Consider the following 230,686-nt stretch of genomic DNA (forward strand, 5'->3'; position numbering starts at 1 on the left):
CACAGGTGGACAGGTAGAGAATACTAAGGCGCTTGAGAGAACTCGGGTGAAGGAACTAGGCAAAATGGTACCGTAACTTCGGGAGAAGGTACGCCCTTTCTGGTGATGGGATTTACTTTCAGAGCTGGAGAGGGCCGCAGAGACCAGGTGGCTGCGACTGTTTATTAAAAACACAGCACTCTGCAAATTCGTAAGAAGACGTATAGGGTGTGACGCCTGCCCGGTGCCGGAAGGTTAATTGATGGGGTTATCTTCGGAGAAGCTCTTGATCGAAGCCCCGGTAAACGGCGGCCGTAACTATAACGGTCCTAAGGTAGCGAAATTCCTTGTCGGGTAAGTTCCGACCTGCACGAATGGCGTAACGATGGCCACACTGTCTCCACCCGAGACTCAGTGAAATTGAAATCGCTGTGAAGATGCAGTGTACCCGCGGCTAGACGGAAAGACCCCGTGAACCTTTACTATAGTTTTGCACTGGACTTTGATGATGACTGTGTAGGATAGGTGGGAGGCTGTGAAGTGAGGACGCTAGTTCTCATGGAGCCGCCCTTGAAATACCACCCTGTTGTTATTGAGGTTCTAACTTGGTCCAGTAATCCTGGATGAGGACAGTGTATGATGGGTAGTTTGACTGGGGCGGTCTCCTCCCAAAGAGTAACGGAGGAGCACAAAGGTACCCTCGGTACGGTCGGACATCGTACCAAGAGTGTAAAGGCAAAAGGGTGCTTGACTGCGAGAGTGACGGCTCGAGCAGGAACGAAAGTTGGTCTTAGTGATCCGGTGGTTCTGAATGGAAGGGCCATCGCTCAACGGATAAAAGGTACTCCGGGGATAACAGGCTGATACCGCCCAAGAGTTCATATCGACGGCGGTGTTTGGCACCTCGATGTCGGCTCATCACATCCTGGGGCTGAAGCAGGTCCCAAGGGTATGGCTGTTCGCCATTTAAAGTGGTACGCGAGCTGGGTTTAGAACGTCGTGAGACAGTTCGGTCCCTATCTGCCGTGGGCGTAGGAAAATTGAGAGGAGCTGCTCCTAGTACGAGAGGACCGGAGTGGACGAACCTCTGGTGCACCGGTTGTCACGCCAGTGGCATGGCCGGGTAGCTAAGTTCGGACGGGATAACCGCTGAAAGCATCTAAGCGGGAAGCCTCCCTCAAGATGAGTTTTCCCATGAAGCCCGTTGAAGACTACGACGTTGATAGGCAAGGTGTGGAAGCGCAGTAATGTGTGAAGCTAACTTGTACTAATTGGCTGATTGTCTTGACCATATAATCTGAGTCACTTCAGAATATAAAATTGAATTGAATGCGTACAACGCATCGTGTAAACTCGGACTCTTTACCAAACCTGTGGCTTAATCGATAGCAATCAAAGCCTCAGGTAAACCAGTTTTCCTGGCGACTATAGCGATTTGGAACCACCTGATACCATCTCGAACTCAGAAGTGAAACATTTCCGCGCCAATGATAGTGTGAGGCTTCCTCATGTGAAAGTAGGTCATCGCCAGGATTTTATTTTATAGAGCGACCTGTTGAGTCGCATAAATTATTATAGCTTAAATGTCTCAACATAATATTCATCAAATAGACACTAAGCTATCATGTATAAAGAATTTGCTGGCGTAGCTCAGTTGGTAGAGCAACTGACTTGTAATCAGTAGGTCCCGGGTTCGATTCCTGGTGCCAGCACCATCTAAATAGAGATAGATGTTAACTAAAAATGTTGACAATCCATTCATCTTAAAAGACAATAGCGTTCTTTTTGGAGGGGTTCCCGAGCGGTCAAAGGGATCAGACTGTAAATCTGACGGCTCAGCCTTCGAAGGTTCGAATCCTTCCCCCTCCACCAGTTAAGAGAGAAGTTAGAAAGCGGGTGTAGTTCAATGGTAGAACTTCAGCCTTCCAAGCTGATAGCGTGGGTTCGATTCCCATCACCCGCTCCAAAGTAGTGAATAGTATTTGCTTGTTCAGAATGAGTTAGCAAGCTGATATGAAAGCCCACATAGCTCAGGCGGTAGAGCACTTCCTTGGTAAGGAAGAGGTCGTTGGTTCGAGTCCAGTTGTGGGCACCATGTAATATAAATTAGCAAACGGGGAGACTTTCCGATGGCGAAGGAAAAATTTGAACGTAAGAAGCCGCACGTAAACGTGGGTACGATTGGTCACGTAGACCATGGTAAGACGACATTGACAGCAGCTATTACAACGATTATGGCGAAGAAGTATGGTGGTACAGCGAAGGCGTACGATCAAATTGATGCTGCGCCAGAAGAAAGAGAGCGTGGAATTACTATTTCTACAGCGCACGTTGAATATGAATCAGCGAATAGACATTATGCGCACGTAGACTGCCCAGGGCATGCTGACTATGTTAAGAACATGATTACTGGTGCTGCGCAAATGGACGGAGCGATACTGGTTGTATCAGCAGCTGATGGTCCTATGCCGCAAACGAGGGAACACATTCTATTGTCTCGCCAGGTAGGTGTTCCATATATTGTTGTGTTCATGAACAAAGCGGATATGGTTGATGATCCTGAATTATTAGAATTGGTTGAAATGGAAGTGCGTGATTTGCTAAGCAGTTACGATTTTCCTGGAGATGATATACCTATTGTTGTTGGTTCGGCGTTAAAAGCATTGGAAGGTGAAGACAGTGACATAGGTGTTAAGGCTATTGAGAAACTGGTTGAGACAATGGATTCTTATATTCCTGAGCCAGTCAGAAACATAGACAAGCCATTTTTGTTACCGATTGAAGACGTATTTTCAATTTCTGGACGCGGAACAGTGGTCACTGGACGTGTTGAGAGCGGAATTGTTAAAGTTGGTGAGGAAGTTGAAATTGTTGGAATAAGAGACACCCAAAAGACGACTTGTACGGGTGTTGAGATGTTCCGTAAATTACTTGATGAAGGTCGAGCTGGTGATAATGTTGGTGTGTTGTTACGTGGCACGAAGCGAGATGAAGTGGAGCGTGGACAGGTATTGGCTAAGCCAGGTACCATCAAGCCACACACCAAGTTTGAAGCAGAAGTGTATGTGTTATCCAAGGAAGAAGGCGGACGACATACTCCATTCTTTAATGGTTACCGTCCACAATTCTATTTCAGAACCACCGATGTGACAGGTACTTGTGACTTGCCATCTGGAGTTGAAATGGTAATGCCTGGAGATAATGTGCAATTAGTGGTTAGCTTGCATGCTCCAATTGCGATGGATGAAGGCTTAAGATTCGCAATTAGAGAGGGTGGCCGAACAGTTGGCGCCGGTGTAGTCGCTAAAATAATCGAGTAAAGTAAGTAAGTGACATGAGCTACATAATGGCTCATGTCAATTAAATTTAGGCCAGTAGCTCAATTGGCAGAGTGGCGGTCTCCAAAACCGCAGGTTGGGGGTTCGATTCCCTCCTGGCCTGCCAACTACAAGTAAATATGAAAAGTTCAAACGAAAATCAAAGTAAGATTAAAGATATTATGTCCTGGTTAGCTATTGTAATAGCTACAGCAGGTGCTTTTCTATGCACTTACTATTATACATTTACAGGACCAATTCAATCTATAATATGGCTTGCGTGGCTTATTTTGATCCTTTTCTTGGGTTACTTAACAACGACAGGTAAGAAAGTCTTTGAGTTTGCGCAAGAAGCAAAAGTTGAATTGTTAAAAGTGGTTTGGCCTACACGGCAAGAAACGATACAAACAACTACTATAGTAATGGTGATGGTTGGATTGACAGGATTTATACTCTGGGGTGTAGATTCAATCATGATGTGGGCAATTGCTAAGTTAACACATTTAGGGTGAATATGGTTGAGGAAAACAAAGCAAAACAGTGGTACGTTGTACATGCCTATTCAGGATATGAGAATTTTGTCATGCGCGAAATAACATCCCGTGCAAAACACCATAATTTACAAGACAAAATAGGCGAGGTTGTTGTACCTTCAGAAGAAGTTGTTGAAATGCGCTCAGGCCAAAAGCGTAAAAGTACCCGCAAATTTTTCCCAGGATATGTCCTAGTTCATATGGTAATGGATGATCAAACATGGCACATGGTCAGAGGCATACCTAGAGTTCTAGGTTTTATTGGCGGAACTAGCCAAACACCGACTCCGATTTCTGATAAGGAAGCTCAAGCAATTATGCAACGAGTTGAAGACGGTGTAACCAAGCCAAGACCAAAAATACTGTTTGAGCCAGGAGAAGTAATCAGAGTTAAAGAAGGTCCATTTGTTGACTTTAATGGGGTTGTTGAAGAGGTCAACTATGAGAAAAATAGACTAAGAGTAGCAGTACTTATTTTTGGACGTTCAACCCCAGTGGAACTTGAATTCAGTCAAGTAGAAAAAACATAAATGTTTAGATAAAAAATTTTAACTTATTTGTATTGATTAAAATACCAATTTAAAGGTTTTACAAAACCGGGGAGCTAGTACTTAATTGAAAAATGCTAATTCAATATAAGCTGGCGCATGACCCATAAGGAGTAATAATGGCAAAAAAAGTAGAAGCATATATAAAATTACAGATCCCTGCTGGAAAAGCAAATCCTAGTCCTCCAGTTGGACCTGCTTTAGGTCAACGTGGTGTAAATATTATGGAGTTCTGTAAGGCATTCAATGCTGCGACACAGCAAATGGAACAGGGACTACCCATTCCAGTTGTCATTACTGTGTATAGTGATCGTAGTTTTACCTTTATAACCAAGACCCCACCAGCTTCAGTTCTGCTGAAAAAAGCTGCAGGTATTCAAAGTGGAAGTGGCACACCAAATACTAAAAAAGTAGCCAAACTGAATGTCAGTCAACTTGAAGAAATTGCTAAAGTCAAGAAACCTGATCTGACAGCGGCTGACCTGGCAGCAGCAGTAAGATGTATCGCAGGTACCGCACGTAGCATGGGTATTGAAGTTGAAGGTTTGGAATAAGGGGTTACCATGTCAAAATTAACTAAAAAACAAAAGAAAATAGCGGAAGTTATTAAGCCAAATCATCTCTATACTGTAGCCGATGCTGTAGCTATTCTAAAACAGTTTGCATCTAAAAAGTTTCGTGAGAGTCTTGATATCAGTATTAATTTAGGAGTTGACCCACGTAAATCTGATCAAGTAGTTCGGTCTTCTACTAATCTGCCAAAAGGTACAGGTAAAACAGTTCGGGTTGCTGTTTTTGCTCAAGGTGACAATGCAGCTAAAGCACTTGCTGCAGGAGCTGATATAGTAGGTTTTGAAGATCTAGCTGATAAAATTAAAGCGGGCGAGATGAATTTTGATGTTGTCATTGCAACTCCAGATGCTATGCGAATTGTGGGTCAACTTGGACAAATTTTAGGCCCAAGAGGGCTCATGCCTAATCCTAAAGTTGGAACAGTGACAACCAACGTGGAAGCAGCAGTTAATGATGCCAAATCAGGACAAGTACGATACAGAACTGATAAAAACGGCATCATTCATTGTACAGTTGGCAAAGCAGACTTCCCTTCTGAAGATGTTCTTGAAAACGTAGTTGCATTAATTAACGATTTGAAGAAGGCAAAGCCAGCATCATCTAAAGGGCAATATCTGAAGAAAATCTCTTTATCTACAACAATGGGACCGGGATTACCTATTGATATTTCATCAATACCTGTGTAACATAACATCCCATTTTTAAGAATTCACGGCATAGATTAGGTTCCATGCCGTCGAAGACCGCAGGTGCTTAGGCTTAATTTCCTGCGCAGACGGTGAACCGGCTCCTTAACAAAGAGACGGCCACCATAACTGTCAAGTCCATGAGATTTGTACATATTAGGAGGTCAGTAACGTGACATTAAATTTAGCTGCAAAAAAAGCCGTTGTTGAAGAAGTGACTGCAGTCGCGTCAAAGGCTATTTCAGCAGTGGTTGCTGATTATCGTGGGTTAACTGTAAATCAAATGACGCAATTGCGTAGTGAAGCGCGCAAATCCGGTGTCTATCTTCGTGTGGTGCGAAATACACTAACAAGAAGAGCATTTAAAAACACTGAATTTGAATGCTTGAATGACTTACTTGTAGGTCCTGTATTCATAGCATTGTCACTTGAAGCACCAAGTGATGCTGCAAGACTACTGAAAGAATACGCAAAAACATTTGAAAAGCTTGAGATCAGAGCATTGTCAGTTGGTGGGAAAGTATACAACGCGAATCAAATTGATGCCGTTGCAAGCTTACCTACACGTGACGAGGCGATCGCCAAGCTGATGTATGTGATGAAAGCGCCAGTTGAGAAATTTGTCCGCACACTAGCAGAGCCACATGCCAAACTGGTTAGAACTCTTGCTGCTGTAAAGGACAAAAAAGCAGGCAATCCCGCTTAATCATTATTTAATTTTATTTAGGAGCTAGTAATGGCTGTATCAAAAAACGAAATATTAGAAACAATTTCTAACATGACAGTAATGGAAGTTGTTGAATTAATCGAAGCAATGGAAGAGAAATTTAATGTTTCTGCTGCCGCTGCTGCTGTAGCTGTTGCCGCGCCAGCTGCAGGTGCTGCTGCCGCTGCTGAAGAGCAAACTGAGTTTACTGTTGTAATGACCAGTTTTGGTTCTAACAAGGTAAACGTAATTAAGGCAATTCGAGGCATAACTGGTCTAGGCCTGAAAGAAGCTAAAGACTTAGTAGAAGGTGCACCATCAACTGTTAAAGAGGGTGTATCAAAAGATGAAGCTGCCAGTATCAAGAAAGAGCTTGAAGAAGCTGGTGCTACAGTAGAAGTTAAATAATTAAAATATAGCAGTATTTAAGGACCCAGCCATGTTCACATGGCTGGGTTTACTCGTTTGAAAATCATCAATAATTTACAGAGGAACCACCATGGCAGTTGCAGAAGCTAAACCTCAATATTCGCATGCTGAGAAAAAACGATTTCGCAAAAGCTTTGGTAAGCAGACAGATATAATGCCGATACCGAATCTGCTTGAAATACAACTTAAGTCCTACAGGGATTTTCTTCAAACTAATACTAAATTAAGCGAACAACTGAATACGGGATTGCATGCTGCATTTTCTTCTGTATTTCCTATCGAGAGCTTTTCTGGTAATGCAAGACTCGAGTATGTCGGATACAAACTTGGAGAACCTGCATTTGATGTTCGCGAATGCAAACTAAGAGGATTAACTTATTCAGCCCCACTAAGAGTTAAAATCAGACTCGTAGTGCTTGACAAAGATGCAAGCGATGATCCCAAACCTATAAAGGATATTAGAGAACAAGATGTTTTTATGGGGGAAATTCCTCTAATGACCGACGTTGGTACTTTTGTGGTCAATGGAACTGAACGTGTTGTTGTATCACAATTACATCGTTCGCCTGGGGTTATTTTTGAACATGACAAGGGAAAGACTCACTCTTCAGGAAAGTTACTTTATTCTGCACGAATAATACCCTATCGTGGCTCATGGTTAGACTTTGAATTCGATCCCAAAGATTGCGTATATGTGCGTATTGATAGACGTCGCAAACTGCCAGTGACTATTTTGCTCAGAGCATTAGGCTATGAAGCTGAAGATATTTTAAGTGAATTTTTTGAAACAACTCGTTGTCATCTCAAAAATGGCGAATATCATATCGATTTAATTCCACAACGTTTACGTGGTGAAATCGCTTCATTTGATATTCATGTTCCAGAGACAGGAGAACTTATCGTAGAGCAAGGTCGTCGAATTACTGCGAGACACATAAAGTTAATGGAAAAGAGTCAAATGCAGGATCTTGTTGTACCAAGAGATTATTTAATTGGAAAAACACTAGCAAAAAATATTATTGATACATCTACTGGTGAGTTCCTGGCTCAAGCTAATGATGAAATAACTGAAGATCTGTTAGATACCATGGCGAATCATGGCATTTTACAAATTGATATGATCTACACTAATGATTTAGATCATGGCTCTTATATATCAGACACATTAAAAATTGATCCTACAACATCACAGTTAGAAGCACTTGTTGAAATTTACCGCATGATGCGCCCAGGAGAACCACCTACAAAAGAAGCTGCAGAGGCATTATTTAAAAATCTATTCTTTGTTGAAGAAAGATATGATCTATCCGCAGTTGGTAGAATGAAATTTAATCGCCGTGTGGGAATTAAGAGTGACGAAGGACCTGGTACTTTAACTAAAGAAGATATTTTGTCAGTAATTAAAACACTGATTGATATTCGAAATGGAATAGGGATGGTTGACGACATCGATCACCTTGGAAATCGTAGGGTAAGAAGTGTCGGTGAAATGACTGAAAATCAGTTTAGAGTTGGTCTTGTCCGTGTTGAACGGGCTGTTAAAGAGCGCTTAAGTTTGGTTGAATCTGAAAATCTGATGCCTCAGGACTTAATTAACGCAAAACCAGTCTCTGCTGCAATCAAGGAATTTTTTGGCTCTAGCCAGTTATCGCAGTTTATGGATCAAGTGAATCCATTATCTGGTGTTACGCACAAACGTCGTGTATCTGCCCTTGGTCCTGGTGGTTTAACACGTGAACGAGCTGGATTTGAAGTCCGTGACGTACATACAACACACTATGGTCGTGTATGTCCAATTGAAACGCCAGAAGGTCCTAACATTGGTTTGATAAATTCATTGTCAGTTTATGCCAGAACTAACGAATATGGATTTATTGAAACTCCATGTCGAAAAGTAATTAATGGGCGTGTAACAGATGAAGTTGAATACTTATCAGCTATCGAGGAAGTAGACCAATACATCGCCCAATCTAATGTTGAGTTGGATGAGCAAGGTAATATTCTTGCTGATTTAGTACCATGCAGACATCAAAATGAATTTTCATTGACTACACCGGATAAGATTAACTATATGGATGTTTCGCCCAAGCAAATTGTATCGGTTGCTGCATCATTGATTCCGTTTTTGGAGCATGATGACGCAAACAGAGCATTGATGGGCTCAAACATGCAACGTCAGGCGGTACCAACCTTGCGTTCAGAAAAGCCTTTGGTTGGAACTGGTATGGAAAGAATCGTTGCATCTGATTCAGGGGTTTCAGTTGTTGCAAAAAGAGGTGGGGTTATTGATCTGGTTGATGCTTCTCGTATTGTCGTTCGAGTTAATGATGATGAAACAACAGCTGGGGAAACTGGGGTTGATATATATAACTTGACCAAGTATTTCCGTTCTAATCAGGATACCTGTATTAATCAAAGACCCATTGTATCGACTGGTGACCGAATTCAACGAGGAGATGTTCTGGCTGATGGTCCTTGTACCGATATGGGTGAACTTGCTCTTGGACAAAATTTATTAGTCGCGTTTATGCCCTGGAATGGTTATAACTTTGAGGATTCCATTCTCATATCTGAACGTATTGTTCATGACGACAGATTCACTACTATCCACATCGAAGAGTTAACTTGTATTGCTCGAGATACCAAATTAGGTACAGAAGAAATTACAGCAGATATACCCAATGTAGGTGAGTCTGCACTTTCCAATTTAGATGAATCTGGCGTTGTCTACATTGGAGCAGAGGTAAAAGCAGGCGATATTCTTGTGGGTAAAGTAACTCCTAAAGGAGAAACGCAACTTACCCCAGAAGAAAAACTTTTAAGAGCAATCTTTGGTGAAAAAGCTTCGGATGTTAAGGATTCGTCATTGAGAGTTCCATCCGGTATGAATGGAACAGTAATTGATGTACAGGTATTTACTCGTGATGGACTTGAAAAGGATGCACGTGCTAAAAGCATAGAAGAAGAACATTTGGCGCGAGTTCGCAAGGATTTAATTGACGAAAGACGCATTCGCGAAGAAGACATTTACCATAGGGTTTCTCATTTGCTCCTGGATAAAGTGGCAACAGGAGGTCCTGGAAGCTTAAAACCAGGATCTAAAATCACTCAGGATTACCTGGATAAAGTTGAAAGAGAAAAATGGTTTGATATTCGTATAGAGGACGACTTGGTCAGCCAACAACTTGAACAGCTATCCAAGCAATTAGAGCTTTTAACCAAAGAAATGGAAAAACGCTTTAACGATAGCCGGAAGAAGATTATCCAGGGTGATGATTTGGCCCCTGGCGTATTAAAAATTGTTAAAGTGTATCTGGCAGTTAAAAGAAGAATTCAGCCTGGAGACAAAATGGCAGGCCGTCATGGAAACAAAGGGGTGATCTCGATTGTTGTGCCTGTTGAGGATATGCCACATATGGAAGATGGAACAGCAGTAGACATCGTTCTTAATCCATTGGGCGTACCATCGCGAATGAATATTGGACAGGTTCTCGAAACCCATCTAGGTTTAGCTGCCAAGGGATTAGGTAGAAAGATTGCACAGATGCTTGATGAGAAACAATCTCCTGAAGGAATAAGAGTATTCCTTGAGAAAATTTATAATCATGATGGAGTGCAACGTGTAAACCTGAAATGTCTCAATGATGAGGAATTGATGACATTGGCAGATAACCTTAGAGCTGGTGTGCCGATGGCAACTCCTGTTTTTGATGGTGCGACTGAGCAAGAAATCAAAAGTATGTTGCAGTTAGCAGATTTGCCAGCAGATGGTAAAACCGTGTTGATAGATGGCCGAACAGGTAATAAGTTTGATAATCCGGTTACTGTAGGCTACATGTATATGCTTAAGTTAAACCATTTGGTTGATGACAAGATGCATGCTCGATCAACTGGATCATACAGTTTGGTCACTCAACAACCACTTGGCGGTAAAGCACAGTTTGGTGGTCAGCGTTTTGGTGAGATGGAAGTGTGGGCATTAGAGGCATATGGTGCAGCATACACTTTACAAGAAATGCTAACCGTAAAATCAGATGACGTTGGAGGTCGAACAAAGATCTACAAAAATATAGTCGATGGAGACCATCGTATGGACCCAGGAATGCCTGAATCCTTCAATGTATTGTTGAAAGAAATTAGAGCACTGGGAATTGATATCGAGTTGGAACATGACTAACTCATCAGCGATACATACTGACTAACCATTTTTTGGAGGCATAGACTTGGCTACCCTAAGCAACGACCCAATGAAAAAAGCACCAGTAATGAGTGATTTACTTGGTATTCTTAAGCAACAAGGACAAAGTGAAGAATTTGATGCAATTAAAATTGCGCTGGCGTCACCTGAATTAATTCGATCATGGTCCTACGGCGAAGTTAAAAAACCAGAAACAATCAATTACAGGACTTTTAAGCCTGAAAGAGACGGATTGTTTTGCGCTAAAACTTTTGGTCCTGTTAAAGATTATGAGTGCTTATGCGGAAAGTACAAGCGATTAAAGCATCGTGGTGTGATTTGCGAAAAGTGTGGAGTGGAATTGGCTCTCGCAAAAGTGAGACGAGAAAGAATGGGCCATATCGAACTCGCAAGTCCAGTAGCTCACATATGGTTCTTAAAATCTTTACCATCAAGAATTGGATTACTCCTCGATATGACTCTAAGAGATATAGAGAGGGTACTCTATTTTGAAGCTTTTGTCGTTGTTGATCCAGGAATGACAGAACTGGAGAGAGGGCAACTACTTAATGATGAAGCCTATCTTGATGCAATGGAACAGTATGGTGATGAGTTTGACGCTCGAATGGGAGCAGAAGCAATTCGTGATTTATTGCGCCAAATTGATTTGGAAGATGAAATTAAAAATTTACGTGAAGAACTTCCAACAACTAACTCTGAGACAAAGATTAAAAAAATCACTAAACGTCTCAAGTTATTAGAAGCTTTTTACGAGTCAGGAAATAAACCAGAATGGATGATCATGGATGTACTACCAGTGCTTCCACCCGATTTGAGACCATTGGTTCCGCTAGATGGTGGACGTTTTGCTACTTCAGACTTAAATGATTTATACAGGCGCGTCATTAATAGGAACAACCGACTAAAACGCCTGCTGGATCTGAATGCGCCTGACATTATCGTTCGTAACGAAAAACGAATGCTGCAAGAATCCGTAGATGCTTTACTTGATAACGGCAGAAGGGGGCGTGCCATCACTGGTACAAATAAGAGACCTCTTAAATCACTGGCAGATATGATTAAAGGTAAACAGGGTCGTTTCAGGCAAAACCTCTTAGGTAAGCGTGTCGACTACTCTGGACGTTCAGTTATTGTAGTTGGACCAACTTTAAAATTGCACCAATGCGGATTGCCTAAAAAAATGGCGTTGGAGTTATTCAAGCCATTTATATTTTCCAAATTGGAATTTAGAGGTTTGGCAACTACTATCAAGGCGGCCAAGAAAATGGTCGAAAGAGAAGAATCGGTGGTTTGGGATATATTAGATGATGTTATTAGAGAACACCCTATCCTTTTAAACCGTGCTCCTACCTTGCATAGATTAGGTATTCAAGCATTTGAGCCTGTTTTGATTGAAGGTAAAGCGATCCAGCTGCATCCTTTGGTATGTACAGCATACAACGCTGACTTCGATGGAGACCAAATGGCTGTGCACGTGCCCTTGACACTGGAAGCGCAGCTGGAAGCTCGTTCATTGATGATGTCTACAAACAATATATTATCTCCAGCCAGTGGTGAGCCAATTATTGTTCCCAGTCAGGACGTCGTCCTTGGGTTATACTATTTAACACGAGAAAAGGTTAATGCATTAGGTGAAGGAAAAATATATTCAAGTGCTCAGGAAGCGCAAAATTTCTATGAAGCAGGTCATTTGGATATCCATGCAAAAATTAAAATTCGTATGCCTAAAGAAGATGGTGAAACTGGATATCATTTAGTTGAGACAACAGTCGGACGCGCTATTTTAGCTGAGATTTTGCCTAAAGGAATGCCATTTGACTATATAAACCGTACAATGACAAAAAAGGTTATCTCAAAAGTAATAGACAGCTGTTACCGCAAATTCGGCTTGAAAGAAACAGTCATTTTTGCTGATCAGTTAATGTATACCGGTTTTAAATACGCAACACGGTCTGGAGCATCTATCGGTATTGAAGACATGGAAATACCAGATGATAAGGCCAGTATTATTGAACACGCCGATAATGAAGTAAGAGAAATCGAGTCTCAATTTAGATCAGGTTTGGTAACAAATGGCGAACGATATAATAAAGTAATTGATATTTGGTCAAGAACTAATGAATTAGTTGCCAAATCAATGATGTCTAAAATTGCAACAGAAGAAGTCACTGATGCAAAAGGCAACAAAGTAAGACAAGAATCATTTAACCCAATTTTCATGATGGCTGATTCTGGAGCTAGAGGTTCTGCTGCTCAGATACGACAGCTTGCCGGGATGCGAGGTTTGATGGCAGCTCCAGATGGCTCAATCATTGAAACGCCTATCACTGCAAACTTCCGCGAAGGTTTGAATGTATTCCAGTACTTTATTTCTACACACGGAGCTCGTAAGGGTTTGGCAGATACGGCGTTAAAGACAGCAAACTCAGGGTATCTGACACGACGCTTGGTAGATGTTGCGCAGGATGTTGTTATTACCGAAGATGATTGTGGTACTGATACAGGTATTCTAATGCAACCACTGATTGAAGGTGGTGATATTGTTGAGCCTTTGCATGAACGCGTCCTTGGGCGGGTGGTTGCTTCAGATGTCTATATTCCTACTCAAACTGAACCAGTAGTCAAGGCTGGAACTTTACTGGATGAAGAATGGGTTGAAAAATTAGAGAAGCATGGGGTAGACCAGGTTATGGTCAGGTCACCAATCACTTGTCAAACAAGATTTGGTCTTTGTGCAAAATGCTATGGTAGAGATCTTGCTCGTGGGCATCTTGTCAACACAGGTGAAGCAGTTGGTATTATCGCAGCACAATCAATCGGTGAGCCAGGAACACAGTTAACCATGCGTACTTTCCACATTGGAGGTGCTGCATCAAGGGCAACAGCTGCGAATAATATTCAAATTAAAACGAAAGGGGTTATTCGCTTACATAATATAAAGACCGTAACTCATGAGAATAAAAACCTGGTGGCAGTTTCTCGCTCAGGTGAGGTAACTATTGTCGATGAGTTTGGACGAGAAAGAGAGCGATATAAAGTTCCTTATGGTGCAGTAATTTCTGCGCAGGATAATTCCCCTGTTGACGCAGGACAGGTTATTGCAACGTGGGACCCTCATACGCATCCTGTTATATCTGAAGTGTCAGGGAATCTGAAGTTTGTTGATTTAATTGATGGCATTACAATGAATAGACAAACTGATGAGTTAACTGGGTTAAGCAATATTGTAATAATAGATGCTAAACAAAGGAGCGCAGCAGGTCGAGATCTACGTCCTATGGTTAAATTAGTTACCGATGAAGGAGATGACATCTATCTGGCTGGAACCAATGTACCGGCACAATATTATTTACCTGTCGATGCCATTGTAAATTTTGAAGATGGTAGTCTGGTAGGAATAGGAGATGTTATTGCCCGTATACCACAGGAACGTTCTAAAACCCGGGATATTACCGGGGGATTGCCAAGAGTAGCGGACCTTTTTGAAGCAAGAAAACCAAAAGATTCTGCAGTAATGGCTGAAGTATCAGGCTTGGTTAATTTTGGTAAAGAAACAAAAGGTAAGCGACGCTTGATTATCAATGTATCGGAAGATCAATGCCATGAAGAGCTAATTCCTAAATGGCGTCATATTTCAGTGTTTGAAGGTGAACACGTAGAGCGTGGAGAAATCATTGCAGAGGGTGCACTTAATCCTCATGATATACTACGATTATTAGGCGTCGGTGCGCTGGCTAATTACATTGTAAATGAGGTGCAAGACGTATATCGTTTACAAGGTGTGAAAATTAATGATAAACACATTGAAGTAATTGTTAGACAAATGCTACGTAAGCGAGTTATTACCTTTGCCGGTGATTCTAAATTCCTCGTAGGGGAGCAAGTGGAAGAAAGTGCTATGCTTCAGGAAAATGACAAGCTTCTAGCTGAAGGAAAGCAAATTGCTCGAGGCACTCCTATTTTACTAGGAATCACTAAGGCCTCACTGGCGACAGAATCGTTTATATCAGCCGCTTCATTCCAAGAGACAACAAGAGTCTTGACAGAAGCAGCAGTAAGCGGAAAAGTTGATGAATTGCGTGGTTTAAAAGAAAATGTGATGGTGGGTCGACTGATTCCAGCAGGAACTGGTTATACTTATCATCAAAGCCGAAAGGCTAAAAGAGCAAGGGCTGCAGCAGGTGGAGACACTTCAGCAACACATACAGTTACTGCAAGTGATGTTGAACACGCGTTAAGTGAAGCATTAAACGCGGATAATCATGAACATTAATCAGGATTCAAAAATGGCAGATTTAAGCTTGACAAATCTGCCGTACCTATATAGAATCCGGCCTCCTTATGCATTCAAAATATTCACAAGTGACAGATCGGAGTTAAGTACAAATGGCTACTATTAATCAGTTAGTAAGAAAGCCTCGTGTGGACGTAAAGAAGAAAAGTAACGTACCAGCACTTGAGTCATGTCCACAAAGACGCGGTGTATGTACTCGTGTATACACTACTACACCAAAAAAACCTAACTCAGCTATGCGTAAGGTTGCACGTGTGCGTTTGACCAATGGATTTGAAGTAACATCCTATATTGGTGGCGAGGGTCATAATTTACAAGAGCACTCTGTTGTTTTAATTAGAGGTGGTCGTGTTAAGGATTTACCTGGTGTGCGCTACCATACAATTCGAGGTAGTTTAGATACCTCAGGAGTGAACGACCGAAAACAAGGCCGTTCTAAGTACGGTACAAAAAAGCCAAAAGATAAAAAATAACCGATTGTAGGAAAATTGAGATGCCAAGAAGACGAGAAGTACCCAAACGAGAAATTTTACCTGATCCAAAGCACCATAGTGAACTACTAGCTAAGTTCATTAATGTTTTAATGGTTAGTGGTAAAAAGTCAATTGCTGAAAAAATCACTTATGGTGCGCTGTCTGTTATGGAAGAGCGTGTTAAAAAAATTAAAAAAAGTGAAGAAGATGGCAGTGAAACTGGTAGCAGTGGAAGCGCTGGGGCAGTGCTTCGTTATTTTGAAGAGGCATTGGATAACGTTCGTCCAAGTGTGGAAGTTCGTTCACGACGAGTTGGCGGTGCAACATACCAGGTTCCAGTAGAAGTTCGACATGATAGAAGCATAGCGCTTGGAATGCGTTGGATAGTTCAAGCTGCACGCACACGTGGTGAAAAAGGTATGATGCTGCGTTTGGCAGGGGAACTGATGGACGCTTATGAAAATAAAGGGTCTGCAGTAAAAAAACGTGAAGATACACATAAAATGGCAAAAGCTAACCAAGCATTTGCTCATTTTAGATGGAATTAAGAGAGAGATAAGCCGTGGCAACTCCATTAAAACTATATAGAAACATAGGCATAGCAGCCCACGTTGATGCTGGAAAAACAACAACCACAGAGCGAGTCCTGTATTATACAGGTATGTCTCATAAGATTGGTGAAGTACATGATGGCGCTGCAACTATGGACTGGATGGTCCAAGAACAGGAGCGTGGCATTACCATTACTTCTGCTGCAACAACTTGTTATTGGCCTGGTATGGACAAGCAATTTGAGCCCCATCGAATCAATATTATTGATACCCCCGGACACGTAGACTTTATGATTGAAGTTGAACGCTCTCTGCGGGTACTAGATGGAGCAGTTGTTGTATTTGATTCAGTTGCCGGCGTTGAACCTCAATCTGAAACAGTATGGCGACAAGCAAATAAGTATGGTGTTCCCCGTATCGTTTTTGTAAATAAAATGGATAGGATGGGTGCCAATTTCCTAAGAGTTGTTAATCAGATTAAACAACGATTAGGCTCTACTCCTGTCGTGTTACAACTGCCGATTGGTGCAGAAGAAGAATTCAAAGGTGTGATTGATCTCATCAAAATGAAGGCAATTCATTGGGATGAAGAAAATAAAGGTATGACATTTAAATATCTTGATATCCCTGCTGATTTAAAAACAACCTGTGAAGAGTATCGTGCTCACATTATTGAAGCAGCAGCAGAATATTCTGAAGAATTAATGGAAAAATATTTGGAAGGTGAAGAGTTCACCGAGGCTGAAATTAAAAAGGCTCTTCGTCATCTGACAATTACAAATAAAGTTGTTCCTGTATTCTGTGGGTCAGCCTTTAAGAATAAGGGTGTTCAAGCAGTACTCGACGGAGTAATTGAATATTTGCCATCACCCACCGATATTCCTGATATACAGGGGGTTGATGAGCATGGTGATGTAATACATAGAAAAACCAGTTATGATGAGCCGTTCTCAGCGTTGGCGTTTAAAATTGCAACTGATCCATTTGTAGGTACACTAACTTATTTTAGAGCTTATTCTGGTGTTCTTAAGAGTGGAGATACAGTATATAACTCAGTTAAGGGCAAAAGGGAACGTATAGGCCGTTTATTACAGATGCACGCTAACTCACGTGAAGAAATTAAAGAAGTGAGAGCAGGAGATATAGCAGCTGCTGTTGGTCTTAAAACAGTAACTACTGGTGATACCCTGTGTGATCAAGATAAGGTTGTGATTTTAGAGAGAATGGATTTTCCTGATCCGGTTATTGCAGTTGCAGTTGAACCAAAAACTAAAGCAGATCAGGAAAAAATGGGAATTGCATTAGGCAAGTTAGCCCAAGAGGACCCTTCTTTTAGAGTTCATACTGACGAAGAATCAGGTCAGACAATTATTCAAGGTATGGGTGAGTTACATCTTGAAATCATTGTTGACCGAATGAAGAGAGAGTTCAATGTAGAAGCTAATGTTGGTAAGCCTCAGGTTGCATATCGTGAGACATTAAAACAAGCTGTTGAACAAGAAGGTAAATTCGTAAGACAATCAGGTGGTCGTGGTCAATACGGTCACGTGTGGTTAAAGATTGAACCACAAGAGCCAGGAAAAGGTTATGAATTTATTAATGCTATCGTTGGTGGTGTCATACCCAAGGAATATATCCCCGCAGTAGATAAGGGGGTACAAGAACAAATGCAAAATGGTGTAATTGCTGGATATCCAGTAGTGGATGTTAAAGTTACACTGTTTGATGGTTCATTCCACGAAGTGGATTCAAGCGAGATGGCATTTAAGATTGCTGGGTCTCAATGCTTCAAGCAAGGTGCATTAAAAGCGAAGCCCGTACTCCTTGAGCCAATCATGAGTGTTGAGGTTGTTACGCCTGAAGATTACATGGGTGATGTTATGGGTGACCTGAACAGGCGCCGTGGCTTGGTTCAAGGTATGGAAGATTCCCCTGCAGGTAAAATAGTTAGAGCAGAAGTACCTCTTGCAGAGATGTTTGGTTATTCAACTGACTTACGTTCTGCTACGCAAGGAAGAGCAACCTATACTATGGAGTTTTGTAAGTACGCAGAAGCACCAACAAATATTGCTGAAGCAATTATCAAGAAACAATAAAAGTTAATGAGGTTATTGAAATGGCGAAGGAAAAATTTGAACGTAAGAAGCCGCACGTAAACGTGGGTACGATTGGTCACGTAGACCATGGTAAGACGACATTGACAGCAGCTATTACAACGATTATGGCGAAGAAGTATGGTGGTACAGCGAAGGCGTACGATCAAATTGATGCTGCGCCAGAAGAAAGAGAGCGTGGAATTACTATTTCTACAGCGCACGTTGAATATGAATCAGCGAATAGACATTATGCGCACGTAGACTGCCCAGGGCATGCTGACTATGTTAAGAACATGATTACTGGTGCTGCGCAAATGGACGGAGCGATACTGGTTGTATCAGCAGCTGATGGTCCTATGCCGCAAACGAGGGAACACATTCTATTGTCTCGCCAGGTAGGTGTTCCATATATTGTTGTGTTCATGAACAAAGCGGATATGGTTGATGATCCTGAATTATTAGAATTGGTTGAAATGGAAGTGCGTGATTTGCTAAGCAGTTACGATTTTCCTGGAGATGATATACCTATTGTTGTTGGTTCGGCGTTAAAAGCATTGGAAGGTGAAGACAGTGACATAGGTGTTAAGGCTATTGAGAAACTGGTTGAGACAATGGATTCTTATATTCCTGAGCCAGTCAGAAACATAGACAAGCCATTTTTGTTACCGATTGAAGACGTATTTTCAATTTCTGGACGCGGAACAGTGGTCACTGGACGTGTTGAGAGCGGAATTGTTAAAGTTGGTGAGGAAGTTGAAATTGTTGGAATAAGAGACACCCAAAAGACGACTTGTACGGGTGTTGAGATGTTCCGTAAATTACTTGATGAAGGTCGAGCTGGTGATAATGTTGGTGTGTTGTTACGTGGCACGAAGCGAGATGAAGTGGAGCGTGGACAGGTATTGGCTAAGCCAGGTACCATCAAGCCACACACCAAGTTTGAAGCAGAAGTGTATGTGTTATCCAAGGAAGAAGGCGGACGACATACTCCATTCTTTAATGGTTACCGTCCACAATTCTATTTCAGAACCACCGATGTGACAGGTACTTGTGACTTGCCATCTGGAGTTGAAATGGTAATGCCTGGAGATAATGTGCAATTAGTGGTTAGCTTGCATGCTCCAATTGCGATGGATGAAGGCTTAAGATTCGCAATTAGAGAGGGTGGCCGAACAGTTGGCGCCGGTGTAGTCGCTAAAATAATCGAGTAAAAAAAATGAGTAGCAATCAAAATATTAAAATAAGATTAAAATCCTTTGATCATCGGTTGATTGATCTATCAACTCGAGAAATCGTTGATACTGCAAAAAGAACTGGCGCACAAATACGTGGGCCAATTCCATTGCCAATCAGAAAAGAAAAATTTACTGTATTGACTTCGCCGCATGTCAACAAAGATGCTAGAGATCAATATGAATTACGTACTCATAAACGCCTGGTCGTTATTGTTCATCCAACTGAAAAAACTGTAGATGCTTTAATGAAATTGGATTTGGCTGCCGGGGTTGATGTTCAGATAAGCCTTGATGACTAATTATTGAGGCAAAGGATATTAAAGAGGTGTTACAATGATGATCGGTTTATTAGGCCGTAAGATCGGTATGACGCGTGTCTTCACACCAGAAGGAGTTTCTGTTCCTGTTTCTGTTGTTGAGGTTCAGCCGAATCGCGTTTCTCAAGTAAAAACAGCAGCGAATGATGGTTATTCAGCTGTACAATTAACTGGTGGAACAAAAAAATCCAGTAAAGTGAGTAAGCCAATGGCTGGTCATTTTGCTAAAGCACAAATCGATGCTGGTGATATGCAAGTTGAATTTCATGTGGATTCAGAGGATGCATTTACACCAGGTCAAGTCATATCTGTTGCTGATGTCTTCACTGCTGGGCAATATGTAGATGTGTCAGGTTTGACTAAAGGTAAGGGTTTTGCAGGAACTGTAAAACGGTATAATTTCAGAACTCAAGACGCATCGCATGGTAACTCAAGATCACATCGAGTGCCTGGTTCTATAGGACAAAACCAAACTCCAGGTCGTGTTTTTAAAGGGAAAAAGATGGCCGGTCACATGGGTAATGCACGATGCACAGTTCAAAGTCTGGAATTGGTAAAAGTAGACTCTGAGAGAAATTTACTGCTCATTAAAGGTGCAATTCCTGGTGCTCCAGGTTCTAGAGTAGAAATTAAGCCTGCAGTCAAAAAGCAAGCACGAGGTGAGTGATGGAAATTACTACAATAGATACAAAGTCAAAATTAAAGCTCAATAAAGAAGTATTTGCTTATACTTACAACGAAGGCTTAGTTCATCAAGCAGTAGTTACTTTCATGAACAATGCACGAAGTGGTAATAGTGCGCAGAAAACTCGTTCTGAGGTTAGTGGTGGTGGTAAAAAGCCCTGGAACCAAAAGGGAACAGGTCGAGCTCGAGCAGGAACTATTCGCAGCCCCTTATGGCGAAGTGGTGGAGTAACTTTTGCTTCTAAAAAAAGAGATTATTCGCAAAAGCTTAATAAAAAAATGTACAAACGCGCATTACGTAGTATAATCTCCGAACTTTGCCGTACTGGTAATTTGGTAGTTGTTAGTGATTTCCAATGCGATAATCACAAAACCAAGGATTTTCTCAAAAAAATGAATCAGATGGATATAAATAATGCTCTGATTATAATGAGTGAAGTTGGTGAAAATGAATACCTTGGTTCAAGAAACCTAATTGATTATGATATCTGTGATGTTACAACTATAGATCCTGTTTCCCTACTACGATTTGAAAAGGTTGTTGTTACAGAAGCTGCAATTAAAAAAATTGAGGAACAGTTACAATGAACGCTGAGAGATTGATGATGGTTCTTAGAGAACCACATACTTCTGAAAAAGCAACTGTCATGGCGGATAAGTTTAAACAGTTCACTTTCAAAGTACTGAAAAATGCGACTAAGTCTGAAATTAAAATAGCAGTTGAACATATATTTAATGTAAAAGTTAAGAGTGTATCTGTTGTCAATGTGAAGGGTAAATCGAAACGCTTTAAACAAACTAGTGGAAAGCGAAGTGACTGGAAGAAGGCATTTGTCTCTCTTCATGCAGACCAAGATATTGACTTTACAGTTACCGAATAAGGCAGATAAAGATGGCATTATTAAAATCTAAACCGACTTCACCCGGAAAGCGAGGTGAAATACGTGTTGTACATCACAATATCTATAAAGGAAAGCCACATGCCGCATTAGTTGAAAAACTAAAAAAGACAGGTGGAAGAAATAATCAAGGTCGAATAACTGTTCGACATATTGGTGGTGGACAGCGTCAAAAGTATCGAGTCATAGACTTTAAACGGAACAAGGATGGTATATTAGGTCGTGTTGAGAGATTGGAATATGATCCAAACAGAACTGCCCTAATTGCGCTGATATCCTACAAGGATGGTGAAAAGCGCTACATCATAGCTCCTTCAAATTTAGAAGTGGGAGCTACAATTCTAAGTGGTGCTGATTCACCCATTAGTGTTGGCAACTGTCTGCCACTGAAAAATATACCTGTAGGTACAACAATTCATTGTGTTGAAATGAAGCCTGGTAAGGGTGCACAAATGCTTAGAAGTGCTGGTTGTAGTGGACAACTTGTTGCTAAAGAAGGTGTTTATGCAACTTTACGATTACGCTCAGGTGAGATGCGGAAGATTCATGTTTTATGCCGAGCTGTAATTGGAGAAGTAAGTAATAGTGAGCATAACTTAAGAGCATTAGGTAAAGCTGGTGCTAAGCGATGGAGAGGAATACGACCCACTGTTCGAGGTGTTGCTATGAACCCTGTTGATCATCCACATGGTGGTGGTGAAGGGCGGACATCAGGCGGACGTCATCCTGTATCTCCATGGGGATTACCTACAAAAGGCTATAAAACTAGAAGTAACAAGCGTACTGACACTTTTATTGTCAGAGGGCGTAAGAAGAAATAATTAATAAGAGGATATCAAGTGGCTCGTTCAATTAGAAAAGGTCCATTCATTGACCATCATTTGATCAGCAAGGTAGAAGCTGCAATCGAATCAAAATCAAAAAAGCCAATTAAAACCTGGTCTAGACGTTCAACAATCGTTCCTGAAATGATTGATTTAACGATTGCTGTACATAACGGCAAAGACCACGTTCCTGTGTTTATTACAGATAATATGGTTGGTCATAAATTAGGTGAGTTTGCCATGACTCGTACATTCAAGGGCCACTCTGGGGACAGAAAGGCTAAAGGTAAGTAAGAGGATATGATGGAAGTAACAGCTAAATTAAAAGGTGCTCCTTTATCCGCACAAAAGGGTAGATTAGTAGCCGATATGATACGTAATATGAATGTATCTGGTGCGCTTGATGTCCTCAAGTTTACACCAAAAAAGGGTGCTAAATTAATGCTTAAATTATTAGAGTCAGCTATCGCCAATGCTGAAAATAATAATGGTGCTGATATTGATGATCTAAAAGTAGGCATGGTATGCGTTGATGAAGCAACAACTTTAAAACGTATTAGTCCCAGAGCTAAGGGTAGAGCAAATAGAATTTGCAAACGTACCTGCCATATAACTATTAAAGTGTCTGACGAGGAATAGCAATGGGACAAAAAGTAAACCCAATAGGTATACGCCTTGGAATAATTAAAGATTGGAACTCTAAATGGTTTGCAGGAAAGCGATATGCTGAATTTTTAATTCAGGATATAAAACTTCGAAACGATCTAAAAAAGAAATTAATGGCTGCTGCTGTTAGCAAAATTCTTATAGAACGACCAGCTAATAATGCTGTTGTGACTATCTTAACAGCAAGACCAGGAGTTATTATTGGCAAAAAGGGCGGTGGAATTGAAACACTTCGTAAGGAAATTTCAGATAACCTTGGTGTGCCAGTTCATTTGAATATCGAAGAAGTGAAAAAGCCTGAATTGGATGCTACTTTGGTGGCTGAAGGTATTGCTCAGCAGTTAGAGCAACGAGTTATGTTCAGACGAGCTATGAAACGTGCTGTTACCTCTGCTCTGAAAGCTGGGGCAAAGGGTATTAAAATTTGTGTAAGTGGTAGATTGGGTGGTGCTGAAATTGCAAGAAGTGAATGGTACAGAGAAGGAAGGGTACCTTTACATACTTTTAGAGCTGATATTGATTATGGTACTGCTGAATCTAAGACTACCTACGGAATTATTGGTGTAAAAGTCTGGATCTTTAAGGGTGAAATTCTCCCACAAAAGAAAAGATCAACAGAAAGCGCCCAGTGAGTGAGGATTTGAAATTATGTTACAACCAAAGCGTACTAAGTACCGAAAACAGATGAAGGGTCGTAATAAAGGTTTGGCTCTTCGTGGTAGCAAAATTAGTTTCGGTGAGTTTGGTCTGAAAGCTATAGAGCGTGGACGTTTAACTGCTAGACAAATAGAAGCAGCGCGAAGAGCTATGACAAGACATATAAAGCGTGGTGGTAAAATTTGGATTAGAGTATTTCCAGACAAACCAATCACACAAAAACCACTTGAGGTAAGACAAGGTAAAGGTAAGGGAAGTGTAGAGTATTGGGTAGCCCAAATACAACCAGGTAAGGTTTTATTTGAAATGGAAGGTGTTAGTAAAGAACTTGCAATGGAAGCATTTGACCTTGCAAAAGCAAAACTTCCTTTCAAAGTGATGTTTGAAGAGCGGACGGTAATGTAATGAAAAAAATAGATGAATTGCGCAATATGTCAGTTGAAGAATTGCAAAATGAATTGCTTTCATTACGTAAAGATCAGTTTAATTTACGAATGAAGAAAGCAAGCGGCTCACTAGATAAAACACATCTGATCACTATGGTGCGTAAGTCAGTGGCAAAAGTTAAAACAATCTTGACTGAAAAGGCAGGTAAGTGAAATGTCTACTAATAGTGAATCAAATGCCAGAACAATGATTGGAAAAGTAGTTAGCGACAAAATGGATAAAACTATTGTAGTTATGATTGAACGTACTGTGAAACATCCAAAGTACGGGAAAATCATGAAGCGAAGAACTAAACTACATGCACATGATGAAAATCAAGTTTGCCGAGTTGGTAATACCGTAAAAATCCGTGAGTCACGACCACTCTCTAAAACGAAAAGCTGGGTATTAGTCGAAGTAATTTCATAAGTAACTTAATTGTTTTACTTTTAAAACCCTAAAAGGCCTGATATAATCAGCAGCCTTTTTCTGGTCGAAATTAGATCTGGAGAGAAAAATGATCCAAATGCAGACAGTGCTTGAAGTAGCTGATAATAGCGGAGCACGTAAAGTAATGTGTATTAAAGTACTTGGTGGATCACACAGACGGTATGCCCGTGTAGGTGATGTAATTAAAGTAAGCGTGAAAGATGCTATACCAAGAAGTAAGGTAAAAAAAGGGGCTGTAATGAGAGCGGTAGTTGTTAGAACTGCTCAAGGTGTCCGAAGAGATGATGGTTCATTGATTCGATTTGATGATAATGCAGCAGTTCTTTTAAACAACCAAAACGAGCCGATAGGTACACGTATATTTGGCCCGGTTACACGTGAGTTAAGAGAAAGATTTATGAAGATAATTTCTCTTGCCGCAGAGGTTTTGTGAGAAGGATTAGATATGAAGCGTATTAAATCAGGCGATGAAGTAATTATTATTGCCGGTAAAAGTAAAGGTCATATAGGTAAGGTTCTAAGAGTAATTGATGATGCCGTAGTAGTGGAAGGTGGAAATCTAATTAAAAAACATATTAAGCCTAATCCACAAAAGCCTGAAAATAAGGGTGGAATCATTGCACGTGAAGCTCCATTACACGTTTCAAATGTTGCTCACTACAATCCTGTTACAAAAAAAGCTGATAAGGTTGGCTTTAAATATCTAGACAATAATGGTGTTAGTAAAAAGGTTAGATATTATAAATCTAACAATGAAATAATTGACCGTATATAGAGTTAGGTGATTGAAATGGCGAGACTTAAAGAATTTTATAAGAAAGACGTCGTCACTATGATGATGAAACGGTTCAACTATTCGAGTGTGATGGAAGTGCCTAAGATTCTCAAAATAACTCTGAATATGGGAGTTGGAGAAGCAGTCGGTGACAAAAAAGTTATGAATCATGCTGTTGAAGACATGACGCTGATTTCTGGTCAGAAGCCTGTTATTACAAAAGCAAGGAAATCAATAGCCGGTTTTAAAATAAGAGAAGGATGGCCAATTGGTTGTAAAGTGACTCTCAGACGCGAGCGTATGTATGAGTTTCTAGATAGATTAATATCTATTACTTTACCTCGTGTAAGAGATTTTCGTGGTTTAAATCCAAAATCTTTCGATGGAACAGGAAACTACAGCATGGGAATACATGAACAAATCGTGTTTCCAGAGATTGATTATGATAAAACTGATGGAATACGAGGATTAGATATTTGTATTACAACAAGTGCTAAAACAAATGAAGAAGCTAAGGCTTTATTAGAAGCGTTTAATCTTCCATTGAAAGACAAAGATAGAAAATAAAAGGGTGAAATTGTGGCTAAAAAATCAATGCTGATGCGAGAGTCAAAGCGTGCGAAGCTGGTAGAAAAGTACAGACAGCGCAGAAACGAGTTAAAACAATTGATTAAATCATCTGATGATTTCCAGGTAATAATGGAAAGTCAGGCAAAACTAGCAAAATTACCAGTTAATTCAAATCCTGTTCGCTATGTTACTCGATGCAAGCAATGTGGAAGACCACACGCAGTTTATCGCAAGTTTAATCTTTGCAGAATTTGTTTAAGACAACAGCTTATGGTGGGCAATGTCCCTGGCGGTAGAAAATCAAGCTGGTAAACTATTTTATTGGAGAATAATTGTGAGTATGCATGATCCAATTGCTGATATGCTGACTAGAATTAGAAATGGTCAACAAGCAAAACATCAGCAAGTAACATTGGTTTCTTCTAAGTTAAAGGAAGAAATAGCTCGAGTTTTAAAAGAAGAAGGATATATACAAGATTTTTTTATAGAAACACTACCAAATGGTCTAAAATCCATTACTTTAAAATTAAAGTACTATCATGGAAGACCAGTAATTGAATTTATTAAGCGCATTAGTCGTCCAGGTTTAAGGGTATATAAGTCATACAAGGATTTGCATTCAATACCTGGATTTGGTGTAGCTATTCTTTCTACGTCTAAAGGTATAATGACCCATGTATCAGCAAAAGTAAAAGGTGTTGGTGGCGAAGTCATTTGTGAAGTGGCTTAATACTTGCGAGGAATGATATGTCTAGAGTAGCAAAGGCCCCAGTAGTTCATTCACCAAATGTTGAGGTAACATTTGTTGATGGAGTAATCACTGTAAAAGGCCCAAAAGGAATATTAACTCAGAAAATTAATAAATTGGTTAATATTCAACATAGTAAGGAATCTAATAAAATAGAGTTTTCACCTGCTTCTAATGATCCAATGGGATGGGCACAAGCTGGTACAGCTAGAGCCTTAGTGAGAAACATGGTTCATGGAGTTACAGAGGGATATACGGTCACGCTAGAGTTAGTTGGTGTAGGATATAGAGCTCAGTCTAAGGATAAATCAATTAGTTTATCATTAGGATATTCACACTCTATAGAATATGAGTTACCAAAGGGTGTAACAGTAGAAACTCCTAATAATACAACAATTCTACTAAAGGGCGTTGATAAGCAAGTTCTTGGACAAATAGCTTCTGAAATTAGAGCTTTTAGACCACCAGAGCCCTATAAAGGAAAGGGTGTTAAATATGCTGGAGAGCAAATTGCTCGAAAAGAAGCTAAGAAGAAATAAGGTGTTAACTATGAATAAGCAAAACGCACGACATAGACGTGGATTAAAAGCCAAAGCCTTAATACGTAAATCAGGCCGCTCAAGATTAGTTGTGTATCGAAGTGGTGTGCATATTTATTCTCAGATTGTTAAGTCAGATCAACTTGGCGATAAGGTATTGGTGGCATCCTCCTCTGTTGATAAAGAATTAAGATCCAGTTTGACTGGAAAAAATAAAGTTGAACAAGCCAGTTTAGTTGGTCAACTATTGGGTAAACGTGCTAAGGCAGCAGGTATTACTCAGGTTGCATTTGACCGAGCAGGTTATAAATATCATGGCCGAGTTAAAGCACTTGCTGAGAGTGCGCGCGAAGCCGGATTAGATTTTTAAGGAACGATTATGTCATTCGATGAATTACCCAAGTCAGATGGATACCAAGAGAAATTGGTATCGGTAACTCGTACGGCTAAAGTTGTAAAAGGTGGGCGAGTTTTTGGTTTTGCTGTTTTAGTAGTTGTAGGTGACGGAAAGGGTAAAGTTGGGTTTGGACGTGGAAAGGCGAGAGAAGTTCCAATAGCAATTCAAAAAGCTATGGATCAAGCCAAAAAGAATATGGTCTATATTCCACTTTCAGGCACTACAATATTCCACGAAATTACATGGAACTATGGTGCTTCCAAGATATTTATGAAGCCAGCAAGCGAAGGTACTGGAATTATTGCTGGTGGTGCTATGCGTGCCGTGTTGGAAGTGCTGGGTGTGCAAAATATTCTTGCAAAAAGCATTGGTTCTACCAATCCAAGTAACATTGTCCGTGCCACTATTGGTGCATTGACACATATTGGTACGCCGGACTATGTAGCAGCCAAACGTGGAAAAACAGTTGAAGAAGTGATGGCAGGCTAATTATGGGAAAAAAAATTAAAATAACCTTGGTTAAAAGCACAATAGGTAGAAAACCAAAGCATGTTGCTATAGCCAAACAGCTGGGTTTAGGTAAAACAAATTCTAGTGTGGTGCATAGTGACACTCCTGCAATTCGTGGACTTGTAAGCGAAATTAATTACCTGTTGTTGGTTGAGGAGAGTGCATAATGAATTTAAATACACTATCGCCAGATCCAGGCTCTAGACCTACAAGAAGACGTGTGGGGAGAGGCATTGGTTCTGGATTGGGCAAGACATGTGGGAAAGGACATAAAGGTCAAAAATCGAGAGCAGGCGGTTACCACAAAATTAATTTCGAAGGTGGTCAAATGCCTATCCAAAGACGATTACCCAAGATGGGGTTTAAGTCTAGAGTAGGTCGAACCATAGATGAAGTGAGTTTGGGTGAACTTGCAAAATTGAATGACGAAGTAATTGATTTACTCGCTTTACGCAAAGCAGGTTTAATTAATAACTCAATCAAAGATGTAAAAGTAATTTTATCTGGCGAGCTGACAGCAGCTATTAAGCTTAAGGGTTTAAGAGTCACAAAGGGAGCTCGTTCTGCTATTGAGAGTTTAGGCGGTAGTATAGAAGAGTGACTATGAAAAACCAAAAGCATAACGGTAGTAAGCCTCGTGGTGGATTAGCCGAACTAAAGTCAAGATTGATGTTTGTTGTTCTAGGCATATTAGTGTATAGGTTAGGTGCACATATACCTGTTCCAGGATTAGATCCTGCTAAATTAGCTAATTTTTTTAGCGAGCAACAAAATACCATATTTGGCTTGTTTAATATGTTTTCTGGTGGAGCTTTGTCTCGAGTGACAGTGTTTGCTATTGGTATTATGCCTTATATTTCAGCGTCAATTATTATCCAACTATTTTCTGTAGTTTCTCCTAAATTGGAGCAGCTAAAGAAAGAGGGTGAATCTGGTCGCAGGAAAATAAATCAATATACCAGGTATTTAACATTGCTATTGTCCATATTCCAGTCTATGGGAATGGCGAGATGGTTGGCCAGTCAGCAAATTGCGATGCAGCCGGATTTCTCATTCTACTTTACTGCTGTTGTAACTTTGGTTACAGGTACAATGTTTTTAATGTGGTTGGGTGAGCAAATTACAGAAAAAGGTGTTGGTAATGGAATTTCATTAATCATTTTTTCTGGAATTGTTTCTAGTATGCCAAATGCTATAGGCTCTGTACTTCAACAAGTTAAAGAAGGCCAGATGCAAGCCCTCACTTTGGTTGTAATTGCAGTAGTAGTTGTTGTAGTTACTGGTTTTGTTGTATTTATGGAGCGTGCTCAACGGCGAATACGTGTTAATTATGCACAGAGAACGCAAGGCAGGAAGGTATATGCAGCACAAACAAGTCATTTACCATTAAAAATAAATATGTCAGGTGTAATACCACCAATATTTGCATCGAGTATTATTTTATTACCAGCAACCTTAGCGCAATTTTTTTCGCAAACTAAAGGGCTGGGATGGTTATCTGATGTGGGAATGGCACTATCACCAGGTCAACCCTTGTATTTGATAGTGTATGCTGCAGCTATTTTGTTCTTTGCATTCTTTTATGCTGCCTTAGTATTTAATCCTAAGGATACAGCAGATAATTTGAAAAAATCAGGTGCATATATTCCTGGAATTCGGCCAGGAGAACAAACAACTAAGTATATAGATTCAGTTATGACTCGTTTAACTTTGGTTGGAGCTATTTACTTAGTATTGGTATGTTTGTTACCACAAATTCTAATGTATACATGGCATGTTCCATTTTATTTTGGTGGTACTTCGTTGCTGATTATAGTTGTTGTTATTATGGATTTTGTAGCGCAGGTACAAGCTCATTTAATGACCCAGCAATATGATTCTTTATTAAAAAAGGCGAATTTTAGAGGTACTAAGTTACCTGGTCTGCTATGATTTATCGGAGTTAGGAATGAAAGTAAGAGCATCAGTAAAGCGAATTTGTCGCAATTGTAAAATAATAAAAAGAAGTGGCACTATACGAGTAATTTGTAAGGATGCCCGTCATAAACAAAAGCAAGGTTAATATCTGCTTGATTTTATTTTATTAAAATAGTATCCTTCTGTCCCTTTCGACAGAACAAATAACGTTCGGAGAAACTAATGGCTCGTATTGCAGGAGTTAATATACCTGATCATAAACATGTGGTAATCGCTTTAACAGCAATTTATGGTATTGGTAAAACAACATCATTAAAGTTATGTAAAACAGTTGATATAGATCCTTCAGTTAAAGTTTCTCAATTGTCAGACGCTCAGCTGGAAGCATTGAGAACTGAAATTGCAAAAATTACTGTAGAGGGTGATCTTCGACGTGTTGTAACAATGAACATAAAAAGGTTAATGGACCTTGGTTGTTATAGAGGATTAAGGCACAGAAGAGGATTGCCGTTGCGCGGACAGCGTACGAAGACAAATGCTCGTACCAGAAAAGGCCGTAGAAAAGGCACTAGTAGTTGATTTTTCATGTAGGAAAATAAAAGATGGCAATAACAAAGTCAAAGCAGCAAAAAACACGAAAAAAGGTAAAACGTGTAGTGTCTGATGGCATAGTACACATACATGCATCTTTCAATAATACTATAGTTACCTTTACAGATAGACAAGGTAATGCATTATGTTGGGCAACTTCTGGTGGTTCTGGATTCAGAGGTTCTAGAAAAAGTACTCCTTATGCTGCGCAAGTTGCAACTGAGCGAGCTGCTGCTGTTGCTAAAGAATATGGTATGAAATCTGTTGCAGTATTTGTGCATGGTCCTGGTCCTGGTCGTGAATCTACTATTCGTGAATTAATAACCCAGGATTTTAAAATTGTTGAAATTACCGATGTTACTGGCATACCACATAATGGTTGTAAGCCACCTAAAAAACGTCGTGTGTAAGACTCAGGAGTAATTAATGGCTAGATATCTTGGTCCTAAATGTAAATTATCACGTCGTGAAGGTTGTGATTTATTACTTAAAAGTGGGGTTCGTGATCATAAATCCAAGTGTAAATCTGAAAAGTTACCTGGACAGCATGGTGATAAAAAACCTCGTTTAAATAGCTATGGAATTCAGCTTAGAGAGAAACAGAAGATTAGAAGACTTTATGGAATTCTTGAAAAGCAATTCAGTAATTATTATAAAAAGGCGGCTAGACAAAAGGGCTCAACTGGTGAAAATTTAATGGCTCTTTTGGAAAGACGTTTGGATAATGTTGTGTATCGTATGGGTTTTGCCAGCACGCGTGCTGAAGCTAGACAGCTTGTTGCACACAAGGCAATTCTTGTAAATGATAAAGTAGTTAACGTTCCTTCTTTTCTGGTTAATCCTGGGGATACTGTATCAGTTCGGCAAAAGGCTAAAAACCAAGGTCGTATTCAAGCTGCTTTAGCTTTATCTGAACAAAGAGCCCCCTGTGATTGGATTACTGTAGATATTGCTTCTTTTAAAGGCACATTTTCTACAGCTCCAACGTTAATGGACTTATCTTCAGACTACAACGTAAACCTTGTTGTAGAACTTTACTCTAAGTAAGCTCGGAGAGATAGCTGAATGTATACTGAAATCAATGAAATGTTGACGCCTAAGGTTCTTAAGGTACAGGCCGAGTCGCCCTATAAAGCTCGAATAGTTTTAGAACCTTTGGAGCGAGGTTTTGGTCACACCCTCGGCAATGCTTTGAGAAGAATCTTATTGTCATCTATGCCTGGTAGTGCCATTACTGAAGCTTCTATCGATGGTGTATTGCATGAATATAGTACTATTGAAGGGGTTCAAGAAGATGTAGTTGATTTGTTACTTAACCTAAAATCAGTTGCTATCAAATTGACTGTGGGAAATGAGGCACAGGTTACACTAAATAAAGAGGGACCATGTCAAGTTACAGCTGGAGATATTCAGCTGACTCATGGTCAGGAAATTATTAATCCTGAACTAGTTATTGCCAATCTCAATGAAAAGGGTAAATTGAATATGACCCTAAAAGTTGAAAGAGGAATTGGTTTTCATAATACCGATGCTTTTGTTCGCTATCATGATGATGAAATTGAGAAAAAAACTGTTGGAAAATTAAAGATTGATAACAGTTTTTCTCCTGTGAAGAAAGTGGCTTATTTTGTTGACAGTGCACGGGTTGAAAACAGGACTGATTTAGATAAACTTACAATTGAATTAGAAACTAACGGTACTATTGATGCTGAAGAAGCAATAAGAATATCTGCTAGTATACTACAAAGACAACTTCATGCCTTTGTTGATATGAAATTTGAAGAATCACGTGCTGACAATAAGGAACGTAATGATTTTGATCCTGTTTTATTACGTTCAGTGGATGATTTGGAGTTAACTGTTCGATCAGCTAATTGTTTGAAAGCTGAAAATATTCATTACATAGGCGATTTGGTTCAAAGAACAGAAAGTGAATTATTAAAGACACCTAATCTTGGTAAGAAATCACTAACTGAAATTAAAGATGTTTTAGCATCTCGATCATTATCGCTGGGTATGAAACTTGAGAATTGGCCGCCAGCAAACCTTGGCGAGTAATATTTAGGAGTCTTTGTTATGCGTCACCGTAATTCCGGCCGTAGTTTTAGCCGTACAAGTAGCCACCGTAAGGCCATGTTTTCTAACATGTGTTGTTCTTTGATTGAGCATGAGTTGATTAGAACAACTTTGCCCAAGGCAAAGGATTTACGTCGATATATAGAACCTTTGATTACTGTTAGTAAATCTGATTCAGTAGCATCACGTAGACGTGCTTTTAACATACTGCGCTCTAAATCAGCGGTAGGTAAATTATTTACTGATTTAGGTCCGCGTTTTGCAAAGCGACCTGGCGGGTATATCCGTATTATTAAATGTGGGTATAGGGACGGTGATAACGCCCCTATGGCTATAGTTGAATTAATGGACAGACCTGTTGCTAGTGATGATACAGAAGAGTAAATTATAGATTATATATACACTGTATATGTTGAGCCCGCATTAATGCGGGCTTTTATTTTAATCATTTAAAAAGGTATGTCATCATCTAATTCATCAAAAGCATCTTGTGCGGTAGATGCAGCGGATGCTGAGTGATTTTTTGCTGGGGCTTGTTGAGGAGAGGATGTCCCCTGAAATGAAGGCATGTCGTCGTAATTTGAGGCACTATTTCCTTTGCTATCGAGCATTTGAATATCAGATGCAATGATTTCAGTTGTATATCTATCTTGGCCCTGCTGATCTTGCCATTTTCTTGTTCTTAAGCTTCCTTCAACATAGAGCTTGGAACCTTTGCGAATATATTCACCGGCTATTTCACCCAGACGATTAAAACATACGACCCTATGCCATTCCGTTCTATCCTGCTTTTCACCAGTTGTTTTGTCCTTCCATGTTTCGCTGGTAGCAACTGAAAGTGTAGTAACAGCATTTCCGTTGGGTAAATAGCGTACCTCAGGATCAGAACCTACATTACCTACCAGTATAACTTTATTAATACCTCTTGCCATCGAAATGATCTCCTGTATGCGAAAGTTAGTTTGGCATTATACATAATTTAGAAGTTATTTCGTAGCGGCTCAATGAGAATGGGCTATTGGTTAATTTTATGATGAAGAATTTTTTCAGCGCTTCCGGTGAAATATTCTTGATTATCCACTCGAACATACAGTGTGTTTTCACCCTTGGACCAAATAACTTCCTTAATCCCCGGTACTTTTAAAAGCTGTTCAACTACTAATTTTGATTCTTCGTTTTTTGCAGTAAAAGGCAAAATTAAGGTAGAAAAGTAAACATTAGATTTCATGCTCAGTGAAACAATCAGCCATAGAAAGCCAAGGATCATGTTAAGTAAAAAAATAGCTTGGTTATCATGCCATTGATAAAGAATACCAGCTAAAGAGCCTCCAAAAAAAATTCCCAGAAATTGACTCGTTGAATAAATACCCATGGCAGTACCTTTACTACCAGGGGTTGCTTGTTTTGATACTAACGAGGGTAATGTTGCTTCAAGAACGTTGAAAGAAATGAAATACAAAAACATTAGGACACATAGCGAATACCAGTTTTTTGATGTCAGTACTAATAAACCCTGTGTGAGTGTCGTAAGCAGTACAGATACAACAAATACTGTCTTTAAACGTCTTTGTCTCTCTGAAATAATGATAAAGGGTATCATTAAAATAAATGAAAATACCATGAGCGGCAAGTAAAAGTGCCATTGCTGGTGCAATTGTCCATTTTCAATTTGATATTTTAAAAGCATGGGTATAGCGAAAAAAGTTGCTGTAAGAATAAAATGCTGACAAAAAATACCGAAATTGAGGCGTTGTAAATGTTGATCTGTCACTACAGGTTTAATTAGAGATAAGTTAGGTTCACTATCCGCATGAAACTGCTCTTTTGAAGGGTTAGGAATGATTAGATAAAGTATCATAATCCCTAGAACAGCTAAAACTGCCGTGAGATAGAATACCCCTGATAATCCATAGTAGTGGGTAAGAGCCGGACTAATTATCATTGCGAGGCTAAATGATGTTCCAATAGTTATCCCTATTACGGCCATTGCCTTTGTGCGTTGTTCATCAAGCGTTAAATCAGCAAGAAGAGCAATTAACACGCTACCGATGGCACCAGCACCCTGCAGTATTCTGGCAGCTATCATTCCGCCAATCGAATTGGTTATTGCTCCCAACAAACTTCCACCAGCGAACAGCAAAAGACCTATGGCAATCATAGGTTTTCTGCCTATTTTGTCTGAAAGCATGCCAAAAGGGATTTGTAGTAATCCTTGAGCCAATCCATAGCTACCCAAAGCCAAGCCAATTAGTGTGGGAGTAGCTCCTCTCAGGTGACTGGCATATAGAGTGAATACCGGGATAAGTAAAAACAATCCCAATAATCGAAAAGAGAATATTGCTGCTATAGGAAAAACAGTTTTGTTCCAAGAATACTTCATTCATTATAAGTATAAATTATACGGTGTGGAGATGGTACAAATTAAGTGCTTTGGAAACAAGATAAATTATGAAATTCCAATTGAAAGGCCCCTTATATTTCCATTGACAGCACAGCAGATTAACGGTAGTTTGGTGGGATTTTATACTATAGGGTATCGTATGAGTTCATTAGTTTTTTCAGGAAAGGTAGGATTGATAACGGGTGGGGCACGGGGAATAGGAAAAGCGACGGCATTAAAATTAGCGCACGCTGGCTGTGATATTGCTATTGTCTATTATAATAGTTCTGATGAGGCACAAAACCTGGTTAATGAAATAAGTGATCTGGGTAGAAAAGCAATTGCCTTACAAGCGAATGTAGCAGATTATCAATCTGTTAAAGAGATGTTCTCTCAATTCAGAGAGCACTTTAAGCACTTAAACTTTTTAGTGAGCAATGCAGCGAGCGGAGTATTAAAACCTGCTTTGAAGATGTCCACTAAACATTGGCGCTGGTGTTTGGAAACGAATGCTCTGGCTTTGAATCACCTGGTTACGGAAGGTCTTGATTTAATGCCCAAAAATAGTCGAGTTATTGCGTTATCCAGTTTAGGTGCATCAAGAGCAATTCCAAATTATGCTTTTATTGGTGCTTCTAAGGCAGCTCTGGAGGCCTTGGTTCGTTCGCTTAGTTTGGAACTGGCCACTCATGGTATTACAGTAAATACTGTTTCTGCCGGTGTAGTCGATACGGATGCCTTAAAACATTTTCCAAACAGAGAACAGTTGTTGGATGAATATCAGGCTCATGCTTTGGCTGACAGAGCTTTAACACCAGAAGATGTGGCTAATGCTATCTATTTGCTTTGTTTGCCTGAAGCAGCCATGATTAATGCCCATACTTTATATGTTGATGCAGGGTATAGTCAGGTTGGGTAGTAGATGATAAAAGTAATTTTTATGATATAATTTCAAGCTTTGCGAGCTTTGTTGGTTCAGAGGATAAAATATGAATGTAGCTGAAGTTTACCCTAAGGTCAGGGAAATTATTGCTGATGTATTAGTAATTGATGAAGAAGAAATTTCTTTAAACAGTAGTTTAATTGAGGATTTAGGTGCCGAATCTATCGATTTTCTTGATTTGGTTTTTCAATTGGAAAAAGAATTCAAGATTAAAATCCCCAGAGGTCAGTTGGAAAAAAATGCTCGTGGTGATTTGGCTGAAGACGAGTTTGAGAAAGGTGGTATTTTAACAGCATCAGGATTGCAGGCTTTAAAGAGTTATTTGAGTGAAGTCCCTGCAGATCGGTTTAAACAAAACATGAAAGTTAACGAAATTCCTATGTTGTTTACCGTAGAAACTTTTTGCAAGCTGGTTGTTTCAGCTATAGCCCAGCAGCAAGCAATGGAAACTGTAGCCTGATGAGGTTCTTATTTGTTGACCGGATTGTCCAATTATCCCCAGGAGAATGGATTAAGGGGATAAAGCATGTTACAGGGGATGATGCTTATTTAACCATTGATGATCAGGGAAGGCATTGTTTTATGCCTTCTTTGATTGGTGAAACATTGGGGCAATTAGCAGCATGGAATGTGGTGCAACATAATCAATTTACTTCAAGGCCAGTTGCTGGAGTAGTTTCGAGTGCTCGATTATATCGACCTGCTTATGTGGGTGAAACTATACTACTTGAATCAAATATTGATGCGCTGGATGAAAAAGCAGTTCAATACCATAGTATTGCTAAAGTAGGTAATGACATTATTTTTACTATAGATGGCGCATTGGGTCCCATGTTGCCTATGACTGATTTTATTAGCACAGAGGTTGTTATACAGCAATTTGCAGAAATTTATCGACCAGGTGATTGGTCTTCCATTGTGGACATCAATTTACCTGTTTTAAAAGAAGAAAGCTGCTTTAATTGTGGAGCTATTAATTCTTCCATGCAATTTGACAGAATCCTAGCTTGTGAACCAGGCATAAGCTTGATGGCTGAAAAAAGGATAACTCGTTCAGCATCTTATTTCCCGGATCATTTTCCTAATAAGCCTGTACTACCGATGACGGTACTACTCGAATGTAAATTGAATTTGGCGAAAGAGTTTATAGCTAGAGCAAAGTATGATAGACCCTATCAAATTAGTGAATTACGCAAAATTAAAATGAATGAATTTGTTCATCCCGGAGACGTGGTAGTTTGTCATGTCAAAGTAAAAGAACAAACGGATGATGAGTTAATACTGTCATATAGGTGTGAGGTTGATGGCAAGAGAGTCTGTGTTGTCGACATAGTGCTTATTCCAAAAGGTAAATGAAGTCATGAAACGACGTGTTGCTATTACAGGTCTAGGGGTTGTTTCACCTCTGGGGAATGATGTATCCACCACCTGGAACAATTTGATTGCCGGGCATTCTGGCATAGATAGTATCAAACAGTTTGATGCCAGTGCTTTTCCTACCTCTATTGCTGCTGAAGTAAAAAACTTCTCACCTGATACGCCTATTTCGGGAAAACATACTCGGTTTATCATGTCTTTTACTCATTTTGCCTTGGAGGCTGCACGTCAAGCATTTGAAGATGCTTCTGTATTTCCTACCAGGCAGACATCCGATAGATGGGGAATAGTAACTGGCAGTGGAATGATGACGGCCGAGTTCGAATACTTAATGCGTTTTCAACAAACTTGTGCAGCAAACGGTGAAATTGATTGGGGAAAGCTGCAATCCAATAGCAGAGATTTTTATAATTTGGTTGATTTTGGTAAAACTACTTCAAACTCTGGACTTTCCTTATTAATACAACAATATGGGATTACAGGTTATGCCTCTTCTGTCCATACCGCCTGTGCTTCAGGAGGCCAAGCATTGGGATTGGCAATGCAGGTGATTCGTAGAGGTGATGCAGATTTTATGTTGGCAGGTGGATTTGATTCCATGATTAACCCTTTGGGTTTATCGAGCTTTTGTCTTTTGGGTGCGTTATCAACTTATAATGAGACTCCGCAAACAGCAAGTCGCCCTTTTGATGCGACACGCAATGGTTTTGTCTTGGGTGAAGGTGCTGCTTTTTTGATTCTTGAGGAATGGAATAAAGCAAAATCTCGTGGGGCAAAAATCTATGCCGAATTGGCCGGAGAGGGAAATTCTTTGAGTTCCTACCGAATAACTGATTCACATCCCAATGGTGATGGCGCTATTCAAGCGATTAAACGTGCGTTGGAGGATGCTGGAGTGCAGCCACGAGATGTCGATTATATTAATGCGCACGGCACATCAACTAAAATGAATGATTTAAGTGAAACGAATGCAATCAAAGTGGTCTTTGGTGACAGGATCGCCCATTTGCCTGTTAGCTCTACCAAGAGTCAAACAGGGCATTTAATTGCAGCCGCTGGCGCACTAGAGGCGGTGTTGTCTGTTAAATCCATAGAGCAGGCGCAAATCCCTAAAACAGCGAATTTAAAAACGCCTGATCCTGAGTGTGATTTGGATTATGTTGTTGATGGTCCGCGTGAAAAATCATTAGGGGTAGTCTTATCTAATTCATTTGGTTTTGGAGGTTCTAATAGCTGCTTATTATTTAAGCATCCAGAATTCGAGGAGGCAAAATAAATGAGTCAGGCGAATAGAGTTTTTATTACTGGTCGCAGTGCTCTAACTGCCTCTGGTGGAACTGCTGATGAAACTTGGAATGCGATAATTTCAGGCCAATCTGGAATTGCTGAAATTAATTTTTGGGAATTATCTCAATGGTCGCATCGATTGGGGGGAGAGATAAAGGATTTTCAACCTTCCAGGATGTTGCCTGATAGAAAATTAATAAAAGTTATTTCCCGTCAGGATATCATGGGAATTAACGCTGCAGTGCAAGCGGTAGAGCATAGCCAAATGATTGCTTATAGAGATAGTCTTGCCGATGTTGAGTTATTTAATGAACAAACAGCTATTTATGTTGGTTCTCCAGGGAATAAGTACTTTCAACAATATGACTTTATACCTTTGTTGGCGAAAACCCATGGAGATATGCGTAGCTTTGCAAACCAGCTGTTTGATGAAGTGCATCCCATGTGGTTATTAAGGATTTTGCCTAATAATGTGCTTGCCTATACAGGCATTACCTATGGTTTTAAAGGTCCAAATCACAATGTTACGAATCATGCGGTAGGCGGTACACAAGCAATTTTAGAAGCGTATCATGCCATACGTAGTGGGCAGGCAGAACGCGCCGTTGTTGTTGCCTATGATATAGGTACAGAACCTCAGGGTTTATTTTATTATGAAAAATTGGGCGTGGTGAGTAATCGTCATTTAAAACCTTTTGATAAAGAGCATGACGGTACTATTCTTGCTGAAGGTGCTGCTGCTCTTGTATTGGAAAGTGAAGCTAGCGTCAAATCGAGGGCTGCGACTTGTTATGGCGAGATAGTCGGTGGTTTATCCGCTACTGAAGCAACCGGATTATTTTCTATTGAAACAGATGGGCAACATTTGGCTGCATTGATGGAGAGAACATTAAGTACATCAGGAATAAATTTTGAGGAAATAGGGATAATAGTAAGTCATGGGAACGGAAACAGTAAATCAGATGATAGTGAAGCCCAGGCTATCAAATCAGTATTCAAACAAGAAAAAATTCCTGCGACTGCTTTTAAATGGTCCATGGGGCATACTTTGTGTGCCTCTGGTGTATTGGATGCGGTGCTCACTACTTATGCCCTTGAAACCAAATGTGCTCCCGGGATCGCTAATTTTCAGCAAATTGCTCCAGCGTGTGAAGGTTTATCGGTAAGTCGTGAGCATAGAGAGATAACATCTAATTCCTATGCCATGATGATCAACAGAGGGTTTGCCAGTATGAATGTATGTTTGGTGATCAAAGCTTGTGAATAATTTAGCTCAGCAAATAGAAGCATTACCAATTACGCTGGCAGGTCGTTTTATTTATCGTTTTTTGCCATACAGGCGTCGATTAATTTTTTCTAATATTAGCCAAGTTTATAATGATCAATTAAATGAATCTCAAAAAAAACGCTTGGCAAAAGCGTATTACTCACATCTCGCAAAATCTTTAAAAGAAGCACTGCAGTTACGATTCATGAGTGAAAAAAAATTACAAGCTCAGGTTGAAGTGCTTGGCCATGAAAAAATGTTGGCTGTTGTTGCACAGAAAAAAGGAGTTTTAGTCGTTACCGGCCATTTTGGAAATTGGGAGTTTGCGCCTTTGGGAGGTGTATTAAACTTCAAGGAATTCAAAGGACAGTTTCATTTTATCAGGCGTACTTTGCGATTTAAGTTCATAGAACGCATTATGTTCAAAAACTACTATCAAGCTGGCCTACATGTTATTCCTAAAAAAAATTCTCTGGAACAGGTGTGTGTTGCGCTAGAACAAAATCATGCCGTAATCTTCGTATTGGATCAGCATGCATCTCTAGTGAATCGAGATGGGATAGCAGTTGAGTTTTTTGGAAAAAAAGCGGGTACCTACAGAAGTTTGGCAACGATATCTCGTCATACTGGCATTCCAGTTATACCAGCAGCCAGTTATAGATTACCCAATGGAAAGCATGTTTTGGAGTTTCATGATCCTATTCCCTGGAAAGATTATGAAACCACACAAGAATCGTTATATCGGAATACCTTGGCGTATAATCAGGCTTTAGAAAAGATTATTTTGGCGCATCCAGAGCAGTGGAATTGGATGCACAAGCGCTGGAAGCTTTCTTAAATGAAAGGGCTCTCTACAGTTCACCCTTAGAATAAACTCTTATGAACAGCGCTCATGCTTTTTGATTTACACTTGCTTTTCTTACAGAGATGCTTTCTCTAAACCGCTCTACCATGAGGAAGATGTTTGTATACTGGAATTACTTCTTATGGAGAGGTTCTGTCAAATTGTCATATTTTATTTTTTCGTTCGTCTCTTAATCGTTTGAGCACCAAAAATAATCTATTAGTTTCGTCTTCCTTTGTGAAATGAATAACTATGTTTTTATCTTCAATACGAACTATTTCATAGCTAAGTTCCATAATAAAGTTATGGATTTGTAATTTAAGAATTCCCTCCTTGGCAATATCAATATTTTGCTTAAGTACTAAAGCACCATTGGAGGAAATTTCAACAATCTCAATCGGATTATTGCCTAAGCTGGCATTTATTTCGCCATGGTTTTTTAGCCGAAAGTATTTCCGTCTTTCATCCATTGTTTAACCATAAATTAAGTATGCTTTTTAATTTTAGGTCTATTATTCCTGGTAGGTCAATCTGATGAGCGAGATATCCAACTATGAAACAGGCACTGTTCCTGAAATTTTTACACACTACCTAATCCCAGACCAAGCGCAGATCTTTAAGTTTACATCAAGAACATCCTCCACTTCCTGTGCGAGGAATTGGAATAATATGATGATGTCCTTCGCGTGAGAGAGTTTGGTAGAGGGAATGTTACTAATGATTATGTCTTATATGCTATCGACTTGTTATAAATGCAACAATCCGGCTGTAGAAGGCAGCCGGAAAATTAATCAAGGTGAAACCATCGTTGCTGTCGATTGAGGAGCAGGTTTATTATTTGGATAAATAGCTGCCATGATGTTGTTGCTAAAAAATACGCCCAAGTTGCCTAATGTGCTTTTTAAGCTGGTAGCCAACTCATTAGCAGTATCCAGTATGGTTGCCGCCGGAGTTTGATTTGAAGAAACCGATTCACTCTTAAACGGATTTTGCTCAGGTAAAGAATGAGTAAACTCTTTGCTGATAGCGCTGAAATGAGTGGAGTCTTCATCGAATTCTTTAAGTAAAAATTCCGCTTCATTGCGGGCTCCTTTCATTAATAGCATTTCTAATAAACGAAAACGATTCGCGATTAAGAGTTGTTGATTTTTTAAAAGCCAGGCATCCAATGTTAAGTCGCTTTTGCTTTCTAATAACAGATTGTGGAATAAGCGATGAAGCTTTTGGCGGATTTTAAGCTCATTTTTGGGATTGTGCTGCAGTGAAAAGATATTCAATGCTTCGATTAATTCATTAAGTTTTTGTTGGGTGTAACCTGATTTTATATCATCGAGGATAATCGACAGATTTGTTTCAAGTTTTGTAGTGAAATATTTTCTTTGTTGAAGAGAGCTGGGTTCTTTTTTTTCGTTTTGCTTTATTGGAGTGTCAATTGTTGCAACAAAGGTAGGTGGGTTTGGGAAAAAAAAACCAGTCCAGCCATAATACCAACATCGTTTCACTCTTGTAATCAGTTGAGCAATAAATCCGGTACTTTCACCAAAACTTAACTCGAGTTTTGCCTCAGTTAAAGCTTGAGTGGCTATACTGATAATTTCCTTGTGCTTATTGGGATTTAATTTTTTTAGAGCTCCCTCGCATAATTCGATAATTCTGGTATAACTATCTTCGCTCCCTTGGGCTCCAAAATGCTGGATAGTTTTTTTGGCATCATAGACAAATAACGAGAAACTAATTTGCTCATCATGTAATTCAGGGTAGTTTAAAAAAGCTGTAAATATGGCATCTCTCACAGAAGCTGATATATCACTTAAAGACATGAGAACAATTAAATGGTATATCGAACGTCGATGCATTTCAGTGCATCCCTCTTGAACATAGTAAGCTAAATAATCATTAATGATCCTGGAAAGCAGTTGCTTGTCGCCTTTAAAATGCATTAAGAAATAATCTATCGATTTAACTGTTCTCTTGCCTTTTATTAATTTATTAACTAAAGGATGCTCAGGTATATCATTGGTGGGTGTAATTACAGAGATTTCGCTTAATTTGATGCCACAGAAGAGACTGCTTAAAAGACTTTTTTCTTTTGATTTAGTTGGAAATTTTGCGGCTAACTGGACTAGTTGTGTCATGCTGGTGATGTTTATGCGAGAATCATTATAAAACAAGCTTGAATCACCGGATTGTGCTGATGCTCGCAGGTAGTAATTGGTCAGATAAGCAATTTTATTATTGAGCTCTTTAAATTCTTCGAGATTATTTAAACAAATTAGGAGCTGCATCGCTTGAGGTGAGAATTGGTAATTACGGTTTAGTAATTTATAAACCAACAACTTGATGTAAGTGACATATGCGTCATGATGTTGGCCATAGAGATAGCGTTGAATAGCAGAAATTAGTCGTTTCTCTTCATTTTGGTTGATCAAAAGAGGATGAGTTGGATCAAACAGTTCGAGATGTTCAACCATATTCATAATGATGGATTCCTTTTTTGTAGGGTCCATTTTATTAAGTTCGTCTACAACATGAACATCTACCAAGTTCATTAAATGGGCTAAAATAAAATGTGCGTTTGGCTTTAATGAATAATGATGTAGCCAATAAGCAATCATGTCAGGCTTTGGATATTTAAGTAGTATTTTTTCAACTTGCTTTTCTGACAATTGATGAAAATGAGGGATAGAACAGAGCAGAGTAACGCATGCCTCAGGTTGGAGAAGTTCTATTTGCCCCACAGTCAAACAATTTAGGTTTAATTGATGAATTAAAGCATTAAGCCTAGGGGGAGCGTGAAATTCACTTTGACTTAAATGGGCTAGAAATGATTCGCCTTTTAAATTGTCCAAGTACTCCTTTTTGCTTAATAGACAGGTAATTAATAATGATTTAATCTGGCTGTCCTGTGCTAAAGCAATTAATTCCAGTATTTGCTGGTAGTTAAATTTATTAGCGTTTAACGCATAGATAAAATCGAGCTGACTTTCTTTGGTATTGTTGATGCTGGCTAAATAATCCTTATTTAAGATGGCTATTTTTAATAAATCAAAATTTAATAGTTCATTTCTTTTCATATGATTCTCCAGCCAGCTCCATGAGCTGAGTTTAATAATGTCAGGTAAGGTCGTTTGATCGGGTGCAACTATAAGACAATGATCACAAAGCCAATTGATTTGTGAGGTAGAGAAGTTTTCTTGTTGAATCAATATCTTTTTGAGAGTGTAGGGGAGCAACTTTTGCTCGGCAAGGTGTTTCAAAAGCAAAGATATCTCTGTGGAGGATTGAAGTTGATCAGGATTTAATTGACTGAGCCATTTTATAAATATTTCTGTTTTAATAAGTGGATCATCAAGTGATAAAAATGATTTGAGAGCTTGCTCCCAGGAAATAGTTTGATTTAGAGATGGTTTGTTTAAATCTGCGATTATTAATAAGCTGGTGAGAATGTCATTTTTTGAGATAGGTTTATCAAAATCAACCACTTGATCCTCCTTGACCGAAATGTCAAAACTACTCTATCAACCTTATTACCCATTTCGTTCATGTTAAGCCAGGGAATATAATATTCACAAATTCTCCCGATGTAATTTTTACAGGATTTACGCCCCCTCAATCTCTTCGTTAAAAACTGATTTTTAATTCAGTCAGTTAGTTTATCTAAACTCCCTCATTAAAAACATATTTTGCCTTGACCTTGGCGTTTTTCGTAAGTCCTGTTTTATACTTGTGGATTAATTCAGAATAACTGTTTGAAAAAAAAATTCAATACTTGTTTTAATTTTGTGAATTTTGTTATGAAAGTAATGTGGCTTCATACACAAAAGCAGCAGGTCCAGTTAATAGAATGGGAGCAGTGTGACAAGGCCATTGGATAAACAAATCCCCTCCTGGTAAATGAACGGTTATTTTATCTGACAGATTGTAAAACAAACGTCCTATTGCTGCAGCAGCAACGGCACCACTACCGCAAGCAATTGTTTCACCACAGCCTCTTTCGTAGACGCGTAAATTGATTTTTTCATGATTAATGATTTGCATAAATCCAACGTTGACTTGCTCTGGGAATTGTGGGTGAAGACTAATTTGTTGCCCCAAACTGCTTACAGGGGCTGTTTCTACATCTCTAACCAACAATACAGCATGAGGGTTACCAACACTTATTGCGTGAAGATTAACTGTATTGTTATTATTTAATTCAAGTGAATATTCTGGTGATTGTTCATCTGCAAGAAAAGGGATTTCATCTGGGGCTAGTTTAGGAACACCCATATTGACACTCACGCTGTTGTCCTCATTGATGATTAAATCCATGAGCGTGGTTTTAGTTGCTACTGTTAATTTATTTTTTGCTGTTAAACCATAATACTTGGCAAAAAGGGCTATGCATCGCGCTCCATTGCCGCATTGTCCTACCTCTTGTCCATTGGCGTTAAAGATTCGATAATTAAAATCAATCTCTTCGTTTTGACTGGGTTCAATTAGTAAACATTGGTCAAACCCAATACCGGTATGGCGATTGGCTAGTCTTTGTATATGCTCGGGAGTTAATTGTATAGATTGGCTGATCCCATCCAGTACAATAAAATCATTGCCTAAACCATGCATTTTAGTAAATTTTATTCCCATAGAATATCTCTAGTTATTAGCGGTTGCCTTCTTTTCTGGCTCAGGTAAATACAACGGTCCCTTTTGTCCACAAGCTGACAAACATAAAGAAGCCATAGTGACAACAATGAATAATAAAGCGAAATAAATGTGTCTCATCAAATACTATTATAGAGTTAAATTTTCATTATATGAGATTTGTTTTGAAACTCAATGATTCATTCTTTTTATTATTTTGCATGAGAATATTTTAAGCTTGGTTAAGATGGGCAGAGAGCTTACTCTGTATTTTGTGTCTGTTGTGAGGTAATTCTTAAGCATGGCGTGTTTGAAAAGAAAGCTCTCTATTATTGGATGCCTCGAGTATCTCTTCTAAAGAGTGTTGATTATCCATGAGCAATTGATGTAAAACAGCAAGTTCTTTTTTTGGTATTTTCTTTGTAGACTCAATGACGTAACTATTTTTTCCATCCCTATACCAGTACATGAAAGTCATATTTTTTGAAATGACGCCTTGACTAACACTTCCATATAAGCTGTTTGTATACGGGCTATTCAGATCAGGCCGGGGTGTATAGAAGCGATAATTCATTTGTTTTCTATTTTGGCTTTGCTGGATTTGCTCAATGAATCCGTAGTCAGAAGCCAGCTTTCTTGCTAAAAACAAAATATTCATACACCGGTCAATCTATAAAACAAACATAATGATAAAATTTTACACAAAAAAGATCAATAGTTATTATTATTTTCTTCATTCAATATGCTTACAATTTGTTCAATATATTTTTGAGTGCTAAACTTGCACTGCTCTATTGCATTGGCGATAATTTATGTTTTTTTGTGGAGAATTTGCTTTGAGCGTTTATATGAAGGAACCTTTAGAGAAGGCACAAGCTTGTGTTATATGGATGCATGGATTGGGAGCTGATGCCTCTGATATGATGGGTTTAGCTGATCAGCTAATGATAGAAGATGCGGTTTTAAGGCATGTGTTTCTTGATGCTCCTCGAAGACCAGTTACTCTGAATGGAGGAATGGTTATGCCTGCGTGGTATGATATTTATGGATTAGATTTGGTCGATGAGGAAGATAAGGCAGGAGTCGAAGAGTCTGAATCATTAATCCGCAAGGTGGTTGACGCTCAATATAATTTTGGTTTTAGGCCACATCAAATTTTTTTAGCTGGCTTTTCTCAAGGAGGGGCTATGGCGTTGCACACAGCTCTTCATATGACTGATCGATTAGGAGGGGTTATTGCATTATCCGCTTATTTGCCCTTGGTTAAGCATAATAAGCCGCAACTTGATAAGAATACCCCCATTTTTATGGGAACAGGACAATTTGATCCTTTAGTTCTGCCAAAATGGACACAACAAAGCAAGGATTGGCTCCTGGCTAAGGGGTATAATGAAGTCTCCTTTCATCAATACCCTATGGAACATTCAATATGTTTTGAAGAAATTAAAGATCTTAGCCTTTGGCTTAATAAGCAGGTTCAAGGAGTTTTACAATGACAATAGTAAAAAGGTCACGAACAGTACCCTATTCTTGTGAACAAATGTATGGACTGGTTAATGATGTTGAACATTATTCCGAGTTTTTACCTTATTGCGCAGAAAGTAAAATACTTCATCGTGACAATGATGAAGTCCAGGCAACCTTGGTGATAGCAGCTGCTGGAATGAGTAAGTCATTCACTACTCGTAATCGATTGCAAACTAATAAAATGATTGAAATTCGTCTGGTTGATGGCCCATTTAGTCATTTGGAAGGATTTTGGCGTTTTGATGAGGAAGGAAACGGGTGCAGAATTTCTTTTGATTTGGAGTTTGAGTTTGCAGGGAAAATATTTTCCATGCTTCTTGGTCCTATATTTGATCAGATAACCGATAAAATGGTTGACGCATTTTGCGAAAGAGCCGAGGTCATTTATGGTAAAGGTTGAATTAGTCTATATAGCGAATTCTGAAAATTGCTTGCATTACAAAATGGATTTAAAACAGGGTGCTACGGTTGAAGAGGCATTAATTGAATCAAATATTTATTCTACTTGTCCTGAAACGAAGGGATTACCTATAGGAGTTTACGGAAAGCAGGTTTCTATGGACCTGGTATTGAAAGAAGGAGACAGAATTGAGATTTATAGGCCATTAATACTCGACCCCAAAGAAAAGCGTCGTAAGTTAGCTCAATCAAAAAAATAGAGGAGCATTAGTTACACTTAACTCTCTCCTTATCTAATCACTTAGACAAGGAGAGAGACTAAATTACGGCTTATGTTCTATTCTTGTCAGAGAACCTCTGGAAAAATATAAAACAACATTACGAATTTCCATGTTACCTTTTCCTCGTCTCCAGGTGTACGCATAGTCCCAGCGATCATTATTAAATGTTGGGCTCATTAAACTGGTACCCATCAAGATTGCAACGTCATTTTTACTCATACCTATTTTTAATCGGGCAATTTTTGATTGAGGCAACAAATTACCTTGCTGAGTAATGCGTCTTGAGAAGTCATATGATGCACATTGGGTTAAGGTTAATGTTAAAATGAAACAAATAAAAAAGGTTATTATTCGCATTTTTTTGCCTACCATGAAAAATTTCGCCATAATAACATGTCATTTATTGAAAGGCACCTGTCATCGTGTGGAATTTGGTATTTGTCATTGTTGGACTAGACTAAGTTTTAAAGTCGTTAATGGTTTTTAAGCGCATGAAAATAACTTTAAGTGCTGATACTAATTATTAGTCTAATTTTGCAGAAATAATGATTAAAATTCGGAATTCATTACATTTAAGGAGCACAAGTGGAAGAAAGTCAACAGTTAAAAGACGCTGGATTAAAAATCACATTACCTCGTATCAAGGTATTACAAATATTGGAGCAATCAAGGGATCACCATTTGAGCGCAGAAGCAGTCTACAAGGCCTTGTTGGAATCGGGTGAGGATGTTGGTTTAGCTACTGTGTATAGAGTTCTTACCCAATTTGAAGCAGCGGGATTAGTATCGAGGCATAATTTTGAAGGTGGATATTCGGTATTTGAGTTGTCCCAGGGCGAGCATCATGACCATCTTGTTTGTGTTAAGTGTGGACGAGTAGAAGAATTTGTCGATGAAATAATAGAGCAAAGACAAAAAGCTATTGCAGAGCGTGCTCATTTTAAAATGACAGATCATGCGTTAAATATATATGGTATTTGCCCACAGTGTCTTTAACCCGAATATATTAATTGGATCAGTTTGTCGGTCATGGTTATTTGCTGCTGGTTAAGAGTAACTAAATAAAATAGGCTATACTTGCAATTATAATGAAGGTGCTTGGGGTTTGACTTAATTATGCATCAACAGAAGCGGTCTTCATTGGAACTTGAAGCCTTTTTGTCATTGTTGGAGGGATCTTTAAGAACTATCCCATTCAATATCCTGGCAGTGATAGTGCTTGCTTTGGATTTTATCTATACGAACGCAGCTCCAATCAAACTGGCTATAATCTGTTTTTTTCTCATTTTAATTTTAAGTGTGATTCGCTGGATAGCCAGCAAAATTATAATCAGTAAAGAGCGATACATTACAAAAGGAAAACAGTCTTTAATTGGTTTTTTACTACTCAGTTTTTTCATGGGGCTGGCCTGGAGTTTGAGCTACTTTATTTTTGTTCCTTATTTAAATAATACAAATGAGTTGATTTTTGTACTCATTCTGGGAGGTTTATCGACAGGTGCTATCGCTTCTTTATCAATTTATCTTCCAGCCTATTATGCTTATGTATTGCCAATGAATGTCCCAATTATTGCCTACAATTTGTATTTATTTCAGTATGATAAAACAATTCTTGCTGTCATGTATTCGCTTTTTTTGATCATAGTGTTAATAACAGCAAGATTAAATTCAAAATTGCTTTCCAAAGTGAGGATATTATCTATAACCGATTCATTGACCGGCTTATTTAACCGTCGTCATTTTGATATGATGTTCAACAATGAGTTAAGCAGAGCGAAACGTAATAGATATCCTATCAGCCTGGTTTTCATTGACATAGACAATTTCAAGTATATTAATGATACCTTCGGGCATTCTGCAGGCGACAGTTTTTTAATTCATGTGGCAAACATCCTGAAACAAACATTGCGGCGCTCCGGCGATAGCATGTTTCGAATTGGTGGAGATGAATATGCTGCTATTCTTATTAATATGCCACCCAATGAAGTGACAACTTTTTGTATTACTATTCAAAAGCGGTTTAACCAAAAAAATCACTATAAAAATGTGTCGTTAAGCATGGGAGTTATAAGTATTGACTCTTTGCATATCATTGATCAACAAAGTGCCATCACTGCTGCTGATAAAACACTTTATCAAGCAAAAAAAGCAGGTAAAAATCAGATTAAATCAAAATCGTTAGGCTAGTAAGAGCTAAGAGTCAATTAAAATTATTGGATTTGATTACAGCAAGTATGACATAAGAGAATACAATTTTATTTCTCTTGCGTCTCAGGGGCAGCTTCTGGACTAATTACTTTTAAATGAGTTATGGATAAGACAGGTCGTTATCTTGAATCGTTTGGGCTGAGGGAGCATTTATGCCGTCTCGAAGCCTTGTATGGAATTTAATGTTTCGTGCCAAGGCTTCGAGATGATACTTATGCATCTCCTCAGCTCAAACGGACCCTAGTATCAGCTGCTTCTTATATAATCCTTATCCATAACTCACGTTACTTTTATTCAAGATTGATAGAATAGGAGTAACTTCCAAAACCATCATAGGTGGTATTGATATAACGAAGACCATTGCAGGAAGCGCTGACGACAGGATGGTTCATAAATGGACCGTCATTAATATCAAGTACACACCAATTGGCATTGTCATAGGCTACGGTCACATGAGCATAGCCTGCTCGACAATCAAAACCATCTCTGATTACAAAACTGCGTGGGCCAACTATTTGTAATACGACATCTGAATCATTATAACCACTAACTACATAAATTCCAGGGTGAGTTTTATCACTCAAATGGAAAAAATCTTTGTATCCACAGAATGATTCATTGGCGTATGCATTCATCATTAAAAGGCTACTTGCTGCCAGTACCGTCCATTTTTTCATATGAAAAGACCTTCTTATTGTTATTCAGGAAATCGAATTATAGGGAATCAATGATTATTAAACAATCACCTTGTTCTTTTGTTTTTTGAAAAAACCTGTTCTACAAATTATTTCTGGGAAAGGCAGAAAATATTTCCTGTTGAAGAGATGATAAGTTACCTTGTTTCGATTTACCTAATCAGATACGCTGACAAGTCGATATTGATAATCTCCACAATATTTTGAATGAATAGAAACATTGAATTGTCAGGAGGAAAAAATGTATTCATTATTATTTCTAAAGAAGGACTTAGGACATTTGCCTGAAAAAGTTATTTTTCTTGATTTTGACGGCACTGTTGCTCTTCCTGCAAGGAAGGCAAATGGAGAATATGATATTCAGCCTGATGGGTCAATTGGCGCTTCCCACCTGGATAAGGAAAAATTTAGACGTTTAGTACAGTTTGCTATTCACGCTGATATTGCTTTGTACTTTTTGAGCGGACGTCCTGATCTTCAATCTTGTGTTGATTTAATGACTGATTTTATTGCAAGCGTCGATGGCTTTCATCCTGGTATTGGCGGATTTAAAAAGGACTCTCTGTTTTTTATCAGTAAAATGATAATGGAAGAGGGACAACTTGTTCGAAAGGAAATGACGACAAAGGCTCAGGTTATTCAATCAGTGCATCATGAAAAATACAGTTATTTACCTAATGAATCGATTTTACTGGTCGATGACATTCAAGAATACCGCGATCCTGTGCAGGAACTAGGCTACAACACTTTGTTGGCAAATCCAGAGAGTTTGGAGCATTTTGATGAAATAGAGAAATTTATTGGAGTCGCATTACAAGAAACTATCACATTCAATGCCTAGATATGTTTATGGTAGATTGAAAGATTAAGTCAAATATTTTTATACTGATGGCGCTAATGGATTTAACTCTAGTGTCCCATTGTTTTCAACAGAGGAAACTGACGTAAGCGCCCCGGACTCTGTAGACATGGCCGACTCATTGCCAGCAAATAATCCAAATCGCTTGGTCAGCTCATTGATTTTGGGCTGGGTTTTTACAGAGCTTTCCAAATTATTAAATAGTTTTCTTCTTTCCGGAGTGTACAGGCAAAGCGCTTCCAATAAGGATAAGAAGCATTGTTTTAAATAGGTAAAACTAAAATAACTTTCATGTTTGTAATCCATGATGATTCTTTCAAAATTAGGATTTTTAACATGGAAAGATATTTGGTCGACACGTTCTTTTGGCGTAAGAGTTCCATCTTCACTGATATCAACCAGTTTATTGATGAGCTCTGTTTTTTTCGCCAGCGTTTCTTCGCTTTCAAATGTCGAATTATTTTGCTCGATGGCTGCGGTGGAAAGACTAAAGTAGTTTTTAAATTGGGCTAAAGCGACTCTTACGGCATCAAGGTGATAATATTTCTCAAAATTATCTCTTTCAAAATTTTTAATTTTTTCCTTTAGCAAATTTTTTATAGTTAAATTAATATCTTCTGCGAATTTTGCGTTTTGAATAATACTTTCTTTGAAGGTTATTAAATATTCTCTAAGTTTTGTGCGATATTCCTTGTCAGTGTATTGTAAGCCTATATGACGGTTGCAGAAGGCATCTAATTGTTTATTAAATGATTCTGTAGTGTATTCTTCTATATAAAGGAGATCTTCTTGTTCCTGAGTCGATCTTAATTCTTTAAGATAGTTCAGTTTTTCCTTGGCAGTATTTGCCTTCATAAGATAGGTGGCTTTTAAGCCCTCGTAATGATGGTAACTTGCGATAATGAGAGGCTTAATGAGCTTTAATTTAGGTTCATACTCTTTCAGTTCTGAATTTAAAAGAGTGTCTAATTCATAATCCTTAGGATCTGGATCTGTATTCTCTGGTAATCGCTTTTGTAATTTTACCAATTTGTACAGAGCTTTTTTATAAGTTTCGATTAATTCATCATCAGTGGTTTTACCACCTTTTGTTTTAATAATTTCATATAACTTGATGATATGTTTATAGTTTTTTTCTATTTTATCCAAATGTTGTGTTGCATTTTCGAGTTTTTTATGAGTTGTTTTTATTCTTTGATCTATTGGTGTTTTATCACATATCATTCGAATATGGGCTTTGGAATGCAGAGCTAAAGGATGTAACAGGCCTTTATAATATTCATCCGTTATTGTTTTTAATGGCCCTGAGATAGTGCCTGGTGCCAAGCCTAGTTTATCTTCCCATGCATCAGCTTCCATCAGCATGGGGGTGAAAATCTTGGAGCGGAATTGATCCAGATTATTCATTACGGCGTCATGTGATGTGCTAATGAATTCATTCAGTTTATTCGTCATTTCTCTATAGAGAGAATACATGGCAGGCGTTTGTAAGAATAACTTGAAATAGGAGTTTGAACTTTTAATGATATTTTCTACAGTAACTGTTGCTTTCTTTGCCTTTAGGTGTAAGTCATTGAGCTCTTCTGTCGTGAGATAATTGGTATTTCTTAAACTTCTAATATGTTTGGGTGAAATATAAAAAGCATTGAGTGTATACCAAAGGGCATTGTATTTAATATCATGGTTATAAGGTACTTCTAATGGTGACACCTGATACGCATCACTGTGTTCTTGTATTGTTGCAATAAGCGTTTGCGCTTTTTCCAGTAACTCGCTTGCTATGAGTTTAAAATGAGGATCCACAGCGAGTTTTAGTGCTAATTTCTTAATTTTATTAATGTGATCATACGCTTGTATTAAATGAAAGACATAGACGCTTTCATAACTTCTGGTGTCCAGCTTTTCCAGTTCAACAACAATTTTTTCAACATGATAAAGACTGTTGAATATGCGTTTTATTGCGATAACCTGTGCGCTCTGGGCAAGCTCTTTATTTTTATCTTGCAATTCGGGGTAAGGGATTCCGTTGGGTTGTTGTTTTAATTGTGCTTTCATTGCATTATTAAATAATGAAATGATTTGATTTAACTCAGTTCTGAACTCATGTATGTATTTAGAGAAATTAGTATGTTTTATTAAATGATGGGCTCTACTTTCCAGTATTTCATCATGTTCAAGTTCGGTCGAGTCGTTTTCACTGGCAAATTTTTCCTGGGCCCATTTTAAATATTGATTACTTTTTTTACTCCATTGTAAATCAACTTCTGTAAAATAAATTTGAAAATGTTCATCCAGTTTTTCAAAGAGGTCAACTGCCGGAGCAGAATAGGCGGATGACTCATCAGAAAAGGAATGCACTAAAAATTTGTCAAAACTTATTGCAGAAGCTCTAAGTTCAGGGGGTATCCCGTCGATAAAATAGGGTTGAAATACATTGTATAAATTACGGCAGCGAGTCTTGGTCTCTTTATCAAGATTATTTAAATGAAGAATCCTTCCTTCTGTTTCAGCGATTGTTTTGGTTTGTTTTTTTAATAAAGTAATAAATTCATTATAAGCTTTACTGGCAACTCTGAATTTTTCACGTTTGTTTCTATACCATTGGTAGAGATCAAGAGCCTGTTCGGATGTTAAATCTTCGGGATTAATTAGTAAATTATGTCCTTTCTCCGACCTGAATTTTAGTTTCTCAGTAGTGCCATTGGCAGGGCTTAATGCTTTTGATTCATCAATCAGGAAGACGTTTGTTTTTTCACTATAAGGGAATAAAACCAGATTTGTTTGTTTATGGACAGATTCGATGAGGTCTCTATTCAACTCGATATGAAATTGCTGGGTTGCTTTCTTTTTGCTAATTAAAGTTTGTAATGCTTCCTGTTGTGCGAAAACAAAACGGGCATGATCAGCCGGGAGTGTGCCTCTTAACCAGCGCCACGGCTTTGTTAAATAAGAAGACCAGGATTCCGGGCTTTGCAGGCTATCGATCAACAAAATATTGAGATCAGGATCCACATCCATCATATAAGGACTGATTATTTTGTAATGGGTAATCAGTTGTTTTTTAATTTCAGTCGGTAATTGATGTATGGGCTGGTTGTTATAAGGGGGCTCATCCAATATTTTATAAAAGTTATCTAAGGCTTCTTGCGCTTTTTGAATTTTAAAAAGGGCTTTGTTCGCTTCATCAATTCGTTGATATGTTCTTTCCAGTCTTAAAGCAAGAAAACGGGAATCCTCAATACTTAGGAGCTCTTCTCCTTTTTCTTTGAAATTGACTGGTTTGGATGCGTAATAAATTAAAAGTTGGTATAGAGGTTTGATTTTTTCCATTAAAGGAATAGACAATGTGCCAGGCTTGAGCATGGCATTGTCTTCAATTTTATCTACTAACCCAAATAAAGTAGGTAACACAACATATTTTAATTGAGCCAAATTATCACGAATGACATCCTGGGATGAATGGCTGAAATGTCCCATTTGCTCAACAGAGCTCGTCGCCAATGTGATGATATTACGGATAATGTGAATGTATTTTAAAACTTTAAGGGATATGAAAAAGTCATTTCCTTTCAAATGTTCCAGGTCATTCAGTAATTTTAATGATGCGTTTTGCAACTCTTCCAGCTTTTCATTATTTAGGGTAGGCTCTTTTTCTTTGATTTGTGAAGAGTATTGCTGAATGTATTGAGTTAATTTCTCTATATAACCGGGTAATACGGCACTGAATTGAGTGAGGAATTGGTAATCCCAATCTCCTGTTCTCGGTTGCATTTGTTCTAAGGCAATTCCGGTAACTTCCCCTGCTTTATAACTTATAGGAAAATCCTTCAACGATTCTGCTAATTGCTTGGCGCACTCTTGGTGTTCCCCAGCAAAGGCTTGTAATTGTCCAATGACAGGAATAATCAGATCAATCTCTTCCTTGAACATTTCCTGCAAATCAACATCCAGGTTAGTGATTAGATAACCGGCTTGATACGCTTGGTGAATCGTATTGCTATAAAGTAATTTGAGATCAGGGAGAGTTCGTTTGATGTTCCGTATATCAATATTCTCTAAATCCAGGAAAGCTAAACGGGCATGGTAAAGGGCGTTAATCAGTTTCTTGATTTGCGAAATATTTTCAGGGTCAAGATCAAAATCGGTGAATGGAACCCCTTCTTTATTCATTTTTTCCAGGTAGGGGGCCAGCCTTAGATTGAAATGTCCACTTTTTAAAGTCGCAAGAATTTTTGCATTAATTTTTTCAATTAATTTAGAGAATTGGTTTTGCTTAAAGGATTCTAAAAGCTTGATCTTTTCTGAAATCATTTCAATATTAAAAAAATTAACTTGTGATATTATAAAGAAAAATACTTAAGCAAATATTAACACATGATCAGTGCTTGTAAAAACTCAATCTTTTTTGTAAAAAAATTTTTTAATTCAGCCACTTAGTCTGTTTAAATTGCAGATTGAAAAAATATTGTTGCTTACATCTCTGATTTTTGATAAGCCTTAATCGTGTTTGATACGCTCAATGATACTGTATTTTTGACTGCCTCCAGGCTGTGATTGTTAAAGACAAGTTTTTGATTGACTTCCAGTTCAATGCCTACGTATTCATGATGACTGTATTTTTTACGCAAGGATGTAGTAAACCCGTCACTGGTTCCTTTATAAGGATAATTCATACGTACCTTTAACTGGGGGTGGAGCATGTTGATTTCTTTTTGCCATTGCTTGGCCAGGATTTTTTCTGAATTACTCTGTGGGTCATATAGAAGGCCAATGTCTGTAGAGCGAATAATGTTGTTCATTACCGGCGTAAAACTGTGTGTGGATAGATGCCAAACTTGCAGTCCTTGACTAATCAGTTGGTGAATATGATTCATGACTTGGTTTCGAAATGGAAAATAGAATTGATCCAGTATTTTTTTCTTTTCATCTGAGGGTAGATTTTTTGTAATCTCTGAAAAGCAATGGGGATGATTAATACTCCTGTTGCAATCAACCAATAACCTGGTACAGGTGGCCTGAAACAAACTGCAATGGTTTTTTTTATGAATCGACTGTGCGATTTCAAGCGCCCCAAAATCGATTCCTCTGTGAGAATCTAATAATTCTTTATGGCGTTCAAACAGCGTTTGATAGTCGTAGGGAACCGTATTGACAGCGTGTTCACAACTGATTAGAAGGGCTATATTTTTCATTATATCAAGGGGTAAATTGTTCATTGTTAAGCAAACAATGAGTTAATTGTTTATACACTTGTTTTAAAGAATCATGATTGAGATTGGAACTACAAGCCTTGAGTATTCTTTCACTCAAATTTCCCTGTTTTAAAATAAGTTCCAGGGCCAGTTGCTGTTTCCTGTCCAGTTTATGACTAATTCTTTCAATCAATAGTGACCATATGGTATTGACGGACATTTCTTGGCGAGGTAATTGCCATTGTTCCAGTAATTGTTTGTTATCGATATGACAATTTAATCCATTCTTTATTGTTTGATCAAAAACGTACTTTAAACTCTTGGTATCGCATGGATTATCAAGATAAAAACTTGAAGTGCTGTGCCAGTATTTTAAAATGGCATTAATTGCTTTTGCTATGGCAATGTCTGCTTCTACACATTCTTGACTGTCAAGAATCCGAATTTCTATAGCCTTCATGTCAAACTTGGGAATTGCAGCACGAGAATTTAACCATTGATATTGTAATATTCCTTCGGGGTCATAAGGGCTAATATCCCGATACATGGGTTCGAGAATTTGTTCATGGTATTCCCTTTCTGTTCTAATAAACTCGGGAATAATGTCGCCACTGATAGACGGAATCCGTTGCTGATTTCGGCTATAGAAGTACAACCTGGAATCCAGTAATCCTGTAGCCTGGCCATCAAGGAATGGAGTACTTGCCGCAATCGCAGGTAATAATGGTAAAATCAAACGTGTGACGTTATGCAATTGACCAAATTCTTCTTCATTGGAATAAGGCAGGTTGACATGCATACTTTGCAGGTTTGCCCAGCCATGCCCTTGGCAGTTGAAAATCGAATCGAATTGATTATAGATATCATGGTTACCATGAGGCCAGCGAATTGTTTCGGTATTTGGATCCATCCAGGGATGAGCGCCAGTAGGTAATAGCAATAAATTATGTTGAGCAAGAAGGGGCTGAAGATCTTTAATGGTTTTCTGGAAATGTTCGGCTACTGGAGCATGTGGTGGTTTGGGGCCATTATTTTTTAATTCAAGTACATGCAATACCAATTCATTGCTTATCGCGATGTCGCCTAATTCTATTTCATTAACCTGATGGCCTGCCAAAGCACTCAGGATAACATCGCTTTTCGGTTGGACATTCAAACTCTCTTTATCCACTAACATGTATTCTATTTCTATCCCCAAGACAGAAAAAATAGGAAAATCAGACATAACCATGTTTCCTGCGAATTCGTTGTAAAAAGACACTCATAATCTGTTCATACAGGTTTTGGCCGAGTATTTTATCTTCAAGGCCATGATCAATATTGGGATTGTCATTCACCTCGATGACGTAATACTTATTACCATGACTTTTGATATCCACACCATATAACCCGTCACCAATCAAGCGCGTACTTTTTAGAGCTATTTTTATAATAGGTTCTGGTACTTCATGAAGAGGGAGTGTTTCACTATCCCCTTCTTTATTTTCTTCTTGACAATGCCAATCATAGATTTGCCAGTGGCCTTTTGCCATAAAGTATCGGCAAGCAAAAAGTGCTTTATTATCAAGGACACCGATGCGCCAATCAAATTCAGTCGGTATAAAAGGCTGAACAACCACCAAATCAGAATTCTTAAAAAATTGGTTTAGAGATTTCTGTAAAGATTTTTCATCGTCTATTTTAACGACCCCATGAGAAAAGGCGCTGTCTGGCTTTTTTAAAACGCAGGGGAATTCAATCTTGGGTAATTTCTTGTCATATTTGCTGATAAATAAGGTTTCTGGCGTCATGATTTGATGGCTGCTTAAGAGTTCTGCAAGATAAACTTTATTCGAGCATTTAATAATGGATTGTGGATCATCAATAACGACCAAATTCTCCTGGGCTGCGCGTCGTGACACGCGATAAGTATAATGATTCACTGAAGTGGTCGCTCTAATAAAAAGGGCGTCGTATTCAGCGATCGCTTTTGCTTCATTTTTATCTATGATGTCAACGTTTAATCCCAATTCCTCGCCACAAGAAACAAACAGTTCAAGGGCTTTTTTATTGGAGGGTGCATTGGGCTCTGAGGGGTCGACAAGAATGGCCAAGTCATGAAATCGTTGTTTTTTACGCCACTGATGAACCCGTTTTTTTGATAAGTAATTGTCCGCTGATTGACGCATAAACTCGAGATGATGCTCTGGTACATCCGACAAAGATAATGGAACGACTGTCTTAATCCGCCATTGTTTTTTCTTTTCCAAATAAAAACGAATGAGTGGTAAAGGAAAAAGACCATGGAGTTGTTTTGCCAATGTCGCATATCGTTTTGCCAGATTTTGACCAAAATAGAGGCTTAAAACAAATTCATTTCCTTTGATATCATGCAGACTGTGTTGTATTTCTTCGTGAGTATCCTGAGAAATCAATTTGGATAAACTGACATTTAAAACATCCTGAATGCTATGTACAGAGGGTAATGCTTTGTGATCACGGGCTTGAGCAAGTAAAGATACATAATAGCCAATCGATTGATAATTATAAGACTGGCATAAGTTAATGACTCGAAATGATTTATTTTGATGATACTCATCGCCACTAAGATATTCCAAGGCATGTACTATCGGGGCAAGCTCACTTAAAAAAGACCAGCTATCCAGATCATCAGTAACAATAACTGTTTGCATTTATCACTCTTTAGGTTCAATTATGAGTAGATTCGCATCATAAGTTAGTACACCAAGCATTATAGAGTTAATCAAGCGATTGATGCTTACTTTATAATAATTGTTATGAGACAGTGGGTTTTCTGCATGAGGGTCAGCAACAATTACAAGGCGTTTTTTTACGTCATAACCGCACAGTACAACAAAATGCCCACAAGGCTCACCACGAATATCATCGTAAACTGATTTGCCTTCCGGAGTAAAGTATTCTCTTGCACTGCGATAGAGGTAAGTAGCACTTAAGCCAGTTAAAATGGGGATTTTCTTATTAAAATAATTTTTTAACAAGTCCACGTTCAGTGATTTGGAGCGAATTGTTCCTCCCAGTTTTAAGTAGTCTAAATAGGCCAGAGAAGCTTTGGTGATATAAGGGTCATTTTTGTATTTCATCTGGGCTTCAAGTTTATCCATTAAAAAGGAATTATTGACCTCACCATTATGAAACCAGGTCAGGTCAAATATATTCAGGTTATAGATGTAAACAGTTGTTCTAAATCCATGAAGCAAGGCATGTTTTCCCAACATGGGTGTTAAGGTCCCACCTGAAAGCGATTTATCCACTCCTTGAATGATTTCGTTTAATGGCAAATCTAAACCGTAATATAAATAAATGGCGTGTAAGCTAGTTGGTCCGCAAGTTTCATCATCAGGTTGGGTTTGTATTATCAGGTCAATCATAGGCAAGTCCTTGCGGTAAAAATAGTGCCTTCATGATTTAAAATTAGACATGGGCAGCTTCTTTGTCAAATGGTCTAATCAATTCAATAATAAGTCATTTTAGGAACCTGATCATGGTGTGATGTTTAAGGAAATGAAGTTGAAAAAATAATAATCATTTGCAGAGTTAATATTTAATATAAGAATTGAAGCCTGTTATTTTAAAACTTTTACAGAGAGTTCAAGGATAAAATCAGCAATCTCTTCTGGATGGCTCAAATAATTGATATAGGCCTTGATATGAATTGGTTGATTAATGCGTTCACCGGATTTTTTTGATTCTTCTATCATTTTTTTAACTACTACTCCTTCTGTGCATATAAAATAAACATCGGATTCAGGTCTACGCAGAAATTGCGCTTGAAAGGATTTAAATGCCAGGGATACTTTGCATTTTGCTTGTTTGGCATGATAAAAACCATGTAATCCCCCAGCTATATCTGCACCAACTGCCAAGGCACCAAAATACATGGAATGCAGATGATTGCGGCTGCGTCTTGTCAATGGCAGTCGCACAACAATTTCATTATCGGTAAGCTGAATTAACTTAGGCTTTAAATAACCAATCAAGGCTACTTTAAAGTGGCTAAAAAACCATAAAAAGAATTTAAATTGGGTTAATGGACTCATGTATTTTCCTGAATTTCCAAATGGGTAACGATTTTTTTGACGCCATGTATCTCATTAACTCGTTTAATGATGGCTGCAATGGAGTGTGCACTTTTTACATGCCCAGACAAGGTAACCTCGCCATTGGTTGTGCTGGCATTAATTCCAACCAATGGTATTGATTCATCATCCAGAACTTTGGCTTTTAGAACGGCTGTTTCAACTTCTGCTGTGATGAAGGCATCCGTGAAAGCGGTGTTAACTTTCTTTATGTGGAGATCGTTGGCATGAACTTCTTTGACTCCTTTTGTATTTTTGGCAATTCGCAGGGCATCGATGAAAGCCTGTTTGTCAGGAGCATAGCCACTTAAGGTAACGACCCCATTTTCTGTATCGATTGAGATTTTTAAAGGATTCAAGTGCCTGCTTTCGGCAAACTTTGCGGTAATTTTGGCAGTAATCACTGAATCACTTACTTCTTGTTCTATTTCCCGTAGATTGCTGGCATAAAATGTACTTGTAACAAAAATTAATGCAGTAGCCAAAATAAAATGCATACACTTAGGCATAGTTGTGTCCTCCAGTTGTTGCTTTTATCAGGACTTACGAAAAACCCCAATCTCTTTGTTAAAAAATTTTTTTAATTCGGTCATTTAGTGTATCTAAACTCTCTCATTAAAAAAATTTTTTGCCTCGACCTTGGGGTTTTTCGTAAGTCCTGTTTATATTGAAGCAGAATTTAAAGCGAGAGTATACCTTTACAAGTGAATTACATGTTGATGATTCCATGTGATCATGGAGACAATCCATATTTCAGGTAATTCCTGTTTAATTTGTAATTATAATGCATTGAGCAATATACTTAAGCTTTGCACTATGTATGGAGAGCCTGCTGCCGCAGATCGTCCCAGGATGGTTAAGGTAAAAGTCAGCTTGGTATTGAGTTCATCAATGGCTACGGATTGTCTGATAATCCAATAACTCATACCCGAATAAAGACCTGTTGAGAGAATTTGGGTGTCGGGCAGTAAAACCGGATGAAGTGTTAGTTGTTTTTCGCGTATGCTTTGCATATTACCCCCTAAAAATCCGGTTATTCCACTCCAGGCGTTAAGTGAATAATTTTTGCGAACAGTGACAAAATCTTGTGGCTTTGAAGTATAGCTGACAGATAAAGTATCCATAAGGGTTTGTTGAGCCCATTGAATCACTCGGGTATTACCATTGGCAGCATAGAGAGCAGATGAGTTGATTGAAAATACCACAATGAAAAGTAAGTTTTTTATTAGTGATTTCATATTAAAATCCCTATTTCGCATCATAGTGTGCAATTTGTTTTATTATTATAGCAGAGATATACTCATGTATTTTTAAGTCAAATTAGCGAATTTTATGCATACCATCACCATTCGTGGCGCAAGAACCCATAATCTCAAGAACTTGGACCTGGAGCTTCCTCGAGATAAATTAATCGTAATAACCGGATTGTCTGGTTCTGGGAAGTCGTCTTTAGCCTTTGATACTCTCTATGCTGAAGGCCAGCGCCGTTACGTGGAATCTTTGTCTGCTTATGCTCGACAATTTTTGTCCATGATGGAAAAACCTGATGTTGATTCGATAGAGGGGCTATCCCCGGCGATTTCTATAGAACAAAAGGCTACCTCTCATAATCCCCGATCCACTGTGGGCACCATTACCGAAATTTATGACTATTTGCGCTTGCTTTATGCCCGAGTCGGAGAGCCAAGATGTCCTACCCACCACACCAGCTTGCATGCTCAGACCATTAGCCAAATGGTTGACCAGGTATTAGCTTTACCAGAAGACAGTAAAGTGATGATTCTGGCGCCTGTTATTCGTGAACGGAAGGGAGAGCATGTCCAGTTTTTGCAACAATTGCAAGCGCAGGGGTACGTACGTGCACGTATTGATGGAGAGCTTTATGAACTGGATTCTCCCCCTAAATTAGGATTACGCACCAAGCACACTATTGAAGTAGTTATTGATCGTTTTAAAGTGCGCCCTGATTTGGCTCAACGTTTGAGTGAATCTTTTGAAAATGCGCTCAATCTGGCAGATGGCCTTGCCATCGTTTCTTCAATGGATGGTCATTTCAAGGAACTTTTATTTTCTTCCAGGTTTGCCTGCTCTGAATGCGGTTACAGTTTAAGTGAACTTGAGCCAAGGCTTTTTTCATTTAACAATCCTGTCGGTGCGTGTTCCTCATGTGATGGGCTTGGAGTGGATCAGTTTTTTGATCCGTCAAGAGTAGTCCACGATGTAACCGCCAGTTTGGCAGAAGGGGCAATCAGGGGATGGGATAGGAAAACCACGTATTATTTCAGCATGCTTGAGTCGCTTGCGAGGCACTATGGTTTTGATACCAGTACGCCTTTTTGTGATTTAAGTGAAGCAATGCAACAAATCGTTTTGTATGGTAGTGGTCGTGAAATAATCGAGTTTCAGTATCATAGGCCGCATGGAGGATACATGGTGAAGCGGCATAGTTTTGAGGGAATAATTCCTAACATGCAACGCCGCTATCGTGAATCAGATTCTGGTATGATAAGGGAGGAACTTGCCAAATACCTATCCTCACGCCCTTGCCAATCTTGTCAGGGAGAGAGATTACGTGAAGAAGCTCGACATGTATTTATTGAGGATAAAAATCTACCAGAAATTACCAGCTACTCCATTGAACAAGCGTATCAGTTTTTTAAAGAGTTAAAATTATCTGGATATAGAGGTGAAATTGCAGCAAAAATAAACAAGGAAATTGTAGAACGACTGGGATTTCTGGTGAATGTCGGTTTGGATTATTTGTCTCTGGCTCGAAGCGCAGAGACTTTATCTGGAGGAGAAGCTCAACGTATTCGCCTGGCCAGTCAAATAGGTTCAGGACTTGTAGGTGTCATGTATATTTTGGATGAGCCTTCAATAGGGTTGCACCAGCGTGACAATGATCGATTATTGAGTACTTTAATGCATTTACGCAACCAGGGAAATACGGTAATCGTTGTGGAGCATGATGAAGATGCTATTCGAAGTGCTGATTTTGTTCTTGATATAGGACCTGGGGCTGGAGTTCATGGCGGTGAAGTTGTTGCCAGTGGTTCTCCAGAAGAAGTCATGAACAATCCGGCGTCGCTCACTGGTCAATATTTGTCTGGTAAAGAGGCAATAGAAATTCCAAAAGCTCGAATCCCAGTTAACTATGATCGGATGATTCATTTAAAAGGAGTGATCTGTAACAATTTACAAAATGTTGATGTCAGTATTCCTTTAGGCTTGTTGACTTGCATTACAGGTGTTTCTGGTTCAGGTAAATCCAGTTTGATTAATGATACTTTATATCCTATAGCTGCCAATGCATTAAACAGAGCCAGCTTAATGACGACAGGTGAGGTTAAGGACATTTCCGGACTGCATCTTTGTGATAAGGTTATTGACATCGATCAGAGTCCAATTGGCAGAACTCCGCGTTCGAATCCAGCAACTTATACTGGCTTGTTTACTCATATAAGAGACTTGTTTTCCGGGACTCCCGAATCAAGAGCACGAGGATATCAGCCTGGACGTTTTAGTTTCAATGTCAAAGGTGGCCGATGTGAAGCTTGCCAGGGCGATGGTCTTATTAAGGTTGAAATGCATTTTTTACCTGATATATACGTTTCGTGCGATGTGTGCCAAGGCAAAAGATACAATAGGGAAACATTGGAAATTCACTACAAAGGAAAAAATATCCATGAAGTTTTGGATATGACAGTGGAAGATGCGTGTATTTTTTTTGCTGCTATTCCTGTTATTGCCAGAAAATGTCAAACATTAATGGATGTCGGTTTGTCTTATATAAAGCTTGGACAAAGTGCCACTACCCTCTCTGGAGGAGAAGCACAAAGAATCAAATTAGCCAGAGAATTATCAAAAAGGGATACCGGAAATACGCTGTATATTCTTGATGAACCTACTACGGGGTTACATTTTCATGACACTAAACAGTTATTAACTGTGTTGACTCGCTTGCGTGAGCAAGGAAATACCATCGTCATTATTGAACATAATTTGGATGTGATAAAAACGGCTGATTGGATCATTGATCTTGGTCCCGAAGGAGGCAGTAAAGGCGGAAAAGTTATTGCAACAGGAACCCCCGAAATGGTTGCCGAAAACCCTCAATCTTTTACAGGCCACTTTTTAAAGGAAATTTTATCTAAATCCAATTAGCGTCTATTACAGAAAGTCGAATAATTCATTAATTCTCAAATTGTCTTTATATTTGATGTTCTATACAGGTTGTTTTTCAGGCAACCTGAATCTCTTTTTGCGACAAAAAACACTTTATCCAGTTGTTTCTTTTTTCTTATCTTACCTGTTATTTTTTGAAATTTCGGGCTATAAATTAGGGAAGGAACCTTTGATAGGATAAGAAGATGAAAACATTTTTTATCGCAATTTTAATTATTATTGCGCTCGCATTTGTTTGGGCAATTAGCATCTACAACACTCTAATTGGATTAATTGAGGCAATTAATAACAATAAAAAACAAATAGATATTCAATTGGATAGGCGATTTAAAGTGTTTGAATCGCTGATAGAAGCAGTTAAAAAATACATGGATTATGAAAAAACCACGCTCAAAGACGTTGTTGCGTTACGTAATCAGGCTCAGGCTGCTAAAGAAGCTGGAGATGAGCAAGGTCGAATTGCAGCAGAAAATGGAATTTCAAAAATTGCATCCAATTTGAATTTGGTTTTTGAACAGTACCCTGATTTGAAAGCAAGCCAAAATGTCATGCAGTTACAAGAGGAGATTGTTAATACAGAAAACAAGCTGGCTTATGCGAAACAGGCTTATAATGATGGAATAGAACGTTATAATGCAAAGAAAAAATCATTTTTTGAATCCATGGTTGTGGCAATGTTTTCTTCTGCTTTGGATAAAGAATTTATTTATTGGGGACTTCCAGAAGAACAGATTCAAGCAAAAGAAAATTACACTGTGAAACTTTGAGCCATAAGCCATGGGGATTGCAGATTATCATGCCACCGCAGGAGATTGGCGTGCACAATTGAGGCGAAACGAGAAAAAGACCCGCATTGTGATTGTGGTCTTTTTTTTAGTTTATATCCTTGTGGGATTGATAGTCGATGTTTTTGTTTTACAAGGCATGTACCCTCATGCCTCTTTGGAAAAGATTATCTATGCTTTAATCACTTTTAAAGTGGTGCCTATTGCTACTTTATTAATGATAGCATTCGCAGGTATTTCTTTGTTAATTACTTATTCTCTTTATGACCGCATTATGTTATTGGGAACGGAATACTATGAAATAACACCAGAAACGGCCCGTACCTTACAAGAAAAACAATTATACAATGTTGTTGAAGAGATGAAAGTAGCATCAGGCTTGCAATATATGCCCAAAGTTTACATTATCGAAGCCAATTACATGAATGCTTTTGCCAGCGGTTATAGTGAGAAATCGGCGATGGTTGCGATTACTCGGGGCTTGATGGAAAAGTTGGACAGGGCTGAAATGCAGGCTGTAATGGCTCATGAGTTAAGTCATATCAGACATCATGATATTAAATTGACTCTTATGGTTGCTGTGCTAAGTAATATTTTATTGATTGTCATCGATATCCTGTTTTATTCCGTAATTTACAAGCGAGACAGAAGAGGGGATAACCGCTTGTTAATGGTTATTATCATCTTAAGATACGTTTTACCCATTATTACTGTTTTGTTAGCTCTCTTTTTAAGTCGAACTCGAGAATATATGGCGGATGCCGGTTGTGTCGAATTAATGAGAGATAACGAGCCTATGGCCAGGGCTCTGCTTAAAATTAATCAAGACCATGCCCAGAATGCGGAACAATATGCGAAAGCCTATGGAGATACTCCTCATGAGCAGGTAAGGCAAGCCTCCTATCTTTTTGATCCTTCTCATATTGACCCTGTAAAATCTCTAAATAATGCCTTTTCAACTCATCCTAGTGTGGAGCAGCGCCTGGAAGCATTGGGTTTTAAACGCAAATAGATTGGTTTTGTAAGGAATCCAATTATTTTTATTCGCGAAACCCAACCCCTTTTTTTAAAAGAATCATATTCCCTACTGTTAAGGCAATTAACATCAGGAAAATGATAATCATAGCTAAAGTAATGCTAACCTCCTCCTGATCAATCATCGTGTGTCTTAAGGCGTTTACCATGTATAAAATTGGATTGAAAAGGGAGATTTTTTGCCAAAACGGAGGCAACATATTAATACTATAAAACACTCCTCCCAGGTAAGTAAGAGGAGTCAGGATAAAGGTTGGGATCAGCATGATGTCATCAAAATTTCGAGCGACCATGGCGTTGGTGAATCCAGCCAGCGAGAAAATGGCTGCAACAAGCACGACAACTGCCAGGGTCATTGGCAAATGGTCTAGTTCAACGGGCAGAAAAAAAGTAGAGATAACAAAAACCAGAATCGCGACGATTAAGCCTCTCAACACTCCTCCTATCACGTAGCCTAACAATAAAAGTCCATTATGCATGGGACTAATCAGCATTTCCTCTATGCTTTTTTGAAATCGTACACTGAATAGTGAATTAGAGACGTTTCCATAGGAATTAATAATAACAGACATCATAATTAATCCGGGCGCTATGAACTGTGGATAATCCACGCCCTCAATATCACCAATACGAGGTCCAATTAAACTGCCAAAAATTAGAAAATATAAGGTTGTGGTGATTACTGGTGGTAAAAACACTTGACTCGAAATGCGAAACATACGTACAAGTTCGCGTCTTACCAAAGTATAGAGGGCAATGAGTTGATATTTAAATGCCATTTTTAATAAGGTCCATAAAAAGTTCTTCTAGTCGGTTGGTTTTATTGCGCATGCTGTGAATCTTTATTCCCTGTTTTGTTAATACAGCAAATACTTCATTTAAACTGAAATTATTGTCAACGCGCAGCTCAAAAGTAGTCGCATCAATAGGTGCCACATTGAAAGGGTGTATATCTGGCAAATTATCAATGGGGTTTTCTGTGTTAAAGATAAAGGTTTGATGGCGTAATGTTTGTAACAAGGCCTTCATCGAGGTATTTTTAATAATTTGACCCTTATCGATTATTGCGATGTTTTTACATAATTGTTCTGCTTCTTCCAAATAATGAGTTGTAAGGATAATCGTTGTTCCTTCCGCGTTGGTCCTTGATAAAAAATCCCACATACTGTGTCTTATCTCTATATCAACACCGGCGGTAGGTTCATCCAGAATAAGCAATTTGGGTTGATGAATCAGTGCTCTGGCAATCATAAGCCTTCTCTTCATTCCGCCGGATAAATGCCGTACGATAGAATGCCTCTTGTCCCAGAGTCCTAATTGTTCTAACAAGGATTCTGCTCTAGGCAAAGCCTTTTTTCTTGAAATGCCATAATAGCCGGCTTGATTCAGTAAAATTTGCTCGCAGTTTTCAAAAATATTAAGGTTGACTTCTTGAGGTACAAGCCCCAAACAAGATTTAGCTTTTTCAGGATAAGTATCCAGATCAAAACCGTAAATTTTGATATTCCCTGATGTTTTATTGACTAAAGAAGTGATTAAACCAATGGTAGTCGATTTCCCTGCGCCATTTGCTCCTAACAGGGCAAAAAAATCACCAGTATTCACTGTTAAATCAATGCCTTTTAACGCTTCAACTCCATTCGAATAGGTTTTTGAAAGTTGTTTAATTTCTAAGGCATGCATGATTTATTATTTAAGTAAAAACGCTATTATACATCATAATTTTTATTCTACAGTAGTATACGGATTTTAATTCATCCCTCATTTCCAGTGTGTTAATTCCGGGGATGAAGGAGGGGTTGCCTCTGGCGATGAATCATCGGCATGAGTGTATTTGCCGGTCACTGCCTTTCTAATTTCCTCCATTTTAGCTAATAGTGCTACATATTCAGGAGGAACAGAGGTTGGGCTGACTAGAGATTTTTTTTTTCTCTGGTAGTGCTATGCGAATCTTCTTTTGGGCGTTCCTTTCTTTCTTTGATTTTAGCGTTTAATTCCTTTAAAAAACCATCACCAGAAAAGAATCCTGAATTTTTTGCAGCAGGCTGGGTTATATTTGGTTTTGGCAAGGATGGTGTTGTAGCTTTTGGAGAGACATCCTCTTTAGGGGTCAAATTTTGGGAGAAAGCTTGACGCTCTATGTCATTGGGAGGTGGTGGAACCGGTTTCTTTGCCGGTTCTTGACTTATTGCAGGAGTAACTTCTTCAGATACAGGAACGACAGGGCATTCATTTTCCTTTGGAAGTTCAATTTTACTTTCTGTAACAGCAGTAATGGGGGATGGAACAACAGGTTCTATATTGGGTTTGGCCTTTGTAATTTCGCTTAGAGTTTGTAGTAACTCGGTTAAAGTGCTTAGTTGCTGCCGAGCAGTGTTAATCTGTGGATGAAGATCAGCAAATGTTTTTTCTGCCTGAACTTGATCCTTTAGAAAGTGATTTTGTGTGACTAACCGCTCATTTTCTTGCTTTGTCTGTTCAAGTTGTCTTTTTAAAGAGTCCACTTCTGTTGCATAGGCTTTTTGAGCTAAAATAAATGATTGTTGGGTCATGGCCAGACTTTCTTTGAGCTCTCTTATTATCCGTTCGGATGGAGTGCCTTCTGGCCCGATTTTAATGTGCATGGAAGTCCCTATCGGGGTAAAGCTGTTTGTCTCAGCATTGTATTTGGTAATAAATGAAATCCAGCAATCCAGTAAGTAGGGATTTGTCTTTGCTGATAAGAGTACCGTAGCATTGAGGTGCTCTATGATACTAACATCGTGAAATGTTTCTATGTTGGACTTGATAATTTCTAAAAGCTCATGGAAAAATTTGTTGATGACTTCATGATTTTGTTCCTTTGCCCAATGATAAAATGAAGGGGTGCCATTGCGTCCATAATTATCAACAAATTCACTGAATAACTTAAGAAAGGCATTACTGATAGGCATGGTGGTAACTCCTGATCCATGGAACCATAGTCAGGACTTAGGAAAAATCCCAATCTCTTTGTTAAAAAAGATTTTTAATTTAGGCAGTTAATTTATCTAAACTACCTTATTAAAAACATTTTTTGCCTTGACCTAGGGGTTTTTCATAAGTCCTGATAGTGTTTCATTTAATATCAACTTAACTAAAAGTTCAATAGCTCCTGTGAAGTTAAAAAATAATTTTTCACTTCATATAGGCTGTGCGAAGTGCTACTGGGTTATTTGGGTTAGTTTATTGTCGAACACTACTAAGGTTGAGCGTGTTTTCATCCATCCTGTTATACTGAAACGTGTTCGCTGAGTTGGGTGGACTTCGTGCGGTAACTCACTATCAAAACAGACCAATCGATTTCCCACTGGATATATGCTTTGAATGAGATTGTCTTCACTATCGTAGAGTAATAATTCGCCACCAAATTCTTTTTGCCAGATTTCATTCAAATAATAGACGAATGATATTTTTCGGTTTTTTTTTCCATCAAACTGATCAATGTGTTTTTTATAAAAAGCCCCTGGGTGATAAATTGCAAAATGCGTTTCAAATTCTACCAAACCAAGATACATGGTTTGATTCAGAATATTGCCTAGAGAGATAAGTTTCTTTAAGTAAGCTTGAATGGACGGATAAGGAGAGTCCGCATCTATCCAGAAAATTTGATCGGCTCTAATCTTGTTATTTTGCTGAGCTTGTAAACTTTGGCCAATTTTAGCATTTCTGAATAAATTTTTCTGTTTCAATTCATTGGCCATAACACGTAAAGAGTGGTAGTGCCCCTCTTCGAGAAACCCATCAATGATATGGAATCCTTGAGCACAAATATTATGGGCAATTAAGTCTGGATTAAACAACCTGTCTACACCAATCAAGCAAAGTGATTATACATTGTACGCCAAGAATTATTTCTTGAAAATAAAAGGCTTGGATGATTATCTTGAGAACGCATTTGTATTGGGTGTGCCTTCCAGTATCCGTTGATATTCTTGCCATTTGGGCATAAATTGTGTCATGAGCGCATAAAATCGTTTGTTATGACTGGCCTCCAAAATATGTACCATTTCATGAACAAGAACGTATTCAAGGCATTCCAAAGGTTTTTTGATTAAATTAAGATTGAGCCAGATTCTTTGTGCGCGAGGATTACACGAACCCCAACGGGTTTTCATTTTTTTTATACCCCATTGATTAATTTTGACTTTCATTATTGGTTCCCATTGTTGAATAAGCCTTGGAATGACATGATTCATTTCTTTTCTATACCAGCGATCCAGATCCATCTGTTTTTGCTGTGGAGTGAAATTGGGTTTTGTATAGTAATGAATTAATTCATCTTTAATTAAGATTTGAGAAGGGCCATGATGCTCTTCAACAATTAATAAATAAGATTTACCTTTAAATAGAATGGTTGCGCCTGTTTGAAGTGATTGCTCACGAGGAAAGGAGCGTGCGCGAATTCGCTCACGTTGGACGCGAATCCATTCACTTTTTTCCTGCAGCTGTTCTTTTATTAACTGTTCGCTGTATTTTAAAGGAACACTCACTTTGACTAACCCGTCAGGAGGATAAATTCTCAAGTTTAAATTTTTAATGGGTTTTCTCAATATTTCTATAGGAATGCCATCAATTTGAATGTGCATAGAAAAATCGCTGTTGGCTTTATTGTTCGATTATACAGAAGAAGAACTGTTTATGATATTGATAGTAGAGCTCACTGAATATCTACAGGACCTGTAGAAGCAATTTGCAAGAAAGAATACTATTCTTTTTCTCATTGTTTGTTTTTAAGTTATTGTCGTAATAATTTTAATGCACACATGGGCATGTAATAATTGCTTTCCTGGCAATTTATCGAAATCCTTGAATGGTATTTCGGCTTTTGTTTAACGCTCAGCCCCGATACATGGGCTATCAATGTATTCCCCATTAATATCCAAAACCATATTGACACTGGCACGTTGATAACGAGCCAGAATATCATATTGTTGCTTTGTGATATAACCGTAAGAACTGCCGCAATACACTAGAGATGAGGCGCCTGAGGTGGGCTTCACCTGTATTGGAATATCACAATCCCATCGAAACTTGGTTAAATCACAATTGGCCATGGCGGCAGCTGTTGGTAACAGAAATAATAATATACTCATAACGGATTTATTTTTCATGGAATTCCCCACTGGTGATGTAGTTTTTTCTTTAAGTATAGAATAACAATTGATGAGCGTATGTTGTTTAACATGAAATAAATTTTCACAAGATTTTTAGTATTGTTAATGTTATAAATTGAATAATTAGATTTTTGTAATGGATAACTATGCTTTCATCAACAAAGGAATATCTTCAAGCTCTACGTGATGGAAAATACCTGCTTTTTCTGCAGTGGCCAAAATTTATTGCAGAATATTATGGTAAGAACGACAAGAATCAAGAAGCTGATGAAATGGTGAATTTGATCATATTTGAATGGTTAAATAATGGTTTTTGTGAGGAGGATATTAAAAAATTTGCTATTTTGTATGCTGTCCATGAAATGGAATCCAGGCCTTTAAGGGAGGGATTATCCTATGCGCTCACTACAATTTCCATCGCTCTTTTTCCATGTATGGTGTATTTAACAAATAATTTGCAAAAGCACTATATTAATTCAAAAAAATTATCAAGTAAGGAAGTGCTCCAATTGATGGCCATGAATAACACTTATCTTGAGAAGCGACAGTTTGTTGAATTGTTAGGGCAAGAGCAAGATAAATTTTTCACTTGGGTTAAGGAGTCAGATCTTTCTGCGGTTTATAAAGCGTTTGATCAAATTTATTCAGTCACTTATCTAAAATATCTAATTGAAGATTATCTGAATTTGTTAGAGTCTGCGCACTTGCCAAATGATCAACTAAAATCTTCTCGTATCAGCTTGATTATTCGATTAGCCAAATATCTCAACGAGCAAACTGAATTAACTCAAGATGTCCTTGATGAAATAGCAGTGTATGTAAAAAAGCTCTGGGAAATGCAGCCTGCTGAGTTTGAAGAAGAATTTTTAAAGAAAATTTCCCCGTTATCGTTTATAGATAATACTGTACGAATATTAACGGGATTGAGTGCCAGATTTTTTAGTATATTACAACCTCCTGCTCCTTCTTTGAATATCAATTCTGATATGGATAAGCATCCCAAGGTTTGATTCCTGTCCCAATGTAATATTGATTATTGTAAGCACAGTTAATCAGGTGATTTTTGCTTCATGAGTGAGCAGATTTGTTTTATAAGAAATAGCGTTTGGATTGCCCATGTATCCTCCCAGATCATTTTTGCCTACTACTCTATGACAGGGAATAAATAAAGCCAGTGGGTTGCATTTGCAGGCTTGCCCAATTGCTCTTGGACTACTTTGAAGTTTAATGGCGAGCTCTCCATAAGTGACAGTTCTGCCAACAGGAATCACTAATAGCGTATTCCAAACTTTTTGCTGGAAGATGCTTCCTTGAGGTTTTAGCGGAAGTTGAAAACGATGATGGGGATTGTCGAAATAGGCTTTTAATTCACCGGCGATTAAATGAGCCAATTGGTTTTGAGCTGGGTCGCCCGATTTGTCTGTGAATGAGGCATTGAAAATAAAATGCTCATCATGGACTACTTCCAGGTTACCCACAGGGGTATTAAAAATAGACACGAGGAGCATTTCACCATTCAAGAATTAATCGCCTTTCTTTCCTGATAATTTTTCTTTAATACGAGCTGCGCGACCGGCGAGATTTCTTAAGTAGTATAATTTAGCACGACGAACGTCACCACGCCTTTTCACCGTAATGCTATCAACAATAGGACTGTATGTTTGGAAAACGCGCTCTACACCAACGTTATGAGAAATTTTACGGACAGTGAAAGCAGAGTTTAGTCCACGGTTACGCTTGGCAATCACAACTCCTTCAAATGCTTGTAAACGCTCACGGTTACCTTCAATAACTTTTACTTGAACCAGAACAGTATCGCCTGGGTTGAAATCAGGAATTTCTTTGCCTTGCATTTGTTCGGCATTTATTTGGTCAATAATATTAGTCATGGACTACTCCTCAAATTGGCTTATCCTCAGTAGGAATCACCGTGTTCGCATTTAAACTCAGCAAGCAATTGCCTGTCTGTTTCACTTAATTGTACTTTCTCAAGTAAATCCGGGCGCTTGAGCCAGGTTTTACCCAGGGATTGTTTTCTACGCCAGCGTTCTATTTCTTTATGGTTTCCTCCCAATAAAACATCAGGTACATCCAGTCCATTTATAGTTGCTGGTCGGGTATAATGTGGACAGTCTAATAATCCATTCATAAATGAATCTTGTTCAGCTGATCCCAAATGCCCAAGGCTGCCAGGTATTAAGCGAATTATCGCGTCAATAAATACCATTGCAGCCAGTTCACCACCACTTAACACAAAATCTCCTAGCGACCATTCTTCATCTATATGATGACTAATGATTCGCTCATCAATTCCTTCATATCTCCCTGCAACAAATAGCAGCGATTGTTTTTGTGTAGCTATTAGTTTTAAATCGTTTTGTTTTACTACCTTGCCCTGAGGGCTTAAATAAACTGTTTTGCAGTTTCCCTTCATTTCAGCACGGGCATGCCTTATTGCGGCATGCAATGGCTCATACATCATAACCATTCCTGGTCCACCGCCATAGGGTTTGTCATCAACTTGCCTATAAGGTTTTGATGACCAATCCCTGGGGTTCCAGCAATCAATTTTAACCAAGCCTTGTTCAATAGCTCGGCCGGTTACCCCATAATGAATACCTTCCATTATTTCTGGCAACAGGGTGATGACTCCAAGATGTAATGCCACTTAAAAATTCATATCCCAATCAACAGTGATTACTTGCTGGCTTTCATCCACATCAATTACGAATTGGCCTGGAAGATAGGGAATTAAATGTCTTTTTTCACCTTCCACAACAAGCACATCATTCGAGCCAGTGGGCATGATTTCAACAACTTTTCCAAAAAGCTCACCTTGGGAGTTTATGACACTCATGCCAATCAGCTGGTACCAGTAGTATTCACCTGGTGCCAAAGCAGCAAGCTGTGATTTTTGCACAGCAATATCTAAATTAGTCAGTGCAGAGACTAATTCACGTTCAGGATACCCTTCAATTTGAGCAATAATCGCTTTAGTTCTTACTTCTATTGCCAATAATTTAAGGGGCTGCCACTGTTTATTTAAAAAAACGTGCCAGTCATTGTACCGCAAGATATTATCAGCAGGTTCTGTAAAGGAATGTACGGTGACAAAACCTTTAATACCATGGGGTCTGCCAAAACGACCGATGACCACCCAATTTGTCTTGTTATTCACTTTGACTAAGCAGCTGTTCCTGAGTTTTTACTATGTTCTTTTAACAAGGCACTGACTCGATCTGATAACTTGGCCCCAACTTTTTGCCAGTGGGTCATTTTATCCATATCAATGTGAAGCTTTACTTCTTGTCCACGTGCTATAGGGTTAAAATAACCAATACGCTCAATGTAGTTTCCATCGCGACGCTTGCGGCTGTCAGTAACAACCATGTGATAAAAAGGACGCTTTTTTGCGCCAGCTCGTGATAAACGTATAACGACCATTATTTTCCTCTACTGTTAGAGTGGTTACATAAAAATGCCGTGTATTGTACGAAAATTACATCGACATGTGAAGTAATTCTTACGAATTATTTTAAATCATCTGGAAACATGCCTTTCAATCCAGCCATGCCCCCAATTCCTCGCATCATTTTTTGCATTCCACCGGGTTTGGTAAATTTTTTCATCATCTTTTGCATCTGTTCAAATTGTTTTAATAGTCTATTGACGTCCTGAATTTGAGTTCCAGAGCCTAAAGCTATGCGCTTTTTACGGGAGCCTACAATAATTTTGGGTATACGACGTTCTTTGGGAGTCATAGAGTTAATGATTGCAATGGTTTGAGCCATCGCTTTGTCATTCACTTGCTGCATTGCCTGTTTTGGTAATTGACCCATCCCGGGTAATTTGCTCATCATCCCGGAGATACCCCCCATATTGTTCATTTGTAATAATTGTTGTTTGAAATCTTCTAAGTCAAATCCTTTCCCTTTTTTTAATTTTTTTGCCAGTTTTTCGCTGGCTTGTTTGTCGGCTTTGCGCTCTACCTCTTCAATGAGAGTTAAAATATCTCCCATCCCCAATATTCTTGATGCAATCCGTTCAGGGTGGAAAGGTTCCAAGGCTTCTATTTTTTCACCACTCCCTATAAATTTTATAGGTTTCCCAGTGATTTGTTTGACGGATAGTGCTGCTCCTCCTCGAGCATCGCCGTCCGTTTTGGTCAAAATCACACCAGTCAGAGGGAGAGCCTCATGAAATGCTTTTGCAGTATTGGCAGCGTCTTGTCCTGTCATACTGTCAACAACAAAAAGGGTTTCAATTGGATTGACTGCTTTGTGCAAGGATTTGATTTCAGACATCATATCCTCATCAACATGCAGGCGTCCTGCTGTATCGAGAATAAGAACATCGACATACTGTTTTCTGGCACTTTCCAAAGCTTTCTGAGCAATTTTTATCGGTTGCTCATTGGAGTCTGAATCAAAGAAGGCGACATCAATTTGCTCGGCTAATACTTTCAGTTGATGTATAGCGGCTGGTCTGTATACATCAACGCTGGCCATCATCACTTTTTTATTTTCGGTTTCTTTTAAATAACGCGCGAGTTTTGCGGTACTCGTTGTTTTACCAGAACCTTGTAAGCCTGCCATTAAAAAGACAGCAGGTGGTTGGGTTTTGTAATCAAGTTCAGCCCGTTCATCACCCATAACGTGAATGAGCTCATCATGCACGATTTTAATGAATGCCTGATCGGGATTTAAACTGGTTAAGACTTCCTGTCCAAGCGATTTTTGTTTTACTTGCTCAATAAACTCTTTGATAACGGGTAAAGCGACATCGGCCTCAATAAGGGACAGTCTTACTTCACGCAAGGCATGCTGGATATTGTCTTCCGTCAGGCGGCCTTGGCCTCGCAAATTTTTAAAGGTTCGGGTTAAGCGTTCGGTTAAATTATCAAACATAGTGAGTAGTACCCAAAAAATGACTACTATAACATAGAGAGTTAAAAGTATACCACAGAGAAAAACGCATTAATGATTAGCCGTAATTGATGACAGTGAATCAAGTCAGGTTATCTTTATGATTTTGTAATTAGAAGCTGTAGAGTAATGTAATCAGTTACTCTACAGTTTTTCAGGTTTTGGATAAATCACCATTAATTGCCATACAGTAAACCTATAGAACGGTCTTCACTATGGTTAACCAAACTATATCAATTAATGGAATCCATATCCATTCATTCCAGTTTTCTTCTCATCATCGTGAGGTTTGGATAAAGGTTTTGTTGTTGTTGTCGACGTAAGGAAAAATCCTACTCTTAGCCCTGCGAAAGTTGTTGGAGTATCTACTTCTTTTTCTTTCACAACAGGTTGCTTTTTAGTTGTGTGAACCGAAGGAGAGGATACAGGCAAAGGACTGGGCAGAGTTGTTTCCAGTTTTGGCATATCTTCGGGGAGAGTATTGGCTTTATGGTAGGCTTCGATAAAGCTGGTGTGTTCTTCGGATGAAATAAGAGAATGTTTTTCTAGTATTCCCAGAATGTTTTCCAATTTACTCTCGTCAATAGTCTTGTCAAATTGTGCATGGTAATGGTTCTCATCCATGCTAAACTCATCTTGATGATACAAATCATGATCATGATCATCACGATGTATAAAGCGATAGACACCAAGTTCATTCGAACGCATCATAAAAAACTGATCAACCTGAGCGCTGTTGCAATCCATTTTAGAAAACAACAGAACCATGAGAAGATCAAGCTCACTACGTATTTGAATAGGTTTTGGCAGTACAGATGATTTAGGGTAGACAGTCAATGTATCGTTATATAAACTGAGGTTGACTTTTTTACACAAATGGGTAAATGCTTTAGGCATAAAGGACTCCAATGATTTTTACAAAAAGCAGTTGTCTATATTTTGGCCCCATAGTTTAAAACATTAACATTAAGGTTTTCTTAAGAAGAAATAAGAAGTGCTATCAACGAATTGCCATAATTGCTCTGTTGCTTCGAGGATATCGGATTTGCTGTACAACTAGGCTTTCGATTTGTATTGACTTGTCCCATTTCCATTTCTCTCTTTTTACTGATACTTTCTGGTGAGGTAACAGTAATACATAACCAACACGAAAATTGAAAAATATAGAATAAGCTATTGATTTTAAGGTTTTTTCATAAATCCTCATAAAAAGCAGTTCAATTAAAAATACATTATCCCTATTTTTCAAGGTTTATTTTCAACAAGCATTTATCTCGCTTTTTTATTTGCTAATAAAAAAATCAATTTGCTTATTTCTCTTAATATTTTCTTAATGATATTTAGTTATTATTTTGCACAGTTTGTATCTGGATGTGGTGAAAGTTATGACTAAAATAATCCTGGTGTATGCTAATTGTGTTAATTCAACTGCTAAAGGCGATTTTGCTCTGGCTGGGCAGATTGCCAAAGATTTAGTTAGAGAAAAAACTTCTGATGATATCGATGTGGTTTTAACCTCTACTTTGGATGGAATTGCAAGATTTGAAAGCCTTTATGGCAAAGCAGTTGATGGCCGTGTAATGATTGAAGGGACCAGCGTAGGCTTATGTGCCCTGGAATTATTTGACTCGGTAGATAATAAAGTGGTGGCTTTCATTGAAGCCAACCGCTGCAAATATGCGCCAAGTGATATTCTGAAGCGAGTTCTCTCTCCTGACAGCAAGTTTTTATTTATTGGAGCTGCTAACCAAAAGGCAATAGCAAAAGGCGATAAATATACTAAATCCTGGCTGTATATAAGTCATAAAGGTGATCAGCCTAATGTTTACGAGCATTTTGACGAAGACGATTCTCTAATGCAAAGTGTAGGTTTAGGTGATGATCGATTAGGATTACCATCATTGCCAAAAGTTGATGAATTACCGGAGATGAACTCCACACAATCACAAAAAATACCAAGCGGAGAGTATGGGTTTATGTATCTTGCCGCTGTACATGGGATTGATGACGTCTATTTAATGAATCAATACATGTCTTTAACCGGGATGGGGCAGTATGTCTTGGTGGGGGAATATGCCAAACAATCAAAAGAAGTTCAAATGGTTCTGCATAGTCTACAGTACAAAGGCAGTTCGGTATCACTAGGAGTGCCTCAGATTTTCTTCCATGATTCGGTCGATAATTGTTTAATGCGAAACATGGTTTCAAAGTCTTCTGGTCCTTTGGTTGTTTCCACAGGGGTTATGAGTTCTATTGAGGCGATGCAGGATGGTAAATTAACGTATTATCAGACAATGTCTAATAATACCCAATTTGTGGCTTCTTATTTAATTGCAGTGAAATCGATTTGTTCCAGTGATACAACACTATTTGGTTCCATGCCGCAATTAATTATCGACTTGTCCAATTTGCTTTTTGCAGAAAAACCATTGAAAGAAAGCCAAGTAAAAGAAATTAAAACTTTACTGAGCATGTCTTCGGTTACCAGTCGTTTGGGTGAAATGAATAAAAAAATCATTGCAAAAGCAAACGGGACTGTTGCTGGTGAGCTTTTAAGCTTTATTGGAAAACCTAAAACGACGCAATCACATAAACAATGCATCAGCGTTTGTATGTCTCTTCGCAAGAGTGGTGAAACTACGTCACCTATTTTTGATCAAGCATTACGCAGAGCAGCAGCTTGGGGTCGCTTGTTTGAATTGAAAGTGTTGATTGCATCAATGTCAACTTCTGATTTAAATAAAAAAGATAAAACTGGGAATCAATACACAGCACTTCATTGGGCTGTGATGCAGGGGCATTTAGATTGTGCAAGATTATTAGTTAAATCTGGCGCCTCTGTCGATATTCAAGACAAGTCTGGTAAATCGCCTTTACACTATGCGATTAAAAGAGGAGATAAAGAAACCATTAAATTATTGGTTCAAGCAGGAGCTTCTTTGGAAATTATTGATGATTCAGGAGCAAAACCTTGTGATGGATCAGAATATTGGGTTCCTGAGTATATTAAATCCTGTTATGAGAAAAGTGGTCACAATAAATCTAGTGGCTTGTTTTAAAGATTAGTCTTAATGACAGATTTGTAACCCTGAATTACCCGGAGATGAAATCCATGATCCGGGTAATTTTTTATTATTTATAAAGCATGGATGATTTTATTTGCTTTTCTGGTATTACCCAGTTTTTTGAAGAAAATTTAACCCCGAACCCCTCGACTTATTTTATGGGTTAATTTTATACTCAATTCATTATGGATAGCATCTGGTTCAAGGGATATGATTTTTGTTCTAATTTGTATCGTGTTAGTTTGCGGTTTGGTCGTGTATCAACTCATACCCAAGCTCCTTTCGTATTCTCCTTCTCAGATCTCAAAAAATCGGGATTCCAGGGAGTTAACTCATGATGGTATTACGGATGTCTTAACAAAATTAGGTCATCCTAAGTTTGAGGGGGTCTGTTATGGCTTCACTCTTAATTGGGCATTAGCGGTGGCTCAGGGTAAGGAATCTTTTTTTTACCGCCAATTGCACCATTTACGAACCCATCAGTTTGATTTACCTAAAACGTTACAACAAATTGAAGAAAAGAAAGAAAGTAAACAATTATTAAGCAATGACGAGGCAATCATTGAAACTTTGCCTCAGTTAGGAAAGAAAATTTGTATCGCTCAAGACCCCCTGCTATATAAGGAGAAATACAGAAAACTGGTATGGCAGCCTGATATTAACTCCATTTTGAAAGCCATAAATGCTGATTCTTCCATTGCAAAGCACATTTTTTATAAAACACACAGTTTTTTACATCAGGATGAAGCAACAGAGTATCTTGAATTATTAAAAAGAACAGGTATTAGAGAGGATGTTGCAGTCATTATCAGTACTGCAGATCACGCTATGGGATTTAAACTGGCGGGTAATGTTTGGCGGTTTATTAACATCAATGATTTATACCAACAAGACAAAAATAAACCTTACTTTGAGTTTTCATCACAAAACCTGGTTAAAGAATTGTATCGTGTTTGTGCCGAGAACCTTCAGGGAAGTCGATTGACCGTGAATACCGATTTTATTTCCATTCATCCTGAAGAAAAACTGTCAAGAGCGCTGCATAATGTATTTCCTGTGTTCCCAGTCAGAACCAAAACATCTTATCCTGAACGATTGGCTTTTTTTTCCATGGCAGCTACTCAGGGTGATATGAATTCTGTAAAAAAATGTATTTACTCTGGGTGGTCAATTTTTTCTCGACAACGGCTAAGTGATGATTCGCCTATCGTTACTGCCATCTATTTAGGAAGAAGAGAGGTAGTACGTGCCATGCTGAGCACTTCTCGACATAGAGTCAACCAAAAGCGGAAAAGTGATTCTTCTACTTTGCTGCATATTGCTTGTCGGTATGGCGGTAGTGGCATAGTCGAAGATCTATTGAACATACGTGGAATTAAAATTGATCCCCAGGACAGCAAGGGGAGAACGCCACTCATGTACGCCTGTAAAAAATCTGTGGTGACGAATGATAGAAAATTGTTTAATTTATTGTTTGCAAAAGGCGCATCTCTTACTATGAAAGACAATGAAGGTTTGACTGCACTTGACCACGCTATTAAAAACGAGAACACCCTTGCAATCCAAATGATTGAGGAGCGATTGGAAAAAGAAGCTTGTGTGCAAGAGGCTTCGACTTCTCGTCAATTTAAATTTTCTAAGGCAAAAGGTACATTGTTTCAGAGGGGAGGGAAAACTATTTCCTATCCTTCACAGCAACCCAACTTAAGTTTGAAATAGGATAATTTTTAGTAAACAAACCATGTAATGTGCGTCATAAAGATTCTTGTTATTAATTTTATATACAGAATACTGGTTTTTCATGACATAACATCATATGATGTTTTCGCATCGGACCTGTACTGAAATGAAAATTCTCAACCTCTGTTGGGTCAATTTTATAGGTCAGTATATTAAGGGGTATATTTGGTTATTTTTTATTCGATTATTAAGGTTTCCTTAAGCTTATTTCTTTATAATAAACTTTTGATTCCAAATAGTCCTCACTGAAGGAATACAATGAGCAATAAAAAACATTCTCTCACCATATTTAGCTTGACTATGATTACCGTTGGCTCTGTGGACAGTATCCGTAACTTGCCAGCTACTGCATTATTTGGGAGTCAATTGATTTTTTATTTTATTCTGGGTGCTTTATTCTTCCTTATACCAACCGCATTGGTCTCGGCAGAGTTAGCTTCTGGATGGGCCAGGCAGGGTGGGGTTTACATCTGGGTTAAAGAAGCTTTTGGGAAAAAATCAGGGTTTTTAGCCATTTGGCTGCAATGGATAGAAAATGTGATTTGGTATCCCACGATTTTATCGTTTGTTGCAGGAACAATAGGTTATCTCATTGATCCCTCTCTAACTACCAATCCCTATTTCCTTTGGGCAGTCATTGTCAGTTGTTTTTGGGGCGCAACCATTGTGAATTTGCGCGGTATGAAATCATCTGCCATGTTCAGTAATATTTGCTCTTTAGCAGGGTTATTATTGCCCATGTCTTTGATCATTGGTTTGGGAGCTGTTTGGATAGTTCAAGGCAACCCGTTACAAATCAGTTTTGACATGCCAAGTATTGTTCCGCATTTATCAGATAAAGGCATGTGGGTTTCATTAACCGCCATCATATTGTCGTTTTGCGGGATAGAGATTGCGACTGTTCATGCCAATGATGTCAAGGATCCCCAACATGCTTTTCCTAAAGCTCTGGTTTATTCTGTAGGGATCATTCTGAGCACTTTGATTTTAGGTTCATTAGCGATTGCAGTAGTACTCCCACAAAAGGATATCAATTTGGTAGCTGGGATTATGCAAGCCTTTTCTGCCTTTTTCCTTAAATATCACATGGATTGGATGATGCCTGTGGTGGCTGTTATGTTGGTTCTGGGAGGGCTTGGTGGTGTGAGTAATTGGATCATTGCCCCTACCAAGGGTCTGTTAGTTGCTGCAGAGGAGGGGAATTTACCGGAGGTATTTCAGAGGACTAATGGAAAAGGCGCTCCGGCTATGATGTTATACACCCAGGCAACCATAGTTACGGTGTTATCGGCCTTATTTTTATTTATGCCCAGTGTCAATGGTTCCTATTGGCTGTTAACGGCATTGGCGGCTCAATTATACATGCTGATGTATTTGATCATGTTTGTTGCAGCAATTAAATTGCGTATAAGCCAACCTTACCATCCCAGACCTTTTAAAATTCCAGGTGGTATGGCAGGAATGTTGTTTGTTGCAGGCATAGGCATCATTGGAGTGGTCACCACTTTAGCTGTTAGCTTTATTCCTCCAGAGGGGATTAATGTCGGCAGTGCAACACGCTATGAACTGACTTTGATTATTGGTTTGTTGCTTATGTGTGCTCCTCCTTTTATAACCAGTTGGTTGCAATCCAAAGAGGCGGATTTGGAACCTGTTGTTTAAATTAACATGACAGGTTAATTTTAATTACCGTAGTTGTTTATGTAACTTTCAAAAGATGGGCTATATTGACGAATTGTTGGCAGAACTAACTGGACGATTGCCAGAGTTGGAATGGAAGATTAATGGATTGAGCTCTTCAATTTCAATTCATAACTTGCCTAAAGGCTTATTCTCTTCGGTTATAGAATTCAATGGACCTGCCTGTATCAAAGAAATCAGGGATGATATTCATGCTTTACACAAGCATAAGGATGAGTCAATAGCATGCTTTTTGGCAGAGCGTATTCAGAAAAAAATTAATGTTTTGGTCATTTTATGTCAAATGGACAAAAAGAATACTAAACCTGAAACAAAAGTTTCCTTTGATTTGACAACGCTTAGTACAAGACAACAATGGATTGAAACCATGGAAAAGGATATCTGTGCTCTGGAAGAACAACATCAAGCCATGAGAAAAACTTTGGAACAAATGAAGTCTTGCTCCAATCCTGCAACCATTTTGCATTTACAAACCGAATTAGGGAATGTTGAAAAAAGACTTACCCTCGCTAAGGAAACGCTCAATCGTGCGATATCCTGAAAACGCCACTTCTTAAATTAACGTGAGTTATCGATAAGGATTATATAAGAAGCAGTCCATATCCAGGGTCCGTTCGGGCTAAGGAGATGCCTAAGCATCGTCTCGTAAGTCCTGTTCCATACAAGGCTTCGAGACGGCATAAGCTCGAACGATTCAAGAGAACGACCTATGTTATCCATAACTCACATTAAATTAAAGAATACATCTTTTGCATCCCAATATTATGCTGTAAATTAGAGGCGCTTGAAATAATTATAAAAAGGAAGGAGTAGGCTCATGTCAGATAAGTTTTCACATATTACAAAGGATATCACTACACAATTAGCCAAATTTCGCAAAGAGATGCCAGAGTTAATGACTGGTTTTTCTTCTTTGGCACAGGCAGCGACGAAAGACGGTGCCCTAGATAAAAAAACCAAGGAGTTAATCGCTATGGCGTTGGCTGTGGCAAAACAATGCCCCGGCTGCATAGGATTTCATTCACAGACTTTAGTGAAACTGCAAGCTTCAAGAGAAGAGTTATTAGAAACACTCGGTATGGCGGTTTATATGGGGGGTGGCCCATCATTAATGTATGCTGCAGAGGCGTTGGAAGCTTTTGAGGAGTTTAGTAAGTAATTATCAAGACGTTAAAATTGCACACAAGAAACACTGACATCAATAATAAAACCAGCAAAGCTGTTTTTATTATAAACATGAGCAAAGCAACTCATAGTGCTTGATGCGCTATTAGATTTGCTTTGCGGTCTCAGCAATAACTCCATTAAATGAATGGTCTCGGCTTAAAAAGCAGTCATAAAGAATTTCGTGGATTTGTTGCAAAGAGTTACTGCGGCGACAACAGGGAAGCCACATGTTGTATTTGTTTTTCTTGAGGGCTCGGTTCGCAAGGATATTTTTTGCTAAGTCCTAATAAAGCTACTTGGGAAACAGTCATTTTATCTTTGTCGCTTTGTTGACTGGATATTTCCTTATAAGTTTGTTGGATAAGTTCGTTCATGACGAAAGAATTAAGTTGTACACCTTGTGGCAAGCAAAAAATAGGTTTGCCGTGTGTCTTTGCAGCCTCATTCGCCTGGATTAATGTTTCAGCAATACTTTCACTGGTAATCGTGAGTACGTGACGTGCCGATCTGGCCCAGGCTTGAGCTTGAGGGTCTGCTTTCATTTCCATTTGCGGAATATTGTTAGCAATATTCATATAATTATTTATTGTATCGGCCTGTATATATCCGCTGACAAGAATTAAACTGATAAACAAAAGACGCATTTTAAATCCTCAAGATCCTTAATTATTATTTAGCAAATAATATTTGTTCGGGTTATCTGGACATTCGTGCGGTCCACATTCCAAGAATGTACTGATTCCATTGGCAAGAATCAAGATAAAAAACATCCATATCATTACTTTTACCGACTTGCTTCGCACTTTATAATCTGGCATGAAACCCTTATCAAGGATTAAAGCCCCAGCAATCAACAAGATAATGATTAAAAATATGATTGCCGACCAAGTGTAAAGATGTAAACCAAAAAGAAGGTCGCCATAACCAGCATCACCCGGTGTTAAATGAATATATATTTGCCGAACTGATATAGACAATCCCAAAAAACTTGCCAAAAGCATCAGCCCGTAATGTGAGGCTCTAATACCCAACATTAAATTCATAACAAAACACAGACCTACTGCAACAAAGCAGATTCTTTGCAAAATGCATATAGGACAAGGTAGTTCATAAAAGATGAATTGATCCAGAAATGCCAGGAGCAAAAGGCAACAAATGATCAATAATCCTGAAGTATTCCCGAAAAGATGCCATTGCATTTGTCTGTTCATAAATTCACCAGATGGCTGTGATAATTGAAGCTGACTAGTATAAGGAATAAACTGAAAAGAAATTGGAATATTATGGTTTTATTGGGTTTATATAAAATTTGTAATCCTATTATGAAATAAAGTAAAAACAGCACTATCATCATGATGATCACCATCCCTTTTGAGGGTTACAACAAAAGTATAGATAGTTTATTGAGCAATTTCGAAGTTTTATTGGGTTACTGTCAATTTGGTCAGTATTGATGAAAAACCACTAATCTCTTTGTTAAAAAAATTATTAATTCCGTCATTTAGTTTATCTAAATTCCCTCATTAAAATTATTTTTTGCCTTGATCTTGGAGTTTTTCGTAGTCCTGTTGATGTTTGCCGGGAATTTTTTCGTTGTTTGTCGTCTCGCGGATTAGGTAGAGATTTCCTGAAGGTGATTTTGTATTAGCGCAGGGAACCGGGTTTATCTTGTCAACAGCTGAAATGACTATTTAAAAATAGCTCAGTATCTCAGCCATGACCATGTCTCTCAACGTGAATTGATTAAAAACTAAAAAGTTAAATTCCATGCGGTTGAATCAATCCTAATTTGAATGCAATAAATAAAAAAACAAATAAAGATAATGAAATTGCAATGCGCACGGTGAGCGCCTTGACTGTGCGTTTTGATTTATCAGTGTCTTTGACGAGGTAAAAGAGCCCACTCGCTAAAGAGGCAACAATAAGAATCATGACAAAGATGATGAAGATTTTAGTGAACATTTGTTATACTCCCGGCATTGCTAGCTTCAGGGGAATGTTAGCTAACTAAATGAGTAGTTGATAAAAGATGCCTAGTTTAACCTGTTTTAATTTTCGTTTCACCTCAAATTGGCCAATGTGTATTCTTGCGGCCTTTTGCTTTTTCTTATTCATTAGCCTTGGATTTTGGCAAATACACAGAGCTGATGAAAAAACTAAAATGATAACCGCACAACAAGCGCTGGCAAAGCAGGAGCCCATAATTTGGAACCCAGGGCAAAAATTACCAGAACAATATCAAAGGATTAGCCTCGAAGGAACTTTTCTACCCGAGTTATTTTTGCTCGATAATCAACATTACCAACATCAGTTTGGTTATGACGTTGTTTCTCCTCTGCTTCTTGCTGATGATTCCATCGTTATGGTGGATAGAGGATGGGTTTCTGGAGACATCACCCGGCGTACTTTCCCCGATGTTCAGACTCCCCACGGGAGGGTTAAACTATTGGGTGCGGTTTATTTCCCAAGTAAAAAACAATGGGTATTAGGGCCAAGTTTTGAAGAAAAGGAAAATAAAGTGACCATTCTTGAACTCATTGATGAAGAAATACTGAAACAACTTTTGCAAAAAAAGGTCTATCCGTTTATTATTCGCCTCGACAAGAATGAGCGTTTTGGTTTTGTACGTGAATGGGAGATAGTATCCATGCCACCGCAAAGGCATTTTGCTTATGCGATACAGTGGTTCGCTATGGCATTGGTTATTCTGATTATATTTGTGATTTTTAATTTGAAGAAAAATGAAAAAACCATATAAATACATGACATTATTACTCTTGGCAGTGATTTTTGCTGCACCAGGAATAACTGCTTATTTGTTCTATACACATCCCTCCTGGCTTGGAACTTCTAAGGTGAATAAAGGAACTTTGCTTTCTCCACCGATAGCGCTAAAACCATTAGATGCTAATGCAAAATGGCGAATTATCTATTGGAATCCTAATGGTTGTGACAAGACATGTCTTAAGCAGCTTAATATGTTAGGGCGAGTTCGTCTTTCTTTTGGAAGAAAATTGTATCAGGTGGATGAATGGTTAATTCTAAGCAACAAAGACTCGTTGATCGCAGAGGAATTAAAACCCCTTTTGAAAGAGCAAGATATCCATGTTGCTTCCTTATCATTAGCTGAAACGTCTAAACTGGCGATTTTATATCCTGAAGCCAAGATTTTTATAGCAAATCCGGATAATTACCTCATACTGAGCTATCGGCCAGGATGTAATCCCGGTGATATATATAAAGATTTGAAACTTTTACTCAATACAACTGAAATTAAGAGCGGATAAATTGATGTCTAATAGTTCAATACGATTGGCGGCAACTTTCGCTGTTTTTTTGGCTTTTTTTGTCGTTATGTTAGGTGCTTATACTCGCTTAACTGATGCGGGGTTAGGCTGCCCGGATTGGCCAGGTTGTTATGGCCGTATGGTGCTTCCAGGAGCAGGAAAGGATTTGCAAAAGGCCCAATCTCAATATCCTGATCTTCCCATTGAATCCAGGAAAGCCTGGACTGAAATGGCTCATCGATATGTGGCAGGAACCTTAGCCCTGTTGATTTTTTTCATTGCTTTCCAGGTGTGGTTCAAGCGTCGTCAGGGTCAAGATTTACCCTGGCATCTTCCCTTGGCTTTGTTCATGCTGGTGGTATTTCAGGCAGCATTGGGGATGTGGACTGTTACTTTAAAATTACTGCCTGCAGTTGTCATGGGACATTTGCTTGGTGGCATGTTAATAGTCGCCTGTTTGTGTCGTTTTCGTTTGCAAATAAGTCATCTAAATGGTCAAGATTCACCCATATGGCGCCCTTGGCTGCGTTTGGGCGTTGCAATCATTTTGTTGCAAATTGCGTTAGGCGGTTGGGTAAGTGCCAATTATGCAGGTATTTCTTGTATCGGATTTCCATTGTGTAATGGGGTCTGGTTTCCTGAGTTGCATTTTGCCAAAGGATTTAATTTATTTTCCACAATAGGCGCTAATTATCAAGGCGGTTTACTTGAGAATGAAGTTAGGGCCAGTATTCAATTTATTCATAGAATCGGAGCGATATTGACGGCTACTTATATACTGGCTCTTTCATTAATAATCGTGTTCAAATCGCATTCAATTTATTTAAGAGCAACCGCTATTACCATGGCTATGTTGGTATTGCTTCAATTCACTTTAGGAATAATGAATGTGATTCATCTATTACCGCTTAAAGTCGCAGTCGCTCATAATGGCGTTGCTGCATTATTATTAGCTGTCGCATTTTGTGCATTGTATTTTACAAGAGAGAGGGAGGCCGACCATGCGAACTGAATGCGCACCTCGATTCCCTTTGGATTGGCGTGATTACGTGGAATTATGTAAGCCACGCGTTGTATTGCTCATGCTACTCACTGTAATTGTAGGAATGTATTTAGCAGCTCCCGGCTGGGTAAGTTTGCAGTTAATTGCATTTACTTTACTTGGTATAGGATTATGTGCTGGAAGCGCCGCTACAATTAATCATTTGGTAGACAGGCACATTGATTCGATTATGGCCAGAACCAAAAAGCGGCCAGTAGCCTATGGGCGAGTTTCAGTCAAGCAAGCTTTATGGTTTGCAGTCATTATCGGGACAACTGGATTAAGTCTACTCATCCTGTTTGTGAATCAATTAACTGCGTTACTTACCTTTGTGACTCTGATTGGTTATGCCGGTGTTTACACGGGTTATTTAAAGCGAGCTACTTCACAGAATATTGTTATCGGTGGGTTAGCCGGAGCTGCGCCTCCCTTATTGGGGTGGACTGCAGTTACTGATCAATTGGATCCTCAAGCCTTGTTATTAGTATTGATTATATTTACATGGACACCTCCCCATTTTTGGGCCCTGGCAATTTACCGCTATAAGGAATATCAAGATGCTGAAATTCCCATGCTACCTGTGACACATGGTATTCAATTCACTAAATTAAATATTTATCTCTATACGGTTTTATTGCTGGTAGTCAGTCTTTTGCCTTTTGTTGTGAGTATGAGTGGTTGGATTTATTTGCTTGGTGCTTTGGTTTTGGGCATCAGGTTTTTAGTTTGGGCACATAAACTGTATTTTACTGATAAGCCAGTCGTTGCCATGCAAACATTTCGATTTTCTATTCTGTACCTGATGCTGTTGTTTGTCTTTTTATTAGTAGATCACTATTTTTAAGGGGTTAGAATGAACACAAAGATAAAAGGAGGCGCTGTAACAATCGCTGTTTTGGCCCTGGTCAGTTTATTGGCTGGTATTTATATCTCTCAGAATTTTCATTTTAAAAAGAAGATCAATGTTGCTGATTTTCATGGAACGTATCTTGAAAATCCAAGGACGGTTAATCATTTTAGTTTGACAGGCACAGATCAGAAGGTTTTTAATAACTCAAGCTTACAGGGTCAATGGACTTTGGTATTTTTTGGCTTTACCAACTGTGGTTATCTATGCCCGACTACCATGGCAGAGCTTGGAAAGATGTATCGAATTCTGGAAAAGAAAGGGGTAAAAAATTTACCCCAAGTTGTGATGATATCTATTGATCCGCAAAGAGACAGCCTTGATAAACTAGGTAGTTATGTCACTTCATTCCATAAATCATTTTATGGTGCAAGAGGTGAAGAGGATTCAATTAAATCAATGACTCAAGAAATGGGCATTGCTTATGCAAAAGTTGCCAATAAAGAGAGTTCGCAACCTCAAAATTATGATATACAGCATAGTGGAGCAGTCATGCTATTTAATCCTCGAGGTGAATTAAATGCATTTTTTACAACACCACATCATGCGGATCTCTTGGCTAAGGATTATATCTTATTGGTATCTTAACCTGTAATTCGTTGTTTTACCTCTACAGGAGCAAGAGCTAAGCTGAATTATTTTATTTATGTCAATGGACTTTATTTATATAGAATGCATTAGTTAATCAACTGACTGCTGCATGAATCCAAAAATTACTCCCCTGTTGGTATAGCAGGGAGGATAATTTGCGATTTTTAATCTAGGCTTTAAGTAAGGGTTGTTGACATTTCATTTATCTTAGCTTAAAACCCGCGATTTTCTAAACTTGGCTGCTTATCTCATTGCAAAGCAGCTCTGTTGTGATGCTTAAAATTTGCGTTATTAAATAGAAAGTTAGTGAAATTATTTTGGATTGTTCAGATTGAAGTATGAAATTACTGAGGAAAGTTTAATTCATGAAAATTGCGATATTGGCAACTAACCCGCATTTGTATTCTCATAAGCGTTTAAAGGCGGAGGCAGAGGCTGCGGGGCATGAGGTTAAAATTATTAACCCTTTATATTGTTATATGAACGTGGCTGCTTCTAATCCTAAGGTACATTATCGAGGTGGGGCACCTTTACCGCATTTTGATGCTGTTATTCCGAGAATTGGTGCATCCATTACCTATTATGGTACGGCAGTATTGCGTCATATGGAAACAATGGGTATGTACACTCTTAATGAATCCATCGCTATCTCGCGTTCCAGGGATAAATTTCGATCTTTGCAGTTGCTGGCGCGTAAAGGGATTCCTATGCCGTTAACCAGTTTTGCCCAGTCTCCTGATGATACGGAAGATTTGATTCATATGGTCGGAGGGGCTCCTCTGGTCATAAAATTATTGGAAGGAACACAGGGTAAAGGCGTCATCCTTGCTGACAGTCATCAATCGGCTGTAAGCATCATCAATGCTTTTAAAGAAATGCATGCCAATATTTTGGTTCAGGAATTTATTGAAGAATCCCGAGGTACGGATATACGTTGTTTTGTCATAGGAGAAAAAGTAGTTGCCGCAGTTAAAAGACAGGCTAAAGATGGGGAGTTTCGTGCAAACGTCCATCAGGGAGGAAAAGCAGTAAAAGTGAAACTCTCGCCACAGGAACGGGCAATCGCAGTTAGTGCCGCAAAAACAATGGGATTAAGAGTCGCTGGTGTGGATCTGATTCGCTCAAATCATGGCCCATTAGTATTAGAAATTAACTCTTCTCCAGGCCTTGAAGGTATAGAAAAAGCAACAAATATTAATTTGGCAGGAAAAATTATTGAATACATTGAGAAAAAAGCAAAGCCAATTAGTTCGAATCACAGGTTTCATGGATAGTTTTTAATGGGCTCCTGATTTGGAGTCACTCTTGCCAATCAGCCAATCGGCATTGACTTCAAGTTCTTGAGCTAATGTTTTTAGTACCGCTTCATCTGGACTTGTAATTCCATTAAGCAAAGCCTCTGCTTTAAATTTTGGAACTTTGATGAGTTTAGAAAGTACCTCAATTCGTTCTGTAGTTGCCTCTGGTACTCCAATGCTATCCAATTCTTTATTCAGGCGTTCTGAAAATCTCTTGTTAAGCATAGGTTTTCTCCTAATCAAAAGGATTTTATCTATTAAACTTCTTGCCTAAGCTGTATCTTTTATTTTATTGCTGTGTTGCAAACGTTGTTGTGGTGCTCATTTAATGCATGTAAACCCCACTCCTTAAAACATTTGCGCTTTGCCCTAAAACAAAATAAGCAGGTTATGCTAGAGGTCTATTCACAAGCTTGTATTTATTTCATATAGCATAAAAATGAAGTTTTGCAATTTTTAGACAAAAATAGCTAATTCTTTGTAATCTTTTTTTATCACCTGCTGTCTTGCTGTTTTTAGACGGCTATTACAGTATGTCTAGTAACAGAAAGCGTGAAAAAAAATCAATTTTGATTGACGCTTGACTCCAGTGATGTAAAATCGATGAGATTTCAGGGAAATAGTTATTGTAATTTTAGGATGATATATGCTCTTAAAAGCAGAATCGAAGTATCCTTGTGATTTAATCTTGTTTGGTACATTGGGTGATTTGTCTTGTCGAAAATTATTACCTGCATTATATCAATTAGAATCAGCTAACTTGCTTCATGAAAAAACAAGAATTATTGGCTGTGCCCGAGAAGAGCTGGATTTTTCTGCTTATGTTGGTTTGATTAAACATAAAATTCAGCAATTTTTATTTGATGAAATTGATGAAGCAGTCTGGTTACGTTTTATAAAGAAACTGACTTATTGCAAGCTTGATTTGAATCAATCAGACGATTATCAAAAATTAACGGACTATGTTAACCCTTCTGAGCGAGTGGTTATTTCTTATTTGGCAATCCCTCCAGGGCTTTATTCTCAAACTTGTCGCAGTCTTGCTCGTCTTAATCTAACAGAAAAACCATCGCGAGTTGTTTTGGAAAAGCCTATTGGCCATGATTTACCTTCTTCAGTGGCGACTAACGATCAAGTGGCTTGTTTTTTTGCCGAAGATCAGATTTATCGCATTGATCATTATCTGGGTAAAGAAACCGTCTTGAATTTATTAGTGCTTCGCTTCGCCAATTCCATATTTTCAACCAATTGGGATAATCGTGTGATTGATCGTGTTGAAATTTCTGTTGCCGAAGAAATAGGTGTTGAAGGTCGTTGGGAATATTATGACAAGTCGGGACAAGTCAGGGACATGCTGCAAAATCATTTATTACAAATATTGTCCTTAATAGCAATGGAACCTCCGTTAAGCCTTTCAGCAGAAAGCATCCGAAGTGAAAAATTAAAAGTACTGAAATCCCTACGCTTCATTAACAAGTCCAATGTCCATGATCATACGGTACGGGCACAATATGTAGCCAATAATTTATCCAATGGTAAGAAAATACCTGGTTATTTGGAGGAAGAGGGTGCTAATCAGGCATCTAAAACGGAAACTTTTGTAGCTATTAAAGCTTATGTTGATAATTGGCGATGGTCTGGTGTCCCATTTTATATGCTTACTGGTAAAAGATTACCTAAAAAGCAAAGCGAAGTGGTGATTTATTTTAAACCACAGCCGTATAATATTTTTCATTCCTTAAAAGAAGAATTGTATCCTAATCAGTTAATTATTCGCCTACAACCTGATGAAGGGGTAGAAGTTAGAATAATGAATAAAATTCCAGGTCTTGGTGAACGCATGGAATTGCACGATACGAAGTTAGATTTAAATTTCCATCATAGTTTTAAAACACAAAGAATTGCCGATGCTTACGAGAGATTATTGCTGGAGGTGATGTTAGGCAATCAGTATCTCTTTGTAAGCCGAGAAGAAATTGAACAAGCTTGGCAATGGATTGATAGTATTATATCGGCGTGGGAAGAAGATAATATTCCACTGTACACCTATCCAGCGTGTACCTGGGGACCAACGGAAGTCATACGCTTATTTAATGGGCAAGCACACGTTTGGGGTGATCACGATGCAGTTTCATAGTTTTATGGATGCCAAACAGTTGGCTCATGGAATGGTGGAAAAATTAAGAATCATTTTATCAGATGCTATCAAGCAAAGAGGGCAAGCTTATCTCGTTGTTTCCGGAGGTAAAACTCCTGTGGATTTGTTCAAGGCATTGGCTTTAGTTGAGTTGCCTTGGGAAAAAGTAGTGATCACTTTGGCGGATGAACGTTGTGTCAATCTTTTTGATTCACAACGTAATGAGCGACTTGTTCGCGAATTTTTGCTGCAACATATGGCAAAAAAAGCCAAATTCATCAGTTTATTTGATGAAAAAGAGGATCCATTAAGTTATTTGGATGCGGTGAATAGCCAAATTGATTCTCTACCCACATTTGATGCAGTCATTTTAGGCATGGGGGAAGATGGTCATACCGCCTCTTTATTTCCATGCAGTGATGAATTGAGAACAGGGCTAGATGATAAAGCCAATGCGGTACTTATTGTGAACCCTAGAACAGCTTTATTCCAGAGAGTTAGCTTATCGAAAAGGCGATTATTAAATAGCCGCACTATTTTTTTACATTTAGTTGGTCAAAGAAAACAGGCTGTCCTGGAACAGGCAATGGTAACTAACAACCCTGAAGTCCTGCCAATCTGCGCTATTTTGAATGCCCCTGATGCCAATGTTCAGGTGATGTACGCTCCAACAGATGAGGAAAAAGAATGCATCCTATAATCAGCCAAGTGACTGCAAATATCCAAAATCGTAGTGCCGAGAGAAGAGCCGCCTATTTGAAGCAAATTGAGAAGGCTCGTACTATAGGCCCGCAACGAAGTGTTTTGCATTGTGGAAATTTAGCGCATGGTTTTGCTGCTTGTGCTAAACGAGACAAGGCTATTTTGAGAGGTAATGCAAAAGCCAATATTGCCATTGTTTCAGCGTATAATGATATGTTATCAGCGCATCAACCTTATGCCACTTACCCTGATTTGATTAAAGAAGCGATATCTGCCGCAGGAGGGGTTGCGCAATTTGCTGGAGGTGTCCCAGCGATGTGCGATGGGATTACTCAGGGACAACCGGGGATGGAGTTAAGCTTACTCAGTCGAGATGTGATCGCTTTATCTACGGCTGTTGCTTTGTCACATAACATGTTTGATGGAGGACTCCTGTTAGGTATTTGTGATAAAATAGTCCCTGGATTATTAATGGCTGCATTGGCTTTTGGCCATCTGCCTTTTATTTTTGTACCCGCGGGTCCTATGCCCTCTGGAATCTCCAATCAGGAAAAAGCAAGAATTCGTCAATTGTATGCTGCGGGTCAAGTCGACAAAAATGCATTATTGGATGTGGAAGCGGCATCCTATCATACGGCTGGAACATGCACATTTTATGGTACAGCCAATTCTAATCAATTAGTCATTGAACTGATGGGCTTGCAGCTCCCTGGCTCTTCTTTCGTGAATCCTGATACGCCTCTGCGCAATGAATTAACCAAAGCCGCAGCATGTCAGATTTTGTCATTAACAGATTTACATCCTGATTATATGCCAATAGGGCAGATGCTTGATGTGAAAAATATTGTAAACGGTATTATCGGGTTATTGGCTTCAGGAGGATCGACCAATCATACCATGCACCTTGTCGCGATAGCGGCTATGGCAGGGTATTGGGTAAATTGGGATGATTTTGCGCAATTATCGGCAATTATTCCATTAATTGCCCGGATTTATCCTAATGGTCAGGCAGATATTAATCACTTTCAAAGAGCAGGGGGAATGGCTTATTTTGTTAAAACCTTGCTAGAGGCTAATTTGCTTCATCCTGACGTCAACACAGTGGTAGGTTTTGGACTGGATAAATACACGAAGCAGCCGCAATTGATTGATGGTCGATTAGCTTGGGTTAATGGTCCTGGCAGCTCAAGTAATACTGAGGTATTAACCTCCGTTGCTACTCCATTTAAACCTCAAGGTGGTTTGCAAGTTTTAAGTGGTAATCTTGGCAGAGCGATTATTAAAACATCCAGCCTTTATGATGCGCAATATGTGATAGAAGCGCCTGCGGTCGTTTGCTCAAGTCAGGAGGAATTTGAACATCTATTCAATCAAGGTTTGCTAAATAAAAATTGTGTGGTGGTTGTTCGTTTTCAAGGTCCAAAAGCGTGTGGAATGCCAGAATTACATCAATTAACGCCAAAACTTGGTTTGTTAATGGATAAAGGTTTTCATGTGGGATTGGTTACTGATGGTCGAATGTCTGGCGCATCCGGTAAGGTTCCCGCTGCAATTCATGTGACTCCGGAAGCGGTTGATGGGGGTGCTATTGCTAAAATTGAAACCGGCGATATGATCTTGATTGATTGTGAAAGAGGGATACTTCAATTATTAATTTCTGATGAGGAATTGGCCAGTCGCTTTCCAGCTGCTGTCGGCGGAAATTTCCCTGTTCAAGGTATGGGACGAGAGTTGTTTAGTAATTTAAGATTGCATTTTACTGGGGCAGAACAGGGAGCTTGTAGCCTATTTAAAGGAAATGAGTTTTATTATGATGTCTCATGATTTAGTACAGTATGCGATTGTCGCGGACATAGGCGGCACTTTTGCTCGTTTCAGTAGAGTAAATCTTGTTAATTTGCAGATGGATAAAATCGAAATTTATCCATGTGCCGAGTTTATTAGTCTGGAGTCCGCGTTAGTAACTTATAAAACCCGGCATTCTCTGCAAGAAATAAAACATATTGCGATAGCGATTGCGTGTCCTGTTATCGATGATTTGGTTTCTATGACGAATTGTCATTGGCAGTTTTCAATAACTGAGTTAAAACAGAAGCTCAGCCTTGATGTTCTGGAAGTCATGAATGATTTTACAGCGATTGCGATGAGTTTGCCCGCTTTATCAACTCAGGATCTAATTCAGATTGGTAATGGTTATCTGGACACCAGTAAAGTGAGAGTGGTGTTAGGCGCAGGTACTGGTTTGGGTGTTGCTTATTTAATTCCATACCAACATCAGTACAGTGCTTTTGCAGGAGAAGGGGGGCATGCTGATTGGGGGGCAAAAACTGAGCAAGAGTGGTTTATCTATCGTTATTTAAAAAGTAAATATTCCCATGTTTCTTATGAGCGCTTGTTATCGGGCCAAGGACTGGAAAATTTATATCAAGCTTTAGCCGAATATCATAGTAAAAAAGCTGAATTTTTGTCAGCAGCGCAAATTATATCGATGGCATTGAGTCAGGAATGTTTCATAGCTCATAAGACAGTAACCCAATTTTTTTCAAGTTTGGGATCTTTTGCTGGTGATTTAGCCTTAACTTATGGCGCTTTTGGTGGTGTTTATATTGCGGGGGGGATTGTGCCGCGTTTACTGTCCCTGATACATCAAAGCGACTTTAGAATCCAATTTGAAGAAAAAGGTCGATTTAGCGATTTTAATGCGTTAATTCCCACTTATGTTGTCGCAGCGACTCAACCAGGCATTTTAGGTGCGAGTGTTAGTTTGAAACAATCATTGTCAGGAGCCTCTCATGTCATTTCCTGAGTGGAAAATACAACCAGGCACGATATTTTGTGCATCTCCCGTCATTCCAGTCATTGTAATCAATGACTTAGAGGATGCAATACCTTTGGCCGACGCCTTATATGCTGGCGGAATTCATGTACTTGAAGTGACCTTAAGAACCCCAGTGGCAATGAAAGCGCTGGAATTATTGATCAATACATTTCCAGATGAATTAATTGGTGCTGGAACCGTGATTACTCCTGGCCAACTTCATGATGTGGCGGCTGCAGGCGCTCGATTTGCCATTAGTCCTGGCCAAACCAGGGAATTATTAATAGCAGGACAGAAAAGTGAAATCCCTCTCATTCCAGGTGTAGCCAGTGTCTCTGAATTAATGGAAGGCTTGACGATGGGATATAACCATTTTAAATTTTTTCCTGCGGCAGCGGCTGGAGGTATCCCAATGCTACAAGCGATATCGGGGGTATTTCCTCAAGTTACATTTTGTCCTACAGGTGGAATTAATTCCAGGAATTACGAGGAGTATCTACGCTTATCAAATGTAGCTTGTGTTGGCGGGTCTTGGATAGTGCCAGAAGAGGCCATAAAAAATCGCAATTGGCCTTTCATTACAGAGTTGTGTTTGGCTGTAAGTGCTCAGAAGCGAGAATTATGTTCGCAGGGGGTAGTCCATTCAAGTTAAAGAAATACTATTTCGTGATGTAAAGAGAGCTCCAGTTAAAATAGTTTATTGTGTTGAGTAGAGACAGAGGAAAGGAATTTAAAATCAAGGAGGGAAAATGGCTTGGATCGTTGCAATAATTGGGTCAATTGCCGGTTTTTTATTTGGTTACGATGAGGGAATAATAGCCGGTTCTCTGGAACTGGTAAAAAATCATTTTAATCTGACTGCAACCCACATTGGTGTTATGGCTTCTGCTTTGCCTTTTGGGGCATTATTTGGTTCAATGTTGATTGGTGCATTTATGGCATCAAAGGGCGCAAAACGTTTCGGCAGATGTTCTTTATTATCTTTTTCCGGTTTTTTGTTCTTTGTAGGGGCCCTGGGCGCCGGGTTCGCTGAATCCATCTCTGTATTGATTTTATCTCGCTTAATTCTAGGTTTGGCTATTGGGATGGCTTCTGTTTTAACTCCATTGTACCTGGCTGAAACAGCCGCTGTGCGATCACGAGGTGCAGTGGTTGCAATTTATCAACTCGCTTTGACTGTGGGTATTGTTTGTTCTTATTCAGTGAACTATTTGTTGATAGAACAGCAAGCATGGCGTGCAATGTTTGCATCAAGTGCTGTTCCTGCCTTGTTACTGACCATAGGGATTTTGTTTATGCCGGAGTCTCCAAGGTGGTTATGCAGTGTTGGACGTCATGATGCAGCAGCAAACTCCTTAAGAAAATTGAGAGGCAAACAATCGGTCGAGCAGGAATTAAAGGACATTGAAGTAACACTGGCGAACGAGCCAAAACAAGGCAACTGGCTACTTCTGTTTCAAAAGCCTTTATTGCCCGTGTTGATGTTAGGAACCATATTATTTTGTTTACAACAATTAAGCGGTATCAATGTGGTAATTTATTTTGCGCCGGAAATATTCAAGAATTTAGGCTTGGGCAGCACGGCAGGTCAAATATTAGCAACAATGGGAATAGGTTTAGTTAATTTACTGGTTACTATTATTGCCATTTTGTATGTCGATAAATTAGGACGACGCAAATTACTCTTACTGGGTTTTGCAGGTACCAGTTTGAGTTTGTTGGCATTATCCCTGTTTTCATTTAATCATGTTTCCTGGTTATCTTATTTAGCAGTTATTTGTTTAATGGTTTATATTTTCTCCTTTGCAATCAGCGTGGGCCCTATTCCCCACATCGCTATGGCAGAAATTTTTCCTCTTCATGTCCGTGGTGCCGGTATGGGGATGTCTGCGATGAGTAATTGGTCGTTTAATACGATAGTCATTTTTAGTTTTCCTATCCTGCATCAAATGTTTGGTATAGAAATAACTTTTGCTCTGTATGCGGTAATCTGTTTCTTGGGTTTCATTTATGCTTATATTTATATGCCTGAAACCAAGAATATCAGTTTAGAACAAATAGAAACTTATATAATGAGTGGCAAGCCATTACGATTTTTAGGTAGAGAGGACGAAGAGGTTGATGATGTACCTGCTAAATCAGAATCTTCTTTGTTGGCTTCGACGAGTTAATTAAAAATTTCTTCTTATGCCCGTGTTATATTTTGACTAACACGGGCACAAATTCTGTTCTTTATCGTATTACCTGACCATATAAAACCCTAATGAGTATTCCAGCCCATAATTTTTATTCTACTTTCCAATTGTTCTCTTAAATGAATAGCTCGTAAGACGGAAACGTAACTCCAGGTCAAGGATGTCGCCCCTTGCTGAACTCCAGTATTCAAATTGATTTGTTCACTTAAATTCAGATCAGGGCCATATTGTTTTACTAGTCTTAAGTAATTGTCTCCTTTCTTTAGATAATTCAGTATATAAAGTTTATTATTGATGTTCATCGGCAGATGATTAGCCAAAGTAAAATAATATTCAGCCATTGTGGCTGTCAAGATAAACCAGGGGTTCCCTATGCTGTTTGTTTGATAGCCATCATAAGTATCGCCAGGATAACGACCAAACAATATTGCTCCGGAGCGGTTTTTATTGATAGGAAACATCAAATTAAATTGTTCATGCAAAGCCTTTACCGTATTATGCACAAAGGTATGATGTGGAGCAAAAACACCTTCTTTTTGTGGATTGGTTAAAATACCCAGCATGACGGATGAATCAAGCTCTAAGGTTTTTTGAGGACCGGGGTGAGGTAATAATGTGGCTTGAATTATTTTATTCTGATGGTCCAAATGCTGCTTCAGTCGATTGTTAATTAAGTTAGCCTGCATTTCATAAAAAACAGCAGCTTGTCTGTCATGAAGTTTGTGGGCCAAAATCGCACCATCGGTCAGAGCTTTTTGTTGTGCCATAGCTGTGAAGAAATGATGGCCATAAACCTCTTCCCATAGATCAAAGTTTGCATCTTGCCAATGATGTGCGATGTATTCCAAATCCATTTTGATAGTACCCATGAATTGGGGATCCATGGTGTTGTTATAAAGATGTGTTTTGACATAATCTGTTTCATGATGATCGAGAAGCTGTTGCGCAAACCGAATTAAAACAGATGCTCTGAGTGCCGGACCATCATTCTGTGGTCTTCCCCATTCTCCATCAAAAGGGTTGCCATTGATATAAAATTTGGGTTCACCCAATATGTCCTGGCCAGCAATAGGATCAGTTTGATGCTGTATTTTTTCTGTCCATGATACATATTCTAGTAAAAGTTTTTTATATCGAGAGGATTGGCTGGTTTCATACCATGTTTCAACCAATCCCATGGCAATCGCTGAGTCTCGAATCCAGTCATAATAATAATTGGGGTTGTATTGCGAGGGTGAGGCTACGATGGCTCCATTGGGTTGAAAATTATTTAAAAAATGTTTTTTTAATATTAGAACCTCTTCATGGGTAAATACTGAAGCCATAGTTTGTGAGACAAAAAAAATCATTAAGAAAAAGATCCTTTTCAACATAATCTCCTGATAGTAGTTAGTTTTAAAAAGAAGGTCGCCATAGTACAGGAAATGAGTTTTTCAGGCCATAGCCTTTAGGGTGGATTATTGTAAAATGTGTTTAATATCGATCACTCAGGACTTACGAAAAATCCCAATCTCATTGTTAAAAAAATTTTTAATTCGGTCACTTAGTTTATCTAAACTCCCTCATAAAAAACATTTTTTGCCTTGACCTTAGGGTTTTTCATAAGTATCTGCATTTTTTTACAATTGGGTTGGGAAATATATGAAACTTCACGCTCGGACTCATTACCGTAACCCCTGACTAAAATCTTTGTTCAGATTAAGCCCTATCTCTGATAAGGTGGTTATCTTCGAGGGATTGATACTCAAGAAGATCGCCGGGTTGACATTGCAAGTAAGCACAAATGGCCTCAAGAGTCGCAAAACGTATTGCTTTGGCTTTACCATTTTTTAAAATGGATAAATTCGCTTCAGTAATGCCTATTGCTTCGGCTAAATCTCTAAGTCGACACTTTCTCTTTGCCATCATCACATCCAAATTAACAATAATTGACATCGATTGAACCTCCTTAAATAACAAGCGGGATATAAACTGATTGAGATTAGCGTAAGAAAATCTCTTGATTTTCTTACGCTGAAGTTCACATTAAATGGTTAATAAGGCATCCGTCTTTAATTTATGTGCTTCGTTAATAATCCAAGAAGCGATCAAAATAATAAAAGCAGTAATTAACGTGGACAGGTTGGCTGTTCCCAAGGTGATGCTTGCGATACGCTGACCAGACGGATTGGTAAAGGTCAAAGCTGCTGTGATCAAGGGTTGATAAAGCAATTGTATAAGTTCGCCTGATATCAGGTAAATACTAATCTTCTTAATAAGTCGAATGTTTTCTTCTTCAAATAAATGGCCATCTTCATATAGGCGAAACAGCTTTGCCAATTGAAGACAAATTAGAACGGTGATGGATAAGGGCAATGCTTCTATCAATAAAATAATGAAACGATGCAACAAGGAGAAATGAGAGGGGTCTTTCACCGGGGTTGATAGCAACGAATGCCATCCTCCCCAATTCAGCATGCTCTCGAAATGAAATAGAATGAAATAAGCTGTTACAAGAGGCAGGCCGTAGGCCAATGTTTTGAATAATAGAAAAAGTAAATGACTCACAGATTTTATTTTTTGCATGATAATGTCCTTCTAAGATGAGATCATGTGTATTTTATAAATAATTTATCGTTTTGCAATAAAAATTTAATGTAAAACGAAATTTTATTGTAAGTGTATGGGGTGAAATTAGTAATACCGTAGGTTAAAATGGCGCGTTAACAATACTTTGAATTGCTTTGACCCATTCAGGATGATCATTCATGCAAGGAATTAAAATAAATTGTTCGCCACCAAGTTTTTCCCACTGTTCTTTTGCACGAATTCCTATTTCCTCAAGAGTTTCCAGGCAATCTGCGACAAAAGACGGGCAGGAGACTACAATATTTTTAATTCCTTTGTTTATGAGTTCGGCAAGAACTTCATCGGTATAAGGTTTTATCCAGGGAGTTTTCCCGAGTCTGGATTGGAAGGCCGTTGTATATTGGTGCGTGCTTAGCTGCAATTCTTTTGCCAGTAATAGACTGGTTTGGTAGCATTGAGCCCTATAACATGCTTGATTTTTATCATCTATGGGTTTGCATATTTGGGGACAAAGCGTATCGCATCCGCTTTTATGAATATGCCGTTCGGGAATCCCATGGTAGCTAAAAAGAAGATGGAAATTATCCTTAATATAGGGCTGCATAATTTTAGCTTGTGCATGGATATATTCTGGTCTTTGGTAGAAATCTCGAATGATCTTGATTGATGGGATTATTTCTTGGCTTGCAAAATAGGTCATGATTTTTTCAACAGCTGAACCTGTAGCTGCAGAAGAATATTGAGGAAATAAGGGTAAAATGGTAAGGGAATGACAATCTTGTAATTCTGCAAGCCCTGATGTAATTGATGGAGTCCCATAGCGCATTCCCAAGGCAATTTTGTACTCATTGTCAACTACAGCCTGTAGTTTTGTCACTAAATTTTGGCTGTGGTATAAAAGTGGAGATCCGTTTTCAGTCCATATCGATTGGTAAGCCTGAGTTGATTTTGGCGATCTAAAGGGCAAGATCAAACAATATACGAGGATGTATCGGACGAGAGCTGGTAAGTCTATCACTCTTTTGTCAGTAAGAAATTCACGCAAATAAGATTTTACCGCTTTGATATCAGCGTTATCGGGAGTGCCAAGATTTAACAGCAATAAACCACGTCTCATCAGCTTAAGTCCGGTTATTAAATGAAAGACATAATACCTTAAGTTGATGGACGCAGCAGCATAAATATTAGCTACACTGCCGCGCTTAATAGTTTACCACATCAATTGGGTTAAGCTATTTCTTCTTGTTCAGCGTTTTCACTAAGAGCAACAACGTTAGAGGCATGCAAACCTCTTTCACCATTAACTACATCATAGGTGACCGCCTGCCCTGGAACCAGCGTTTTGTATCCAGTGCCGTGAATTGACGAGAAGTGAACAAAAATATCTTCCCCGCCACCTTCCGGGATAATAAATCCCCAACCCTTGGCGTTATTAAACCACTTGACTTCGCCTCTAGCCATGAATCCTCCTTATGCTAAAGCTTATCAATCGTCGACTGACATAAGCGGTCAGCTGAGCAATTGCATTCTTCCTTAAATGACAATTGTTACAAGCCTATTTTACAATAGGTCATTTCAACATAACGCAAAAAGGGATCATTACTCAATAGGTTTATTAAAATTTATCTGTAATTCTTATGATCCTGAGCTAATGTTTTTGTTACAATGATGGAATGCTTATTAATAGAGAGAGTATTTTGTTCCGCGTTGATGATCGGATTCAGTCGTCCTCTTTTACACTTGGAGAATGGCCTTTATCTACAGTCCTATTAAAAAATGATGCCTCATATCCCTGGTTTATTTTGGTTCCAAGAAAAATGGATATTCAAGAAATTTATCAACTTGAAAAAAGTGATCGATTTTTATTAATAGAGGAAATCAATCAGCTGTCACGTCTGGTTACTGATTACTTTAAACCAGACAAGCTTAATATAGGAGCTCTCGGTAATATTGTTCCACAATTGCATATACATATTGTTATCCGCAGAAAGAATGATCCTTTGTGGCCTCAAGGCATTTGGCAAGCCTCCATGCCTTCTACTCCTTACCTTGAAAGCGAATTAAAGAGTCTGCTGCCTACCTTGGGTGATTTAGTCAGGGCTTACGATAAACCCCAATCTCTTTGTTAAAAAATGTTTTTAACTCGGTCATTTAGTTTATCTAAACTCCCTCATTAAAAACATTTTTTGCCTCGACCTTGAGGTTCATCGTAAGTCCTGTTAGTAAACAAGGCATACTAAGGGGCATTGTTATTTTGTATCTTTGAAAATATTGATGCCCTATATACCACCAATACGTATGAGACTACCTAAAGGGGGCTTCATACGTATTGGTGGAAAAAATCATGTTAATTGATGTAAAGCGATCGCATTTCCTTCTGAGTCCAACGCGATTGCCATTCTGCAAACTGGCGAAGAGAATAGGTCAATTTTGAATTGAACTCCTTTGGATTTTAGTTGAGATACCAACTCGTCAATACGGTCTACTTCAAAAGCAACACTACCTCCCGAATTAGCACTGGGGATAACGCCTTGGGCCAATGTAGTAATTGCAAAACAACCTCCTTGAGGTAAATCATATTCTACCCATGCTCCCTCAGCGGAAATCTTGCCAACTTCAAGTCCAAGTGTTTCTTCATAAAATTGCCTTGCTCTATCCATATTTTGAACAGGATACATGGTAAATGCGATTTTTTTGATCATGAGAGCTCCTTGTTGAAATTTAAATATACTTTCACCATTAGATGAATTATAAATTACAATGATAAACATTCACTTTGAAATAAACGATGATGTGCATGCTTAAAAAATTGATGTTCTTATTATTGTTGGGAGCAGGTTTGTTAAGCTGTGGTCAAAGCACTGATCAGCAAATTTCTAATATTGTAACTCCCAAACAATTCCCTTCCGGCCCCAGGGATTATCGGCCAGTTCAAAAATTACCTTATTTAGCTTGGTGGAAGCAATTCCAGGATCCAGAATTGGATCGTTTAATTGATACTGGTTTGAAAACCAATATGGATATTCATATTGCAATGGCTAATTTACAACAGGCTCAAGGAGAGTTACGGCAAGTGAAGTTAAGTTGGATACCTAATGTTCAAATATTGGGAGGGTATTCCACTAATCCTGCTCTTGGGGTGCCTGGAGGTTTTTATGGAATATGGCCAAGTTATGTTTTGAATATTATGCAACTTTATACGCGGCAAAAGCGGGCCCAATATCAGGTCCAATATCATCAGGCAGCCATCGATGGTTTGCGTTTGACCTTGATTGGTCAGGTAGCAGCAGCCTATTTCACTTTGATTGCTCAGTTAGAGCAACTTAAATTATTGTATGAACTGGACAGGGATTTAAAATCATTAATTTCTTTGAGCAGGAAGGAAATCAACATAGGATTAAAAAATGATATTGATTTGGCTCAGTTACAATCCAATGAGCGCTTGATCGCAGCACAAATAAAACCCATCAAACACAACATTGTCGTTAGCCAGAATGCCTTGCGTTATTTAATAAATGAGAATCCTGGTTTAATCAGAAGCAAAAATAATTTTGCTCAATTGGATTTTACCCACTTTAAACCTGGGAGTTTACCCGCTACTGTATTAAGTAATCGCCCCGATATGAAGATGGCCGAGTATTCCTTAAAAGCAGCTCGTACAGGTATTTTTGTCGCTTATAGTGATTTTTTTCCTGTTATGCAGCTGGATGATTTTATTGGAGAAGCACATTTGCCAGATAGCACGTTTGAACAAGCAACCGATGCGTACGTAAACTGGACAATTAATCCAAATACTCTGGGTAAAATTTCAGTTAGCAAGGGAGTTTATAATGCAAAAGTAGCTGAATACGTTAAGACCGTCCGATTAATTTTAAAAGAAGTTGATAATGCTTTTTCAGCTAATAAGCGTATTAGAGAGCAATTTTTATCCTACCGGCATGCACAAGAAGATTATCAGCATAAATACAAGTTACAAAATGGTTTATTAAAAACAGGGTTAATGTCCTATAAAGAGTTATTGGAGAGTAAGGTTTATCTGGATAACCTGGCGCTTTCAACAAATCAGGCGAAGCTTGAATTAGCAATGTCACTGGTTATGTTGTATCAAGATTTGGCTGGTGGGTATGCCTATAGTGGCTAAATCGGTTTGGTTTGTAACGCACTGGTTTTAAACGTTGTTGCCAAGCAGGCTAAAACTCCAGGTCTTATCTCTTGAGCTGTTCGATGAGATAGGCTAATTTCGCATTATTGTTATATACAAAGGGAAACTGGTTGGCTATTTTATGAAAAAATTGATGGAATATGGTGGGAAAATAAAAGAAAATCTGGTTCGTTTAAAACCAAAACGCTGGTTTACCCTTACTAATTCGATTATTTTTATTGGTTTTCTTACTGCAATTATCTATGTTTTTTCCTATTTGATTCCTTTTACTGATAATGCGTTTGTAGTAAACAATGTACGTCCAGTTGCAGCATTAACCAGCGGATATATTACCGATCTTTATGTGAAAAATGGAGACATAGTGCACAAGGGACAAAAACTATTTACCGTATTTAAAAAGCCCTATGAATACACCGTGGAGCAACTCAGTGCAGATTTATCTGGAGCACAGGCAAAGTTGGCTGTATTAAAAACTACGTATGAACGGGATTTGAAACTCAGTGAAAACGAACAAAAAATATACATTAAGAGAGCACAGGATGATCAAAAATACCGAAGAGGCTATGCTATAAAATCCGTTTCGCTAATTACTCTGCAAAACTCCCAACAAGAAACAAAAGCAGCCAAGGATAAATGGCAAGCTTCATTGAAACAACTGGAAATAGATCAGCATCAAATAACAGTGCAGGAGAATGAAATAAAATCCATTCAGGCCCGATTAAAGAATGCCAAAGTCAATTTGGAGTTAACGGATGTCTATGCACAAGGTAATGGAGTTATTCAAAATTTGTTTTTTACCATAGGAACTCCAGTAAATATTAATCAGCCCTTATTCTCATTGGTTGATCAGGATAATATTTATATTCAGGCCAATTTCAATGAGACCGATTTGCGTGATGTGCGCAAGGGGTCAAAGGTATTGATATTTCCAAGAATGTATTTAGGAAGAAAAATGTTTCATGGTGTCATTGATTCTGATTATTGGTCCGCGAATAGGCAATTGGTGGACGTGCGCACGCAGCTGCAAAATGTTATCAATGAAAATCAATGGATTTTATTACCCCAACGCCTTCCTGTTATTATCAAGGTTACTGACCCTGACCCTAAATATCCGCTTCGTGTCGGAGCTAGTGCTTATGTCTATGTCGAAGTTTATTGAATGGGTTGAGCAGGTTGATCCCTATGCTGTTCAACGAATAGCACTCTATAAGTCACTTTTTATTGCTACAATAATGGCCTATGTTTATTGGGTATTTCGTCCCACGAATTTTACAGCATTTTTTTCACCATTTTTGCTGGTAAGATTTTATGAATCACCCAGCCTTTCCAGTTTTAAAGAGAAAGAGAACTTTTTGATTTTCATTGGAGTGGTAGTGATACTGCTGAGTACCTCTTTTTACCTTGTTTACCCATTTCGGGTCGTATTTTTCTTTTTCTCAATTATTGCGTTAGCAAGTGTCTATTTTTATGTACTAAAAAAATATCTTTCATTAAAGAATGTGACGATGCTTATTGTTGCATCTGGAGCAACAATTTTAAGCACAGAGCCCCCTGCAAATTGGCAAATTGTCTATGACATTGTCGGATCAAGCGCTTTATCTATGATTGCCATATTCATTTGTTTAAGATTTTTTCCCAATCAATATCTCAGGGTATGGAAGAGGGCTATGACAAAATTTATTCAATCCCTTGAGCTGGATATTGAAAAATCATTTAGTCATCGTGGTCTGAGATTCATGCAGGAAGAAATGATAAATCTGAGCGTAATTAGACAATATCGTAGACTTATCCCCAAAAAATACATGATTTTTACCCAGAAAATTTCAATCAATATACGTAATATTCAATTTTCTTTGGATAATCTTTATTATGAAGTAGAAAATCAAGCTTTCTGGCATGAAGTGAAAGAGAATCTTTATAGGCTTAGATGCGCAATTAAAGCAAATACATCCTGTGATGATCCTATAATGTCTATCCTGCCTGAGACAAAATTACAACAATATGTTATGAGATGCTTGCAACAAGCATTTAGCAAATGGAATCAATTATGCATAATACTTCAGCATTGAAGAAACAACTTGATTATGCTCGATTTATTCACCTGCTCATCATGTTTATGGTTGCCATGCTCATTTTTTTGTTTTCAACCTTTCCTGAAAAATGGTGGGTATTGATAACAGTCTTGTCAGTTAGCGCGGGTATTGAACCAGGATTAATTATCAGAAGAGCTAAACATCGGATTTGGGGAACACTTTTAGCGCTCATCCTTTTGATTCCCTTACTTTATTTATTGCAATTGAACTATCGATTGATATCAATCCTGTTCATTCTTGCGATAGTTGGTTTGAGTGTTGCCACGTTAAACACAAAACGTTACGACATTAGTGTGTTTTTTATTACTTTGGTGGTCTTTTTTTTAATGGCACAAACGGAAGAGGCGACATCGCCTCATGGTCCTTTTGAGATGGTTCTTAATCGAGGCATATGCACCCTGTTTGGTATTTGTATTGTGTTGGCAGGCGATTATTTCTTATTTCAGGCATACCGTTATTCTCATAGACTTTATTTTTTTCACCAGGTGATGGTTTATGATTTTTTAAATGATATTGTGCAAAAAATTACTAAATCTAATACAGAAAAAGTGAATACATTACTCTTTGTAGAGAAATTACGTGGCCAATTTACTGAGCATTACCTGCCAATATCCATCAGTTCCGAAAATTTAAAACTGGATTTTAAAACCAGTCAACATACGAAAAAACGAATCGATATTTTTCAAGAAACGATTTGGGAAATCCGGCGCTTGGTTTTTGCATTATGCATTTCAGAATTTGTTTTACATTCCTCCTCTGCATCTGAGCAGCATTTGCAACGATTTAAGTTGCTGATGAATAAAGCTCAAACTCATTTTATTCAGTTTGAAGGTCATCATTAATAGAGAACTAGGGAGTGCCAATATGTCTCATCCTGATTATAGTGTTTATAACGAGAAGTGCCCATCTCATAATGTTCTTGAGGGTATTAGTGATAAATGGTCTATATTGGTGATTAGTCTTTTATCCAAAAGAATATACCGCTTTGGTGAGCTAAAACGCGAAATCGGTGGAATATCACCCAAAATGTTGACACAAACATTACTCAAGTTGGAACGGTATGGTTTTGTCCAAAGGCGATCTTATCCTGTTTTACCTATGAAGGTTGAATACTCATTAACCAGTTTGGGTAAAGAATTAAGTGCCATATTGGTTTTACTTACCCGTTGGACTGAAACCAATATGGATAAAATAATCAATGCGGAAAGGACATTTATCAAAGAACAAGAGCTTGGTTGCAAAGTTTAATTTATCTAAACCACTTTATTAAAGTTTCCTCACCTAAATGGTCATGGATATAGGTTAAATAGCGAGTTAGTTCCAAGACATAATCCTCTTCAGAAACCTGGAGGTTTTTGTCGAGCACAGGCTCATGATGAAAGAAAATTCCATTGAGATGGCTATCACAAAACGCATGATAATCTCTGGTGAATAAAAGAAATGTATGCCACATCTTGTCAATATCAGCCATTTCTGCATGAATGACACAAGAGAAGTCTAAATTTTTATCGCTAGGGTAAAATTGTTTATCCGTTTTATGTTTATGGCAGAGCCAAATAAATTTCATTAATTCTTGCAATGCCTCTTCTGCCTGCATGGCGGAAGATGGATAATCAGTATTATAGCGGGTGATAATTTTATGATTTCTGTAATTGAGTAAGTGTTTTAAGTCTGGATGCATGATTCTGGATCTTTGATTGGTTTAAGGGTTATGGCACGTTTTTTACCAACGTGCCATCATTGCAGTTATATCATCCAATACAGGTTCCTGGACCACACCATCCTCTATGCTTTTTTAACAGTTTTTTCTGGACAATTTTTTTTATGAGTTTTTCTTTCATAATGCACTCCTTTATTTTATAAAATGAACAGGTTTGAGACTAAGATATTCAATAAAATCAGTCAATTAGTTACTTTTTGGTAACTAGGGGGTACATAGTTAATGAATAAAAGAAATTGGATCGCTTATTATAATTCTACGAAACAAAACGCTCTGCCTAGAAAGTCTTTGCTAAAGGCAATTGCAAATTTTGACAAAGAAGCGGTAAGTTCACCTAAGTTAGCAATCGATTTGGGCTGTGGTGCCGGTATGGATGTTATGGAGCTTTTACGTCGCGGTTGGTCTGTCATTGCTATTGATTCGCAATTGGACGCTATAGACAGTTTGTTTTCCTCGGTTCAGGAATTAACATGGGCTAATCATCTAAAAACAGTAGTATCTTCATTTGAGACTTTGAATTCTCTTCCTAAAGTAAGCTTAATTAACGCCAGTTTTAGTCTCCCATTTCTTAAGCCAGTTTATTTCTATAAATTCTGGAACGTTATTTTAAGAGGGCTTGAGCCAGATGGTCGATTTTCTGGTTCATTTTTTGGTTTTAATGACTCTTGGAATACCAGAACGGATATGACTTTTTTAAATCGGGAAATGATTTGTCATTTGTTTACCCTATTCAAAATCGAGTATTTTCAAGAAGAAGAAAAAGATGAAATGGATGCTTTGGGCTATTATAAACATTGGCATAAATTTTATATTGTAGCTAAAAAAATCGTGTGATCAGGTAATCATAAAATTGTCTAATTCGGTTAAAAAATTGAATCGTGCTCAATTGAGTGGAGAATTTTAAAAGGCGAGATACGAGGATGACAAGAAACACCAAATGGTAAATTTGGTGTTTCTTGATGAATTAATAGGTAGGATAAAAAATTTTAAAGCGCATTTTTAGGGGCGTCTATGCCAGCTTCTTCAATACGACTTTCTGGAACTCTTCTTAAGGGAGGTATTTCTCCACCGGTCATAAAGAAAAGACTAATAGAATCTTTTAAATTTTGTTGATCGTATGCTTCTTTTGAGCTGTATTGCTCTCTAATTTTATTGAGCAGATTTGTAAGTTTTTCAGTAGAGGCATGAATGGTTGGAGCATCTACTTCTCTATCAACAATTGGATAAACCGATTGCAGCAATTGCATGTAATCGTACTTTACTATACCACCCAAGCGATTGATTAATTGTGATTTCCTTGCTTGTTCTCCGAAGCGATTACCTTCAGCATCACATTTAGAAGAAACAGCTTCCAAACCACCCATTAATTTAATAATTTCACAGGTATTTTTAATTTTATCTTCAGTCAGGTATTTGATATTGGTGCTATTCACCAGCAGGAAATGTGGTGCTTGTTCTGAAATGGGGGCATTGTGTTGGACTAAGTACTTGAATAATTGAAGATCCTGATTTTTACAAGCCAATTCAATTGGTGTTTCTTTGTGATGGTTGATGGGATAATCAAAATCAACATGATGCTCAACCAAAATATTAAGCATTTTGTAGTCAATATGTTTTTTATTTAATACTCTAGCCAGGGGTGAATCATAAGTTGGGGGGACGTACTGATTTACAAGCTCAGGATCTTTATCCAGTATAGTATTAACAGTTTCATAATGACCTTCAGATACTGCCTTCATTAAATCACGCAATTCAGCTGATGCTATTTTCATTTCACTTCTACCCATTTTAATCACCTGTTTTAAACTATCGTCATAGTATTCTAAAAATCAAACTGGCTGAATCTTAGCATGAGAGCTGTATAAATGACAATATTTTTGTTCATTTATTTTACTCATAATGATTATTTAGGCCAATCCAGGCATTAATTTAAATAAACAACACATTTTTTTAAATTTGAACAATAAGTTTAATATTTTCTTAATCTTTGTGTTTTATCATAACCGCAGTGAATTATGAATTGTCAAACAAGACAATGTTTAGAGGTAGAGTTTATATGCAAAACTTAGATGAGATTCTAAAGAAACTGGGAGAAGATCTGAAAAAGACTTCGAAGGAAACTGCTGAGAAGCTAAGCGTTTTATCCAAGAAAGTTGCTGAAGATGTGTTTAAGGTATCCAATGAAACAGTTCAAAAAATTAATGAAGCAACCAAAAAATTCACTGTAGATACTACAGTCAGCACTATTGATACCCAAAAAATTTTAGATGATTTTATGAAAAATATACGTTTTTCTCGATTTAAAACGATTTGTCAAGCAATTGAGGAAGCACCAAAATCCAAGCATATATTCTTAAAATCTCTCTTCTTAAAAGGATTGTTGACTCATAATAAACCTCTACTTGAAGAAATTATACGACAAGTTGGATTAATACCTTATTCAAGTGATTTGGAGATGCTTGGTGTTTTTAGTAAGGACAAAGTACACCCACTCTCACCTGAGCTTTTGGAATTTGTACAAGTCATGCTTGCCAATGAAAGTGAGAAAACATTACTCACCATTCTGATGAATGCTTTTCAGTCTATTCCTGAGCTTTCTCTTGATAGTAAGACCGGGACTTTAAGCATGAAAACTAAAAAAGCCTTACTGCCTCTTTTAATTGAAAAAGTGGATACTTCGATTGCAAAATCCATTATGTCGCAATTAACCGATATCTCATTTGATTCTGTATTACCCGCATTTCGTCCGTCGATTGGTGATCCCAGCTACAAGAAAACGAACATAAACTTGAGTAAATACCTATCTCTTGTTGGTGATAAAACAGATATTTCAGAGTTTTTAATATTGACGATTGGGCTTTTTACTTCGTTAAAAATTGGAGATAAGGGGTTTCTGCAAGAATTATCGGCTGATTATTTATTTGTTCGATATAATGACTGCTTGCATAAAATAATGGAAAAATTAAAGGAAAAGAAGGTAGTAGAACAATTAGGGGAAAAACAAGTTCAAAAAATCATAGAAGCTTCTGGAAATCTTAAGCCTTTTGACCCCATAAGAAATGACCCAAGACGATTTTTTGAAACTCGTCTTGCTCAGTATATTAATGGACTTTCCCACTCTGAAGAAACCCTTGAAATTGATTTGACAGAAGAGGGTACAGAGCTTGAAGATGAGGAGTTAAGGGATAATACACTGAAGGCGTGTAATAAAATTCTGCAATTCTTTTTAGGTGATTGTGGAAGAGTTGATACTCCAAGGGAGATGGAACAAAAAATTTGTATCTTTGCCAATGGCTATAAAGATACCTCTAAATTTACCAAGAAAGAAGTTGAGTTTATTACAGGTGTATTACATCATGCTGAAGCGCATAAAGGACGCGATCGGGTTGCACGCAAAGAATCGACGGGCATTAAAGAAAGAAAATTTGAGACTGATTCAGAAAAAGTAGGTTCGGATGTATGGAATTGTGGTGGCGGAGTCATGACAGGTTGTTCGCCTGTCTTTTATGATGCTCAACGCGAACCCATGCGTAATATGCTGGTGGATTCATCGACTGTTGCACCTGATAATAAAGAGGGAAAACAATGGTTTTGGAATAATAACCGCCAGAATTCGTCTTACGTAGGATCTATTTCTGGGCATACTTGTAATATTGTGGGTATGTTAGCCAAGTATATGGCAGAATATAAGGAAGATCCTGATTTACAAAACGACATCAATCTTTTTCTTATCCAGGTCATCGGTGTTTATGCCAAGCGTGGTTTTCATGCGATGCTTGAGGTCATTGATGTTCTTCATGATCCCTATGTACAGGACATATTCAAAGGATATGGTGTTACAGTTAACCTTTATAGCTATTTTAAAGAAACCCCTGAGCTTGCTGGATTTCTACATCATGCGATGAATGATACAACCACCTATACTCAGGTTCTTGTGAATAAACAGCATGTCAAGGAAGCCCTCCAATCCCATTCACTCTTCAGCAAGAAAGTCGAAGAGAGTGGGGATAAGAAAAATGACCATACGCCAAAAGATGGAAATGTTTATGGGTGTTAGGGGATAATTTGAGATCCCATTGTCTATTTGCCTCGGTTTGTCCGAGGCATGCAATCTAGGGAAATTCTGTATTAAGAATAAATCTTTTTAAACAAATTGCCCTGAACAACATTGATTTTTCCAATCGAATTTTAATTTCTATTGTCCAAACTAATTGTTTAAGCGTTTTAACGACAAGCAGCTTCCCACAGGCCATGAATTTCTTAACATAATTGATAAATTATGATTCTTCGCGCGCGGACTATGTTGATGTGTTTTGACAATGCTTGAGTCAATAAATCAGGACTTACGAACCCCCCCAATCTCATTGTTAAAAAAAGTTTTTAATTCGGTCATTTAGTTTATCTAAACTCCCTCATTAAAAACATTTTTTGCCTCGACCTTGGAGTTTTTCGTAAGTCCTGTAAATTCGACTTTGGATGGGTGTGTTAAGCACTATTAAAAACAGCTATCAATTTTTTATAGACATCGATTGAGCTGTTGATAAATTGAACTCAACATTAAAAATCTGCGGGTATATCTAGTTATCTAGTTATCTAGTTATCTAGTTATCTGCTACTAGTGTGTGGAAAGGAATACTCAAGAGTCTATGGTTGAAAATAACTTTATCCAGAAATTTTGATACTGCTCCTGACTGAAGTTCAAGTACAATAAAGATGATGATATTTATATTTATCTGACAAATTATCCGAAGGGATTTATTTTATCATCTCTTGTTTCTAAGGTTTTATCCAAAGTGGTCAGGTCTTCTGATGCAGATTTCATTTTATGAAAAAAACCAAAACTACTTTCCTTTGCTTCGCTAATATCTTTTTTATCATGAATGGTCACTTTTAGAGTATCGCCGAACTCTTCAGTAAACTCTGGTGAATTAACGTATTCAGCGAGTTTAAGTTTGAACATGGCGAGACAGGCTTTGAGCTCATCTTCATTCCATTTTATGGCATGTTGGTTAATAGGGTGAGTTTTATTCTTTGCAATTAAATCAAACATCAAACCAGGCTCTGGTCCTCTAAGAGGAACACCGGCAATATATTCCATGTCTGGGTCGCCCCTGCCCCACATATGTAAATGAAGCATGCTGGGTTCTTCTTCACTCCCAATGAGCGTTACCCCTGTCTCTTTATCGAAAGATTGGGAGTTATTGCCAAGTTGAGAAAATTGCACAATAAGTCCTAATTTTTCATAGACTTGGGTCATCAGACTGGCAACGTCATTCAATCCGCGTTGTTCAGATATAGTATAAGGACGGTTAAAAGCAGATGAAAGACTTGAATCGCCCTCATTCAGGTATCGAATGATGATACGATAACCTCTGCAATCAGTGGGATTTAGAATCACTGAGTAATGATATTTATTTCGGACAGTGATAACGGCGATTGAGGTGCCTGCCCGAGTATAATCAATTGACCAATGGCCAGGGGAGTATTCGTGTTTTAAAAATTCTCTTTTTCCTCTCATTGCAACCTCATTGTGATTTACACTTTTTTTTGCCCAACATGTGCCTGATGTCAACGGGATAGAAAACAAAATTAAAATAAAGGTACTTATAAAAAAATTCAAACAACTATATCCCAGAATGGGTTTTAATACCAAAGTGCTACCAATTTTGCAGTTTGTCATTAATTAAGCAACTTTTAATTTGATAATAGTTTTCAAGATGGTATTGTATTGTAAAATACTTAACTTAATATTAAGAAACTTAAATTTTATAAAGGGAAATATTTGATACGTGTAGAATTTTTTGATTTTTTTCAAACTCTTAATAATTCCTTAATTTGTATGTGGTATCTTAACTAAGAGTTGTTAAAAGGGGATTTCAGATGGATATCCACAGTACTTACAAAATGTTAGCTAAAATGCAAGGGAACAAAGAGCTAAGCAGTCATAAAATTGCTGAAACAGAACAAACTGAAGCGGATACTGTTCCACAGTTAAAGCTTCAAGCTGAACCAGAAGCGAAACCCGATATGCAAAATATTTTATCTAATATGTTAGGGATATCGTCTAATAAAAAACATTCTCCGATGGATTAAATCCTGGTTATTAACACTTGGGATTTCTATTGGTGAGTAACCCCTTCGTGTTTGCAATGTTCAATTGCGTAAAAATTAATCCTGATTTTTTATGTTTCTATAAAGTATCAACGTGCACAAGCTGTTTTTTAAGTATATACTTTTTTTAAAGGATGATTTTTTGAGGTTTAAAAATGGCAGGTGGATTTTCAGCGACGAGCCACTGGCGTGATTCGGCAAGAAGCGCTCGGTTTTTTGTGGTTGATGCGAGGGCGGCATTCCCTATATTTTTATTTCTAATGCATATAAGAGTATGGACAGGTGTTTTGGTCTTAGTTTCTGCAATTTTTTTTGGGATAATTGAACATTATGGTTTCACTGTCCCAGTTTTTTTACGCTGGCTCAGAAGTTTTTTAGCTGGTTCAGTTAGATCTGCTAGACCCTGGTGGAGATAAATGGAGCGAGATATCAGCAAGTGTATGGCAAAGATTGCAGCAAGCATGAATGCCAAATTTTACCTGAACGACAGATTTGTAAGTTTTGATGAGGTGTTTTCAGAAACAGGTTTGCTACCAGCCATTGCCAAGAGGGCGGATCAATTGTGTTCCTTGTGTTTGGGTTATGGATTGGGAGCTACTTATGACGAGGCTGAAGGAGCATTATTAGGTATTAGAGTGGTTTTTGATGAAGTGACGCCGAATGTATTACGTTTGTTATGTATGACGGACGTTATGAATGAGCTTATTCAAGGGGGGCCAAGCCGTGATTATACTCCCCTGGATGAGTTAATGTATGATTAGTTGTTTGTAAAGAATTAGAAAGTTTTATCGGATCAGGATATATTGAAAGATATATTTTGATATATGTAATGTAAGAGATTTAGCTCAGGAGTGGTAATAATGGGTAATAATACTGATGACAGTGCACGAAATCCATTTGGTTTTTATACGCCACCTCGTGTTAAAGAGATAGGTGAAACTGATGTAACTGATGCTACTCTTGACAGTGTCTATAGTGAAATTATTTCACCGGTAAAAGATTGTATTCTAACTGTGGCAAAGGCTGTTAGCTTTAATCCAGGAGGGAAGGATAACACCGATGCCGTTGAGGTGTTAACTGAGCTAAATACAAAGGTAGAGAGAGCCGCTTTAAATCAACCGGGTTTAACAACAAAGACAGAAAGAATGTTTGGTGCTACTGAACCTGAAAAATCGTCTGAGCAACCAAGTCATGAGGAACGTGGTTTCAAATTATCTTCTTGAAAGATTAATTTCATTTCAGTGATTTTTACAAAAACTGTTATACTTTCTTTATATTTCCCCTAATTCTTGGTTCCCATAAGTATTGAAGTTATGAAAGATCAACTATCGGATGAACAAAAAGAAACTATTTTAAAGGCCTTAAATGACGCTATTGAAAAAGGCCCATGGGATAAATCCAATTTCTTAAGGGTAATTGGTAAAAAGTTAATTGCAATTCGAGATCGTTTTTTAAAGCGGATAGGTGCTGCCAGCCAGGCTAAGTTAAAAGCAGAGTCTCATTTAGCAAATCGAATTGCCTTAAGGAGTGGTCAGCAGGAAATTTATGTTTCATTATATTCCTCAGATGGAAGTAATATTCAATCCTGGGAGAAAATAGTGGGAAGTTTGCCCCGACAAATGATTTCACGACCTATTTATGCTGATGAAGAAGACATAAAAGCGGTATTAAAAACAAAAGAAAACAAACAGAATGAAGCTTATGTGTCAATCTATATCAATCAATCAGACATCTTACATTTATCTGCTGATAAGGCTCCGGTAGATAAATTGGGTAAACCATTATTAACGCTTAAGGATAAATCTATCAGTTTGGAAAACATCAGCCGCTTTGTCCATGTGACTGGCGTATATCGATACTCTAATGGTCGTTTAATTAAAAATGGATAGGCCGTTTCGTTTTTCTTGCAATGATTTCGAGTGTATTAGAAATTTATTTCTACTCTAACTGTCTTGACGCTTTATTAAATCATCTCTGCATTCTTATATTTTGATATAGTACACGAAAATCTCGCAAAAATATCTCTGAGCAGTATATACTTGATATATAGAATCTATTAATCATTGCATATAGAGATGGCACAACAACAGCAGCAATCCGGTTCAGATAATTCCATGGCGCCAGTGTGGATCGTCATACTGTTATTTATTACTGCTTATTTTATTTGGGCGCTGGCTCATCAGTACATTGTCAGTTTTGTATTCACTATCAATATCTGGCAAGCAAGATTAGTTAATTTGTTTTTAAATAATCAACTCCTGGCCAATCAAATTTATCTGATGCAAACGCTGGATCCTAACACGGTCAATTGGGATCAAATGGTGACTGTGATGCGTGCGGTCGGTGATTACATGCGTTACCCGGTTATTTGTATCCTGGTAGTGTTAGCCTTTGTTCTTTATAACTCAAATGTGACTTTAAAATATCGCAAAACCTATGATATGAAAAGCTTACGGGCTCAGGAGCAATTTAACTGGCCTGCCATCATGCCGATAATTAAAGAGGATCTGGTCAGTCAAGACATTAATAAAGGGCCTTGGGCCATGGCTTTAACACCCATGGAATTTGCGCGAAAATATAATTTATTGAGAAAGGATGATGCCTTACTGGATAATCCTGTGCCTGGCGAAGAGATGACAGCGGGAATTCGGCGTGGCGATGCCAAACGAGTATTTACCATGCAATTGGGTCCTTATTGGGATGGCTTTGAACGCTGCTCTCCTCAGGCTTACGCATTGTCAGCCGTATTTATGGCACGAATGAATAGAGACAGAGATGCAGCGAATAATATTCTTAAAGTTTTGGATAAAACATTTGTGGATGGAAAACCTGATTTTTCTGTTGCAAGACCCGTAATGAAAAAATACCAAAACACGGAGTTGGTACAGGAAGTAGTGGCCAAGCATGCTTATGTGCTCACTGTGATTGCTTCTTTGCTTGAAGCAGCACGAGAAGATGGTGTGGTTCCTAGCTCTGAGTTTCTGTGGCTAAAACCTGTGGATAGACGTTTATGGTATATGTTGAATTGCGTAGGCAGGCAAACTCCTTACTCTGAAGTTGCAGGTCCTTTCGCACATTGGAAAGCTGAAAAGGAAATGGGACGGCGTTCTTTGGTGCCAATGATAGATGAGGCGATTAGAGCTTTGGAAATTGCAGTAAAAGAAGTGAAATTATCACCACGTCAAATGGAGGAGTTAGAGCCATGATGCGGGGTATTGATTCTCGTCATGAATTAGATCCAACCCTTTTACTTAGGGATACACGTACCTTTACGCAACGGTTGGCCGATTTTTTTGCAGATCCGACCAATATTTCCATTGTTCTTATCTCTTTGGCAGCCGTTTCATATTATTTCTCTGAATCAGCAACATTTTTGCTGATTATGGGGGGCATATTTTTTCTTTATAGCTATACCCGAAAGCAAAAGTTGCCTTTTCGATTGCCACAAATTTCGCGCGCGAAGGATTACAACGATCTGAAACCGGGTATTAATAAACCGAATATAGCTCGAGGTATTACCTTTTTTGGTAATGACAGAAAGACCGGTGAGGAACTTTGGTTTGCTAACGATGATATGCGTACCCATGCCTTAATTTTCGGTTCAACAGGTAGTGGTAAAACAGAAACTTTGGTTTCTCTGTCATATAATGCCCTAGTACAGGGGAGTGGGTTTATTTATGTTGATGGTAAAGGAGATAACTCACTGTATGCTAAAGTATTTTCTATGGTAAGGAGTATGGGGCGAGAGGATGATTTGTTGTTAATCAACTTCATGACTGGAGCCCGTGATATTGTTGGCCCACAGGAAAAAAGACTTTCCAATACACTAAATCCATTCTGCCAAGGTTCTTCGAGCATGCTAACTCAGTTGGTAGTCAGTCTGATGGGGTCTTCAGGCCAATCCTCTGATGGTGATATGTGGAAGGGGCGGGCTATAGCTTTCGTAGAAGCATTAATGCGTTTATTGGTGTATATGCGTGATGAAGGGGCAATTCTCCTTGATGCGAATACTATTCGAAATTATTTTGATTTGCAAAGATTGGAATCTATTGTAATTGATAAAGTTTTTCCCAGAGATGATCAAGAAAGTGTCAATATTGAAACCATTCCAAAACTGGTAACGGATCCTTTAAGAAACTATTTAAATACCTTGCCTGGGTATAATAAAGAGAAAAAGGGGAAACAGGTATCACAAGTTTTGGAACAACATGGTTTTATTACCATGCAATTAGTGCGAAGTTTCTCTTCTCTGGCAGATACTTATGGCCACATTATTCGTACCAATTTAGCAGAAGTAGATTTTAAAGATGTGGTACTCAACAGACGTATATTAGTGGTTTTATTACCCGCTCTGGAAAAATCACCGGATGAATTATCTAACCTTGGCAAGATTATTGTTTCTTCTCTAAAAGCTATGATGGCTGCTGGTTTGGGTGAAGAAGTAGAAGGTGATTATCGTGATGTTATTCTAAGAAAACCCACAAATGCCCCAACTCCTTATATGTGTATTCTTGATGAGTACGGTTATTACGCAGTACAAGGTTTTGCTGTAGTGCCTGCGCAAGCTCGTTCGCTAGGGTTTTCTGCTATTTTTGCTGGACAAGATTTGCCTGCATTCCAAAAAGCATCTAAAGAAGAGGCAGCCTCTATTGGAGCAAACACAAACATTAAAATATGTATGAAACTGGAAGATCCTACCGAAACTTGGGATTTTTTCACTAAAACTGCTGGCGAAGCTTATGTTACAAAAGTGGATTCGTTTCAAACCAAAGAAACCAGCATAGCCAATAGTTATATGGATACTAAAAGCTCATCTTTTGAAAAGAGAGCTCGGGTAGATCTCCTGGATTTAAAAGAACAAACCGAAGGTGAGGCGCATATATTTTTCAAATCCAAAATTGTTCGTGCCCGCATGTTTTATGCCAATCCTAAACCAGTTAAGCAATTGAAAATTAACCAGTTTTTAAAAGTAGAGCCACCGCCGGATGATTATTTAATGAAGCTACAAAAACAATTAGCTTCTTTCCAGAGCATTCTTGAAAGTGGTGACTTGAGTATCAATAAGACAGTTGAGAATGAAGAAATCACTCTCATTAGCAAGGCATTAAAAGAATCTACTATCGTAGAGCCTATTGAACGAGGCGTTGCTGCTTTAATTGCATTTCATGGTCAAAATGAACCTGAGCCTGTGGAAGATATTGTAGAGGAAGAAGTTGAGGGGGCATTAACTATTTTCAGCAAACTACGAATTGACCCTGACGCTCCTCCAATATTAGTTGCTGACAAAGAAGCTTTTTCTGAGCCATTATTACCTATTAATGAAACAAGAAATCAAATGATAACGATTGAACGTTTGGCAGGAGCTAAAGACAAATACGCAGGGACAGTAGCTAATGAATTAATCAAAGATTTTCAAATAGCAACCAGTTATCCTCCTGAAGAAAGAGATGTGATTGATAACCAAGAACTTACTGATATTATAAGAGATTTATCAGCTAAAATTTCAGCAGAACGCGAGAAAGCCAATAAAAAAGCTGCAGAGGAATTAACATGACAGTTAACCGAAAATTGTCTTAGAAATGGCGTAATCTTGGATATGAAAAGAGTTCTTTTTTAAGATGCTCTACGTTTAATAACCTGAGTAGTGATATTATTTCTTTAGAATTTTATTTATCAATTTGATTACTTGTATGATTTCCCTTAGGGAGAGCTTTTTGTATTCTGCATTTACAGGGTAATTATCAATATATGCACAGCCTAATTTGGCATATGTTGATTTGTCTTAATTAGTCAACCCCATCTTAAATAAATAAATTATTTAAAAAAATGGTAATTTTATTAAATTCATTGTAACGTAATGATTTGTATGTTTTTATTATCAAATGGAATGTTTGAGATAGTTAGACATAGATAACACAATTAGTCTATTTTCAAAGATGGGGATAACAGGTGAGATCACTTCGTACTAACTACATCTATGTATTGTTTAAAACAACTGGATTATTTTTCTTATTATTTCTGAGTGCTTGTCATCGTTCTGGTTATATCCCTGAGAATGAAGTACCCAAATTACCATGCCGTGTTGATGGCGCATGTGATGCAACAATAATAAAAATGATGACTGATTTGAATAAAAAAGGGATTAAAGTTGCATCAGTAGGTCAAAATTATTTAATTAGTATACCTGCAAGCGCTTTGTTTGCTGATCAATCTCCTCGGTTACATTGGGCTTCCTATAGCCTTTTAAATGAGATCGCAACGTTTCTTAAACAATTTCGTAAAATTGCAATAACGGTAACCAGTTACAGTAGTAAATACGTGTCGGTAAAAAGAGAGAGAGCTTTGACGTTGGCGAGATCAAGAGTTGTGAGTGAATATCTATGGTCTCAGGGGGTTGATAGCAGAATCATCTTTACACAAGGGTTAGGTAGTGATAAACCTATAACTAGTTATACTCTTGGTGGTGATAGATCACCCAATGCCAGGGTGGAGATTACATTTAGGCGAGCTGTGGCATAATTGAGGTAAAAATGAGTCGAGAAACATGGGCTTTAATAAAACGAAATAAGAATTTTAATGTCCATATTTACAGACGTGGCTTAACACTGCTAATTCTTTCTCTTGGATTGAATTGTGGGTTATCTGGGTTGATTTATTATGTTCATATGCATGAACCTGAGCGAGACTTTTATGCAACCAGCGGCATAACTCCTCCTATACAGCTTAAGCCCATGTCGACTCCTAATATGTCATCTCAGGCATTGCTCCCGCCGGATCCGCCAGATGACGATTCACAAAGGATTATACCGCAATAATTTTAGAGGATATTATGGCTGAAGATGCCTTAACTGTAGTTGCCTTAAGAAATAAGTTTTATAAAGATAGCCAACGCAAAGTTATATTGGCGTTATTGATTGCTATTCTGGTAAATGTGGTCTTGGCGTCACTTGTCGTCTATATGATTACTCATCCCCCCGCTCCAAAGTACTTTGCAACAAGTATTAACGGGCGTATTACCCCTTTATTTCCTTTGGATGAACCAAACCAATCGGACTCAGCTGTACTGCAGTGGGCCAATCAGGCAGCAATTGCAGCATTTACGTATAATTTCGTAAATTATCGCGATGAGTTACAGGCTTCCTCCGGCTTTTTTACGGCGGAAGGTTGGGATCAATTTTTAGGTGCATTAGAGCAATCCAATAACCTTGATGCGGTTAAAGCGAAAAAGTTGGTTGTTTCAGCGGTAGCAACTCGAGCTCCTATCATTTTGCAAAAAGGAGTGCTCAATGGTAGGTATTCCTGGAGAGTACAGATGCCAATATTAGTGACCTATCAAAGCGCCAGTGAATTTACACAACAAAATAACGTAGTAACGATGCTGATAACCAGAGTTTCAACGTTGAATTCACCTAGAGGAATAGGTATTTCACAATTTGTTGTTGGACCTGCCAGCGGTGGGGTATCCTAGTGATGAAGAAACATTATCAATTATGTAAATATTGTTTGGTGATTAGTTTGACATTCAGTATGTCATGCAGTGTCTATGCAGCTGATCAATCAGATGATGCTCAGCAAGCGCTGCAGCAACTGCGTATGCTACAGCAGAAATTATCACAAAACCCTGCTCCTGATGTACAGTTAGGAACCGGTGATGGGGGTGATAATGCTGCTTCTGATGGAACACAACAGTCTAATCAAGCTGGGCAAACTAATACTCCTGCCGCAAATCAAACAGCAAATGCGGGCGGTGAGGGTCAGATAATTAGTCAAGATGATGCCGAGGTTATTGATAAAAAGGCCTTTAAGGATATGACACGTAATTTATATCCTTTAAATCCTGAGCAAGTGGTCCGATTAAAACAGATCTATGAAACTTCTGAGTATGCGAAAGCTGCAACGCCAGGCACTCCACCTAAACCTACTGCGACATCACAATTTGTTAATTTGTCTCCAGGCTCAACACCACCAGTAATAAGATTATCACAAGGTTTTGTGTCTTCTTTAGTGTTCCTGGATTCAACAGGAGCTCCCTGGCCTATTGCTGCATATGATTTGGGAGATCCTTCTTCATTTAATATTCAATGGGATAAAACCAGCAATACTTTAATGATTCAAGCTACGAAGCTATATAACTATGGTAATTTGGCAGTAAGGTTAAGAGGATTAAATACTCCTGTAATGCTTACTCTTATACCCGGACAGAAAGCGGTGGATTATCGAGTAGATTTGCGAGTTCAAGGTTATGGCCCCAACGCTAAAAGTATGCCAACCGAAGAAGGCATCCCTCCATCAGCCAATGATTTACTTCTTCATGTGTTAGAAGGTGTTCCTCCACCTGGAAGTAGGCGTCTGGTGGTTAGTGGCGGAGATGCTCGAGCCTGGTTATCTAATGAAAAAATGTATGTCAGAACGAATCTCACTATATTGTCGCCGGGCTGGTTAGCCAGTATGACTAGCGCAGATGGAACGCATGCTTACGAAATGCAAAAGTCTCCGGTTTTATTAGTGTCTTGGCATGGAAAAGTCATGCAACTCAAGGTAGAAGGGTTATAAGCAAATGGCGAGCAAAAAAGAAAATCTAAAATCACTGTTTTCCAATACTCGGACTCGAGTGATTATCATTTTTACAGCAACTTTATTAATTATCGCGGTAGTAATAGGTTTTTTTAAAATAAGAAGCGCTACTACCGGTTCTATTGCTGCAGCTGAAGTTTCTACTGTGCCGGGAGGAATTCAATCTATTCCAGGAGTTTTGGATCCAACTGCTCAATATGCCAAATTGCAAGAAGAACAAAATGTAACCCAAGCAGAAATTGCAGAAAAAACAGGCGGGAGCGCAATTCCAACAATTATCCGTACTCAAGCATTGGGAGAAGGAGTTGGTGTTATTGGCTCCCAAAGTGGAGTAGGTTTTGCTGCTTTGGCACAAGAAGAGTTAGGTGGCCCTCAGCGAAGTTTATGGATACAACAGTTACAGGATGGTGGTTGTAGCAAATCTGTAATTACAAAAGTGGTGAATCAGGGAGCTCAATTAACTGATTTGAAAGCTGCTTGTAGTTGTGTGCAGTTAAAAGATAGTGGGTACGGTTTGCAAGAATTAGAGCAGGTCTGTGAATGTAAAGAGTTAAAAGCTGCTGGTTATAATGCGAGGCAGTTGAAGGAGGCAGGTTATAGTGCAGGTCGACTAAGAAATTGTGGGTTTGATGCTTGTGAATTACGCAATGCAGGCTTTACAGCCCAAGAAATGAAGGATGGAGGTTTTTCAGATGGAGAATTAAAAGGAGCAGGGTTCTCTGATGCTGAAATTGCGAAAGCAAGTGGCTTACCAGATGGTATAACTGCGGATGATGTACGCAAAGCGGGATGTGGAGTTGCTGCATTGACCAAGTTACGTCAGGCAGGGGTTAGTGCATCGGCGATTAGAAAAATAAGTGGCTGTACCGCAGAGCAGTTGAAAGCAGCAGGTTATACTGCTAAAGAGTTAAAGGATGCCGGTTTCAGTGCTGCGGACTTAAAACGGGCGGGCTTTTCTGCTGCGGAATTAAAAGATGCTGGATTTACTGCAAGGGATTTGCTAAATGCAGGATTTACACCGGCCGATCTTGCTAAAGCAGGCTTTTCTGCTGCTCAAATTAAGGCTGCTCAGGCAGAGCTTCCTCCTGGAATTACTCCACAAGATGTTAAGAATGCCGGTTGTGATGTGGAGGCTTTGAAAAAGGAAAGGGAAGCAGGGGTTAGTGCTGCCTTAATCAGACAATACGCAGGATGTAGCGCACAAGCCCTGAAAGCTGCCGGATTTACTGATGCGGATTTGGCGAACGCAGGATTTACTCCAGCTCAAATCAGCGCAGCGACTCCTGTGAGTGATGCGGACATAAAGGCTGCTGGCTGCGATCCTGAGAAATTGAAAAAATTATTATCTGCAGGTGTATCTGCCAAACGTATTAAAGAACTCAATGGGTGCAGTGCGCAAGCATTAAAAGATGCAGGGTATGATGCACAATCCTTGCTTGATGCAGGATTTACACCTCAAGAATTACTAGCAGCAGGATTTACACCAAAGCAGTTAGAAGATGCTGGGCTAAATCCTGCATCCATTATTGCAGATGGGCGTGTTGCAGATTGTAGTGTGGAGTCATTAAAAAAAGCGAGGGCAGCCGGTGTTAGTGCTTTGACAATAAAGCAAACATTAGGATGTTCTGCAGCCGCATTGAAAGCAGCAGGCTATACTGCAAAAGAGCTGAAAGATGCCGGGTTTACTGCAGCTGAGTTAAAAGCGGCCGGTTTTAGTGCTAAAGACTTAAAAGACGCCGGTTTTACAGCAAAGGAATTGCGTGATGCGGGATTCTCCGCTCAGGAATTAAAAGATGCTGGTTTTAGCGCAAAAGATCTAAAAGACGCTGGTTTTTCTGCTGCAGAATTAAAAGCAGCTGGATTTACAGCAGCACAGCTCAAGGCCGCTGGGTTTTCTGCAAAAGATCTAAAAGATGCTGGTTTTTCTGCCGCAGAGTTAAAAGCAGCAGGATTTGACGCAAAAGAATTGAAAGATGCTGGTTTTTCTGCTGCAGAATTAAAAGCAGCCGGATTTAGCGCAAAAGAATTGAAAGATGCTGGTTTTAGTGCCTCGGATTTGAAAAACGCAGGGTTTAGTGCCTCAGAATTAAAGAATGCTGGATATTCTGCCGACGAGCTAAAAAAAGCAGGATATACCTCAGCTGAACTGAGAAATGCTGGTTTTTCTCCACAAGAGTCAGCTGTTGCGGGATTACAAGGTCCTGATTTACAACAACTCGACTCAAGCATTACAGGAATTCCCTCAATTCCTGGTGCAACTCCAAGGGCCACAACCAGCGATGCGGCTTCTAGTGCTGAGCAACTTCAGGCTATTTTGCAAAAGCAAAATGAGCAATTGGCTGAACAAAAATATCAGCAAGAAATTCAACAAAGAACTTCTGACATGCTCACGGCAGCGACTCAGTTGGTTCAAGACTGGAAGCAAGTTGAAACCCAGGTGTATACAGAAGGTACAGAAGAAACAAAGACCTCCGGTGGTGAAAGCTCGGTTCCAGGAACAGGCACAGGTGCAAATAATCAGCCAGTAGAGCAAGGCGCAAGTGGTGCTCAGAATCAGGCTATTATCAAAACAGGTGATATTATGTTTGCGGTTCTTGATACCTCTGTAAATAGTGATGAACCTGGCCCAATATTGGCAACTATTGTTACTGGCAAGCTAAAAGGCTCAAAATTAATAGGAAGCTTTAACTTACCGTCTAATGCGGACAAGATGGTGATTACTTTTAATACAATGTCAATTCCAGGAGCAGATAAAACTATATCAATCTCAGCTTATGCAATTGATCCAAATACAGCAAGAACAGCCTTATCCAGTAGAACCAATCATCACTATTTAATGCGGTATGGTTCTTTATTTGCTTCATCCTTCTTACAAGGATTTGGAAATGCCTTCCAGTCAGCAAACACAACAATCACCATTGGTGGTACTGGTGGTGGCAATAATATTACTGTAGCCAATGGTGTTGGTCGCTCAACATTGGAAAATGCAGTTATAGGATTGGCTACCGTTGGAAAGGCATGGAGTCAACAGGCGCAACAATTGTTTAATACACCAACAACTGTGGAAGTTTATTCTGGTACAGGTTTGGGTATTTTATTTACCCAGGATGTTACAACAATTTAATTTGATGGCGGATAATGATGGCAGAGCACGATCAAAATAATGATGAATATAAATTTGCAGAACTTGATTCATACGATATGGATCAGGCGGGTGAATCGGATCTCGACTCACAAGCTTCGTTTCAATCGGGAAAAGAAGGATTGACAAAGAAAAAGGATATTAAACGAAACGCTCTCATTGCTATTGGGGTGGTTATTTTTATAATGGTTATGTATAAAATTATTGGTTGGATGTTTTTCTCTGATAAATCCAAACAAGTAACCTCACAACCGGCTATTCCCCCAGTGACGCAGGTAGCAACGCCCCAGCCTGTACAAACAATACCAACAACAACTCCCATACAACAAGTTCAACCTACTACTATTGTTGAGGATGACTCGGATCTAAAGAAAAAAGTTTCAGCAATAGAAATGACACAACAGAGTCTTCGTTCTGAGGTCACTGCACTTAGTGAACAAATCAATGCAGTCAACAATAACATTAAAAATTTAAACGCTCAAATTGTAAATCTGAATCAAATTATTGGTAATATGTCAAATCAAATAGCAAGACAATCAGAAGTTATTAATGTCTTAATGGTACGCACAACACCTAAGAAAGTTGTAAAAATATCTCGACCCACAGTTGCAGCAAGAGTTATTTATTATATACAAGCAGTAATTCCAGGTCGGGCTTGGCTAATTGGCTCAAATGGTTCTACACTTACTGTTAGAGAGGGATCAAAAATTCCCGGATATGGAATAGTTAAATTAATTGATTCTTTACAAGGTCGTATTTTAACAAGTTCTGGACAAGTGATTAAGTTTAGTCAAGAAGATAGTTGAGGCGTATATGGCTGATCCGACTTGTACTGGCGGCACAGTATCATGCTGGATAGTGAGTCAAGCTAACATATTAGCTAATGTTGCTAATCAGTTGGAGCCTGTTCAAAGGCTGATTACTGGAGGCGCTTATTTGATTGGGTGTGCTTTTATATTTAAGGCAATTTATAGCTTAAAGGTTTATGGAGAAGCCAGAACGATGATGTCGAGTAATACGAGCATCAAAGAACCAGTGATGTATTTATTGGTAGGTGCATTGCTTATCTATTTCCCATCACTGGTCTCATCCGTACTGCAAACAACATTTGGTTATAGTAGTCCACTGGCCTATTCAGGAGGTGTGAGTAGTGGAAGTGATACTATCACTGCCTTATTTGGTAGTGGCAGTCTTGTAGGAAGACCTTTGGTGATGATTATCCGGGTTATTGGTTTAATTGCATTTGTAAGAGGGTGGGTATTAATTGCGCGTTCCGCGTCGCAGGGGCAACCTCCAGGAGGTACAGGTAAAGGTTTGATTCATGTATTTGGTGGGATATTGGCAATAAATATTGTTGGTACGATTGATATGATTAACAATACTTTATATGGTACTTAAATAATTCAAAAATAGGAGAGAATTGTGAACATTAAGGTTATCCATAAATCAGGTTATAAACACTGGCTTGTAAGTGCAGTTTGTTTGGCTTTATTGACCCTAATATGTCAGGATGCTGCTGCAGGTGTATCGCTAGGTAAAATGGCATCACAAATTACGGGTTCATTTACAAGTCTTACTAAATTGATTACAGCGGGTTCTTATTTGGCTGGCTTGGGTTTTTCGATTGGTGCGATTATGAAATTTAAGCAGCATAAGGATAATCCTACTCAAATTCCAATTGGAACACCAATTGCCTTGATATTTATTGCTGCTGCATTATTGTTCCTTCCTTCTATTTTGGGAGTAGCAGGCGTAACCATGTTCGGTGGTAGTGGTGGTAAAACAGCTGGACCTACTGGAACAATATATAAGACTAATTAATCAGAGAGATTATTTATATTATTTGGGTAAAGATAATACCGCTTTACCCAATTTAATTTATAGACTTTTTATTGTGTTAAATAGTAAGTTTAAATGATTGTCTCTATTAATATGGTCAAGTATTCTTAAGCTGACTGCAGCAGTAGTTAAAGATACAACACATAATTTTTTGAAAATTGACTAAATGTGAACCAAAAATATGGCGGATAATCAGCAACGATGTGAGCTAAAACTAATTGCCTCACCAGGTTCCTGGCGTTTATATTCAGCCAGAAAAATTGATGAGCGATTTAAATCCTATGAGCAAAAAATCTTTCAGCGAGATAGGTTTACTTGCCAATTCTGCGGGTTTCAAGCGCGTTTATACCAAGACATCGTGAATCTGGATGGCGATTATACAAACAATAGGTTATCAAATTTAGTTACAGCCTGTTGCTTTTGTGCGCAATGCTTTTTTGTTGAGTCAGTAGGAGTTGGTGGTTATGGTGGAGGTACTTTGATCTACCTGCCAGAATTAACCCAGGCTGAGCTGAATAGCTTATGCCACGTTCTTTTTTGTGCAATTACCAATGATACTGGATATAAATCCAGTGCACAGAATATATATAGAAGTTTTAAGTTTCGTTCACAAATTGTCGAAGAAAAATTTGGTGAGGGTACAAGTGACCCCGCAATATTTGGACAATTAATGATTGATTCTGGTGTGAATAGCGAAGAAATAAGACAAAAACTGTTTAAAAATATAAGGCTATTACCTTCCAGAGCAAAATTCAGGAAACAGATAGAGAAATGGGCTGCCAGTGCTTTAGAAGAAATTGCAGATTAAACAGTAAAAGTACTATTAATAATTGAGGACAAAGGATGGCAAATTGGTCAGAATCGTTTTTTGAAGGCGTCGATACTTTCTTTGCCTGGTTAAGTACTTCTTTAAAGCAAACTACAGAGTCCTATATTGATTTGGAGACAGCAGATAGCCCTACTGTATTAGTTAATCATGATGGCTCATTGCTGTCGATATTAAAAATTGAAGGGATTACTGGATTGGCAGGCCCAGAAGAATTTGAACGACTGGTTGAGGGCTTAGCTAACTCATTTCAAGCCGCTATGGGCCGGCCTGGCCATGCACTACAAGTTTATTTCAGTCATGATAAGCAAAACATAGTAAAAATGATCAAGGATATTTATGATCCTGCGGAAGCAACAGCAAACCGTCTTGAACTTAATTTAAGAGATTTATTTGAAGAGCGGGTCAATTATTTATCGCAATATTGTGCAGAGGAGCGTGTTTATTTTGTTTTATATACGAGACCATTTAATTTAGCGAGTGACCAGTTAAAAGCTGCAAACAAAGCAAAAATGAAGATGATCAAGGATACAAAGGCTCCACCCTTTAAAAACTCACAAACGATTTTTGCGGCCGTTCCGGAAATAAGAGATACGCATGATGCTTATGTGCGCGCAATTCTTAATGATTTGGATGCCCTTAATGTGATAGCTAAGCTGCTCGAGGTACATGATGCTGTACACGCCATACGTATGACAGGTGATCCTGATTATACTGCAGATGACTGGCGAGCAACTTTACCTGGAGACAAAATCTCTGTTCGCGAACTCAATAATTTTGAGGGAGATCCTTCTGATTTATTATGGCCGCCGTTATCCAAGCAGGTTTTACCTAGAGATGCAGAGATTATTGATTTACGCACTGTCCGAGTAGGTGATAAAATTTATGCTTCAACCTATATTGATTTGTTCCCCAAGGACGTAAGACCGTTTATTAGTTTGTTTTCTCGTATTCTTCCCTCACATGTGCCATGGAAAATTTCTTTCTTACTGGAAAGCGAAGGATTAAGCACAATTAAATTGAAGGGGCTATTGGCCGCTATATTAAGCTTTAGCTCTGCACAGAACCGTTTAATTAGTGACTCGGTCAATCTGTTGAAATATATACAACTCAATACGGATGAGGCTATTGTCAGGCTACGTGTCGTTGCAACAACTTGGGCCCCTGAAGGCAATATACCTTTATTGAGACGAAGAAGTTCTGAGTTAGTAAAGGCTATTGAAGGATGGGGTTCTACTGATGTATCAGAGATTTGCGGGGATCCGTTTGCAGGCTTTGTGTCAAGCATGCTAGCTACTACTTTGAACAGTTCAGCTGTGGCATCCGTAGCTCCTTTATCAGATGTTATCTCAATGCTGCCTATTACAAGACCAGCATCTCCCTGGAAAACAGGAGCTCTGCTTTTTAGAACACCAGATGGTAAACCATGGCCGTTTCAACCAGGCTCAACGGAACAAACTACCTGGATTGATCTGGTTTACGCTCGCCCTGGTTCTGGTAAATCTGTGTTGTCAAATGCACTGAATTTAGCGCTTTGTCTGTCAGGTGGTTTAATGCGTTTGCCGCGCATAGCAATTATTGACATAGGTCCCTCAAGTAGTGGTTTGATTTCATTGCTAAAAGAGGCTCTCCCTGCATCCAAGCGTCATTTGGTCGCTTATCATAGATTAAGGATGACTCCAGATTATTCCATTAATCCGTTTGATACCCAATTGGGCTGCCGTTATCCAACTGCTTTGGAGCGGTCATTCCTGGTCAATTTCATGACCTTGCTAACTACACCATTAGGTGCTGCAAAGCCATATGACGGAATGGCCGATTTGGCTGGTATGGTGGTGGATGAATTGTATAAAAGTTTGGCAGATGAATTTAACCCGACTCCTTATGCTCCAGGAATAGAGGAATTTATCGATAGCATTCTGGAGGAAATAGGTTTTGTGCGAGATGCCAAATCCACTTGGTGGGAAGTTACTGACGCGCTCTATTCAGCAGGTTTTGTCCATGAAGCAATGCTGGCGCAACGATATGCAATGCCATTGTTAGCGGACGCTGCTTCTATCTGCAGAACACCCTCAATTGAGGATTTGTATGAAAAGATTACGGCTCCAACAGGTGAATCACTAATTAATGCTTTTTCAAGAATGATTTCATCGGCTGTTCGTGAATATCCTATTTTATCACGGGTTACTAGTTTTGATATTGGTGACGCAAGAGTAGTATCTCTTGATTTGGATGAAGTAGCGAAAAGCGGTGGTGATGCGGCTGATAGACAAACAGCAGTGATGTATATGTTAGCCAGATATGTATTGGCAAGACACTATTATTTAACAGAAGAAAGCTTGAATAATGTACCAGAACAATATAAAGAGTATCACAAACAGAGAGTATTAGAGATTCGAGAAGATCATAAGCGTATTGTTTATGATGAATTCCACCGCACGGCAAAATCGTCTGCTGTTCGTGAGCAAGTTATTATTGACATGCGTGAAGGGCGAAAATGGAAAGTGCAAATTTCTTTATTATCACAAGCAGTGGATGATTTTGATCCGGTAATGATTGATTTTGCTACCGCTATTTATGTTATGGACGCAGGGCCATCTCAGGCAGTTGAGAAAACCAGCCAAATTTTTGGACTTTCTGAAACAGCCAAGATCGCTTTACGTACTCGAGTTCATGGTCCTAGACAGGGTGGAGCTACTTTCCTTGCTCAATTTGCTACTAAAACAGGAATCAACGTACAATTACTGACCTTAACATTGGGGCCGGTCGAACTATGGGCCTTTAGTACTACTGCAGAAGATGCCACAGTAAGGAATCTTTTGTATAGGCATCTGGGACCAAGCGAGGCTCGACGGCTTTTAGCCGCACTGTTTCCAAATGGTACGGTAACTAAAGAATTGGAGGCTCGCCTCGCAAGTATGAAACAAAAAGTTGGATTAATTGAGGACGATGAGAGAGAGGGGATGATTAACCAATTGGTGAATGATATTCTTGAGGCTTATTCAAAAGATCCCAATGTGAAAAGCTTGCCTGCAAAAGTGGGTTGAAGCGGGTAAGATTTTTATTAGTATGTCACAATGCCCTTATTTTCTGGGTACTAATGCTTGGATATTTCCTGCTTAATTGATCTCGATTAAATTGTATTCTTGCTTATTCAATTGAGAGAGATTCTAGCGATTTATATCAATCTAATGTCTTAAATAAGTTCTTTTTGATAACTTTCACGAATAGAAATAGTTATTGGTATAACGATAAGAATCCACAGGAATAGGTACCAGGCTGGAGCCATTTTATTGTTACTTAATTCAATCAATGTAAAAGCTACCAAAGGCATAGTCCCGCCAAACAAAGCCTGGCCAATGTTATAGGATATGGAAATTCCACTTGCTCGTACACTGGTTGGAAACATTTCTGCAATAATAGTGGGTACTGTCGCATTAATTGGGGCTAAAACTAGCGCTAGTAATAATTCGCAGCACAATGCTATCCACCAACTACCACTTAATAAGAGCCAAAAAAATGGGAAGATTAGTATGCTAAGAGAAAATAAACCGATTAAAAAAATAGGCTTACGTCCTACTGCATCAGAAAGAAATCCCATCAGTGGTATTAAAACTGTCAAAAGAGCAAGCGCAATTAAATTGATTAATAATGCATCTTTTAAGAGAAAATACTCAGATTTTACTAAAAAGGTTGTGACATAGGCGATAAGTACATAATTAGCCATGGCAAGAATGCTTGTAATTATTACAGATAAAAACAATTGCTGTTTAAATTGCGTGAATACCACTTTTGCAGGAAGTTTGGTGGTATGTTTATCCTTAAGAAAGGTGGGTGATTCAAAGCTTTTAATACGCAAATAAATGCCCAAAATCCCTAAAATCCCTCCTAACAGATACGCATACCGCCATCCCCAATTTAATAGAGAATCACCTGTAAATAATGTGCTGAATATTGATGCTGTAAGCGCCCCTATAAAAATACCTAAAAAAGCGCTACTTAACACCAGGCTTCCAGCAAGTCCTCGCCTATTTTGAAACATATGCTCAATCAAGTAGGTGGTCGAACCAGGAAGTTCGCCTCCTACTGCAAGCCCCTGAATAAGTCGTAAAACAGAAAATAAAATGGGGGCGATAATTCCCCAAGAATTAAAATCAGGTAATACCGCAATTAATGCGGTAGAAATGGTCATTACTGACATAGACAGTATCAGTGCTTTCCGCCTTCCAACATGATCAGCATAGTGTCCAAGCAAAAGCCCCCCAATTGGGCGCATAATGAACCCTATAGCAAACAAGCTAAATGTTGCTATAAGAGAAACAAAATGGATTTTTGAAGGGAAAAAGATTTCAGCAAAGACAGGAGCAAAACTGGCATAGAGTAAAAAATCATACCACTCCAAAGCATTTCCATATAATCCAGCAATAATACTGTGCTTGGTGTTTTGCTTCATAATTATGCAATATGATCGTTCAAAGTAAACCCATTTAGAATTCCTGGAGTAAAAGGGTTAATTTGGTTGTTTGTTTTTAACAAATACCGGCCGGAGTTGCTGTTCACCTCAAAAAGTATTTGTAGGCTGGAACTATCTTGCTCATCCACAAGAACATTAACTTTTTCAAGTAATTTAAATATTGCCCAGGTTCCATGTTCTGTAAGCTCGTAATGATTCCCTTCAATAGAATCAAGAGCCAGTTTAGCGTTGTTCTGGGGCCAAGTGAAACGAATTAATGAATCACTTGTTTGGTTATCCATTAATTTGGTCCCGCCAATTTCAAGGACTAGATTAGAAACTACGGGATCCAGAGAGATCTTTTGCAAGCTAAAATCAATTTTACTTTCATCACTGTGATCAGGAAAAAACATATTAGTAATGATATTGGCGCGGATTAATTCATCAATCACTTCATTTGAAATAGGTAAGATAAAATCATTGACAGCTTTGGGCTTCCATTCTGGAGATGAAGTATCAAGAAATGGTTTAATGTATTGTTCGGAGTACGTGTTCAATAAGCCATGAGTTGAGAAAAAGCGATTAAAATCTGCAATATCTATTTCTGCAGTTTGTGACGAATCAAAAGGATAGCGCTTAGCAATAGAATTTTGGAACTCTCTATAAACGGTTTTTTGCCATTGATTATTAATGAATTGACGACTATCTCTAATCAGTATAACCCAAGCATCACCAGCTATTTGCCTTGTCCATGAACTCAATGGTTCAGGTAATTGTCGTGCCTGGCTATAAAGCAAACTGACAGGGTCAGAGGAATTATCATTGATAAAGCGCGAGCGTGTAATGGTAAATGCTGTTTTACCTCCATCATTTACAACAGATAAAGTTGCAATAAATCGTTCTAATTCAGAAATTCTTAAATCCAATTCCTTTATGCTGGATAAAGTTGTTAAATTTAAATCAGTAAATTGATTGGCAATGAATTGGTTAAAGGTGGATATGCCTTCAGTTAAATCCGGTTTCGTTTCCTGCTGAATAAGATTTGCAAACTTATAAAACGAATTGGATTGTTGTATTAGTTTTGTTAATTGACGACCTTGCTGATAATCCTGATAACGTAATGGTTGGGATTTCTTCATGAAAGTTTGCCACCAAGTGACGTAATCAAAGCAATAGGCCTGAATAAGCATATTGTGTAATTGAGACAAATCCTGTCTCGCAAGTACCCAGTTTTCTGATTGAAGAGTGTTAGTAATTTTAGGTAAATCGTTAATGGTTTTTGTAAACCCGGTTTTAGTAAAATAGGTTGGTACTTCATCCGTGGGTAAAGTAAACCCTTCAATCACTATCTTTTGTTTTTCCTGAGGGAAATATTCTTTGGCAATGGAGTAATATAAATAACTTGTTGGAAGTGCGTTAAGATAATTCCTTGCATCACTGATTACTTGTGATTTGATGGGTATGTTTTGGGGAGGATTGTTTAGGGTTTGTTTTAAAAGAGCCAATTGTTTTTGGATGGTTCCTGATGCATGTCCCTTCCATTGTTGTTGAAACCAATCCAGTATGGGTTGTGCTGAAAAATATTTTGCTTGTCCTAACATTAAATAAATTTTTAAAGCTTTATAACGAGTGATAGGGGTGTTGCCAGGATTTGTGATGACTTGTTCTAACTCATTGGCTAAAGAGGGAAGAAACTCACCTTGTAAACGATTTTGGGTATTGTTCTGAAGATTTAATTTTAATTGGTGCACAGTAGGGAGCGATATGGAGTTTGATGTAATGTGATTCATTTTATTTGCGGCTTGCGATAAATGATACAACGCCTGTGCACCGCTAGTCCCCTGATTATTCAGAGCTTCATAAGCAAGCAATTCTTTGCTGGCTTCATCAAGGATGTGAGATGTTTTGTAGTGATTATAACTTAGGGTTAATAAACTAAGCCCTGCTAAACTTACTGCAACAGCAATAAATGGCCTTTGAGAAAATTTTGTTACCTGTGGTATCTGGACACATTGCTCCTGGATTGTTTTCAAAGCGCCTTCAACAAAATAGGATCTGAAATTGGTTGCTTGTGGGAAAGTATCCTGAACAACCAAAGCGTATTCATGCTGAATTTTCTTGTTGAGTCTGTCTATACTAACTCCGCCTTGCTGAGCACTCGTGAAAAAAATGGAGTGGACATGGAATAATTTTGGCGAAATTCCCTGAATTAATGATTGAATGGGAGCTCTCAAACTGGCTAATTGCATAGGAAACTCGCGGATCAAACTGCGTTTGATAGTAGAGCGTACCGGGTGCATTTTATTGATAACTTGCTGTCCCAAAGCTTCAATTAATTGATTGAATTGAAGGGAATACGTTTCAATTTTTTTACTTGGTTGGTTTACACAATCGAGAGAAAAACCAAGTGGTTTGGACAGATCATTGACATGATCCATTTGATAAAATTCAGAAAAACCAGCCAGGGTATCCATCTTGGTGAATATTAAAGCTAATTCAGCCTGATATCCCAGATTAACGCCTAACCGTTGAAGAAGTTGCAAATGAGATTTTTTTTGTTCAGTGAATTGTGCTGGTTCCGCTATCAGTAAATCATTGACATCCACGCATAAAATCAAACCTGTAATTTTGAGATGACGATTGCATTTATTTAATTGTTTAAGTGTAGTGAGCAATAATGTTTTGCTATTAGTAAGCCAATTTTCACCAAGTTCTACTATGATTCCTTTTTGATTAAAATACAGTTTGGCATGCTCTTCGCTGAACACAGGCATTTCTTCCATATTACTTTGTTTTAACAGTGCCGATTTGCCTTGGGCATTTTTTCCGGTGATGATAATAAAAGATAATTGATTAACTTGTGGTTTTAATTGAGAGAGAATTTTTTTTATAGCATCACATAATGCGCGTAATGAATTGTCCATTAGTTTTCCAGCATAGCAAGTTGGGTATGTCCAAATAAAACGGTTTTCGCTTTGTTTTCTAATAAAACATGGCTAGTAACGAAAGCTAGAATTACAATACCTGCAGCACCAATAGTTGTTATCCATGTTGCTTTATAATTTTTTTTAATAGTTTTGGGAAGAGGATTCTCATTAAACAAGCGATGTGGTTTATTAAAACGGTATTTTTGAATGATTTGATACAAATCTTCAATAGTATTATCAAGAGATTGTCGTCCGTCTGCTTTCAGATGGTATTCACCTTCAAACCCGGCAATTAGGCAGAAATAGGTTAATTCAATTAAATCGAGAAATTGGTTAGGTCTCTCTTTAATGTAGTTCAGTATCTCAAAAAAACGCTGTTGAGGCTGTGCCCCATCACTTGATAAAGGAGTGAATGATTTAAATTCTGTCGTCAGGTTATAAACTCTTAGATAACTTTTACCTAATATTTCATCAATGGTTGCTGATAATAGGTATTGAGCAATGCTAATAATATCCAACGGATATTTAGAGGCGTCTAATTTGCTATGAAAGGCGCGTAATTCATGCTGTATATTTTCTCTTATATCTTCTACAGGAGGCAAAGAAGGACTTAAACAAAGCCTTTCCAATAAAGACAGTAATGGCCCGGCTGCTGCCACTAAAATATTTGTAGAAAATGGGGCAATAAATAATTTAGAGCGATAATATCCACTTGGAACCAGCGCAGGCTCTGTGATTGCAAGACGATTGACAAGTGAGGACGGGTATTGCTCAGTTGTCATGATATTACTCCATGAATTTATTTACGCATTAGACCTTTAGTATCATTTTTGTCTTTTGCGTGATTGCCAGTTGATTAGTAAGTATTCCTAAAACTCTCATTTATTCTATAGGTAAAATCTGCTTCTAGAAACACTTGTCCTTGTTCTAATATCAAATCCATAAATCCTACAAGAAAAGGTCCATTTACTCTAATCAAAAAGCTTCAATTAAAAAGAAGATGATACGTTATATACGGCTCTTTGTTCAAGTTAGTCAAGCAGAGATTGCATTAATGTTTAAAATGGCGTATTCCTGTAAAAATCATAGCCATTTTATGTTGGTCGGCGCAAGATATGATTTGTTCATCTCTGATAGAACCGCCTGGCTGAATAATTGCTGATATACCAGCCTTCGCAGCTATTTCAACCGTATCAGGGAAGGGGATAAATGCGTCTGATGCCATAACAGAGCCTTTGGGATCAAAACCCATTTGCTCTGCTTGCCACAAACCAATACGAGCGCTCATTACTCGACTGGTTTGTCCTCCTCCAATTCCTATAGTGGCCAAATCTTTAGCGTATACTATGGCATTGGATTTGACATGCTTGGCTGCTAACCAGGCGAACATTAAATTTTGTAGTTGGTGATCAGAGGGTTTTATTTGGGTAACGGTTTGCAGCTCACAAGATTCCAGAGAAAGAGAATCATGTTCTTGTACTAGTAGACCACCATCGACTTTTTTCATATTTAATCTAAAATGGGTACCTTGTTGCCAAAAGCCGGTTAGAAGAACGCGAATATTCTCTTTAGCTGCCAGAATTTTTTTTGCTTCTTCATTGGCATCCGGCGCAATAATCACTTCAACAAATTGCTTTTCAAGTATTGCTTTGGCGGTATCGCTATCCAGAGTCCCATTGAAAGCAATAATTCCTCCGTAAGCGGATATCGGATCACTTTGAAAGGCTTTTAGATAAGCATCAAGTGACGTGTCAGATAGCGCAATGCCACAAGGGTTGGTATGCTTTACAATGACGCAAACCGATTTTTCATTGGAAAATGACTTAACGCAGTCGAGAGCAGCATCGGCATCAAGGATATTATTATAGGATAACTGTTTTCCCTGTAATAAGGTTGCTGTACCGAGAGAACCTGGATGTGAATTTTTATCAGCGTAAAAAATAGCTTGTTGATGAGGATTTTCACCGTAACGAAGTTCGGTAATTTTATTAAATTGGCAGGTTAGTACATTGGGAAATCCAGTTGGTACATAATCATTATCCAAAGTAGTTAAATAATTTGCAATTGCGGCATCGTAGGCTGCAGTATGGGCAAATGCTTTTTTAGCTAGTGTAAAACTCCAATGCGAAGGTGCTTTCTCATCTTGTAAATAATGAATCAATTTTGGGTAATCATTAGGATCAACGATGACATAAGCATGAGCATGATTTTTAGCTGCTGCCCTTACCATCGTTGGTCCACCAATATCAATGTTCTCAATGGCCTTATTAAAATCACAGTCCGGGTGGTTAATGACTTGTTCAAAGGGATATAAATTGACAATAAGTAAATCAATAGGTTTTATTCCATGTTGTTTTAAAACAGGGCTGTCTTGTTCTCCACGGGCTAATAAACCGGCATGAATAGCTGGATGAAGTGTTTTGACTCTTCCATCCATTATTTCGGGAAACCCAGTGCAATCGCTGACATCGGTAACTGGTAGTTGATGTTCTCTTAACATCGCAGCTGTGTTACCTGTGGCTATCAATTCCACTCCATGGTCATGTAAGGCTTGACCGAGTTCTTTTATTCCTCTTTTATCAGAAACACTCAGCAGGGCTCGACGTGGCTTGAAAGAAGAGTAAATTTGTTTTTTCGCCATTTACATATACCTTAGTGATATCGTTATTATTTGCTGGTAAAAACCAACAATGCCCATCCCTCATAATATTCAGTTGAAATATGAGTGAATGCGGAATCATAAGCTTCAATCAGTAAAGGGGCCTGTTCTTCCAGGATCCCTGATGTTACTAAATGCGCACCTGATGGGAGCAATTGATGAAAACGTTCCTTTAAGCTGATTAACGGGGCTAACAAAATGTTTGCGATAATTAAATTCACCGGATTTTGTAATGCTTCGGGGGAGCTGATAGAAAGCTGGTTCTCTTTTATATGGTTGACATGCGCATTATTTTGAGTGGCTTGTAACGCTTGATTATCTATGTCAACCGCATAGACATGTTTCGCTCCTAACTTGATTGCTGCGAGGGAAAGTATCCCTGATCCGCAACCATAATCTATTATTGATTTATTTTTTAAGTCGGCCTGCTCCAGCCAGGTTAAGCACAGAGAGGTTGTCGCATGTGTGCCTGTACCAAACGCTAAGCCAGGATCTAACATTAAATTTACTGCATCAGGTTCAGGGGGCGTTAGCCAGGTAGGGCAGACCCACAAACGGTTGCCAAAACGATGAGGTTTAAAATCTTCCATCCAGGCTCTTTCCCAATTTTTATCAGGGAGTGTTTCCAAACTGCAATGCAAGGAAGGTCTTTTAGCAACCAATTGCTTTCTTGTGTATTGCACTTCTTCTGCTTGGGCAAATAGGGCATGAATGATTACTTCGGGCCATAAAGGCGTTGTCCCTGGCTCTGGTTCAAGAACGGGGTTATCGTTTTTGTCCGTAAGCATGATGGACAAGGCACCGTATTCTTCGAGTTCCTCGGTTATTTCTTCAATCTTGTCATTAGGACAATGTTCTATTTTCAGTTGAAACCACACGCTATGAATCCTTGAGCATTTTTTCTAGATAGTGAATGTTTGTGCCACCTTCTATAAAAGATTTGTCATGAAGAATACGTTGGTGTAATTCAATATTGGTCTTAATGCCATCAATAATGATTTCATCAAGAGCATTACGCATTCTGGCAATGGCTTCTGCTCTTGTTGCCCCATAACTTATCAATTTTCCTATCATGGAATCGTAATTAGGCGGAACAACATAGCTGCTGTAGATGTGGGAATCAAAACGAATGCCTGGACCTCCTGGTTGGTGAAGTAATTTTATGGTTCCAGGGGAAGGCATAAAATTCCTGGGATCTTCTGCATTGATTCGACATTCAATAGCATGGCCACGTAATTTAATATCTTTTTGGGTTAAAGTCAGTGGAATATCGCTGGCAATTTTGATTTGTTCTTTAATTAAATCAATACCAGTGATCATTTCAGTTACTGGATGCTCAACCTGAATTCGTGTATTCATTTCGATGAAATAAAAACAACCATCTTGAAATAAAAACTCAAAGGTTCCAGCACCTCGGTATTGTAACTCCTTACAGGCTTTAATCACTGAAGCACCAATTTCCTCTCTTAATTCAGGAGTGATTCCTGGAGCCGGGGCTTCTTCGACGACTTTTTGATGTCGTCTTTGCATTGAGCAATCACGTTCACCCAAATGAATGGCATGTCCTTTTCCATCGCCAAGGACCTGGAATTCAACATGGCGAGGGTTTTCCAGAAATTTTTCCATGTAAACTATCGGGTTATTGAACGCGGCTTTTGCTTCACTTCGGGTTAACGCAATAGCACTAAGTAAATTGGATTCGCTATGCACGACTCTCATGCCACGTCCGCCACCGCCGCCTGCTGCTTTGATAATGATGGGATAGCCAATTTTTCGCGCCAACTCCAGGTTTTTGTTATCGTCATCTCCTAAAGGACCGTCTGAACCGGGAACACAGGGTACTCCTGCCGCCTTCATTGCGGCAATGGCAGAAACTTTATCTCCCATAAGACGGATGGAGTCACCTCGTGGACCAATAAAACGAAAACCACTTTGCTCAACAATATCTGCAAAATCGGCATTTTCTGATAAAAATCCATAACCTGGATGTATTGCCACGGCATCCGTAATTTCTGCTGCAGATATAATTGCGGGGATATTGAGATAGCTTTTTTGGGCAGGCGCAGGGCCTATGCATACTGTTTCATCAGCCAGGCGAACGTGCAATAAATCTTTGTCTACATCAGAGTGAACAGCAACAGTCTGAATGCCAAGTTCTTTACAAGCCCGCAATATACGAAGCGCAATTTCGCCTCTATTAGCAATAACTATTTTACTGAGCATAAACAGACCTCTCTATTCTATAATAAACAAGGCCTGGTCATATTCAACGGGATCCCCGTTTTTTACCAAGATTTCAACAATTTTCCCAGCACGATCCGCTTCAATTTCATTGAACATTTTCATTGCTTCAATGATGCATAGAGTATCTCCTGCTTTAACAGATTGTCCCACTGTCACAAAAGGTGGGCTGTCTGGCGATGGTGCGGTGTACATCGTACCAACCATTGGTGAGCGAATTTTATGGCCTGAGGAGGTTGAAGTAACTTGTTTATTTTCAACCACATGAGGTTCTGCAGCAGAATTATTGGAGGAAGAAATGGGGGCAGTTTGTTTTGCAGCGGGAGGAGCCACATAATGAATTTGCGGAGCTGCTTCTGTTGCTATATTACTATGCCGACTTAGTCTTAATGACTCTTCTCCTTCTTTGATTTCAATCTCTGAAATGCCAGTTTCTTCTAAGAGCTCGATGAGTTTTCTGATTTTTCTGATATCCATTTGTTCTTTCTCTCTACTGTAATTCTTTGATAATTGCTTGTAAGGCCAGTGAATACCCTTGCGCCCCCAAACCGCTAATGACACCAACGGCTATATCTGAGAAATAGGAATGGTGGCGAAAAGTTTCACGGGAAAAAATGTTACTTAAATGAACCTCAATAAATGGGATAGCAACCGCACTTAAAGCATCTCTAAGTGCGATGCTTGTATGCGTAAATGCTGCAGGATTTATGATAATGTAATTGATTTTATCAATTCCAGCCTGATGGACGGCTTGAATTAACTCTGCTTCAGCATTGCTTTGAAAGCAGGTGAGTTGAATTCCTGCATTGTCAGCTTCCTGGATTAAATCACCATTGATTTGAGTTAGCGAAGTATGGCCATAAACGGATGGTTCTCGGGAACCTAAAAGGTTTAAATTGGGGCCATGTAATACTAGAATTTTTTTCATTACATACCAGTATAGTCTGAGATTTGCAGATTTTGCCTGAACTTTATGAACATGTCCATATATCTGCGAGGATATCGGCAAGATCTCGGCAAGTTTAGCAAGAAATTTTATATTTAGTGAAAAGCAATAGGTTCTGCTTCAAGGGTGTCCTGATTTTAGGATTATGCTATTGTTATTTATTTCTTGAGCCAGGAAGAGCTTATGTCTAAAACGTTTATAACGGATGTCACTTTGCGTGATGCTCATCAATGTTTAATCGCGACAAGAATGCGTACTGAAGATATGTTGCCAATCTGTAATAAAATGGATGAAGTTGGATTTTGGGCTATGGAAGTCTGGGGAGGTGCCACTTTCGATGCCTGTTTGCGATTTTTAAAGGAAGATCCCTGGTCAAGATTACGTCAACTTCGTCAGGCGTTACCAAACACTCAACTCTCCATGCTGTTAAGAGGTCAAAACTTGTTAGGTTATAGGAATTATGCGGATGATGTAGTCCAGGCATTTGTTAAATTGGCGGTAAATAATGGAGTGGATGTATTTCGAGTGTTTGATGCTTTAAACGATGCGCGAAACCTTAAAGTCGCCATAGACGCTATTAAATCACATAAAAAGCACGCTCAGGGAGCGATTTGTTACACGACCAGCCCGGTTCATACTTTGGACAATTTTTTGGAGCTAGGGAAAAAATTGGCCGCAATGGGATGTGATAGTATCGCTATAAAAGATATGGCAGGCTTGCTAACCCCAGAGGTGACTGTCAAATTATATACCGGTTTAAAACAAGCCACTGGATTACCTGTTCATTTACATAGTCATTCTACTTCTGGTTTGGCAAGTATATGCCATTATGAAGCAGTTCTAGCCGGTTGTAATCATATTGATACAGCGATTTCATCCTTTTCCGGCGGGGCATCTCATCCGCCTACAGAAGCTTTGGTCGCCGCATTGACAAACACAAAGTTTGACACGGAATTGGATTTAAATATTTTATTAGAAATAGATGATTATTTTAAATCGGTTCGCAAGAAATATTCTCAATTTGAAAGCGAGGCACAGAATATTGATCCTCGCATTCAATTGTACCAGGTGCCAGGTGGCATGATCTCAAATCTATATAATCAGTTAAAGGAACAGAGTGCGCTAGGCAAGATGGATGCGGTTCACAAGGAAATCCCTCGTGTCCGTAAGGACTTAGGTTATCCACCTTTGGTTACACCCACATCTCAAGTTGTTGGAACCCAAGCTGTTATTAATGTTCTAACAGGAGAACGGTATAAAACAATAACCAATGAAGTGAAACTCTACTGCCAGGGAAAATATGGTACTCCTTCAGGCAAAATTAGTCCTACTTTAAGGAAAAAAGCGATTGGGCGAACAGAAGTGATTGAAGTAAGGCCTGCTGATTTATTACCTAATGAATTAGAGCAATTGCAAAATGAAATCAGTGATTTGGCTCTAAGTGATGAAGACGTTCTTCTTTATGCGATGTTTCCTGAAATTGGACGTCAATTTTTAGAACAGCGTAAAAATAATCAATTAATCCCGGAGCCTTTATTGGCTCAATCAAGTGAACCAGATAATTCTGCCATGTCTGAGTTTGACATTATTCTTCATGGTGAAAGTTATCATGTAAAAGTAGCCGGTTATGGAATGGCTGAGCATGGTCATCAATCCTGTTTCTTGTGGGTTGATGGTGTTCCTGAAGAAGTCGTTGTACAACGCTCCGAGCTTCATGACAAAATAGAGCATTCCTCAGTTAATAACAAAATAGGACCAGGGGATATTACTGTAGCCATCCCCGGTTCTATTATTGCAGTTCATGTTTCTGCTGGGGATGAAGTAAAGGCCGGGCAGGTTATGCTGGTTATTGAAGCGATGAAAATGGAGACAGAAATAAAAGCACCTGTGAATGGAGTGGTTACAGAGGTATTGTGTCAAAAAGGGGATAAGGTGACTCCAGAACAAGCATTAATCAGAATGGAAGTGAGTTAAAAGATAGTCCAGCGCATTATTTTTCACTACTTGCTGTTACCTGGTTCAAATGTCATTTAAGAGCCACTATGTTTTAAACAACAAGAACAATTAATGACCTTTCAGGTTTAAAAACAATTGCTTTATTATTTAATTAGATTAAAATTACGCCACTTAGGTCAATTTTTTTTTTGGAAATTATTTAGAAAGCCCAAGTCCATCAGTCTGTGGCTTTTTCAGAATGTCGAATAAACTCAAGTTTTGCATTGGAGCAAAATTAGTATTTTCAAAAATAATAAATTTGTGCTAGTTTGGAAAAGTTTGGAAAAGAGTTCTTGCATTTTGAAAATGGTAGTTGGTTATATGCCTAGAAATATTAGGATACTATCCAAATAGTTGAATTAAAAAAGGAAAATACTTTTTTATTATCTTAAGTATTGTCCTAATTTGGATCATCCTTAATTTTGCAGTTGAGTATTAGTTAACGCTAAAAAATTAACTGAAAAATTATAGGGGAATATAACAAACCTGGGCACTCCAGGAAGAGTTGCTGTATGAGAATTTAGTTTAAGGAGTTAGAATCAATGCACCCAAATTATTATTTGTCACCTTTAGCTGTAGCTATAGCATTAGGGATTGCCTCACCTGTAAAGGCAGCCGATCCAATCCCTTTACAAAAGTCATCTTTTTCTGAAGTCACACAAAAATTTCAGTTGACTTTGCCTGGTGTTATGAAAGGTGCTGTAGTTTCAACGAATAGTTTGCAGTTTATAAGACAGCATACTGATGGGAATAAAGTGACGCATGTTCGTATGCAGCAACAGTACGCTGGGTTTCCAGTTTTTGGTGGTTACGCCATCCTGCACAGTAAGAATGCCACTCCTAGTCTAGTGACAGCGAAATCTGATGTGAAAATGAATGGCGTGATTTATGATGGGTTGCAAGCAGAATTAGGTCAACCTAAACCTTCATTTGTGAAAAATGCTTCTTTGGCATTACAACAATTTAAGGATAAATACGCGAATAAACAAGTCAGTGAAGATCAAGTAACTCCAATGATTTATATTGATGAAAAACATCAAGCTCATTGGGCTTACAAAGTCAGCGTTTTAGTTATCCATGATGATAGAATTCCTGAGCGACCAACAGCAATTATTGATGCAGAAACCAATAAACCTTTTGTCCAATGGGATGATGTAAAAACTGAAAAAGCTCAAGCAAAAGGGATGGGATTCGGTGGAAATCGTAAAATTGGTGAATATCAATTTGGCAAGGACTTGCCATTATTAGAAATCACACGTGATTCCAGTGTTGAAATGTGCTTTATGGAAAATACCGATGTTAAAGTAGTAGACATGGGACATAAGTACTATTCAAATAACAAACCTATGCAATTTACTTGTAAAGAGACTCCCGATACTCAATCTACTAAAACTTATTATACCGGATATTCGGCTGATGGTTATGATAGAGATAATGGAGCCGCTTCGCCTACCAATGATGCATTGTATGCTGGTTATGTCATTAAACACATGTACCATGATTGGTATGGTGTGGAAGCTTTAACCAAATCAGATGGATCGCCAATGCAATTAGTTATGCGAGTGCATTATGGTCAAGGCTATGAAAATGCCTACTGGGACGGCAAACAAATGACCTTTGGTGATGGTGACACCATGATGTATCCTTTGGTTTCTCTAGGTGTAGGTGGTCACGAAGTCAGTCATGGGTTCACTGAACAACATTCTGGACTTGAATATTTCGGTCAGTCTGGTGGTATGAATGAATCGTTTTCAGATATGGCTGCCCAAGCCGCTGAATATTATTCAGTTGGAAAAAACAGCTGGCAAATTGGCCCGGAAATAATGAAAGAAGACAGTGGTTATGAGGCATTGCGTTATATGGATAAACCAAGCCGTGATGGTATGTCTATTGATGTAGCTGATGATTATTATGGTGGGTTAGATGTTCACTACTCCAGTGGAGTGTATAACCATTTATTCTACATATTAGCCAATCAACCTAACTGGAACCTTCGTATGGCTTTTGATGTCATGGTGAAAGCCAATATGGATTATTGGACACCTTATTCAACATTTGATGAGGGTGGCTGTGGTATGCTGAGTGCTGCCAAAGATTTAGGCTATAATCTGGATGATGTTAAGAAATCATTGAGTGAAGTGACTATAAATTATCAATCTTGTTATGTTGATTAATTCATTGTATTGACTGATAAAATTTAGCCAGAAGTTGACTTATGACTTCTGGCTTTTCCATATGAATATGGTGCCCACCATCTAACTTCTCAATTTTAATATTTTTTACCGCTTGAATCCTTGCTTTCATCTTATCCGAATCAAATGAAAATCCTTTGCTGGCCCAAATGAGGTAAGTTTGCGCTTTTATTTCTGTAAGACACGAAAGAACTTGCGTTTCAGTCATTTGTAATGGAGATGGGGCTAATAGCCTGCGATCGTGTCTCCAATAATATAGACCATTTTCTTGTTGAATTCCGCGTTCGCAAAGTGACTTGGCAATATCCAGAGAGACATATCCTTTAACAGAACGGGCAAGAGCAGCATGTTCAAACTTATTATAGCCTTTTGCCTTTTTTGATTGTTTTTGTGATAGATAATCCAAGTATTTTGTCAGTTGTTGACATGCCGTTTCTGCTGGGTGAGAAAAAGGGCCTAGCCCTTCGATTAAGATTAATGAAAGAAAACGATCTGGTGCAACCCCTGCTACAAGACTGCCTAGGCAGGCTCCCATAGAGTGTCCAAGCAAGTGGAGCTTATTTAGTCCCAAGGCATTAATAATTTCAACAACTGTGAATATTCCATCGGTAAAATGATAAATGCATCCTGGAGGTAAGTGTGAAGAATGGCCATGTCCAGGCAGATCTACTGCTATGAAATAGTAATCATTCTGTAACTGTTTGGCGATATCATCAAAACTATTAGCATTATCTAACCAGCCGTGCAAGGCAACAATGGGTGGATTATCAGGATTTCCCCATATTTTGCATGCTATAGAGAGTCCTGGGATATTTAAAATCTTCGTTTTCATCCATTTTCTCTGGTTTGTAGGTAATAGCTATAGCTTATTACTTTATATGCCGGTATGTAAATTCAGTTTTTAAAATAGTCAGGACTTGCAAAAAAACAATCTCTTCGTTAAAAAATATTTTTAATTCGGTCATTTAGTGTATATGAGCTCCCTCATTTAAAACATTTTTTGCCTTGATCTTGGTTTTTTTCGCAAGTACTGATAGTAATTGAAATAGATAAAAATCAATAAAGTAAATCGATTATTGAGTTTACTTGTAACAATCCATAAAAGATTACAAAATAAGATGGATTTAGGGGGTGTGGGAAAGGGCCAATATTATGATAAATAAAAATAATTCTGAGTCCGAGCTAATCAGTTTAAAGGCTAATTCTTTTCAAAATGTGGGTTATAATTATATTGCAATGCAATACATTAATCCTATTACCATTATACTGATTATAGAAACCTAAATGAGAGATAGAGTATCTATGCAACCTGGGGTGCGCAGCGTATCGCTGATAACATATAATATTCATAAAGGTTTTGGAGTAGGTGCAGTAAGGTTTTTGCTTCCAGAAATGCGCGATGCTATCACTGGATTAAATCCGGACTTTGTTTTTTTACAAGAAGTACAAGGTAAACATAGAAAACGTGAAAAAAGAATTGTTAGTTGGCCTGATTCCCCTCAATGTGAGTACATTGCTGAGAATATATGGCCACATTACGTTTATGCAAAGAATGCAGTATATCAATCTGGCCATCACGGAAATGCTATTTTAAGCAAATACCCATTCGAGAGTTTCGAAAGTATTAATCTTTCAAACATGAACAGAGCATCAAGAGGCATACTGCATACCCAATTAAAATTGGATAATAATATCATTCATCTTTTGTGTGTGCATTTAGGTCTATTTAAGGCGGAGCGGACTGAACAATGTAAGGCATTGATACAGCGTATTCGAGATGTTGTTCCCCAAAATGAGCCTTTGATCATGGCAGGAGATTTCAATGATTGGCGTCATGTTATTTCTAAAATTCTTGCTGAAAATTTAGGGATTGAAGAAGCTTTTGTCGCGCTTGAAGGACAACATGCCCGTTCATTTCCTGCAATAAGACCTGCTTTGTGTGTCGACAGGGTGTATTTTCGCGGAATGAAAGTTCAGGAGGTTGCTTGTTTACAGGGTAAACCTTGGCGGATGTTATCTGATCATTTACCCTTGTACGCACGTTTTGAATTATTATGATTGTAAGAGATGAGCCCCCTACCTGGAACGGCCGTATTTGATTCATCTTGAACGAAAATAATCCTTCAAAATGCTCATATAGTCCTCTATGCTGCGCTTTTTCAGGATTATTTTCATCCAAACTGAACTCAAATACGATCCTTAGAGAATATTTAAACATGAGGGCACTGATCTATTACGTATGATTAAAATTAAAGCGACAGTCTCCCAGTGCGAGAGAAGATTCTGTCGCCTAGTGCAATTTTACTCCATGTTATTTTGGTATTCACCCAAACAAGCCATACTATTTAAGCGGGCTCTCTTAATTAAAGCCTCTTGCGCTTTGGCAATATTTGTTTTATTTCCATACCATTCCTTTAAGCAATCTTCTTGTAATGCTCTACCAAATGAAAAGCTTAATAACCAGGGTTGGTGGCCAATTTGATTGATTGCATTCAAATTGGCAGTCGCTTGTTGGGGCGTTTGGCCGCCAGAGAGGAAGTTAATGGTGGGTACTGACGCTGGAACATTATTACGAAATACACTGATGGTGTAGTCAGCCACTTCTTCAGGATCGCTAAACGGAGTGACTTCTTTACCACAGGTTACCATACTGGGTTTAAGTATAATGTGCTCTAGCTCCACTTGATGAATAAACAAGGTATGGAACAGCTCATGGAGAACCATTTCACAGACTTCAGCACAATGTTCTATGCTATGGTTGCCATCCATTAATACTTCAGGTTCTACAATTGGCACGATGCCGACTGATTGACATGCTGCGGCGTAACGGCCTAAATTCTCAGCTCCTGTTTTGATTGCAGTTAGACTAGGAGTGTATTCGGAAATGGAATAAACATTTCTCCATTTTGCAAATTTTGCGCCTAATTTCTTAAAATGAAGCAGACGTTCTGTCAAACCGTCTAATCCCTGCGTAACCTTTTCATGTTCAGTATTGGCTAAATCAACAAGTCCTTTGTCTACTTTTATTCCAGGAATAATGCCTTTATTCGCAAAAAGTTCAGGAATTGGTGTTCCATGATCATCAGTTTGAGTAAATGTTTCCTCAAATAAAATAACACCGTTGATATACTGTTCTAAATCAGGAGTGGTCGCTAGTAATAGGCGATAATCTCTACGGTTTTGTTCTGTATTTTCTGTATTGATTGAAGCAAAACGCTTGCCAATTGTACTGTTGCTTTCATCCGCAGCTAAAATACCTTTTCCTTCATGCAGCATTTGCTCCATGGTATTTGATAATTCTTCATAACTCATAACGTGTTTATCTCCTCATTATCGGGTGTCGACCTTTGGAAGCGGTTTGGCACCTGTTTAATTTAAATAATGGTCAGTCATAATTTGACAAATCCGAGTTGTTTGCCGAAATAATAGCACCGAATTAATATTTTTTTGATGCAGCATTTCAGCGTGAAATATATTTTTCACGTACAATCTGTTGCATAGAAAAACCATGCTCTTTTAAGTAGTTAAATGCTTCGTCGATCATACCTGGATTTCCACATAAATAAACCATATCGTGTGCGGGATTTAAATTAAGCTCTGGAAAAGCATGTTGTACATACCCACTGTATTCATTGTCTTTCAAGTCTTGTGCAGGCACACGACTTAAATAGGGGCGAAAACTTACTTGTGGATATTTTTTTGCAAAGGCTCGAAAATCATCGGGATAGAGAATCTCTTCGCTGCGTTGCACCCCTTGAAGGATAACTACCTGCAAATCAGGATGTTTCTCTATTCTTTGACCAAGCTCATTAAGCATGGCTCTATAAGGTGTGGTACCAGTACTGGTCGCTACCAATATGTATCTTCCTGGAATTTCATCTCTAAAAATCAAACGCCCGAAAGGTCCATTAATATTAATCACATCACCAGGTTTTAAATTGTAGAGTAGTTCTGTACCTGGTCCTCCTTCAAAATACCCGGCAGCAAATTCAATTCGATTGTCCTGTTGGGGTTCATTGGCAATACTATAACTCCGCTTTAAGTTTTTTCCATCATGTTCAAAATGAATGGTGATAAATTGTCCAGGTAAATATTCGAAAGGGGGTGATAATTCACAATTGAATATAAAGTGTTTTACCTTGGGAGAAATCATGAAGGATTCTTCAAGAGTGATGGGAAACGTATTTATTTGCATAAGGAGTATCAACTTTTATTCTAAAATGATTAATATAGGGGAAAAATTATGCATTGCAAGAGCTAAGCGCATATAATTAACATATGAACACGATAGATTTAATCACTATATTAGGTAATATTAGCCAATCTCTTTATCCTGTGCAAAAACTTATCACAGGAGGTGCTTATATATTGGGCATTTTATTTTTTATAACAGCGATTGGCAAGTTAAAAAAAATAGGGGATCATCGGGCCCAATCCTCCTCACAAGAAAAAATGTTTACTCCAATGATGTATTTATTAGTCGGAGCCCTTTTAATCTACTTGCCTTCAGGGATGGATCTTATGGCGAACACCGCTTTTGGTGTCGGCAATGTCTTAACTTATTCCAACTATAATCCCGCTAATATCTACAGTTCAATGGGATTTTTAATTCGCACGGCGGGTGTTCTGTGGTTTATACGTGGATGTGTACTTGTCGCTCATTCCAGTCAACCGGGCACTCAACACGGGCTAAAAGGATTGATATTTCTTATTGCGGGCGTTCTTGCAATGAATTTTGATAATACGATTGCTATGATTAATTCCGCTCTGGATTATTTTGTTAAGGCAACTTTATCGGTAAAAGCCGCAGCAGGATTCTAGTTTTTCTGATTGAGTTGTTTTGCATTTAATACATTTTTAAAGAAACACAACTTACGAAAAACCCCAATCTCTTTGTCAAAAAAATTTTTAATTCGGTCATTTAGTTTATTTAAATTCCCTCAATAAAAACATTTTTTGCCTCGATCTTGGGGTTTTGGTAAGTCCTGAGAAAATAAAACTGGAGGGCAATTTTTTGGTTTGTTATAAGTCTTCTTCGCCACAGATTTTCAAGTTGTTTGCTTTAGCAAAATCAATAATTGCTTGGTAGACTTGTGGACTTGATTCCTTGAGTTTGGGGTCAAGTAAAACACATTTATAACCTTCACTGTTAACGCTGGGTTGCAAAAGGGGGGAGTAATAAATTCTACTATTTTTGAAAACAGCCAAAGAACCACTCATACGCTCAGCCCAGTCACTTGGACGAAACGTTTTGCCTTGTGGAGTAACACCTTCAATAACGATAGTTTTATTTTTTCGATTAGACATAACTCTATGCATATTAAATACAGTATGATAATTATATCATCATCATGCCGGGCGTGCAGGGAAAATTAACTATTTTATTGCAATAAAACGTTGTTTCGCTTCAGTCCTTGCCAATTATTAGTCACAATTGCATGCTGTCTTTGTGACTAAGCACAAGTTTCCATAGTAGATTGAGCCCCACTTATGATAGCATGTTCTTGATTTAAAAATGAATGAGGTATGATTGCGAATGAATAAAGAAAATCATTCTGGGATTTATTTGTTACCAAATTTATTAACGACTGTCAGTTTATTTGCAGCATTTTACTCAATAGTCGCTTCCACAAAGGGGCAATATGAGGCTGCTATTGTCGCTATGTTTATAGGAATGATTGCTGATAGTCTTGATGGACGGATCGCCCGGTTAACCAATACACAAACTGAATTTGGTGCTCAATACGATAGTTTATCTGATATGGTTACCTTTGGAGTAGCACCATCCTTACTGTTATATAATTTAACCCTTAATCAATTAGGAAAATTTGGCTGGTTAGTCGCATTCATTTATACAGCGGCTGTTGCTTTGCGTTTAGCTCGATTTAATACTCAGATTGGAAAATCGGATAAGCGTTATTTTCAGGGACTCCCATGCCCACCAGGCGCGGCAGTAATGGCTTCTTTTGCCTGGATCTGTTTTCAAAATGAATGGGAAAATTTGATTATATCTTTATTTACTGCTGTGTTGGCCTTGATTGTTTCCGTATTGATGGTGAGCAATTTACGCTATTACAGTTTTAAGGAAGTGGATTTTAAAGGTAAGGTTCCATTTTTATATGTTTTAGTGATGATTCTTTTGTTTGTTGCAATTGCTGCAAATCCTGGAATTGTGCTTTTTGCAAGTTCTGGTGTTTATGCTTTATCAGGTCCCATGCTTACAGTGATTTCATTACATAAAATGAGGAAACAAAGAAGAAATATGAGCAAATAACATGGATTGTGTATTTCTCAATGAATTATTATGGAAATTTGTTATCAAGACCTGTCAACATGGGATTTCTTTAGACTTAGTATCAAGGAAGGCTTTGAGGTCTTAAGTTAGTTTATTGAATCACAGGTTGATCATAATAAAAATATTACAAGAACTGCGAAGAGCATTCATGGAGAACAAGAGCCTCTGTGTGTTGCAAAAAGATATGGAGCGTAATTAAACAGCGTTGATTAGTATTCTTATTCACTTTCCCCAAATCGATTATTAATTAATTCGACCAACGCTTCATTCATACGTTCTTCATCTGGACCGTCAATTTCCAGTATCAACTCACTACCTTTGTTAGCGGCAAGCATCATCACACCCATAATGCTTTTGCCATTAACGGTCTGAGTGTCTTTGGTTACATCAATATGGCTTTGAAATTTTGCTGCTGTCGAGACAAATTTCGCTGAGGCACGTGCATGTAAACCGAGTCTGTTGATTATCTTAATTTTGGTTTTGATCATAGCACGTACAATGTATCATGACTCTGGTATCAGGTACAGTGATTAAATAAGTGATTTTAGTAATCCTCCCTGCTTTCTCAGTGCTATGGTATTATCCAAAAAACTTTTATTCGTTTTATGTGAGTTTACATAAGGCACTGAGAAAGCGCAGATACTAAATTAAAGTAAAAAGGTCTGGATTTAAATGAGATTTAATCCCTGTCTCTTTGAGCTAAAAGTTTTTCTTTATGCTTAATCAATTGTCGATTTAATTTATCTACCAAAGTATCAATAGCAGCATACATGTCTTCTGATTCTGAACTGGCATGTAACTCACCTTTAGTAACTAATACAGTAGCTTCTGCTATTTGCCTTACCTTTTCGACATCAAATACTACATTAATTGCTCTGATGTGATCAAAATGACGCTCAAGCTTATCAAATTTTTCTTCAGTGAATGCTCTTAGTGCAGGAGTGACATCCATACCATGTCCAGTAATGTTGATTTGCATAAAACCTCCTTTCGTTGACCGATTAATTAACTACTAATAACCTTTCTTTCATTGGATGGGGGAATCCCCATTGCTTCGCGATATTTGGCGACAGTACGTCTTGCTACTTTAATGCCTTGCTCGCCTATTAGTTGGGCAATTTTACTATCACTCAATGGTTTTTTTCTATTCTCTGCTGAAATTAATTTTTTAATTACCGCTCGGATTGCGGTGGAAGAGCATTCTCCTCCGCTATCAGTATTGACATGGCTGGAGAAGAAGTACTTTAACTCAAAAACACCACGAGGAGTGTTAATAAACTTTTGAGTTGTCACTCTTGATACCGTTGATTCATGCATATCCAAGGCAGAAGCTATATCATTCAATATTAATGGTTTCATGGCTTCTTCACCAAATTCCAGAAATCCATGTTGGTATTCCATGATACAGCTTGCTACTTTTAGAAGAGTTTCCTGACGGCTTTGAATACTTTTTAAAAACCAACGTGCTTCTTGTAAATTATGCTTTAAGAATTGATTATCCAGACTATTATTTGCGCGTTGGATTAAAGCGGCATATTGACTATTGATACTCAACCTGGGAAGAATATTTTGATTTAGAAAAACTTTCCATTGATTATCTATCTTTTTAACAGTTAAGTCGGGAATAACATATTCAGTATTCTCTTGATGTATCAAACTTCCTGGTTTTGGATTTAATTTATGAATGACTTGTAATATTTCATGGATTGTTTTTTCGCTTATTTGATGATTTTTCATGAGTTGTCTATAGTTATGTTGTCCTAGCAACTCAATGTCTTCAAGAATGATTTTCTTGGCCGTAGCCAAAAGCTTGGGTTCCAGTGGCAGTTGTTCCAGCTGAACAACTAGTGTTTCTGCTAAATTAACAGACGCGCATCCTACAGGGTCAAATAACTGCAGTCGGTGTCTCACTGCTTCTATTTCTTCTATATCCAGAGGAAAATCCTCGCTATTTAAGCTGGCGTGAACTTCAGCAACAGGTATAGTCAAAAAGCCATCATCGTTAATCGCATCAATGATTGTTGTAGCAATGACTCGATCAATATCGCTCATAGGCGTCAGGTCAAGTTGCCAGTTAAGATGGTCTTGTAAGTTGGTGGTAGTGCAGTGCAGATTATCAAAATTATAATCATTATCTTCAAAATTATTGCGCTTGTTTAAGTTGTTATACAGTTGTGACCACTGAAAATCTGAAAATTCATCCTGGTTCTGATTGGTATTTATTTGGATGTCTTCCTTTTCCTCAACAGGAGTGGCTTCAAGCAAAGGATTCGACTCAACAACGAGTTGAATTTCCTGTTGTAAATCAACGGTGGATAATTGCAGCAGTCTTATGGCTTGTTGCAGTTGTGGGGTTAACGTGAGATGTTGACCAATACCAATCTGCAATGTCGGTTTCATTCAAGTCCTCTTTGTTTTTACTGTCTTTATCTATCAGTTTAAACGATCCACAAGGATTATCCAGTGTTTACGGGCGTTAATTTGAATTTAAAAGTAGTAGAATGACCTGTTTTTTTAATAAAATGAGGGCTTTGTTTTGAAATATTACAAATTGGTTTTTAAAATGGATAATCAGAGGTGATAAGCCCCAAATCAGGGGCCTATCAATTTATTTTACTTTTTTCTCTTTGAAAAGCACATGCTTGCGTACTTTAGGGTCGTACATCATTAATTCCATCTTTTCAGGATGGTTACGTGGATTTTTGGTAGTGGTTTTATAGTATCCAGTTCCTGCTGTGGATTCCATTTTCACTTTTATTGTAACAGCTGCCATGGCTTATCCCCTTGTTATATCTTTTCGCCTTTAGCTCTGATTTTATCCAGAACTGCCTTTATACCTAATTTGTCAATAATTCTCATACCCTTGGTACTTAATCTCAAGTTGACAAACCGATTTTCTTCTTCAACCCAGAACTTATGATTCTGAATGTTAGGCAGGAAGCGTCTTTTGGTTTTGTTATTAGCGTGCGACACTTTATGACCAACCATGGGTCGCTTGCCAGTTACCTGACATACTCTAGACATTGTGTTACTCCAAGATAAAAAAAATTTTAACAGCCCTTACCAATGCACTACAATGGTGTTTATTTTGGCGGGCTTTCGTTGTAAAAAATAACCAGATATGAAATACAAGAGCGGTTTTATAACAAAAAAACCCAAATATTGCAATATTTTTACTTTGTTTTCATTAAAAACTGATTTTTCAGGGCTGTTGTCCAGACAGGTATCTGGTAAAAGTAGAATATTTAATCAAAATCAGTATAATCCTGAAATTTTATATTGAGTTATTGTAATGCAACGTAAGATTAAAAGTTACGTGTTGCGCGCTGGGCGAATCAGTAACAGACAGCAACAAGGATTAGATCTTTGGCTTGAAGACTATGAATTAAAATTTGATAGTCCCTCTCCGTGGAATTTTGCAAAAGAATTTGGTCGTCATGATGCGGATACTATTGTAGAGATTGGTTTTGGTATGGGTACCTCATTGTTTACCATGGCAATGAATAACCCCCGATGTAATTACTTGGGCATAGAAGTACATAAAGCAGGCGTTGGTAGTCTGGTAGCGGATTTGCATGAGCACCAGATAAATAATGTGCGGGTAGTAATGCATGATGCAGTAGAAGTTTTACAAACCAAAATACAAGAAAACTCTCTTTCTGGGGTTCAAATTTTTTTCCCCGATCCGTGGCATAAAAAACGTCATCATAAGCGACGACTGATTCAATCCGAATTTATTCAAATGTTAGTAAAAAAAATCAGGCCATCAGGATTTATTCATTGTGCTACTGATTGGGAAGATTATGCAGAACATATTTTAAATGTTTTATCTTCAGAATCGGCCTTGTTTAACCAACAAAAAGAGGGCGGATACTCACCTCGCCCGGACTCAAGGCCGTTAACAAAATTTGAGCAGCGTGGTGAGCGTCTAGGCCATGGGGTATGGGATCTGGTTTTTATAAAAAAATAAGGAAGTTACCTATGATTAAGCATGCAATTCTTATTAGCGGATTGATTTTTTCCTTTTTAGCCTCAGCAGCAGAAATGTCGTTTTTAGCTCAATTGACTGAAGTGCCTGGTGCCTCCGGGTACGAAAAAAATGTTCGCCATTTGCTGCAAAAACAGTGGCAACCCTACATGGCGGAGCTAAAAGTCGATGGCATGGGTAATTTGATCGGTCAGCGTAAATATAATCACAAAGGACCAAAATTACTATTCATGGCACATCTTGATGAAACAGGGTTTATGGTGGAATCCATAACACCGGATGGTTTTTTGAAAGTTATCCCTTTGGGTGGGATTGCAAACTCGGTCATCTATGCTCAACGCTGGACAATTTCAACACCCAAAGGACCTGTATTAGCTTATTCTGGTATGGATTCCCCGCATTTGTTAGGTGATAAAAAAATGTTAGGGTCCCCTGATATCAATGCCCTGTTTTTAGATGTTGGCGCAGAAAATAAAGAACAAGCTCAGAAGGAATTTGCAATCCAACCTGGACTTGAGGTCACACCAGTAAGTGAATTTAGCCAATTAAGCAAGAACAGATTTTTAGGCAAGGCTTTGGATGATCGCATAGGGTTAGCTGTCATTAGTGACATTCTGGCGGCAGTGAAACAACAACCCAATCAATTATATGTTGCTGCCACAGTGCAAGAGGAAGTTGGCATGCGGGGTGCCAGTACAGTATACAAAGCTACTCATCCAGATATCGCAATTAATGTTGAAGTGGGAATCGCTGACGATTATCCAATGCTGTTGGCGGATAGAAAAGGGCGAATTGGCTTGGGGAAAGGACCATCCTTGTTTGTTTATGATCGATCAATGATTCCCCATCAGGAATTAATTAACTGGATAATCGAACTTGCTAGCAAAAATAATATTCCTCTACAACTTGAGGTGGAGCCAGGATATGGCGAAGATGGTTCCAAGGTTCAATCCTCAGGCATGGGCGTTCCTGTTGTCAACATAGGTATCCCTATTCGATATGCACATCAACATGCTGGGATATTTGATAAAAGAGATTACGATAACACGGTTAAATTGTTGAAATTGATTGCTGAGAATTTGAATCAGGAAGTGGTTGACAAGATTAAAAAGAGTTAACAATATTTTGATCTTCCATTGTCCATTGTGTAATATTGGTGTCCTATAAATAGTTTATAAATAAGGAAGTATTATTATGGATTTTGTAAGTGAAATGAATAAGATTCTACAGATGGAATTAGAGCAATTTAAAGAGTTTATTCAAAAGAAGTTGGAAGAAGATAAAAATTATTTAGAAAAATTATTTTGGTTGCCCAATGGTTCTCAAATGACTGTTTTAAATTATTTGGTCGAACAATATTCTGAACCTAAGGTCGGTCTAGACGATACAAATAAGGATTTGCTTGCCAAAATAGATTTTATCCTTCACAAGGCTAAAGATGTAAATGTTGGTGAGCCGTTACACCAGGCAATTATTGCTGGAAAAATTTCTTTGGCACTCCATCTGTTGGGAGTGGATGAAAATAATTTCACACCCAATGAGAGTGAAAAAACTGATGTTTTGGGTATTTTGTCTAAAGTAAGGAAAAAAATCGAAGAGTCTTTTAGCCACGTAAAGCGATATTTTTTTGATGTGGATAAGCGGGATGGTTATGGGCGCACTTTGTTGTCTTTAGCATTAGATACTAAACGCAAGGAACTATTAATTGCCATTTTAGCCAGGAATCCCATTGTACACGCGACAACCTTAAGATCCTCTGCCTATGTTCCTTTCCAGCCTATTCACCAGGCTGTTGTTTTGGATTATTCGGAGGGCATTACCTTATTAGCCAGCATGGGGGCGCAATTGACAAATCCCCTGGGTAGCATGAGAGACACGCCAGTCATTTTAGCTGCTCGTTTGGGCAAAATAAATGCACTGGCGGCTTTACTAGAGTTACCGACTCAAAGTTTGTCTCTTGAATCCGAAAACAATCATTTATTCGAAGACAAACAAACTGGCCATACAGCAGTAGAAGAGTTGTGTGAACGCATGACTAATGAAAATGATAAGGCAGATGCCCTGCGTGGGATAGCCATGCTAATATGCCGTGGTGCTGAGCCGCCTCGTAATGAAAAAATGCGAAATTTGTTAAGCAGTAACAGGGTGGCTTTGTTAAAAGCGGTCAGTACATATTTGTCAGATAAGCCTCAATTGGTCGATGCGTTTGTTGAGCGTTGTCATCTAAGAGAAAGTGCTTTACATAATATAGTTTATGCCGATCATTCATGGGGGAGTTCTATTCGCCATTTATTTGGTGTTCCCAGTGAGGCGGCCCTTATTGTTGAAGAATTGGTAACGAGAAAATACAGTGATCCTTCTTTTGCCAGCGAAAATGTTTCATCATTATCAACTACCGCTACGGAAAATCTACGTTCAGAGAGGAACCCACTGAAACTCTATGCCGAATTTGTCAGACGATACACCCAAGCTTATGACAGCCAAATGATTACCAATCGTTGGAGTACTATGCGCTGGATGATCGCTGAAGGAAATTGTGATTGGGATACAGTGCTTCGGTATTCTAAAAATCATCCAACCAGCCGTACCAGAATTGTGTTGAATGAAATGTTTAACCCGATACCGAGAGTACATGAGGATATTGAGTCGCAACAGAACTCTCCAAGAGTTGTCCTAAAATAATTCATGTCAATATTTTTATCTTGAACCTTCGACAGGCATCCTTGTGACCTGCGAGGGTTTAAAAAACATCATGAGTATTTCCAGATAATTGCCAAGACCAGAGGGCTTGTTGCTTAATTTCAATATACAAGTCCTGAAGTATCTACTTGCTTAAACTTCATATACCCCATAAAATCCTAAATTCATTTGAAATTGCTAGGAGTAGTACATGGGGTGGAATGAGCCAGAGAAGGGCAAAGATCCATGGTCGGGTAAAAATCAACCTCCGGATTTGGATGAAGCTCTTAAACGTATTCAGGAAAAATTGAAGAAGACATTTTTTGGAGGCACAGGCAAATCAAACAATAATTCGTCAGGCGGTTCCAGTGGTGGTTTGCTTGCTGTGACGGTTTTATTAATAGCTTTTATTCTTTGGGCTCTTTCTGGTATTTTTATTGTGGATCCTGCAGAGCAAGCTGTGATACTCCGTTTTGGTAAATACGCAGAAACAGTTGGTCCTGGCCCTCATTGGATTCCTCGTTTTATCTCATCAAAGATCGTTATGAATGTGGATAGGGTGTTGGATTACTCCTACTCTGCTCAAATGCTTACCAGTGATGAAAACTTAGTATCGGTCTCTTTGGCTGTCCAGTACCGCATTAATGATTTAAGTGAATATTTATTTAATGTCGCAAATCCTGAGGAAAGCTTACAACAGGCAACTTCCAGTGCTTTGAGGCAGGTTGTAGGCACTACAACCCTGGATCAGATAATAACTGAAGGTCGAGAAGTTTGGGGAGGCAGAGTACAAGAAACTCTGACGAAAACTTTGGATAGCTATAAGACCGGAATTTTAATTGTTAATGTGTCACCCCAACCTGCGAGAGCTCCAGAAAGTGTTCAGGATGCTTTTGATGACGCCATTAAGGCTCAAGAAGATGAAAAACGTTTTAAGGAACAGGCTTATGCTTATGCAGCCAAAGTAGTGCCTATTGCAGAAGGTAGAGCAAGTCGTATTCAACAGGAAGCAGAAGCTTATTCGAAGCAAATCGTGTTGACCGCACAGGGAGAAGTAGCAGAATTTTTAGCCTTGCTTCCTCAATATAATGCAACCCCTCAAGTTACGGCTAAACGAATGTATCTGGAGACTATGCAAAAAGTAATGAATAAGAGCAGTACTATTATTGTTGACAGTAAAGCAGGAAACTTATTGTATCTACCGTTAGATAAATTACTTGGTAATCAATATGTTCCGCAATCTGAAAATCTAAAGGCCATCAAAAGCGGTACGAATGTCAGTGATGAGGAGGACAACTTGATTCTTTCTGGAAGAGATCTCACAAGACCAACTTACAGTCAAGGGAGAGATTGAGAATGAATGCATTTAAAACGACATTGGGTGTCTTAATCTTTTTAGTACTGGTGCTTTTGTTTACCAGTGTTTTTACTGTGACACAAGGACAGCAGGGTATTATTTTAAGATTAGGGCGTTTGGTAAAAGATCCTCAAACTGACGCAGTGAAAGTGCTAAATCCTGGTCTTCACTTTAAAACCCCTTTTATCGAAAGTGTGCGAATTTTCGATACACGTATCCAAACTATGGATATCAAATCGACCCGCATTGTGACTAAAGAGAAAAAAGATGTCATGGTTGATTATTATGTGAAATGGCGAATTTCAGATTTGGCACAATATTTTAAATCGACAGGCGGTAATGAATTTAAAGCTGAAACTTTGTTAGAGCAACAGTTAAATACCTTACTAAGGGCCCAATTTGGTAAGCGTACGATATCCGATGCTGTTTCAGGAGGGCGTGATGACGTTATGGAAATACTGCGTAATGCGGCTGAGAAGCAAGCTGGTGAATTAGGTATTAAAGTGGTTGATGTTCGTATTAAAGGCATTGAACTGCCTTCCAATACCAGTAATGCTATCTATCAACGCATGAGAGCGGACATGCAGAAAATTGCAAACAGGCATAGAGCAGATGGGCAAGCTGCCGCAGAACAGATCCAAGCGAAAGCAGATGCTGATGTTACGGTTTTATTGGCTAAAACTAAAAGTAATGCTCAGCGAATTAGAGCGGTTGGTGAAGCGCAAGCAGCTGCTATTTATTCCAAAGCTTACAGTCAAAACCCTGATTTTTTTGCATTATACAAAAGCTTGTTAGCCTATGAAGCCAGTTTTCATAGCAAAAAGGATATTTTAGTATTGGATCAAAGCAGTTCATTTTTTGATTATTTCAAACAAGCTATGCCAAAAAATGATGGTACAGCGGCTAAAAAGTAATTATAATGTGAAATTTTGCTGTAATCAGGTTCGATATTTATTAGCTTCATCCATCTAATATAAATGCAGTTGGGTTTCTCATAAAATGCAACTGCATTTTTAATTTTTATAGGTATGCAAACAAAGAGTAAATCATGGGTAAGAATGTTGTTGTTTTGGGTACACAATGGGGAGATGAAGGCAAAGGCAAAATTGTTGATTTGCTGACACAAGATGCTCAAGTGGTTGTCCGTTATCAAGGGGGCCATAATGCAGGCCATACATTAAAAATCAATGGAGTAAAAACAGTTCTGCGTTTAATTCCATCCGGGATGCTTCGACCTAACGTAACCTGCTATATTGCAAATGGTGTGGTCTTATCACCTCAGGCCTTGCTTAATGAAATTAAGGAGCTTGAGGGTAATGGCGTCAATGTGAGAGAGCGATTACGCATTAGCCTGGCTTGCCCCCTTATTCTTCCTTACCATATTGCTTTGGATAAGGCTCGTGAGACGCATATGGGTAAGTCTGCGATTGGAACAACAGGTCGCGGTATAGGTCCTGCTTATGAGGATAAAGTAGCTCGGCGTGCTCTAAGAGTTGGTGATTTATTTCATAGAGACCGATTTGCCAATAAATTAACAGAATTATTGGATTATCATAACTTCGTATTAACACAATATTTCAAACAACCAGCTGTTGATTTGGAATCCCTCTTGGATGAATCATTACAATGGGCTGAAGAATTAAGGCCAATGGTTTGTGATGTCTCAGCCTGTTTGCATGAACATAGAAAACAAGGTGAAAACATTTTGTTTGAAGGGGCTCAGGGTGTTTATTTAGATATTGATCACGGTACTTACCCCTATGTTACCTCTTCAAATACCTGCGTGGGATCAGTAATTAATGGAGCGGGATTTGGCCCTCGATATATTGATTATGTGTTAGGCATCACCAAAGCTTATACCACTCGAGTTGGCGGTGGCCCATTTCCTACTGAGTTACTTGATGAAGTTGGAAAACAAATTGCGGAACGAGGCCAGGAGTTTGGTGCGGTAACTGGTAGGCCCAGGCGTTGTGGGTGGTTTGACGCTGTTTTATTAAAACGCTCGATTGAGTTAAATAGTATTTCTGGACTCTGTGTTACCAAATTGGATGTTCTCGATGGTTTAGAGGTATTACGGATTGCCGTGGCTTATAAAGATAAGGATGGCAATTTATTGTCTCGACCTCCTCTGGCTGCTGATGATTTCAATGATTTGCTACCAGTCTATGAAGAGCTTCCTGGCTGGCAGGAATCTACCGCTGATGTGACTGTGATGAGTGATTTACCTGCCAATGCAAGGGCTTATCTAAAGCGAATAGAAGAGATATTAGGGATCCCTATTGATATGCTATCAACGGGTCCTGAAAGGGATTCAACAATTATTTTACGAGATCCCTTTCTTTGATATAAGGACAAAGTTTTGTAACCACTGTGAGTGTCATTCAAGAATTTCTTGATATGACACTTTTCACCTTTTGATGGTTGTTCTTTGTTTTAGCGAAGTATTTCCCCATTATTCAAAATTAAAATTCTAGCTACGAAGCAAATAAATACGGGAATTCTTTCATTAAAATATCATGGACTTTTTGTTGATCAGACTTACTTTTAATAATAAGCAAGACCGTGTCGTCTCCTGCAATAGTTCCTAAAATCCCTGAATGCGAAGACTCTTTTATACTGAAAGAAACGTATTTACGGTCTATATAATAAGCAAGACTGTTTGCATTACCAGGATGAGTTTGCAGAATGATTAGCCCAAAATCAGAAACCTGGACATTTAGAACCAGAGGTAAGCCAGGTTGATTGTAATCAATGATTTTGTAATAACCGGATACTTTTGCTATTTTCATTTTTTTTAAGCGACGAGAAAGCGTTGCTTGGGGAATCTCATACCCCCTTTTTTTTAAACTGTGCTGTAAATCACTTTGTTCCGCAATACTTTCAGTTTGTACTATCGATAAAATCAAATCATCCAATAAGGCATCATGAGTCAATTGCTTTCTCCCTGCTATTAATTCAATTGAATATATATTACTGAAATTGAAATTATATCCATTTTTTCTTGACAGTACAAATCCCGATCAGGTATATTCATAAAACGAATAAATATCGGATTCATATTCAATGAAAAACATTTTTCTTTTGTCGTTTATCAGTTTTTTTATACTTATATCTAGTTGTAGTGAGCAAAAAAACCAAAATATATTGCGTTTCTCCACTTCAGCAGAATATCCACCTTTTGAATATATTGAAAATGGAGAAATACAAGGATTTGATATTGATTTGGCTAAGTTGATCGCCAAAGAGTTGGGCAAAGAAGCCGTTTTTGACAACATGCAGTTTAGTGCGGTTTTGCCTGCAGTGAATTCAGGCCAGGATGATCTTGCAATTGCAACAATTACTATTACAGAGGAACGTAAGAAAAATTTTGATTTTTCCAAACCTTATTATTTTGAAGGAATGGCAGCAGTTTTTGATACTTCACAGCCAGTGAAAGAGATCTCGCAATTAACAGGGAAAAAAATAGCAGTCCAACTGGGTAGTGTTATGGAAATATGGCTTCATCAACATTTTCCGAAAGCTGAAATTACGGCTTTGGACAATAACAATCAAGCGATAGAAGCCTTAATCGCTGGCCATGTTGATGTTGTCCTTATGGATGGTGCACAAGGAAGTGTTTATAGCAAAAAATATCGGGGACTATCTTATTCCATCATAGCGAAAGCTAATGAAGGTTATGGTGTGGTTTTAAAAAAAGGTTCTCCTCTAACGGATGAAATCAATTCCGCATTGGAAAATCTTAAAGCGAAGGGTGAAATTCAAAAGCTAGAATCCATTTGGATTAAGGGGTCAATATGACGGAGATGGTTCAAAATCTGTTTTTCATTGGCAAAGGAATAGTTTTAACTATGCAGTTATTAGCAGGAGGTATGCTGATTGGCGTATTACTAGGAACTCTCTTGTCGATTTGCAGACATCAAGGAGTTGCTTGTTTTTTTATAAACCGATTCATATCAATATTGAGAGGCACACCACTCATTTTGCAATTAAGCTTTATTTATTTCGCAGTCCCCGTTTTATTAGGTATGCGACCAAGTATTTTAGTAGCTGGAATTGTTGCTTTTGGTTTAAATAGTTCAGCTTATTTCGCTGAAATTTTAAGATCCGGAATTGAGAGTTTACCCAAGGGGCAATTTGAAGCAGCCCTTACGCTGCAAATTCCTACCTTTTACTTATGGAAAGATATTATTTTACCTCAAGTGATAAGAAATATTTTTCCCGCAATGATCAATGAAATGATCGCTTTGTTAAAAGAAACAGCCTTGATTTCCACTATTGGAGGCATGGATTTAATGCGTCAGGCCCAAACGTTGGCAGCACAACAATTTACTTATTTTATGCCTTTATGTATCACGGGTTTCTATTATTACAGTTTGGTATTACTCCTTGAATCACTGGGTAAAAAAATCGAAAAAAGGGGGCATTATGTTGCAAGTCATTAACGCATCTAAAAAAATCGGCAATACCCAAGTGCTTGATGAGATTAATTTAAGTATTCAAGCAAACAGTATTGTCGGTTTGGTAGGGCCTTCTGGCAGTGGAAAAACAACTTTATTGAGATGCATACAACAATTGGAGTCAATCGATTCAGGCTCTATCCAGTGTGAAGCAAAAAGCGGATTTATGTTTCAGGATTTTCAATTATTTCCGCACATGACAGTACTCAATAACCTAATTTATGCGCCGAGTCTCCATGATAAAACCGCAGACCATATGGTAAACGCTTGGGCTTTACTTGCTATGTTAGGTTTGTCAGATAAAGCACATTCTTACCCAAAAGGATTGTCTGGAGGGCAAAAACAACGTGTCGCCCTGGCTAGAAGCTTAATGATGAAACCGGATTTATTGCTTTGTGATGAACCGACTTCTGGGCTTGATATGGCGACCACTAATGATGTCATTGCTCTATTAAATACAGTGAAGACGCTAAAAATAACCATGCTTATCGCTTCTCATGATTTGTTTTTTTTATCCAATATTGCAGAGCGCTTATTGGTCGTAAAGCAAGGGAAACTAATTGCAGACTTTAAAACCCAAGAGGTGTCTGATCCTATTATATATCTACAGCAGTTTTACCAGGGGGAAATATTATGAAAAAGGTTATAAAAAAAATTGCGTTAGCTTATTCCGGTGGTTTGGATACTTCCATCATGATCCCTTGGCTTAAAGAGCACTATGAACATGCTGAAGTAATCGCTGTTATTTGTGATTTAGGACAACAGGAAGATCTTGATGCTATAAAAAATAAAGCGCTCAAAAGTGGCGCATCCAAGGCGTATGTTGTCGAAGTGAAGAATGAATTTGTAATTCAGTATCTTTGGCCTTTGGTAAAATCAGGGGCTTTATATGAAGATCAATACTTTTTGGGCACCATTTCAAGACCTTTAATTGCTCAAAAACTTGTTGAAATTGCTTTGACAGAACAAGTCAATGCCGTTGCACATGGGGCCACCGGCAAAGGAAATGATCAAGTGCGTTTTGAATATTCGATTAAGGCTCTAGCACCTCAGCTTGAGATTATTGCTCCCTGGAGAAGTTGGGATATTAAGTCAAGACAGGAAGCGATTGTTTATGCTGAAGCACATGGTATTGAGGTGCCAGTGACTCCCAAATCGCCTTATTCGCGAGACCATAACATTTGGTATATTTCTCATGAGGGGGGCGTGCTTGAAGATCCATCGCAGGAGATGCCTGATGATGTCTTATTAATGACCAGTCCTGTATCGCAGACCCCTGATGAAGAGGAAATGATTATTCTTGATTTCAAAAAAGGCGTTCCTGTCGCCTTAAATGAACAAGTACTTTCTCCAGTTGATCTCTTAAATACATTAAATCAAAAGGCAGGCCAGCATGGTATTGGTGTAGCAGACATTGTTGAAAATCGATTAGTTGGGATGAAGATTCGAGGGATTTATGAAGCACCTGCTGCTGCAGTGATTTATAAAGCACATAAACTTCTTGAGAGTTTATGTCTCACTCGTTCAACGTTACATTTGAAGCAATCTTTGCAGCAAACTTATGCCAATTTAGTTTATGAAGGAAGATGGTTTTCACAAACCAAACAGGCTTTGGATGCATTCATTGATGTGACACAGCAGCATGTCTCAGGTCGTGTTAAGTTAAAGTTATTCAAAGGAAATATTATTCCTGCTGGCATGCACTCTCCTTATAGCCTGCATCATCCAGCATTAGCTACTTTTGAAGAGGATAATGTATACAACCAAAAGGATGCTGAAGGATTCATTAACCTCTTTTCTTTATCCGCTAAAATCTATAGCCAGGTACACCAGGGAGGGAATTATGACTAATAAAACATGGGGAGGACGATTTAAGAAATCTTTGGATAGCCGCGTGAATCAGTTCAACGCTTCATTGTCTTTTGATCATGTGCTTTTTGAGCAGGACATTAATGGCAGTCAGGTTCATGTGAAGCAATTAGCTAAACAGAAGATTTTAACAGAAGCTGAAAGCCAGGCGATTTTTTCTGCTCTTGAAGAAATCAGAAGTGAGATAAAGCAAGGTCAATATTCATTTAATGAACGTGATGAAGAAGACATACATATGTTTATTGAACAACTCCTGACTCAAAAATTAGGCGAGTTGGGTAAAAAATTACATACTGGCCGCAGTCGCAATGATCAAGTGGCTTTGGATCTTCGTTTATATACGAGAGATAAAGGCTATCTCATTAATGAACTTTTAACGGGGCTTATCGATTGTCTTGATGATCTCACCAGTAAACATCAACAAGATTTAATGCCAGGATATACTCATTTACAGCAAGCCCAACCTGTCACGTTAGGGACTTATTTTAACGCGTATCAATCCATGTTTAGTCGGGATAAGAGCAGACTAGAGGATTGGTTTAAACGCATGAATTATTCTCCCTTGGGGGCCGGGGCACTGGCTGGAAGTACCTTACCTCTTGATAGAGAATGGGTAGCGAAATCCCTGGGATTTACAGGGATTATTCCTAATACTATTGATGCGGTCAGTGACAGAGATTTTGTCATTGAATTATGCAGTGTTGCCGCAATGATCATGATGCATCTCTCCAGATTATGTGAAGACTTGATTCTGTGGTCTACCCAGGAATTTAATTTTGTTACTTTGGATGATGCGTTTGCTACAGGCTCTTCACTGATGCCTAACAAGAAAAATCCGGATGTTCCTGAATTGATTCGTGGTAAATCGGGGCGAGTTTATGGTCATTTAATGGCTATTTTAACGGTAATGAAAGGCCTGCCCCTAGCTTACAACAAAGACATGCAAGAGGATAAAGAGGGATTGTTTGATACGATTAATACGATAGTCGTTTGTCTGCAAATGATCACTCCTTTTTTGCAAAGTCTGATTTTTAATACCCCGTTAATGAGAACTCAAGCTCAAAGTGGTTATCTTGATGCGACTGCCATTCTGGAGTCATTAGTGATGAAGGGTACTCCTTTTCGTGATGCACATCATCAAGTTGGGTTATGGATTGCAGAAGCAATAGAAAAACAATGTTCACTGACTGAATTATTAAAAGGAGGCTAAGAATGTCTTTCTCCACCTCGACTAATACAAGCTCTATTGAAACTCAAGACGATAGTCTTGATAAAATTCAATCTCACAACAATCTATCTACAATTAATGAAGTGAAGACCAATACTTTTGTCATTAATTTGCAACAAGCTATTTTTGGACTGGAGACGGGCAGTGAGGCTGTTGATTTTGTTGCTCATAAGGATACAGACACTCCATTTTCTGCCGTTGATTACAAGCCAAGGCATTTTCTTACTGGCACTGAGTTGGCAAGGGAAGAAATTCAATTGATTTTAAGTCAGGCCAGAGCAATAAAACAAAAGCCAAAATTATATAATCAGGCACTTGCCAATAAAAGTTTAGTGATGATTTTTGAAAAACCTTCCTTTAGAACCCGTTTGAGTTTTGCCTTAGCGATTCAGAGTATGGGGGGTATCGTTGTCGAAAGCATCAGTAACTTAAGAAAGCAGGAGACTCCGGCTGATATGGCTCGAGTTTTAAATGGCTACGCTGATTTCGTAATGGTTAGAACACATGACGACAAGATTTTAAAAGAAATGGCTGCATACTCAAAAATTCCTCTTATTAATGGTCTCTCTGCATTACATCATCCTTGTCAAATTCTTGCTGACTTATTAAGTCTTGAAGAACAATTTGGTGCTTTGAAAGGATTAACCCTGGCTTACATAGGGGATGGCAATAATGTTTTGCATAGTTTGATGCTTTTGGCACCTCAGTTAGGTGTCACGGTTCAATATTGTTGCCCTAAATCAAATCAACCTGATGAGGCTATTGTAAAGCAAGCCCAAAGCAGGATAGGGAATCAAATGATTTCTTGTTTTGATAAACCAGAGGAGGCCGTGAAGCAAGCGGATGCTGTTTATACTGATGTGTGGACTAGTATGGGATTTGATAATCCTGAAGCGGACAAGACTTTTAAAGGGTTTCAGGTTAATGAAACGTTAATGTCCCATGCAAAACCCGATTCGGTGTTTATGCATTGCATGCCTATGGAAAGGGGAAAAGAAGTTTCTACCACTTTACCCGATAGCGCATCATCTATCATTTTTACACAGAGTGAGAATAGGATGCATGTACAAAAGGCGTTGATGTTATTTTTGGATCAATAGAACCTTGGATTATGAGTCCCATATTAGTGCATAATGAAATTATATTGCGCATTTCTCCTAATATGGACTCATTTTTTTGCAAATTAGTTTAGTAATTCTTCTCAAAGGCGATTAATTGTTGTTCCAGATTCCATTGCAATTTTGCTTTTTCGTTGTGCGCAATAAATTTTTGACAGCTTTTGCTTCCAAGATCATGACAATCAGGAACCAATTCGGCTTTATCGGCATTAGCCCATATACTTTTTCCAGGTAAGAAGGAATAAGTTAATGTGTTTCTATTAATTTGTTTTAATTGCTGATAATTAAGACCATGTTCTTTGGCTGCCTCTACATATTGTTGAGTTAAGTCTGTTCTTAGCACCCCTTCATCATCAGTGGATAAAACGACTGGTACATTATGAGTAAGATAATAATTAAGGGGATGATTGTCGCCGGATATATTCAGAATTTTTAAATTACTAATCAGGTTTATTTCAACAGGTATGTGATGGTTAGCCATGTATTTTAAGGTATCTTCTGAGTTGTTTTCATAGCCGATATCCACGCCATGGCCAATTCTTTGCGCGTGGCCAATCAGCAGGGCATCACGAATATGATTACTCAGATTTTCTGGTGTCACTGCCTGGGGAGATAATTCTCCGGCATGTAAGGTAATGGGAACATTCGGGTACATTCGATGCAGATATTCAAAGATGGACATGTGCTTGTGGTAATCACGCAAAGAAATAATCCCATCTTCTGGTTGCACCAGGTTTACTCCAATTAAATTCTCCTTGGACTTGGATACAGCCTCAAACGCGTTCAAGGCTTGAGCAAAGACGTTATCAACGGGCTGCTCTCTAAGTACATAATAGAGAAATTTAATTTTTACACGACAGGAATCGGAAGCAGGGTTGTCGTTGCAGCCTAATTCTTGTGATGCTTTAGCAAGAATTCGGTCACTTTCCAAAACAGTATTTTTTATGTTGTTTTGGAAATCTTTATTTGCTAATAACAAGCGTCTTTTTTGGTCATACGAAGGAATATCTTTGATTAAATCCCCATAAGTTAATGAGTGGGCATTGTCCGGGATTGTCATAATTTCCAGGTATTGTTCTTTTTGCTGGGCGGCACGTTGAACAATATCTGCAAGCAATTGAGGTTGATAGTCAAAAACTATGGGCATGTATTTGATAAATCCATTGAAAAAATGATCATGGCCTGATTCTCTGCCCGGTATAAAATCTTTCATAGACCAGTCTTTAATTATGTTGGAATAGAGTTCAGGGTAGTTGAAGACTTCTTTAATATTAACTCCATCACAATGAGAAGAATCTTTACTTACCGCAAAGGTGTGTTTATCCAGACAGTAGTTGCCATTTGCGGCAAGTGCCAGCATGGTTTCAGGATAGGCTCCCCCAGCCAAATGATAATGTAACTCACCACCTTTGGGCATCGTTTTAAAAAAAGCATAAAGCGCACTGGAATCCTTTTTTATATGACTAAAATAGGAATCAATACTGGCGTATGTTGGGCTCAAAAGAAAGAAGCTGGTAAAAATTGAGAGTAACCTGGTAATGTTCATAATTTCGCAGTGATCATTAATTGGGCAGATATTATCTCACAATCTTGCAGGATTCCCAACAGAATATCAGTTTAACCATAAAATCTATTATGATTTTTACGAAATGATAATGATTGTATTTTTTTATTATTCATTGCAGAATGTTTTTAAGGTTTAACCCATGGAAGAAGAAAATGCCCTATTTCTTGCCCAGATCAACTCTATCATTCTTTGTGTTTGTTATTGCGCTCATTCTTGTCAATTTTTCCTATGCTCATGAATCTCAAATTGGTACAAAGGATAAACACCAGGTAGATGTTCATATAGGCATCTATGCTCCGTTTTCCAGCCATTCTGCTTTTATTGGAAGAAATATTTTAGCTGCAATGGAGATGGGCAGTGAACAGTTGCAGTCCTCTAATATTCATTATTACTTTTATACTCTGGATCAACTTTCTAAAAATAAGAATGCTGCTCTTGTGCTGCAAAAATTTATTAATACCCATCATATTAATGTATTGGTAACGGGAGGGAAGGAAACTGGGTTAATAGCAGCCCCCATTGCTAAGAAAAATAATTTGATTCATTTCAGTCTGACTAATGATTCTGAAGTTGCAGACGGCAGGAATAATTTTATTGTCTGGAATCCAGTTTATGAACAGGCCAGGGTTTTGGTTAACGAATTAAAACGTCAGCAGGTTCATCACTTGGGAATTATTACGGCAAATCAACCTTCCTCAACCGTTTTGACACATAGTGTTATAAAAGAATTGCAGGCTGATTCTCACATTGATGTGGCTGCCTCTGAGTTTTTTGAACCCGGGAATAAGGATTTTTCAGGATTAACTAACAGAATTAAAAGCAAAAATGCGGATATGTATTTGGTAATGGCATCACCTGATGATATCAAATTAATACAAGAACAAATGGGAGTAGATAAACTGCATGTACCTATTACCAGTATAGTTGAGCGCGCTACTCCAGAAGTGGTAAAGGTATTTGAAGGTCAATGGTATGTTGATTCTCATGAGATGCAGCCTGATTTTATTAATCAATTTAAACAAAATTATTTAAATTATCCTGTAACTGAAGCAGGTTATGCATTTGATTTATTTCAGCTTTTGAATAAAAGCATAGTGATGGCGATAAGAACACAAGGTTCTGTTACAAGCGAGGAAGTCGTTCATCAACTCCATGATATTGCCAATGGAAGCGGGGTAATGGGAACCATGGTTTTGGATGATAAGGGTTCTTTATTTACCAAATCTGAAGTAAAAACTGTGAAAAAAGGCGAGATTCATACGGTCTAGATAGAAAATAAAACCTGAAATCATCGATTTACAATGAACCGATGATTTCAGGCGGGATGGTCTAATTTGTCATTACCTATTAGCTAACGCCATGCCTTCCAATACGGTGAGCGCAGCATATAATTGATAATCCTCGTGTATTAAATCTCCTGTTTGAATTTGGTTGTTTTTAGACTCAGTGTTTTCTGAATTATCTTTGTTAATCAAGTGCCCATTCAGGTCAGCTTCAGTAAAACCAGCCAGAGTGTCTTTTTTGACGGCATTTTTAGGAACGTCTACTTCTTCTACAATGATGTCAGGAATTATTCCTTTGGCTTGAATGGAGACTCCTGATGGGGTGTAATAAAGTGCTGTGGTTAATTTTATTCCGGTTTTGCCATCAAGAGGTAACACGGTTTGAACAGATCCTTTTCCAAAGCTCTTTGTACCAAGGATGATAGCTCTTTTATTATCTTTTAATGCCCCAGCGACAATTTCTGAAGCAGAAGCGGAACCATTATTGATTAAAACAACGATAGGGGCATTGTCCAATACATCCCCTGGATTAGCCAGGGCAGTAAATTTGGAACCAGGTAATCTGCCTTCCGTATAGACTATCATTTCTTGCTTACCTGCCTTGTCATTGCCAAGAAAAGCATCGGATACCTGGATAGCTGAATCAAGTAAACCTCCAGGGTTATTTCTTAAATCCAATACTAATCCTTTTAATTTGCCACCGGCTTGTTGTTTTAATTGTTCTATTGCTTTAATCATGTCTTTGCCAGTTAAAGCTTGGAATTGAGTTAAACGAATGTAACCATAACCTTCGCTTAACATTTTGCTTTTTACACTTTTTATTTGAATAACTTCACGGATCAAGTCAAAAGTTAAAGGTTTGTTTACCCCTTTTCTCAAGATGGTTAATTCTATAGTAGTACCAGGTTTGCCGCGCATTAAATTAACAGCGTCTTTAAGAGAAAGACCTTGAACTGACTCTTTACCCAGTTTAATAATATAATCACCTGATTTGATCCCCGCTTTAAATGCGGGAGTGTCTACAAGGGGGGTGATTACTTTAACAATACCTTCTTCCATGGTGACTTCAATACCTAAACCACCAAATTCACCACTGGTTGATGTTTGCAATTCCTTGAATTCCTCTTCATTGAGATAACTGGAATGCGGATCAAGACCGGTTAGCATCCCGCGAATTGCGTTATCAAATAATTCTTTATCATCAACTGGTTTCACATAGTATTTCTTTATTTCACCGATGGCATTAGAAAATCGTTGTACATCTTCCAACGGAATTCGTTTTGTATTAGAATAATTTGAGTTTGTTTCTTCAGCCGAAAACACGGTCAAAGGCAGCATCAGAGTTAGGGCATAAACCAATGCCAAAGAACCGGAAAATAGTTTCTTAATAACCATAGCAATCTCCTCAGATGCAAGGCCATGAAATTAGCCACCTGCGTATTCTTAATTATGCAATTTAAATGCCAGCGGCTAAGCTTTAAGACAACCAGTCTAACGGATTGACCGCTTTTCCTCTTTGTCTTATCTCAAAGTATAGACCGTTTTGCTTAATTCCACCGGTATGGCCTACGCTTGCGATTTGCTCGTTTTGTTGGACGATTTGCCCTTTGCGTTTGAAGAGAGATTGATTGTGTGCGTATAAAGTCATAAACCCGTGGCCATGGTCAATAATAAGAAGCAAACCATAACCTTTTAGCCAATCACTGAAGACGACTTTTCCTGGGTAAACAGCAGTAACTATGGAGCCTTCATCGGCAAAAAATGTCACCCCTTGATTCATTCTACGTAAAGATCTATGTGTGGTTTGGATTGGTAACGGCAATTTTTTGCGCATTCCAGTGATCGGTCTGCCGCTTTGAATGACACTTTGTTGAGATAATGACTTCAAGAGATGAGATAAATTGTCCCTATCTTTTTGAAAATCTTTTAAGGATTGTTGATTATTTTGTATATCATTATCAATGGATTGAATCAGCGTGCTATGGTATCTTTTATTTTGCTCTAGCTGTTGTTGATTTTGTGATAACTTAAATTGCAGCTGCTTGTTTTCTGCAAGTTCATTCCCAAGCTTGGTTTTACTGTCGTTAAGATTTTGTCGGGTTCGAGCAATTTCATCAATCAACTGCTGACGAGATCTGATTATATACTGATAATAGGTTAAAATTCGGTTGATCTTAAAAGGCTCATCTTGATTAATGAGCCATTTCAAAGGTTGGTATTCCCCCATCTGATAACGTGCCCTGACATGGTTTGCCAGCATTTCCTGTTGAGCTAGTAATCGTTCATTTAAGTGACTTATTTTTCCTTGCAATTCGGCAATGCTTTTTTCTTTTGCGGACATATTGGCTTGTATGATTCTTAGCTTGCGTATTCCTTCTCCAATTTGTTTTTCCGTGCTGCCCAGTTCCTGGTTTAGAACAATCCGTTTATCCTGTGCATTGGCTAAAACTTGCTTTAGTTTGTTAATCTTGGCATCTAACTGTTTTAGTTTGGCTTGTGTTTGAGTGATAGAATTTGGAGCAGTTTTTGCCTCAAGGCCATTACAAAAAAATAGAATGAGCACAAGTGCCAAACCAAGACGAGTACTAGATAAACAGTTAGGAAGGCTAGGCATGCGCATGGTTTTTTTCCAGAAGGATACGTCCAGTCATTTCCGAAGGCGGGGTTATCCCTAATAATGTAAGTAAAGAAGGTGCTATATCAATTAAACTTCCTTCACAATGAATGAAGTGCCAGCCCCCACCTACATAAAGAAAAGGAACCGGATCACTGGTATGTGCTGTATGAGCTTGATTTGTTGATTCGTTAAACATTTCTTCGGCATTTCCATGATCAGCTGTGATCAATAATTTACCTCCATTGTTTTTAAGGGCTTGCCAAACCTGATGCATGCACTGATCGAGGCATTCTATAGCTTGAACAGTAGCTTCAAAATTTCCCGTGTGTCCAACCATGTCCGCATTGGCATAATTACAAATAATGACATTATAATCTCGGCTATTGATAGCGGCTATCAGAGTTTTAGTTAATTCAGGTGCGCTCATTTCTGGTTGCAGATCATAAGTTGCCACTTGAGGAGAGGGTACCATAATGCGTTCTTCATTCGTAAAAACACTTTCACACCCGCCATTAAAGAAAAAGGTAACGTGAGCATATTTTTCAGTTTCAGCAATACGTAATTGACTGAGGCCATGAGAAGACAATACCTCACCCAAGGTATTATTTAAAGGAGCAGGTGGAAATGCTATTGTGGTCAATAAATTTTTGTCGTATTGGGTCATAGAGACAAAATAGGATAGCTTTGGCCGTGTTTTTCTTTCAAATCCTTTAAACAAAGGATCAAGAAATGTAGTAGTTAATTGCCTTGCTCTGTCAGCACGAAAATTGAAAAACAGGACGGCATCACCATCTTGTATAGAATGCCCTTTTCCTATAAGGGTAGGTGGAACAAACTCATCAGAAACTTTATTTTTGTAATAGAAATGAATTGCAGTTTCAGCATCAGGGAACTGGCGTTCACTTTTGCCTTGTGTTAATAAATTATAAACAGGTTCTACTCTCTCCCAACGTTTATCTCTATCCATCGCATAATATCGACCACAAATCGAATTAATGGTTGCAACAGGGTGTTTGGCAAGTTCTTCATTCAGGTATTTCAGGCTATCAAGAGCGCTTTGTGGGGGAGTATCTCGGCCATCAAGAAACAAATGCAGATGGACGGATCTGAATTTTTTTTGATTACAAAGGGCAAGTAAAGCAAACAAATGTTGTTCGTGACTGTGCACTCCGCCCGAAGAGAGTAACCCCATGATATGAAGCGATTTTTCTGTTTTCTGCAATTGGTCAATTACTTCATGGAAAACTGCATTTTTAGCGAATTCTCCGTTCTTTATTGCTTCATTAATGCGAGTAAAGTCTTGTTGTATCACTCGACCAGCACCAATATGCATATGCCCAACTTCTGAATTACCCATTTGCTCATCAGGTAAACCAACAGGCAAGCCAGAGGCCTGCAAAAGAATATGAGGGCAGGTTTGCCACCATTCATCCCATTGAGGGGTATGGGCTTTTGCAATCGCATTGTATCTATCATTTTCGTTATAGCCCCAGCCATCAAGAATCATGAGTACCAGGGGAGCATTATGAGACATGACCTAAATCCTAAACTGTACAATTAAAGGGCTAAAATGATAATTATACCCTCGCGGCGATAAGAGGTATATAGTTTCAGCAAAGGTTCACAGGTTTATTAAATTTAGTAACAATCTTCTTTTTGTTCGCAGTGGCCATAAGCATCGCATGATTGGATTGGACGACACCCTGGATAATAAATAATGGGTACAGGAGTTGTAATGACTAAAGGAGGAGTAGTTGATTTATCACAGGATTTACAATGATTAAAAGTAGCTCTTACATCATCGTCTTTAGGTAGATTTTTTGGATTTGGCCCTATTCCTAATAGATTCATCGCCACGGCATGGTTAACAAAGGCAGTTAGACTGATAAATAAAATAACTGCTTTGAGAATCAGGTTTTTAATCTCCTTACTCATAATAAACTCCTTTTTAATTTTGTGCCCCTTATTGTGCGATAATTAAGAGTATAGTTGCTTGTTATGGCTTTGCTCTTATACCAAAGGATTATCTTGCAATTCTTCTGGTACGTACTGAGACAAATATTTGCTTAAACTCAATTGCACAGTCGAGGTTATACCATATTGTGTTTTTAACAATAATAACGTACTCCAACCCCACCAACTATTTGTCCAATGTCTGTCATAAGGGTTTGCCAAGTTGGTTCTGCGTAACAACTGTTTGTTCTCTTCATCCCAATAGAACATAGGAGCAATATCCATGTTATTTTCATCATTTAATTTTGTGATGTGCGGGATCATGTCCTCTATTTGATTTTTTTCCGGTAGGACTCCTGAGTAATAGGCTTCAAATATTTCATCAGCAGAAGCTTGCAAGGTTTTTAAGAGCATTTGCTGGTTGGTTTGATTAAAAGGATTAAAGTAGGAGTAATCACCATAAACTAGCCATTGCTCTCCCAGATTATTAGTCACATGAATCCCATACTTATTTTCTTCATTATGCATATAATTGGATAACAACGCACCAAGGACGGTTGGTGTGATAATCGCTGATAATTCTTCTCTGGGAGTTCGCAAATGACCTGCAGCAAAGTGATCCGATAAATAGTGGCAGGCAAAAGCATCCATCGCATAGGCGATTTCTAAATCAGAGCGTTTTCCTGTTCGTTTTGCTTTTAATGCCTGTTGCATTGCAACAAGGTGGCCACTTTTATAAGCTATTAGATTATTTGGTGTAAAGTGATCATAGTTTTCCATGGCTAATTTTAGATATCTGCCTGGATTTAACCACCAGGTAAGGCTATTACAACCACCCCCTGTGATGCAGTTGATTTGACGTCCAACTTCATTCCCAATTCGTTTATAAATGGCTTCAGCGGTTTCTCCTTTTGCAATTCCTGATTCTACTTCGCGCATTTCCGCTCTGATAACGGAATTAAGATCTTCTACCTCACTAACTGCAGTAATATTCTTGGCAAAACTGTTGAAAACCTCTTTGAAACGAGTTTGCTTTTCCAGTTTTGTTAAGCCACGACTAATTGGTTTTCCTACAATTCCATACAGATCACCAAGACTCATGATATCCCCGGCTGTTAGTGCCAATCCATTTTTTAAATGTAATACAACACCGGATTGGGGAACCTCATTTATATCAAATCGTAGTTTGATTTGTTGTCCCATGGACCAATGCTCGGACAAAGCAAAACTACCATTCGACTCACCATAAGTTATAGAGGAAAAAGCCAACAAGCTTATGCTCATTGCGAATAACTGGGTTTTTACGAATCGATTGGTAGTTTTTTTCATTATGTCCTCATCTACAGGTATTGATCATTGGTCTTAGTGATGAATAGCGTATTGTATAACGTTTGGGTTGAAATATTGATGCATTGGTTCGTCCCGAGATAATGCAAAGGGATGAATGGAGTTTGTACAGATAACCGTAGCCAAAAACGACGCAGGGCACTATAGGTCATTAGAATTATCTCCTTTCTGTTATTCATGACGAAAAGTGACAACTCGTTACGTAAATTTATTTAGGTTTAATAATGAGGTGTTTCATAAACAAGGTCAATTGATTTCTTAAGGTAGTACTTAAATTTTTATCTTAAAGAGGTTAGACTATGCCTCATTTTGATTAGTCGGATAAGTTGTTTTGAACCATAAATTACCTCAGCACATTGCTGTTGTCATGGATGGAAACGGGCGTTGGGCTGAAAGCCGCGGTTTGCCCCGTGTAGAGGGACATAAGGCAGGCCTTGAATCAGTTAAAAAGATTATCAATTGTTGTCTGGAAAAAAAAATTCCCTGTTTGAGCCTGTTCGCATTCAGCTCTGAAAATTGGTCAAGGCCAGTGACAGAAGTCAATTTTCTTATGGAGTTGTTTTTGGAGGCCTTGCGCAAAGAGATAGACGATTTAAACCAGCATGGAATACGATTAAAGTTTACTGGCGATAGAGAGCCTTTGTCCCAAGTATTACAAAAGCAAATGGGTGATGCGGAAGCCCGGACTAAGAATAATCAACAATTAATTCTAAATGTTGTTGTGAATTATGGTGGAAAATGGGATATAGTGACGGCGGCTAAAAAAATGATACACGCTGTTTCGGATGGAAAGTTGACATGTGATGAAATCAGCGAAGCAGTATTCGCTCAATTTCTTGATACGAATAGTATACCAGAACCCGATTTATTTATTCGAACTAGTGGTGAATTAAGGATAAGTAATTTTTTTCTTTGGCAGCTAGCTTATACTGAGCTGTATTTTACTGATGTTCATTGGCCTGATTTTAATGAGCATGAGTTTGAATTGGCATTGACTTCTTTTGGTAAGCGGGCAAGAAGGTTTGGGCAAATTTCACAATCTGAATAAAGGTAAACCATGTTTATGCAACGATTGATTACAACATTAATATTAGCTCCCTTGGTTTTGCTTGCTATTTTCTATGCGCCTTCCTGGATTTTATGGGGTGTTGTTCTTCTGATACTCCTGCTTGCAGGAATTGAAGCTTTGAAATTGATTCCTGTTGATAATTTACCAATGCAGGCTTGTTTTTTGATATTTCTATTGATCTGCTTTTGGGCATGTGGCTATTTATATCCCTATTGGTTAAGCCTGGGGTTATTCGTTTGGCTATTCAATGGTTTAGCAATTCTTACTTATCCGCGCTCACAAAATTATTGGGGTTATCCAATGATTGTTGCAATAGCCTGTTTGATATTGTTACCTTTATTTACTCAAAGTCTTATTCAAATTTCTTTTTTACAACAAGGAAAGGAATTACTTGTCTATTTGCTTTTTTTAATTTGGGCTTCTGATATTGGCGCCTATCTCACTGGAAAACAATGGGGGAAGCATAAATTAATCCCTAAAGTTAGTCCGGGTAAATCTTGGGAAGGTGTTACAGGCGGGATTATTTTAGCCATGATAATCGCGACTTTGGGCTATTATTATTTTATACCTTACTCAATTTCTATATGGTTTGGTTTAGCATTGTCTACTGTAATTATTTCAATTTTTGGTGATTTGTTCATCAGTATATTAAAACGGCGTTGTCAATTAAAAGATACTGGAAATATTATTCCAGGACATGGAGGCATATTAGACCGATTGGACAGTCTAATTGCCGCGTTACCATGGTTTTACTTTGGATTAACCTACATACCACTGGGAATTTAATTTTCTGGTCGTATCAACCTTTGGATAGCGATATGCTTTCAACGTTGCTGTACTTTTTATTAGCATTGGTATTGTTGGTCACCATTCATGAATACGGCCACTTTCAAGTGGCACGTTGGTGTGGTGTGAAAGTATTAAGATTTTCATTTGGTTTCGGAAAGATTCTCGCACGTTTTTATGATAAGAAAGGAACTGAGTATGCTTGGTCTTTGTTTCCTTTGGGTGGCTATGTCAAAATGCTCGATGAAACGGAAGGAGAAGTTTCTGAGAAAGAAAAGCCTTTTGCATTCAATAATCAATCTGTTCTTGTCAGGATAGCTATTGTAGTAGCAGGCCCTTTATCCAATTTTATTTTTGCGTTTGTAGCATTGTGGTTAGTTTTGATTATCGGTATGCACTCTTTGGCACCGATGATTGAGTCAGTAAAACCAAATAGTATCGCTGCACGAGCTGGTCTAGGCCCAAAACAGGAAATCATTGCTCTTAATGGCGTTAAAATTAATAGTTGGCGAGATTTTCAATATGAAATAATGCCTCTTATCGGTTCCCGGGAAACGGTGAGTTTGACTGTAAAGTCTATGATAAATGGGGAAGAAAGCACGTTGTTGTTACCGTTGGATAAGTGGCAGCTGGATGATAAAAAGCCTGATCCTGTTAAAAGCCTGGGTATCGTTCCTTTTATACCTACCATTCCTCCGATAGTTGGCGAAGTGGTTCCCGATTCTCCTGCCGAAAAAGCGGGCTTAAAAATAGGGGATGAAATTATCAGTGTTAATGGCCAGTATTTCAATGATTGGTTGTATTTAGTCAGTTACATAAGGGAAAGGCCCAATTCTCAAATCAATTTGGATATTAAAAGACAAGGTAAATTGCTGAAGATAATAGTACACACCGGAAGCCAGGATAATAATGGAAAATTAGAAGGGTTAATAGGAGTTAGATCCCAGAAAGTGGATTGGCCTGCTCATTGGCTACGCCTGGAGCAAGAGCCGCCAATTTCGGCACTTGGCACGGCTTTTAAGCAAACAATACAACTCACAGGCACAACCTTTATCTTAATGGGAAGATTGGTGACTGGAAAATTGGGATTAAACAGTATTAGTGGTCCTGTCGGTATAGCGCAAGGAGCCGGTGATTCCGGACGCGGAGGACTGGTATCCTATTTATTTTTCCTGGCTTTAGTAAGCATCAGCTTGGGAGCGCTTAATTTATTACCAATCCCTATGCTGGATGGGGGGCATCTTTTGTATTATGTCGTGGAAATCATAAGAAGAAAGCCATTATCGGATGGAGTTAAATCGGTCGGAATCTATTTTGGATTATTATTGCTGGTTGCCTTAATGTTTGTTGCTCTTAGTAACGATATATCAAGATTAACCAGTTAGGATTTGACGAGGATAATGCTGATTTCTGTATGATAAATGAATGAAATGATGTTTTGGAGATAAAGAAACTTGACAGTAGTTTCTACTTCCTATAAAAGGGTTTCAATTTTTTGTACAATTGAATGGTTTTTAATTTCATAAGTGCGCGTAGTGCTGGACGTAAAATAATAATGAAAAAAGTCAGTAATAAATTAATATTAGGTGTTTGTTGTTCTACTCTTTTAGCCTGGTCATCCCAATCATTCTCTTCTGATACCTTTATTGTCAAAGGAATTAGAGTTAACGGATTGCAAAGGGTTTCGACAGGTACGGTATTAAACTATATGCCTGTGCAAGTGGGTGAGGAAATCAGCTCCAGCTCAACAGCTCAAATTATCCGTGCACTCTATGAGACAGGTTTTTTCCAATCCGTTTCGCTTGAACGCCAAGGAAATGTTTTGGTGGTCAATGTGGTAGAACGAGCAACCATAGGTTCTATTACAGTTGTAGGAAACAAAGAAATACCTTCTGATAAAATGAAGGCTTTTCTTAAAGAAATGGGTTTGGTCAAAGGCAGAGTGTTTCAAAGGTCCTCACTGGAGCGTTTGGAAAAAGAGCTGAAACAAGCTTACACGGCCAGAGGGAAGTATAATTCTCGTATTGAAACTAAAGTGACTTCTCTTACCGAGAATAGAGTAGCCATTAGTATTACTGTATCAGAAGGTCGAGTTTCACGGATTAAAGAAATAAAAATAATTGGTAACCATGATTTTAAAGCAAATGAGTTATTGCCTGAGTTGACTTTAAGCACAAGCAATCTATTTACTTATTTCACTAAAAAAGATCAATATTCCAAAGCAGGAATGGATGCTTCTTTAGAGGCATTACGTTCATTTTATTTAGATAGAGGATATTTGAAGTTTAATGTCGTATCTTCCCAGGTTTTGCTATCGCCAGATAAAAAAGATGTCTACATCAATATTCATATAGAAGAAGGACCCCAATATCATTTTTCAGGTTATGATGTGGTTGGAAAAACGATATTACCTAAAGAAAAAATTGACTCACTAATACAGGTTAAGAAAGGTGATGTTTTTTCGCGTAAGAAGGTTACTGAATCCATCTCTGCGATAGGGTTAGCTTTGGGGGATGTAGGATATGGTTTTCCTGCAATTAATGCTGAGCCTCGAATAGATGAAAATAATAAAACAGTATTTATTACTTTTGTAGTGCAGCCGGGCCGCCATGTTTATGTAAGACGCATTAATTTTCATGGTAATACGAAGACAGGAGATTATGTTCTGCGTAATGTGATTCGTCAGGATGAAGGAGGATTACTGTCTTTACATAACATCAAGGAGTCTGAGCGCCAGTTGCGAATGCTGGGTTATCTAAAAAACATTGATGTCAAAACCACTCCTGTTCCAGGAACTAACAATCAGGTCGATCTGGATGTCAATGTGGAGGAGGCTCCTTCAGCAGAAGCCAGCGCGTCCATGGGATATGGTACAAACGGCTATCAATTCAATGCATCTGTTAACCAGCGTAATTTTATGGGAAGCGGGCGCTCCATGGGTGCTTCTTTCAATGCAAGCCAATGGGGGCAGGACTACTCTTTTAACTATTATAATCCGTTCTATACGGATACTGGCGTAGGCCGTGGAGGAAGCTTATATTATTCAAGGATCGATCCTAAAAATTTAAATGTCAGTACATACAGCTCTAATCGTTACGGCGGTGATATCAGTTATAATTTCCCGTTAGGTGAAAAAAGCAGTTTTCAATTGGGATATGGTTATCAAGACGTTAATATCAAATCAGTGGGTTACGTACTCCCCATCATCAATTTTGTTGCGTTAAATGGAGGCCATTTTCAGGAAATACGGTTGACATCTGGTTGGAGCAGAAACAGTTACGATCAAATGCCCTATCCTAACCGGGGATTTAATCAACAAGCTATTGCTATGGTAGCCTTGCCTGCGACCTCACAATCACTATCTTACTACAAGAGTTCTTATCAGGCGCATTTATATTACCCTCTAACTCGCGGCTGGATCTTTTCTGTCTTAGGGAATGTGGGGTACGGAAATACGTTTGATAATTTCGGATTACCCTTTTTTGAAAACTACTATGCTGGTGGTCCAGTTCAACCAGGCCAGGTTCGAGGATATGACAGTTATTCTCTAGGCCCGCTAGATAATTTTGGAAATGCCATGGGGGCGAATTTCCTTGTGAATGGAAGTGTTGGACTTATACTACCTTACCCATTGAGTCGAGATAATGTAAGAACGACTATTTTTGCTGATGCGGGTAATGTTTTTGCTTCTGGGACACCTCCTGCTTTACGCGGAACTCCTGCGGGTCCGATGCGTTATTCGGCCGGTGTATCATTAGAATGGCGTTCACCTTTTGGTCCATTGTCTTTTAGCTTGGCTAAGGCATTGAATCCACAGCCATTCGATCAGACACAAATCTTCCAATTTGCTCTTTCCTCGGGTTTTTAGAGATATTATGGATTGGAGCAAGCGGATTTTTGAGTATTTTAAAAACTATTGCTGTACATATCGCAACCTTTTTCGAATTGTGCTAGCATTTCTAACTTTAAATTAGGAGAACATTATGAAACGTCTGGGTGCGGTGCTGGTCGCATTGTTTTTGGGTTTGTTTGGCACGACTGTGTTTGCTGATTGGGCAAAGATAGGCGTGGTTGATTTACAAAAAATCATGCAAACTTCAAATCAAATGAAAGAAATTCAACAGAAGTTGGAAAAAGAATTTAAGCCTCGTCGAGACAAGCTTGTTGCAATGGAAGCGAGCTTGAAAGGCGACATGGAAAAATTTAAGCGTGATGGCGCTATAATGAGTGCTAGCCAAAAGAAAGAATTGGAAAAGAAAATTGTTGCAGCACAACAACAGTTTGAACGTGATGGACAACAATATCAGCAAGAATTGAGTACAGCTCATAATGAAGCTATGGAAGGTTTGTATAATAAGGTTCGTACTGCAATTACTAAAATTGCCAAGGATGAAAAGTACGATATTATTGTTCAGAAAGATGCGGCTCCTTTCAGCAGCGAATCTCTTGATGTAACAGATAAAGTTATTAAAGCAATTAATTAATTCGGCGGATGCGTTGCTAACCTTAGAGGAACTGGCAAACTATTTAAATGGCGTCTGGCATGGAAATGCCAATCACGCCATTTTTAGTGTATCCTCATTAGCTCGCGCTTCATCTAAAGACCTTGCATATTTTGATAATCCATTATTGCGGTCTGTCTTAAACTCCACCAGAGCGGGTGCCGTTTTATTAAAATCTGAGCACTTGGATTGGTCTCCTGTAAACTGTATTGTAGTTTCCAATCCCGCAGAAGCCATGTTTAAAGCAGCAAAGATCTTGCCTCACTTTAGCATCAATGTTTGCGGAATTCATCCTACAGCTCAAATTCACAAGTCTGCCCAATTAGGCCAACACGTATCAGTTGGTGCTAACAGCGTGATTGGTGAAAATGTACAATTGGATGACAACGTGACTATTGGTTCTAATACTACCATTGAATCTTCAGTACTGATTGGTAGAGGAAGTCAGCTAGGTTCTGGATCAATAATTCATTCGGGTACAGTTTTAGGCCAATCTGTGATTGTTGGTTCCGGGTGTATTGTTGGCGCTGCCCCGTTTAATTACTACAAAGATCATGGTCTTTGGCAACAAGGACCAATCTTTGGTGGAGTTGTAATTGGTCAAAGAACTCAAATCGGAGCAAATACAGTAATTCACAGAGGCTGCATTGGCGATACTTATTTAGGCGATGGGGTTTGTATAGACAGTTTAGTACTCATCGCGCATGATGTTTATGTAGGGAATAATACTGCTATTGCAGGTTGTGCTGCAATTGGTGCTCTAGTGCAAATAGGGATGGATTGTATCATAGGTGGGGCAAGTTGCCTTACAGCGAACATTCGTTTGACCAATGATGTAGTAATAACAGGGATGTCTACCGTGACAAAATCTATCGCTCGTTCCGGAGTTTATTCTTCAGGAACGACAGTTCACGATCATCGCAAGTGGCGTCGTAACACAGCGCGGTTCAGGCATTTAGATGACTACATTACAAAGCTGAAAACGATAGAAAAAAAATTGAATAATAACAACTAATTATGTTTTAACAATCTAAAGTAACATTATTTTTGAAATTTTTAATTGATTAGAATGAGCTAAACCAAGATAATGAGCCATTTTGTAATGCAATAGGCGATTAATGAGAACTAGGGTATGAACGAATCGATAGATATAAATCAAATTTTTACTTTGTTACCGCACCGCTATCCATTTATTCTGGTTGATAGAGTGATAGATTACAAAGTAATGGAATATTTGATTGCAATTAAGAATGTGACTATTAATGAGAACTTCTTTACCGGGCATTTTCCAGGAAATCCTATTATGCCTGGAGTACTAATGCTTGAGGCTTTAGCTCAAGCTTGTGGCATTTTAGCTAATTTGTCTCGCCAACCCAAAGAAGGGTACGAGTTTCTGCATTATTTTGCCGGTATTGACAATGCTCGATTCAAGCAAGTAGTGACTCCTGGTGATCAATTGCGATTAGAGGTGAGACTGGCTGGACAAAAAAGAGATTTTTGGCGTATGCACGGAGAAGCTTATATTGGAGACAAATTGGCTTGTTCCGCAGACTTATTAAGCGCAGCAAAGGAAATTAAAAAGTGATAGATGAAAGAGCAATGATTCACCCATCGGCGAAGCTGGCAAGCGGAGTGTCAATAGGCCCTGGGACAGTGATAGGCGCTGATGTTGAGATTGGTGAAAATACTTGGATAGGGCCTCATGTGGTAATTGAAGGACCTACTGTAATTGGTAAAAACAATAAGATCTTTCAATTTGCCTCCGTAGGAGATGAGCCGCAAGATATCACTTACAAGGGCGAGCCAACTCGCCTTGAAATTGGTGATAATAATGTAATCAGAGAATATTGCATGATTAGCCGTGGAACGGTAAAAGGTGGGGGAGTTACTCGCATTGGTAATAGTAATTATTTAATGGCTTATTCACATATTGGCCATGATTGTATGGTCGGTAATCACATCATTATGGTGAATTATGCTGCCTTGTCAGGTCATGTCACAATTAATGATTACGCAATTATCGGTCCTTATGCTGCAGTTCACCAATTTTGTCAGGTGGGAGCCTACGCATTTATAGCCCGAGCTACTTATGTCACTAAAGATGTATTACCCTATGTCATGATTGCAGGTCATACTACCTCTGCTTGTGGAATCAATACGGTTGGTTTAAGAAGGCGAGGTTTTTCTTCTGCAGCGATTGATTGTTTGCGCCGTGCATATAAAATTATCTTCCGAAAAGGATTAACAGTTCAACAGGCAGTTTCAGAATTAGAGCTGATTCAAAATGAGTGTCCTGAAATTATCCCCATGATTGATGCTTTGAATCAATCAACAAGAGGCATTGTGAGGTAAGCAATGGTTGTTGCTCCCTATTTGGCTGTAGCTATCGGAGGTTCCTTAGGTGCAATTTCACGTTATTTAGTTACAATAATGGCGCAAAATATGTGGGGAATAAAATTTCCTTATGGTACTCTTTTAGTGAACACAGTAGGCTCTTTTCTAGCTGGCTTTTTTCTTATTGTATTAGCAGGTCGTTTTAGCGCCGAGGAGTCATTTCGTTTATTCCTTTTTACAGGATTTTTAGGAGCTTTTACTACCTTTTCAAGTTTTGCTGCAGAATCTTTATTTATGTTTGAGCAAGGTTATTGGTTTAAATTAATTACCAATATACTGGTTAATAATGTTGGCTCATTATTCATGGTCTTCATTGGAACATTAGTTGCCAAATATGTATTATTAGGACATCAGGATCCCATTTAATAATTTTTAGAGTGTTGGCTTATGTTAGATAATCAATTACTTCGAGAAAATCCTCAATATGTAGCAACCCAATTGCTGAAAAGAGGATTTCAATTTGATGCTGTCACTTTCAGTCAGTTGGAAGAAAAGCGTAAGGCTTTGCAAGTAAGTACGCAATCATTACAGAACGAACGAAATTTGCGTTCGAAAGCAATCGGCGAAGCAAAATCTCGAGGTGAAAACATAGAGCCTATGCGCGAAGAAGTAAATAAAATTGGCGCCAAATTAGAGCAACAAAAGACAGAGCTGGATGAGGTTCTTAAGCAAATTGAGGTAATTACTCTGTCATTACCTAATATTCCTCATGAATCAGTACCTATTGGTAAAGATGAATTGGACAATCAGGAAATCAGAAGATGGGGGGAAGTACCTGCCTTTTCTTTCCCTGTAAAGTCACATGATGAATTGGGTGAAGCGCTGGGGCAAATGGATTTTGCACTCGCAGCAAAAATTACTGGCAGTCGTTTTGTGGTAATGAAAGGATATCTGGCACGATTACACCGAGCCTTAATTCAATTCATGCTGGATATACATATACAACAGCATGGTTACCAGGAAATATATGTACCTTATATCGTTAATGCGGATAGCCTATTAGGGACGGGGCAATTACCAAAGTTTGAGGCCGATTTATTTAAATTAACGGGAGATAATGGTTACTACTTGACGTCTACCTCAGAAATTCCAGTGACGAATACTGTGCGTGACATGATATTGTCTGCTGAGCAATTACCTATTCGTTATGTTTGCCATTCTCCATGCTTTCGTAGTGAGGCTGGTTCTTATGGTAAGGACACAAAGGGGATGATTAGACAGCACCAATTTGAGAAAGTCGAGTTGGTTTGGATTACCAAACCTGAAAATTCTTATGATGCTTTAGAGAAACTGACTCAGCATGCTGAAGTTATTTTACAGCGTTTGAACTTGCCTTACCGAGTGGTCGCTTTGTGCACCGGTGATATCGGTGCAGGCTCAGCAAAAACATATGATCTTGAGGTTTGGTTGCCTAGTCAGAATACTTATCGAGAAATATCTTCTTGTTCCAATATGGAAGCATTTCAGGCACGCCGAATGAAAGCCCGTTTCCGAAATCCCGAGACCAATGAGATTGAATTAGTACACACTCTAAATGGATCAGGCTTAGCCGTTGGAAGAACTTTAGTTGCCATTATGGAGAATTATCAAGACGAGCATGGAAACATTCATATACCGGATGCTCTGAAGCCTTATTTGGGTGGTATTGATATTATCACTGTGAAATAGGTTTACTCATAATCATGGATATTATTTCTTAAGGGACATCCTTCAATAGGGAAAGAACGATAGATTTTGCTATATTGAATCAAATCAATCGCCTCTTTAGTATTTTTAGGAAAAATATCCTGTGACTCATAAATCAATCCAAATTAAACACCTTGATATTTCCCTGGGAATCTGGCCAGAAACCATAGATATCTATTATTCCCAAGCTTAAGTATCATATTTTAGCTTATGGTTCATAAAATAGTTTGGAGTTAATAATCCAATGAGCGAAGTAATTATTCGTGAGATAAAGTCCAAAGATAAAGAGATATTTCTTTGCGCCATGCAAAGTAGTCAAGCATTACATCATCCATGGGTTAAGGTGCCTGTAACACCTGATGAGTTTGATGAGTATTTTTCTCGCTATCAAAAACCAAACCAAAAAAGTTATCTGCTTTTTTCTGCCAATAACTTAGTGGGAGTCTTTAATATCAGTGAAATAGTACGTGGATACTTTCAAAATGCGTATTTGGGCTTTTATGCTGTTGAGGCTTATGCGGGTAAAGGATACATGAGTAAGGGGTTGAAATTAATATTAACCAAGGCTTTTAAGGAAATGGGGTTGCATCGGTTAGAAGCGAATATACAACCTGAAAATAGCCGTTCAATCTGGCTTGTGAAGAAAAATGGTTTTCGCTATGAAGGATTTTCACCACGTTATTTGAGGGTGAATGATGTGTGGCAAGGTCATGAGCATTGGGTCATGACTTATGAAGATTTTATCAAGGATAATAATGATGTGCTTGAAACAGATCATATCGATATTGTTGCCTACAATACCGAGTGGCCACTGCTAGCTAAAATAGAAATGACGAAATTACGCGCTTCATTTCCCGCAAATAGTATTCTTGATATCCAGCATGTAGGTAGTACAGCAATACCAGGCATGGCATCAAAACCCATTATTGATATTCAGCTTGCAGCTAGGTCGTTGGGGGAAATGAAGATTATTGCTGTGCCGATATTACAGAAATTAGGTTATGAATATTGGGAAGATAATCCGGACCCTGAACGCATGTTTTTTGTAAAAGGCATGCCTCCATATGGTAATAAACGAACACACCATGTTCATATAGTCGAAACATCATCCAGGCATTGGAAAGGAAAGATACTGTTTAGAGACTATTTGCTCTCTCATTCGGAAGCAGCAGAAAAATATCAGCAGCTAAAAATCAAATTGGCTCAGGAACACAAGTTTGATAGGGAGAAATACACTGATGCAAAGAGTGAATTTATCAACCAAATTTTAAAATTAGCTCAAAATTAATAAATTGTCATGGGCAGACAAGGATGAATAGGCGTAATGAACCTGGATTTTGTAGACTAATGTTAGAGCTAAACGATGCATCAACTTATTTAGTAGTCCTAATCTTAATATTGTGATCTATAAACATAGTGATCTATAATTGTACTATATTAATTACTTTAATTGAGAAACGCTATGGCAGATCAACCTCCAAAATCCAAATGGCATGAAATTAAACGGTTATCAGAAGGTGATAATAAAGTAGATAACAATCAAGCCCCAGTATCAACGGCAGATAGAATTAAAAAGCTTTATCTGGATACACAGGTAGGTAGCCCAATTGATACTGTTGAAGAAGCGGATGCTCAACGTAATAATTTTGGGCCTAAAGATACTAAAATAGAAAACTCATCCCTTGAGAATGATGAACCAAATCCTGATATACCAACCCCCGGATGATAGCAGAAATGAAATACATTTCTTAAATGAAAAGGTTATTACTATTAAACCTATGCAATTCTGGTTTAGCAAGGCAAGGTATTGGTGTTGACACCCATAATAAATGCTTGTAAATTTACCTCCAAGAAAATCCTTAGTGTTCAGTATTCTTATAGTCATCCTGATTGAACACGTGATTAGGTTTTTGGTGATGGCTTCTTTATTTTTTATTAAAGAGGTCATTACCATGTCAGATAAACCAGATTCCCCATATATATTAAGCTTGCAGGAAAGCGATAATTTATTTCATAGCATTTTACAATCAAATTTAGCCATGGCGTTAATTTGGAGATGTTATGGAAAATTTATTGAATGAAAAAAAATTAACAATTTTTACGTCTAATGAAGTCCGGGGTAATTTGAACCGGGTTTTGAATTACTATGAACAAAATGGAGTTATTGGACTTAATGGATATCTAAATCAAGTAGACAGAATAAATTTGCTTAATGAACTTGAAGCAATGCAAAGCGATGCTGAGCAGGACATTGCTAGGCATTGGGATAATAAAATGATTCATTTTTATTCCAAAGATCCCATGAAACCTGAGTCAGAGGATAGAGAGTATGTCACAGAACCTTATTTTCAAGCCTCAAGTAATAAGGCACATGTCTTTTATGAATTGATTGATAATGTGCGGGTAGTTAACCGAATTGGCCATGGCATGCATCTCATTGACAAGTATCCGATGATGCAGCGAGTAGTTCATGATAGTCCTATACTTCTAGATTTGCTAAAAGGGATTGGATTTAAAAAGCCAATTTGCCATCTCAGTGTCTATATTCCCAAATATCCTAATGGAACGGGCAGTGAGGTAAGGCCTCATCAGGAGTCAACATTTGCTTATACTAAGCCACAAACTGTAGTTGTTTTGTGGATTGCTCTGGAAGACGCGTTAATTGAAAATGCTTGTATGTATGGAATTTTAGGAAGCAATCACTGGCCATTGAAATGGCTATCAAAAGTGGATCGTGAGACAAAAACGCGTCACTTTGAGCAAGTTCATCAGTTACATATTCCTGATTTTATTACAGAGCGTGAATTTTATACCGCCCTGGAGGTTAAGGCTGGAGACGCTTTGTTATTTCACGGTAGTTTTGTGCACTGCAGTCCAATGAATACGTCTAAAAATTCAAGAAAAGCGTTGTCCTTACAGTTTATTGAAACGTATGAAGTCGATTATCCAGAAACTAATTGGTTGTACCCTCCTAACAAGGTGTATTTATATTAAAAACTGAATTTGATAAGCGATTGAGGAATCAATACATGTCTATGTATGATAAGAGCCAGTTTTTTAAAACCTATTTTTCTAATGCAAGCGAGAAGTCAATCCTGGTAGAGTTGTTGGAAAAACGATTTCATCCGCCTTCTAATGGCTTGAATATATTGGATTTGGGTTGCCATGATGGTGCATTAATGAAAAAAATAGTGAATGCTTATGCAGAGCGTTTACCGGAAAAGTTAGTTATCACAGGAGTGGATCCTAGTTTGCAAGCAATTAAAGAATATGCAAAAGCTGATTTTCCAACTCCAGTCCAAACGAATACCTTTGCTGGAACTGCAGAGGATTATTTTGATAGTTGCTCTAACCATTTTGATTGGATTATTGCATCGCAATGTTTGTATTGGTCTCCTGATTTACCAAAAATAGTTAAGCAGATTCATGAAGCGGGAGATTCCTCTTTAATTGTTATCAGAGGATGTCATGGAATTTACGAAATTCAATTGCAATTCAGGCATTATATTGGGAATCATTTGGAGAAGTTTTATACTGATAAAGATGTTGAGATGGCCTTAAGGTCCCAAAACATGTTATTTCAGAAAGAATCGCTGAGCACCACTATTCGGCTGCCGGATAAAGACAGCATTGAATTTAAATGGCTAATTTTGTTTTTTCTGCAAATGGAAGAGGAATCATTGGGAAATAAAATATTTTCCGACGTGCAGGATTGGATCACATCACGAACATCAGTAAGCATCCATCATGAAGTTCACTTTTTTTGGTTAGGAAATGCGATTCTTACAGAGGATTGTCATACGAATCTCCCAGTCCAATTGAAAAAAATTTCATGAGGTAAAGGCAATGTTTTCAATGAAGTTGATTTCATCATCATTGAGTCTGAATTGATTAATAGCCAGATCTGCTTTCATGTGATCTGCGTTTGAAGTGCCAGTTAAAGGCAACATTCCTACCTGTTGTGAAAATCTAAAAATGATTTGCTCAATCGATTTCTCGTATTTTTTGCTGAGGTTCTCAAGTTCAGGATGTCTTAATTCATATTGATTGGCCGTTAACAGAGAAAACCCCTGATAAATAATTCCATTAGCCTGGCAATGGTTGCGAATTTGTTTATCCCATAATAGCCGGGCAAAACATCTGTTTTGAACAAACTTGGGTTTTACCGAAGCAAACGAAAGGAGCTCGGTTAATTGTTCATAACTCACATTGGATATGCCCAGGTGCTTTACTTTCCCATCTTTATGCAGAGATTCCATTTTGCTCCAGACTTCTTTATCTTCATCGGAAAAGTGATATTGATAATAAGGGCCATGTAAAATATAGGAGTTCAAATAATCAGTATTTAAATGTTCAAGGCTGTTTGCAAAGGATTGCTGGACTTGGGTAGTCAGGCTTGCTGTATCATCGTAAGGTTTGCGATGATCCTGGCCATGAGCATAGGTGAACTTGGATTGTAAAAAAATATCATCACGTGAGATGCCTGATTTTTTATAGGATTGTTGCAAGGCATAGCCAACACCTTCTTCATAATAGTGTTTTCTTTGGTTTGCAGTATCAATACCTCGAAATCCTGCAGTTAATGCAAGCTCGACCAGTTCACTTGTACGCTTTTCTTTCCAGGCGGTTCCATATATAAAAGCTGGAACGTCCATATCCATCATTCAATCTCCTTCTCAATTGATTGCCTGCATACAAAATTTATATTGACTCTATTTTGATTCAAAAAACTGAATAAGTCATGGTTGGGCACTGTATCTTAAAATGAGCCACAGTTGCAAGCGACTGTGGCAGGCAGGTAAGAATTAGTTGAATTGATAAGCGGTTGTATTCTCATGCTCCATCTCAGTCACTGCAGGTTTGAGACAAGCAGAAACCCAGGTAGTACCAAGGCGTGTCATAAAGGCAATTCCTTCAACCAGAGCGTTAATTGGTGTCATCACCGCCAAAGAGGCAGCCAAACCAAAATGTACTTGTAAATTATGGAAATTCTCTTTCGCATGTAAAGGCTTACAGATAGCCAAATTGACAATACACTCTATCGCAGATTCAACCCCATACAACGCTTCGACTAATGAATGAAATCCGCCTTTAGCCAAAGAGGTAACTGGGGATGACATTTGTCCTAAACAATCTGAGGCATTTTTATAAGAAGAAAAGAACCTGGTTCTGTTAAAGTAATTGGATGAAGGCAGCTCATTAACCATTTGATATCCACTTACTTTGTTTGTCCACTTCGCTGTAAGTCCAGTTTCTAATAAATCATGACGTGGTTCTTGTCCAACAAACCATGATGATATAACTCTTGTAAGCATTTCAACAGCATGAGTCAAAGCGTGAATTGGAGCCATAAGCAATAGACAGGTAGAGAGAGTCAAATGGCAACCCACATCTTTTATCGCGTCGAATGCCAAGCCTGGTTTTAAAATTAATAAATTACCTACAGTTCGCAAGGTGGCCCATACTGCTCTTGAAGCATGATAGCAAGCATATAAGCCATTGATAATAGGGGTAATTCCTACTAATGCCAAACCAGCCCAAAATTCATTGGTATCGGCATAGTGATTAATAAATCGCTTGGTTGAAATATATTCTCTATCTGGTAATAACCCATCGTGAATGAGCGATTCAATTTCTTTTCTAAGGTCTGTCATTATGGTCTCTCTCTGTGTTAGTTAAACAAGCGGGGAGAGTATAACCAAAAAAACACAAATGACCAATATTGGCCCATGTTGTATTTGATATTCGCATCTGTTTTATTTTGTCTTTTGAACACCAACCAAAAGAACTAAGAACCAATAATACCCTTATTGGATATAAGTCATTGAATAACTTTCTTTATTATTGCGTTTGTTCCAATCGACCATAATGCATCACATCGTGTGATGGAAAATGCAGTATGGAATACTTCAAAGATGGAGTTGGGCATGGAGTACAAGGTAAATCCTATCGAATTAAAACAATAAATGGACTTTGCGGTAACAAGTTTTCACTTGTTTTTTTCAATCAGATCCAGATGTTTGTGTATTAAATCGATAATAACATCAATCGAAAAATCAGGGCAATATCGAGGATACGTCCTATTTAAACCACCAGAATGCTTCTCTAAAAGTTGAAGGTCATATTCCAACATATCTTCTACATCGAAAATGTTTTTATTCCATCTGTCTTCATTATGAACACCTAAACCTCCATCAAAAAGCAACCCATTAGGTAATCGGATTAAAATATGCCAGCATTCATCAGAATTTTTCAGCATAATAAATGCAATATTTACCTTTTCGGTAAATTTTTGATTCCAAATCTTGTAAAAAGCATTGGCAAATGGACCACAAGGGCCTGAGTTAATTGCAGGTTCACCAAAATTGTCACCAGCAATGGTGACGTATCCATAGAGTTTATTTATTTCCTTAGATAAGCTATTCAGGGTATTGAGAACATTATTTTCGGCATTCATAAATAATTGCCTCATCCTGCGCATTTGGGGTTGCAGCACTATCAAATGCTTTAATCAAACGGACATTTTTAAAACCACAACTTTTAAGAATGCCTGTTAACTCTTGCGGATCGTAAATTCTTACTCTCAACTCTTCAACTTCCGTATGAATTATACTATTGTTGTGAACGAGTTCATATTTACCGATAGAATGACAAACCTGATCCTTCAGGGTTGCTAATTGACTTAGCATAATCATCTGGCCATTGGGTTTATGCCAAACTGAGCCTCTCCAGGCATCGAGTTGCGGTACTGCTTTGAGTGTTTCGCCCTCAAACAATAAAATACCATCATCGCTTAGGTGATTATAAAATGTTTCAAGAGCTAATCTTACCGTTGCAGGATCGATAATCAAGCAAAAGGAACCGCTTGGTATAAAAATCAAATTGTATTTTTCTGGTCTCGTCAAATCTTCAACAAAACCTCTCCATACTTTGGGTTTGATATTTTTAGCTTTGGCTTTAATATTGAGAGCATCAAGCATATATTCGCTTGCATCAAAGCCATGCACTTCGAATCCTTCTTCAATTAATGGAAGTAAGAAACGGCCCGTACCACACATTGGCTCCAAAATAGGACCTTTCACATTCATGACATAACTGCGATAAAATGCATAAGCATCTTCAGGAGGGTTGGGTTTGCTTAAGTCATAGACCTCAGTGCACAAGCTAAGATAAGTATCCAGGTTTTTTAGTTTTGTCATCTTTTTTACCAATTAAAAAATTTTTGATTATTTGAATTTGCACTTCGGTACTTAGGAGACCGTCAATTACTATAGTGGCATTTTGTTTCAGATCGTCATCAAAAAACAAAGGTCTTGAATGGTTTAAATAAAAACTGATTTCTTCAAGAAGATTTTCTTTAGTTTGTAATTCATCTTTAAAATCCCTCAAAACGCGACGGCACAATGAAATATCAAGTGGCACCTCAATATGAACACAGGTATCAATATATTCGCCTGTTTGTATGTGAAGTTTGCCTAAAGGAGCATCAAAAATTATGTATTCCGTGGGCTTGAGCAAAGTGCGTAAAACCGGATGGATGCTCTCTTTTTTTGATTTCAGGTTTGCTAAAGTCTTTGCAAGACGTTCTCTTTGAAATTCATTGTAATTGCAACCCTTATGATACCACTCGATATAATCCTCGGGTTCTAAAGAAATGTCATCAAAGTCATCCCATGAAATAAGAGTTGCTTTTAAATCCAGGGACAATGCTTTTGCCAAAGTGGATTTTCCAGCGCCTGTTATACCACTAATGCCAATAATATGAGGAGTCATAATAATATCTCCATCACAGTGACTGGATGCCCTTTAAATTTATCCATGCCGATTATGGCCCAACCAAGGCGGGAGTAATAATTAGGAATGGTTGGGTCAAAGGCAAAAAGATGCAGCTTATTAAAACCTAAATCTCTGGCTTTATTTTTTGTGGCGTCAATTAGCCTGCTTCCAATACCTTGTTTCTGATATGCAGGGTCAACCACAAGGGAGCCAAGCCATGGGGTTATGTCAGGCTTGATGCCATCATTTTCACGCAAAGAGCACATCCCAACAGGTTTTCCAGCATCAAGTGCGATAAACGTAATGGGTAGTTTGTCAGCATTTAGGTGTTCACTGAACCGTTGAATCACTTGTTCAACCGGGATCTCAGGAACCCAGATTTTTCCAAGTACTTCATGCCATATTTTTGCACATCCGAGGATAGTGTCTGGATAATTTTTTAGAAGGTCTATGGTGATCATGCTTTACTTACATTGATGAGTTCAGGCATTAAACTTTTGAGGCGTATAATAGTCGGTAACACTTGCATTACTTGTTCCATGCCAATTTTTTGTTGTTCGGGATCGTGCTGGTTTGCAGCTCGTTGGATGTTATAGACCATCCAATTAATCCAATTACCTAAAACACCAAAAAAAGCGGCTTCAACTATGTTTATATCAATTATCCCGCCAGCTTCTTTGTATGCTCTTATCATTTTACCAAATAGATTTTTATCAAGTTGTGTAGTAATCCCAGACCAATCTAATGCTGCATTCACAATTTCATAGGTAGGGTTAAGCTTGCGAGCGGATTCCCAGTCAATGAGTACGGGATTTTTTGAGCAATCCCATAAGACATTTTTTTGATCCAAGTCGCCGTGACTAATTACTGTATGATCGTTTAGCATTAAAATTGCGTCATGATAATTTGTATTAATTTCCAATATTGTTACTGAACTTTCCATCAAGGATGAAGCGATAGCGAGATTCTTTTTTTGGGCCAAATCTATTAACGCTATGATCTTATCATTTTCATGAATATCAAATTCTGCTCCATCAATTTCTTTAAACTGCACATTGATCTGATGCATCTTAGATAAAATACGAGCAATTTCCAAAGCTTGAGATGCACTTACAGTATCCTTATCAAGGGCTTTTGCATTGACCCATGGGTAGACTAGAAAACCAGTCTCATTAATTATAAAAAGATGCTTATCTGATTTTTCAATAGCATTAACAGCAGGAATACCAAGTGCTACAAAAGCTGAGGCAATGTTTTCACTCAACTCGTAATTTCTAATAACACGATGATCTGTAAGATTAATGTCTTTTGATAATTGTTTAATCGCAAAAGATCCTTTATCAGTATTTAGCTGCCACATGATGTGAAGTAAACCGCCATGTACTCTTTGGGGCTCTTGTATAGGATCACCCAAATTAAAGTGTTGGCATAGACGCTTGATATGATTTTGGTTCATAGCCAATTCTAATTCTTTGATTTTATTTGATTTTATTGGTCGGAGTGACAGGAATTGAACCTGCGACCCCTGCCTCCCGAAGGCAGTGCTCTACCAGTCTGAGCTACACTCCGCTTTTGTTTGAAATTTATTTGATTAATTTAATGACTTGAGAAAGTATACGAGTTATTTTACTTGAAGTTAATTTATCCGTCGATTGATTGTTGATTTGAGTACTTAAATTTACCTCACCCCCCCCCTTAATTCATTCATATGAAACGATATAAACATAAATTATTATGAATAAGCGGGTATCTATTTTATGCTATACATTGATTTTACGGCTTTTTTACCTTTTCTTAAGGTCTGTTTAATGTTCTATTGTCAATTTTGGGCTAATATAACAGTAATATCCTTATTACCCGAGTAAATATAAATGGCAGACGGCGATATCGAAATCAAAGCAGGTTTTGCAGAAACTGATCTAGACGATCGCAAATTGACAATGATAGATGATTTGAATAATCCATTAACCATAGTGGAGCGAGTCTATCTAATATGGTGGCATTGGGCAGATTTTCATCTTCATGTTATTTCTCCACATATTGATACTATTACTCCTGCGATAGTCATCGAACCCGAGCTGATACCTGGTTCTAATGATCATGAATTTGTTTATCCCATTCATGATAGTGGCTCTAAATTATCTACATCCAAAAGCCAGGATATGTTTAGTGCGGGTATGTCCATGTGCAAACTTTTCTATACTATTGAAAAAATGGTTCATATATTGGTAGATCGCTTAAAATCTGGTGGAGTCAGTATGGAAGCAGAAGTTCAGATAGCTTTTGCTGGCCATGAAATAGCACAGAGAAAGGCTTTTGAGTCCATTATTAATTTACCTTATAACGTTGTTGTGACTAATTTTGATCCTGGAATATGGGGTGAAAAATATTTACAAAATGTGAAGCGATTGGCGGATAAGGGGTATGGTTATCCTCCTGAATCCCCAAGAGAAAATTATAAGCATCCGGTATCTTCTGCAACTACTGCACGAAAATAAATAATTAGCGAGAATGGCTCAACAATGTTTTAAACTTTTTTAAAACACGTTTGGGTCCATTGATGCAAAAGCACGTAACTCCCCTTTAAGCAAAAAGGAGCTATTAAAGTGGCAGGAATAAAATAAAAAAATCGGGCGATAATTTGTTGTCTTGATAGTTTTTTACCAGAGTCAGTTGTCAGTTTAAATCGCCAGGCTTTCATGCCTACAGTTTGTCCACCAAATCGAATAGATGCATAATAATAAACAAAAACGATACTGAATAATGAACATTGGTACCAACGGGTAGCAGGTGGAATGGCTTGTCCATGAGTGAATAAGAGCAGGACAGAGGTGTATGCAAAAAATAAAATAGATAAAATGATTAAATCATAAATCATTGCACCTGTATATTTGATGAAAAACATAACTAATACTTATCCTGTATTGATTTCAACTATAATTTTTGGAATATTGAGCATTTGGAAAAACACATTCTAAATTTTTTGTTGCTCAAATAGAAGACTATGTCAGACAGGGAAAAACAAAAAGAATGTTGATTAAGTGATTATGCAATCAGCTATTCATTATTTTTGTACCTTGGCTTACCAAGGCTAAACTGTCAATATATAATTGACTTAAATCAATTCCATTAATGTTGAGTTGAGTTACTTCTTCCCAGTGCCCTTCTTCATAAGCAATTACCAAAGACAGTAGACTGCCTAAAGGTCCAGATTTATTTGTTAAAGCATTTTTTATCTCCTCAGCCAGGGTAATGTGTTCTACCAATGCGGGCATGGGTTTGTTTAATAAACAGTCTAATATGGATAATAATCCTGCAGTGTAAGCGCTTTGACTGAAAATATTGGAACTTTTTTTCGCGAGTGCTTCCGCCATATGGGCTCTGATTAGACCTGATTCCAATATTTCTATGGGTTTATCAGAGATATTTTTCATAGAAAATAACATAACCCATTTTTTCAGGTTAATGATACCAAGCCTTGCAACAGCTTGATCGATGGATTCTATGCTTGGTCCGCTAGAAAATCCAACTGAATTGACAAGTTTTAGAAGTTGATAGCTTAGTAATGGATCAGCCTGGATAATATGAGTGATAGTGTTTAAATCGCAATCTTCTTTTTGTAATTCCTGGATGAGTTGGAGTACATTTAATTTGTTTGCCGCTATTTCTGTTCGTTCCTCTGCAATAGGGTTAAGCAGGAAATCACCACAATAATAATCCATGGTCATCGCTTTACATTTTTCAAAATTGACGTGTTGATTTAGACCATAAGCAATAATTTTACGATTTTTTGCCTTACTGTATTGTACTACCTTGGTTACGTCCGATTTACTCATTAACTGCTCAGTCAGTCCTATGTATTCGGCAAAATTTAGCCACGCCAATTGTTGAGGGGTATTAATCAGCAAGGCGATAGAAAATAGAGAATCTTGTAGTTCAGCTAGTGAATAAACAGATTCGATTTCATCTGCGGATAATTTTAAAATAATGGGGTTGTTGATTGGAGTTTCAAATTGCTCAAGCATTTTTTTTAGCGAAAAAGGGACAAATAAAGGTAATTGGGTGTCTGTGTGGTAAATGAGATCATAAAGTTGCCGTGTTAATTCTTCATTAAGCATTACATTGCGGCAGGATAATATTTCAAAGGCGACACATTTTAATTGTTGATTATATATTGGCCTCTTGGTGATCATAAAGACCTCCATTTGCTCACATTATGTAATCATAGTACGGGTTTTTATAATTGGCCAATAGACTATTCATTTTCCTTATAAACTGAACTTTGCGTGATAAAAACAGAGTGCTATACTTCCCATGCATGAATTGAAATTTAGTAATTCTAAATAGTTTTTAAGACCCAATTTTTTTATTTTTCAAAGCCATTTGTTGCGCAGTATACTTAATGAATTATGTTTCTCAATAAGTCTAAAGGGTGAATGTGAAGTAATTGAATGGGATTGAATATTTAGAAGAAAATATATTGATGACATTTTCTTATGAGGAAGAAATTAATAGTGAACAAGAAAAGACCGATCAATCTTGATTTAAGCAGCCTGAAATTTCCGCCTATGGCTATCGCGTCTATATTACATAGGATTTCAGGAGTTCTGATATTTTTATTATTTCCCTTCGTATTATTTATTCTTGGTTGTTCCTTGCAATCAGAGGAATCTTTTGTACAGACTAAAATAATTTTAGCTAATCCCTACTATAAACTTATGTTATGGGCTTTTGGCGCCTCTATGATTTATCATGTAATCGCAGGTATAAGACACCTGATAATGGATATGGGATTTGGTGAGAGTCTTCGTGTTGGTCGTATGTCGGCCGTTTCAATTATAGTTCTTGCAGTTATTTTGGCAATTTTTCTAGGAATCTGGATATGGTAAACAATGTCACCAGTTTAACAGGAAATGGGTTAAAGGATTGGTTAATTCAACGAGTTACCGCTGTCTATTTTGCAGCTTATTTAATTTTCTTGTTTGGATTTATATTGTCAAATCCTGATTTAAGTTTTTCTCAATGGCATCTTTTGTTTGCTAATAAGGCGTTTCAAATTGCAACAACAATTGGATTGATAGCATTGACATTGCATGCCTGGATAGGTATTTGGACAGTAACTACAGATTATATGAAATGTACTGTTATACGTTTATCAGTGCAGTTATTAGTTGTTTTATGGCTCCTTAGCCAATTCATTTGGGGCCTTATGATCATTTGGGGACAATAGCATGACAGTGGCACGTAACAGGTTTGATGCGGTAATTATAGGAGCTGGTGGTGCAGGAATGCGAGCTGCACTCCAGATGACAAATTCTGGTCTAAAAGTAGCGTTGTTATCGAAAGTATTTCCAACCCGCTCACATACTGTGTCGGCTCAAGGCGGTATTACAGCGGCTTTGGGAAATGCTGATGAAGACGATTGGCGTTGGCACATGTATGATACCGTGAAAGGCGCTGATTACATTGGTGATCAGGATTGTATAGAATATTTGTGTAAAACTGGCCCTGAAGCAGTTTATGAGCTGGAACATATGGGTCTACCTTTTTCACGAATGGATAATGGAAAAATTTACCAACGTCAGTTTGGCGGCCAATCAAAACATTTTGGTGGAGAACAAGCGGCTCGTACTTGTGCTGCCGCGGATAGAACAGGGCATGCTTTACTGCATACTCTTTATCAACAGAATTTAAAAGCTAAAACTCACGTATTTAGTGAATGGTATGCTCTCGATCTGGTAAAAAACTCGCAAGGAAGGATTGCAGGTGTTACTGCAATGTGTATGGAGACAGGCGAGATTGTGTTTTTTCAAACTCGAGTTTGTATTTTGGCAACAGGGGGAGCCGGTAGAATTTTTCAATCGACAACGAATGCTTTTATCAATACTGGCGATGGCTTTGGAATGGCCCTAAGAGCAGGCATCCCTCTTCAAGACATGGAAATGTGGCAATTTCATCCAACAGGTATAGCCGGCGCCGGTGTTCTGGTGACTGAGGGTTGCCGAGGTGAGGGTGGATATTTAATTAACAAAGATGGCGAGCGCTTTATGGAACGTTATGCCCCCAGAGTAAAGGATTTGGCTTCGCGGGATGTGGTCGCTCGTGCGATGGCTTTGGAAATTCGGGCTGGGAAGGGATTTGATCCAAAAGGCGTTGATCATGTTAAATTAAAACTTGATCATCTAGGCGCTGATTTGATTATGTCTCGCTTGCCTGGTATTCGCGAGTTATCTATGAAGTTTGCCGGTGTGGATCCAATCGTTGAACCGATTCCAGTTGTTCCCACTTGCCACTACAGTATGGGAGGAATTCCTACCAATATGCATGGTCAGGTTATAACTAAAACTGATGGTAAAGAGCATGTGGTGGAGGGATTATATGCGGTAGGAGAATGTGCCTGCGTTTCAGTGCATGGAGCCAATCGATTAGGTGGTAATTCCTTATTGGATTTGGTGGTGTTTGGCCGTGCGGCCGGGATACATGTTGAAGAATTATGGCAATCAAATCAACTGCCTGATATGTCTTATGTGAGTGAAGACGATGTGGCGGCCTCCCTGGTTCGTTATGAGCGTTGGGAAAACTCAAAAGACGGTGAAAGCCATGCAGTAATACGAGATGAAATGCAAAGGGTAATGCAGGAAGATTTCGGAGTATTCCGTACAGGCGAGGTAATGGCTTCAGGATTGAAACGTTTACAATCCCTGCGCGATCGCTTGGCTCATGCTAAACTTGATGATAAAAGTCAAATTTTTAATACAGAACGCGTTGAAGCTATGGAATTGGATAATTTAATGGCAACTGCTTATGCAACGGCTTTATCCGCAATTGCGCGAACTGAGAGCAGAGGGGCGCACAGCAGGGAAGATTATCCAAAACGAGATGATGCAAACTGGATTAAGCACACATTGTATTTTGAGGAAGGTGAGGTGATAGATTATCGTCCGGTTAATACCTCACCCAAGTATGTCGAGCCTTTTGAGCCGAAAGAACGCGTTTACTAATGAGGATATTTTATGGCTGATAGTAGAAAATTAATCCTGTCGATTTATCGCTATAATCCTGAGGTGGATGCCAAACCTTACATGAAAGATTATGAGATAGAAATTCCGGCTAAAAGTGATCCCATGCTACTTACTTTGCTTGAACGCTTGAAGGCTGAGCAAGATCCTTCTATTACTTACAGGCGGTCTTGCCGAGAAGGGGTATGTGGCTCTGATGGTATGAACATCAATGGGACTAATGGATTAGCTTGCATTACACATCTTTCGCAATTAAATACAGATAAAATTGTGATACGTCCTTTACCAGGTTTTCCAGTAATTCGTGACCTGGCAGTCGATATGACCCAATTTTATCAGCAATATGAACGCATTGAGCCTTATTTACAGAATGATGAAGTGGCACCTGCTCGAGAGAGGTTACAATCTCCTGAAGAGCGGGCACAATTGGATGGCTTGTATGAGTGCATTTTATGCGCTTGTTGTACCAGTTCATGTCCGTCTTATTGGTGGAATCCTGATAAATTTGTAGGCCCTGCTGGACTTTTACAAGCCAGGCGTTTTTTAGCAGACAGTCGTGATAAAGCAACGCAACATCGTTTGGATTTATTACAAGATCCTTTCAGTGTATTTCGTTGTCGTACTATTATGAATTGCACGAATGTATGCCCGAAGGGACTCAATCCAACGCAAGCGATTGCAAAAATTCGCACGCAAATGTTGACGCAGGAAACGTAATAAATCAGTTCTTGTTACTCAGATAGCTTCTGAGTGAACCCTTTGGAGAGAATGATAATGAGCAGTTCTGATCTGCAAAAAGAATGGGCTTCTTCCTATTTGTCTGGAGGAAGTATGGCTTATGTTGATAGTCTTTATGAGGATTACCTCGCAGACCCTGGTTCAGTGTCAGAGGATTGGAGAGCGGTATTTAGCGCTTTACCTAAAGTAGACGGTACTACTAAAGAAGTATCTCATAGAGACATTCGCGATTATTTTTTGCAGCATGCTGATAAGAAGCTTAATAAAATAATTCAAACTGCAGACAGTCAGCAGTACCAGGTTGCCAGTTTGATTAATGATTTTAGATCATTAGGGCATCTTGCTGCAAAGCTAGATCCATTGGAAATGACGGAGCGTATGCCAGTGCCACGCCTGGAGTTGGCTTATCATAATCTTGCCGATGTTGATGTTAACCGTACTTTTTTTGCTGGTACCAGTTTTAATGGGCCAGAGATGACTTTGGGGGAAATATACAACGCCCTTCGCGAAGCATACTGCCGCAGTATAGGCATTGAATATATGCATATATCTGATACTGAAGTCACTGAATGGTTACAACATAAGATGGAATCTGTCCGTGGCTGCCCTGAATTCAGCACAAAGGAAAAACTGAGCATCCTTAAAGACTTGATAGCGGCCGATGGTTTGGAGCGTTATCTCGGAACCCGATATGTTGGTCAAAAGCGATTTTCTCTTGAAGGGGGAGATTCTTTAATTCCAATGATGAAAGAAATCATTAGAAGATCGGGTGTAAATCATGTTAAAGAGCTTGTCATTGGAATGGCGCATAGAGGGCGCTTAAATGTGTTAGTGAATGTGCTCGGTAAAGAGCCAGGACTATTGTTTCAAGAATTTGAAGGAAAAATTAAATACGAACGAACTGGTGATGTGAAGTATCATCTGGGTTTTTCCTCTGACATAAAAACAGAATCAGGCGCTATTGTACACTTGGCTTTGGCATTTAACCCTTCCCACTTGGAAATTATTGGGCCAGTAGTTGAAGGATCGGTACGTTCTCGTTTGGGAAGACGCAACGATTTGGCTAAAAAGGATAAAGTAGTTCCCATTGTTATTCATGGTGATGCCGCTTTTGCAGGCCAGGGTGTGGTTATGGAAACGTTTAACTTCTCCCAGGCACGTGGTTATTGTACTGGTGGAACAATCCATATTGTTATTAACAATCAGATAGGATTTACAACGAGCAATCCTTTGGATGCCCGTTCAACCCTCTATTGTACAGATGTTGCCAAAATGGTTCAGGCACCAGTCATTCATGTCAATGGAGATGATCCTGAGGCAGTAGTATTCGCCACCCAAGTAGCTTTTGATTTCCGAATGAAGTTTAAGCGAGACATAGTAATTGATCTCGTCTGTTACAGACGTCATGGCCACAATGAAGCGGATGAACCTTCAGTGACTCAGCCAAAGATGTATAAAAAAATCAAATCCATGCCTCCATTACGCGAAAAATATGGCGAACAATTGGTCAGTGCTAATTTATTAACCAAATCAGAAGTAGACAAGTTAGTTGATTCTTACAGAGAAACATTGGATAAAGGCAAGGCGGTTGTTGATTTGGTTCATGAGGATTATGAAGGAAAGCAATCACTGGATTGGACTCCTTATACGAACGCCAAGTGGACTGATAAGGTTGATACAACCATTAGCAAGGAAGAATTGGAAAAAATTTCATCCCAATTAAACAAATTACCTGAAGGAATGAAACTGCATCCTGTTGTGGAGCGTTTGTTAGCTGAACGTAATAAAATGACTGCTGGTGAAATCCCTATGAATTGGGGCTATGCCGAGATCATGGCTTATGCCAGTTTGTTGCATGAAGGCTATGGAGTAAGAATTTCTGGACAAGATAGTGGTCGAGGAACTTTTGCCCATAGACATGCTGTACTCCATGATATTGAAACAGGCGATACTTTTATTCCTTTGGAACATATATCAACCAATCCCAAACGTTATTTTACTGTAATCGATTCGGTACTGTCTGAAGAGGCGGTATTAGCTTTCGAATATGGCTTTGCTTCGTCTGAGCCCTCTTTCCTGGTTATTTGGGAAGCTCAATTTGGTGATTTTGCAAATGGAGCACAAGTTGTTATCGATCAATTTATAAGTTCCGGTGAGCAAAAATGGGGGCGACTATGCGGCTTGGTGATGCTTTTACCTCATGGCTATGAAGGGCAAGGTCCCGAGCACTCTTCTGCGCGATTGGAGCGTTATATGCAGCTTTGTGCACAGCACAATATTCAAGTATGCACCCCAACAACTCCAGCACAAATATTTCATTTATTAAGACGACAAGTGATTCGTAATTTCAGGAAGCCTTTAATTGTCATGACTCCCAAAAGTCTTCTACGGCATAAATTGGCTGTTTCACCTTTGGAGGCTTTGTTTAAAGGAAAATTTCATACAGTGATCCCGGAAGTTGATACCTTGGACGCACAAAAAGTAACAAAAGTGGTGTTATGTTGTGGTAAGGTTTATTATGATTTATTGCAAATGCGCCGCGATAAAAACTTAAACCACGTAGCGATTGTGCGTATAGAGCAATTGTATCCATTTCCCAAAAAAGCATTAATGGCTGAATTGGAGAAATATCAACAGGCTAATGAAGTAGTCTGGTGCCAGGAAGAACCCCAAAACCAAGGAGTCTGGTTCTCTTCTCAGCATAATATACGTGATTGTTTGCGTTCTGATCAAACCTTGCATTATGCTGGTAGAGAGTTTGCTGCAGCACCAGCAGTGGGCAGTCCCGGGTTGCATGCCGAGCAACAAGTTGCTTTGGTTGAGCAAGCATTACTTGGTAAAAAATAAATCTAAACAATATAATATTAAGAGAAGGTATAACCATGTCTATTGAAGTCAAAGTACCTGTTCTACCCGAGTCAGTAGCTGATGCAACAGTGGCTGCATGGCATAAGAAAGTGGGTGATAAAGTGTCTCGCGATGAGAACCTGGTTGATCTGGAAACAGATAAAGTTGTCCTTGAAGTTCCATCACCGGTGGATGGGGTATTATCCGACATTCTGTTTAAAGCCGGAGATACGGTTGGTTCAGGAGACTTACTTGCAAAAATTTCTCAAGGCGTTTCCGCGGAACCTCAAAAAACTGAAAAAGAAGAGAAACCCGCTAAAAAAGAAGAAATGAACGTTTCTGAAAGAGAATCAATCAGCTCAAAAGAAGATAAGTCAACCAGTCCAGTAGTAAGACGCATGATGGCTGAAAATGATTTGAAAGCTGGGCAGATTCAAGGTACTGGTAAAGATGGCAGGATAACCAAAGAAGATGTTTTATCTTATATAGAATCCAATAGAGAAAAAGCCAACCAATCTACTGAAGTTCAAAAAGAGCCTTCTATGAGAGCCCTTTCCTTTGGTGGCAGGGAAGAAAAACGTGTCCCTATGACGAGACTAAGAGCCAAGATTGCGGAACGTTTATTACAAGCACAACACAATGCTGCCATGTTAACCACTTTTAACGAAGTGAATTTGAAGGCAGTTATGGACATGCGTTCTCAGTATAAAGATAGTTTTGAAAAAAAACATGGTGTCAAACTAGGGTTTATGTCTTTTTTCACAAAAGCGGTAGTAGAATCGCTGAAACGATTCCCGGCTGTGAATGCTTCCATTGATGGGCAAGATATTGTGTATCATGGTTTCTATGATATAGGAATCGCTGTTTCTACTGAAAGAGGTTTGGTTGTTCCGGTAATTAGAGACGCTGATCAATTAAGCATGGCAGAAATTGAATTAGCCATTAATGATGCAGCATCAAAAGCCAGAACTGGTAAGTTGTCTATGGAAGAGATGCAAGGGGGGACATTTACCATAACCAACGGTGGAGTATTCGGTTCATTATTAGCTACGCCCATTATCAACCCACCGCAAACAGGTATCTTAGGGATGCATAAAATTGAGGAAAGACCTATTGTAGAGAAAGGGCAAATAGTAATCCGTCCTATGATGTATGTTGCTTTGTCCTATGATCATCGTTTAATTGATGGAAAAGATTCTGTACAATTTTTAGTGAGCGTTAAAGAGTTGTTGGAAGATCCATCTCGACTTTTACTTAATGTTTAATGAGTCATGTTTAACTGCAAGACCCGTCTTGACGGGTCTTGCTTTTTTAAAAGGTAATTAGAATGAATTTACATGAATATCAAGCCAAGCAATTATTCGTGAGCTATGATTTACCAGTTCCTCGTGGTGAAGTCGCTTATAATGTTGAGGATGCCTTGCTCGTTGCTTCTCAATTATCAACCTCTCGATGGGTTGTGAAAGCACAAGTCCATGCTGGTGGTAGAGGTAAAGCCGGTGGTGTGAAACTGGTTTCTAGCAAGGATGAATTGGCTACAGTTGCGAAATCCATGTTAGGTACACGCCTGGTTACCTATCAAACTGATGCCAGAGGCCAACCGGTCAATGCTATTTTGGTTGAAGAAACTTGTGAAATAGACAGAGAATTATACCTTGGTGCTGTTGTTGATAGAGCCACCAGACGGGTTGTTATCATGGCCTCTACAGAAGGTGGTGTTGAAATTGAAAAAGTTGCACATGAAACACCTGAAAAAATTTTCAAGGTGGTTGTTGACCCACTAGTTGGTGTTATGCCTTTTCAATGCCGTGAAACAGGTTTTAAACTTGGATTAAAGGACGATCAAATCAAACAATTCACCCATTTAATGATGGGCTTAGGGAAAATGTTTGTTGAGTGTGATTTAAGTCTATTAGAGATAAATCCACTTGTTGTAACGAAGTCTGGGCAACTGATTTGTCTGGATGGAAAAATTAATATCGATGGAAATGCTTTATTCCGACAACCTAAACTGAAAAATATGCGAGATGTTTCTCAGGAAGATGATCGAGAAAACCGAGCCAGTGATTGGGAACTTAATTATATCCCTTTGGATGGGACAATAGGTTGTATGGTAAATGGTGCTGGTTTGGCCATGGCTACCATGGACGTGATAAAACTTCATGGTGGTGAGCCGGCTAATTTCCTGGATGTTGGGGGCGGCGCCACAAAAGAAAGAGTAAGTGAAGCATTGAAGATTATTGTGTCAGATGAAAAAGTCAAAGGAATCCTGGTTAATATTTTTGGTGGAATCGTTCGTTGTGACCTTATTGCTGATGGAATTCTTGCCGCTGTAAAAGAAGTGGATGTGAAAATTCCTGTGGTTGTCAGACTGGAAGGTAATAATGCCCAGTTAGGTGCCGAGATATTGAATAAAAGCAATCTGAATGTGATTGCTGCAACGAGTTTGACAGACGCGGCCAAGAAAATTGTAGCAGCAGTTTCCAAATAAAGAATAAATTAATTTTGGCATTATTGGTAAAGGTGGTTTTCAAAGCAGGTATGCCATTAAATTACGAGGTTAACAATGAGTGTATTAGTAGATAAACATACAAAAGTACTATGTCAGGGCTTTACTGGAAAACAAGGTACTTATCATACAGAGCAAGCGCTAGCTTATGGAACCAAGATGGTGGGGGGAGTTACTCCAGGCAAAGGTGGTCAAATGCATTTAGGACTGCCTGTGTTTAATACCATGCGTGAAGCCGTCGAAGAAACTAAGGCGGATGCCAGCGTTATCTATGTTCCTGCACCATTTTGCAAAGATTCAATTATTGAAGCAGCTGAAGCGGGTATTAAACTGATTGTTTGTATTACAGAAGGCGTGCCTGTATTGGATATGTTGCAAGTAAAGGTATACATAGAAAACAATACCCAGGCTCGGTTAATTGGCCCTAATTGTCCGGGAATAATTACACCAGGCGAGTGCAAGATAGGTATTATGCCAGGCTATATCCATTTACCTGGAAAAGTTGGAATCGTTTCACGTTCAGGAACTTTAACATACGAAGCAGTAAAACAAACTACTGATAAAGGGTTTGGCCAAAGTACTTGCATAGGGATAGGTGGAGATCCAATTCCAGGTACCAGCTTTATTGATGCTTTGTCTTTGTTTGAAAAAGATCCTAAGACTGAAGCTATCATCATGGTCGGAGAAATTGGTGGTTCAGCAGAGGAAGAGGCAGCTGAATACATTAAGTCTCATGTTAAAAAACCTGTAGTATCTTACATTGCTGGAGTTACAGCGCCTGCTGGAAAACGCATGGGGCACGCTGGAGCAATTATCTCTGGTGGGAAGGGAACCGCAGCAGAAAAATATGCTGCGCTGGAAGCGGCGGGTGTGAAAACGGTTCGATCTCCTGCTGATTTGGGAGATGCAATAGCTGAAGTCACTGGTTGGTAAGAAAATATTTATTTTCTCTAACCCATGAGCGCTTGCATCATAAAAGTATGAACTGATTAAAATAAATTGGTAATTTTACTCTATTAATGTTGGTGCTGTGTTAAGCGCAGCCCAACACCTATCATGATTTACACTGGATTAAATAAGCCTAGACCAGTCTAACCTGCCTCTTAAATTTTAATGCTGCGTTGCAAAAATTTCTGTGTTACTCATTGACTACATGTAAACTATGCTCCACAAAATGTTTGTACCTTCCATCAAAACAAAATCAGGACTTACGAACCCCTATCTCTTTGTTAAAAAAGTTTTTAATTTGGTCATTTAGTTTATCTAAACATCCTCATTAAAATATTGTTTGCCTTGATCTGGGGATTTTTCGTAAGCATCTGTATTTTAAAATCAGGTTATGTATGAGATCTATTGAAAAATTTTAACTGCAAAACATGTCGCAAATTATAAATTTTAGAGAGTATAATTGTTTACATTTTTTTTAGTGAAGGTTTGCTATGAGCAAATTTAGAAGTCTTGCGGATATTAGACGAGATTATGGTGAGTTGCAGCTTAGTGAAGAATCGGCTGAAAATGATCCTATTTCCCAATTTAAACTATGGTTTGATGATGTTTTACAAAATGAAACGAATGATCCCACGGCGATGGTTCTGTCTACAGTAGATGAAAAAGGTTATCCAGATTCCAGAGTCGTTTTATTAAAAGGATTAGAGAACGGTAATTTTATTTTTTATTCCAATTATCAAAGTGCCAAGGCAATGCAAATACAAAAGAATCCTTATGCCGCACTTAACTTTTATTGGCCACAAATGGCAAGACAAGTACGTGTTCGTGGGCGAGTGAAGAAAATCAGTAGTGAGCAATCTGACGCCTATTTTTCTTCCAGACCTCTAAAAAGTCAGTTTAGCGCGATTGTTTCTCCCCAAAGTCAAGAAATTCTGGATAGGATTTCTCTAGAAGAAGCATTAAATCAGTTGATTGAACAATATGGTCAAAAACCCGTAATCAGACCGGAAAACTGGGGCGGATACATGATAATCCCGGATGAGATTGAGTTTTGGCAGGGTAGAGATAACAGGTTACATGATCGAATTCATTATTACCGGCATGGTAATGAATGGATTCACCGTAGACTGGCACCTTGACCGGCAGTTTTTGTCATCATGCCTGCCGGCATTATTTTATTATTGAGATATAGATAGAATATTTTTAATAAGTACGCTGTGTTGACAAATTTTGTTAGGTTTACAAATCAGGACTTACGAAAAACTCCAATCTCTTTGTTAAAAACATTTTAAGCCTTGGTCTTACGGTTTTGTGTAAGCCTTATAAATATCCTATTTTTGATTGATCATTTAAAGCTGAATAATTTATTACCATGTTAATTCAAATATTAAACATAAACACAACTTATTATCCAGAAAGTACATGGAAAATAAGATAAAAAAGTTGGCCTAATACTTGCATCCCTATCAATAAAATCAATAAGTTAACTTGGTATTATGTTGTAGCTCCAAAGTTAAAAAGATTTTTGTCAAGATAATGTAAATATTTTATCTTCGAAGGCAGGGGGCAAATTAAAGTCGTAAAATTGATTTAAGTGTGGGAGTTATATGCACTAAAAGTAGTTCTGCACTAATTGTATTAATAATTATAGGCTTAGGAGTAAATGAGTTGAAAAGCGGAAATATATTCAGGATACATAAAAGAGGCTATCATCATGAACGATACAACATCCTTATTACCACATATTAGATTACGATTTAACATTGAACACCCAAGCTATGAAGAATGTTATATTTTTGGGTATGAATGTGCATTGGCAGAGGTTCCAGAAGAAGATAATCCTTTCCGAGAAGGTTCTCAAGAAGCAGAACAATGGCTTGAAGGATGGTGGGCTGGAATATATGGGGAAAAGCCTTTATTTGATTTGAATAATATCGAGGAAGATATTCTTTTAGACAAAACCAATGCTGCAAATGATCAGCAATATCATCATAAAAACAGCTTTCTATCTTTAGTCTTTGAAATTGGTGGTGCGATAGCCGCTTCCGCAATAGTAGGTTACCAATTACTTGAGCTTGTAGCATGATCATCCATTCAATTGAAGAGCATAATTTAATGTCTCTTCAATTGAATAGGAGTTTTCATTGTACTAAGTTCAGTCTTTGAATAATTTCAAAACCATCGACCTCATTCGTTCAATTTCAGATGGATTGAATTCTTTATAATGCTCACTGCCGATATCAAGGCAAACTGTAACTTGCTCACCTAAACCTTTCAGCAGGTCGACCCCTGATAATTTAAGTAATTTGATATGCGGGCTAATTTCCTTTGCCCAAGCATCCAGGTATTTCATGTCAGTGAATACTGGCAAAAAAACATTATTATTCTCTTCCAAAAATAATACTCTAGGCTCACTATCATCGGAATTAGATTCAATAGGGATAATAAAGTTTGCTTTGATAAATTCAAGGTAAACTTTATTTGCTTCTTTTGAGCTTCCGGACGATTCAAAAGCTTCTTTAATAGCAATATTTAGTTTATTCATCAGGGATGGATCTCATGTCTTTATAGTATATTGAAAATTTGATTTTTAAACTTGTTCAGAGTGACCAATTTCCATTCTTTAAAATATATGAAGCTTCTACTTTAGCAGGGTAAGAACATACTAATTTAAGCTGATTATGAGCCTTGATATTTATAAGTTTGAGCATATTTTGTTATTCCCGAGCAGGTATGCATCTATTTCAGTAGCAAACTTGTTATATCTTGCGCGATAGATCCCCGCTTGTGCAGTAATGGATCAATTTTTTATTTTATACTCAAAGTATGATTTTGCCCTAACTAGTTTAAAACTTTGTAGTAAACCTCCAGGAATTATTCAGTATTATCTTGAATTAAATTCATCGATTAATCCAAGTCAATCCAGAGAATTCTTTGTTCAACTGGATGGCAATGAATCATTAAAAATTAGGATTATATCCTAAATTCTCAATACATTACTAATATGGAAAAGGTAAAAATAAACTACATGTTGAAATAAGTTACAACAGCAGTATAATGATAGGTTATCATTGTTAATTTATTGATCATTTTTTAAATAAATACAGCATGTGGTGGTTATACCAAAATGGGAATATCTAAAGTGGAAATTTATAAACGTAAAAATTACCTGGGTTTTGCGTGGTTAGTTTGGGGGTTGGCAGCTGCTTTTTATTTTTCTGATTATTTAGCTAGAGTAGCGCCAGGTGTAATGCACCGATATCTACAAATGGACTTTGGCATTAATGAAGCGGGTTTCGGCATATTAACTGCATCCTTCTATGTTCCATATATCTTAATGCAAATTCCCGTGGGATTAACAGTCGATCGATTGAGCATACGATGGTTATTGACGATTATGTCATTAGTTACTGCTTTTGGCTGCTGTGTATTTGGTCTTGCAGATGGTCTGCTCACTGCATCAATTGGGAGAATGTTGATTGGTTTTAGCGCGGCTTTTGCATTTATTTGTTCACTTCGCCTTGCCACTTCATGGTTTCCTCCAACCATGCTCGGGTTATTATCAGGATTAACTCAAGCATTAGGAATGCTAGGTGCTGCTGCAGGGGAAGCCCCTGTTTCATTTTTAGTTAGTAATGTTGGGTGGCGCCACAGCATGTTGATTATTGCGTTCTTATTTATTGCCTTATCGGGTTTGTTGTACCAATTTGTTCAAGATAAGCCAGGTGAGTATCGCAGTGAAATTCGTTCCGTTAATCGAATCAGTATATTGGAAAGTTTAAAGATTATTTTGTCAAATAAACAAACATGGCTTAATGCGATGTATGCTGGATTTTTATTTGGTCCCACCGCTGTAATTGGTGAAGCAATAGGCCCTGCTTACTTACAGTTTGGTCGTGGTTTAGGCGCGCACGCTGCTGCTTTTGCAACGGGATTGATCTTTATAGGCTGGGGAATTAGTGGCCCGTTGTCAGGTTGGATCTCTGATAAAATGGGACGTCGTAAGCCATTGATGATTATATCCGCAGTATGCGGGGTTATATTGAGCAGTTTATTTGTTTTTATTCCTGAAATGAGTCAAACAACAGCTTACATACTATTTTTTGTTTTTGGTATTACGAATACTGGAGTTGCGATTTCGTATGCAGTTTCTACAGAAATACATGACAGGAGTGTCGTTGGTACATCTATCGCCTTTACCAATATGACTTCGATTTTTGTCGGGGCATTATTCCAACCTTTAGTCGGACGTATCATAGACATGGTATCTGGACCCAGAGCCTATAATGTTGAAACGTTATTATTATCAGATTTCCAGGCCGGTTTAAAATTACTTCCCTTATGTTCTTTAGTTGCTTTAATCCTTGCGTTTACAGTTAAAGAAACCTATTGTAAACCCATAAGGGATTAAGATAGCAAAATAAAACATAGAGTATTCAATTGCCAATACGTTATCATTGTTTGATTTTTGCTGCAAAAACACCAACTGATTAAAACTTAATGAAAAATATTTTTCATTAAGTTTTAATCTTCTTGCATTAGACTGTCGCACTTTTAGGTTATTTGCTGTTATACTTTTCGCAGCACTTTGCTGCGCTCGAGTAATGCTATTTGCAAATTAATAACATGGAGATAATAATGAAAAAACTTACAGGATTAGTAATTATCCTGGCTGTTTTAATCCTAGGTGGATATTATGGCATGGGAATTCTAACCGAAAGAACGGTTAAAAAAACTGTCGAGGTAATTAATCAATCCAATGGGCTTTTCGCTGATATTCAGCAATATAAGAGAGGTTGGTTTTGCTCTGATGCATTAGTTAAATGGCGTTTACATGTACCCGAGCGAGTAGTAAAAGACGATGATGGAAAATTGCAAACTACACCTGCTCAAGATTATCAAATGGAAATGCCGATTAAGATTTATCACGGCCCCATTATATATGCGAATAAGCAGGTACGTTTTGGAATGGGCTTTGCACAAACCGTATTTCCGTTTCCAGAAAAATATAATCAACAATTTAATGAGCTTTTTTCTAAAGATTCAGAAAAACCTCAGTTAAATTTAAGTATTTTTGTTAATTACTTAAATAACAGCACAGTTGAATTGTCCATTCCTTCCTTTAAGTTAATTGCTAAAGATGGAAATGGTAAATTTAATTGGATGGGTATGGATAGCAGCACATCAATGTCTTCCAATTTGGATAAAGTCGAAGGGGAAATTGAATTTGATGGTGCAGAGTTTTCTAAAGATGACACCAAACTCACTTTGGGTAAGGTAACCAGCGAGTATGACTTACATAAAACGACTACAGGATTATACTTGGGCCAAGCCAGTTTTTCATTACCATCACTTGCTGTAGTTGTTAAAGATCAAAAGATGTTTGAAATTAGTGAATTGACATTAAGTTCAAGCAGCGATATAGAGGACAATCTTTTCAGCACTCATTTTAGTGCTGTTTTAAAATCGTTATTCGCCAATGGACAAAATTACGGTCCTGGTGAAGTCGAGATGTCTTTACGAAACCTTGATGCTGAAGTACTGGCGAAAATCAATGAGCAAGCTAATGCGATGCAAAGGGGTACAGATCAAGAGCGTCAACAAGCATTAATGGCAATGCTGCCAGAATTACCAAAGCTATTTAGTAAAGGTGCAGAGTTTGAAATTTCCAAATTAAGTCTCAAACTTCCACAAGGCATGATTGATGGTAACTTGTTAATTACTTTACCCAAAGGCGATAGTTCTAATCCTTTTGAATTGATTCAAAAAACTCAAGGTAATGCCAAGTTAAAAATGCCAATCGAGGTAGTGAAGCAACTGATGCAGCAATCGATTATGCAACAAATGGCAAAACAGCCAGAAATGCAACAAGCGTTAATTCAACAGCTGCAAAGTGGTCAAGGTCAATCAAACCAGGCAGAACCTACTCCTGAGCAAATCGCTTCAATGCAAGTAGATAAGCAAATTAATGAGTTGGAGCAATCTGGTTTAATTACTGTCGATGGCAAAGACTATGTAATTGAGATGAGTTTGAGTGAAGGAAAATTCACGGTTAATGGAAAACCATTTGATCCATCTATGATGAAATTCCAGTAGTTCGTTAAATATAGGATAAGCTGTTGAGCATGGCTTATCCTCTTTTCAATCCACTGTGGTGAGAAACGTGGCAATGATTCAGGTGCAAACAGTATATATTGAATTTTAATGTAGTTTTTTCTGTTCTGCCCTTGTCTCGTATTGCTCAATTCGGTAATATACCGCTTTTAAAAGGAGGAGCTAAGAATAATGACAACAATCAGTAATGATGCAGGAGATACCACTGCTTCACTAGCCGAAAGCGTGACTCAATCTGTACAAAAATATTTTTCAGAGCTTAAGGGAACTGATCCTGTTGACTTATACCAGTTTGTACTTGAAGAAATTGAGACCCCTCTATTTCGTGCAGTAATGGAACATTGCAAGTATAATCAGTCCCGCGCTGCAATCATGCTGGGAATTAGTCGTGGAACTTTAAGAACTAAATTAAGACGTTATTTTGATGATAAATACGTCGGTACAAGGGATTAATAGAGGTTGATAACAAAAAAGGGAGCCTTGGCTCCCTTTTTTGTTACAAAGAATAATCATCTTATTCGGCAAACATAGAGCTTACCGACTCTTCAACATTTACTCGCTTGATTGCTTGGGCTAGCATGTCAGCAAGACTAACCACTCTGATTTTTTCACAGTTTTGTGCTTCAGCTGATAAAGGGATGGTATCAGTTACTACCACCTCATCAAGGCCTGAATGTTTAATATTGTTAACTGCGGGGCCAGATAATACAGGATGTGTAATGTATGCTCTGACGCTTTTTGCTCCGCTTTTCTTTAATTCATGAGCAGCCGTACAAAGTGTTCCAGCAGTATCTACTATGTCGTCTACAATAATACAGTTTTTATTAGCTGGCTCACCGATAATGTGCATTACTTCTGATTTATTTGGCCCACTCCGGCGTTTATCAATAATTGACAGCTCTGCGTCATTCAGTCTTTTAGCAACCGCTCTGGCACGAACAACCCCACCGACGTCTGGCGATACGATCATGATGTTGTTTAATTTTTGTTTGGTTATATCTTCTAGCAATACCGGAGTTGAGTATACGTTATCAACCGGCATATAAAAGAAACCCTGTATTTGATCCGCGTGTAAATCAACAGTTAGAACTCGACAAATTCCAACTGAAGCCATCATGTCTGCTACCACTTTAGCTGTAATAGGAACACGGGCGGATCGTACTCGCCTATCTTGACGTGCGTAGCCAAAATAAGGAACTACAGCTGTAATACGACCAGCAGATGATCTTCTCAGGGCATCTGCCATAATCAGCAATTCCATTAAATTATTATTTGCAGGCGCACAAGTAGATTGGAGAACAAAAACATCTTTACCTCGGACATTTTCCAAAATCTCGACCATAGTCTCTCCATCGCTGAAGGTACCAACGGTGGCTTTACCAATAGGTATTTGTAAATGTGAGGATATTTTTAGTGCTAATTCAGGGTTAGCATTCCCTGTAAAAATCATCATCGTGGACATGTGTCAAAAGCCTTAGATTTAGGTTAATCACATAACTTAAACACATAGCAGAAGACAGCCAAAAAGATATTATTATTATTTGAGCGATACGAAGTACGCATCCTTCCAGGTTATCTTCTGCCGTCTGTTTACTTGTACCTAGATTCAACTTCATATTCTAGGTTGAATCAACAAGAAAATGGCAGGGGTGCTAGGATTCGAACCTAGGTATGCAGGGATCAAAACCCTGTGCCTTACCGCTTGGCGACACCCCTATAATTGTAGATTCTTTAATCTTCCGTGAGTTTAAAAATAGTATTCATCCCTGCAATGTGCTGCGTATTTTGCAGTGCTTTTTTATCGATGTCAACTTCGGAAAGCAAATAAATTATAAGAATTAATTTATACAATCCAATTCTTTATCACAACCTTTACCATGACACCATTTCCTTCAAGGCGAATCATACTTGGTAAATCTATTCCCTTGACTGAAGTATACTTAGTAAAATCAATGGTATAGCCATTTTGCTTCAATTGTATCAGGTGATTGAATTGGTCATGTTTTTCTGATTGGACTCCACCTGGTGCAGGTAGACCTCTTACCCAGTAATACAAGTTATTTACAGGAAGTCTAATGCCAGTTTGTTTTAGTAATAACTCATCCGCATTGGTGGAAGTCGTTATTTTGGAGCCATCTTGAAATGTAATGGTATTCCCTTTTTTGCTGATTAGAACGGCCCCACCACCTAATGGCCCCATTAAACGTATTTGGTATGAGTTGGCCCCTTGTTGTACCCAATTCATAGTAGCAGACCAGCCTTTCGCTTTGGTTTTTGCAGCCAGGGCGCCTTTAATTTCCCATGATGAAACAGTGGCTGTTTCTGCTTTGCGTTCTTCAAGAGGAATTTCACGGTTTGTAGGCGGCTCTTCGGAGGGTCTTGGGGGAGCGCATGCTGTTAAAAAGCAAATTAAGATTATTGTCAAACGTTTTATCGCATTCATTGCTTACCTCAATTCCATTTTTTTATAGTTTTTCAATTTACAATACGCTAGACTGCTTCTATATGCAAATGGTAATTAACGAAATGAAACAAAAAGCAATCTACCCGGGAACATTTGACCCTGTAACCAATGGCCATGTTGATATTATTACTCGGGCCAGTACTATTTTTCCAGAATTGATAGTAGCTGTGGCAAGCAATAAGAACAAGCGGCCTTATTTATCTTGGGAAACCAGAATTAGTTTACTGGAAGAGTCCGTTGGACATTTAACTGGTGTGAGGGTCGTGGGTTTTGATAACTTGCTGATTGATTTTGTATTAGAACAAAATGCAGGCATTATTTTACGCGGATTGAGAGCAGTTTCAGATTTTGAGTATGAATTTCAATTGGCTGGAATGAACAGAAAACTATCTAAAAAGGTAGAAACATTATTTTTAACCCCTGCTGAGCATTTAATGTATATCTCATCCACTTTAGTCCGTGAAATTGCAGCCCTAAATGGAGATGTTTCTCAATTTGTTCCGCCCAATGTAGTTAGAGAATTAAAAAAGAGACAAAATGAAATATAATTGTAGATGGCTGAGTGGTTTACTTTTATTAATTTGCAGTATTTATCAGGTTAATGCAAAAATATTTCCACAATATCCCCCAGGATATGCTGTAGCGAGTGCTCACCCCTTGGCAACTAATGCCGGTTTAGAGATTTTAGCAGCTGGAGGAAATGCTTTTGATGCTGCAGTTGCCGTAGCTGCTGCCTTGGCAGTAGTCGAACCATATCATTCAGGACTTGGAGGAGGGGGTTTTTGGCTGCTTCATCAGGAAAAGGAGCATTTAAACCTCTTTATTGATGGCAGGGAGGTGGCTCCTCTGGCTGCAAGTAAAGATATGTATCTGGCTCCTGACGGCCAAGTGATTCCCGGGCTTTCTCTAAATGGTGGTTTATCTGCAGCCATACCGGGACAGCCAGCTGCCCTGGTTTATATAGCCAAGAATTATGGCCGTCTTCCGCTTAGCAAGACATTGGCTCCGGCTATTAAGCTTGCGGAAGAGGGTTTTCCTGTTGATCCTCAATTTCGCTACTTTTCCACTCTGGATGATAGATTAGAAAACTTGAAGAAATATCCCGATACCGCCGCTATTTTTTTAAAGAATGGTCAGCCTTTTGAAATCGGAGAAAAACTTGTTCAAAAAGATTTGGCAAAAACACTCAGATTGATAGCCAAGTACGGAAATGCCGGATTTTATTCAGGAGAAACGGCTTCTCTGCTAGTTCAAGGTGTCAATGCGGCAGGTGGAATTTGGTCTCTTGATGATCTGGCTCAATATAAAATTAAAGTGAGGCCACCTTTAATTAGTGCTTATCATAATATGTTAATTATCACAGCGCCTCTGCCTTCGGCCGGTGGAGTGGCATTGGTAACCATGCTCAATATATTATCCAAATTTCCTTTGTCTTCATTTCCCAAATTAAAATGGGTTCATTACGTCGTTGAATCGATGAGATTGGCTTATTGGCAAAGAGATCAATTTCTGGGTGATCCTGATTTTATTAAGGTTCCACTTGATAAATTGATTTCCTCAGATAATGCGAAACAATTAAGCCGCTTGATTTCACCAAATAAAGCGATTGATAGTAAAGTCTTGCAAGGCTCAGTTCCAACGGGAAAACACTCAAATACCTCACATATTTCGATTATTGATACGGAAGGAAATCGTGTTGCTGCAACAATGACAATTAATTACATTTTTGGCTCCAGTGTAGTTGCGAAGGGAACAGGGGTATTATTAAATGATGAAATGGACGATTTTTCTACTAAAGTGGGTGAGCAAAATGTCTTTGGTTTAGTGGGAAGTGAGCGCAATGCCATTGAACCAAGAAAAAGGCCTCTATCCAGCATGGCTCCAACCTTCCTGGAGATGCCAGGGCGTGTAGCTATCCTGGGGACTCCTGGGGGAAGCCGTATTCCTACTATGGTTTTACTTGCCTCACTATTATTTTATGATGGGTATGGAGCTATCAGTATGGTTTCAGCCATGCGATTTCATCATCAATATTTACCAGATGTTTTGCAATTTGAGCCTGATACTTTTCCAAGTTCAATTCAACAGGGTTTACAAGCTATGGGATACCATTTAATGCCATTGAAACAATATTATGGAGATATGCAAGCCATTACATGGGACAAAGAAAGTAATGTCTTAACAGCTGCTTCTGATCCAAGACATATTGGTTTAGCTGCTACGATATCTAGTATGGCATATGGGTATGGAGTTAATTACTAGAATACATTTTTAAAATGAATTGACCTGCTACATTCGATACGTAAATTGTTAATGCGTAATAAAACAATTGAAATCAAATTTGCTTTATGATTTGTGTTAAGTGTTTTTCAATCGCTTGTTGAGTTTATGCAATGCATCGATGACTCCCTGGTTTAAGAGGCGGAGTAATTTAATTCCAAGAGCCTGTTGCTTAATAAAAAGCGATTTACAGGGTTCTACCATGATTTCTAACATGGAACAGTTTTCTGTAGCCTGACAAGTGGCCATACGTTTGTTCTCAAGGAATAATGCCATTTGACCAAATACTGATCCTGCTTCCAGTTCTGCAACCATTGAAGTAAAGCCTTCAGCATGCTCATAATAAAGATTGATTTTTCCTTGAATCAGAATAAAACAAGAATGTCCCGCATCACCTTGATTAAAAAGAATTTCTCCCTGATTTAAGCAAACAGGTGAGGTATAGCGAATTAACATTTCTAATTCGTGATATGCAAAAGATCTAAAGATTGCTAATTGATGCATTACTTTTAGTGGGTCAAGAATGCAATTTTTCTCTCGATTCCCATGAGGCAATGAAGTAGTTGTAGAATAAGGTTGATATGTAGACTGATATGATAAGGACTCAGCCAGAAGTTGATTGAGATTATTAAGTGTTGTACAAAGTGTTTTTCCAATCCGCCATAAACTGTCACTATCCTCCAAAAATAGCGGCTTGTCTGACAGGAGGCGTTTAGGAGAAAATACATCTGCAGGTAACCAAGGTGGGTTTTTTCCATTTAAAGCAATTTCAGCCGCTGCAAATCCTGCTGCTGTGGTATAGCTTCCTCCATATCCATTACAGCACATCACAATAATGATTCCCGGAGACAGGTAACCAATGGCGGGTAATTGATCAGGTGTAAAAGCCAAGGCACCAACCCATTCTGTTGAAAATGGTTTCCCTTTAAGTCCAGGGAAATATTTATCTCTTTGCTGCACAATAAGATCATGAACCTTTTTTGAACGCTTGCGATAATAGGGGTTTTTCATTGCCCGGTCGTCACCAGCACCAATAAGCAAAGGCACCAAGCCATTCTTTGATTTGACCCTGGGTTGATTGAGATAGAGAGGGCCATCTTCACTGGTTATTAATCGGCCTTTACAGTAATCTGGTGTTGATTCGGTAATTGCAATTTGACTTTGGTGAGGCTTAATGGCTCTCAATTCAGGGAGCAATTCGCTGGTAAACGCGTTTGTTGCAACAATAACTTGCCGAGCCTTAAGCAAACCCATATTGGTTTTCAATTGATGGCATTCTTCATCCATGCTTTGAATTTGTTGAACTTTCACAAACGTATAGAGCTGGATACCACCTTTGATTGCTGCCTTAATTAGGCAGCACGTATATTTAAAGGGATTGTAGGTACCGTCATCTGGAATAAATCGACCGATGAACCTGGAGTTGATGCCGAATTGTTCTCTAATTTTTTTACGAGACCAAATGTAGATGCGTTCGCCATGTTGGGCAGCAAGAGTGACTTCATCACAAATTGCTTGTTCTTCCTCTTCAGTATGAGCGATATAGAGCCATCCTTTTGCTGAAAGATCACAATGAATACGTTCTTTTCGTACTATTTCCTTAAAGCGATTACGATTTTTTAAAGCGAATTGAAAAACCAGTGAAGCATGGTATTCGCTTTCAATTTGTAATATCGACGGATGAACATGGGGGTAACATCGTTTTAAAAAACGAAAGCGCTCTGAAACTAAGCCACTATAGATTCCCACAGAGTTTTCAGGTAATAATTCAAAATTACCCCCATTGCGACCACTGGCTTCAGTGGCTGGATTCCCTTTATCTAACAATATAACAGAAAGGTTACTTTTCTTGACTTCATCGATGAGATGATAAGCGGTGGATGCCCCAGTTAGACCTGCCCCTATGATTACAATATCTGCTTGTTCCGGTAATGAATCGCTAGAACGGTAATGATCGAATGGATGTGGGATATTTTGCCAAAAGGGTTTATTGGAAAATGGGATTGAGATAGGGTTAATTGATTTGCCATCAAGTTTATTTAGAAAAAATTGTAGATGTCTTATTGCTTGTTTGACCAAAGTAAAGCGGGATTCAACAAGGTTTATTATCTGTAGGCATTCGATTAATGTTAATTGTTTTTTTTGCAAATCGTTACTTAATTTGTTTACCAGGATGTGAGCATCTTTCAGTGTTAATGGCCCTACATTATCCATTCGGTGAGCTAAGTACATCTTGGTTTTCTTTTCCAGATCAGAAGAGGTATCCCTTTCTTCTTCTATTTTATTAATGCTCATGGCAAGGTAATATTGATTTGCTTATTAAATTCTAGGTGAGAATTAAGGAAATTTCAAAATAGTTAGTACTGATATTGAAAACCAGGTAGCCTAATTTGCTTATTCTATTGTAGAAATCTACTTTATTTTCTTGTGTGATTTGAGATCATGTTGGTACTGATTATGGAAGTTTTTTTTAGTCATCTTTCTCTGCAAACCTGCAATCTTGTTATTCTGTGAGTTTTTCAACTCTCTCCCACCAGTTTTTTTATTGATTGATAGGTCTTCTCGATTAATTTCTCTTTATTTTCAATTGTATATTGAGCAGCATCAATAGGCTCACCAATATGAATTTCTGCTTTTTGATTCAAATGTATATTAAAGGTGCGGGCAGGGAGAATATCAAAAGCCCCGCGAATTCCTATGGGGATTATAGTAGCCTTGGCTTGAATGGCAGTGATAAAGCCACCTTTTTTAAATGAGGCTAGTTTGCCATCTTTTGAGCGAGTTCCTTCAGGTGCGATCCATAGAATAATTCCACTTTCCATCAGTTGCTGGGCAAACTCCAAATCCTTTATGGCTTGAAATCTGTTTTTTCTGTCTATAAAAGGGAATTCCGCTGCAGCCATTCCTTTTCCTAAAAGTGGAATTTTGGAGAGCTCTCGCTTGGCAAGCATACGGATGGAGTTATTGGGGAATGCTTTAAAGCCTAAAGGAATATCATAGGCACTCGAATGATTGCACATAAGAATCGTTGCTTTGCCAGGCTGAGGCTGTACATTATGGGGATTGATTACTTTATATTCTACTTTCACAGCATTTAAGAGCTGGTCAACCCAATGGTGAATGACGTTATCGACCCATGGTCTCGTAGGGGTGCTAAAAAGGTACTTAAATATAGAGCGTGTGCAGGCAACACCTGTGTAATAAAATAGACGCGTAATTATCCAAAAAGTTTTTAATCGACTTATTTTCATCGTTAGGACGCATGGGATTATGAGAGGGTCATCATACAACAAGTTGACGAATACTGGAACGATTCAAATCAAGCCGTGTATTTTAAACCGAAGATAGATATTAGCATTAATACAAGGTATAGCAAACGGTAGACAGATAGATGTTCCTGAAACAGGAGTACGCCCATGATCGCAGTCCCTAGTGTACCTATCCCTACCCATACCGCATAGGCAGTACCAATAGGTAATGTTTGAGCAGCTTTGGCTAATAAAAACATACTGATAATCAGTGTGATGCCTGTAAACAGGCTTGGCAGCCATTTCGAAAAACCATCCGTATATTTTAAACCAACAGCCCAACAGACTTCCAAGAGTCCTGCGATAAATAAATAAAGCCAAGGTAATAGCATAGCGACTCCTTTTAAAATGATTAAAGGCGTCGTCTTGTCTTAACCGGGTACGGCGCGTCTCGTCCGGAGATTATTTCATAGCATAACACTGTCTTCGAGGCAATAGTATTCCCAGTGTCAAATTGAGTAATATAGTATAGATTATAACTCAGTCAAAAATAGCTCATTGATAATACAGCAGGATTTTTGCGCTTCCATAGCATTGGTGTTTGCAATACCTGCTGCAACGATTAACGCTTTCCATAAAGTCCATGCTCGCCCACGAGACCAAGTGCCTTTGTCTAAAGCAAGCATTTCACGGAAGATTTTCCTGCTGTCCCCTGCAAATAATGTCCAGGTAATAGCAAGATCGCAGGCCGGATCGCCGACGGATAACTGCCCAAAATCGATAACAGCGCATAATTTTTCATTTTTAACCAGAAGGTTACCAGCGCTTATATCACCATGAACCCACACCGGTGTACTTTGCCAAGAAGTATTCAGAGCGGTTTCCCAAATTTCAGTGGCATGATCTGTATCAATTTTTCCTTTTAAACAATCAATAGCTTGACGGGTTTCTAGATCATAAATTTTCAAATCTCCACCACGATAAAAGCTATGCAACCCTGGTTTTGGGCCGCCGGTAGAATCAATTTGATGAAAAGCAGTGAGGAATGTTGCCAGATCCTTCGCGATTTCATTCAGGTTGGATAGATTAGCAGAGGCTATTGCTTCACCTTCAAGCCAACGATAAATCGACCATTTCCAAGGGTATCCTTCACCAGGCATCCCCATTTCCAAAGGTATCGGAATTGAAACAGGCAGCAAGGGAGCCAATTGAGGGAGCCATTGTTGTTCTTTTTCAACTTGCAATTCATATTGCTCGGCACTGGGCAGCCGCACAAGCATTTCTTTACCAAGATGAAAAGTCCGGTTATCCCATCCGCCGACAGCTACCGAGTTAACAGGGAGATTGGAATAATGGGGAAACTGGCTGGCGATTAAACGACAAACCAGTTTTTCATCGATTATTAATGGGTGCATTAAAATAATACTTCCAGTTGTTATTATTTGAGAATAATACAGTCGTTATAAGTCAAGCAATGGCAGTTGCATACTTTGATACATATTTTCCTGCTTTAATTTAACTCCTATACCTAATAATCGTACAGGCATGCATTTTCTGGCAAAACCTTCTTGTATCAGTTGACGTAAAACGATTAAATCAAGCTTGTCATGAACTCGTTCAATGGTTGTTTGCTGAAAGTCATTAAACTTCAATTTTACAAATAGATTGTGAATACCAGAAATTTTACCCGCTCGTTGTATCCGTGCTTCCAGGCGCACCAGAAGATCTGGTAAGGCCGCCAGGCAAGCTTCACTATTTGGCAAGTCTATTGGATAGGTTTCTTCAACGCTGATGGATTTTCGAATACGCTCAGGATTAACGGGGCGATTATCAATGCCTCTCGCTAACTCATAAAGTCTCTGTCCTATGGTACCAAATTTATGTAATAGATATTCAACGGAATATCGCTGCAAATCAGCGCAGGTTTTAATGTTAAGAGCATTCAATTTTTCTTCCATCTTGGGCCCTACACCGAATAATTTACGTACAGGTAAATCCAGAATAAATGCGCTAACGTCTTCAGGTCTAATAACCATTTGCCCATTGGGTTTATGCCAATCACTGGCTATTTTTGCAAGGCTCTTATTTGGCGCAATGCCTGCGCTCGCAGTGAGTTGTCTTGTTTGATAAATTCGGGCGCGAATCTCTTGCGCAATCCAGGTGGCGCTCCCCTGACATTGTGTGGATTCAGTGACATCAAGATAGGCTTCATCTAATGACAAAGGTTCGATAATGTCTGTATACTCTGCCAATAGGGTTCTAATATATTGACTTTCTTTTTGATATACATCCATACGTACTGGTCGTAAGATGAGTTCTCGACAAAGTTTCAATGCATGGGCTGTTGGCATTGCAGAGTGTATGCCAAATTGACGGGCGGCATAATTACAAGTTGCTATTACTCCACGACGTTTTGTCTCCCCGCCTACGGCGATAGGTTTATTTGCCAGCTCTGGGAAATCACGCATTTCAATTGCTGCATAAAAACAGTCCATGTCAATATGGATAATTTTTCTTATAGGATTCATTTTTCAATCGTAGATTGCAGTAACAGGGATTTTAGTATTAGGTCTTAACGGATTTTCTTTAACCTGTAAAGTTTAGTCTACAGAATAACTATTTCTTTATCTTATTTGATTAAGAATATAAGATTGTAATCAAAGGAAGCAACCAGGATATGTTCTGTAAATGACGTTTTCCATACTTTTCAAAAACGTTAATAGTAGAGTTTTAAGGCCTGTTTTTAAATTTACATCACAGTTGTGATAACTCAATTGAACCAAGAATTACAAAATGGTACCTTAATATGACCTTAACGTAAGGGTTAGTGTGTTATTTGCGGGTGTAGTTCAATGGTAGAACCTCAGCTTCCCAAGCTGATGGCGTGGGTTCGATTCCCATCACCCGCTCAATAAAATAAGGTTGCCTGTCTTCATAGAGTCCATAAGGCGGTAATCATAGAAAACTTAATAGCTATAGGCTCATCATTAAAAAACCACAGAATGCGGTATTGCTAGGTGCTAGCGATTGTTCAATTTTTGTTTTCATCTGGTTAATGATATCCCTGTAAGATTCATAAAACTCCCAAGAAGGGCTCGGGTTATATACGAGATCAAGGTTCAGTTCTTTAATGATATTTTGGGTTGTCGTAGGTTTTATAAACACATCCACTTCAGGATTAAAGTAAGCCTGAAAAACAGTCATTAATGTCCACTTCGCCAGTTTCTCTCTTTGAAATTGAAAAAGAAGCTCTTCAAAGCCTTCCTGTTCATTTCCATACAAAAGTTCTTTTAATCCTTTTGCAATAAGTACTTTATCGTTTGGGGGAGTTCTTTTGATAAAATCTCTAAATTTAGGTTTTTCAAATATTGAAATCAAAGATGACTGAGTAACAATTTTCAACATGGAATTTGTTATTTCATCAGGGTTTTTAAAATTTTGCTTGGCAAAACTCCCTTGAGCCAAAGCAACCATCTTATCCATTTTATGTTTTTTACCCATTTCAATCATTTCAGGGTGGTAGAAACCGCCTGGATATCTTTCCAGAAAATTAGAGGCTGCCTTTTTAAGTTTTTTAATATCCATAAATTAACCTTTTGTCACAACAACAGAATCAATTAAGAAACAAAAATGGTTCCAGGTGGCCATTATTAAACTTATTATGTAATGATTGGCTGGCAATGTGGGCAAAATGCGGAGTGGCGCCCGGCAATCACGACAGTTTCTATTTTATTTTCACATACCAAACAGGGGAGATTTTTCCTGCCATAAACCTTTAAAGCAAAACGAAAGTACCCCGGTTTACCATCAGAAGAATAGAAATCACGAAGTGTCGTCCCTCCAGCCTCTATGGCAGATTCAAGTATCTTTTTGATGTGACCAGTCAGAGAATTGAATTCTTCTGTAGTTATCTTTTTTGCAGAGGTATTTGGATGGATTTTGGCAAGAAAAAGACTCTCTGCCGCATAAATATTACCTATCCCGACAACAATTTGACTATCCATAATAAATGACTTGATGGATTGCGATTTATTCGCAGCTTTACGTAATAAGTACTCGCTATTAAAGTCATCAGATAGAGGTTCTGGGCCTAAATGAGCGAGGAGTGGGTGTTCATAGGGATTTTCATCAATGTAAATCAATAGGCCAAATCTTCTTGGATCGCAGAATCTGAGAGCAAGCCCATTATTAATGTGCAGATCAACATGATCATGTTTTTGAGGATTTGCTGTCTGGGAGACGATACGCAAATGTCCAGACATTCCAAGATGGATGAGAAGATAACCTTTATCCATATGAAGTAAGATGTATTTTCCTCTACGGGTAATAGCTGTTATATGCTTTCCTTCGCATAATTCATTCAGGTTTAGAGGTACTGGTAGTCTAAGTTTTCGATTACGCACTTGCACCGCGGTAATCATACGGCCTTCAAGATGGGGTTTAATACCTTGCTTTGTTGTTTCGACTTCGGGTAATTCAGGCATTATTTTTTATCATCATGTTCTATAATTCTTCCTTGTTCTTTCTGGGATGATTTGCTGGGGAAGAAATATTCCTTAGCTAAGGCTCCAAGCCAGAGTATTCCACCGATGATTACGCCCCAAATGGCCACATAAAAAAACATGAACAATAAGGCTATAACTATTGCGATCCCAACACCAATCACTATAAAAGGCACAATATTTTCAATCAATTTCTGAACTTTATCGCTCATGTCTATATCCTGATAAAATAAGATGAGT

Annotated in this window: 235 protein-coding genes, 8 tRNA genes, 2 rRNA genes, 1 pseudogene and 1 riboswitch (1 of these 247 running past the window's edge); of the genes and pseudogenes, 155 read left to right on the forward strand and 91 right to left on the reverse strand. The window is 38.4% G+C overall.

Annotation, left to right across the window (positions count from 1 at the left end):
- From EL201_RS01650 to rplQ, 48 genes are all read left to right on the forward strand, one after another.
- A 23S ribosomal RNA gene (locus EL201_RS01650) occupies positions 1–1,271 on the forward strand (it extends 1,622 nt beyond the left edge of the window).
- A gap of 125 nt (positions 1,272–1,396) precedes the next feature.
- Positions 1,397–1,512: ribosomal RNA gene (gene rrf / locus EL201_RS01655) — 5S ribosomal RNA — on the forward strand.
- Between the two features lie 106 nt (positions 1,513–1,618).
- A tRNA-Thr gene (locus EL201_RS01660) sits at positions 1,619–1,694 on the forward strand.
- A 72-nt stretch (positions 1,695–1,766) separates the two neighbouring features.
- Positions 1,767–1,851 (forward strand) — tRNA-Tyr (locus tag EL201_RS01665).
- 20 nt (positions 1,852–1,871) lie between these two features.
- A tRNA-Gly gene (locus EL201_RS01670) sits at positions 1,872–1,945 on the forward strand.
- Positions 1,946–1,998: 53 nt separating this feature from the next.
- Positions 1,999–2,074, forward strand: a tRNA-Thr gene (locus tag EL201_RS01675).
- A 34-nt stretch (positions 2,075–2,108) separates the two neighbouring features.
- Complete coding sequence (tuf, locus tag EL201_RS01680; protein ID WP_027221127.1) at positions 2,109–3,299, forward strand: elongation factor Tu; 1,191 nt, start codon at positions 2,109–2,111, stop codon at positions 3,297–3,299.
- A gap of 48 nt (positions 3,300–3,347) precedes the next feature.
- Positions 3,348–3,423 (forward strand) — tRNA-Trp (locus EL201_RS01685).
- A gap of 13 nt (positions 3,424–3,436) precedes the next feature.
- A complete protein-coding gene (gene secE, locus EL201_RS01690) occupies positions 3,437–3,808 on the forward strand; it encodes a preprotein translocase subunit SecE (RefSeq protein WP_027221103.1) in 372 nt (123 codons plus the stop codon).
- Between the two features lie 2 nt (positions 3,809–3,810).
- Positions 3,811–4,359 carry a transcription termination/antitermination protein NusG gene (gene nusG, locus EL201_RS01695; RefSeq protein ID WP_014840953.1) on the forward strand — a complete coding sequence of 183 codons (549 nt, stop codon included), beginning with the start codon at positions 3,811–3,813 and terminating at the stop codon, positions 4,357–4,359.
- Positions 4,360–4,496: 137 nt separating this feature from the next.
- Positions 4,497–4,931: a 50S ribosomal protein L11 gene (gene rplK / locus EL201_RS01700; RefSeq protein ID WP_027221104.1), complete on the forward strand. Its 435-nt coding sequence runs from the start codon at positions 4,497–4,499 to the stop codon at positions 4,929–4,931.
- Between the two features lie 9 nt (positions 4,932–4,940).
- Positions 4,941–5,636, forward strand: a complete 696-nt coding sequence (gene rplA / locus EL201_RS01705) for a 50S ribosomal protein L1 (protein ID WP_027221105.1) — start codon at positions 4,941–4,943, stop codon at positions 5,634–5,636.
- Between the two features lie 172 nt (positions 5,637–5,808).
- A complete protein-coding gene (gene rplJ, locus EL201_RS01710) occupies positions 5,809–6,342 on the forward strand; it encodes a 50S ribosomal protein L10 (RefSeq protein ID WP_027221106.1) in 534 nt (177 codons plus the stop codon).
- A 30-nt stretch (positions 6,343–6,372) separates the two neighbouring features.
- Positions 6,373–6,750 carry a 50S ribosomal protein L7/L12 gene (rplL, locus tag EL201_RS01715; RefSeq protein ID WP_027221107.1) on the forward strand — a complete coding sequence of 126 codons (378 nt, stop codon included), beginning with the start codon at positions 6,373–6,375 and terminating at the stop codon, positions 6,748–6,750.
- Between the two features lie 91 nt (positions 6,751–6,841).
- Positions 6,842–10,948 carry a DNA-directed RNA polymerase subunit beta gene (gene rpoB / locus EL201_RS01720; protein WP_027221108.1) on the forward strand — a complete coding sequence of 1,369 codons (4,107 nt, stop codon included), beginning with the start codon at positions 6,842–6,844 and terminating at the stop codon, positions 10,946–10,948.
- A gap of 88 nt (positions 10,949–11,036) precedes the next feature.
- Positions 11,037–15,242: a DNA-directed RNA polymerase subunit beta' gene (gene rpoC / locus EL201_RS01725; RefSeq protein ID WP_032828777.1), complete on the forward strand. Its 4,206-nt coding sequence runs from the start codon at positions 11,037–11,039 to the stop codon at positions 15,240–15,242.
- Between the two features lie 113 nt (positions 15,243–15,355).
- Positions 15,356–15,736, forward strand: a complete 381-nt coding sequence (gene rpsL / locus EL201_RS01730) for a 30S ribosomal protein S12 (RefSeq protein WP_027221110.1) — start codon at positions 15,356–15,358, stop codon at positions 15,734–15,736.
- Between the two features lie 20 nt (positions 15,737–15,756).
- On the forward strand, positions 15,757–16,284 hold the full coding sequence (gene rpsG / locus EL201_RS01735; protein ID WP_027221111.1) for a 30S ribosomal protein S7: 528 nt from the start codon (positions 15,757–15,759) through the stop codon (positions 16,282–16,284).
- A 14-nt stretch (positions 16,285–16,298) separates the two neighbouring features.
- Positions 16,299–18,383, forward strand: coding sequence for an elongation factor G (fusA, locus tag EL201_RS01740; RefSeq protein WP_027221112.1), 2,085 nt, complete (start codon positions 16,299–16,301; stop codon positions 18,381–18,383).
- Between the two features lie 20 nt (positions 18,384–18,403).
- Complete coding sequence (gene tuf / locus EL201_RS01745) at positions 18,404–19,594, forward strand: elongation factor Tu (protein ID WP_027221127.1); 1,191 nt, start codon at positions 18,404–18,406, stop codon at positions 19,592–19,594.
- A gap of 5 nt (positions 19,595–19,599) precedes the next feature.
- The gene (gene rpsJ, locus EL201_RS01750) at positions 19,600–19,917 is read left to right on the forward strand and encodes a 30S ribosomal protein S10 (protein WP_010946077.1); all 318 of its coding nucleotides are present in this window, start codon (positions 19,600–19,602) and stop codon (positions 19,915–19,917) included.
- Positions 19,918–19,951: 34 nt separating this feature from the next.
- On the forward strand, positions 19,952–20,602 hold the full coding sequence (rplC, locus tag EL201_RS01755; protein ID WP_162492800.1) for a 50S ribosomal protein L3: 651 nt from the start codon (positions 19,952–19,954) through the stop codon (positions 20,600–20,602).
- On the forward strand, positions 20,602–21,207 hold the full coding sequence (rplD, locus tag EL201_RS01760; RefSeq protein WP_027223419.1) for a 50S ribosomal protein L4: 606 nt from the start codon (positions 20,602–20,604) through the stop codon (positions 21,205–21,207). The genes rplC and rplD overlap by 1 nt, the downstream gene beginning before the upstream one ends.
- A complete protein-coding gene (gene rplW, locus EL201_RS01765) occupies positions 21,204–21,500 on the forward strand; it encodes a 50S ribosomal protein L23 (protein ID WP_027223420.1) in 297 nt (98 codons plus the stop codon). Before rplD ends, rplW begins: the two co-directional genes overlap by 4 nt.
- Positions 21,501–21,511: 11 nt before the next feature.
- Complete coding sequence (rplB, locus tag EL201_RS01770) at positions 21,512–22,339, forward strand: 50S ribosomal protein L2 (protein ID WP_027223421.1); 828 nt, start codon at positions 21,512–21,514, stop codon at positions 22,337–22,339.
- An 18-nt stretch (positions 22,340–22,357) separates the two neighbouring features.
- The gene (gene rpsS / locus EL201_RS01775) at positions 22,358–22,636 is read left to right on the forward strand and encodes a 30S ribosomal protein S19 (RefSeq protein WP_010946728.1); all 279 of its coding nucleotides are present in this window, start codon (positions 22,358–22,360) and stop codon (positions 22,634–22,636) included.
- 9 nt (positions 22,637–22,645) lie between these two features.
- On the forward strand, positions 22,646–22,981 hold the full coding sequence (gene rplV, locus EL201_RS01780; RefSeq protein WP_010946083.1) for a 50S ribosomal protein L22: 336 nt from the start codon (positions 22,646–22,648) through the stop codon (positions 22,979–22,981).
- Positions 22,982–22,983: 2 nt separating this feature from the next.
- Positions 22,984–23,640 (forward strand): 30S ribosomal protein S3, encoded by a 657-nt coding sequence (rpsC, locus tag EL201_RS01785; RefSeq protein WP_010946084.1) that lies wholly within the window; start codon positions 22,984–22,986, stop codon positions 23,638–23,640.
- Positions 23,641–23,656: 16 nt separating this feature from the next.
- Positions 23,657–24,070, forward strand: coding sequence for a 50S ribosomal protein L16 (rplP, locus tag EL201_RS01790; RefSeq protein ID WP_027223422.1), 414 nt, complete (start codon positions 23,657–23,659; stop codon positions 24,068–24,070).
- Positions 24,070–24,264 (forward strand): 50S ribosomal protein L29, encoded by a 195-nt coding sequence (gene rpmC, locus EL201_RS01795; RefSeq protein WP_010946086.1) that lies wholly within the window; start codon positions 24,070–24,072, stop codon positions 24,262–24,264. The genes rplP and rpmC overlap by 1 nt, the downstream gene beginning before the upstream one ends.
- A gap of 1 nt (position 24,265) precedes the next feature.
- Positions 24,266–24,520 carry a 30S ribosomal protein S17 gene (gene rpsQ / locus EL201_RS01800; RefSeq protein WP_010946087.1) on the forward strand — a complete coding sequence of 85 codons (255 nt, stop codon included), beginning with the start codon at positions 24,266–24,268 and terminating at the stop codon, positions 24,518–24,520.
- An 88-nt stretch (positions 24,521–24,608) separates the two neighbouring features.
- Positions 24,609–24,974 carry a 50S ribosomal protein L14 gene (gene rplN, locus EL201_RS01805; protein WP_010946088.1) on the forward strand — a complete coding sequence of 122 codons (366 nt, stop codon included), beginning with the start codon at positions 24,609–24,611 and terminating at the stop codon, positions 24,972–24,974.
- Positions 24,975–24,986: 12 nt separating this feature from the next.
- Positions 24,987–25,316 (forward strand): 50S ribosomal protein L24, encoded by a 330-nt coding sequence (rplX, locus tag EL201_RS01810; RefSeq protein WP_027223423.1) that lies wholly within the window; start codon positions 24,987–24,989, stop codon positions 25,314–25,316.
- A gap of 15 nt (positions 25,317–25,331) precedes the next feature.
- Entirely contained in the window at positions 25,332–25,883 is a 552-nt protein-coding gene (rplE, locus tag EL201_RS01815; RefSeq protein ID WP_027223424.1) for a 50S ribosomal protein L5, read from the forward strand.
- Between the two features lie 12 nt (positions 25,884–25,895).
- Positions 25,896–26,198, forward strand: a complete 303-nt coding sequence (rpsN, locus tag EL201_RS01820; protein ID WP_027223425.1) for a 30S ribosomal protein S14 — start codon at positions 25,896–25,898, stop codon at positions 26,196–26,198.
- Between the two features lie 28 nt (positions 26,199–26,226).
- Positions 26,227–26,616 (forward strand): 30S ribosomal protein S8, encoded by a 390-nt coding sequence (gene rpsH, locus EL201_RS01825; protein WP_014326634.1) that lies wholly within the window; start codon positions 26,227–26,229, stop codon positions 26,614–26,616.
- A 17-nt stretch (positions 26,617–26,633) separates the two neighbouring features.
- Positions 26,634–27,173 carry a 50S ribosomal protein L6 gene (gene rplF, locus EL201_RS01830; RefSeq protein WP_027223426.1) on the forward strand — a complete coding sequence of 180 codons (540 nt, stop codon included), beginning with the start codon at positions 26,634–26,636 and terminating at the stop codon, positions 27,171–27,173.
- Positions 27,174–27,183: 10 nt separating this feature from the next.
- Positions 27,184–27,543: a 50S ribosomal protein L18 gene (gene rplR, locus EL201_RS01835; protein WP_027223427.1), complete on the forward strand. Its 360-nt coding sequence runs from the start codon at positions 27,184–27,186 to the stop codon at positions 27,541–27,543.
- A gap of 9 nt (positions 27,544–27,552) precedes the next feature.
- Positions 27,553–28,059, forward strand: coding sequence for a 30S ribosomal protein S5 (gene rpsE, locus EL201_RS01840; protein WP_027223428.1), 507 nt, complete (start codon positions 27,553–27,555; stop codon positions 28,057–28,059).
- 2 nt (positions 28,060–28,061) lie between these two features.
- Positions 28,062–28,247 (forward strand): 50S ribosomal protein L30, encoded by a 186-nt coding sequence (rpmD, locus tag EL201_RS01845; RefSeq protein WP_027223429.1) that lies wholly within the window; start codon positions 28,062–28,064, stop codon positions 28,245–28,247.
- Positions 28,247–28,681 (forward strand): 50S ribosomal protein L15, encoded by a 435-nt coding sequence (rplO, locus tag EL201_RS01850; RefSeq protein WP_027223430.1) that lies wholly within the window; start codon positions 28,247–28,249, stop codon positions 28,679–28,681. The genes rpmD and rplO overlap by 1 nt, the downstream gene beginning before the upstream one ends.
- A gap of 2 nt (positions 28,682–28,683) precedes the next feature.
- The gene (gene secY / locus EL201_RS01855; protein ID WP_027223431.1) at positions 28,684–30,012 is read left to right on the forward strand and encodes a preprotein translocase subunit SecY; all 1,329 of its coding nucleotides are present in this window, start codon (positions 28,684–28,686) and stop codon (positions 30,010–30,012) included.
- Positions 30,013–30,028: 16 nt separating this feature from the next.
- Positions 30,029–30,142 (forward strand): 50S ribosomal protein L36, encoded by a 114-nt coding sequence (rpmJ, locus tag EL201_RS01860; protein WP_010946099.1) that lies wholly within the window; start codon positions 30,029–30,031, stop codon positions 30,140–30,142.
- 77 nt (positions 30,143–30,219) lie between these two features.
- Complete coding sequence (gene rpsM / locus EL201_RS01865) at positions 30,220–30,576, forward strand: 30S ribosomal protein S13 (protein WP_027223432.1); 357 nt, start codon at positions 30,220–30,222, stop codon at positions 30,574–30,576.
- Between the two features lie 23 nt (positions 30,577–30,599).
- Positions 30,600–30,998: a 30S ribosomal protein S11 gene (rpsK, locus tag EL201_RS01870; RefSeq protein ID WP_010946101.1), complete on the forward strand. Its 399-nt coding sequence runs from the start codon at positions 30,600–30,602 to the stop codon at positions 30,996–30,998.
- A 16-nt stretch (positions 30,999–31,014) separates the two neighbouring features.
- Positions 31,015–31,635, forward strand: a complete 621-nt coding sequence (rpsD, locus tag EL201_RS01875) for a 30S ribosomal protein S4 (protein WP_027223433.1) — start codon at positions 31,015–31,017, stop codon at positions 31,633–31,635.
- Positions 31,636–31,653: 18 nt separating this feature from the next.
- Positions 31,654–32,646 carry a DNA-directed RNA polymerase subunit alpha gene (locus EL201_RS01880; RefSeq protein ID WP_027223434.1) on the forward strand — a complete coding sequence of 331 codons (993 nt, stop codon included), beginning with the start codon at positions 31,654–31,656 and terminating at the stop codon, positions 32,644–32,646.
- A gap of 18 nt (positions 32,647–32,664) precedes the next feature.
- Positions 32,665–33,048: a 50S ribosomal protein L17 gene (rplQ, locus tag EL201_RS01885; protein WP_027223435.1), complete on the forward strand. Its 384-nt coding sequence runs from the start codon at positions 32,665–32,667 to the stop codon at positions 33,046–33,048.
- A 65-nt stretch (positions 33,049–33,113) separates the two neighbouring features.
- Here rplQ and ssb read toward each other — a convergent pair whose 3' ends face one another.
- Both ssb and EL201_RS01895 read right to left on the reverse strand, forming a co-directional pair.
- Positions 33,114–33,596, reverse strand: coding sequence for a single-stranded DNA-binding protein (gene ssb / locus EL201_RS01890; protein WP_027223436.1), 483 nt, complete (start codon positions 33,594–33,596; stop codon positions 33,114–33,116).
- An 83-nt stretch (positions 33,597–33,679) separates the two neighbouring features.
- Positions 33,680–35,044: an MFS transporter gene (locus tag EL201_RS01895; RefSeq protein WP_027223437.1), complete on the reverse strand. Its 1,365-nt coding sequence runs from the start codon at positions 35,042–35,044 to the stop codon at positions 33,680–33,682.
- Positions 35,045–35,204: 160 nt separating this feature from the next.
- Between EL201_RS01895 and fabL the strand changes: the two genes are divergently transcribed.
- From fabL to EL201_RS01925, 6 genes are all read left to right on the forward strand, one after another.
- The gene (gene fabL / locus EL201_RS01900; protein WP_027223438.1) at positions 35,205–35,963 is read left to right on the forward strand and encodes an enoyl-[acyl-carrier-protein] reductase FabL; all 759 of its coding nucleotides are present in this window, start codon (positions 35,205–35,207) and stop codon (positions 35,961–35,963) included.
- Positions 35,964–36,033: 70 nt separating this feature from the next.
- Positions 36,034–36,447, forward strand: coding sequence for an acyl carrier protein (locus EL201_RS01905; protein ID WP_027223439.1), 414 nt, complete (start codon positions 36,034–36,036; stop codon positions 36,445–36,447).
- Complete coding sequence (locus EL201_RS01910) at positions 36,447–37,343, forward strand: 3-hydroxyacyl-ACP dehydratase FabZ family protein (RefSeq protein WP_027223440.1); 897 nt, start codon at positions 36,447–36,449, stop codon at positions 37,341–37,343. Before EL201_RS01905 ends, EL201_RS01910 begins: the two co-directional genes overlap by 1 nt.
- A gap of 4 nt (positions 37,344–37,347) precedes the next feature.
- Positions 37,348–38,640 (forward strand): beta-ketoacyl-[acyl-carrier-protein] synthase family protein, encoded by a 1,293-nt coding sequence (locus EL201_RS01915; protein ID WP_027223441.1) that lies wholly within the window; start codon positions 37,348–37,350, stop codon positions 38,638–38,640.
- Positions 38,641–39,918 (forward strand): beta-ketoacyl-[acyl-carrier-protein] synthase family protein, encoded by a 1,278-nt coding sequence (locus EL201_RS01920; protein WP_027223442.1) that lies wholly within the window; start codon positions 38,641–38,643, stop codon positions 39,916–39,918.
- A complete protein-coding gene (locus tag EL201_RS01925; RefSeq protein ID WP_027223443.1) occupies positions 39,911–40,756 on the forward strand; it encodes a lysophospholipid acyltransferase family protein in 846 nt (281 codons plus the stop codon). The genes EL201_RS01920 and EL201_RS01925 overlap by 8 nt, the downstream gene beginning before the upstream one ends.
- Before the next feature lie 170 nt (positions 40,757–40,926).
- Here the strand turns inward: EL201_RS01925 and EL201_RS01930 are convergent, their stop codons facing one another.
- The 5 genes from EL201_RS01930 to EL201_RS01950 all read right to left on the reverse strand — a co-directional run bounded on the left by EL201_RS01930 (position 40,927) and on the right by EL201_RS01950 (position 46,043).
- Positions 40,927–41,232, reverse strand: a complete 306-nt coding sequence (locus EL201_RS01930; protein ID WP_027223444.1) for a PilZ domain-containing protein — start codon at positions 41,230–41,232, stop codon at positions 40,927–40,929.
- A gap of 321 nt (positions 41,233–41,553) precedes the next feature.
- A complete protein-coding gene (locus EL201_RS01935) occupies positions 41,554–44,244 on the reverse strand; it encodes a hypothetical protein (RefSeq protein WP_027223445.1) in 2,691 nt (896 codons plus the stop codon).
- Between the two features lie 310 nt (positions 44,245–44,554).
- A complete protein-coding gene (dapF, locus tag EL201_RS01940) occupies positions 44,555–45,388 on the reverse strand; it encodes a diaminopimelate epimerase (RefSeq protein ID WP_027223446.1) in 834 nt (277 codons plus the stop codon).
- 9 nt (positions 45,389–45,397) lie between these two features.
- Positions 45,398–45,526 carry an LPS translocon maturation chaperone LptM gene (lptM, locus tag EL201_RS01945; protein ID WP_080273277.1) on the reverse strand — a complete coding sequence of 43 codons (129 nt, stop codon included), beginning with the start codon at positions 45,524–45,526 and terminating at the stop codon, positions 45,398–45,400.
- A 154-nt stretch (positions 45,527–45,680) separates the two neighbouring features.
- Complete coding sequence (locus EL201_RS01950; protein ID WP_027223447.1) at positions 45,681–46,043, reverse strand: hypothetical protein; 363 nt, start codon at positions 46,041–46,043, stop codon at positions 45,681–45,683.
- A 190-nt stretch (positions 46,044–46,233) separates the two neighbouring features.
- Here EL201_RS01950 and EL201_RS01955 point away from each other — a divergent pair, with 190 nt between their 5' ends.
- Genes EL201_RS01955 through EL201_RS01965 form a run of 3 tightly spaced genes read left to right on the forward strand, consistent with a single transcriptional unit; the run spans position 46,234 to position 47,571 of the window.
- Complete coding sequence (locus tag EL201_RS01955; protein WP_027223448.1) at positions 46,234–46,881, forward strand: alpha/beta hydrolase; 648 nt, start codon at positions 46,234–46,236, stop codon at positions 46,879–46,881.
- The gene (locus tag EL201_RS01960) at positions 46,878–47,312 is read left to right on the forward strand and encodes a type II toxin-antitoxin system RatA family toxin (RefSeq protein ID WP_027223449.1); all 435 of its coding nucleotides are present in this window, start codon (positions 46,878–46,880) and stop codon (positions 47,310–47,312) included. Before EL201_RS01955 ends, EL201_RS01960 begins: the two co-directional genes overlap by 4 nt.
- Positions 47,299–47,571 (forward strand): RnfH family protein, encoded by a 273-nt coding sequence (locus EL201_RS01965; RefSeq protein ID WP_027223450.1) that lies wholly within the window; start codon positions 47,299–47,301, stop codon positions 47,569–47,571. The genes EL201_RS01960 and EL201_RS01965 overlap by 14 nt, the downstream gene beginning before the upstream one ends.
- Before the next feature lie 63 nt (positions 47,572–47,634).
- Here EL201_RS01965 and EL201_RS01970 read toward each other — a convergent pair whose 3' ends face one another.
- Complete coding sequence (locus EL201_RS01970) at positions 47,635–47,979, reverse strand: outer membrane protein assembly factor BamE (RefSeq protein ID WP_027223451.1); 345 nt, start codon at positions 47,977–47,979, stop codon at positions 47,635–47,637.
- Between the two features lie 198 nt (positions 47,980–48,177).
- Here EL201_RS01970 and fur point away from each other — a divergent pair, with 198 nt between their 5' ends.
- Both fur and EL201_RS15620 read left to right on the forward strand, forming a co-directional pair.
- Positions 48,178–48,588 carry a ferric iron uptake transcriptional regulator gene (fur, locus tag EL201_RS01975; protein ID WP_027223452.1) on the forward strand — a complete coding sequence of 137 codons (411 nt, stop codon included), beginning with the start codon at positions 48,178–48,180 and terminating at the stop codon, positions 48,586–48,588.
- Positions 48,589–48,708: 120 nt separating this feature from the next.
- Positions 48,709–49,779 carry a GGDEF domain-containing protein gene (locus tag EL201_RS15620; RefSeq protein ID WP_027223453.1) on the forward strand — a complete coding sequence of 357 codons (1,071 nt, stop codon included), beginning with the start codon at positions 48,709–48,711 and terminating at the stop codon, positions 49,777–49,779.
- Positions 49,780–50,090: 311 nt separating this feature from the next.
- On the opposite strand, the gene EL201_RS01990 is transcribed toward EL201_RS15620, so the two are convergent.
- Complete coding sequence (locus EL201_RS01990) at positions 50,091–50,477, reverse strand: hypothetical protein (RefSeq protein ID WP_027223454.1); 387 nt, start codon at positions 50,475–50,477, stop codon at positions 50,091–50,093.
- 259 nt (positions 50,478–50,736) lie between these two features.
- Between EL201_RS01990 and EL201_RS01995 the strand changes: the two genes are divergently transcribed.
- Positions 50,737–51,336 (forward strand): hypothetical protein, encoded by a 600-nt coding sequence (locus EL201_RS01995; protein WP_027223455.1) that lies wholly within the window; start codon positions 50,737–50,739, stop codon positions 51,334–51,336.
- Between the two features lie 39 nt (positions 51,337–51,375).
- Here EL201_RS01995 and sdhA (EL201_RS02000) read toward each other — a convergent pair whose 3' ends face one another.
- From sdhA (EL201_RS02000) to EL201_RS02040, 8 genes are all read right to left on the reverse strand, one after another.
- Complete coding sequence (gene sdhA / locus EL201_RS02000; protein WP_027223456.1) at positions 51,376–55,665, reverse strand: Dot/Icm T4SS effector SdhA; 4,290 nt, start codon at positions 55,663–55,665, stop codon at positions 51,376–51,378.
- Between the two features lie 161 nt (positions 55,666–55,826).
- The gene (locus EL201_RS02005; protein WP_032829032.1) at positions 55,827–56,570 is read right to left on the reverse strand and encodes an N-formylglutamate amidohydrolase; all 744 of its coding nucleotides are present in this window, start codon (positions 56,568–56,570) and stop codon (positions 55,827–55,829) included.
- On the reverse strand, positions 56,551–57,771 hold the full coding sequence (locus tag EL201_RS02010) for a carboxylate-amine ligase (protein WP_027223458.1): 1,221 nt from the start codon (positions 57,769–57,771) through the stop codon (positions 56,551–56,553). The genes EL201_RS02005 and EL201_RS02010 overlap by 20 nt, the downstream gene beginning before the upstream one ends.
- Entirely contained in the window at positions 57,764–59,218 is a 1,455-nt protein-coding gene (locus EL201_RS02015) for a RimK family ATP-grasp domain-containing protein (RefSeq protein WP_027223459.1), read from the reverse strand. The genes EL201_RS02010 and EL201_RS02015 overlap by 8 nt, the downstream gene beginning before the upstream one ends.
- A 3-nt stretch (positions 59,219–59,221) precedes the next feature.
- Positions 59,222–59,935, reverse strand: coding sequence for a C39 family peptidase (locus EL201_RS02020; RefSeq protein ID WP_011213037.1), 714 nt, complete (start codon positions 59,933–59,935; stop codon positions 59,222–59,224).
- Positions 59,936–60,130: 195 nt separating this feature from the next.
- Positions 60,131–60,604, reverse strand: coding sequence for a hotdog family protein (locus tag EL201_RS02025; RefSeq protein ID WP_027223460.1), 474 nt, complete (start codon positions 60,602–60,604; stop codon positions 60,131–60,133).
- A complete protein-coding gene (locus tag EL201_RS02030) occupies positions 60,601–61,152 on the reverse strand; it encodes a BON domain-containing protein (RefSeq protein ID WP_027223461.1) in 552 nt (183 codons plus the stop codon). The genes EL201_RS02025 and EL201_RS02030 overlap by 4 nt, the downstream gene beginning before the upstream one ends.
- Positions 61,153–61,422: 270 nt before the next feature.
- Positions 61,423–61,881, reverse strand: a complete 459-nt coding sequence (locus EL201_RS02040) for a hypothetical protein (RefSeq protein WP_027223462.1) — start codon at positions 61,879–61,881, stop codon at positions 61,423–61,425.
- Between the two features lie 94 nt (positions 61,882–61,975).
- On the opposite strand from EL201_RS02040, the gene uvrA reads away from it, so the two are divergent.
- The 3 genes from uvrA to htpX all read left to right on the forward strand — a co-directional run bounded on the left by uvrA (position 61,976) and on the right by htpX (position 66,625).
- Positions 61,976–64,807: an excinuclease ABC subunit UvrA gene (gene uvrA, locus EL201_RS02045; RefSeq protein ID WP_027223463.1), complete on the forward strand. Its 2,832-nt coding sequence runs from the start codon at positions 61,976–61,978 to the stop codon at positions 64,805–64,807.
- Positions 64,808–65,013: 206 nt separating this feature from the next.
- Positions 65,014–65,595: a LemA family protein gene (locus EL201_RS02050; protein ID WP_027223464.1), complete on the forward strand. Its 582-nt coding sequence runs from the start codon at positions 65,014–65,016 to the stop codon at positions 65,593–65,595.
- A 10-nt stretch (positions 65,596–65,605) separates the two neighbouring features.
- On the forward strand, positions 65,606–66,625 hold the full coding sequence (htpX, locus tag EL201_RS02055) for a zinc metalloprotease HtpX (protein ID WP_027223465.1): 1,020 nt from the start codon (positions 65,606–65,608) through the stop codon (positions 66,623–66,625).
- 28 nt (positions 66,626–66,653) lie between these two features.
- On the opposite strand, the gene EL201_RS02060 is transcribed toward htpX, so the two are convergent.
- The 6 genes and pseudogenes from EL201_RS02060 to EL201_RS02085 all read right to left on the reverse strand — a co-directional run bounded on the left by EL201_RS02060 (position 66,654) and on the right by EL201_RS02085 (position 71,780).
- A complete protein-coding gene (locus tag EL201_RS02060) occupies positions 66,654–67,427 on the reverse strand; it encodes an ABC transporter permease (protein WP_027223466.1) in 774 nt (257 codons plus the stop codon).
- Complete coding sequence (locus EL201_RS02065; protein WP_027223467.1) at positions 67,417–68,331, reverse strand: ABC transporter ATP-binding protein; 915 nt, start codon at positions 68,329–68,331, stop codon at positions 67,417–67,419. Before EL201_RS02065 ends, EL201_RS02060 begins: the two co-directional genes overlap by 11 nt.
- Positions 68,332–68,561: 230 nt before the next feature.
- Positions 68,562–69,601, reverse strand: a pseudogene (locus tag EL201_RS02070) (Dot/Icm T4SS effector VipA).
- A 229-nt stretch (positions 69,602–69,830) separates the two neighbouring features.
- The gene (locus EL201_RS02075; protein ID WP_027223469.1) at positions 69,831–70,469 is read right to left on the reverse strand and encodes a 2OG-Fe(II) oxygenase; all 639 of its coding nucleotides are present in this window, start codon (positions 70,467–70,469) and stop codon (positions 69,831–69,833) included.
- A 78-nt stretch (positions 70,470–70,547) separates the two neighbouring features.
- Positions 70,548–71,255 carry a M48 family metallopeptidase gene (locus EL201_RS02080; RefSeq protein ID WP_027223470.1) on the reverse strand — a complete coding sequence of 236 codons (708 nt, stop codon included), beginning with the start codon at positions 71,253–71,255 and terminating at the stop codon, positions 70,548–70,550.
- Between the two features lie 243 nt (positions 71,256–71,498).
- Positions 71,499–71,780, reverse strand: coding sequence for a hypothetical protein (locus tag EL201_RS02085; RefSeq protein ID WP_027223471.1), 282 nt, complete (start codon positions 71,778–71,780; stop codon positions 71,499–71,501).
- Positions 71,781–71,929: 149 nt separating this feature from the next.
- Here EL201_RS02085 and EL201_RS02090 point away from each other — a divergent pair, with 149 nt between their 5' ends.
- Positions 71,930–72,793, forward strand: coding sequence for an Lpg0393 family guanine-nucleotide exchange effector (locus EL201_RS02090; protein ID WP_027223472.1), 864 nt, complete (start codon positions 71,930–71,932; stop codon positions 72,791–72,793).
- Positions 72,794–72,835: 42 nt separating this feature from the next.
- Here EL201_RS02090 and EL201_RS02095 read toward each other — a convergent pair whose 3' ends face one another.
- From EL201_RS02095 to EL201_RS02125, 7 genes are all read right to left on the reverse strand, one after another.
- Positions 72,836–73,291: a methylated-DNA--[protein]-cysteine S-methyltransferase gene (locus EL201_RS02095; protein WP_027223473.1), complete on the reverse strand. Its 456-nt coding sequence runs from the start codon at positions 73,289–73,291 to the stop codon at positions 72,836–72,838.
- A gap of 15 nt (positions 73,292–73,306) precedes the next feature.
- Positions 73,307–73,672: a 50S ribosomal protein L19 gene (gene rplS / locus EL201_RS02100; RefSeq protein WP_010946144.1), complete on the reverse strand. Its 366-nt coding sequence runs from the start codon at positions 73,670–73,672 to the stop codon at positions 73,307–73,309.
- Between the two features lie 26 nt (positions 73,673–73,698).
- Positions 73,699–74,451 carry a tRNA (guanosine(37)-N1)-methyltransferase TrmD gene (gene trmD, locus EL201_RS02105; protein WP_027223474.1) on the reverse strand — a complete coding sequence of 251 codons (753 nt, stop codon included), beginning with the start codon at positions 74,449–74,451 and terminating at the stop codon, positions 73,699–73,701.
- A complete protein-coding gene (gene rimM / locus EL201_RS02110) occupies positions 74,452–74,961 on the reverse strand; it encodes a ribosome maturation factor RimM (protein ID WP_027223475.1) in 510 nt (169 codons plus the stop codon).
- Between the two features lie 5 nt (positions 74,962–74,966).
- A complete protein-coding gene (rpsP, locus tag EL201_RS02115; RefSeq protein ID WP_027223476.1) occupies positions 74,967–75,227 on the reverse strand; it encodes a 30S ribosomal protein S16 in 261 nt (86 codons plus the stop codon).
- 86 nt (positions 75,228–75,313) lie between these two features.
- Positions 75,314–76,690 carry a signal recognition particle protein gene (gene ffh, locus EL201_RS02120; protein WP_027223477.1) on the reverse strand — a complete coding sequence of 459 codons (1,377 nt, stop codon included), beginning with the start codon at positions 76,688–76,690 and terminating at the stop codon, positions 75,314–75,316.
- A 255-nt stretch (positions 76,691–76,945) separates the two neighbouring features.
- The gene (locus tag EL201_RS02125; protein ID WP_080273282.1) at positions 76,946–77,617 is read right to left on the reverse strand and encodes a hypothetical protein; all 672 of its coding nucleotides are present in this window, start codon (positions 77,615–77,617) and stop codon (positions 76,946–76,948) included.
- Between the two features lie 443 nt (positions 77,618–78,060).
- Here EL201_RS02125 and ankY point away from each other — a divergent pair, with 443 nt between their 5' ends.
- The 5 genes from ankY to EL201_RS02155 all read left to right on the forward strand — a co-directional run bounded on the left by ankY (position 78,061) and on the right by EL201_RS02155 (position 84,373).
- Entirely contained in the window at positions 78,061–79,767 is a 1,707-nt protein-coding gene (ankY, locus tag EL201_RS02130; RefSeq protein ID WP_027223480.1) for a Dot/Icm T4SS effector AnkY/LegA9, read from the forward strand.
- Between the two features lie 216 nt (positions 79,768–79,983).
- A complete protein-coding gene (gene ankG, locus EL201_RS02135) occupies positions 79,984–81,492 on the forward strand; it encodes a Dot/Icm T4SS effector AnkG/AnkZ/LegA7 (protein ID WP_027223481.1) in 1,509 nt (502 codons plus the stop codon).
- A 279-nt stretch (positions 81,493–81,771) separates the two neighbouring features.
- Positions 81,772–83,175, forward strand: a complete 1,404-nt coding sequence (locus EL201_RS02140; protein ID WP_027223482.1) for an amino acid permease — start codon at positions 81,772–81,774, stop codon at positions 83,173–83,175.
- 55 nt (positions 83,176–83,230) lie between these two features.
- Positions 83,231–83,755 carry a primosomal replication protein gene (locus EL201_RS02145; protein WP_027223483.1) on the forward strand — a complete coding sequence of 175 codons (525 nt, stop codon included), beginning with the start codon at positions 83,231–83,233 and terminating at the stop codon, positions 83,753–83,755.
- 276 nt (positions 83,756–84,031) lie between these two features.
- Entirely contained in the window at positions 84,032–84,373 is a 342-nt protein-coding gene (locus EL201_RS02155; RefSeq protein ID WP_027223484.1) for a carboxymuconolactone decarboxylase family protein, read from the forward strand.
- Between the two features lie 208 nt (positions 84,374–84,581).
- Here the strand turns inward: EL201_RS02155 and EL201_RS02160 are convergent, their stop codons facing one another.
- The 4 genes from EL201_RS02160 to EL201_RS02170 form a co-directional block, all read right to left on the reverse strand.
- Positions 84,582–85,025, reverse strand: coding sequence for a hypothetical protein (locus tag EL201_RS02160; protein ID WP_027223485.1), 444 nt, complete (start codon positions 85,023–85,025; stop codon positions 84,582–84,584).
- An 18-nt stretch (positions 85,026–85,043) separates the two neighbouring features.
- Positions 85,044–85,592 carry a disulfide bond formation protein B gene (locus EL201_RS02165; RefSeq protein ID WP_027223486.1) on the reverse strand — a complete coding sequence of 183 codons (549 nt, stop codon included), beginning with the start codon at positions 85,590–85,592 and terminating at the stop codon, positions 85,044–85,046.
- The gene (locus EL201_RS15980; protein ID WP_414843016.1) at positions 85,589–85,747 is read right to left on the reverse strand and encodes a DUF5993 family protein; all 159 of its coding nucleotides are present in this window, start codon (positions 85,745–85,747) and stop codon (positions 85,589–85,591) included. Before EL201_RS15980 ends, EL201_RS02165 begins: the two co-directional genes overlap by 4 nt.
- A gap of 392 nt (positions 85,748–86,139) precedes the next feature.
- Entirely contained in the window at positions 86,140–86,343 is a 204-nt protein-coding gene (locus tag EL201_RS02170) for a twin transmembrane helix small protein (RefSeq protein WP_011213058.1), read from the reverse strand.
- A 67-nt stretch (positions 86,344–86,410) separates the two neighbouring features.
- On the opposite strand from EL201_RS02170, the gene EL201_RS02175 reads away from it, so the two are divergent.
- The 6 genes from EL201_RS02175 to rimK all read left to right on the forward strand — a co-directional run bounded on the left by EL201_RS02175 (position 86,411) and on the right by rimK (position 91,482).
- Positions 86,411–87,139, forward strand: a complete 729-nt coding sequence (locus tag EL201_RS02175) for an SURF1 family protein (RefSeq protein ID WP_027223487.1) — start codon at positions 86,411–86,413, stop codon at positions 87,137–87,139.
- Positions 87,123–87,668 (forward strand): redox-active disulfide-containing membrane protein, encoded by a 546-nt coding sequence (locus EL201_RS02180; protein WP_027223488.1) that lies wholly within the window; start codon positions 87,123–87,125, stop codon positions 87,666–87,668. Before EL201_RS02175 ends, EL201_RS02180 begins: the two co-directional genes overlap by 17 nt.
- A gap of 4 nt (positions 87,669–87,672) precedes the next feature.
- A complete protein-coding gene (locus EL201_RS02185) occupies positions 87,673–88,680 on the forward strand; it encodes a COX15/CtaA family protein (RefSeq protein ID WP_027223489.1) in 1,008 nt (335 codons plus the stop codon).
- Positions 88,670–89,554 (forward strand): heme o synthase, encoded by an 885-nt coding sequence (gene cyoE, locus EL201_RS02190; protein WP_027223490.1) that lies wholly within the window; start codon positions 88,670–88,672, stop codon positions 89,552–89,554. The genes EL201_RS02185 and cyoE overlap by 11 nt, the downstream gene beginning before the upstream one ends.
- Positions 89,555–89,563: 9 nt before the next feature.
- Positions 89,564–90,205: an SCO family protein gene (locus EL201_RS02195; RefSeq protein WP_027223491.1), complete on the forward strand. Its 642-nt coding sequence runs from the start codon at positions 89,564–89,566 to the stop codon at positions 90,203–90,205.
- 368 nt (positions 90,206–90,573) lie between these two features.
- On the forward strand, positions 90,574–91,482 hold the full coding sequence (rimK, locus tag EL201_RS02200) for a 30S ribosomal protein S6--L-glutamate ligase (protein WP_010946163.1): 909 nt from the start codon (positions 90,574–90,576) through the stop codon (positions 91,480–91,482).
- 3 nt (positions 91,483–91,485) lie between these two features.
- On the opposite strand, the gene EL201_RS02205 is transcribed toward rimK, so the two are convergent.
- Complete coding sequence (locus tag EL201_RS02205) at positions 91,486–91,731, reverse strand: hypothetical protein (protein WP_027223492.1); 246 nt, start codon at positions 91,729–91,731, stop codon at positions 91,486–91,488.
- 421 nt (positions 91,732–92,152) lie between these two features.
- On the opposite strand from EL201_RS02205, the gene zwf reads away from it, so the two are divergent.
- The 6 genes from zwf (at position 92,153) to EL201_RS02235 (ending at position 99,334) form a co-directional block, all read left to right on the forward strand.
- A complete protein-coding gene (gene zwf, locus EL201_RS02210; RefSeq protein ID WP_027223493.1) occupies positions 92,153–93,643 on the forward strand; it encodes a glucose-6-phosphate dehydrogenase in 1,491 nt (496 codons plus the stop codon).
- Entirely contained in the window at positions 93,630–94,343 is a 714-nt protein-coding gene (pgl, locus tag EL201_RS02215) for a 6-phosphogluconolactonase (protein ID WP_027223494.1), read from the forward strand. Before zwf ends, pgl begins: the two co-directional genes overlap by 14 nt.
- Positions 94,331–96,169 carry a phosphogluconate dehydratase gene (gene edd, locus EL201_RS02220; RefSeq protein WP_027223495.1) on the forward strand — a complete coding sequence of 613 codons (1,839 nt, stop codon included), beginning with the start codon at positions 94,331–94,333 and terminating at the stop codon, positions 96,167–96,169. Before pgl ends, edd begins: the two co-directional genes overlap by 13 nt.
- Complete coding sequence (gene glk / locus EL201_RS02225; RefSeq protein ID WP_027223496.1) at positions 96,156–97,151, forward strand: glucokinase; 996 nt, start codon at positions 96,156–96,158, stop codon at positions 97,149–97,151. The genes edd and glk overlap by 14 nt, the downstream gene beginning before the upstream one ends.
- Positions 97,138–97,815, forward strand: a complete 678-nt coding sequence (locus EL201_RS02230; RefSeq protein WP_027223497.1) for a bifunctional 4-hydroxy-2-oxoglutarate aldolase/2-dehydro-3-deoxy-phosphogluconate aldolase — start codon at positions 97,138–97,140, stop codon at positions 97,813–97,815. The genes glk and EL201_RS02230 overlap by 14 nt, the downstream gene beginning before the upstream one ends.
- A gap of 97 nt (positions 97,816–97,912) precedes the next feature.
- Positions 97,913–99,334: a sugar porter family MFS transporter gene (locus EL201_RS02235; protein WP_027223498.1), complete on the forward strand. Its 1,422-nt coding sequence runs from the start codon at positions 97,913–97,915 to the stop codon at positions 99,332–99,334.
- A gap of 89 nt (positions 99,335–99,423) precedes the next feature.
- Here the strand turns inward: EL201_RS02235 and EL201_RS02240 are convergent, their stop codons facing one another.
- The 5 genes from EL201_RS02240 to EL201_RS02260 form a co-directional block, all read right to left on the reverse strand.
- On the reverse strand, positions 99,424–100,707 hold the full coding sequence (locus EL201_RS02240) for a glycoside hydrolase family 15 protein (protein WP_027223499.1): 1,284 nt from the start codon (positions 100,705–100,707) through the stop codon (positions 99,424–99,426).
- A gap of 349 nt (positions 100,708–101,056) precedes the next feature.
- Complete coding sequence (locus tag EL201_RS02245) at positions 101,057–101,293, reverse strand: helix-turn-helix domain-containing protein (RefSeq protein ID WP_027223500.1); 237 nt, start codon at positions 101,291–101,293, stop codon at positions 101,057–101,059.
- Positions 101,294–101,383: 90 nt separating this feature from the next.
- Entirely contained in the window at positions 101,384–101,923 is a 540-nt protein-coding gene (locus EL201_RS02250) for a DUF2975 domain-containing protein (protein WP_027223501.1), read from the reverse strand.
- A 124-nt stretch (positions 101,924–102,047) separates the two neighbouring features.
- Positions 102,048–103,043, reverse strand: coding sequence for a ferrochelatase (hemH, locus tag EL201_RS02255; protein WP_027223502.1), 996 nt, complete (start codon positions 103,041–103,043; stop codon positions 102,048–102,050).
- 110 nt (positions 103,044–103,153) lie between these two features.
- On the reverse strand, positions 103,154–103,387 hold the full coding sequence (locus EL201_RS02260; RefSeq protein WP_010946175.1) for a cold-shock protein: 234 nt from the start codon (positions 103,385–103,387) through the stop codon (positions 103,154–103,156).
- A 236-nt stretch (positions 103,388–103,623) separates the two neighbouring features.
- On the opposite strand from EL201_RS02260, the gene EL201_RS02265 reads away from it, so the two are divergent.
- On the forward strand, positions 103,624–104,055 hold the full coding sequence (locus EL201_RS02265) for an HIT domain-containing protein (RefSeq protein WP_027223503.1): 432 nt from the start codon (positions 103,624–103,626) through the stop codon (positions 104,053–104,055).
- 213 nt (positions 104,056–104,268) lie between these two features.
- On the opposite strand, the gene EL201_RS02270 is transcribed toward EL201_RS02265, so the two are convergent.
- Positions 104,269–104,628 carry a VOC family protein gene (locus tag EL201_RS02270; RefSeq protein WP_027223504.1) on the reverse strand — a complete coding sequence of 120 codons (360 nt, stop codon included), beginning with the start codon at positions 104,626–104,628 and terminating at the stop codon, positions 104,269–104,271.
- Between the two features lie 86 nt (positions 104,629–104,714).
- On the opposite strand from EL201_RS02270, the gene EL201_RS02275 reads away from it, so the two are divergent.
- From EL201_RS02275 to EL201_RS02295, 5 genes are all read left to right on the forward strand, one after another.
- A complete protein-coding gene (locus EL201_RS02275) occupies positions 104,715–106,067 on the forward strand; it encodes a TolC family protein (protein ID WP_080273289.1) in 1,353 nt (450 codons plus the stop codon).
- 142 nt (positions 106,068–106,209) lie between these two features.
- Positions 106,210–107,247, forward strand: a complete 1,038-nt coding sequence (locus EL201_RS02280) for an HlyD family secretion protein (RefSeq protein WP_027223506.1) — start codon at positions 106,210–106,212, stop codon at positions 107,245–107,247.
- Complete coding sequence (locus EL201_RS02285; RefSeq protein WP_027223507.1) at positions 107,225–108,157, forward strand: hypothetical protein; 933 nt, start codon at positions 107,225–107,227, stop codon at positions 108,155–108,157. Before EL201_RS02280 ends, EL201_RS02285 begins: the two co-directional genes overlap by 23 nt.
- On the forward strand, positions 108,136–109,023 hold the full coding sequence (locus EL201_RS02290; RefSeq protein ID WP_027223508.1) for an FUSC family protein: 888 nt from the start codon (positions 108,136–108,138) through the stop codon (positions 109,021–109,023). Before EL201_RS02285 ends, EL201_RS02290 begins: the two co-directional genes overlap by 22 nt.
- A 22-nt stretch (positions 109,024–109,045) precedes the next feature.
- Positions 109,046–109,429: a winged helix-turn-helix transcriptional regulator gene (locus EL201_RS02295; protein ID WP_027223509.1), complete on the forward strand. Its 384-nt coding sequence runs from the start codon at positions 109,046–109,048 to the stop codon at positions 109,427–109,429.
- Position 109,430: 1 nt separating this feature from the next.
- On the opposite strand, the gene EL201_RS02300 is transcribed toward EL201_RS02295, so the two are convergent.
- On the reverse strand, positions 109,431–109,862 hold the full coding sequence (locus EL201_RS02300) for a glycine-rich domain-containing protein (RefSeq protein ID WP_027223510.1): 432 nt from the start codon (positions 109,860–109,862) through the stop codon (positions 109,431–109,433).
- Between the two features lie 261 nt (positions 109,863–110,123).
- On the opposite strand from EL201_RS02300, the gene EL201_RS02305 reads away from it, so the two are divergent.
- Positions 110,124–110,735 (forward strand): class I SAM-dependent methyltransferase, encoded by a 612-nt coding sequence (locus EL201_RS02305; protein WP_027223511.1) that lies wholly within the window; start codon positions 110,124–110,126, stop codon positions 110,733–110,735.
- Between the two features lie 152 nt (positions 110,736–110,887).
- On the opposite strand, the gene ankJ is transcribed toward EL201_RS02305, so the two are convergent.
- Positions 110,888–111,697, reverse strand: a complete 810-nt coding sequence (gene ankJ / locus EL201_RS02310; RefSeq protein ID WP_080273293.1) for a Dot/Icm T4SS effector AnkJ/LegA11 — start codon at positions 111,695–111,697, stop codon at positions 110,888–110,890.
- A 260-nt stretch (positions 111,698–111,957) separates the two neighbouring features.
- Between ankJ and ceg14 the strand changes: the two genes are divergently transcribed.
- Positions 111,958–113,958, forward strand: coding sequence for a Dot/Icm T4SS effector Ceg14/sidL (gene ceg14 / locus EL201_RS02315; RefSeq protein WP_027223513.1), 2,001 nt, complete (start codon positions 111,958–111,960; stop codon positions 113,956–113,958).
- A 684-nt stretch (positions 113,959–114,642) separates the two neighbouring features.
- Here ceg14 and EL201_RS02320 read toward each other — a convergent pair.
- Positions 114,643–115,419: a hypothetical protein gene (locus EL201_RS02320; RefSeq protein WP_027223514.1), complete on the reverse strand. Its 777-nt coding sequence runs from the start codon at positions 115,417–115,419 to the stop codon at positions 114,643–114,645.
- Positions 115,420–115,781: 362 nt separating this feature from the next.
- Between EL201_RS02320 and EL201_RS02325 the strand changes: the two genes are divergently transcribed.
- From EL201_RS02325 to icmB, 17 genes are all read left to right on the forward strand, one after another.
- A complete protein-coding gene (locus tag EL201_RS02325) occupies positions 115,782–115,994 on the forward strand; it encodes a hypothetical protein (RefSeq protein ID WP_027223515.1) in 213 nt (70 codons plus the stop codon).
- A 173-nt stretch (positions 115,995–116,167) separates the two neighbouring features.
- Positions 116,168–116,428, forward strand: coding sequence for a type IVB secretion system protein IcmT (gene icmT / locus EL201_RS15785; protein WP_010946190.1), 261 nt, complete (start codon positions 116,168–116,170; stop codon positions 116,426–116,428).
- On the forward strand, positions 116,429–116,773 hold the full coding sequence (icmS, locus tag EL201_RS02335; RefSeq protein WP_014843348.1) for a type IVB secretion system protein IcmS: 345 nt from the start codon (positions 116,429–116,431) through the stop codon (positions 116,771–116,773). It abuts the gene before it with no gap.
- 99 nt (positions 116,774–116,872) lie between these two features.
- Positions 116,873–117,235 (forward strand): type IVB secretion system protein IcmR, encoded by a 363-nt coding sequence (gene icmR, locus EL201_RS02340; protein ID WP_027223516.1) that lies wholly within the window; start codon positions 116,873–116,875, stop codon positions 117,233–117,235.
- Between the two features lie 90 nt (positions 117,236–117,325).
- The gene (gene icmQ / locus EL201_RS02345) at positions 117,326–117,901 is read left to right on the forward strand and encodes a Dot/Icm secretion system protein IcmQ (RefSeq protein WP_027223517.1); all 576 of its coding nucleotides are present in this window, start codon (positions 117,326–117,328) and stop codon (positions 117,899–117,901) included.
- Positions 117,902–118,087: 186 nt separating this feature from the next.
- Positions 118,088–119,218, forward strand: coding sequence for a type IVB secretion system coupling complex protein DotM/IcmP (icmP, locus tag EL201_RS02350; RefSeq protein ID WP_027223518.1), 1,131 nt, complete (start codon positions 118,088–118,090; stop codon positions 119,216–119,218).
- Positions 119,215–121,566: a type IVB secretion system protein IcmO/DotL gene (gene icmO, locus EL201_RS02355; protein WP_027223519.1), complete on the forward strand. Its 2,352-nt coding sequence runs from the start codon at positions 119,215–119,217 to the stop codon at positions 121,564–121,566. The genes icmP and icmO overlap by 4 nt, the downstream gene beginning before the upstream one ends.
- A 395-nt stretch (positions 121,567–121,961) precedes the next feature.
- A complete protein-coding gene (gene icmN, locus EL201_RS02360) occupies positions 121,962–122,531 on the forward strand; it encodes a type IVB secretion system protein IcmN/DotK (RefSeq protein WP_027223520.1) in 570 nt (189 codons plus the stop codon).
- 11 nt (positions 122,532–122,542) lie between these two features.
- Positions 122,543–122,827, forward strand: a complete 285-nt coding sequence (gene icmM / locus EL201_RS02365) for a type IVB secretion system protein IcmM/DotJ (RefSeq protein ID WP_027223521.1) — start codon at positions 122,543–122,545, stop codon at positions 122,825–122,827.
- Between the two features lie 14 nt (positions 122,828–122,841).
- Positions 122,842–123,480: a type IVB secretion system apparatus protein IcmL/DotI gene (locus EL201_RS02370; RefSeq protein WP_027223522.1), complete on the forward strand. Its 639-nt coding sequence runs from the start codon at positions 122,842–122,844 to the stop codon at positions 123,478–123,480.
- Positions 123,481–123,482: 2 nt separating this feature from the next.
- The gene (icmK, locus tag EL201_RS02375) at positions 123,483–124,565 is read left to right on the forward strand and encodes a type IVB secretion system protein IcmK/DotH (protein ID WP_027223523.1); all 1,083 of its coding nucleotides are present in this window, start codon (positions 123,483–123,485) and stop codon (positions 124,563–124,565) included.
- 4 nt (positions 124,566–124,569) lie between these two features.
- Positions 124,570–127,710 (forward strand): type IVB secretion system protein DotG/IcmE, encoded by a 3,141-nt coding sequence (dotG, locus tag EL201_RS02380; RefSeq protein ID WP_027223524.1) that lies wholly within the window; start codon positions 124,570–124,572, stop codon positions 127,708–127,710.
- 14 nt (positions 127,711–127,724) lie between these two features.
- A complete protein-coding gene (gene icmG, locus EL201_RS02385; RefSeq protein ID WP_027223525.1) occupies positions 127,725–128,534 on the forward strand; it encodes a type IVB secretion system protein IcmG/DotF in 810 nt (269 codons plus the stop codon).
- Between the two features lie 7 nt (positions 128,535–128,541).
- Positions 128,542–129,126: a type IVB secretion system protein IcmC/DotE gene (gene icmC, locus EL201_RS02390; RefSeq protein WP_027223526.1), complete on the forward strand. Its 585-nt coding sequence runs from the start codon at positions 128,542–128,544 to the stop codon at positions 129,124–129,126.
- 24 nt (positions 129,127–129,150) lie between these two features.
- The gene (gene icmD / locus EL201_RS02395; protein ID WP_027223527.1) at positions 129,151–129,549 is read left to right on the forward strand and encodes a type IVB secretion system protein IcmD/DotP; all 399 of its coding nucleotides are present in this window, start codon (positions 129,151–129,153) and stop codon (positions 129,547–129,549) included.
- 199 nt (positions 129,550–129,748) lie between these two features.
- A complete protein-coding gene (icmJ, locus tag EL201_RS02400) occupies positions 129,749–130,375 on the forward strand; it encodes a type IVB secretion system protein IcmJDotN (RefSeq protein WP_027223528.1) in 627 nt (208 codons plus the stop codon).
- A gap of 35 nt (positions 130,376–130,410) precedes the next feature.
- Positions 130,411–133,440 (forward strand): type IVB secretion system protein IcmB/DotO, encoded by a 3,030-nt coding sequence (icmB, locus tag EL201_RS02405; protein ID WP_027223529.1) that lies wholly within the window; start codon positions 130,411–130,413, stop codon positions 133,438–133,440.
- Positions 133,441–133,589: 149 nt separating this feature from the next.
- On the opposite strand, the gene EL201_RS02410 is transcribed toward icmB, so the two are convergent.
- The 8 genes from EL201_RS02410 to aroQ all read right to left on the reverse strand — a co-directional run bounded on the left by EL201_RS02410 (position 133,590) and on the right by aroQ (position 143,601).
- The gene (locus EL201_RS02410) at positions 133,590–134,846 is read right to left on the reverse strand and encodes an MFS transporter (protein WP_027223530.1); all 1,257 of its coding nucleotides are present in this window, start codon (positions 134,844–134,846) and stop codon (positions 133,590–133,592) included.
- Positions 134,847–134,848: 2 nt separating this feature from the next.
- The gene (gene icmF / locus EL201_RS02415) at positions 134,849–137,770 is read right to left on the reverse strand and encodes a type IVB secretion system protein IcmF (protein ID WP_027223531.1); all 2,922 of its coding nucleotides are present in this window, start codon (positions 137,768–137,770) and stop codon (positions 134,849–134,851) included.
- Positions 137,770–138,555 (reverse strand): type IVB secretion system protein IcmH/DotU, encoded by a 786-nt coding sequence (gene icmH, locus EL201_RS02420; RefSeq protein ID WP_027223532.1) that lies wholly within the window; start codon positions 138,553–138,555, stop codon positions 137,770–137,772. Before icmH ends, icmF begins: the two co-directional genes overlap by 1 nt.
- Positions 138,556–138,824: 269 nt before the next feature.
- Positions 138,825–140,414, reverse strand: coding sequence for a bifunctional phosphoribosylaminoimidazolecarboxamide formyltransferase/IMP cyclohydrolase (gene purH / locus EL201_RS02425; RefSeq protein ID WP_027223533.1), 1,590 nt, complete (start codon positions 140,412–140,414; stop codon positions 138,825–138,827).
- Between the two features lie 26 nt (positions 140,415–140,440).
- Complete coding sequence (gene prmA, locus EL201_RS02430) at positions 140,441–141,310, reverse strand: 50S ribosomal protein L11 methyltransferase (RefSeq protein WP_027223534.1); 870 nt, start codon at positions 141,308–141,310, stop codon at positions 140,441–140,443.
- A gap of 1 nt (position 141,311) precedes the next feature.
- Positions 141,312–142,655, reverse strand: a complete 1,344-nt coding sequence (gene accC, locus EL201_RS02435) for an acetyl-CoA carboxylase biotin carboxylase subunit (RefSeq protein ID WP_027223535.1) — start codon at positions 142,653–142,655, stop codon at positions 141,312–141,314.
- Between the two features lie 12 nt (positions 142,656–142,667).
- Complete coding sequence (gene accB / locus EL201_RS02440) at positions 142,668–143,150, reverse strand: acetyl-CoA carboxylase biotin carboxyl carrier protein (protein WP_027223536.1); 483 nt, start codon at positions 143,148–143,150, stop codon at positions 142,668–142,670.
- Between the two features lie 13 nt (positions 143,151–143,163).
- A complete protein-coding gene (aroQ, locus tag EL201_RS02445) occupies positions 143,164–143,601 on the reverse strand; it encodes a type II 3-dehydroquinate dehydratase (RefSeq protein WP_027223537.1) in 438 nt (145 codons plus the stop codon).
- 201 nt (positions 143,602–143,802) lie between these two features.
- On the opposite strand from aroQ, the gene oadA reads away from it, so the two are divergent.
- A complete protein-coding gene (gene oadA / locus EL201_RS02455) occupies positions 143,803–145,593 on the forward strand; it encodes a sodium-extruding oxaloacetate decarboxylase subunit alpha (RefSeq protein ID WP_027223538.1) in 1,791 nt (596 codons plus the stop codon).
- Between the two features lie 563 nt (positions 145,594–146,156).
- Complete coding sequence (proA, locus tag EL201_RS02460) at positions 146,157–147,788, forward strand: zinc metalloprotease ProA (protein ID WP_027223539.1); 1,632 nt, start codon at positions 146,157–146,159, stop codon at positions 147,786–147,788.
- Between the two features lies 1 nt (position 147,789).
- Here the strand turns inward: proA and EL201_RS02465 are convergent, their stop codons facing one another.
- Positions 147,790–148,638, reverse strand: a complete 849-nt coding sequence (locus EL201_RS02465; protein ID WP_027223540.1) for an alpha/beta fold hydrolase — start codon at positions 148,636–148,638, stop codon at positions 147,790–147,792.
- A 470-nt stretch (positions 148,639–149,108) separates the two neighbouring features.
- Here EL201_RS02465 and EL201_RS02470 point away from each other — a divergent pair, with 470 nt between their 5' ends.
- Positions 149,109–149,864 carry an endonuclease/exonuclease/phosphatase family protein gene (locus EL201_RS02470; RefSeq protein WP_027223541.1) on the forward strand — a complete coding sequence of 252 codons (756 nt, stop codon included), beginning with the start codon at positions 149,109–149,111 and terminating at the stop codon, positions 149,862–149,864.
- Between the two features lie 243 nt (positions 149,865–150,107).
- Here EL201_RS02470 and EL201_RS02475 read toward each other — a convergent pair whose 3' ends face one another.
- Together EL201_RS02475 and EL201_RS02480 are read right to left on the reverse strand one after the other, a co-directional pair.
- Positions 150,108–151,118 carry a class I fructose-bisphosphate aldolase gene (locus tag EL201_RS02475; protein WP_027223542.1) on the reverse strand — a complete coding sequence of 337 codons (1,011 nt, stop codon included), beginning with the start codon at positions 151,116–151,118 and terminating at the stop codon, positions 150,108–150,110.
- A 148-nt stretch (positions 151,119–151,266) separates the two neighbouring features.
- The gene (locus EL201_RS02480) at positions 151,267–152,001 is read right to left on the reverse strand and encodes a ferredoxin--NADP reductase (protein ID WP_027223543.1); all 735 of its coding nucleotides are present in this window, start codon (positions 151,999–152,001) and stop codon (positions 151,267–151,269) included.
- Between the two features lie 83 nt (positions 152,002–152,084).
- Between EL201_RS02480 and dotV the strand changes: the two genes are divergently transcribed.
- Entirely contained in the window at positions 152,085–152,627 is a 543-nt protein-coding gene (gene dotV / locus EL201_RS02485; RefSeq protein ID WP_027223544.1) for a type IV secretion system protein DotV, read from the forward strand.
- 201 nt (positions 152,628–152,828) lie between these two features.
- On the opposite strand, the gene EL201_RS02490 is transcribed toward dotV, so the two are convergent.
- Positions 152,829–153,113, reverse strand: coding sequence for a DUF3579 domain-containing protein (locus tag EL201_RS02490; RefSeq protein ID WP_027223545.1), 285 nt, complete (start codon positions 153,111–153,113; stop codon positions 152,829–152,831).
- A 229-nt stretch (positions 153,114–153,342) separates the two neighbouring features.
- On the opposite strand from EL201_RS02490, the gene pssA reads away from it, so the two are divergent.
- Positions 153,343–154,080 (forward strand): CDP-diacylglycerol--serine O-phosphatidyltransferase, encoded by a 738-nt coding sequence (gene pssA / locus EL201_RS02495; RefSeq protein ID WP_027223546.1) that lies wholly within the window; start codon positions 153,343–153,345, stop codon positions 154,078–154,080.
- 239 nt (positions 154,081–154,319) lie between these two features.
- On the opposite strand, the gene EL201_RS02500 is transcribed toward pssA, so the two are convergent.
- The 5 genes from EL201_RS02500 to rpmB form a co-directional block, all read right to left on the reverse strand.
- The gene (locus EL201_RS02500; RefSeq protein ID WP_027223547.1) at positions 154,320–154,589 is read right to left on the reverse strand and encodes an HPr family phosphocarrier protein; all 270 of its coding nucleotides are present in this window, start codon (positions 154,587–154,589) and stop codon (positions 154,320–154,322) included.
- Between the two features lie 191 nt (positions 154,590–154,780).
- Positions 154,781–155,080: a ribosome hibernation promoting factor gene (gene hpf, locus EL201_RS02505; protein ID WP_027223548.1), complete on the reverse strand. Its 300-nt coding sequence runs from the start codon at positions 155,078–155,080 to the stop codon at positions 154,781–154,783.
- Between the two features lie 26 nt (positions 155,081–155,106).
- Positions 155,107–156,501 (reverse strand): RNA polymerase factor sigma-54, encoded by a 1,395-nt coding sequence (locus EL201_RS02510; protein WP_027223549.1) that lies wholly within the window; start codon positions 156,499–156,501, stop codon positions 155,107–155,109.
- A 208-nt stretch (positions 156,502–156,709) separates the two neighbouring features.
- Positions 156,710–156,874: a 50S ribosomal protein L33 gene (rpmG, locus tag EL201_RS02515; RefSeq protein ID WP_003635328.1), complete on the reverse strand. Its 165-nt coding sequence runs from the start codon at positions 156,872–156,874 to the stop codon at positions 156,710–156,712.
- 14 nt (positions 156,875–156,888) lie between these two features.
- The gene (gene rpmB / locus EL201_RS02520) at positions 156,889–157,125 is read right to left on the reverse strand and encodes a 50S ribosomal protein L28 (protein WP_027223550.1); all 237 of its coding nucleotides are present in this window, start codon (positions 157,123–157,125) and stop codon (positions 156,889–156,891) included.
- A gap of 268 nt (positions 157,126–157,393) precedes the next feature.
- Here rpmB and trmB point away from each other — a divergent pair, with 268 nt between their 5' ends.
- The 6 genes from trmB to EL201_RS02555 all read left to right on the forward strand — a co-directional run bounded on the left by trmB (position 157,394) and on the right by EL201_RS02555 (position 164,469).
- Positions 157,394–158,071: a tRNA (guanosine(46)-N7)-methyltransferase TrmB gene (gene trmB, locus EL201_RS02530; protein WP_027223551.1), complete on the forward strand. Its 678-nt coding sequence runs from the start codon at positions 157,394–157,396 to the stop codon at positions 158,069–158,071.
- Positions 158,072–158,082: 11 nt separating this feature from the next.
- Positions 158,083–159,207, forward strand: coding sequence for a M42 family metallopeptidase (locus tag EL201_RS02535; protein ID WP_027223552.1), 1,125 nt, complete (start codon positions 158,083–158,085; stop codon positions 159,205–159,207).
- A gap of 76 nt (positions 159,208–159,283) precedes the next feature.
- Complete coding sequence (gene ankC / locus EL201_RS02540) at positions 159,284–160,771, forward strand: Dot/Icm T4SS effector AnkC/LegA12 (RefSeq protein ID WP_027223553.1); 1,488 nt, start codon at positions 159,284–159,286, stop codon at positions 160,769–160,771.
- 208 nt (positions 160,772–160,979) lie between these two features.
- The gene (gene hflK, locus EL201_RS02545) at positions 160,980–162,122 is read left to right on the forward strand and encodes an FtsH protease activity modulator HflK (protein WP_027223554.1); all 1,143 of its coding nucleotides are present in this window, start codon (positions 160,980–160,982) and stop codon (positions 162,120–162,122) included.
- A 2-nt stretch (positions 162,123–162,124) separates the two neighbouring features.
- On the forward strand, positions 162,125–163,039 hold the full coding sequence (hflC, locus tag EL201_RS02550; protein WP_027223555.1) for a protease modulator HflC: 915 nt from the start codon (positions 162,125–162,127) through the stop codon (positions 163,037–163,039).
- Between the two features lie 134 nt (positions 163,040–163,173).
- On the forward strand, positions 163,174–164,469 hold the full coding sequence (locus EL201_RS02555) for an adenylosuccinate synthase (protein WP_027223556.1): 1,296 nt from the start codon (positions 163,174–163,176) through the stop codon (positions 164,467–164,469).
- Positions 164,470–164,599: 130 nt separating this feature from the next.
- Here the strand turns inward: EL201_RS02555 and EL201_RS02560 are convergent, their stop codons facing one another.
- The gene (locus EL201_RS02560; RefSeq protein ID WP_027223557.1) at positions 164,600–165,058 is read right to left on the reverse strand and encodes an arginine repressor; all 459 of its coding nucleotides are present in this window, start codon (positions 165,056–165,058) and stop codon (positions 164,600–164,602) included.
- 130 nt (positions 165,059–165,188) lie between these two features.
- On the opposite strand from EL201_RS02560, the gene EL201_RS02565 reads away from it, so the two are divergent.
- From EL201_RS02565 to argF, 6 genes are read left to right on the forward strand one after another with little or no spacing between them, the layout of a single operon-like run.
- Entirely contained in the window at positions 165,189–165,923 is a 735-nt protein-coding gene (locus tag EL201_RS02565) for an ABC transporter substrate-binding protein (protein ID WP_027223558.1), read from the forward strand.
- Positions 165,920–166,567 carry an amino acid ABC transporter permease gene (locus EL201_RS02570; RefSeq protein WP_027223559.1) on the forward strand — a complete coding sequence of 216 codons (648 nt, stop codon included), beginning with the start codon at positions 165,920–165,922 and terminating at the stop codon, positions 166,565–166,567. The genes EL201_RS02565 and EL201_RS02570 overlap by 4 nt, the downstream gene beginning before the upstream one ends.
- The gene (locus tag EL201_RS02575) at positions 166,551–167,219 is read left to right on the forward strand and encodes an ATP-binding cassette domain-containing protein (protein WP_027223560.1); all 669 of its coding nucleotides are present in this window, start codon (positions 166,551–166,553) and stop codon (positions 167,217–167,219) included. Before EL201_RS02570 ends, EL201_RS02575 begins: the two co-directional genes overlap by 17 nt.
- Positions 167,216–168,433: an argininosuccinate synthase gene (locus tag EL201_RS02580; protein ID WP_027223561.1), complete on the forward strand. Its 1,218-nt coding sequence runs from the start codon at positions 167,216–167,218 to the stop codon at positions 168,431–168,433. Before EL201_RS02575 ends, EL201_RS02580 begins: the two co-directional genes overlap by 4 nt.
- Positions 168,426–169,661, forward strand: coding sequence for an argininosuccinate lyase (argH, locus tag EL201_RS02585; protein WP_027223562.1), 1,236 nt, complete (start codon positions 168,426–168,428; stop codon positions 169,659–169,661). Before EL201_RS02580 ends, argH begins: the two co-directional genes overlap by 8 nt.
- Positions 169,662–169,663: 2 nt before the next feature.
- Positions 169,664–170,779 (forward strand): ornithine carbamoyltransferase, encoded by a 1,116-nt coding sequence (argF, locus tag EL201_RS02590; RefSeq protein ID WP_027223563.1) that lies wholly within the window; start codon positions 169,664–169,666, stop codon positions 170,777–170,779.
- Between the two features lie 88 nt (positions 170,780–170,867).
- Here argF and EL201_RS02595 read toward each other — a convergent pair whose 3' ends face one another.
- Positions 170,868–172,343 carry an adenosine deaminase family protein gene (locus tag EL201_RS02595; protein ID WP_027223564.1) on the reverse strand — a complete coding sequence of 492 codons (1,476 nt, stop codon included), beginning with the start codon at positions 172,341–172,343 and terminating at the stop codon, positions 170,868–170,870.
- Between the two features lie 173 nt (positions 172,344–172,516).
- Between EL201_RS02595 and EL201_RS02600 the strand changes: the two genes are divergently transcribed.
- Positions 172,517–173,632 carry an ABC transporter substrate-binding protein gene (locus EL201_RS02600; RefSeq protein WP_027223565.1) on the forward strand — a complete coding sequence of 372 codons (1,116 nt, stop codon included), beginning with the start codon at positions 172,517–172,519 and terminating at the stop codon, positions 173,630–173,632.
- A gap of 72 nt (positions 173,633–173,704) precedes the next feature.
- Here EL201_RS02600 and EL201_RS02605 read toward each other — a convergent pair whose 3' ends face one another.
- The 6 genes from EL201_RS02605 to EL201_RS15625 form a co-directional block, all read right to left on the reverse strand.
- A complete protein-coding gene (locus EL201_RS02605; protein WP_027223566.1) occupies positions 173,705–175,042 on the reverse strand; it encodes a S41 family peptidase in 1,338 nt (445 codons plus the stop codon).
- Positions 175,043–175,124: 82 nt separating this feature from the next.
- Positions 175,125–176,267 (reverse strand): murein hydrolase activator EnvC family protein, encoded by a 1,143-nt coding sequence (locus tag EL201_RS02610; RefSeq protein WP_027223567.1) that lies wholly within the window; start codon positions 176,265–176,267, stop codon positions 175,125–175,127.
- Positions 176,254–177,798, reverse strand: a complete 1,545-nt coding sequence (gpmI, locus tag EL201_RS02615; protein ID WP_027223568.1) for a 2,3-bisphosphoglycerate-independent phosphoglycerate mutase — start codon at positions 177,796–177,798, stop codon at positions 176,254–176,256. Before gpmI ends, EL201_RS02610 begins: the two co-directional genes overlap by 14 nt.
- Before the next feature lie 104 nt (positions 177,799–177,902).
- On the reverse strand, positions 177,903–178,199 hold the full coding sequence (locus EL201_RS02620) for a hypothetical protein (RefSeq protein WP_027223569.1): 297 nt from the start codon (positions 178,197–178,199) through the stop codon (positions 177,903–177,905).
- A 75-nt stretch (positions 178,200–178,274) separates the two neighbouring features.
- Positions 178,275–179,546, reverse strand: coding sequence for a hypothetical protein (locus EL201_RS02625; RefSeq protein WP_027223570.1), 1,272 nt, complete (start codon positions 179,544–179,546; stop codon positions 178,275–178,277).
- An 11-nt stretch (positions 179,547–179,557) separates the two neighbouring features.
- Complete coding sequence (locus tag EL201_RS15625) at positions 179,558–179,716, reverse strand: hypothetical protein (protein WP_154219816.1); 159 nt, start codon at positions 179,714–179,716, stop codon at positions 179,558–179,560.
- A gap of 179 nt (positions 179,717–179,895) precedes the next feature.
- Between EL201_RS15625 and EL201_RS02630 the strand changes: the two genes are divergently transcribed.
- From EL201_RS02630 to EL201_RS02695, 14 genes are all read left to right on the forward strand, one after another.
- Positions 179,896–180,612 carry an undecaprenyl pyrophosphate synthase gene (locus EL201_RS02630; RefSeq protein ID WP_027223571.1) on the forward strand — a complete coding sequence of 239 codons (717 nt, stop codon included), beginning with the start codon at positions 179,896–179,898 and terminating at the stop codon, positions 180,610–180,612.
- A 9-nt stretch (positions 180,613–180,621) separates the two neighbouring features.
- On the forward strand, positions 180,622–181,419 hold the full coding sequence (locus EL201_RS02635) for a phosphatidate cytidylyltransferase (RefSeq protein ID WP_027223572.1): 798 nt from the start codon (positions 180,622–180,624) through the stop codon (positions 181,417–181,419).
- Between the two features lie 32 nt (positions 181,420–181,451).
- Positions 181,452–182,804, forward strand: a complete 1,353-nt coding sequence (gene rseP / locus EL201_RS02640) for an RIP metalloprotease RseP (RefSeq protein WP_027223573.1) — start codon at positions 181,452–181,454, stop codon at positions 182,802–182,804.
- 170 nt (positions 182,805–182,974) lie between these two features.
- Entirely contained in the window at positions 182,975–185,287 is a 2,313-nt protein-coding gene (gene bamA / locus EL201_RS02645; protein ID WP_027223574.1) for an outer membrane protein assembly factor BamA, read from the forward strand.
- Positions 185,288–185,402: 115 nt separating this feature from the next.
- Complete coding sequence (locus tag EL201_RS02650; protein ID WP_027223575.1) at positions 185,403–185,903, forward strand: OmpH/Skp family outer membrane protein; 501 nt, start codon at positions 185,403–185,405, stop codon at positions 185,901–185,903.
- A gap of 13 nt (positions 185,904–185,916) precedes the next feature.
- Positions 185,917–186,936, forward strand: a complete 1,020-nt coding sequence (gene lpxD / locus EL201_RS02655; RefSeq protein ID WP_027223576.1) for a UDP-3-O-(3-hydroxymyristoyl)glucosamine N-acyltransferase — start codon at positions 185,917–185,919, stop codon at positions 186,934–186,936.
- A gap of 117 nt (positions 186,937–187,053) precedes the next feature.
- Entirely contained in the window at positions 187,054–187,506 is a 453-nt protein-coding gene (gene fabZ, locus EL201_RS02660) for a 3-hydroxyacyl-ACP dehydratase FabZ (RefSeq protein WP_027223577.1), read from the forward strand.
- Positions 187,503–188,273, forward strand: a complete 771-nt coding sequence (lpxA, locus tag EL201_RS02665; protein ID WP_011213138.1) for an acyl-ACP--UDP-N-acetylglucosamine O-acyltransferase — start codon at positions 187,503–187,505, stop codon at positions 188,271–188,273. The genes fabZ and lpxA overlap by 4 nt, the downstream gene beginning before the upstream one ends.
- A gap of 3 nt (positions 188,274–188,276) precedes the next feature.
- Positions 188,277–188,681, forward strand: a complete 405-nt coding sequence (gene crcB / locus EL201_RS02670) for a fluoride efflux transporter CrcB (RefSeq protein WP_027223578.1) — start codon at positions 188,277–188,279, stop codon at positions 188,679–188,681.
- Positions 188,682–188,702: 21 nt separating this feature from the next.
- A complete protein-coding gene (gene serS, locus EL201_RS02675; RefSeq protein WP_027223579.1) occupies positions 188,703–189,983 on the forward strand; it encodes a serine--tRNA ligase in 1,281 nt (426 codons plus the stop codon).
- Between the two features lie 262 nt (positions 189,984–190,245).
- Positions 190,246–191,289: a GNAT family N-acetyltransferase gene (locus EL201_RS02680; RefSeq protein ID WP_027223580.1), complete on the forward strand. Its 1,044-nt coding sequence runs from the start codon at positions 190,246–190,248 to the stop codon at positions 191,287–191,289.
- A gap of 174 nt (positions 191,290–191,463) precedes the next feature.
- Entirely contained in the window at positions 191,464–191,727 is a 264-nt protein-coding gene (locus EL201_RS02685) for a hypothetical protein (RefSeq protein ID WP_027223581.1), read from the forward strand.
- Positions 191,728–192,062: 335 nt separating this feature from the next.
- Positions 192,063–192,995, forward strand: coding sequence for a phytanoyl-CoA dioxygenase family protein (locus tag EL201_RS02690; RefSeq protein WP_027223582.1), 933 nt, complete (start codon positions 192,063–192,065; stop codon positions 192,993–192,995).
- Positions 192,996–193,030: 35 nt separating this feature from the next.
- Positions 193,031–193,837: a class I SAM-dependent methyltransferase gene (locus EL201_RS02695; RefSeq protein WP_027223583.1), complete on the forward strand. Its 807-nt coding sequence runs from the start codon at positions 193,031–193,033 to the stop codon at positions 193,835–193,837.
- Here the strand turns inward: EL201_RS02695 and EL201_RS02700 are convergent.
- The 8 genes from EL201_RS02700 to EL201_RS02740 form a co-directional block, all read right to left on the reverse strand.
- Positions 193,832–194,662: an aldo/keto reductase family protein gene (locus EL201_RS02700; protein WP_027223584.1), complete on the reverse strand. Its 831-nt coding sequence runs from the start codon at positions 194,660–194,662 to the stop codon at positions 193,832–193,834. The two genes, EL201_RS02695 and EL201_RS02700, sit on opposite strands and share 6 nt — an antisense overlap.
- Positions 194,663–194,806: 144 nt before the next feature.
- Complete coding sequence (locus EL201_RS02705) at positions 194,807–195,655, reverse strand: hypothetical protein (RefSeq protein WP_027223585.1); 849 nt, start codon at positions 195,653–195,655, stop codon at positions 194,807–194,809.
- A gap of 335 nt (positions 195,656–195,990) precedes the next feature.
- Positions 195,991–196,458 carry a hypothetical protein gene (locus EL201_RS02715; RefSeq protein ID WP_027223586.1) on the reverse strand — a complete coding sequence of 156 codons (468 nt, stop codon included), beginning with the start codon at positions 196,456–196,458 and terminating at the stop codon, positions 195,991–195,993.
- Positions 196,442–197,200, reverse strand: a complete 759-nt coding sequence (locus EL201_RS02720; protein WP_027223587.1) for a class I SAM-dependent DNA methyltransferase — start codon at positions 197,198–197,200, stop codon at positions 196,442–196,444. Before EL201_RS02720 ends, EL201_RS02715 begins: the two co-directional genes overlap by 17 nt.
- The gene (locus EL201_RS02725) at positions 197,166–197,774 is read right to left on the reverse strand and encodes a nucleoside/nucleotide kinase family protein (RefSeq protein ID WP_027223588.1); all 609 of its coding nucleotides are present in this window, start codon (positions 197,772–197,774) and stop codon (positions 197,166–197,168) included. Before EL201_RS02725 ends, EL201_RS02720 begins: the two co-directional genes overlap by 35 nt.
- Entirely contained in the window at positions 197,771–198,238 is a 468-nt protein-coding gene (locus EL201_RS02730; protein ID WP_027223589.1) for a GNAT family N-acetyltransferase, read from the reverse strand. Before EL201_RS02730 ends, EL201_RS02725 begins: the two co-directional genes overlap by 4 nt.
- Complete coding sequence (locus EL201_RS02735) at positions 198,235–199,233, reverse strand: aminoglycoside phosphotransferase family protein (protein ID WP_027223590.1); 999 nt, start codon at positions 199,231–199,233, stop codon at positions 198,235–198,237. The genes EL201_RS02730 and EL201_RS02735 overlap by 4 nt, the downstream gene beginning before the upstream one ends.
- A gap of 36 nt (positions 199,234–199,269) precedes the next feature.
- Positions 199,270–199,346 (reverse strand) — tRNA-Pro (locus EL201_RS02740).
- A 302-nt stretch (positions 199,347–199,648) separates the two neighbouring features.
- Here EL201_RS02740 and lvgA point away from each other — a divergent pair.
- Complete coding sequence (gene lvgA / locus EL201_RS02745) at positions 199,649–200,275, forward strand: Dot/Icm type IV secretion system effector LvgA (RefSeq protein ID WP_027223591.1); 627 nt, start codon at positions 199,649–199,651, stop codon at positions 200,273–200,275.
- Positions 200,276–200,304: 29 nt separating this feature from the next.
- Here lvgA and EL201_RS02750 read toward each other — a convergent pair whose 3' ends face one another.
- The gene (locus tag EL201_RS02750) at positions 200,305–200,682 is read right to left on the reverse strand and encodes an RDD family protein (RefSeq protein WP_027223592.1); all 378 of its coding nucleotides are present in this window, start codon (positions 200,680–200,682) and stop codon (positions 200,305–200,307) included.
- A gap of 148 nt (positions 200,683–200,830) precedes the next feature.
- Positions 200,831–201,970: an EAL and HDOD domain-containing protein gene (locus EL201_RS02755; protein WP_027223593.1), complete on the reverse strand. Its 1,140-nt coding sequence runs from the start codon at positions 201,968–201,970 to the stop codon at positions 200,831–200,833.
- A 321-nt stretch (positions 201,971–202,291) separates the two neighbouring features.
- Here EL201_RS02755 and sdhC point away from each other — a divergent pair, with 321 nt between their 5' ends.
- The 10 genes from sdhC to EL201_RS02805 all read left to right on the forward strand — a co-directional run bounded on the left by sdhC (position 202,292) and on the right by EL201_RS02805 (position 213,924).
- Positions 202,292–202,666, forward strand: coding sequence for a succinate dehydrogenase, cytochrome b556 subunit (gene sdhC / locus EL201_RS02760; RefSeq protein ID WP_027223594.1), 375 nt, complete (start codon positions 202,292–202,294; stop codon positions 202,664–202,666).
- Entirely contained in the window at positions 202,660–203,007 is a 348-nt protein-coding gene (gene sdhD, locus EL201_RS02765; RefSeq protein WP_027223595.1) for a succinate dehydrogenase, hydrophobic membrane anchor protein, read from the forward strand. Before sdhC ends, sdhD begins: the two co-directional genes overlap by 7 nt.
- A gap of 1 nt (position 203,008) precedes the next feature.
- Positions 203,009–204,778, forward strand: coding sequence for a succinate dehydrogenase flavoprotein subunit (gene sdhA / locus EL201_RS02770; protein ID WP_027223596.1), 1,770 nt, complete (start codon positions 203,009–203,011; stop codon positions 204,776–204,778).
- Between the two features lie 12 nt (positions 204,779–204,790).
- Positions 204,791–205,513 carry a succinate dehydrogenase iron-sulfur subunit gene (locus EL201_RS02775; protein ID WP_027223597.1) on the forward strand — a complete coding sequence of 241 codons (723 nt, stop codon included), beginning with the start codon at positions 204,791–204,793 and terminating at the stop codon, positions 205,511–205,513.
- Between the two features lie 57 nt (positions 205,514–205,570).
- Positions 205,571–208,381: a 2-oxoglutarate dehydrogenase E1 component gene (locus EL201_RS02780; protein WP_027223598.1), complete on the forward strand. Its 2,811-nt coding sequence runs from the start codon at positions 205,571–205,573 to the stop codon at positions 208,379–208,381.
- A gap of 35 nt (positions 208,382–208,416) precedes the next feature.
- The gene (odhB, locus tag EL201_RS02785) at positions 208,417–209,646 is read left to right on the forward strand and encodes a 2-oxoglutarate dehydrogenase complex dihydrolipoyllysine-residue succinyltransferase (RefSeq protein ID WP_027223599.1); all 1,230 of its coding nucleotides are present in this window, start codon (positions 208,417–208,419) and stop codon (positions 209,644–209,646) included.
- 62 nt (positions 209,647–209,708) lie between these two features.
- Positions 209,709–210,872: an ADP-forming succinate--CoA ligase subunit beta gene (gene sucC / locus EL201_RS02790; RefSeq protein ID WP_027223600.1), complete on the forward strand. Its 1,164-nt coding sequence runs from the start codon at positions 209,709–209,711 to the stop codon at positions 210,870–210,872.
- 75 nt (positions 210,873–210,947) lie between these two features.
- Positions 210,948–211,823, forward strand: a complete 876-nt coding sequence (gene sucD / locus EL201_RS02795) for a succinate--CoA ligase subunit alpha (protein ID WP_027223601.1) — start codon at positions 210,948–210,950, stop codon at positions 211,821–211,823.
- 506 nt (positions 211,824–212,329) lie between these two features.
- On the forward strand, positions 212,330–212,977 hold the full coding sequence (gene pdxH, locus EL201_RS02800; protein WP_027223602.1) for a pyridoxamine 5'-phosphate oxidase: 648 nt from the start codon (positions 212,330–212,332) through the stop codon (positions 212,975–212,977).
- Between the two features lie 575 nt (positions 212,978–213,552).
- Positions 213,553–213,924 carry a hypothetical protein gene (locus tag EL201_RS02805; protein WP_027223603.1) on the forward strand — a complete coding sequence of 124 codons (372 nt, stop codon included), beginning with the start codon at positions 213,553–213,555 and terminating at the stop codon, positions 213,922–213,924.
- 69 nt (positions 213,925–213,993) lie between these two features.
- Here EL201_RS02805 and EL201_RS02810 read toward each other — a convergent pair whose 3' ends face one another.
- Entirely contained in the window at positions 213,994–214,383 is a 390-nt protein-coding gene (locus tag EL201_RS02810) for an SseB family protein (RefSeq protein WP_027223604.1), read from the reverse strand.
- A 582-nt stretch (positions 214,384–214,965) separates the two neighbouring features.
- On the opposite strand from EL201_RS02810, the gene EL201_RS02815 reads away from it, so the two are divergent.
- The 3 genes from EL201_RS02815 (at position 214,966) to EL201_RS02825 (ending at position 218,405) form a co-directional block, all read left to right on the forward strand.
- Positions 214,966–216,249: an MFS transporter gene (locus EL201_RS02815; RefSeq protein ID WP_027223606.1), complete on the forward strand. Its 1,284-nt coding sequence runs from the start codon at positions 214,966–214,968 to the stop codon at positions 216,247–216,249.
- Between the two features lie 227 nt (positions 216,250–216,476).
- Positions 216,477–217,934 carry a YdgA family protein gene (locus EL201_RS02820; protein WP_027223607.1) on the forward strand — a complete coding sequence of 486 codons (1,458 nt, stop codon included), beginning with the start codon at positions 216,477–216,479 and terminating at the stop codon, positions 217,932–217,934.
- Positions 217,935–218,123: 189 nt separating this feature from the next.
- A complete protein-coding gene (locus EL201_RS02825) occupies positions 218,124–218,405 on the forward strand; it encodes a helix-turn-helix domain-containing protein (protein ID WP_010946289.1) in 282 nt (93 codons plus the stop codon).
- A 61-nt stretch (positions 218,406–218,466) separates the two neighbouring features.
- Here the strand turns inward: EL201_RS02825 and EL201_RS02830 are convergent, their stop codons facing one another.
- The 3 genes from EL201_RS02830 to lolB form a co-directional block, all read right to left on the reverse strand.
- On the reverse strand, positions 218,467–219,414 hold the full coding sequence (locus EL201_RS02830; RefSeq protein WP_027223608.1) for a ribose-phosphate pyrophosphokinase: 948 nt from the start codon (positions 219,412–219,414) through the stop codon (positions 218,467–218,469).
- A gap of 179 nt (positions 219,415–219,593) precedes the next feature.
- Positions 219,594–219,668 (reverse strand) — tRNA-Gln (locus tag EL201_RS02840).
- A 127-nt stretch (positions 219,669–219,795) separates the two neighbouring features.
- Positions 219,796–220,395 carry a lipoprotein insertase outer membrane protein LolB gene (gene lolB, locus EL201_RS02850; RefSeq protein WP_027223609.1) on the reverse strand — a complete coding sequence of 200 codons (600 nt, stop codon included), beginning with the start codon at positions 220,393–220,395 and terminating at the stop codon, positions 219,796–219,798.
- A 62-nt stretch (positions 220,396–220,457) separates the two neighbouring features.
- Here lolB and coaD point away from each other — a divergent pair, with 62 nt between their 5' ends.
- The gene (gene coaD / locus EL201_RS02855; RefSeq protein WP_027223610.1) at positions 220,458–220,964 is read left to right on the forward strand and encodes a pantetheine-phosphate adenylyltransferase; all 507 of its coding nucleotides are present in this window, start codon (positions 220,458–220,460) and stop codon (positions 220,962–220,964) included.
- Positions 220,954–222,678 carry a gamma-glutamyltransferase gene (gene ggt / locus EL201_RS02860; protein ID WP_027223611.1) on the forward strand — a complete coding sequence of 575 codons (1,725 nt, stop codon included), beginning with the start codon at positions 220,954–220,956 and terminating at the stop codon, positions 222,676–222,678. Before coaD ends, ggt begins: the two co-directional genes overlap by 11 nt.
- Before the next feature lie 96 nt (positions 222,679–222,774).
- Here the strand turns inward: ggt and EL201_RS02865 are convergent, their stop codons facing one another.
- The 5 genes from EL201_RS02865 to dinB all read right to left on the reverse strand — a co-directional run bounded on the left by EL201_RS02865 (position 222,775) and on the right by dinB (position 228,472).
- On the reverse strand, positions 222,775–224,991 hold the full coding sequence (locus EL201_RS02865; protein ID WP_027223612.1) for an FAD-dependent oxidoreductase: 2,217 nt from the start codon (positions 224,989–224,991) through the stop codon (positions 222,775–222,777).
- Positions 224,992–225,215: 224 nt separating this feature from the next.
- Entirely contained in the window at positions 225,216–225,947 is a 732-nt protein-coding gene (locus tag EL201_RS02870) for a lysophospholipid acyltransferase family protein (protein ID WP_027223613.1), read from the reverse strand.
- A gap of 68 nt (positions 225,948–226,015) precedes the next feature.
- Positions 226,016–226,336, reverse strand: coding sequence for a DMT family transporter (locus tag EL201_RS02875; protein ID WP_027223614.1), 321 nt, complete (start codon positions 226,334–226,336; stop codon positions 226,016–226,018).
- A gap of 23 nt (positions 226,337–226,359) precedes the next feature.
- A riboswitch (guanidine-III (ykkC-III) riboswitch) is annotated at positions 226,360–226,428 on the reverse strand.
- A 49-nt stretch (positions 226,429–226,477) separates the two neighbouring features.
- Positions 226,478–227,359, reverse strand: coding sequence for an aminoglycoside phosphotransferase family protein (locus EL201_RS02880; RefSeq protein ID WP_027223615.1), 882 nt, complete (start codon positions 227,357–227,359; stop codon positions 226,478–226,480).
- Positions 227,360–227,404: 45 nt separating this feature from the next.
- Positions 227,405–228,472: a DNA polymerase IV gene (gene dinB, locus EL201_RS02885; RefSeq protein ID WP_027223616.1), complete on the reverse strand. Its 1,068-nt coding sequence runs from the start codon at positions 228,470–228,472 to the stop codon at positions 227,405–227,407.
- Positions 228,473–228,782: 310 nt separating this feature from the next.
- Between dinB and EL201_RS02890 the strand changes: the two genes are divergently transcribed.
- Positions 228,783–228,853: transfer RNA gene (locus tag EL201_RS02890), tRNA-Gly, on the forward strand.
- A gap of 64 nt (positions 228,854–228,917) precedes the next feature.
- Here EL201_RS02890 and EL201_RS02895 read toward each other — a convergent pair.
- The 3 genes from EL201_RS02895 to EL201_RS02905 form a co-directional block, all read right to left on the reverse strand.
- Positions 228,918–229,529 (reverse strand): hypothetical protein, encoded by a 612-nt coding sequence (locus tag EL201_RS02895; protein WP_027223617.1) that lies wholly within the window; start codon positions 229,527–229,529, stop codon positions 228,918–228,920.
- 74 nt (positions 229,530–229,603) lie between these two features.
- Positions 229,604–230,428 carry a bifunctional DNA-formamidopyrimidine glycosylase/DNA-(apurinic or apyrimidinic site) lyase gene (gene mutM / locus EL201_RS02900; RefSeq protein WP_027223618.1) on the reverse strand — a complete coding sequence of 275 codons (825 nt, stop codon included), beginning with the start codon at positions 230,426–230,428 and terminating at the stop codon, positions 229,604–229,606.
- A complete protein-coding gene (locus tag EL201_RS02905) occupies positions 230,428–230,658 on the reverse strand; it encodes a hypothetical protein (protein WP_011214789.1) in 231 nt (76 codons plus the stop codon). The genes mutM and EL201_RS02905 overlap by 1 nt, the downstream gene beginning before the upstream one ends.
- Positions 230,659–230,686 lie beyond the last annotated feature (28 nt).

This window comes from Legionella pneumophila subsp. pascullei, from assembly GCF_900637585.1.
Classification (GTDB): domain Bacteria; phylum Pseudomonadota; class Gammaproteobacteria; order Legionellales; family Legionellaceae; genus Legionella; species Legionella pascullei.

Excerpts from the sequence above, each read along its gene's own strand:
- tuf (WP_027221127.1), top strand. The coding sequence starts at position 2,109 with ATGGCGAAGGAAAAATTTGAACGTAAGAAGCCGCACGTAAACGTGGGT.
- secE (WP_027221103.1), top strand. The coding sequence starts at position 3,437 with ATGAAAAGTTCAAACGAAAATCAAAGTAAGATTAAAGATATTATGTCC.
- nusG (WP_014840953.1), top strand. The coding sequence starts at position 3,811 with ATGGTTGAGGAAAACAAAGCAAAACAGTGGTACGTTGTACATGCCTAT.
- rplK (WP_027221104.1), top strand. The coding sequence starts at position 4,497 with ATGGCAAAAAAAGTAGAAGCATATATAAAATTACAGATCCCTGCTGGA.
- rplA (WP_027221105.1), top strand. The coding sequence starts at position 4,941 with ATGTCAAAATTAACTAAAAAACAAAAGAAAATAGCGGAAGTTATTAAG.
- rplL (WP_027221107.1), top strand. The coding sequence starts at position 6,373 with ATGGCTGTATCAAAAAACGAAATATTAGAAACAATTTCTAACATGACA.
- rpoB (WP_027221108.1), top strand. The coding sequence starts at position 6,842 with ATGGCAGTTGCAGAAGCTAAACCTCAATATTCGCATGCTGAGAAAAAA.
- rpoC (WP_032828777.1), top strand. The coding sequence starts at position 11,037 with ATGAGTGATTTACTTGGTATTCTTAAGCAACAAGGACAAAGTGAAGAA.
- rpsL (WP_027221110.1), top strand. The coding sequence starts at position 15,356 with ATGGCTACTATTAATCAGTTAGTAAGAAAGCCTCGTGTGGACGTAAAG.
- rpsG (WP_027221111.1), top strand. The coding sequence starts at position 15,757 with ATGCCAAGAAGACGAGAAGTACCCAAACGAGAAATTTTACCTGATCCA.
- tuf (WP_027221127.1), top strand. The coding sequence starts at position 18,404 with ATGGCGAAGGAAAAATTTGAACGTAAGAAGCCGCACGTAAACGTGGGT.
- rpsJ (WP_010946077.1), top strand. The coding sequence starts at position 19,600 with ATGAGTAGCAATCAAAATATTAAAATAAGATTAAAATCCTTTGATCAT.
- rplC (WP_162492800.1), top strand. The coding sequence starts at position 19,952 with ATGATGATCGGTTTATTAGGCCGTAAGATCGGTATGACGCGTGTCTTC.
- rplD (WP_027223419.1), top strand. The coding sequence starts at position 20,602 with ATGGAAATTACTACAATAGATACAAAGTCAAAATTAAAGCTCAATAAA.
- rplW (WP_027223420.1), top strand. The coding sequence starts at position 21,204 with ATGAACGCTGAGAGATTGATGATGGTTCTTAGAGAACCACATACTTCT.
- rplB (WP_027223421.1), top strand. The coding sequence starts at position 21,512 with ATGGCATTATTAAAATCTAAACCGACTTCACCCGGAAAGCGAGGTGAA.
- rplV (WP_010946083.1), top strand. The coding sequence starts at position 22,646 with ATGGAAGTAACAGCTAAATTAAAAGGTGCTCCTTTATCCGCACAAAAG.
- rpsC (WP_010946084.1), top strand. The coding sequence starts at position 22,984 with ATGGGACAAAAAGTAAACCCAATAGGTATACGCCTTGGAATAATTAAA.
- rplP (WP_027223422.1), top strand. The coding sequence starts at position 23,657 with ATGTTACAACCAAAGCGTACTAAGTACCGAAAACAGATGAAGGGTCGT.
- rpmC (WP_010946086.1), top strand. The coding sequence starts at position 24,070 with ATGAAAAAAATAGATGAATTGCGCAATATGTCAGTTGAAGAATTGCAA.
- rpsQ (WP_010946087.1), top strand. The coding sequence starts at position 24,266 with ATGTCTACTAATAGTGAATCAAATGCCAGAACAATGATTGGAAAAGTA.
- rplN (WP_010946088.1), top strand. The coding sequence starts at position 24,609 with ATGATCCAAATGCAGACAGTGCTTGAAGTAGCTGATAATAGCGGAGCA.
- rplX (WP_027223423.1), top strand. The coding sequence starts at position 24,987 with ATGAAGCGTATTAAATCAGGCGATGAAGTAATTATTATTGCCGGTAAA.
- rplE (WP_027223424.1), top strand. The coding sequence starts at position 25,332 with ATGGCGAGACTTAAAGAATTTTATAAGAAAGACGTCGTCACTATGATG.
- rpsH (WP_014326634.1), top strand. The coding sequence starts at position 26,227 with ATGCATGATCCAATTGCTGATATGCTGACTAGAATTAGAAATGGTCAA.
- rplF (WP_027223426.1), top strand. The coding sequence starts at position 26,634 with ATGTCTAGAGTAGCAAAGGCCCCAGTAGTTCATTCACCAAATGTTGAG.
- rplR (WP_027223427.1), top strand. The coding sequence starts at position 27,184 with ATGAATAAGCAAAACGCACGACATAGACGTGGATTAAAAGCCAAAGCC.
- rpsE (WP_027223428.1), top strand. The coding sequence starts at position 27,553 with ATGTCATTCGATGAATTACCCAAGTCAGATGGATACCAAGAGAAATTG.
- rpmD (WP_027223429.1), top strand. The coding sequence starts at position 28,062 with ATGGGAAAAAAAATTAAAATAACCTTGGTTAAAAGCACAATAGGTAGA.
- rplO (WP_027223430.1), top strand. The coding sequence starts at position 28,247 with ATGAATTTAAATACACTATCGCCAGATCCAGGCTCTAGACCTACAAGA.
- secY (WP_027223431.1), top strand. The coding sequence starts at position 28,684 with ATGAAAAACCAAAAGCATAACGGTAGTAAGCCTCGTGGTGGATTAGCC.
- rpmJ (WP_010946099.1), top strand. The coding sequence starts at position 30,029 with ATGAAAGTAAGAGCATCAGTAAAGCGAATTTGTCGCAATTGTAAAATA.
- rpsM (WP_027223432.1), top strand. The coding sequence starts at position 30,220 with ATGGCTCGTATTGCAGGAGTTAATATACCTGATCATAAACATGTGGTA.
- rpsK (WP_010946101.1), top strand. The coding sequence starts at position 30,600 with ATGGCAATAACAAAGTCAAAGCAGCAAAAAACACGAAAAAAGGTAAAA.
- rpsD (WP_027223433.1), top strand. The coding sequence starts at position 31,015 with ATGGCTAGATATCTTGGTCCTAAATGTAAATTATCACGTCGTGAAGGT.
- EL201_RS01880 (WP_027223434.1), top strand. The coding sequence starts at position 31,654 with ATGTATACTGAAATCAATGAAATGTTGACGCCTAAGGTTCTTAAGGTA.
- rplQ (WP_027223435.1), top strand. The coding sequence starts at position 32,665 with ATGCGTCACCGTAATTCCGGCCGTAGTTTTAGCCGTACAAGTAGCCAC.
- ssb (WP_027223436.1), bottom strand. The coding sequence starts at position 33,596 with ATGGCAAGAGGTATTAATAAAGTTATACTGGTAGGTAATGTAGGTTCT.
- EL201_RS01895 (WP_027223437.1), bottom strand. The coding sequence starts at position 35,044 with ATGAAGTATTCTTGGAACAAAACTGTTTTTCCTATAGCAGCAATATTC.
- fabL (WP_027223438.1), top strand. The coding sequence starts at position 35,205 with ATGAGTTCATTAGTTTTTTCAGGAAAGGTAGGATTGATAACGGGTGGG.
- EL201_RS01905 (WP_027223439.1), top strand. The coding sequence starts at position 36,034 with ATGAATGTAGCTGAAGTTTACCCTAAGGTCAGGGAAATTATTGCTGAT.
- EL201_RS01910 (WP_027223440.1), top strand. The coding sequence starts at position 36,447 with ATGAGGTTCTTATTTGTTGACCGGATTGTCCAATTATCCCCAGGAGAA.
- EL201_RS01915 (WP_027223441.1), top strand. The coding sequence starts at position 37,348 with ATGAAACGACGTGTTGCTATTACAGGTCTAGGGGTTGTTTCACCTCTG.
- EL201_RS01920 (WP_027223442.1), top strand. The coding sequence starts at position 38,641 with ATGAGTCAGGCGAATAGAGTTTTTATTACTGGTCGCAGTGCTCTAACT.
- EL201_RS01930 (WP_027223444.1), bottom strand. The coding sequence starts at position 41,232 with ATGGATGAAAGACGGAAATACTTTCGGCTAAAAAACCATGGCGAAATA.
- dapF (WP_027223446.1), bottom strand. The coding sequence starts at position 45,388 with ATGGGAATAAAATTTACTAAAATGCATGGTTTAGGCAATGATTTTATT.
- lptM (WP_080273277.1), bottom strand. The coding sequence starts at position 45,526 with ATGAGACACATTTATTTCGCTTTATTATTCATTGTTGTCACTATGGCT.
- EL201_RS01950 (WP_027223447.1), bottom strand. The coding sequence starts at position 46,043 with ATGAATATTTTGTTTTTAGCAAGAAAGCTGGCTTCTGACTACGGATTC.
- EL201_RS01955 (WP_027223448.1), top strand. The coding sequence starts at position 46,234 with ATGAAGGAACCTTTAGAGAAGGCACAAGCTTGTGTTATATGGATGCAT.
- EL201_RS01960 (WP_027223449.1), top strand. The coding sequence starts at position 46,878 with ATGACAATAGTAAAAAGGTCACGAACAGTACCCTATTCTTGTGAACAA.
- EL201_RS01965 (WP_027223450.1), top strand. The coding sequence starts at position 47,299 with ATGGTAAAGGTTGAATTAGTCTATATAGCGAATTCTGAAAATTGCTTG.
- EL201_RS01970 (WP_027223451.1), bottom strand. The coding sequence starts at position 47,979 with ATGGCGAAATTTTTCATGGTAGGCAAAAAAATGCGAATAATAACCTTT.
- EL201_RS15620 (WP_027223453.1), top strand. The coding sequence starts at position 48,709 with ATGCATCAACAGAAGCGGTCTTCATTGGAACTTGAAGCCTTTTTGTCA.
- EL201_RS01990 (WP_027223454.1), bottom strand. The coding sequence starts at position 50,477 with ATGAAAAAATGGACGGTACTGGCAGCAAGTAGCCTTTTAATGATGAAT.
- EL201_RS01995 (WP_027223455.1), top strand. The coding sequence starts at position 50,737 with ATGTATTCATTATTATTTCTAAAGAAGGACTTAGGACATTTGCCTGAA.
- sdhA (WP_027223456.1), bottom strand. The coding sequence starts at position 55,665 with ATGATTTCAGAAAAGATCAAGCTTTTAGAATCCTTTAAGCAAAACCAA.
- EL201_RS02005 (WP_032829032.1), bottom strand. The coding sequence starts at position 56,570 with ATGAACAATTTACCCCTTGATATAATGAAAAATATAGCCCTTCTAATC.
- EL201_RS02010 (WP_027223458.1), bottom strand. The coding sequence starts at position 57,771 with ATGTCTGATTTTCCTATTTTTTCTGTCTTGGGGATAGAAATAGAATAC.
- EL201_RS02015 (WP_027223459.1), bottom strand. The coding sequence starts at position 59,218 with ATGCAAACAGTTATTGTTACTGATGATCTGGATAGCTGGTCTTTTTTA.
- EL201_RS02020 (WP_011213037.1), bottom strand. The coding sequence starts at position 59,935 with ATGATTGACCTGATAATACAAACCCAACCTGATGATGAAACTTGCGGA.
- EL201_RS02025 (WP_027223460.1), bottom strand. The coding sequence starts at position 60,604 with ATGAGTCCATTAACCCAATTTAAATTCTTTTTATGGTTTTTTAGCCAC.
- EL201_RS02030 (WP_027223461.1), bottom strand. The coding sequence starts at position 61,152 with ATGCCTAAGTGTATGCATTTTATTTTGGCTACTGCATTAATTTTTGTT.
- EL201_RS02040 (WP_027223462.1), bottom strand. The coding sequence starts at position 61,881 with ATGAAATCACTAATAAAAAACTTACTTTTCATTGTGGTATTTTCAATC.
- uvrA (WP_027223463.1), top strand. The coding sequence starts at position 61,976 with ATGCATACCATCACCATTCGTGGCGCAAGAACCCATAATCTCAAGAAC.
- EL201_RS02050 (WP_027223464.1), top strand. The coding sequence starts at position 65,014 with ATGAAAACATTTTTTATCGCAATTTTAATTATTATTGCGCTCGCATTT.
- htpX (WP_027223465.1), top strand. The coding sequence starts at position 65,606 with ATGGGGATTGCAGATTATCATGCCACCGCAGGAGATTGGCGTGCACAA.
- EL201_RS02060 (WP_027223466.1), bottom strand. The coding sequence starts at position 67,427 with ATGGCATTTAAATATCAACTCATTGCCCTCTATACTTTGGTAAGACGC.
- EL201_RS02065 (WP_027223467.1), bottom strand. The coding sequence starts at position 68,331 with ATGCATGCCTTAGAAATTAAACAACTTTCAAAAACCTATTCGAATGGA.
- EL201_RS02080 (WP_027223470.1), bottom strand. The coding sequence starts at position 71,255 with ATGCACATTCAAATTGATGGCATTCCTATAGAAATATTGAGAAAACCC.
- EL201_RS02085 (WP_027223471.1), bottom strand. The coding sequence starts at position 71,780 with ATGAAAAATAAATCCGTTATGAGTATATTATTATTTCTGTTACCAACA.
- EL201_RS02090 (WP_027223472.1), top strand. The coding sequence starts at position 71,930 with ATGCTTTCATCAACAAAGGAATATCTTCAAGCTCTACGTGATGGAAAA.
- EL201_RS02095 (WP_027223473.1), bottom strand. The coding sequence starts at position 73,291 with ATGCTCCTCGTGTCTATTTTTAATACCCCTGTGGGTAACCTGGAAGTA.
- rplS (WP_010946144.1), bottom strand. The coding sequence starts at position 73,672 with ATGACTAATATTATTGACCAAATAAATGCCGAACAAATGCAAGGCAAA.
- rpsP (WP_027223476.1), bottom strand. The coding sequence starts at position 75,227 with ATGGTCGTTATACGTTTATCACGAGCTGGCGCAAAAAAGCGTCCTTTT.
- ffh (WP_027223477.1), bottom strand. The coding sequence starts at position 76,690 with ATGTTTGATAATTTAACCGAACGCTTAACCCGAACCTTTAAAAATTTG.
- ankG (WP_027223481.1), top strand. The coding sequence starts at position 79,984 with ATGATTTTTGTTCTAATTTGTATCGTGTTAGTTTGCGGTTTGGTCGTG.
- EL201_RS02140 (WP_027223482.1), top strand. The coding sequence starts at position 81,772 with ATGAGCAATAAAAAACATTCTCTCACCATATTTAGCTTGACTATGATT.
- EL201_RS02145 (WP_027223483.1), top strand. The coding sequence starts at position 83,231 with ATGGGCTATATTGACGAATTGTTGGCAGAACTAACTGGACGATTGCCA.
- EL201_RS02155 (WP_027223484.1), top strand. The coding sequence starts at position 84,032 with ATGTCAGATAAGTTTTCACATATTACAAAGGATATCACTACACAATTA.
- EL201_RS02160 (WP_027223485.1), bottom strand. The coding sequence starts at position 85,025 with ATGCGTCTTTTGTTTATCAGTTTAATTCTTGTCAGCGGATATATACAG.
- EL201_RS02165 (WP_027223486.1), bottom strand. The coding sequence starts at position 85,592 with ATGAACAGACAAATGCAATGGCATCTTTTCGGGAATACTTCAGGATTA.
- EL201_RS15980 (WP_414843016.1), bottom strand. The coding sequence starts at position 85,747 with ATGGTGATCATCATGATGATAGTGCTGTTTTTACTTTATTTCATAATA.
- EL201_RS02170 (WP_011213058.1), bottom strand. The coding sequence starts at position 86,343 with ATGTTCACTAAAATCTTCATCATCTTTGTCATGATTCTTATTGTTGCC.
- EL201_RS02175 (WP_027223487.1), top strand. The coding sequence starts at position 86,411 with ATGCCTAGTTTAACCTGTTTTAATTTTCGTTTCACCTCAAATTGGCCA.
- EL201_RS02180 (WP_027223488.1), top strand. The coding sequence starts at position 87,123 with ATGAAAAAACCATATAAATACATGACATTATTACTCTTGGCAGTGATT.
- EL201_RS02185 (WP_027223489.1), top strand. The coding sequence starts at position 87,673 with ATGTCTAATAGTTCAATACGATTGGCGGCAACTTTCGCTGTTTTTTTG.
- cyoE (WP_027223490.1), top strand. The coding sequence starts at position 88,670 with ATGCGAACTGAATGCGCACCTCGATTCCCTTTGGATTGGCGTGATTAC.
- EL201_RS02195 (WP_027223491.1), top strand. The coding sequence starts at position 89,564 with ATGAACACAAAGATAAAAGGAGGCGCTGTAACAATCGCTGTTTTGGCC.
- rimK (WP_010946163.1), top strand. The coding sequence starts at position 90,574 with ATGAAAATTGCGATATTGGCAACTAACCCGCATTTGTATTCTCATAAG.
- EL201_RS02205 (WP_027223492.1), bottom strand. The coding sequence starts at position 91,731 with ATGCTTAACAAGAGATTTTCAGAACGCCTGAATAAAGAATTGGATAGC.
- zwf (WP_027223493.1), top strand. The coding sequence starts at position 92,153 with ATGCTCTTAAAAGCAGAATCGAAGTATCCTTGTGATTTAATCTTGTTT.
- pgl (WP_027223494.1), top strand. The coding sequence starts at position 93,630 with ATGCAGTTTCATAGTTTTATGGATGCCAAACAGTTGGCTCATGGAATG.
- edd (WP_027223495.1), top strand. The coding sequence starts at position 94,331 with ATGCATCCTATAATCAGCCAAGTGACTGCAAATATCCAAAATCGTAGT.
- glk (WP_027223496.1), top strand. The coding sequence starts at position 96,156 with ATGATGTCTCATGATTTAGTACAGTATGCGATTGTCGCGGACATAGGC.
- EL201_RS02230 (WP_027223497.1), top strand. The coding sequence starts at position 97,138 with ATGTCATTTCCTGAGTGGAAAATACAACCAGGCACGATATTTTGTGCA.
- EL201_RS02235 (WP_027223498.1), top strand. The coding sequence starts at position 97,913 with ATGGCTTGGATCGTTGCAATAATTGGGTCAATTGCCGGTTTTTTATTT.
- EL201_RS02240 (WP_027223499.1), bottom strand. The coding sequence starts at position 100,707 with ATGATTTTTTTTGTCTCACAAACTATGGCTTCAGTATTTACCCATGAA.
- EL201_RS02245 (WP_027223500.1), bottom strand. The coding sequence starts at position 101,293 with ATGTCAATTATTGTTAATTTGGATGTGATGATGGCAAAGAGAAAGTGT.
- EL201_RS02250 (WP_027223501.1), bottom strand. The coding sequence starts at position 101,923 with ATGCAAAAAATAAAATCTGTGAGTCATTTACTTTTTCTATTATTCAAA.
- hemH (WP_027223502.1), bottom strand. The coding sequence starts at position 103,043 with ATGAGACGTGGTTTATTGCTGTTAAATCTTGGCACTCCCGATAACGCT.
- EL201_RS02260 (WP_010946175.1), bottom strand. The coding sequence starts at position 103,387 with ATGGCTAGAGGCGAAGTCAAGTGGTTTAATAACGCCAAGGGTTGGGGA.
- EL201_RS02270 (WP_027223504.1), bottom strand. The coding sequence starts at position 104,628 with ATGATCAAAAAAATCGCATTTACCATGTATCCTGTTCAAAATATGGAT.
- EL201_RS02275 (WP_080273289.1), top strand. The coding sequence starts at position 104,715 with ATGATGTGCATGCTTAAAAAATTGATGTTCTTATTATTGTTGGGAGCA.
- EL201_RS02280 (WP_027223506.1), top strand. The coding sequence starts at position 106,210 with ATGAAAAAATTGATGGAATATGGTGGGAAAATAAAAGAAAATCTGGTT.
- EL201_RS02285 (WP_027223507.1), top strand. The coding sequence starts at position 107,225 with ATGTCTATGTCGAAGTTTATTGAATGGGTTGAGCAGGTTGATCCCTAT.
- EL201_RS02290 (WP_027223508.1), top strand. The coding sequence starts at position 108,136 with ATGCATAATACTTCAGCATTGAAGAAACAACTTGATTATGCTCGATTT.
- EL201_RS02295 (WP_027223509.1), top strand. The coding sequence starts at position 109,046 with ATGTCTCATCCTGATTATAGTGTTTATAACGAGAAGTGCCCATCTCAT.
- EL201_RS02300 (WP_027223510.1), bottom strand. The coding sequence starts at position 109,862 with ATGCATCCAGACTTAAAACACTTACTCAATTACAGAAATCATAAAATT.
- EL201_RS02305 (WP_027223511.1), top strand. The coding sequence starts at position 110,124 with ATGAATAAAAGAAATTGGATCGCTTATTATAATTCTACGAAACAAAAC.
- ceg14 (WP_027223513.1), top strand. The coding sequence starts at position 111,958 with ATGCAAAACTTAGATGAGATTCTAAAGAAACTGGGAGAAGATCTGAAA.
- EL201_RS02320 (WP_027223514.1), bottom strand. The coding sequence starts at position 115,419 with ATGAGAGGAAAAAGAGAATTTTTAAAACACGAATACTCCCCTGGCCAT.
- EL201_RS02325 (WP_027223515.1), top strand. The coding sequence starts at position 115,782 with ATGGATATCCACAGTACTTACAAAATGTTAGCTAAAATGCAAGGGAAC.
- icmT (WP_010946190.1), top strand. The coding sequence starts at position 116,168 with ATGGCAGGTGGATTTTCAGCGACGAGCCACTGGCGTGATTCGGCAAGA.
- icmS (WP_014843348.1), top strand. The coding sequence starts at position 116,429 with ATGGAGCGAGATATCAGCAAGTGTATGGCAAAGATTGCAGCAAGCATG.
- icmR (WP_027223516.1), top strand. The coding sequence starts at position 116,873 with ATGGGTAATAATACTGATGACAGTGCACGAAATCCATTTGGTTTTTAT.
- icmQ (WP_027223517.1), top strand. The coding sequence starts at position 117,326 with ATGAAAGATCAACTATCGGATGAACAAAAAGAAACTATTTTAAAGGCC.
- icmP (WP_027223518.1), top strand. The coding sequence starts at position 118,088 with ATGGCACAACAACAGCAGCAATCCGGTTCAGATAATTCCATGGCGCCA.
- icmO (WP_027223519.1), top strand. The coding sequence starts at position 119,215 with ATGATGCGGGGTATTGATTCTCGTCATGAATTAGATCCAACCCTTTTA.
- icmM (WP_027223521.1), top strand. The coding sequence starts at position 122,543 with ATGAGTCGAGAAACATGGGCTTTAATAAAACGAAATAAGAATTTTAAT.
- EL201_RS02370 (WP_027223522.1), top strand. The coding sequence starts at position 122,842 with ATGGCTGAAGATGCCTTAACTGTAGTTGCCTTAAGAAATAAGTTTTAT.
- icmK (WP_027223523.1), top strand. The coding sequence starts at position 123,483 with ATGAAGAAACATTATCAATTATGTAAATATTGTTTGGTGATTAGTTTG.
- dotG (WP_027223524.1), top strand. The coding sequence starts at position 124,570 with ATGGCGAGCAAAAAAGAAAATCTAAAATCACTGTTTTCCAATACTCGG.
- icmG (WP_027223525.1), top strand. The coding sequence starts at position 127,725 with ATGATGGCAGAGCACGATCAAAATAATGATGAATATAAATTTGCAGAA.
- icmC (WP_027223526.1), top strand. The coding sequence starts at position 128,542 with ATGGCTGATCCGACTTGTACTGGCGGCACAGTATCATGCTGGATAGTG.
- icmJ (WP_027223528.1), top strand. The coding sequence starts at position 129,749 with ATGGCGGATAATCAGCAACGATGTGAGCTAAAACTAATTGCCTCACCA.
- icmB (WP_027223529.1), top strand. The coding sequence starts at position 130,411 with ATGGCAAATTGGTCAGAATCGTTTTTTGAAGGCGTCGATACTTTCTTT.
- EL201_RS02410 (WP_027223530.1), bottom strand. The coding sequence starts at position 134,846 with ATGAAGCAAAACACCAAGCACAGTATTATTGCTGGATTATATGGAAAT.
- icmF (WP_027223531.1), bottom strand. The coding sequence starts at position 137,770 with ATGGACAATTCATTACGCGCATTATGTGATGCTATAAAAAAAATTCTC.
- icmH (WP_027223532.1), bottom strand. The coding sequence starts at position 138,555 with ATGACAACTGAGCAATACCCGTCCTCACTTGTCAATCGTCTTGCAATC.
- purH (WP_027223533.1), bottom strand. The coding sequence starts at position 140,414 with ATGGCGAAAAAACAAATTTACTCTTCTTTCAAGCCACGTCGAGCCCTG.
- accC (WP_027223535.1), bottom strand. The coding sequence starts at position 142,655 with ATGCTCAGTAAAATAGTTATTGCTAATAGAGGCGAAATTGCGCTTCGT.
- accB (WP_027223536.1), bottom strand. The coding sequence starts at position 143,150 with ATGGATATCAGAAAAATCAGAAAACTCATCGAGCTCTTAGAAGAAACT.
- aroQ (WP_027223537.1), bottom strand. The coding sequence starts at position 143,601 with ATGAAAAAAATTCTAGTATTACATGGCCCCAATTTAAACCTTTTAGGT.
- oadA (WP_027223538.1), top strand. The coding sequence starts at position 143,803 with ATGTCTAAAACGTTTATAACGGATGTCACTTTGCGTGATGCTCATCAA.
- proA (WP_027223539.1), top strand. The coding sequence starts at position 146,157 with ATGCACCCAAATTATTATTTGTCACCTTTAGCTGTAGCTATAGCATTA.
- EL201_RS02465 (WP_027223540.1), bottom strand. The coding sequence starts at position 148,638 with ATGAAAACGAAGATTTTAAATATCCCAGGACTCTCTATAGCATGCAAA.
- EL201_RS02470 (WP_027223541.1), top strand. The coding sequence starts at position 149,109 with ATGCAACCTGGGGTGCGCAGCGTATCGCTGATAACATATAATATTCAT.
- EL201_RS02475 (WP_027223542.1), bottom strand. The coding sequence starts at position 151,118 with ATGAGTTATGAAGAATTATCAAATACCATGGAGCAAATGCTGCATGAA.
- EL201_RS02480 (WP_027223543.1), bottom strand. The coding sequence starts at position 152,001 with ATGCAAATAAATACGTTTCCCATCACTCTTGAAGAATCCTTCATGATT.
- dotV (WP_027223544.1), top strand. The coding sequence starts at position 152,085 with ATGAACACGATAGATTTAATCACTATATTAGGTAATATTAGCCAATCT.
- EL201_RS02490 (WP_027223545.1), bottom strand. The coding sequence starts at position 153,113 with ATGTCTAATCGAAAAAATAAAACTATCGTTATTGAAGGTGTTACTCCA.
- pssA (WP_027223546.1), top strand. The coding sequence starts at position 153,343 with ATGAATAAAGAAAATCATTCTGGGATTTATTTGTTACCAAATTTATTA.
- EL201_RS02500 (WP_027223547.1), bottom strand. The coding sequence starts at position 154,589 with ATGATCAAAACCAAAATTAAGATAATCAACAGACTCGGTTTACATGCA.
- hpf (WP_027223548.1), bottom strand. The coding sequence starts at position 155,080 with ATGCAAATCAACATTACTGGACATGGTATGGATGTCACTCCTGCACTA.
- EL201_RS02510 (WP_027223549.1), bottom strand. The coding sequence starts at position 156,501 with ATGAAACCGACATTGCAGATTGGTATTGGTCAACATCTCACGTTAACC.
- rpmG (WP_003635328.1), bottom strand. The coding sequence starts at position 156,874 with ATGGCAGCTGTTACAATAAAAGTGAAAATGGAATCCACAGCAGGAACT.
- rpmB (WP_027223550.1), bottom strand. The coding sequence starts at position 157,125 with ATGTCTAGAGTATGTCAGGTAACTGGCAAGCGACCCATGGTTGGTCAT.
- trmB (WP_027223551.1), top strand. The coding sequence starts at position 157,394 with ATGCAACGTAAGATTAAAAGTTACGTGTTGCGCGCTGGGCGAATCAGT.
- EL201_RS02535 (WP_027223552.1), top strand. The coding sequence starts at position 158,083 with ATGATTAAGCATGCAATTCTTATTAGCGGATTGATTTTTTCCTTTTTA.
- ankC (WP_027223553.1), top strand. The coding sequence starts at position 159,284 with ATGGATTTTGTAAGTGAAATGAATAAGATTCTACAGATGGAATTAGAG.
- hflK (WP_027223554.1), top strand. The coding sequence starts at position 160,980 with ATGGGGTGGAATGAGCCAGAGAAGGGCAAAGATCCATGGTCGGGTAAA.
- hflC (WP_027223555.1), top strand. The coding sequence starts at position 162,125 with ATGAATGCATTTAAAACGACATTGGGTGTCTTAATCTTTTTAGTACTG.
- EL201_RS02555 (WP_027223556.1), top strand. The coding sequence starts at position 163,174 with ATGGGTAAGAATGTTGTTGTTTTGGGTACACAATGGGGAGATGAAGGC.
- EL201_RS02565 (WP_027223558.1), top strand. The coding sequence starts at position 165,189 with ATGAAAAACATTTTTCTTTTGTCGTTTATCAGTTTTTTTATACTTATA.
- EL201_RS02570 (WP_027223559.1), top strand. The coding sequence starts at position 165,920 with ATGACGGAGATGGTTCAAAATCTGTTTTTCATTGGCAAAGGAATAGTT.
- EL201_RS02575 (WP_027223560.1), top strand. The coding sequence starts at position 166,551 with ATGTTGCAAGTCATTAACGCATCTAAAAAAATCGGCAATACCCAAGTG.
- EL201_RS02580 (WP_027223561.1), top strand. The coding sequence starts at position 167,216 with ATGAAAAAGGTTATAAAAAAAATTGCGTTAGCTTATTCCGGTGGTTTG.
- argH (WP_027223562.1), top strand. The coding sequence starts at position 168,426 with ATGACTAATAAAACATGGGGAGGACGATTTAAGAAATCTTTGGATAGC.
- argF (WP_027223563.1), top strand. The coding sequence starts at position 169,664 with ATGTCTTTCTCCACCTCGACTAATACAAGCTCTATTGAAACTCAAGAC.
- EL201_RS02595 (WP_027223564.1), bottom strand. The coding sequence starts at position 172,343 with ATGAACATTACCAGGTTACTCTCAATTTTTACCAGCTTCTTTCTTTTG.
- EL201_RS02600 (WP_027223565.1), top strand. The coding sequence starts at position 172,517 with ATGCCCTATTTCTTGCCCAGATCAACTCTATCATTCTTTGTGTTTGTT.
- EL201_RS02605 (WP_027223566.1), bottom strand. The coding sequence starts at position 175,042 with ATGGTTATTAAGAAACTATTTTCCGGTTCTTTGGCATTGGTTTATGCC.
- EL201_RS02610 (WP_027223567.1), bottom strand. The coding sequence starts at position 176,267 with ATGCGCATGCCTAGCCTTCCTAACTGTTTATCTAGTACTCGTCTTGGT.
- gpmI (WP_027223568.1), bottom strand. The coding sequence starts at position 177,798 with ATGTCTCATAATGCTCCCCTGGTACTCATGATTCTTGATGGCTGGGGC.
- EL201_RS02620 (WP_027223569.1), bottom strand. The coding sequence starts at position 178,199 with ATGAGTAAGGAGATTAAAAACCTGATTCTCAAAGCAGTTATTTTATTT.
- EL201_RS02625 (WP_027223570.1), bottom strand. The coding sequence starts at position 179,546 with ATGAAAAAAACTACCAATCGATTCGTAAAAACCCAGTTATTCGCAATG.
- EL201_RS15625 (WP_154219816.1), bottom strand. The coding sequence starts at position 179,716 with ATGACCTATAGTGCCCTGCGTCGTTTTTGGCTACGGTTATCTGTACAA.
- EL201_RS02635 (WP_027223572.1), top strand. The coding sequence starts at position 180,622 with ATGTTTATGCAACGATTGATTACAACATTAATATTAGCTCCCTTGGTT.
- rseP (WP_027223573.1), top strand. The coding sequence starts at position 181,452 with ATGCTTTCAACGTTGCTGTACTTTTTATTAGCATTGGTATTGTTGGTC.
- bamA (WP_027223574.1), top strand. The coding sequence starts at position 182,975 with ATGAAAAAAGTCAGTAATAAATTAATATTAGGTGTTTGTTGTTCTACT.
- EL201_RS02650 (WP_027223575.1), top strand. The coding sequence starts at position 185,403 with ATGAAACGTCTGGGTGCGGTGCTGGTCGCATTGTTTTTGGGTTTGTTT.
- fabZ (WP_027223577.1), top strand. The coding sequence starts at position 187,054 with ATGAACGAATCGATAGATATAAATCAAATTTTTACTTTGTTACCGCAC.
- crcB (WP_027223578.1), top strand. The coding sequence starts at position 188,277 with ATGGTTGTTGCTCCCTATTTGGCTGTAGCTATCGGAGGTTCCTTAGGT.
- serS (WP_027223579.1), top strand. The coding sequence starts at position 188,703 with ATGTTAGATAATCAATTACTTCGAGAAAATCCTCAATATGTAGCAACC.
- EL201_RS02680 (WP_027223580.1), top strand. The coding sequence starts at position 190,246 with ATGAGCGAAGTAATTATTCGTGAGATAAAGTCCAAAGATAAAGAGATA.
- EL201_RS02685 (WP_027223581.1), top strand. The coding sequence starts at position 191,464 with ATGGCAGATCAACCTCCAAAATCCAAATGGCATGAAATTAAACGGTTA.
- EL201_RS02690 (WP_027223582.1), top strand. The coding sequence starts at position 192,063 with ATGGAAAATTTATTGAATGAAAAAAAATTAACAATTTTTACGTCTAAT.
- EL201_RS02695 (WP_027223583.1), top strand. The coding sequence starts at position 193,031 with ATGTCTATGTATGATAAGAGCCAGTTTTTTAAAACCTATTTTTCTAAT.
- EL201_RS02700 (WP_027223584.1), bottom strand. The coding sequence starts at position 194,662 with ATGGATATGGACGTTCCAGCTTTTATATATGGAACCGCCTGGAAAGAA.
- EL201_RS02705 (WP_027223585.1), bottom strand. The coding sequence starts at position 195,655 with ATGACAGACCTTAGAAAAGAAATTGAATCGCTCATTCACGATGGGTTA.
- EL201_RS02715 (WP_027223586.1), bottom strand. The coding sequence starts at position 196,458 with ATGAATGCCGAAAATAATGTTCTCAATACCCTGAATAGCTTATCTAAG.
- EL201_RS02720 (WP_027223587.1), bottom strand. The coding sequence starts at position 197,200 with ATGACAAAACTAAAAAACCTGGATACTTATCTTAGCTTGTGCACTGAG.
- EL201_RS02725 (WP_027223588.1), bottom strand. The coding sequence starts at position 197,774 with ATGACTCCTCATATTATTGGCATTAGTGGTATAACAGGCGCTGGAAAA.
- EL201_RS02730 (WP_027223589.1), bottom strand. The coding sequence starts at position 198,238 with ATGATCACCATAGACCTTCTAAAAAATTATCCAGACACTATCCTCGGA.
- EL201_RS02735 (WP_027223590.1), bottom strand. The coding sequence starts at position 199,233 with ATGAACCAAAATCATATCAAGCGTCTATGCCAACACTTTAATTTGGGT.
- lvgA (WP_027223591.1), top strand. The coding sequence starts at position 199,649 with ATGGCAGACGGCGATATCGAAATCAAAGCAGGTTTTGCAGAAACTGAT.
- EL201_RS02750 (WP_027223592.1), bottom strand. The coding sequence starts at position 200,682 with ATGTTTTTCATCAAATATACAGGTGCAATGATTTATGATTTAATCATT.
- EL201_RS02755 (WP_027223593.1), bottom strand. The coding sequence starts at position 201,970 with ATGATCACCAAGAGGCCAATATATAATCAACAATTAAAATGTGTCGCC.
- sdhD (WP_027223595.1), top strand. The coding sequence starts at position 202,660 with ATGGTAAACAATGTCACCAGTTTAACAGGAAATGGGTTAAAGGATTGG.
- sdhA (WP_027223596.1), top strand. The coding sequence starts at position 203,009 with ATGACAGTGGCACGTAACAGGTTTGATGCGGTAATTATAGGAGCTGGT.
- EL201_RS02775 (WP_027223597.1), top strand. The coding sequence starts at position 204,791 with ATGGCTGATAGTAGAAAATTAATCCTGTCGATTTATCGCTATAATCCT.
- EL201_RS02780 (WP_027223598.1), top strand. The coding sequence starts at position 205,571 with ATGAGCAGTTCTGATCTGCAAAAAGAATGGGCTTCTTCCTATTTGTCT.
- odhB (WP_027223599.1), top strand. The coding sequence starts at position 208,417 with ATGTCTATTGAAGTCAAAGTACCTGTTCTACCCGAGTCAGTAGCTGAT.
- sucC (WP_027223600.1), top strand. The coding sequence starts at position 209,709 with ATGAATTTACATGAATATCAAGCCAAGCAATTATTCGTGAGCTATGAT.
- sucD (WP_027223601.1), top strand. The coding sequence starts at position 210,948 with ATGAGTGTATTAGTAGATAAACATACAAAAGTACTATGTCAGGGCTTT.
- pdxH (WP_027223602.1), top strand. The coding sequence starts at position 212,330 with ATGAGCAAATTTAGAAGTCTTGCGGATATTAGACGAGATTATGGTGAG.
- EL201_RS02805 (WP_027223603.1), top strand. The coding sequence starts at position 213,553 with ATGAACGATACAACATCCTTATTACCACATATTAGATTACGATTTAAC.
- EL201_RS02810 (WP_027223604.1), bottom strand. The coding sequence starts at position 214,383 with ATGAATAAACTAAATATTGCTATTAAAGAAGCTTTTGAATCGTCCGGA.
- EL201_RS02815 (WP_027223606.1), top strand. The coding sequence starts at position 214,966 with ATGGGAATATCTAAAGTGGAAATTTATAAACGTAAAAATTACCTGGGT.
- EL201_RS02820 (WP_027223607.1), top strand. The coding sequence starts at position 216,477 with ATGAAAAAACTTACAGGATTAGTAATTATCCTGGCTGTTTTAATCCTA.
- EL201_RS02825 (WP_010946289.1), top strand. The coding sequence starts at position 218,124 with ATGACAACAATCAGTAATGATGCAGGAGATACCACTGCTTCACTAGCC.
- EL201_RS02830 (WP_027223608.1), bottom strand. The coding sequence starts at position 219,414 with ATGTCCACGATGATGATTTTTACAGGGAATGCTAACCCTGAATTAGCA.
- lolB (WP_027223609.1), bottom strand. The coding sequence starts at position 220,395 with ATGAATGCGATAAAACGTTTGACAATAATCTTAATTTGCTTTTTAACA.
- coaD (WP_027223610.1), top strand. The coding sequence starts at position 220,458 with ATGCAAATGGTAATTAACGAAATGAAACAAAAAGCAATCTACCCGGGA.
- ggt (WP_027223611.1), top strand. The coding sequence starts at position 220,954 with ATGAAATATAATTGTAGATGGCTGAGTGGTTTACTTTTATTAATTTGC.
- EL201_RS02865 (WP_027223612.1), bottom strand. The coding sequence starts at position 224,991 with ATGAGCATTAATAAAATAGAAGAAGAAAGGGATACCTCTTCTGATCTG.
- EL201_RS02870 (WP_027223613.1), bottom strand. The coding sequence starts at position 225,947 with ATGAAAATAAGTCGATTAAAAACTTTTTGGATAATTACGCGTCTATTT.
- EL201_RS02875 (WP_027223614.1), bottom strand. The coding sequence starts at position 226,336 with ATGCTATTACCTTGGCTTTATTTATTTATCGCAGGACTCTTGGAAGTC.
- EL201_RS02880 (WP_027223615.1), bottom strand. The coding sequence starts at position 227,359 with ATGCACCCATTAATAATCGATGAAAAACTGGTTTGTCGTTTAATCGCC.
- dinB (WP_027223616.1), bottom strand. The coding sequence starts at position 228,472 with ATGAATCCTATAAGAAAAATTATCCATATTGACATGGACTGTTTTTAT.
- EL201_RS02895 (WP_027223617.1), bottom strand. The coding sequence starts at position 229,529 with ATGGATATTAAAAAACTTAAAAAGGCAGCCTCTAATTTTCTGGAAAGA.
- mutM (WP_027223618.1), bottom strand. The coding sequence starts at position 230,428 with ATGCCTGAATTACCCGAAGTCGAAACAACAAAGCAAGGTATTAAACCC.
- EL201_RS02905 (WP_011214789.1), bottom strand. The coding sequence starts at position 230,658 with ATGAGCGATAAAGTTCAGAAATTGATTGAAAATATTGTGCCTTTTATA.